At 72.2% G+C, this 177,203-nt stretch carries 153 protein-coding genes; 66 read left to right on the top strand and 87 right to left on the bottom strand.

Translation table 11 applies throughout. The features are described from left to right. Positions 1 to 119: 119 nt before the first annotated feature. The 5 genes from ACFV9W_RS19295 to ACFV9W_RS19275 all read right to left on the bottom strand — a co-directional run bounded on the left by ACFV9W_RS19295 (position 120) and on the right by ACFV9W_RS19275 (position 5,042). Entirely contained in the window at positions 120 to 956 is an 837-nt protein-coding gene (locus tag ACFV9W_RS19295) for an ATP-binding cassette domain-containing protein (RefSeq protein ID WP_385762304.1), read from the bottom strand. Then, positions 953 to 1,999 carry an ABC transporter permease gene (locus ACFV9W_RS19290; protein WP_385762301.1) on the bottom strand — a complete coding sequence of 349 codons (1,047 nt, stop codon included), beginning with the start codon at positions 1,997 to 1,999 and terminating at the stop codon, positions 953 to 955. Before ACFV9W_RS19290 ends, ACFV9W_RS19295 begins: the two co-directional genes overlap by 4 nt. Continuing rightward, positions 1,996 to 3,000 carry a sugar ABC transporter substrate-binding protein gene (locus ACFV9W_RS19285; RefSeq protein WP_385762298.1) on the bottom strand — a complete coding sequence of 335 codons (1,005 nt, stop codon included), beginning with the start codon at positions 2,998 to 3,000 and terminating at the stop codon, positions 1,996 to 1,998. The genes ACFV9W_RS19290 and ACFV9W_RS19285 overlap by 4 nt, the downstream gene beginning before the upstream one ends. Before the next feature lie 161 nt (positions 3,001 to 3,161). Beyond that, on the bottom strand, positions 3,162 to 4,172 hold the full coding sequence (locus tag ACFV9W_RS19280) for a sugar ABC transporter substrate-binding protein (protein WP_385762295.1): 1,011 nt from the start codon (positions 4,170 to 4,172) through the stop codon (positions 3,162 to 3,164). Between the two features lie 105 nt (positions 4,173 to 4,277). After that, positions 4,278 to 5,042 (bottom strand): GntR family transcriptional regulator, encoded by a 765-nt coding sequence (locus ACFV9W_RS19275; RefSeq protein ID WP_385762293.1) that lies wholly within the window; start codon positions 5,040 to 5,042, stop codon positions 4,278 to 4,280. Between the two features lie 142 nt (positions 5,043 to 5,184). Here ACFV9W_RS19275 and ACFV9W_RS19270 point away from each other — a divergent pair, with 142 nt between their 5' ends. Beyond that, positions 5,185 to 6,189 carry a Gfo/Idh/MocA family oxidoreductase gene (locus ACFV9W_RS19270; protein ID WP_385762290.1) on the top strand — a complete coding sequence of 335 codons (1,005 nt, stop codon included), beginning with the start codon at positions 5,185 to 5,187 and terminating at the stop codon, positions 6,187 to 6,189. A 28-nt stretch (positions 6,190 to 6,217) separates the two neighbouring features. Here ACFV9W_RS19270 and ACFV9W_RS19265 read toward each other — a convergent pair whose 3' ends face one another. The 8 genes from ACFV9W_RS19265 to ACFV9W_RS19230 all read right to left on the bottom strand — a co-directional run bounded on the left by ACFV9W_RS19265 (position 6,218) and on the right by ACFV9W_RS19230 (position 16,224). Beyond that, complete coding sequence (locus tag ACFV9W_RS19265; RefSeq protein ID WP_385762287.1) at positions 6,218 to 7,483, bottom strand: alpha/beta fold hydrolase; 1,266 nt, start codon at positions 7,481 to 7,483, stop codon at positions 6,218 to 6,220. A gap of 105 nt (positions 7,484 to 7,588) precedes the next feature. Further along, positions 7,589 to 8,656: a hypothetical protein gene (locus tag ACFV9W_RS19260; protein WP_385762284.1), complete on the bottom strand. Its 1,068-nt coding sequence runs from the start codon at positions 8,654 to 8,656 to the stop codon at positions 7,589 to 7,591. A gap of 67 nt (positions 8,657 to 8,723) precedes the next feature. Beyond that, positions 8,724 to 10,295: an OPT/YSL family transporter gene (locus ACFV9W_RS19255; protein WP_385762335.1), complete on the bottom strand. Its 1,572-nt coding sequence runs from the start codon at positions 10,293 to 10,295 to the stop codon at positions 8,724 to 8,726. A gap of 243 nt (positions 10,296 to 10,538) precedes the next feature. Further along, complete coding sequence (locus ACFV9W_RS19250; protein WP_385762282.1) at positions 10,539 to 11,327, bottom strand: IclR family transcriptional regulator; 789 nt, start codon at positions 11,325 to 11,327, stop codon at positions 10,539 to 10,541. A gap of 219 nt (positions 11,328 to 11,546) precedes the next feature. Further along, complete coding sequence (locus ACFV9W_RS19245) at positions 11,547 to 12,737, bottom strand: cytochrome P450 (protein WP_385762280.1); 1,191 nt, start codon at positions 12,735 to 12,737, stop codon at positions 11,547 to 11,549. Between the two features lie 163 nt (positions 12,738 to 12,900). Continuing rightward, on the bottom strand, positions 12,901 to 14,142 hold the full coding sequence (locus ACFV9W_RS19240) for an ROK family protein (protein WP_385762277.1): 1,242 nt from the start codon (positions 14,140 to 14,142) through the stop codon (positions 12,901 to 12,903). A gap of 81 nt (positions 14,143 to 14,223) precedes the next feature. Continuing rightward, positions 14,224 to 14,892 (bottom strand): response regulator, encoded by a 669-nt coding sequence (locus ACFV9W_RS19235; RefSeq protein WP_385762274.1) that lies wholly within the window; start codon positions 14,890 to 14,892, stop codon positions 14,224 to 14,226. 60 nt (positions 14,893 to 14,952) lie between these two features. Further along, positions 14,953 to 16,224, bottom strand: a complete 1,272-nt coding sequence (locus ACFV9W_RS19230) for a histidine kinase (RefSeq protein WP_385762271.1) — start codon at positions 16,222 to 16,224, stop codon at positions 14,953 to 14,955. 179 nt (positions 16,225 to 16,403) lie between these two features. On the opposite strand from ACFV9W_RS19230, the gene ACFV9W_RS19225 reads away from it, so the two are divergent. Beyond that, on the top strand, positions 16,404 to 16,625 hold the full coding sequence (locus tag ACFV9W_RS19225) for a hypothetical protein (protein ID WP_385762269.1): 222 nt from the start codon (positions 16,404 to 16,406) through the stop codon (positions 16,623 to 16,625). A 51-nt stretch (positions 16,626 to 16,676) separates the two neighbouring features. Here ACFV9W_RS19225 and ACFV9W_RS19220 read toward each other — a convergent pair whose 3' ends face one another. Continuing rightward, positions 16,677 to 17,102: a ribonuclease domain-containing protein gene (locus ACFV9W_RS19220; RefSeq protein ID WP_385762266.1), complete on the bottom strand. Its 426-nt coding sequence runs from the start codon at positions 17,100 to 17,102 to the stop codon at positions 16,677 to 16,679. Between the two features lie 200 nt (positions 17,103 to 17,302). Here ACFV9W_RS19220 and ACFV9W_RS19215 point away from each other — a divergent pair, with 200 nt between their 5' ends. Then, entirely contained in the window at positions 17,303 to 18,034 is a 732-nt protein-coding gene (locus tag ACFV9W_RS19215) for a 3-oxoacyl-ACP reductase family protein (protein WP_385762263.1), read from the top strand. 129 nt (positions 18,035 to 18,163) lie between these two features. On the opposite strand, the gene allB is transcribed toward ACFV9W_RS19215, so the two are convergent. Then, on the bottom strand, positions 18,164 to 19,525 hold the full coding sequence (allB, locus tag ACFV9W_RS19210; protein WP_385762260.1) for an allantoinase AllB: 1,362 nt from the start codon (positions 19,523 to 19,525) through the stop codon (positions 18,164 to 18,166). A gap of 226 nt (positions 19,526 to 19,751) precedes the next feature. Here allB and ACFV9W_RS19205 point away from each other — a divergent pair, with 226 nt between their 5' ends. Then, on the top strand, positions 19,752 to 20,552 hold the full coding sequence (locus ACFV9W_RS19205) for an IclR family transcriptional regulator (protein ID WP_385762257.1): 801 nt from the start codon (positions 19,752 to 19,754) through the stop codon (positions 20,550 to 20,552). Positions 20,553 to 20,583: 31 nt separating this feature from the next. Here ACFV9W_RS19205 and ACFV9W_RS19200 read toward each other — a convergent pair whose 3' ends face one another. Next, positions 20,584 to 21,315: an ABC transporter ATP-binding protein gene (locus tag ACFV9W_RS19200; protein WP_385762255.1), complete on the bottom strand. Its 732-nt coding sequence runs from the start codon at positions 21,313 to 21,315 to the stop codon at positions 20,584 to 20,586. After that, positions 21,312 to 22,388, bottom strand: a complete 1,077-nt coding sequence (locus ACFV9W_RS19195) for an ABC transporter permease (protein ID WP_385762252.1) — start codon at positions 22,386 to 22,388, stop codon at positions 21,312 to 21,314. Before ACFV9W_RS19195 ends, ACFV9W_RS19200 begins: the two co-directional genes overlap by 4 nt. Before the next feature lie 135 nt (positions 22,389 to 22,523). On the opposite strand from ACFV9W_RS19195, the gene ACFV9W_RS19190 reads away from it, so the two are divergent. After that, positions 22,524 to 23,705, top strand: coding sequence for a sensor histidine kinase (locus tag ACFV9W_RS19190; protein WP_385762249.1), 1,182 nt, complete (start codon positions 22,524 to 22,526; stop codon positions 23,703 to 23,705). Beyond that, complete coding sequence (locus ACFV9W_RS19185; protein WP_385762246.1) at positions 23,702 to 24,325, top strand: response regulator; 624 nt, start codon at positions 23,702 to 23,704, stop codon at positions 24,323 to 24,325. The genes ACFV9W_RS19190 and ACFV9W_RS19185 overlap by 4 nt, the downstream gene beginning before the upstream one ends. Before the next feature lie 4 nt (positions 24,326 to 24,329). Here the strand turns inward: ACFV9W_RS19185 and ACFV9W_RS19180 are convergent, their stop codons facing one another. Further along, positions 24,330 to 24,833, bottom strand: a complete 504-nt coding sequence (locus ACFV9W_RS19180; RefSeq protein WP_385762243.1) for a universal stress protein — start codon at positions 24,831 to 24,833, stop codon at positions 24,330 to 24,332. A gap of 107 nt (positions 24,834 to 24,940) precedes the next feature. Between ACFV9W_RS19180 and ACFV9W_RS19175 the strand changes: the two genes are divergently transcribed. After that, on the top strand, positions 24,941 to 26,419 hold the full coding sequence (locus tag ACFV9W_RS19175; RefSeq protein ID WP_385762240.1) for a PLP-dependent aminotransferase family protein: 1,479 nt from the start codon (positions 24,941 to 24,943) through the stop codon (positions 26,417 to 26,419). A 61-nt stretch (positions 26,420 to 26,480) separates the two neighbouring features. Here the strand turns inward: ACFV9W_RS19175 and ACFV9W_RS19170 are convergent, their stop codons facing one another. Then, positions 26,481 to 26,786 carry a DUF5955 family protein gene (locus ACFV9W_RS19170; RefSeq protein ID WP_385762239.1) on the bottom strand — a complete coding sequence of 102 codons (306 nt, stop codon included), beginning with the start codon at positions 26,784 to 26,786 and terminating at the stop codon, positions 26,481 to 26,483. Positions 26,787 to 26,994: 208 nt separating this feature from the next. Between ACFV9W_RS19170 and ACFV9W_RS19165 the strand changes: the two genes are divergently transcribed. Together ACFV9W_RS19165 and aceB are read left to right on the top strand one after the other, a co-directional pair. Continuing rightward, positions 26,995 to 27,597, top strand: a complete 603-nt coding sequence (locus ACFV9W_RS19165; RefSeq protein WP_385762236.1) for an NTP transferase domain-containing protein — start codon at positions 26,995 to 26,997, stop codon at positions 27,595 to 27,597. Between the two features lie 200 nt (positions 27,598 to 27,797). Then, positions 27,798 to 29,420 (top strand): malate synthase A, encoded by a 1,623-nt coding sequence (gene aceB / locus ACFV9W_RS19160; RefSeq protein WP_385762233.1) that lies wholly within the window; start codon positions 27,798 to 27,800, stop codon positions 29,418 to 29,420. A 57-nt stretch (positions 29,421 to 29,477) separates the two neighbouring features. On the opposite strand, the gene ACFV9W_RS19155 is transcribed toward aceB, so the two are convergent. The 10 genes from ACFV9W_RS19155 to ACFV9W_RS19110 all read right to left on the bottom strand — a co-directional run bounded on the left by ACFV9W_RS19155 (position 29,478) and on the right by ACFV9W_RS19110 (position 37,718). Then, on the bottom strand, positions 29,478 to 30,215 hold the full coding sequence (locus ACFV9W_RS19155) for a DUF899 family protein (RefSeq protein WP_385762231.1): 738 nt from the start codon (positions 30,213 to 30,215) through the stop codon (positions 29,478 to 29,480). Continuing rightward, on the bottom strand, positions 30,212 to 30,550 hold the full coding sequence (locus ACFV9W_RS19150) for an ArsR/SmtB family transcription factor (protein ID WP_385762228.1): 339 nt from the start codon (positions 30,548 to 30,550) through the stop codon (positions 30,212 to 30,214). The genes ACFV9W_RS19155 and ACFV9W_RS19150 overlap by 4 nt, the downstream gene beginning before the upstream one ends. Continuing rightward, entirely contained in the window at positions 30,547 to 31,044 is a 498-nt protein-coding gene (locus ACFV9W_RS19145) for an ATPase (protein WP_385762225.1), read from the bottom strand. The genes ACFV9W_RS19150 and ACFV9W_RS19145 overlap by 4 nt, the downstream gene beginning before the upstream one ends. A gap of 113 nt (positions 31,045 to 31,157) precedes the next feature. After that, entirely contained in the window at positions 31,158 to 32,075 is a 918-nt protein-coding gene (locus tag ACFV9W_RS19140) for a HipA family kinase (protein ID WP_385762332.1), read from the bottom strand. Positions 32,076 to 32,081: 6 nt separating this feature from the next. Continuing rightward, complete coding sequence (locus tag ACFV9W_RS19135) at positions 32,082 to 32,660, bottom strand: ATP/GTP-binding protein (RefSeq protein WP_385762223.1); 579 nt, start codon at positions 32,658 to 32,660, stop codon at positions 32,082 to 32,084. Continuing rightward, positions 32,641 to 33,072, bottom strand: coding sequence for a DUF742 domain-containing protein (locus tag ACFV9W_RS19130; RefSeq protein WP_385762221.1), 432 nt, complete (start codon positions 33,070 to 33,072; stop codon positions 32,641 to 32,643). The genes ACFV9W_RS19135 and ACFV9W_RS19130 overlap by 20 nt, the downstream gene beginning before the upstream one ends. Next, on the bottom strand, positions 33,069 to 33,500 hold the full coding sequence (locus ACFV9W_RS19125; RefSeq protein ID WP_385762219.1) for a roadblock/LC7 domain-containing protein: 432 nt from the start codon (positions 33,498 to 33,500) through the stop codon (positions 33,069 to 33,071). The genes ACFV9W_RS19130 and ACFV9W_RS19125 overlap by 4 nt, the downstream gene beginning before the upstream one ends. Beyond that, complete coding sequence (locus ACFV9W_RS19120; RefSeq protein ID WP_385762216.1) at positions 33,497 to 35,962, bottom strand: nitrate- and nitrite sensing domain-containing protein; 2,466 nt, start codon at positions 35,960 to 35,962, stop codon at positions 33,497 to 33,499. Before ACFV9W_RS19120 ends, ACFV9W_RS19125 begins: the two co-directional genes overlap by 4 nt. Before the next feature lie 52 nt (positions 35,963 to 36,014). Further along, a complete protein-coding gene (locus ACFV9W_RS19115; protein ID WP_385762213.1) occupies positions 36,015 to 36,797 on the bottom strand; it encodes an MHYT domain-containing protein in 783 nt (260 codons plus the stop codon). A 258-nt stretch (positions 36,798 to 37,055) separates the two neighbouring features. After that, entirely contained in the window at positions 37,056 to 37,718 is a 663-nt protein-coding gene (locus tag ACFV9W_RS19110; RefSeq protein WP_385762210.1) for a winged helix-turn-helix transcriptional regulator, read from the bottom strand. Positions 37,719 to 37,824: 106 nt separating this feature from the next. On the opposite strand from ACFV9W_RS19110, the gene ACFV9W_RS19105 reads away from it, so the two are divergent. Genes ACFV9W_RS19105 through ACFV9W_RS19095 form a run of 3 tightly spaced genes read left to right on the top strand, consistent with a single transcriptional unit; the run spans position 37,825 to position 40,125 of the window. Continuing rightward, a complete protein-coding gene (locus tag ACFV9W_RS19105; protein ID WP_385762207.1) occupies positions 37,825 to 39,033 on the top strand; it encodes a pyridoxal phosphate-dependent aminotransferase in 1,209 nt (402 codons plus the stop codon). 4 nt (positions 39,034 to 39,037) lie between these two features. Then, on the top strand, positions 39,038 to 39,670 hold the full coding sequence (locus ACFV9W_RS19100; protein ID WP_385762329.1) for a peptidase: 633 nt from the start codon (positions 39,038 to 39,040) through the stop codon (positions 39,668 to 39,670). Next, entirely contained in the window at positions 39,667 to 40,125 is a 459-nt protein-coding gene (locus ACFV9W_RS19095) for a hypothetical protein (RefSeq protein ID WP_385762204.1), read from the top strand. The genes ACFV9W_RS19100 and ACFV9W_RS19095 overlap by 4 nt, the downstream gene beginning before the upstream one ends. A gap of 131 nt (positions 40,126 to 40,256) precedes the next feature. Here the strand turns inward: ACFV9W_RS19095 and ACFV9W_RS19090 are convergent, their stop codons facing one another. Then, entirely contained in the window at positions 40,257 to 41,579 is a 1,323-nt protein-coding gene (locus tag ACFV9W_RS19090; protein WP_385762201.1) for an SWIM zinc finger family protein, read from the bottom strand. Beyond that, positions 41,576 to 44,476 carry a DEAD/DEAH box helicase gene (locus tag ACFV9W_RS19085; protein ID WP_385762199.1) on the bottom strand — a complete coding sequence of 967 codons (2,901 nt, stop codon included), beginning with the start codon at positions 44,474 to 44,476 and terminating at the stop codon, positions 41,576 to 41,578. The genes ACFV9W_RS19090 and ACFV9W_RS19085 overlap by 4 nt, the downstream gene beginning before the upstream one ends. A 226-nt stretch (positions 44,477 to 44,702) precedes the next feature. Here ACFV9W_RS19085 and ACFV9W_RS19080 point away from each other — a divergent pair, with 226 nt between their 5' ends. From ACFV9W_RS19080 to ACFV9W_RS19060, 5 genes are all read left to right on the top strand, one after another. Further along, complete coding sequence (locus ACFV9W_RS19080) at positions 44,703 to 45,296, top strand: histidine phosphatase family protein (protein ID WP_385762197.1); 594 nt, start codon at positions 44,703 to 44,705, stop codon at positions 45,294 to 45,296. A gap of 117 nt (positions 45,297 to 45,413) precedes the next feature. Beyond that, positions 45,414 to 46,049 (top strand): hypothetical protein, encoded by a 636-nt coding sequence (locus tag ACFV9W_RS19075; RefSeq protein WP_385762194.1) that lies wholly within the window; start codon positions 45,414 to 45,416, stop codon positions 46,047 to 46,049. 92 nt (positions 46,050 to 46,141) lie between these two features. Then, complete coding sequence (locus ACFV9W_RS19070; protein ID WP_385762192.1) at positions 46,142 to 46,564, top strand: acyl-CoA thioesterase; 423 nt, start codon at positions 46,142 to 46,144, stop codon at positions 46,562 to 46,564. Between the two features lie 25 nt (positions 46,565 to 46,589). After that, complete coding sequence (locus ACFV9W_RS19065) at positions 46,590 to 47,084, top strand: GNAT family N-acetyltransferase (protein WP_385762189.1); 495 nt, start codon at positions 46,590 to 46,592, stop codon at positions 47,082 to 47,084. A 177-nt stretch (positions 47,085 to 47,261) separates the two neighbouring features. Beyond that, positions 47,262 to 48,236, top strand: coding sequence for a hypothetical protein (locus tag ACFV9W_RS19060; protein WP_385762187.1), 975 nt, complete (start codon positions 47,262 to 47,264; stop codon positions 48,234 to 48,236). A gap of 49 nt (positions 48,237 to 48,285) precedes the next feature. Here the strand turns inward: ACFV9W_RS19060 and ACFV9W_RS19055 are convergent, their stop codons facing one another. The 11 genes from ACFV9W_RS19055 to ACFV9W_RS19005 all read right to left on the bottom strand — a co-directional run bounded on the left by ACFV9W_RS19055 (position 48,286) and on the right by ACFV9W_RS19005 (position 60,315). Beyond that, a complete protein-coding gene (locus ACFV9W_RS19055; protein WP_385762326.1) occupies positions 48,286 to 49,638 on the bottom strand; it encodes a nucleobase:cation symporter-2 family protein in 1,353 nt (450 codons plus the stop codon). Between the two features lie 354 nt (positions 49,639 to 49,992). Next, on the bottom strand, positions 49,993 to 51,378 hold the full coding sequence (locus tag ACFV9W_RS19050) for an 8-oxoguanine deaminase (protein WP_385762184.1): 1,386 nt from the start codon (positions 51,376 to 51,378) through the stop codon (positions 49,993 to 49,995). A gap of 43 nt (positions 51,379 to 51,421) precedes the next feature. After that, the gene (locus ACFV9W_RS19045; protein WP_385762182.1) at positions 51,422 to 52,837 is read right to left on the bottom strand and encodes a nucleobase:cation symporter-2 family protein; all 1,416 of its coding nucleotides are present in this window, start codon (positions 52,835 to 52,837) and stop codon (positions 51,422 to 51,424) included. 86 nt (positions 52,838 to 52,923) lie between these two features. After that, the gene (gene pucL / locus ACFV9W_RS19040) at positions 52,924 to 53,859 is read right to left on the bottom strand and encodes a factor-independent urate hydroxylase (protein ID WP_385762180.1); all 936 of its coding nucleotides are present in this window, start codon (positions 53,857 to 53,859) and stop codon (positions 52,924 to 52,926) included. 5 nt (positions 53,860 to 53,864) lie between these two features. Next, positions 53,865 to 54,263, bottom strand: coding sequence for a hydroxyisourate hydrolase (gene uraH / locus ACFV9W_RS19035; protein WP_385762177.1), 399 nt, complete (start codon positions 54,261 to 54,263; stop codon positions 53,865 to 53,867). A 20-nt stretch (positions 54,264 to 54,283) separates the two neighbouring features. Next, entirely contained in the window at positions 54,284 to 54,790 is a 507-nt protein-coding gene (uraD, locus tag ACFV9W_RS19030) for a 2-oxo-4-hydroxy-4-carboxy-5-ureidoimidazoline decarboxylase (protein WP_385762174.1), read from the bottom strand. Positions 54,791 to 54,950: 160 nt separating this feature from the next. Continuing rightward, the gene (locus ACFV9W_RS19025; protein ID WP_385762323.1) at positions 54,951 to 55,262 is read right to left on the bottom strand and encodes a helix-turn-helix domain-containing protein; all 312 of its coding nucleotides are present in this window, start codon (positions 55,260 to 55,262) and stop codon (positions 54,951 to 54,953) included. Between the two features lie 50 nt (positions 55,263 to 55,312). Then, positions 55,313 to 55,579 carry a hypothetical protein gene (locus ACFV9W_RS19020; RefSeq protein ID WP_385762172.1) on the bottom strand — a complete coding sequence of 89 codons (267 nt, stop codon included), beginning with the start codon at positions 55,577 to 55,579 and terminating at the stop codon, positions 55,313 to 55,315. Positions 55,580 to 55,640: 61 nt separating this feature from the next. Then, positions 55,641 to 57,254, bottom strand: a complete 1,614-nt coding sequence (locus ACFV9W_RS19015) for a hypothetical protein (RefSeq protein WP_385762168.1) — start codon at positions 57,252 to 57,254, stop codon at positions 55,641 to 55,643. Next, complete coding sequence (locus ACFV9W_RS19010) at positions 57,251 to 59,452, bottom strand: hypothetical protein (RefSeq protein WP_385762165.1); 2,202 nt, start codon at positions 59,450 to 59,452, stop codon at positions 57,251 to 57,253. Before ACFV9W_RS19010 ends, ACFV9W_RS19015 begins: the two co-directional genes overlap by 4 nt. An 80-nt stretch (positions 59,453 to 59,532) precedes the next feature. Beyond that, positions 59,533 to 60,315 carry a hypothetical protein gene (locus ACFV9W_RS19005; protein ID WP_385762162.1) on the bottom strand — a complete coding sequence of 261 codons (783 nt, stop codon included), beginning with the start codon at positions 60,313 to 60,315 and terminating at the stop codon, positions 59,533 to 59,535. A gap of 271 nt (positions 60,316 to 60,586) precedes the next feature. On the opposite strand from ACFV9W_RS19005, the gene ACFV9W_RS19000 reads away from it, so the two are divergent. The 3 genes from ACFV9W_RS19000 to ACFV9W_RS18990 all read left to right on the top strand — a co-directional run bounded on the left by ACFV9W_RS19000 (position 60,587) and on the right by ACFV9W_RS18990 (position 64,094). Next, positions 60,587 to 61,423: a TIM barrel protein gene (locus tag ACFV9W_RS19000; protein WP_385762321.1), complete on the top strand. Its 837-nt coding sequence runs from the start codon at positions 60,587 to 60,589 to the stop codon at positions 61,421 to 61,423. Between the two features lie 94 nt (positions 61,424 to 61,517). Further along, positions 61,518 to 62,414, top strand: a complete 897-nt coding sequence (locus ACFV9W_RS18995; protein WP_385762159.1) for a 2-hydroxy-3-oxopropionate reductase — start codon at positions 61,518 to 61,520, stop codon at positions 62,412 to 62,414. A 222-nt stretch (positions 62,415 to 62,636) separates the two neighbouring features. Next, on the top strand, positions 62,637 to 64,094 hold the full coding sequence (locus ACFV9W_RS18990; RefSeq protein ID WP_385762157.1) for a catalase: 1,458 nt from the start codon (positions 62,637 to 62,639) through the stop codon (positions 64,092 to 64,094). Between the two features lie 418 nt (positions 64,095 to 64,512). Here ACFV9W_RS18990 and ACFV9W_RS18985 read toward each other — a convergent pair whose 3' ends face one another. Then, entirely contained in the window at positions 64,513 to 64,986 is a 474-nt protein-coding gene (locus tag ACFV9W_RS18985) for a rhodanese-like domain-containing protein (protein WP_385762154.1), read from the bottom strand. Between the two features lie 94 nt (positions 64,987 to 65,080). On the opposite strand from ACFV9W_RS18985, the gene ACFV9W_RS18980 reads away from it, so the two are divergent. Then, positions 65,081 to 65,539, top strand: coding sequence for an Lrp/AsnC family transcriptional regulator (locus ACFV9W_RS18980; RefSeq protein WP_385762151.1), 459 nt, complete (start codon positions 65,081 to 65,083; stop codon positions 65,537 to 65,539). Positions 65,540 to 65,852: 313 nt separating this feature from the next. Here ACFV9W_RS18980 and gcl read toward each other — a convergent pair whose 3' ends face one another. Then, a complete protein-coding gene (gene gcl / locus ACFV9W_RS18975) occupies positions 65,853 to 67,640 on the bottom strand; it encodes a glyoxylate carboligase (protein WP_385762148.1) in 1,788 nt (595 codons plus the stop codon). A gap of 265 nt (positions 67,641 to 67,905) precedes the next feature. Here gcl and ACFV9W_RS18970 point away from each other — a divergent pair, with 265 nt between their 5' ends. Further along, a complete protein-coding gene (locus ACFV9W_RS18970; RefSeq protein WP_385762146.1) occupies positions 67,906 to 68,598 on the top strand; it encodes a hypothetical protein in 693 nt (230 codons plus the stop codon). A gap of 91 nt (positions 68,599 to 68,689) precedes the next feature. Beyond that, positions 68,690 to 69,196 carry a GNAT family N-acetyltransferase gene (locus ACFV9W_RS18965; protein ID WP_385762143.1) on the top strand — a complete coding sequence of 169 codons (507 nt, stop codon included), beginning with the start codon at positions 68,690 to 68,692 and terminating at the stop codon, positions 69,194 to 69,196. Between the two features lie 24 nt (positions 69,197 to 69,220). On the opposite strand, the gene ACFV9W_RS18960 is transcribed toward ACFV9W_RS18965, so the two are convergent. Then, the gene (locus ACFV9W_RS18960) at positions 69,221 to 70,831 is read right to left on the bottom strand and encodes an AMP-binding protein (protein ID WP_385762140.1); all 1,611 of its coding nucleotides are present in this window, start codon (positions 70,829 to 70,831) and stop codon (positions 69,221 to 69,223) included. Positions 70,832 to 71,078: 247 nt separating this feature from the next. Here ACFV9W_RS18960 and ACFV9W_RS18955 point away from each other — a divergent pair, with 247 nt between their 5' ends. Next, a complete protein-coding gene (locus tag ACFV9W_RS18955) occupies positions 71,079 to 71,696 on the top strand; it encodes a VOC family protein (protein ID WP_385762138.1) in 618 nt (205 codons plus the stop codon). Between the two features lie 55 nt (positions 71,697 to 71,751). Continuing rightward, a complete protein-coding gene (locus ACFV9W_RS18950) occupies positions 71,752 to 72,195 on the top strand; it encodes an iron chaperone (protein ID WP_385762135.1) in 444 nt (147 codons plus the stop codon). Between the two features lie 38 nt (positions 72,196 to 72,233). On the opposite strand, the gene ACFV9W_RS18945 is transcribed toward ACFV9W_RS18950, so the two are convergent. After that, the gene (locus ACFV9W_RS18945) at positions 72,234 to 73,064 is read right to left on the bottom strand and encodes a BTAD domain-containing putative transcriptional regulator (protein ID WP_385762133.1); all 831 of its coding nucleotides are present in this window, start codon (positions 73,062 to 73,064) and stop codon (positions 72,234 to 72,236) included. Between the two features lie 225 nt (positions 73,065 to 73,289). Here ACFV9W_RS18945 and ACFV9W_RS18940 point away from each other — a divergent pair, with 225 nt between their 5' ends. Next, complete coding sequence (locus ACFV9W_RS18940) at positions 73,290 to 73,979, top strand: ScbR family autoregulator-binding transcription factor (protein ID WP_385762130.1); 690 nt, start codon at positions 73,290 to 73,292, stop codon at positions 73,977 to 73,979. A 12-nt stretch (positions 73,980 to 73,991) separates the two neighbouring features. Here the strand turns inward: ACFV9W_RS18940 and ACFV9W_RS18935 are convergent, their stop codons facing one another. Continuing rightward, entirely contained in the window at positions 73,992 to 75,533 is a 1,542-nt protein-coding gene (locus ACFV9W_RS18935) for an AMP-binding protein (RefSeq protein WP_385762127.1), read from the bottom strand. A 145-nt stretch (positions 75,534 to 75,678) separates the two neighbouring features. Between ACFV9W_RS18935 and ACFV9W_RS18930 the strand changes: the two genes are divergently transcribed. Both ACFV9W_RS18930 and ACFV9W_RS18925 read left to right on the top strand, forming a co-directional pair. Beyond that, the gene (locus ACFV9W_RS18930) at positions 75,679 to 76,500 is read left to right on the top strand and encodes a response regulator transcription factor (RefSeq protein WP_385762319.1); all 822 of its coding nucleotides are present in this window, start codon (positions 75,679 to 75,681) and stop codon (positions 76,498 to 76,500) included. Between the two features lie 183 nt (positions 76,501 to 76,683). Further along, on the top strand, positions 76,684 to 77,328 hold the full coding sequence (locus tag ACFV9W_RS18925; RefSeq protein WP_385762316.1) for a LysE family translocator: 645 nt from the start codon (positions 76,684 to 76,686) through the stop codon (positions 77,326 to 77,328). Positions 77,329 to 77,338: 10 nt separating this feature from the next. Here the strand turns inward: ACFV9W_RS18925 and ACFV9W_RS18920 are convergent, their stop codons facing one another. Then, complete coding sequence (locus ACFV9W_RS18920; protein ID WP_385762124.1) at positions 77,339 to 78,442, bottom strand: winged helix DNA-binding domain-containing protein; 1,104 nt, start codon at positions 78,440 to 78,442, stop codon at positions 77,339 to 77,341. Between the two features lie 127 nt (positions 78,443 to 78,569). Between ACFV9W_RS18920 and ACFV9W_RS18915 the strand changes: the two genes are divergently transcribed. Next, positions 78,570 to 79,730 carry a magnesium and cobalt transport protein CorA gene (locus ACFV9W_RS18915; protein ID WP_385762121.1) on the top strand — a complete coding sequence of 387 codons (1,161 nt, stop codon included), beginning with the start codon at positions 78,570 to 78,572 and terminating at the stop codon, positions 79,728 to 79,730. Positions 79,731 to 79,830: 100 nt separating this feature from the next. Here ACFV9W_RS18915 and ACFV9W_RS18910 read toward each other — a convergent pair whose 3' ends face one another. From ACFV9W_RS18910 to ACFV9W_RS18900, 3 genes are all read right to left on the bottom strand, one after another. Beyond that, a complete protein-coding gene (locus ACFV9W_RS18910; protein ID WP_385762119.1) occupies positions 79,831 to 82,365 on the bottom strand; it encodes an MFS transporter in 2,535 nt (844 codons plus the stop codon). Further along, positions 82,362 to 82,919 carry a MarR family winged helix-turn-helix transcriptional regulator gene (locus ACFV9W_RS18905; protein WP_385762116.1) on the bottom strand — a complete coding sequence of 186 codons (558 nt, stop codon included), beginning with the start codon at positions 82,917 to 82,919 and terminating at the stop codon, positions 82,362 to 82,364. Before ACFV9W_RS18905 ends, ACFV9W_RS18910 begins: the two co-directional genes overlap by 4 nt. Positions 82,920 to 83,091: 172 nt before the next feature. Next, positions 83,092 to 84,702, bottom strand: coding sequence for a hypothetical protein (locus ACFV9W_RS18900; protein WP_385762113.1), 1,611 nt, complete (start codon positions 84,700 to 84,702; stop codon positions 83,092 to 83,094). A gap of 649 nt (positions 84,703 to 85,351) precedes the next feature. On the opposite strand from ACFV9W_RS18900, the gene ACFV9W_RS18895 reads away from it, so the two are divergent. Continuing rightward, positions 85,352 to 88,291: a glycoside hydrolase family 3 N-terminal domain-containing protein gene (locus ACFV9W_RS18895; RefSeq protein ID WP_385762110.1), complete on the top strand. Its 2,940-nt coding sequence runs from the start codon at positions 85,352 to 85,354 to the stop codon at positions 88,289 to 88,291. A gap of 114 nt (positions 88,292 to 88,405) precedes the next feature. Continuing rightward, positions 88,406 to 88,888: an SRPBCC family protein gene (locus ACFV9W_RS18890; RefSeq protein ID WP_385762107.1), complete on the top strand. Its 483-nt coding sequence runs from the start codon at positions 88,406 to 88,408 to the stop codon at positions 88,886 to 88,888. An 11-nt stretch (positions 88,889 to 88,899) separates the two neighbouring features. Here the strand turns inward: ACFV9W_RS18890 and ACFV9W_RS18885 are convergent, their stop codons facing one another. From ACFV9W_RS18885 to ACFV9W_RS18860, 6 genes are all read right to left on the bottom strand, one after another. Beyond that, complete coding sequence (locus ACFV9W_RS18885; protein ID WP_385762104.1) at positions 88,900 to 90,093, bottom strand: glycoside hydrolase family 6 protein; 1,194 nt, start codon at positions 90,091 to 90,093, stop codon at positions 88,900 to 88,902. A gap of 199 nt (positions 90,094 to 90,292) precedes the next feature. After that, positions 90,293 to 91,441, bottom strand: coding sequence for an XdhC family protein (locus tag ACFV9W_RS18880; RefSeq protein WP_385762102.1), 1,149 nt, complete (start codon positions 91,439 to 91,441; stop codon positions 90,293 to 90,295). 45 nt (positions 91,442 to 91,486) lie between these two features. Next, a complete protein-coding gene (locus ACFV9W_RS18875) occupies positions 91,487 to 92,938 on the bottom strand; it encodes an NCS2 family permease (RefSeq protein WP_385762100.1) in 1,452 nt (483 codons plus the stop codon). 163 nt (positions 92,939 to 93,101) lie between these two features. Beyond that, on the bottom strand, positions 93,102 to 95,495 hold the full coding sequence (locus ACFV9W_RS18870; protein ID WP_385762097.1) for a xanthine dehydrogenase family protein molybdopterin-binding subunit: 2,394 nt from the start codon (positions 95,493 to 95,495) through the stop codon (positions 93,102 to 93,104). Positions 95,496 to 95,500: 5 nt separating this feature from the next. Further along, entirely contained in the window at positions 95,501 to 96,079 is a 579-nt protein-coding gene (locus tag ACFV9W_RS18865; RefSeq protein WP_385762095.1) for a (2Fe-2S)-binding protein, read from the bottom strand. After that, the gene (locus tag ACFV9W_RS18860; protein ID WP_385762092.1) at positions 96,079 to 96,978 is read right to left on the bottom strand and encodes an FAD binding domain-containing protein; all 900 of its coding nucleotides are present in this window, start codon (positions 96,976 to 96,978) and stop codon (positions 96,079 to 96,081) included. The genes ACFV9W_RS18865 and ACFV9W_RS18860 overlap by 1 nt, the downstream gene beginning before the upstream one ends. A gap of 394 nt (positions 96,979 to 97,372) precedes the next feature. On the opposite strand from ACFV9W_RS18860, the gene ACFV9W_RS18855 reads away from it, so the two are divergent. Beyond that, positions 97,373 to 99,073 (top strand): PucR family transcriptional regulator, encoded by a 1,701-nt coding sequence (locus ACFV9W_RS18855; protein ID WP_385762090.1) that lies wholly within the window; start codon positions 97,373 to 97,375, stop codon positions 99,071 to 99,073. A 209-nt stretch (positions 99,074 to 99,282) separates the two neighbouring features. Continuing rightward, the gene (locus ACFV9W_RS18850) at positions 99,283 to 100,044 is read left to right on the top strand and encodes a hypothetical protein (RefSeq protein ID WP_385762087.1); all 762 of its coding nucleotides are present in this window, start codon (positions 99,283 to 99,285) and stop codon (positions 100,042 to 100,044) included. A gap of 332 nt (positions 100,045 to 100,376) precedes the next feature. Here the strand turns inward: ACFV9W_RS18850 and ACFV9W_RS18845 are convergent, their stop codons facing one another. After that, positions 100,377 to 101,159: a GntR family transcriptional regulator gene (locus ACFV9W_RS18845; RefSeq protein ID WP_385762085.1), complete on the bottom strand. Its 783-nt coding sequence runs from the start codon at positions 101,157 to 101,159 to the stop codon at positions 100,377 to 100,379. Positions 101,160 to 101,296: 137 nt separating this feature from the next. Here ACFV9W_RS18845 and ACFV9W_RS18840 point away from each other — a divergent pair, with 137 nt between their 5' ends. Together ACFV9W_RS18840 and ACFV9W_RS18835 are read left to right on the top strand one after the other, a co-directional pair. After that, complete coding sequence (locus ACFV9W_RS18840) at positions 101,297 to 102,151, top strand: (2Fe-2S)-binding protein (RefSeq protein WP_385762082.1); 855 nt, start codon at positions 101,297 to 101,299, stop codon at positions 102,149 to 102,151. Between the two features lie 188 nt (positions 102,152 to 102,339). Further along, positions 102,340 to 103,428, top strand: coding sequence for a DUF2637 domain-containing protein (locus ACFV9W_RS18835; RefSeq protein WP_385762079.1), 1,089 nt, complete (start codon positions 102,340 to 102,342; stop codon positions 103,426 to 103,428). 30 nt (positions 103,429 to 103,458) lie between these two features. Here the strand turns inward: ACFV9W_RS18835 and ACFV9W_RS18830 are convergent, their stop codons facing one another. Next, entirely contained in the window at positions 103,459 to 103,914 is a 456-nt protein-coding gene (locus ACFV9W_RS18830) for an ATP-binding protein (protein WP_385762076.1), read from the bottom strand. A gap of 285 nt (positions 103,915 to 104,199) precedes the next feature. On the opposite strand from ACFV9W_RS18830, the gene ACFV9W_RS18825 reads away from it, so the two are divergent. Next, entirely contained in the window at positions 104,200 to 107,262 is a 3,063-nt protein-coding gene (locus ACFV9W_RS18825) for an alpha-mannosidase (RefSeq protein ID WP_385762073.1), read from the top strand. Here the strand turns inward: ACFV9W_RS18825 and ACFV9W_RS18820 are convergent, their stop codons facing one another. The 3 genes from ACFV9W_RS18820 to ACFV9W_RS18810 all read right to left on the bottom strand — a co-directional run bounded on the left by ACFV9W_RS18820 (position 107,263) and on the right by ACFV9W_RS18810 (position 115,668). Continuing rightward, positions 107,263 to 109,008, bottom strand: a complete 1,746-nt coding sequence (locus ACFV9W_RS18820) for a pyruvate dehydrogenase (protein WP_385762070.1) — start codon at positions 109,006 to 109,008, stop codon at positions 107,263 to 107,265. It lies immediately after the preceding gene. Between the two features lie 79 nt (positions 109,009 to 109,087). Continuing rightward, positions 109,088 to 110,041 (bottom strand): protein phosphatase 2C domain-containing protein, encoded by a 954-nt coding sequence (locus ACFV9W_RS18815; protein ID WP_385762068.1) that lies wholly within the window; start codon positions 110,039 to 110,041, stop codon positions 109,088 to 109,090. 1,856 nt (positions 110,042 to 111,897) lie between these two features. Beyond that, positions 111,898 to 115,668 carry a S8 family serine peptidase gene (locus tag ACFV9W_RS18810; protein WP_385762065.1) on the bottom strand — a complete coding sequence of 1,257 codons (3,771 nt, stop codon included), beginning with the start codon at positions 115,666 to 115,668 and terminating at the stop codon, positions 111,898 to 111,900. Positions 115,669 to 115,860: 192 nt separating this feature from the next. Here ACFV9W_RS18810 and ACFV9W_RS18805 point away from each other — a divergent pair, with 192 nt between their 5' ends. The 4 genes from ACFV9W_RS18805 (at position 115,861) to ACFV9W_RS18790 (ending at position 118,792) form a co-directional block, all read left to right on the top strand. After that, on the top strand, positions 115,861 to 116,841 hold the full coding sequence (locus ACFV9W_RS18805; RefSeq protein WP_385762062.1) for a helix-turn-helix transcriptional regulator: 981 nt from the start codon (positions 115,861 to 115,863) through the stop codon (positions 116,839 to 116,841). 57 nt (positions 116,842 to 116,898) lie between these two features. Beyond that, positions 116,899 to 117,381, top strand: coding sequence for a DUF456 domain-containing protein (locus ACFV9W_RS18800; RefSeq protein WP_385762060.1), 483 nt, complete (start codon positions 116,899 to 116,901; stop codon positions 117,379 to 117,381). 63 nt (positions 117,382 to 117,444) lie between these two features. After that, the gene (locus ACFV9W_RS18795; protein WP_385762057.1) at positions 117,445 to 118,095 is read left to right on the top strand and encodes a DedA family protein; all 651 of its coding nucleotides are present in this window, start codon (positions 117,445 to 117,447) and stop codon (positions 118,093 to 118,095) included. Positions 118,096 to 118,120: 25 nt separating this feature from the next. Next, on the top strand, positions 118,121 to 118,792 hold the full coding sequence (locus tag ACFV9W_RS18790) for a 4'-phosphopantetheinyl transferase family protein (RefSeq protein WP_385762054.1): 672 nt from the start codon (positions 118,121 to 118,123) through the stop codon (positions 118,790 to 118,792). A gap of 28 nt (positions 118,793 to 118,820) precedes the next feature. Here ACFV9W_RS18790 and ACFV9W_RS18785 read toward each other — a convergent pair whose 3' ends face one another. The 3 genes from ACFV9W_RS18785 to rsgA all read right to left on the bottom strand — a co-directional run bounded on the left by ACFV9W_RS18785 (position 118,821) and on the right by rsgA (position 122,155). Next, on the bottom strand, positions 118,821 to 119,327 hold the full coding sequence (locus ACFV9W_RS18785) for a methylated-DNA--[protein]-cysteine S-methyltransferase (RefSeq protein WP_385762052.1): 507 nt from the start codon (positions 119,325 to 119,327) through the stop codon (positions 118,821 to 118,823). After that, positions 119,324 to 120,706, bottom strand: coding sequence for an Ada metal-binding domain-containing protein (locus ACFV9W_RS18780; RefSeq protein WP_385762313.1), 1,383 nt, complete (start codon positions 120,704 to 120,706; stop codon positions 119,324 to 119,326). The genes ACFV9W_RS18785 and ACFV9W_RS18780 overlap by 4 nt, the downstream gene beginning before the upstream one ends. A gap of 339 nt (positions 120,707 to 121,045) precedes the next feature. Further along, complete coding sequence (rsgA, locus tag ACFV9W_RS18775; RefSeq protein WP_385762049.1) at positions 121,046 to 122,155, bottom strand: ribosome small subunit-dependent GTPase A; 1,110 nt, start codon at positions 122,153 to 122,155, stop codon at positions 121,046 to 121,048. Between the two features lie 376 nt (positions 122,156 to 122,531). Between rsgA and ACFV9W_RS18770 the strand changes: the two genes are divergently transcribed. From ACFV9W_RS18770 to ACFV9W_RS18760, 3 genes are all read left to right on the top strand, one after another. Next, positions 122,532 to 124,454, top strand: a complete 1,923-nt coding sequence (locus tag ACFV9W_RS18770; protein WP_385762310.1) for an NAD-binding protein — start codon at positions 122,532 to 122,534, stop codon at positions 124,452 to 124,454. A 121-nt stretch (positions 124,455 to 124,575) separates the two neighbouring features. Next, the gene (locus tag ACFV9W_RS18765) at positions 124,576 to 125,016 is read left to right on the top strand and encodes a DUF6325 family protein (protein WP_385762046.1); all 441 of its coding nucleotides are present in this window, start codon (positions 124,576 to 124,578) and stop codon (positions 125,014 to 125,016) included. A gap of 54 nt (positions 125,017 to 125,070) precedes the next feature. Next, the gene (locus ACFV9W_RS18760) at positions 125,071 to 125,373 is read left to right on the top strand and encodes an SHOCT domain-containing protein (protein WP_385762043.1); all 303 of its coding nucleotides are present in this window, start codon (positions 125,071 to 125,073) and stop codon (positions 125,371 to 125,373) included. Between the two features lie 131 nt (positions 125,374 to 125,504). Here the strand turns inward: ACFV9W_RS18760 and ACFV9W_RS18755 are convergent, their stop codons facing one another. The 5 genes from ACFV9W_RS18755 to ACFV9W_RS18735 all read right to left on the bottom strand — a co-directional run bounded on the left by ACFV9W_RS18755 (position 125,505) and on the right by ACFV9W_RS18735 (position 131,921). Beyond that, complete coding sequence (locus ACFV9W_RS18755) at positions 125,505 to 127,220, bottom strand: aldehyde dehydrogenase family protein (protein ID WP_385762041.1); 1,716 nt, start codon at positions 127,218 to 127,220, stop codon at positions 125,505 to 125,507. Positions 127,221 to 127,338: 118 nt separating this feature from the next. After that, entirely contained in the window at positions 127,339 to 128,637 is a 1,299-nt protein-coding gene (locus ACFV9W_RS18750; protein ID WP_385762039.1) for an MFS transporter, read from the bottom strand. Further along, the gene (locus tag ACFV9W_RS18745) at positions 128,634 to 129,569 is read right to left on the bottom strand and encodes a TauD/TfdA dioxygenase family protein (protein WP_385762036.1); all 936 of its coding nucleotides are present in this window, start codon (positions 129,567 to 129,569) and stop codon (positions 128,634 to 128,636) included. The genes ACFV9W_RS18750 and ACFV9W_RS18745 overlap by 4 nt, the downstream gene beginning before the upstream one ends. 207 nt (positions 129,570 to 129,776) lie before the next feature. After that, complete coding sequence (locus tag ACFV9W_RS18740) at positions 129,777 to 130,379, bottom strand: TetR/AcrR family transcriptional regulator (protein WP_385762033.1); 603 nt, start codon at positions 130,377 to 130,379, stop codon at positions 129,777 to 129,779. A 24-nt stretch (positions 130,380 to 130,403) separates the two neighbouring features. Then, the gene (locus tag ACFV9W_RS18735; RefSeq protein ID WP_385762030.1) at positions 130,404 to 131,921 is read right to left on the bottom strand and encodes a class I adenylate-forming enzyme family protein; all 1,518 of its coding nucleotides are present in this window, start codon (positions 131,919 to 131,921) and stop codon (positions 130,404 to 130,406) included. A 102-nt stretch (positions 131,922 to 132,023) separates the two neighbouring features. Between ACFV9W_RS18735 and ACFV9W_RS18730 the strand changes: the two genes are divergently transcribed. Further along, on the top strand, positions 132,024 to 132,635 hold the full coding sequence (locus ACFV9W_RS18730; RefSeq protein ID WP_385762027.1) for a TetR/AcrR family transcriptional regulator: 612 nt from the start codon (positions 132,024 to 132,026) through the stop codon (positions 132,633 to 132,635). A gap of 69 nt (positions 132,636 to 132,704) precedes the next feature. Further along, positions 132,705 to 134,342, top strand: a complete 1,638-nt coding sequence (locus ACFV9W_RS18725; RefSeq protein WP_385762024.1) for an acyl-CoA dehydrogenase family protein — start codon at positions 132,705 to 132,707, stop codon at positions 134,340 to 134,342. Between the two features lie 541 nt (positions 134,343 to 134,883). Here ACFV9W_RS18725 and ACFV9W_RS18720 read toward each other — a convergent pair. Continuing rightward, positions 134,884 to 135,909 carry a DUF389 domain-containing protein gene (locus ACFV9W_RS18720; protein ID WP_385762021.1) on the bottom strand — a complete coding sequence of 342 codons (1,026 nt, stop codon included), beginning with the start codon at positions 135,907 to 135,909 and terminating at the stop codon, positions 134,884 to 134,886. A gap of 32 nt (positions 135,910 to 135,941) precedes the next feature. After that, positions 135,942 to 137,258 (bottom strand): hypothetical protein, encoded by a 1,317-nt coding sequence (locus ACFV9W_RS18715; RefSeq protein WP_385762307.1) that lies wholly within the window; start codon positions 137,256 to 137,258, stop codon positions 135,942 to 135,944. A 232-nt stretch (positions 137,259 to 137,490) separates the two neighbouring features. On the opposite strand from ACFV9W_RS18715, the gene ACFV9W_RS18710 reads away from it, so the two are divergent. Continuing rightward, positions 137,491 to 138,018, top strand: coding sequence for a DUF6069 family protein (locus ACFV9W_RS18710; protein ID WP_385762019.1), 528 nt, complete (start codon positions 137,491 to 137,493; stop codon positions 138,016 to 138,018). Positions 138,019 to 138,280: 262 nt separating this feature from the next. Next, positions 138,281 to 139,447 (top strand): alanine--tRNA ligase-related protein, encoded by a 1,167-nt coding sequence (locus ACFV9W_RS18705; protein ID WP_385762016.1) that lies wholly within the window; start codon positions 138,281 to 138,283, stop codon positions 139,445 to 139,447. Between the two features lie 24 nt (positions 139,448 to 139,471). On the opposite strand, the gene ACFV9W_RS18700 is transcribed toward ACFV9W_RS18705, so the two are convergent. Continuing rightward, the gene (locus ACFV9W_RS18700) at positions 139,472 to 139,921 is read right to left on the bottom strand and encodes an Lrp/AsnC family transcriptional regulator (RefSeq protein WP_385762013.1); all 450 of its coding nucleotides are present in this window, start codon (positions 139,919 to 139,921) and stop codon (positions 139,472 to 139,474) included. 142 nt (positions 139,922 to 140,063) lie between these two features. Here ACFV9W_RS18700 and ACFV9W_RS18695 point away from each other — a divergent pair, with 142 nt between their 5' ends. Next, entirely contained in the window at positions 140,064 to 141,074 is a 1,011-nt protein-coding gene (locus ACFV9W_RS18695) for an asparaginase (RefSeq protein ID WP_385762011.1), read from the top strand. A 6-nt stretch (positions 141,075 to 141,080) separates the two neighbouring features. Here ACFV9W_RS18695 and ACFV9W_RS18690 read toward each other — a convergent pair whose 3' ends face one another. Further along, on the bottom strand, positions 141,081 to 142,403 hold the full coding sequence (locus ACFV9W_RS18690; protein WP_385762009.1) for a radical SAM protein: 1,323 nt from the start codon (positions 142,401 to 142,403) through the stop codon (positions 141,081 to 141,083). 77 nt (positions 142,404 to 142,480) lie between these two features. Next, positions 142,481 to 142,738: a hypothetical protein gene (locus ACFV9W_RS18685; protein WP_385762006.1), complete on the bottom strand. Its 258-nt coding sequence runs from the start codon at positions 142,736 to 142,738 to the stop codon at positions 142,481 to 142,483. An 88-nt stretch (positions 142,739 to 142,826) separates the two neighbouring features. Here ACFV9W_RS18685 and ACFV9W_RS18680 point away from each other — a divergent pair, with 88 nt between their 5' ends. The 3 genes from ACFV9W_RS18680 (at position 142,827) to ACFV9W_RS18670 (ending at position 148,240) form a co-directional block, all read left to right on the top strand. Then, positions 142,827 to 144,077, top strand: a complete 1,251-nt coding sequence (locus tag ACFV9W_RS18680) for an FAD-binding protein (protein WP_385762003.1) — start codon at positions 142,827 to 142,829, stop codon at positions 144,075 to 144,077. Between the two features lie 79 nt (positions 144,078 to 144,156). After that, positions 144,157 to 145,347 (top strand): ROK family protein, encoded by a 1,191-nt coding sequence (locus ACFV9W_RS18675; RefSeq protein ID WP_385762001.1) that lies wholly within the window; start codon positions 144,157 to 144,159, stop codon positions 145,345 to 145,347. Between the two features lie 61 nt (positions 145,348 to 145,408). Continuing rightward, a complete protein-coding gene (locus tag ACFV9W_RS18670) occupies positions 145,409 to 148,240 on the top strand; it encodes a glycoside hydrolase family 2 TIM barrel-domain containing protein (RefSeq protein ID WP_385761999.1) in 2,832 nt (943 codons plus the stop codon). On the opposite strand, the gene ACFV9W_RS18665 is transcribed toward ACFV9W_RS18670, so the two are convergent. Then, positions 148,230 to 150,203, bottom strand: a complete 1,974-nt coding sequence (locus ACFV9W_RS18665; RefSeq protein WP_385761996.1) for an esterase-like activity of phytase family protein — start codon at positions 150,201 to 150,203, stop codon at positions 148,230 to 148,232. The genes ACFV9W_RS18670 and ACFV9W_RS18665 overlap by 11 nt on opposite strands. Beyond that, on the bottom strand, positions 150,200 to 150,586 hold the full coding sequence (locus ACFV9W_RS18660; RefSeq protein ID WP_385761993.1) for a hypothetical protein: 387 nt from the start codon (positions 150,584 to 150,586) through the stop codon (positions 150,200 to 150,202). The genes ACFV9W_RS18665 and ACFV9W_RS18660 overlap by 4 nt, the downstream gene beginning before the upstream one ends. Before the next feature lie 188 nt (positions 150,587 to 150,774). Between ACFV9W_RS18660 and ACFV9W_RS18655 the strand changes: the two genes are divergently transcribed. Further along, positions 150,775 to 152,820 carry an NAD(+) synthase gene (locus ACFV9W_RS18655; protein ID WP_385761991.1) on the top strand — a complete coding sequence of 682 codons (2,046 nt, stop codon included), beginning with the start codon at positions 150,775 to 150,777 and terminating at the stop codon, positions 152,818 to 152,820. Positions 152,821 to 152,843: 23 nt separating this feature from the next. Here the strand turns inward: ACFV9W_RS18655 and ACFV9W_RS18650 are convergent, their stop codons facing one another. After that, a complete protein-coding gene (locus ACFV9W_RS18650; RefSeq protein WP_385761988.1) occupies positions 152,844 to 153,842 on the bottom strand; it encodes a GlxA family transcriptional regulator in 999 nt (332 codons plus the stop codon). A 70-nt stretch (positions 153,843 to 153,912) separates the two neighbouring features. On the opposite strand from ACFV9W_RS18650, the gene ACFV9W_RS18645 reads away from it, so the two are divergent. Together ACFV9W_RS18645 and mmuM are read left to right on the top strand one after the other, a co-directional pair. Further along, positions 153,913 to 154,890 carry an NADP-dependent oxidoreductase gene (locus tag ACFV9W_RS18645; RefSeq protein ID WP_385761985.1) on the top strand — a complete coding sequence of 326 codons (978 nt, stop codon included), beginning with the start codon at positions 153,913 to 153,915 and terminating at the stop codon, positions 154,888 to 154,890. Positions 154,891 to 154,918: 28 nt separating this feature from the next. Then, complete coding sequence (mmuM, locus tag ACFV9W_RS18640; protein WP_385761982.1) at positions 154,919 to 155,818, top strand: homocysteine S-methyltransferase; 900 nt, start codon at positions 154,919 to 154,921, stop codon at positions 155,816 to 155,818. On the opposite strand, the gene ACFV9W_RS18635 is transcribed toward mmuM, so the two are convergent. Both ACFV9W_RS18635 and ACFV9W_RS18630 read right to left on the bottom strand, forming a co-directional pair. Then, positions 155,815 to 156,477: a ThuA domain-containing protein gene (locus tag ACFV9W_RS18635; RefSeq protein ID WP_385761980.1), complete on the bottom strand. Its 663-nt coding sequence runs from the start codon at positions 156,475 to 156,477 to the stop codon at positions 155,815 to 155,817. The genes mmuM and ACFV9W_RS18635 overlap by 4 nt on opposite strands. Before the next feature lie 9 nt (positions 156,478 to 156,486). Further along, positions 156,487 to 157,140 carry a DUF4389 domain-containing protein gene (locus tag ACFV9W_RS18630; RefSeq protein ID WP_385761977.1) on the bottom strand — a complete coding sequence of 218 codons (654 nt, stop codon included), beginning with the start codon at positions 157,138 to 157,140 and terminating at the stop codon, positions 156,487 to 156,489. 97 nt (positions 157,141 to 157,237) lie between these two features. Here ACFV9W_RS18630 and ACFV9W_RS18625 point away from each other — a divergent pair, with 97 nt between their 5' ends. Continuing rightward, complete coding sequence (locus ACFV9W_RS18625; protein ID WP_385761975.1) at positions 157,238 to 157,615, top strand: VOC family protein; 378 nt, start codon at positions 157,238 to 157,240, stop codon at positions 157,613 to 157,615. Here ACFV9W_RS18625 and ACFV9W_RS18620 read toward each other — a convergent pair. Both ACFV9W_RS18620 and ACFV9W_RS18615 read right to left on the bottom strand, forming a co-directional pair. Next, a complete protein-coding gene (locus ACFV9W_RS18620) occupies positions 157,608 to 158,312 on the bottom strand; it encodes a helix-turn-helix domain-containing protein (protein ID WP_385761972.1) in 705 nt (234 codons plus the stop codon). The two genes, ACFV9W_RS18625 and ACFV9W_RS18620, sit on opposite strands and share 8 nt — an antisense overlap. After that, positions 158,309 to 159,241 carry an AraC family transcriptional regulator gene (locus tag ACFV9W_RS18615; protein ID WP_385761970.1) on the bottom strand — a complete coding sequence of 311 codons (933 nt, stop codon included), beginning with the start codon at positions 159,239 to 159,241 and terminating at the stop codon, positions 158,309 to 158,311. Before ACFV9W_RS18615 ends, ACFV9W_RS18620 begins: the two co-directional genes overlap by 4 nt. A gap of 103 nt (positions 159,242 to 159,344) precedes the next feature. Between ACFV9W_RS18615 and ACFV9W_RS18610 the strand changes: the two genes are divergently transcribed. Further along, positions 159,345 to 160,190 carry an NAD(P)H-binding protein gene (locus tag ACFV9W_RS18610; RefSeq protein WP_385761968.1) on the top strand — a complete coding sequence of 282 codons (846 nt, stop codon included), beginning with the start codon at positions 159,345 to 159,347 and terminating at the stop codon, positions 160,188 to 160,190. A gap of 37 nt (positions 160,191 to 160,227) precedes the next feature. On the opposite strand, the gene ACFV9W_RS18605 is transcribed toward ACFV9W_RS18610, so the two are convergent. Continuing rightward, on the bottom strand, positions 160,228 to 161,385 hold the full coding sequence (locus ACFV9W_RS18605; RefSeq protein ID WP_385761965.1) for a YihY/virulence factor BrkB family protein: 1,158 nt from the start codon (positions 161,383 to 161,385) through the stop codon (positions 160,228 to 160,230). A 90-nt stretch (positions 161,386 to 161,475) separates the two neighbouring features. On the opposite strand from ACFV9W_RS18605, the gene ACFV9W_RS18600 reads away from it, so the two are divergent. Both ACFV9W_RS18600 and ACFV9W_RS18595 read left to right on the top strand, forming a co-directional pair. Then, positions 161,476 to 163,110: an acyl-CoA dehydrogenase family protein gene (locus ACFV9W_RS18600; RefSeq protein ID WP_385761962.1), complete on the top strand. Its 1,635-nt coding sequence runs from the start codon at positions 161,476 to 161,478 to the stop codon at positions 163,108 to 163,110. Between the two features lie 217 nt (positions 163,111 to 163,327). Continuing rightward, a complete protein-coding gene (locus tag ACFV9W_RS18595; protein ID WP_385761959.1) occupies positions 163,328 to 164,614 on the top strand; it encodes a GAF domain-containing protein in 1,287 nt (428 codons plus the stop codon). Between the two features lie 72 nt (positions 164,615 to 164,686). Here the strand turns inward: ACFV9W_RS18595 and ACFV9W_RS18590 are convergent, their stop codons facing one another. Genes ACFV9W_RS18590 through ACFV9W_RS18575 form a run of 4 tightly spaced genes read right to left on the bottom strand, consistent with a single transcriptional unit; the run spans position 164,687 to position 168,529 of the window. Continuing rightward, positions 164,687 to 165,412, bottom strand: coding sequence for a triose-phosphate isomerase (locus ACFV9W_RS18590; protein WP_385761956.1), 726 nt, complete (start codon positions 165,410 to 165,412; stop codon positions 164,687 to 164,689). Next, a complete protein-coding gene (locus ACFV9W_RS18585) occupies positions 165,409 to 165,888 on the bottom strand; it encodes a ribose-5-phosphate isomerase (RefSeq protein ID WP_385761953.1) in 480 nt (159 codons plus the stop codon). Before ACFV9W_RS18585 ends, ACFV9W_RS18590 begins: the two co-directional genes overlap by 4 nt. After that, complete coding sequence (locus ACFV9W_RS18580) at positions 165,885 to 167,582, bottom strand: dihydroxyacetone kinase family protein (RefSeq protein ID WP_385761951.1); 1,698 nt, start codon at positions 167,580 to 167,582, stop codon at positions 165,885 to 165,887. The genes ACFV9W_RS18585 and ACFV9W_RS18580 overlap by 4 nt, the downstream gene beginning before the upstream one ends. A gap of 5 nt (positions 167,583 to 167,587) precedes the next feature. Beyond that, entirely contained in the window at positions 167,588 to 168,529 is a 942-nt protein-coding gene (locus tag ACFV9W_RS18575) for a sugar phosphate isomerase/epimerase family protein (RefSeq protein WP_385761948.1), read from the bottom strand. A gap of 138 nt (positions 168,530 to 168,667) precedes the next feature. Between ACFV9W_RS18575 and ACFV9W_RS18570 the strand changes: the two genes are divergently transcribed. From ACFV9W_RS18570 to ACFV9W_RS18535, 8 genes are all read left to right on the top strand, one after another. After that, a complete protein-coding gene (locus tag ACFV9W_RS18570; RefSeq protein WP_385761945.1) occupies positions 168,668 to 169,390 on the top strand; it encodes a GntR family transcriptional regulator in 723 nt (240 codons plus the stop codon). A 124-nt stretch (positions 169,391 to 169,514) separates the two neighbouring features. Beyond that, entirely contained in the window at positions 169,515 to 170,489 is a 975-nt protein-coding gene (locus ACFV9W_RS18565; protein ID WP_385761943.1) for a tripartite tricarboxylate transporter substrate binding protein, read from the top strand. After that, on the top strand, positions 170,486 to 171,019 hold the full coding sequence (locus ACFV9W_RS18560) for a tripartite tricarboxylate transporter TctB family protein (RefSeq protein ID WP_385761940.1): 534 nt from the start codon (positions 170,486 to 170,488) through the stop codon (positions 171,017 to 171,019). Before ACFV9W_RS18565 ends, ACFV9W_RS18560 begins: the two co-directional genes overlap by 4 nt. Beyond that, on the top strand, positions 171,016 to 172,548 hold the full coding sequence (locus ACFV9W_RS18555) for a tripartite tricarboxylate transporter permease (protein ID WP_385761937.1): 1,533 nt from the start codon (positions 171,016 to 171,018) through the stop codon (positions 172,546 to 172,548). Before ACFV9W_RS18560 ends, ACFV9W_RS18555 begins: the two co-directional genes overlap by 4 nt. Beyond that, entirely contained in the window at positions 172,545 to 173,519 is a 975-nt protein-coding gene (locus tag ACFV9W_RS18550) for a 4-hydroxythreonine-4-phosphate dehydrogenase PdxA (protein WP_385761935.1), read from the top strand. The genes ACFV9W_RS18555 and ACFV9W_RS18550 overlap by 4 nt, the downstream gene beginning before the upstream one ends. Positions 173,520 to 173,679: 160 nt before the next feature. Beyond that, positions 173,680 to 174,297 (top strand): DUF1266 domain-containing protein, encoded by a 618-nt coding sequence (locus ACFV9W_RS18545; RefSeq protein ID WP_385761933.1) that lies wholly within the window; start codon positions 173,680 to 173,682, stop codon positions 174,295 to 174,297. A gap of 49 nt (positions 174,298 to 174,346) precedes the next feature. After that, positions 174,347 to 174,835: a MarR family winged helix-turn-helix transcriptional regulator gene (locus tag ACFV9W_RS18540; protein WP_385761931.1), complete on the top strand. Its 489-nt coding sequence runs from the start codon at positions 174,347 to 174,349 to the stop codon at positions 174,833 to 174,835. A 145-nt stretch (positions 174,836 to 174,980) separates the two neighbouring features. Beyond that, entirely contained in the window at positions 174,981 to 177,065 is a 2,085-nt protein-coding gene (locus ACFV9W_RS18535; RefSeq protein ID WP_385761928.1) for an MMPL family transporter, read from the top strand. Positions 177,066 to 177,203 lie beyond the last annotated feature (138 nt).

Raw genomic sequence — 177,203 nt, 5'->3', positions numbered from 1 at the left:
GCGCAGTTCCCCGCGCCCCTGAAAGGGGCGCGGGGAACTGCGCAAAGGCGACCAACGACGCGACGCGCGGCCGCCCGCAAGAGCCGAAAGACGCACACGCACGCGCGTAACGGAAGGCCCTACTTCTCGGCGCCGTCGGCCGTATGCCCGCCCAAATGCGTCGGCACCGGCGCCCGCTCCAGCTCGTGACGGAGGTCGTCCAGTTCGGAGCCGCCCGCCATCTGCCGGGTCAGCTCGTCGAGCGTGATCTCGTCGCGCGCGTGGCTGCCGAACATCCCGCCCCGCTTGAGCAGCACGAACCGGTCGCCCACGAGGTACGCGTGGTGCGGGTTGTGCGTGATCAGCACCACGCCGAGACCCGCGTCACGGGCCGCCGCGACGTACTTCAGGACCACACCCGACTGCTTGACGCCGAGCGCCGCCGTCGGCTCGTCGAGGACGAGGACCTTCGCGCCGAAGTAGACGGCGCGGGCGATGGCGACGCACTGGCGCTCGCCGCCGGACAGCGTGCCGATCGGCTGGTCGACGTCGCGCAGGTCGATGCCCATGCGAGCCAGTTCCTCGTGCGTCGTGCGCCGCATGAGCTCGACGTCCAGGCGCTTGAAGGGGCCCGTGCCCTTCGTGGGTTCGGAGCCGAGGAAGAAGTTGCGCCACACCGGCATCAGCGGGACGACCGCGAGGTCCTGGTAGACCGTGGCGATGCCCCGGTTCAGGGCGTCGCGCGGGTTGCTGAGGCGGGTCTCCTCGCCCTCGATCGCGAACCGGCCGCCGTCGTGCTGGTGCAGACCCGCGATGATCTTGATGAGGGTCGACTTGCCCGCGCCGTTGTCGCCGAGGACGCAGGAGATCTCGCCCGCGTTGACGACGAGCGAGACGTCGTCGAGGGCGCGGATGTTGCCGTAGAACTTGCTGACGCCGTCCAGCTCCACCAGCGGCGTACGCGTATCAGTCGTCATTTGCTCGCCTCCGCGCGCTTGCGGACCCACGCGTTGAGCAGGGTCGCGAGGAGCAGCATCGCCCCGAGGAAGAACTTGAACCAGTCCGAGTTCCACTCGGCGAACACGATGCCCTTGCTGGTCATGCCGAAGATCAGCGCGCCGATCGCCGCGCCGACCGCGGAGCCGTAGCCGCCGGTGATCAGGCAGCCGCCGATGACGGCCGCGACGATGTAGATCAGCTCGTTGCCGACGCCCTCGCCGGACTGCACGACGTCGTAGGAGAAGAGCAGGTGCTGGCCGGAGATCCAGGCGCCGAACGCGACGCCCATGTAGAGGCCGATCTTCGTCTTGTTGACCGGGACGCCCACCGCGCGGGCCGCGTCGAGGTCGCCGCCGACCGCGAAGATCCAGTTGCCGACGCGGGTACGGAGCAGGATCCAGGTCGCCACGAGGACGAGGGCGAGCCACCACAGGATCGTGATCTTGAAGTCGACGCCGCCGATGCTGAACGTGGAGGCGAAGACGGACTTGGCCGACTGGAAGCCCTCCATGTCGGCGATCGACTTCGTGGAGACGGTGCCGCTGATCAGCTTGGTGAAGCCCAGGTTCATGCCCGTCAGCATCAGGAACGTGCCGAGCGTGATGATGAAGCTGGGGAGTTTGGTGCGGGTCAGCATGACGCCGTTGAAGACGCCGATGGCGAGCGTCACCAGGAGCGAGACGCCGACGCCCACCCAGGTGTTCGCCGTCATCTGGTAGCTGAACATCGACGAGATCAGCGCCGAGGACGTGACCATGACGCCCGCCGACAGGTCGAACTCGCCGCCGATCATCAGCAGTGCCACCGGCACGGCCATGATGCCGAGGGTCGAGGACGCGTACAGGACCGTCGCGAGGCTGGTCGCCCGCAGGAAGCTGTCCGCGAAGATCACGAAGAAGATGAATACGGCGACGGCGCCGATGACCGAGCCCAGTTCGGGGCGGCCGAGCAGCTTCTTCCAGGGCGAGGTCCTGACCAGCCGTTCGTCGGTTTTCTCCGGCGTGGTTGTCGCGCTGCTCATCGGGTCCCCCGCTTCGCGTACTCCTGGAGCTTCGCGGCCTGGTCCTTGGTGACGACCTCGGGACCTGTCAGGACCGGTTGTCCGCCGCCGAGCACATTGGCGTTGTACCGGTAGAGCCAGAGCAGGTCCACGGCCTCGTAGCCCTGGAGATAGGGCTGCTGGTCGACGGCGAAGCCGAGGTCGCCGTCCTGGAGCTCCTGCGCGACCTTGTCGTTGAGGTCGAAGGTCTCGATCTCGGCCTTGCTGCCCGCGTCCTCCTTGGCCTTCACGGCGGTGGCGGCGAACGGGGCGCCGAGCGTGACGACCGAGTCGATGGACGTGTCGGACTGCAGCTTGGCCTCGATGGAGGACTGCACGTCGGGCATGTTGGTGCCCTCGACGTACAGGTTCGTCATCTTGCCGTCGAAGGTCTTCTTGGCGCCCTCGCAGCGCTGCTCGTGGCCGACGTTGCCCTGCTCGTGCAGGACGCACAGCGCCTTCTTCTTACCGCGCTTGTTGAGCTCCTTGCCGACGGCCTCGCCGGCGATGGTCTCGTCCTGGCCGATGTGCGTGATCGCGCCGTACTTCTTGTAGATCTCGGAGCCCGAGTTCACGGTGATCACGGGGATGCCGGCCTTCTTCGCGCGGGCCAGGGCGGACTTCATGGCGTCCGGCTTGGCGAGCGTGACGATGATTCCGTCGACCTTCTTGTCGATGGCCGCGTCGACGAGCTGCGCCTGCTGGTTCGCCTCCTCGTTGTGCGAGTAGAGGAAGTTGATGTTGTCCTTGGTGGCCGCCTGCTTGGCGCCGTTCTGGACGATGTCCCAGAAGGTGTCGCCATCGCCCGAATGGGTGATCATGGCGAAGGTCCAGCGGGGCGTGTCCACCGCCGCCCTGCCCTGCGCAGCCTGGGACTTCCTGGCGTCCTCCGCCCGCTTGCCGCCGGTGCTGCTGCACCCTGCGAGCGAGAGGCCGAGAGCCCCCGCAACCGCGATGCTCACCCAGGTCCGAAACCGTGCCACGAGGCCGTGCCCTTCTTGGTCTGCTGCGTCATCGACCGGGATCGGCGGGCCGACCCCGGCGGACCGTGATCCGGTCCTGAAGGACCCGATTGATCCGGTCCTAGAGGACCTCATTCCGGTCCCAAACGCACAAGTATGGGTCACGGGGATCATGCATCCATTCACCGGGTACCGCGCGCGGTGTACTTCTCCAGCTGCGGCACGTCCTTCTCGGTGACGATCGCCGGGCCCGTGAAGACGGGCTTGCCGCCGCCGAGCACGTTCGCGTTCGTCTTGTGGAGCCACAGTTCGTCCACCGCCAGATAGCCCTGCAGATACGGCTGCTGGTCGACGGCGAACGTGACCTCCTTTGCCTTCAGCCGGCGTACGACCTCGGCGTTCAGGTCGAACGTGGAGATCTCCGCCTTGCTGCCCGCGCCGTCCTTGGCCTTCACGGCGAGCGCCGCGATCGGGGCGCCGAGCGCGACGACCGCGTCGATGTCCTTGTCCGCCTGGAGCTTCGCCTCGATGGACGACTGGGCGGAGGGCGCGTTCGTGCCCTCTACGTTGAGGTTCTCGACGCTGCCCTTGAAGGTCTTGCGGACGCCGTCGCAGCGCTGCTCCAGGGAGACGTTGCCCTGCTCGTGGATGACGCACAGGGTCTTCTTCTTCCCCTGCTTCGCCAGCTCGCTGCCGACCGCCTCCCCCGCCACGCCCTCCTCCTGGCCGATGTGGCTGAGCGCGCCGAACTTCTGCGAGAACTCCGAGCCGGAGTTGATCGAGACGACCGGGATGCCCGCGGCCTTCGCCTTCGCGAGCACTGGCTCCATGGCCTGCGGCTTGGCGAGCGTGACGACGATCCCGTCGACCTTCTTGTCGATCGCGGCCTGCACCAGCTCGGCCTGCCCCTTGGCCTCCTTGTCGTTGGAGTAGAGGAACTGGACGTTGTCCTTGTCGGCGGCCTGCTGGGCGCCCTTGCGCACGATGTCCCAGAAGGTGTCGCCCTCGCCCGAGTGCGAGACCAGCGCGATCTTCATGCGGGGCGTGTTCACGGCCTTGCCGCCGCCTCCGCCGCCGTCGTCCTTGTCCTCGGAGTCCTTGCCGCCCGAGCCACTGCAACCGGCGGCGAGCGCGATCACGGAAACGACGACTAGGCAGCCTGCGGCCGTACGGCCTGTGCGGTTCGTGCGCATGGTGGAGCCACCTCTCCTCCGGCCGCCCGGTGCGGCTGGAGGAGTTTGTAGCGGGGTCCCATCGCAGCGTCAATGACTTTGTCAGAACATTCGGACGCCCAACGGTCAGGAGCGTACGAGGAGTTGGAACTCGAAGGAGTAGCGGGAGGCCCGGTACGTGTGCGAGCCGAACTCGACCGCGCGGCCCGTGTCGTCGTACGTCGTGCGCTCCATGGTGAGCAGCGGCGCGCCCTCCTGCTCACCGAGCCGCTCGGCCTCGACTGCGGTGGCGGCGCGGGCGCCGACGGACTGGCGGGCGCTGTGCAGGGTGATGCCGGCGGCCCGCATCAGGCGGTACAGGCCGGTCGCCGCGAGCCGCTGGTCGTCGAGCGCGAGCAGTCCGGTGGGCAGGTGGTTGCGGAGGTACGCGACCGGTTCGCCGTGCGCGAGCCGCAGCCGCTCGACGCGGTGCACGTCCTCGCCCTCCGCGACGCCGAGCGCGGCGGCGATCTCGGCGGAGGCCGGCACGAGGGTGTTGCCGAGGACCCGGGTCTCGGGGCGCTGACCGGCCGCCTCCAGGTCGTCGTACAGGCTGGACAGTTCGAGGGGGCGCTTGACCTGGCTGTGCACGACCTGGGTGCCGACGCCGCGGCGGCGCACGAGCAGCCCCTTGTCGACGAGGGACTGGATGGCCTGGCGGACGGTGGGCCGGGACAGGCCGAGGCGCCCGGCGAGCTCGATCTCGTTGCCGAGCAGGCTGCCGGGGGTCAGGGCGCCGCGCTCGATCGCCGCCTCCAGCTGCTGGGACAGCTGGAAGTAGAGCGGCACCGGGCTGCTGCGATCGACGCTGAGGCCGAGGTCGACGGTCGGGTCAGCTACGGGTTTGGCCACGGAGCGAGGGTAGCGGGGGTGAGATGTTGACGGGAAGTCCGGAGGTCAGGTTGTCAGGACAAAGAAGCCCGGCCACGGCAGCCGGGTGTTTGTCAGGACAAACGATTGACACCCACCCGGGACCACGCCACCGTTGTGTGCCATGCGCATCGGACTCATCGGAACGGGCCGCATCGGCACCTTCCACGCGGGCGTGCTGGAGCGGTACCGGGAGGTCGGCTCGCTGGTCGTCACCGACGCGGAGCCCGCGCGGGCGGCCGCGCTCGCCGACCGGATCGGGGCGACGGCGGCGCCCGGCGTCGACGAGATCTTCACGTGGGGCGTGGACGCGCTCGTGATCACCGCGGCGACGGCGGCACACGCCGAGCTGATCGGGCGGGCGGCGCGGGCCGGGCTCCCGGTGTTCTGCGAGAAGCCGATCGCGCTCGACCTGCCGGGCACGCTGGCCGCGCTCGCGGAGGTCGAGGCGGCGGGCACGGTGCTGCAGCTCGGCTTCCAGCGGCGCTTCGACGCCGGGTACACGGCGGCGCGGACCGCCGTCCAGGAAGGGAAGCTCGGCCGGGTGCACACGGTGCGCGCGATGACCTCCGACCCGGCGCCGCCCCCGGCCGCGTATCTCCCGCTCTCCGGCGGCCTCTACCGGGACTGCCTGATCCACGACTTCGACATGCTGCGGTGGGTGACGGGCCGCGAGGTCGTCGAGGTGTACGCGACCGGGTCCGACGCCGGGCCCGCGATGTTCCGGGAGGCGGGGGACGTGGACACGGCGGCGGCGCTCCTGACCCTCGACGACGGCACCCTCGCCACCGCCACGTCCACACGCTGCAACGGCGCCGGCTACGACGTCCGCATGGAGCTCTCGGGCGACCGGGACACGGTCGTCGTGGGCCTCGACGACCGCACCCCCATCGCCTCCACGGAACCCGAGGGCCCACCCGCCGCGACGAAGCCATGGCCCGGCTTCCTGGAACGCTTCGCCCCCGCGTACGAGGCCGAACTGAAGGCCTTCGTCGATGTCGCCCGCGGCGAACGCCCCAACCCGTGCGACGGCCGGGAGGCCCTGCGGGCCCTGCGGATCGCGGAGGCGTGCGAGGTGTCGCGGGCGGAGCGGCGGGTGGTGCGGCTCGACGAGGTGGCCGGGGGCTGACCGCGCCGCCGCTCGGGCATCCCGCGGGTCAGGACGTCATCGCGAGGAGCCGGTCCAGGACCGCCGGGTCCGCCTTGACGCCGTCGTGCAGATGCCGGTCGGAGACCCACGGGCGCAGGCCGCGCGCCAACGACGCGGTCGCCAGCGACTGCTCACGGTCGACGAACATGTCGTCGTGGTAGACGGCGGCGGCCACCGGTACCTCGTTCGCGGCGAGCCGGTCGAGGTCGTAGAGAGCCGGCCAGTCCGTGTGGCGGGCGAGCGCGTCGGCGGTGGCCTTGAGCGGGACGAGCGCCGGGTCCTCGTCGAACATCCACGGGTACATCATTTCGCCGGTGAAGCGCAGGGCCCCCGGGCCCCCGGCGTCGAACTCCGGGAACTCCGCCCTGACCCGGTGGGCCGACCAGTCGGTGGCGCGGCCGCCCTGGGCGTAGATCGCTTCGTGCAGGACCGCGTAGAGCGGGCGCGGGGCGAGGGAGACGACCGCGTCGACGCCGCGCAGGAACGGGTCCGAGAGGGCGGGGCCGTTCGGTCCTGACACGAACGCGCACTCCAGGAGGTAGTGCAGCGAGTCGAAGGCGGAGGACGTGCCGAAGGTGATGCCCAGGGTCTGGAAGCGGCGCACCGAGAGCCGCTCCCCCGACGGCATGCGCACGTCGTGCTTCGTGAGGTGGTCCGCCACCCGTTCGGCCAGGGACCGGTCCTGCGGATAGCGCGCGAAATAGCGGGAGTTGGCTTCGAGCGTGCGGCGGTAGGCGGCCCGGTAGACGTCGTCCGCATGGCCGGTGAGCGTGGGGAGGCCGCCGGTGATCAGGGCCCGGTCGAGGCCTTCGGGGGCGAGGCTCAGGTAGGTCAGGGTGCTGAAGCCGCCGAAGCTCTGCCCGAGGACCGTCCAGGGGCGGTCGCCCTGGAGCTGGCGCCGCAGGAGTTCCGCGTCGCGCACGATGGCGTCCGCGCGGAAGTGCGTGAGGTACGTCGCCGGGTCCGGGTGGGCGGCGAGCGTCGTGCGGTCGGCGGGGGTGGAGCGGCCGGTGCCGCGCTGGTCGAGGAGGACCACGCGGTACTCCTTCAAGGCGCGGCGCAGCCAGGCCCCGGACGCGTTGGGCCGTTCGGCGCGGCCGCCGGGCCCGCCCTGGAGCCAGAGCAGGCGGGGCAGTTCACGCCCCTCCATGCCCTCGGCGACGACCTCGCGGGCGAAGACACCGATGCGGGGTCCCTCCGGGTGGGCGTGGTCGAGGGGGACGTCGAGGGTGTGGTCGGTGCAGACGAGTCCGTTGTGGCGGTAGGTGGTCATGGTGGGGGTGACTCCTGGGGTAGGACGGGGCGAAGGATTGCGCAGTTCCCCGCACCCGTTTCAGGGGCGCGGGGAACTGCGCGAACCGCAACCACGGCTGGCGTGTCAGTATCCGGCGACACCCAACTCCCGGCAGATATCCACCAGTTCGGGGTGCACGTACACCCCGTCCTTTTCGATGCACTCCCCGTCGAGGTAGATGGACGGGCCGAGGATCGAGCCGTCCGTGTGTGCGGCGGACACCCACGGCTCGCCACCGATCCACGCGCCCTTGGTGCCGATGCCGAGCTCGACGCAGCCGAAGACGCGCTCGTCCTCGACGATGCGGCCGGTCGGCGCGGGCACGCCCGGGTTGAAGCCGAGCGACCAGTGGGCGACGCGGAACATGTTCGGGTCGCCCCAGGACTCCATCCAGCGGCGGAAGATCTCCGCGTCCTGGCCCTCGCCGTCGATCGACGTGACGACGCCCTTCTCGACGACGCAACGCACCGGGTTGCGCAGCAGGCCCAGCTGGTCCGGCGGCCACAGCGCGCCGTCGAAGACGAGGACGCCGTCCTGGGTCTCCTCCAGGGGGTTCCAGGAGATCTGGCCGGAGAGCATGACGGTCTCGCCGGGCTTCTCGGCCGGCTTGCCGCGCAGGTTGATCGGGCGGTCGCCGTTGCGGCCCGTGATGTCGGTGCCGTTGGCGGAGGTGATGCGCACCTCGTCGGCCTGCTCCAGGAGCCTGACCAGCGCGTTGCCGAGCTTGATGACGCCCTGGAAGTCGGGGCGGCCGACCGTCGCGACGAGCATGTGCACGTCCATGGCGGTCAGGTTGGTGTAGCGGCAGCCGTTAGCCATGGCGCGGCGGAAGGCGTCGGAGTGCATCACGTACGAGACGGCGAACTCGATCCACACGTCGGCGTCCGCGATGGCGCCGGCGACGGGGCGCGGCGGCTCCATCGAGGAGCTGGGCATGGTCTCGGACCAGACGACGACGGGGTGCGCGCCCGCGGCGGCGACGGCCTGCGCGGTGGCGTCGACGACGCGCCGGTCGCTGCTCGTGTCCCCGGTGAGCACGACGTGCTCACCGGGCTTGACGAGCATGACCTGCTCGACCAACTTGCGGGCGGCGAGGGCGAGTTCGTAGCTCAGGTACTCGGCGCGGGGTTCGAGGCGGCTGAACATCTCCATGGTGAATCCTTCTCCTTGCGGTGGTGCGTGTACGAGAGGTGGCTTGAGGGGGCGGGCGGTTATGTGGTCAGCCCGCCTTGACGATCTGGGCGGAGTCGCCCAGGGAGCTGCCCGCGATGAGTCCGGCGCCGACCAGGTTCAGCTCCTCGTCGGCGCGCGGCCCGCGCCAATTGCGGTAGCCGACGCGGACCGCGAGGGCTGCGAGGACCAGCCAGCAGGCGTGCGGGGTGAGGATCAGCAGACCGGTCGCGAGCATCACGCCCATCTGCCGCTTGGTGCCGCCGATCAGCTGGATGAGGGCGCCGGGGATCGCCCAGATCAGCAGCGTGCGCAGTACTCCGGGCTCGCCCAGGCCGTTCTTGACGGTGTCGGCGTAGACCTTGGCGACGGGCGGGATCAGCCCCTGCTTGAAGTACGACTGCCAGAGCACGGCCACGACGACGAGCGCGGCGGCGAAGCCGATGAGGGCGGCGCGGAACTGCTCGCGGCGGCCCTCCCGCTCGAACGGGTCCCAGGGCTCGTGGTCGCGGCGCAGCAGCCAGCCCGCCTTGAGGTCGTAGCCCATGTCGGCGAAGGCAGGACCGGTGGCGGACACGTAGCCGACGAGGAGGGCGAGCGGGACGGACGGGATGCCGATGAGCAGCCCGAAGACCAGGAAGATCAGAGTGACGGCGAAGGACGGGAACCAGCCGGACTGCATGGCGGCGAGGCCGACGATCAGCTCGTGCACGAGGGCGGCGAACGCGGCGAACAGCACCCAGCCGACGATGCCGAGCGGGCTCATGTCCCCGATCAGTCCGCCGAGGACGGCGAGCAGCACGGCGCCCGCCACGAAGAGGGCGTAGCCGCGGACCAGAGAGCGGCGCAGCTGCGTCTCGTCGACGGTGTACGCGGTGGTGGGGTCGGCGGGCGCTTCGGTGGCGGCGGCTGCTGCCTCGGCCTTGGTGGCCGTGCGGCGGCGCATCAGCATGTGCACGGCTTGGCCGAGCGCGACCACACCGGCCCCGACCATCACGCCGTGCGGCACGTAGCCCACGCCGAGGTCGGTGTGGAACAGGCCGGGGCTGAACTCCCGCAGCCCGAGGCCGACTCCGAACATCCCCAGAGCCCATACGTTGCCGAGGAAGGCGACGCCGGCTGCGGACAGCGGGAGGCTGAACAGGGTGCCGACGACGCCGACGACGGTGCCCGCGCCGAGCACGAGGGCGCGCTTTCCGCCCTTGTCACCGGCCTTGATGGTCTCCGCGGCTGCGGTCCCCGGCGGCCAGGCCCCGTCGGCGGGCAGCAGCCGCGAGCCGAAGGACCGGTACAGGACCCAGGCGTCGATGAGCAGCCCCGCGAAGGAACCGATGAGCATCGGCCAGACGAGGTCCTTGCGCCCGAACACGTAGGGCACCGCGATCGAGGTGAGCAGGGCGTTGGCGGAGGCGAAGGTGGCGGCGGAGATCGCACTCTGGGCGAGGTTCTGCCGGTGCACGGAGCGCATCGAGCGCAGTCCCGCGAGGGGGATGCGGCCGATCAGCATGGCGATGAGGGCGCCGACCACCGAGGTGTTCGCGGAGATACCCAGCTTGGCGACGAGGTCCGCGCCGATGACGGCTCCGACGACGGAGAGCACGGCGAGGACGACGAACACCATGGGCTCGCGGACGCGCGGGTGCCCGGCGCCGGGGGCGGCCTTGTCCGGCCCTGACGGCGGAGGCGGTGCGGTGGCGGACGGCGAGGTGTGGTGCGACACGGGGGCACCCCTTGGTGGGCGGGCCCGGCCCGGGGCTGGGCGGGGCTGTTGTGGGCAGGCGGGAGCCGCGTACGGCGGGCGGTGCGGATCGCGGCGTACGGGCCGGAAGGGCGGGGGGCTGTGGCGGGGTCAGTTCGGGGGCTCTCAGGAGCCGAAGGCGGCCGTGGCCTCTCCGGCACCCGACAAAACGAGTTCGATGATGCGGTCGGCGGCGCGCGACACCCGGGTCGCCGGGCCGATGACCGTGAGGGATGCGGCGACGGTGCCGGCCTGGAACACCGGCGCGGAGACGGCGGCGACGGCCTCGTCGTATTCGCCGTGGCTGACGCTGTATCCCTGGTCGCGCACCTCGGCGTACCGCTCCTGGAGCGTGTCGAGGTCGGTGACCGTGTGGTCGTTGAAACGCTGGAGCGGGGTGGCTCCGAAGAGCCGGCGGATCTCGGCCTCGGGGTAGTGGGCGAAGATCGCGTGGCCGGAGGCGCCCGCGTGTCCCGGCATGACGGCGCCGATGATCGCGGTGTAGCGGATCGGGCCCGTGCCGTCGACCGCCGCGGCGCAGCGGTAGCCCGCACCCTGCGGCACGTTCAGGACGACGCTCTCGCCGGTCTCGCGCAGCAGTGCCGCGAGGATCGGGCGGACCAGCGAGGGCAGGACGCCGCTGTGCTCGCCGGCCCGGGCGAGCCGGGAGACGGCCGGTCCGAGCCGGTAGCGGCGGGTGGTGCTGTCGCAGACCAGGAAGGAGCGGGACGCAAGTGTGGTGAGGATGCGCTGCGCGACGGCCTTGTCCCAGCCGTGCCGGCGCGCCATCTCGCTCACGCCCCACTCCGGGCGCCGCTCCGTGAAGCAGAGCAGGGCCAGCAGGGCCCGGTCGGCGCCCTGCAGGACGCCGGGCGCGGGTGGGGCGAGACCCTCCGTATCGATTGCCTCGACCATCGCCTCACTCCTCTCCTGACCTCTGCTCGGTGCGCTGAGCGCAACGTCGTTGCGCTCAGCGGCGAGAACTATGGGATCGGGAGGGCGGGGGTGTCAAGGGTTTTCCGCAGGCACATCAAGGCCGGGCACATCAAGGCCGGGCAGATCTAGCCCCTGCGGCGATTGAGCAGCGGGGTCCGGGGCAGAGCCCCGGGACGTAGGCCCGGCCGACCGCAATGATCACCAGCGCACAGGAAGGCTCCGCGTCCCCCGGATCAGCATGCCCGGCAGCCACTCCCCCGGCTCCTCGGCGAGGGCCAGGTCCGGGCACCGCTCCAGGAGGGAGCGGACGGCGATACGGCCCTCCAGGCGGGCCAGCGGAGCGCCCAGGCAGAAGTGGATGCCGTGGCCGAAGGCCATGTGGCCGCGGGCGTCGCGGCGGATGTCGAAGCGGTCGGGCTCCGTGAAGCGGTGCGGGTCGTGGCTCGCCGTGGCGATGCCGATGAGCACCGGGGCGCCCGCCGGGATGATCGTGCCGTCGATGTCCACCGGCTCCGCCGCGAAGCGGTGCGTGGCCGTCTCGACCGGGCCGTCGTAGCGCAGCATCTCCTCCACGGCGCCGTCCAGGAGGGTCATGTCGGCGCGCAGGGCGGCCAGTTGGTCCGGGTGCTGGAGCAGGGCGCGGACGCCGTTGCCGATCAGGTTCACCGTGGTTTCGTGGCCGGCGATCAGCAGGAGGAAGGCCATGCCGCGCAGTTCGCTGGGCGAGAGGCGGTCGCCGTCCTCCGCCGTGGTCCGGATCAGCGCGCTCAGCAGGTCGTCCGCGGGGGCCGCGCGGCGCTTGGCCGCGATCAACTCGTCCAGGAAGTCGACCAGTTCGAGGTGCGACTCGTACGCCTCCGCCTCGCTGGTCGGCGCCACGACCTGTGTCGACATGCGGCGGAACCGCTCGCGGTCGATGTCGGGCACGCCGAGCAGTTCGCAGATCACCGCGAAAGGCAGCGGGAAGGCGAGGGAGCCGATGAGGTCGGCGCCGCCGCGCGGGACCATGTCGTCGAGCAGCTCGTCCGTGAGCTTCTGGATGCGCGGGGCGAGCGCCGCGACCCGGCGCGGGGTGAACTCCCGCGTGACCAGGGAGCGCAGGCGGCCGTGCTCCGGCGGATCCGCGAAGAGGAGGTGCAGGCCCATCATGTCGCCCTCCAGGCCCCACGGTGGGGTCTTGACCAGGCGGGGGTCGGTGAACGCGGCGCGGGCGGCCTCGTGGCCGACGATCAGGTAGAGGTCCTCGGTGGGGCCGGGGCCCGGGGTGCGGACGTGGTGGACGGGTCCGCGGTGGCGCAGCCGCTCGTAGACCGGGTAGGGGTCGGCGTGGAATCGGGGTGCGCCCCCGGCCAGCTCTCCCAGGTCGACGATCTCGGCGCTGCCCGTCATGTCGTGCCTCCCGTGGACCGGTTCCGGCTTCTCGCTGGGTCAACTCCTGGCGCCACCCGTACGTTCCCGTCCCGGGGGTGACCGGGGGTGGTTCCTACGCCGCGGGGCTTGATCTGCCGGGACCGGGGTCAAAAGATCGGGGCTCCGCCCCGGACCCCGCTGCTCAATCGCCGCAGGGGCTTGAACGGCCGCCCGACTCCAGGAAGCGGGCCAAGGGCAGCGTCGCCGCCCCCACCGTCACCGCGTCCGCACCCAAGTGACCCAGTTCCAGGGTGGTTTGGGCGAAGGGGTGGTGCAGGGCGTAGGAGGCGGCCGCGCTGCGAATGGCGGGCAGGAGGCGGGGGCCGAGCAGGAGGCCCGCCCAGCCGCCCACGACGATTCGTTCCGGGTTGAACAGGTTGACCAGGTCGGCGATGCCCGCGCCGAGGTATTCGGCCGTCTCGTCCAGCAGGGCGGCCGCGGAGGGGGCTTCGAGGAGTTCGGCCAGGGCGCCCTCCTCGTCCGCCGAGGTCCAGCCGCCGCCTGCCTCGCGCCAGCGGTCGAGGAGTGCGGCCGCGCCCACGTACGCCTCCAGGCAGCCGCGCGCCCCGCACCGGCAGCGTCGGCCGCCGACCCGCAGTGTGGTGTGGCCCCACTCCCCAGCGCTGCTCGACGCCCCTTGGTAGGGCGCGCCGTCGGCGATGACGCAGGCGCCGACGCCGGAGCCGATGAGCGCGATCACGGCGTTGCGGGCGCCGCGGCCCGCGCCGAACCACATCTCGGCGCGGCCGAGGGTCTTGGCGCCGTTGTCGAGGAAGAGCGGGAGGTGCGGGGGCAGTTCGGGCGGGAGGCCGTCGGGGGCGCGGAGCATGGCTTCCAGGGGGACCGCGTCCCAGCCGATCGTCTGGCCGTGCACCACCGCGCCGTTCCCGCCGGACGCGTCGACGATGCCGGGGACTCCGATGCCGACGCCGAGGACCGATGCGGGGTCCACGTCCGCGTCGGCGAGCACCCGCGTCAGGCCCGCGGTGACGAGGCGTACGACGTCCTTGGCGTCGAAGCGGCCGTCGCGCGCCAGGCCCGGCAACGGCTCGTCCACGCGCGCGAGTTCACCGAGGGCGAGGTCGAACAGCTCCACGCGCACGCGGGTCTCGCCGACGTCCACGCCCACGAGATGGCCGCTGCGCGGGGCGACGCGCAGCAGCGTGCGGGGGCGGCCGCCGTCGGAGTCGACGGAACCGGCCTCCTCCAGGAGGCCGTCGGTGACGAGGTCCGACACGACGTTGCTGATGGAGCCCGAGCTGAGCGCCGTGAGCGGGCCCAACTCCTGTCTGCTGAGCGGTCCGTCGAAGTACAGCTTGCTCAGGACCAGGGACCGGTTTCCGCGCCGCAGGTCGCGCACCGTCCGCCGGCGTGGTGCCGCCATCCCCACCCCTTCGACCGATCAGATGGTTGAACAGTGCGAATTTACCTCGGGGCACCGACACCGCTCGGGGCGCACCAGGAGTCAGTCCTCGTCCAGCAGCCCCGCGTCGTGGGCGAGCAGCGCGATCTGTACGCGGTTGTTGAGGTCGAGGCGGGCCATGATGCGGGAGACGTGGGTCTTGACGGTGGGGACGCTCATGTAGAGCGTCGCGGCGATCTCCGCGTTCGACCTGCCGCGGCCCACCTCCACAGCCACTTCCCGTTCCCGCTCGGCCAGTTCGGCCATGCGCGTACGCGCGCGTGCCCGCCGGTCGAGGGCGGGGTCGTCGCCCGAGACCTTGGTGATGAGCTGCCGGGTCACGGTCGGCGAGAGGACCGGGGCGCCGGCCGCCACCCGGCGTACCGACTCGACGATCTCGCCCGGCGCGGTGTCCTTGAGGACGAACCCCGCGGCCCCCGCGCGCAGCGCCCGCAGCACCTGTTCGTCCGCGTGGAACGTGGTCAGGACGATCACCTCGGGTGCGCCCTCGCGGGCCCGCAGCGCCTCCGTCGCGGACAGGCCGTCCAGGGTCGGCATGCGCAGGTCCATGAGGACGACGTCGGGGTGCAGCCGGGCCACCCGCTCCGCCACCTCGCTGCCGTCGGCGGCCTCGCCGACGATCTCGATGTCCTCGGCGGCGCCGAACATGAAGGTGAGCCCGGCGCGCACGAGGGGGTCGTCGTCGACGATGAGCAGGCGGATCGCGGTCATGGGGCCACCGTAGCGAGGACGATCATCGCCGTGTCCAGGCCGGACCCATTCCCGCGGCGCTCACTCCGGCCACGGGAGCCACGCGCGGACCGCGAAGCCGCCGTCCGGCTCCACCCCGTGGGCGAGCCGGCCGCCCGCGAGCGAGGCCCGTTCGGTGAGGCCGATCAGGCCCTGCCCGGAGCCGGGGACGTGCGGCACCTCGCCGGGCGGCGGCGGGTTGCGGACGGTGACGGTGAGGCCGTCCCCCGCGCCGCCCTCGACGGTGACCGTGACCTCGGCGCCGGGCGCGTGCTTACGGGCGTTGGTCAGGCCCTCCTGGGCGATGCGGTAGGCGGTGCGGCCGGTGGAGGCGGGCACGGCCGCCGCGTCGGGGACCCGGTTGTCGAGGTCGACCTTCATGCCCGCCTCGCGGGACTCGGCGACCAGGGTGTCGAGCGCGGCGAGGGTGGGCTGCGGCCGCCCCGACTCCTCGCCGTGGTCCGCCGCGCGCAGCACGCCGATGATCTCGCGCAGGTCCTGCAGCGCCTCGTGCGCGCTCTCCCGGATCACGCCCGCGGCCCGGGCGATCTCCTCCCGGGGCGCGTCGGGGCGGAACTCCAGGGCGCCCGCGTGCACGCTCAGCAGGGTGAGGCGGTGGGCGAGGACATCGTGCATCTCGCGCGCGATGTCCTCGCGGGCGAGCCGCTGCGCCTGCTCGGCGCGGAGCGCGGCCTCGGTCTCGGCGCGGCGCGCCCGGTCCCGCAGCGACATCAGGAGCTGGCGTCGGGAGCGGACGAACATGCCCCAGCCGACGACCGTGATCGTGATGATGACCGTGAACGAGACCGACAGCAGGTAGGAGGACTCGGGGTCGGGCCGCAGCCAGAAGAACAGCGGGATCAGCGCGATGGAGGTGCCCGCCACCCAGCCGATGTAGCGGAACGGGCGGTGCACCGCGAGCGTGAACACGGCGATCATGGACGCGCCGCCCGCCGTGTTGGACAGGAAGCCGATCGGGATCATGGCGACGGCGAGGCCCAGCGGCCAGCGCCTGCGCAGCCAGACCCCGGCGCAGGCGAGGGCGCCGAGGACCTGGTCGAGCACGGCGAAGGCGGGCGGGAGGTGCGGGTCGTCCCAGACCTGCTCGGCGAAGATCAGGCCGAGAAAGACCGCGATCCCGAAGCAGCTGAAGTCGACGATCCAGTCACGGGCGGTGCGCCGCCTGCGGCCCGGCTGCCCCTCGGGGTCGAGGTCGAGCTCGTCGGCGAGCGCCGAGGGCAGCAGCCGTCGACGCCAGCGCTCGGCGGGCGTGTCCGCCGCCTGCGGGGTTCCGGTCTGCCGCACTGCTTCCATGGTCGACAAATCTACGCACCCGGGGCGGCCCGCACCGCCCCGAGCGCCGCTTCCGCGACCAAAGTCGTACCCCCGTCGACTTTGGTCGCGGCCGGCCCCCGCGCTCCGCTACCGGAGTCGTACGGGGCTCGCCCCGCGGCCGATGTGGGTGGGGGGTCCGCGGGGCGAGAGTCCTGTGCATGAACAAGAACCAGTGGTTGCGGGTCATCGAGGTCTTCGGCGGAATCGCGCTGCTTCAGGGTGCGATCGGCATCCTGAACGAGTTCACCGGCCTGCCCGGCGGTTGGGGGCTGATCGGGCACATCGGCTTCCTCGACGGCCACGAGGTGTACGGCAGCATCGCGTTCATCGTGCTGGCGATCGCCGTGTTCGCGGCCGTCGAGGCCCAGCGCAAGAGCTGACTCCGACTCCTGCCGGGCCGGGGAGGGCCCGGCAGGAGTGGCCGAGCGGGTTCAGCAGGAGTAGTCGACCAGGTCGAAGGACGCGTAGTGGTCCGCCGTGTAGTAGTCCTCCTTGTCGGAGTCACCGGTGACGATGCGGCGGGCACCGCGGTCGTCCGAGCCCGGCGTGATCACCGTGTACTCGTGGTAGTAGCCGGAGGACTGGTCGGGGAGGATGCCCTCCCGGTTCTGGAAGACCGTGCCGTCCTGCTCGTACGGGTACGGTCCGCCCTGCTCGATGAGGTCCAGGGTGTCGTGCGCCTCGGCGGGCAGCGCGGAGGAGCAGATGTCGCCGACGTCGGCGGCCGAGACGGTGTGGGAGGCGACGGCCGGGGCCTGCGCGGCCGGTGCGGCGATCGCGGTGGAGCCGCCCACGCCGCCCAGGAGGAGGGCGGCTGCGACGGCGACGGCACTGAAGAAGCGTGGGGGAGTCTTCATGCCCCACAGTGTGACGCGCGTAGAGGTGGGCATGTCAACACCAACTCTCGTCTGTTTTCCGTCAGTTCACTGACGCCACATGCCGGTGGCGACATCGACGGCGACTTCGACGGCGACTTCGACGTCCATTTGCCGCCAGCCCCCGCCTGCCTGGATCGCTGTACTTGAAGCCACAACATCCGCTCCCTACAGGAGGCGACATGAACGGCAAGGTGGCTCTGGTGACCGGCGGCTCCCGCGGCATCGGCGCGGCGACGGCGCTGCGGCTCGCCCGCGACGGCTTCGACGTGGCGCTCACCTACGTACAGGGCAAGGAGGCCGCCGAGGACGTGGTGCGGCGGATCGAGGCGCTGGGGCGGCGGGGGCTCGCGGTGCGGGCCGATTCGGCGGACGCGGGCGAGGCGGCGGAGGTGGTGGCACGGACGGTGGCGGGGCTCGGCAGGATCGACGTGCTGGTCAACAACGTCGGTGTCGGCGCGCTCGGCCCGCTGGACGGCTTCTCCCTCGCGGACGTCGACCGGGCGCTCGACGTGAACGTGCGCGGCGTCTTCCTCACCTCGCAGGCCGCGGCGGCCAGCCTTCCCGAGGGCGGGCGGATCGTCACCGTCGGCTCCTGCATGGCCCAGCACGTGCCGGGCCCCGGCGGCACGCTCTACGCCACGAGCAAGGCGGCCCTGATCGGTCTGACGAAGGCGCTCGCCCGCGAGTTGGGCGCGCGTGGCATCACGGCGAACATCGTGCACCCGGGCCCGACGGACACCGACATGAACCCGGCCGACGGCCCGTACGCCCCCGGCCAGGCGGCGGCGACGGCGCTCGGCCGGTACGGCACCGCGGACGAGGTGGCGTCGACGGTCGCGTACCTGGCGGGCGAAGGGGCCTCGTACGTGACGGGCGCCGAATTCGCCGTGGACGGCGGGCACGCCGCGTAACGACAAAAGGAAATGCGGGGCACACCGGTGCTGTCAGGCCGGTGCGCCCCGCAAGTCGAGCAGAGTAGCGGGTCAGTGCTCCAACTCCCCTTGGCGGGTCGCCAGTTGGGACTCAGGACTCACATGGCGCTACTTGGCGCATTCCTCGCGCACGAGCAGCTGCCCCTGCGGGGCGGTGAACTCGCCGTCGGAGACGATGCGTTCGCCGCGCAGCCAGGTCGACTTCACGACACCGTGCAGCGTCTTGCCCGCGTACGCGGTGACGCGGTTGCGGTGCTGGAGGGCGGCCGGGTCGACCTGGAAGGTGTCCTCGGGGGCGAGGACGGCGAAGTCGGCGTCGCGGCCGGCCGCGATGGCGCCCTTGCGGTCGTCGAGGCCGACCAGCTTCGACGTGCGCTCGGACATCCAGCGGACCACGTCCTCAAGCGAGTAGCCGTGCCCCCGGGCCGCGGTCCAGATGGCGGAGAGGCTCAGCTGGAGGCCGGAGATGCCGCCCCACGCGGTCGCGAAGTCGTCGGTCTTCAGGTCGGCGGTCGACGGCGAGTGGTCGGTGACGACGCAGTCGATGGTGCCGTCGGCCAGCGCCTGCCACAGCAGGTCCTGGTTGGCGGCCTCGCGGATCGGCGGGCAGCACTTGAACTCGCTCGCCCCGTCCGGGACTTCCTCGGCGGTGAGCGTGAGGTAGTGCGGGCAGGTCTCGACGGTCAGCTCGACGCCCTCCGCCTTCGCGGCGGCGATCAGCGGCAGCGCGTCGGAGGACGACAGGTGCAGGATGTGGATACGGGCGCCGATCCGCTTGGCGGTGTCGATGAGGCCCTTGATGGCGACGTCCTCGGAGACGCGCGGACGGGTCGCCAGGTAGTCGTCGTACTTGGGGCCGCTGTTGTGGGGCGCCACGTCCAGCTCGTGCGGGTCCTCCGCGTGCACGATGAGCAGGCCGCCGAAGCCGGCGATCTCCGCCATGGAGGCGGTGAGCTGGTCGGCGTTCAGGTGCGGGAACTCGTCGACGCCGGAGGGCGACAGGAAGCACTTGAAGCCGAAGACCCCGGCGTCGTGCAGCGGCCGCAGGTCCTTGACATTGTCGGGCAGCGCGCCGCCCCAGAAGCCGACGTCGATGTGCGCCTTGGAGGCGGCCACGTCCTTCTTCGTACGAAGGTTGTCGACGGTCGTGGTTGGCGGCAGGGAGTTGAGCGGCATGTCGACGAGGGTCGTGATGCCGCCGGCCGCCGCGGCGCGGGTGGCGGTCCAGAAGCCCTCCCACTCGGTGCGCCCCGGGTCGTTGACGTGGACGTGCGTGTCGACGATGCCGGGCAGCAGCGCGTCGTCGCCGAAGTCCTCAAGGCGGGCCCCGGCAGGGACCTCCGCGTCGTGCGCGAGCACCGCGACGATCTTCCCCTGGGCGACGGCGACCGAGGCGGGGCGCGTACCTTCGGGAGTGATGACGCGCGTCGAGCGCAGCACGAGTTCGATCTGGACGTCGGGGTCCGACACGTGGGCCTCCTCAAGCTTCAACGTTCTGTTGAAGGACTTTCACTCAGACTTCGGGAACCGTCAAGACCCGCACGACAGACCCGGGGACCCTGGACGTTTCCACAAAGTGGAATTAAGATTCCGACAAGCAGAACGTAGCTACCGACGAACTTGTCGGTCAAGGGATCACTCTGCGGGAACCCGCCGGTAGGCTGCCCATCTGCCTGCCACCCGAAAGGAACGCGCTGTGCCGACGCCCGACGCCAGCACCACTGATGCCGCCAAGTCCGCACCCACCGGCGGTGTCCAGTCCCTCGAGCGCGCCTTCGACCTGCTCGAGCGGATGGCCGACGCCGGTGGTGAGGTCGGCCTCAGCGAGCTCTCCGCCAGCAGCGGACTCCCGCTGCCGACGATCCACCGCCTGATGCGCACGCTCGTCGCCTGCGGCTACGTGCGCCAGCAGCCCAACCGGCGCTACGCGCTCGGCCCCCGGCTCATCCGGCTCGGCGAGTCCGCGTCCCGGCTGCTCGGCACGTGGGCGCGCCCGTACCTCGCGCGCCTCGTCGAGGAGACCGGCGAGACCGCGAACATGGCGCTGCTCGACGGCGACGAGGTCGTGTACGTCGCCCAGGTGCCGTCCAAGCACTCCATGCGGATGTTCACCGAGGTCGGCCGCCGGGTGCTGCCGCACTCGACCGGCGTGGGCAAGGCGCTGCTCGCCTACACGCCGGCCGACGAGGTACGGGCGCTGCTCGGGCGGACCGGGATGCCCGCCGCCACGGAGAAGACGCTCACCACGCCCGAGGGCTTCCTCGACGCGCTGGAGGACGTGCGGCGGTCCGGGTACGCGGTCGACGACAACGAGCAGGAGATCGGGGTGCGGTGCCTCGCGGTGTCCGTGCCGGACTCCCCCACCGCCGCGGCGATCTCGATCTCGGGGCCCGCGGGGCGGGTGACCGAGGCGGCGACGGACAAGATCGTGCCGGTGCTGCAGCAGGTTGCGCGTGAGTTGTCGGTGGCGTTGGCCAGTTCCGGCCAGAGTGGTTGACGACTCGGGGCGCTGCCCCGGACCCCGCGCCTCAATCGCCGGCGGGGCTTGAATTGCTCACCCGCCCCGAGGCGATTGGAGACTCAAGCCGCACCGGGGACTGAAGACCGCCGTCCCGCATCTCTCGCACCTCGTCCGCCACCGTCAAGTGGTCGCGGTCGTGCGTCACCAGCACGGTTGCCGTCTCGCGCTCCCTCGTCAGCTTGCGCAGCAGGTCCAGGACCGCCGCGCCGCGTTCGTGGTCGAGGGCGCTCGTCGGTTCGTCGACCAGGAGGACGCGCGGCTCGTTGACCAGGGCCCGCGCGATGTTCACGCGCTGGCGCTGGCCGCCCGAGAGCTGGTGCGGGCGGCGGTGGGACTGGGCGGACAGGCCGACCGCGTCCAGCAACTCGCCCGCCCGTTCCCGTACTTCACGTGGTTTGCGGCCCTCCAGGTGGGCCATCACCTGAAGTTGTTCCAGCGCGGTCAGCGACGGCAGCAGGTTCGGCTGCTGGAAGACGATGCCGATGGCGCGGCGGCGCAGTTCCGCCGATTCCGTACGGGTCAGGGCCGTGGCCTCCGTGCCGTCGATGACCACCCGGCCGCTGTCGGGGGTGACGAGCGTCGCCGCCACCGCGAGGAGGCTGGACTTGCCGGAGCCGGACGGGCCCACCACCGCCGTCAGGCCGCCGGCCGGGACCTGGAGGGCGACCCGGTCGAGGGCCGTGAGGCGGCCGTCCCCGTCGGCGTAGGTCAGGGTGATGTCGTCGAGCAGCAGGGTCATCGGGCGCTCCCGAGGGCGGTGAGGGGGTCGACGGAGGTGATCCGCCGGATGGAGAGGGCAGCGCCCGCGAGGCCGAGGACCGTCATGACGGCGGCCGGGCCGAGCGCGGTCAGCGGGTCCAGGACGAACGGGACCGTGTCCGGGACGAAGGCGCCGATCAGGGTGGCGAGTCCGGTGCCGACGGCCGTGCCCGCGACCAGCATGAGGACCGCCTGGCCGAGGGCGTCCCGCAGCAGGTAGCGGGTCGAGGAGCCGAGGGCCTTCAGGACCGCGATGTCCGCGCTGCGCTGGATCGTCCAGACCGTGAAGAACGCGCCGACGACGAGCGCGGAGATGACGAAGAGGAAGCCGCGCATCAGCTGGAGCGAGCCGTTCTCCGCCTGGTAGGACCCTATGGCGGACAGGGCGCCGTCGATGGTCCGCGTCTCCGTGCCGGCCGCCTTGTCGGCGGCCGGCAGGTCGGCGCCCGCCGCGGTGCGCAGCGCGACGACCGTGGCGCGGTCGCCGCCACCGCTTCCGGTGGGCGCGATGTGCTGCCAGTCGGCGAGGTCGGTCCAGACGACCGGGGTGTGGCTGTACGAGGCGTCGCCGGAGACGCCGGTGACGGTGAGGCGCGCGCCGCCGAGGGTCAGCTTGTCGCCCGTGGAGGCGCCCAGTTCCTTCGCCGCCTTGGTGGACAGGACCGCCGTGCCGGGCTCCGTCGCCTCGGGTGCGAGGCCGGAGTCCTGGCGCACCCCGAACGCGGAGACCGCCGCGGTCTGCCGGCCGGCCTCGGCGTTCACCGTGCCGATGCCGATGGGCTCCGCGCTCTCGACGCCGTCCCGCGCAGCGAGGTCCCGCCACTGCTCGGGGCGGACCGTGGACGCCGTGAACGACACCGACTGGCCGTCCGCGGGCCGGGCGAAGGCGAGGTGGTCGGCGGGCAGCCCGGTGAGCGCCGACGTATTGTCCCGAGCGAGCCCCGCCGTCAGTCCCGACAGCAGTCCCACGAGCAGCGTGATCAGTACGATCACGGTTCCCATCAGGGCGAACCTGCCCCTGGCGAACCGTAGATCTCTCCATGCGACGAACATGCGGTCAAGACTGCTGCTCCGGGGCCGCCGCGGGCATCGCGCCACAGCACGCTTCACCCGAATCGAAGGGGGGACGCGCCTTTCAAACTTTCGGTTGACCGGTTCCGTGTGCGGGCTTCGTACGCTGGTGAGGGTATGGATCCACGTTCGCTCACCCCCGCTCTGCGCGCCCTGCGCCTCTGTCTGCATCTGCTGACGGCCGGCCTGCTCGCGCTCGTTCTCGTACGGGCCCTGACCGGGCGGTCCGAGGAACCGGTCGCGGCGGTGGTGGCGGTGGCCGGGGCGATGGGCGTCGTCTACGGGGTGGGCGCGGCGCTGCCCGTCGTACGGTCCACGCGGGCGGGCGCCGCGTGGTGGCTCGCCGTCCTCGGTCTCGTGTGGGCGCTGCTGCTCGTGCTCTCGCCGGACGCGCTGTGGCTGGCGTTCCCGCTGTACTTCCTGCTGCTGCACCTGCTGCCCGCGCGCTGGGGCGTCCCCGCGGTGGGCGTCGCCGCGGGCGCGGCCATCGCCTCGTACGTGGGTCATGACGGGGCGGTGAATCCGGGGGCGTTCATAGGGCCGCTGCTCGGCGCGGCCGTCGCCGTGGCGACCGTGCTCGGGTACCAGGCGCTGTTCCGGGAGAGCGAGCGCAAGCAGCGGCTGATCGACGAGCTGGTCGCCACCCGCGCGGAACTCGCCGAGGCCGAGCGCACCGCGGGCACCCTCGCCGAGCGGGAGCGGCTGGCCCGCGAGATCCACGACACGCTGGCGCAGGGCCTGTCCTCGATCCAGCTGCTGCTGGTAGCCGCCGGGCGCGAACTGCCCGCCGAATCCCCCGTCGCCGGACACGTCGAGCAGGCGCGGGCGACCGCGCAGGACAACCTCGCGGAGGCCCGCCGCTTCGTGCGCGCGCTCGCCCCGCCGGACCTGGACGTCGGCTCGCTGGCCGGGGCCCTCGACCGGCTGTGCGCCACGGCGCCCGGCCTCACCGCCCGCTTCTCGGTCAGCGGCACCCCGCTCGAACTTCCCACGCCGTACGAGGTGGCGCTGTTGCGCATCGCCCAGTCGGCGCTCGCCAACACGGTGCTGCACGCGGACGCCCGCCGTGCGGAGATCACCCTCAGCTTCATGGAGACCTCGGTGGCCCTGGACGTGGTGGACGACGGGGCGGGCTTCGACCCCGAGCGGGCGGCGGGCGGCGGCGACGGCGGGTTCGGGCTCGTCGCGATGCGCTCGCGGGTGAGCGAGCTCGGCGGCACGTTCACCGTCGAGTCGGAGCCGGGCCGCGGCACGGCCGTCGCGGTGACGCTGCCGCTGCCCTCCGGGGGTGCGGTGTGATCCGGCTGCTGCTCGCCGACGACCACCCCGTCGTACGCGCCGGGCTGCGGGCCGTGCTCGACGCGGAGCCGGACTTCGCGATCGTCGCCGAGGCCGCGACCGCCGAGCGGGCGGTCGAGCTGGCCGGGGACGTGGACGTCGTCCTCATGGACCTGCAGTTCGGCGCGGGGACGATGCACGGCGCCGAGGCCACCGCCCGGATCGCGGCCCTGGACGACGGGCCGCGTGTCCTCGTCCTCACCACGTACGACACCGAGGCGGACATCCTCGCCGCCGTGGAGGCGGGGGCCTCCGGCTATCTGCTGAAGGACGCGCCGCCGGAGGAGCTCGCGGCGGCCGTCCGCACGGCGGCGTCCGGGCGCTCCGCGCTCGCTCCCGCGGTCGCCGACCGGCTCATGGACCGGATGCGGGCCCCCGCGGAGGCGCTGAGCCGGCGCGAGCTGGAGGTCCTGCGGCACGTGCGGGACGGCCTGTCCAACGCGGAGATCGCCCGCGAGCTGTTCCTGAGCCAGGCCACGGTCAAGTCCCACCTCGTGCACATCTACGCCAAGCTCGGCGTCGACTCACGCACGTCGGCGGTGGCCCGGGCGACGCGGGACGGGCTGCTGCGGCGCCGCTAGGGACCTACGGAACCACTTCGAAGTCCGCCGCCCGCATCCGCTTCAGCGCCCGCAGCTCCGCCCGTTGCAGCGGCCGCACCGGCACGGTCAGCACCGGGCACACCGCGTGCCGTCGTACGTGGCGGTGGGCGGCGCGGCGCAGGCTCCGGGGGCGTACGCCGACGACGAGCAGGTCGTCGGGGCGCGCCGCGAGTTCCACCAGGGCAGGGCCCGGGCGGTCGCGCACCGCGCGGAGCGTCACGTCGAGGTCGGGCGGCAGGCCGCCGAGCGCTTCCTCGAACGCCGCCGCCAGCCGGGCGCGGGCCTCCTCGTACCAGTGCCGGGCCCACGCCGTGTCGGGCCACCGCCGGTACATGGCCTCGCCCTCCGGCGGCTCCCACGCGAGCACCGCCACCAGGGGCCGGTCCGAGCGCCGGGCCTCGGCGACCGCCGTGCGCAACGCGGCCAGGCTCGCCGGGGACCCTCCGACCCCGACCACCACGCGCCCACCGAGCCGCTCGCCGTCCATGACAACCCCCTCCTCACCGTGGCCTCCTCCAGGCCACTCCTCGCCGATCGAGTCCCACTCTGTACGCTGATTGGCCTGGACAGCAGGGCCAATTACGGAGATGTGGCATGGGCGATGGTGCGGTGGTCCGCAGCGTGGACGGCGGTGGGCGCGCGCTCGGCGGCAGGCGGCTCGGCGCGCTCGTGACCGGTGTGGCCGGGGAGCGTCCCGGCTACCGCGCGCTCGCGCAGGGCGTGCGGACGCTGCTGCTCGACGGGCGGATCCCGCTGCACACGCGGCTGCCCGCGGAGCGCGAGTTCGCGGCCTCGCTCGGGGTCAGCAGGGCCACCGTCACGGCCGCGTACGACCTGCTGCGCGAGAGCGGGTACGCGCGCAGCAGGCGCGGCGCCGGGACGTGGACCGAGTTGCCTGAGGGTGCGCGCCCGACGGTCGTGGCGACGCCCGCGGCAGGCGACGACGTGATCGATCTGGCGGTCGCGGCGCCCGGGTTCCTGGAGGACGAGCTGTCGGCCGCGTACGCCGCCGCGGCCCCGGACGTCGCCCGGCACGCGGTGACCAACGGCTACCACCCGTACGGGCTGCCAGAGCTGCGCGCCCAGATCGCCGAGCGGTACACGCGGCGCGGCCTGCCCACGCTGCCCGAGCAGATCCTGGTCACCTCCGGCGCCCAGCAGGCCGTGTCGCTCACCCTCACGCTGCTCGGCAGGCCGGGCGACCGGATCGTCGTGGAGAACCCGTCGTACGCCAACGCCCTTTCGGTCATCCGGCAGTTGGGGCTGCGGACCGCGCCGGTGCCGGTCACCGAGGACGGCTGGGACGTGGAGCTGATCGGCGCGACGCTGCGGCAGTCGGCGCCCCGGCTCGCCTATCTGATCCCGGACTTCCAGAACCCGACGGGCCGGCTGATGCCGAGCGAGCAGCGGCGGCAGGTGATCGCCGCCGCGCGGGCGACCGGCACCTGGCTGGTCATCGACGAGACCATCGCGGACATCGCGCTCGACGGGGTGAGCGAGCCGCCGTTCGCCTCGCTCGCCCCGCCCGGCGGGGGCGAACAGATCGTGACCGTCGGCTCGTTGAGCAAGGGGCACTGGAGCGGGCTCCGGGTCGGCTGGGTGCGCGCGGGCACCCGTCTGATCACCGAGCTGACGGCGCTGCGGGTGACCGCCGACATGTCGGGCTCGGTCCTCGACCAGTTGGTGGCGGGGCGGCTGCTGAGGCGGGAGGACAGCATTCTGCGCGGCCGGATCCCGGTGCTGCGCGAGCGCCGGGACCGGCTCGCGGAGGCCCTCGGCCGTGAGTTCCCGGACTGGCGCTGGCAGGTGCCGCCCGGCGGGCTCTCCCTCTGGGTGGACCTGGGGCGGCCGGTCGCCTCCGCACTGGGGCGGGCCGCGCTGCGGCACGGGGTGCGGATCGAGGGCGGCTCGCGGTTCGGCGCGGACCCCGGCACGTTCGAGCACCGGCTGCGCGTCCCGTACGTGCAACCGGTCGAGGTCGCCGAGGAGGCGGTGCGGCGGATCGCGGCGGCGCTCGACGGCGGGCTCGGCGGGGCGGGCGAGGAGCCGGGGCGGCCGCACTGGGTGGCGTAGGGCCTGCTGAAACGAACGGGGCCGCGCCGAGTGGCGTGGCCCTTCTTCGTCCACCCGGACGTCAGCCCTTCGCGGGCGGCCCTCCGAACAGCTCCACGGCACCCCTGACCTGGGACAGCGCCCCGGACAGCGCGCTCACCGAGCCGACCGCCCCCGCCACCAGCAGCAGCGAACGCCGCAGCCTCGGTACCTCGGGCCGGCCCCCGCCGGCCATCGCGTCCAGCGCCGCGAGCTCGTCCTCCGCGATGCCCCGGTCGGGAAACTCGACCGGATGCGCGGCCAGTTCACGGCGCAACCTGGACACGGCGGTACGCAGTTCGTCCACCCGCGGGTCCACGTCGCTCCCGGTCACAAGCCTCTGCTCCATGCTCCGCAACACAGCTCTCCCCCTCGCACGTCCTTGTGCGTGTGTTGTCGTTCCGCACCACCCGGCCGGAGCGTCGGTCGGGCGTCCAACTCGGGTTTGTGGCCGCCCAGTTAACGCCACGCGCAAGCGTTTCGCCAGTCCGTTGCGCAAGGCAACTGTGAAAATCCGAACGACTTCGATCGCGCCTTGCGTGCGATATGCAAGGGGCATGACGACAAAGAGCACCGGCACGGTTGCGGGACTCCTGCTCGCGGCGGGTGGCGGGAGACGACTCGGGGGCCGGCCCAAGGCACTCCTCTCACATCGCGGGCGGCCGCTCGTGGAGCACGCGGTGCACACCTTGCGCGCGGGGGGATGCGATCCGCTGCACGTGGTACTCGGGGCGGCGGCCTGCGACGTACGGGAGCGGGCCGTGCTGGAGGGGTGCCAGGTGACGGAGAACCCGGACTGGGCGGACGGCATGGGGTCCTCGCTGCGGGCGGGTCTCGAAGCGCTCGCGGACACGGCGGCGAACGCCGCGCTCGTCCTCCTGGTGGACCAGCCGGGGATCGGCCCCGGGGCGGTGGCGCGTGTGCTCGCGGCATACGACTCCCCCGCCTCGCTCGCGGCGGCCGCGTACGGCGGGGAGCGCGGGCATCCGGTGCTGTTCGGCCGGGACCACTGGGCGGGGATCGCGGCGAGCGCCGACGGCGACCGCGGGGCGCGCGCGTATCTCAAGGAGCACGCGGGGGCGCTGGAGCTCGTGGAGTGCGGGGACATCGCCGAGGCGTACGACATCGACACGGAAGCGGATCTGAAGCACCTTGAGTAACAGAGCGTGGCACCGGGGGCCACGTTCTGTCGACTCTGAGAATCTCGACGTCAACAAACCTTGAACTTCCACAATGAGGAAACTAATATCCACTGTTGAGAAGGGCCGGTCCCCCGAAGCGGGGCCAGCAGCCATACCCAGGCGGCCCCGGCACCCAGTGCCTTACGGGTCGTTCGCTCGCTGAAGGAAGTGACAGCCACATGTCCGCACCAGCGCCGTCCCCGCTGGCCATCGTCGACGCCGAGACCCTGCCCGGACAGGGCGAGGTGCTCACCGAGGCGGCCCTCGCCTTCGTGGCCGAGCTGCACCGCCTGTTCACGCCCCGGCGTGACGAGCTGCTCGCCCGTCGCACCGAGCGCCGCGCCGAGATCGCCCGCACCTCCACGCTCGACTTCCTCCCGGAGACCGCCGCGATCCGCGCGGACGACACCTGGAAGGTCGCCGAGGCCCCGGCCGCCCTGAACGACCGCCGCGTCGAGATCACCGGCCCGACCGACCGCAAGATGACGATCAACGCGCTGAACTCCGGCGCGAAGATCTGGCTCGCCGACTTCGAGGACGCCTCCGCCCCGACGTGGGAGAACGTCATCGGTGGCCAGCTCAACCTGACCAACGCCTACAACCGCGCCATCGACTTCACGGACGAGCGCTCCGGCAAGTCGTACGCGCTGAAGCCCGCCGAGGAACTCGCCACGGTCGTCATGCGCCCGCGCGGCTGGCACCTGGGCGAGCGCCACCTGGTGGACGAGAACGGCAAGGCCGTCCCCGGCGCGCTCGTCGACTTCGGCCTCTACTTCTTCCACAACGCGAAGAAGCTCATCGAGCTCGGCAAGGGCCCGTACTTCTACCTCCCGAAGACGGAGTCGCACCTGGAGGCCCGCCTCTGGAACGAGATCTTCGTCTTCGCGCAGGACTACGTCGGCATCCCGCAGGGCACCGTGCGCGCCACCGTCCTGATCGAGACGATCACGGCCGCGTACGAGATGGAGGAGATCCTCTACGAGCTGCGCGACCACGCCTCCGGCCTGAACGCGGGCCGCTGGGACTACCTCTTCTCCATCGTCAAGAACTTCCGTGACGGCGGCCAGAAGTTCGTCCTGCCGGACCGCAATGCGGTGACGATGACCGCCCCGTTCATGCGCGCGTACACCGAACTCCTCGTGCGCACCTGCCACAAGCGCGGCGCGCACGCCATCGGCGGCATGGCGGCCTTCATCCCGTCGCGGCGCGACGCCGAGGTCAACAAGGTGGCCTTCGCGAAGGTCCGCGACGACAAGGACCGCGAGGCCGGCGACGGCTTCGACGGCTCCTGGGTCGCGCACCCGGACCTCGTCCCGATCGCCATGGAGTCCTTCGACAAGGTCCTCGGCGAGAAGCCGAACCAGAAGGACCGCCTCCGCGAGGACGTCTCCGTCGCGGCCGGCGACCTGATCGCCATCGACTCCCTCGACGCGAAGCCCACCTACGACGGTCTCGTCAACGCCGTCCAGGTCGGCATCCGTTACATCGAGGCGTGGCTGCGCGGCCTCGGCGCCGTCGCGATCTTCAACCTCATGGAGGACGCGGCCACCGCCGAGATCTCCCGCTCCCAGATCTGGCAGTGGATCAACGCGGGCGTCGTCCTCGACAACGGCGAGCCGGTCACCGCCGAGCTGGCCCGCAAGGTCGCCGCGGAGGAGCTGGCGAACATCAAGGCCGAGGTCGGCGAGGAGGCGTTCGCCGCCGGCAAGTGGCAGCAGGCCCACGACCTCCTCCTCCAGGTCTCCCTGGACGCGGACTACGCGGACTTCCTGACGCTGCCGGCGTACGAGCAGCTCGGCTGACGTTTCGCGGATCATGTGGGGCCCGGCGCCGGGGTGGCGCCGGGCCCTTACGCGTCCTCAGCCGCCCAACTCGTCGCTGTGGCCCGCCGCGAGGCGCGGCCAGTGCGGGATGGGCCGACCCCCGGAGCGCAGGCGGATGTCCTCGGCCGGTTCGCCCTGGCCCTGCGGCCAGCCCTCCGGGGAGTCCTCCCACAGCTCCTGGCGACCGTAGGGCGTGAGGTCCATCAGCCGGTAGCTGTTGTCCAGCTGTTCCACGCCGCGCAGCGTGGTCCACCAGGTCTCGAAGACCCGGTCGCCGTCCCGCAGATAGCTCACCAGGTGCATCATGCCGACGTGCCGGCCGACCAGGAGCCGGTCCAGGGACGGCGTCGCCGAGTACCAGGGCATGTCCCAGCCCATGAAGTCCCGGTAGCGCCTGCTCTCCTCGTACGGGCCCTGACACAGGACCGCGTACGTGATGTCGCGCGAATGCAGGTACGACAGCTCCCTGACCTGGCTCGCGCACCAGGTGCAGCCCTCGCACTGCTCGGCTGCCGGGTGGCCCTCGTGCCACATGAAGTAGTACGCGAGGAGCTGTCGGCGGCCCTCGAAGGCGTCGAGCAGCGTGAGCGGCCCTTCGGGCCCGGTCAGCTCCAGGCCGTCGTCCACCTCCACCATGGGCAGCCGGCGACGGGCGGCGGCGATGGCGTCGCCCTCGCGGGTGTGGGCCTTCTCCCGTTCCCGCAGCTTGTCGATCTCGGCCTCGAAGGCGGCCCGGTCGGTCACCGGCGGCAGCGCCGGGGCGTGGTCGGTCATGACTCCTTCTCCCCTCGTGCGTCCGGCCCTTCGGCCAGTTCCTTGATACGCAGCAGGCGGGTCTCCCAGGAGCGGCCGATCCGGTCGAGCTCCCGGGCGAGCGCGCCGAGCCGGGCGCCGACGGCGATGTGGACCACCTCGCGGCCGCGCTGCTCGGACTCGACGAGCCCGACCTCGCGCAGCACCTCCAGGTGCTTGCCGATGGCCTGCCGGCTCACGGGCAGTTCGCGGGCGAGCGCGGACGCGGACATCGGGCCGCGTCCGAGCCGGGTGAGTATCTCCCAGCGGGTCGCGTCGCCGAGCGCGGCACACATGACGGCCGGCGCGACCGTCATGCCCGGGCCTCGACGAACGCCTTCGCCGCGGCGAGTTCGGTGAGCCAGCCCTTGTCGTTGCCCTCGCGTTCCTTGAGCCAGGCGGCCGGGTCGTCGGCGAGGCCCGAGAACCCGCTCTCGACGACGCGCAGGGTCACGCCGCCCTCCGGGCGTTCGTCGATCCAGAACTCGACGAGGGTCGAGGCCGTGGACTCGTTCCGGGACGGGGTGCCGATCCAGCGGAACGCGGCGTAGCGCGGCTTGTCGACCTCGACGGTCCGGAACCGGAACTCGCCCAGCGAGGCGTGCCGCACGACGGCGACCTCGCCCACGTAGTGGATGTCGGGCTCGGGCTCCACGGCGCCGTCGTTGATGTACCAGCCGGGGCGTACGACCAGCTCCCAGACCCGCTCGGCGGGGGCGTCGATGTCGATGCGGCGGGCGATGCGGTCGAGCTCCGCGAGGTCGGCCGCGGTGTGGGTGGCGGCGGTGTGAGTGGCGTGTGCGTCGGACATGGGGTCCTCCCTACGACTCTTCCTGCAACTCAAGAGTTGCACATCAGGTCGCGACCCGCAATGGCACGGTTGCAGATGCCGTCTGCTGTATGCCGTGTGCCGCGCTGCGGGGGTCAGCCCACGTGGCGGGACCAGTCCTGTTCCGCCGGGGGCTTTCCGTGGAGGTCGGGGACGCGTTTCAGCCAGGAGGGGCGGCCCCGCTCCGTCGCCGCCGCGCGCTTCGCGTCCGCCGCCGCGAGTTCGTCGCGGGACGGGAAGTCCGTGGGCAGCCAGGAGGCGGAGGTGCGGGCGCGGGCCAGGAGGTAGGTGACGTAGGCGTCCCGGGCCTCGTCCGGGGTGGGGAAGTCCGCCGTGAGCCAGGCGTCGGGGACCAGGGCGAGGATGTCGCGGAGGAGGTCTTCCGTGACCTTCGGCGCCAGTTCCGCGTCGGCCGCGCGGGTGTCGGGGCCGTACCCGCCGAGCGCGTGGTGCCGGAAGTCGTACGACTTCGCCGGGTCCGCGCCGTCCCAGCGGTGGTGGAAGACGAGCGCCGCGCCGTGGTCGATGAGCCACAGCTTCGGCGGGGCGACGCCGAGAGTGGGCCAGACCATGAGGTTCGAACTGTGCACCGTACGGTCCACGTTGACGGTGAGCGCGTCGAGCCAGACGACGCGGCCCGCCTCCAGCGGGTCGACCGGGAAGGTCTCCGCGATCTCCGGCGTGAAGTCCACCGCGCCCGGCAGGAAGTCCATGCCGAGGTTGAGCCCCGCGCTCGCCCCGAGGAGCTCCTTGACCTCCTGGTGCGGCTCGTCCGCGCCGAGCGCCGGGTCGAAGTGCGCGAGCACCAGCTCCGGGAAGCGCAGCCCGAACGCGCGCGCCAGCTCGCCCACCACGATCTCCGCGACGAGCGCCTTCACGCCCTGCGCGGACCCGGTGAACTTCAGCACGTACGTGCCGAGGTCGTCCGCCTCGACGACACCGGGGACGGAGCCACCGGTGCGCAGCGGGTTCACGTAGCGGGTCGCGGTGATCTCTCTGAGCCTTGGCACCAGGTCAGGCTATATCTCCTGTTGCAGCAGCTGTTCGAGGAGCGAGATCAGCGTCTCCTTGCCGGACTCCCGGTCCCGGGCGTCGCACAGCACCACCGTGGTGTCCGGGCCGAGGTCGAGCGCGCGGGAGACCGCTTCCGAGGAGTGGGACCGTACGCCGTCGAAGCAGTTCACGGCGACGATGAACGGGATGCCGCGGCTCTCGAAGTAGTCGACCGCGGGGAAGCAGTCGGCGAGGCGGCGGGTGTCCGCGAGGACGACCGCGCCCAGGCACCCCGTCGCCAGCTCGTCCCACAGGAACCAGAACCGGTCCTGGCCCGGCGTGCCGAACAGGTACAGCGCGAGGTTCTCGCGGAGCGTGATGCGGCCGAAGTCCATGGCCACGGTCGTCGTCGACTTGGTGGTGACGCCGTCGAGGTGGTCCACGCCGCGCGAGGCGACCGTGAGGTCCTCCTCGGTGCGCAGCGGACGGATCTCGCTGACGGACTCCACCATCGTGGTCTTGCCGACGCCGAAGCCGCCCGCGATCAGCACCTTGAGGGCCGTGAAGTCGGCGTGGGCGGTCGGGTCAGAGTGCGCGAAGGCCATTGATCACTTCTCGGAGGAGGTGGGCGTCGGGGCGGGCGTAGGCGGCGGGTTCGCCCGTGCCGGGGTCGGGGGCCGGGGCCTGCGGCGGCACGACGGTGACGAGGGACTTCGCCGCCAGGTCGCCGAGCAGGACGCGGACGACGCCCAGCGGGAGGCCGGAGTCGGAGGCCAGGTCGACGAGCGGGCGCGGACCCCGCAGGCACAGGGCGAGCAGCTCGCGCTGTTCGGGCGGCAGCGGGCCCTGCGGCCTGGTGCGGGTGGGGCGGACGATGGCCATGAGGTCCATGCGTTCCGCGCCGTTGCCGGTGCGGGCGCGGCCCGCGGTCATGGCGTAGAGCCGGACCAGGGGCCCCGCGTCCTCGTCGTAACGGTCGGACCAGGCGTCCATGCGGTCGGGGGGCTGTGACGTCACTGCGTATCGCCGTCCGAGCGGGTCGGTACGCCGAGGTGTTCGCGGACGCGGTCGACGAGCAGCGCCATCTCGTACGCGACGAGGCCGATGTCGGCGTGGCCGTCGGTGAACACGGCGAGGCAGGAGCCCTCGCCGGCGGCGACCACGAACAGGAAGCCGCCCTCGAGTTCGACCATCGTCTGGACGACGCCGCCCGCGTCGAAGTGGCGGCCGGCGCCCTTGGCGAGGGAGTGGAAGCCGGAGGCGATGGCGCAGAAGCGTTCCGACTCGTCGCGGCCGAGGCCCGTGGAGGCGCCGACGCAGAGGCCGTCGCCGGAGAGCATGACCACGTACCGGACTTCGAGGACGCGGGCGGCCAGTTCGTCGAGGAGCCAGTCGATGCCCGTGCCGTCGCCGCCGAGGCCGGTCACGTTGTACGTCGGGGTCATCGGTGTCCTCCGTCTTCCTCGCGGGCGGCGCGGGCGCGTCGGCGGCCCGAGCTCAGCGACGTCATGGTGGCGCGGGCGGCCTCCGGGGACCGGGCGCCGGTCCCCTCGCTCTGGGTGGGCGCGATGTCCCGCAGCTCGGGGGTGATGTTGGCCTGCCGCACGCGGCGCGGGAGGTCTTCTCCGGTGCCGGGGTCGGTGTCCTGGGTCTCGGCGCGCTGCACCGGGTTCTCCGCCATGCCGTGGTCGACGCCTTCCGTATTGGGTGCGCCGCGCCGGGGTGCCGCCTTGCCCACCCTGCCGCCCAAGGCGGCAGATTGCCCAAGGCGGGGGCGGGACGGCTCCATGTCAGGCCCCTCCTTCGGCCGGGGGCGGGACGGCTGCGGCTGCCCTTCAGGCCCGCGGCGGGTGGGCAGATCAGACACCTCCTCCGGCCGGGGGCGGGACGGCAGGTCGAGGTCTTCCAGGGCGGGCGATTGGCTGCGGCGGGTGGGCAAATCAAGCCCCTCCGGCGATTGAGGAGCGGGGGCGGGGGCGGAGCCCCGGGGCGTAGGACGGTCGGCCGACAGGTTCGCCAACAGGTGCTGAGGGATGAAGACGACCGCGGTGATGCCCCCGTAGACGGACCGCCGCAGCGTGACGTCGAGCCGCTGCCGCTCCGCGAGCCGATTGACCACGAAGAGCCCGAGCTTGCGGGAGTCGAGCAGGTCGATGTCACTGGCGGTGATGCGCGCGTTGGCATCGGCCAGCGCCTCGTCGCTCATGCCGAGCCCCCGGTCCTCGATCTCCAGGCAGGCGCCCGCGCCGACGGGTTCACCGCGGACCACCACGGGAGTGTGCGGCGGCGAGAACGCCGACGCGTTCTCGGCGAGTTCGGCGACGAGGTGGACCACGTCGGCGACGGCCGAGCCCGCGAGGGACAGTTCGGGGATGTCCTGGAGCTGGACCCGGTCGAAGTCGGGCGTCTCGGCGAGCCCCGCCCGGACCGCGTCGATCAGCGGCACGGGGTTGCGCCAGGCCCGCCCCGGCGCCGACCCGGAGAGGATGAGCAGCGACTCGGCGTGCCGCCGCATGCGGGTCGTCAAGTGGTCGATGCGGAACAGGTCCTCGAGGTCGGTGGGGTCCTCCGTACGGCGCTCCATGGCGTCGAGGAGGTCGAGCTGGCGGTGCAGCAGCACCTGGCTGCGGCGGGCCAGCGACACGTACACACCGGAGACACCCGTGAGGACCGCGGCCCGGTCCGCGACCGCGCGCAGCGCCGCGCGCTGCACGGTGGTGAGGGCCGCGCCGACCTGGCCGACCTCGTCGCTGTGCGGCGTCTCGTCGAGCGGCGCCTCCTTGTCGAGGTCGATGTCCTCGCCGTTGTGGATACGCCGCATGGAGGCGGGCAGCCGGGTCGCCGCCATGTCGAGCGCGGCGTCGCGCAGGCCCGTCAGGTCGGCGACGAGGCCGCGCCCGATCCGTACCGACAACAACAGCGACACGATCACACCGACGAGACCGAGAAGCACGGCGATGCCGGAACTGCCAAGCGAGGAAAGGGAGTACGGCTCGGCGCCCGCGGCCTCGTCGATCGCGCGCGACTCGGCCTTGTCCAGGGCGGTCAGCGTGGTCCGCGCGTCCGACTGCCAGCGCCCGGCGGGCACCGCGTCGGCGGCGTTCCGGGAGCCGGCGGCGAGGACCATGTCCTGCACGTGGCTCAGGTCCTCGGCGCCCGCGGTGCCGAGCGCGGCGCGGAAGGCGGCGGCGTCCCGGTCCGGCAGGTCGGGCAGCGCGGCCTCGGTGAGGCTGCGCTGCACCGCCACGTCGCCCACGAAGTCTCGGTACTGACCGGGCGTCATGCCCCCTTCGGCCGCGTGCGCGGCGCCGAGCAGCGCGTCCTGACGGCTCAACGCGTCGCGGACCCGGGTGAGTTGGAGCAAAGTACGGGCCGTGTCGCCGTCGGCCGCGGCGAGTTTGGCCCGTACGGACAGGGCCCGCTCGACCGCGGTGTCGTACCCGGCGATGGCGTCCGTGCCGCCCTGGGCCCCGGCCTTCTGGCGCGGTCCGGACAGCGATTCGGCGCTGAAGCGCAGCTTCTGGATGCGGTCGGGCAGCGCGGCGTCGAGGTCGGCGAGGTCGGTGCTGATGGAGCGCATGCCCGCGGTGAGCGCGTCGACGGCCTTGTCGGTGCGGTCGCTCGCCGCGGTGAAGTCCTGGCCTGTGGCGGCGTCGTGGGCGGCGCGGTACTTCATGGCGGCCGCGCGCTCGTCCTGAACGGCGACGGTGAAGCGGGAAATCGGCGTGACGAGCGCCGAGTTCACCTCTTTCAGCTGCTCCTTGTCGGATATCTGGGACGCCGTGGTCACCGCGGCGTGGCCCCACAGCGCCATCACGGAGACGACGGGGACCGTGAGCAGGGTGACGACCTTGGCTCTGATCGATTTGGAGCGCAGCCGTTCGGGCAGCGCAAAGCGCGCGGGCATGGGACAGCTCCTCGGCGGGGCCTGAGTGGTGTTCGGGGGGTGGGAAACGTGCCTACGCGGCGGGCAGTTCGACCTCGTGCAGCGGACGGGCCGCGGCCTCACTGCGCGCACGCTCGTCGGCCGTCGGCGACAGCGCGACGAAGGCGCAGGTGAGGAAGAGGAACGAGCCGAGCACGACGGCCAGCGGCAGGATGAACGCGGTCGCGGTGGCGCCGGACAGCGGCGCGGTTCCCGGGTGCACGGCGACCTTCACGGCGGCCATTCCGGTGTAGTGCATGCTGCTCACCGCGAGCCCCATCACGAGGGCGGCGACGGCCGCGATCACGGCTCCGCGCACGGACAGCGCGGCCCACAGCGCGGCGGAGGCGGCGACGACGGCGATGACCACGGAGGCGGCCACGAGCACGGGGTCGTAGGACAGCGAGCCGTTGAGCCGCACGGCCGACATGCCGATGTAGTGCATCGCGGCGACACCGAGGCCGGTGCCGAGGCCGCCGAGCAGCACGGACAGCGCGCGCGATTTCCCGTATCCGGCGAAGAACACGCCCGCGCCGACCACCACGATCGCCACGAGCAGGCTCAGGAGCGTCAGGGGGATGTCGTAGCGGATCGCCGTGCCTTCGACGGCGTAGCCGAGCATCGCGATGAAGTGCATCGTCCAGATTCCGGCGCCGATCGCGACGGACGCGGTGAGCAGCCAGTTGCGCTTGGACCGCTGTCCCGCGGCCTGGGCGCGGGCGGTGCAGCGCAGCCCCAGCGCGGATCCCACGACCGCCATCACATAGGACAGGACGGGGGTGATCCAGCCGCCTGTCATGTGGTGCATGTGCCCCACGTTTCCCTCTCACTCTTCACAAGGATTGGCATCGGCCCCCCGACCGACCGGGACGCTAACACGCATGTGACGGCTTGATCAGAGCGGTGAATGGCCCGAATCAGAGGGGTTACCGACCGGTAGAGCCCGAGTTCATGGGGCCTTCACAAAGTGGCGCGTCGTGTGACCGAGGGTGCGGTTGCGACTCTTGTCACGCCGCGCCTCGGGACGGTCCGGACATTGCCGCTGTTCCTCGCGGGACGCCCATGAGGAGAGGTTTCAGGAGGTGCCGCCGCGCAGCGACTTCGCCAGCGCACCCTCCCCCGTCACGGCCACGCGTCCGGAGCGCGCCGCCTCGACCAGGCCGAGCGCGCCGCGGGCGACCTCCGCGCACACTTCGGCCTCCAGGGTCAGCCGCGCGTCCGGCTCCCCGTCCGGGTACTCCCCGTCCCCATATACGGGATACGCGGGATGCGCCGGATGTACGGGCTCCCCGCCCACCCGTACATGGAAGACCCCTTCGTCGACCCGGACCTCCACGGCACCCGGCTCCCCCAGCGCCTCCAACTGCCGCGACAGCGGCAGCGCCAGCCAGTGCGCCCGCACCGCGTCGGTGGGCCGCCGCTCGGCGAGTTCCGGCGCGCCCCACTCGCCCAGCGCCCGCAGCACGGGCAGCAGTCCGCGTCCCCGCTCGGTCAGTTCGTACACGTACACGGATGCGGGCGCGGGCAACCTCCTGCGCACGGCGATCCCGTCGCGCTCCATGCCCTTCAGGCGCGTGGCCAGCATGTCCGTACTCACGCCCGGCAGATCGGCGTGCAGGTCCGTGTAGCGGCGCGCCCCGGCGAGGAGTTCGCGCACGATCAGCAGGGTCCAGCGGTCCCCGACGACGTCGAGGGCGCGGGCTGCGGCGCAGTACTGGTCGTAGCTTCGGCGTGGCATGACGCGCAGTCTATGCAACTTGTTGGACTTTCCAAGCACCCACTTGGTAAAACCAAGCGACAACGGTTCAGCACAGTGGCACCTGGTCCGCCTGGAGGGCAAGCGCATGGAGTTCCGGCAGTCGAGCAAGCTGAGCGAGGTCTGTTACGAGATCCGCGGCCCGGTGATCGAGCACGCCAACGCGCTCGAGGAGGCGGGCCACAGCGTGCTGCGCCTGAACACCGGCAACCCGGCGCTGTTCGGCTTCGAGGCGCCGGAGGAGATCGTCCAGGACATGATCCGGATGCTCCCGCAGGCGCACGGCTACACGGACTCGCGCGGCATCCTCTCCGCGCGCCGCGCCGTCGCCCAGCGCTACCAGGCGCTCGGCCTCGACGTCGGCGTGGACGACGTGTTCCTCGGCAACGGCGTGTCCGAACTGGTCTCGATGGCGATCCAGGCGCTCCTGGAGGACGGCGACGAAGTCCTCATCCCGGCCCCGGACTTCCCGCTGTGGACCGCCGTCACCACGCTCTCCGGCGGCAAGGCCGTCCACTACCTCTGCGACGAGCAGTCGGACTGGTACCCGGACCTCGCCGACATGGAGTCGAAGATCACCGACCGCACGAAGGCGGTCGTCATCATCAACCCCAACAACCCGACGGGCGCGGTCTACCCGAAGGAGATCGTCGAGGGCATCCTCGATCTCGCCCGCCGGCACGGCCTGATGGTGTTCGCCGACGAGATCTACGACCAGATCCTCTACGACGACGCGGTGCACCACACCGCCGCCACCCTCGCCCCCGACCTCGTCGTCCTCACCTTCTCCGGCCTGTCGAAGACGTACCGGGTGGCCGGGTTCCGCAGCGGCTGGATGGTCGTCACGGGCCCCCAGCAGCACGCGAGGAACTACCTGGAAGGCCTCAACATGCTGGCCTCCATGCGCCTGTGCCCGAACGCGCCCGCCCAGTACGCCATCCAGGCCGCGCTCGGCGGCCGCCAGTCGATCCGCGAACTCACGGCGCCCGGCGGTCGGTTGCTGGAGCAGCGCGACAAGGCGTGGGAGAAGCTGAACGAGATCCCCGGCGTCAGCTGCGTGAAGCCCAAGGGCGCGCTGTACGCCTTCCCGCGCATCGACCCCAAGGTGCACAACATCGTCGACGACGAGAAGTTCGTCCTCGACCTGCTGCTGCGCGAGAAGATCCAGGTCGTCCAGGGCACCGGCTTCAACTGGCCGTCCCCGGACCACTTCCGCATCCTCACGCTCCCCTACGCCGACGACCTCGATGCCGCGATCAGCCGGATCGGGCGTTTCCTGAGCGGATACCGTCAATGACGTGATCACTTCGACCTCGTGCAGCACCTGTGGGCACCCCAGCCACACGCAGTTCGCCTCCCCCGACCTGGTCGGGCCCATCGTGTCCGGGCGGTTCGACCGCGCCCGGGACCCCGCGTGGCGGCAGTCGGGCGCGGCGACGGTCGAGGACTACGCGCGCTGGTGCGGGCACCTGTGCGGGGCGACGTGCCTGCGCATGGCGCTCGGGCCCGGCGCCCCTTCCCTCTTCGAACTGCGCGACGGGACGCTGAAGTTCGGCGCGTACCGGGTGGACGCCGAGGGCGAGATCCGCGGCATGATCTACGCGCCCGCGGTGGAGTACGTACGGGAGGTGCACGGCGTCGACGCGGAGGTGCACCGCACGCTCGGCGCGGACGGGATCGGCGAACTGCTCGACGCGGGCCGACTGGTCATCGCCTCCGTGCACTACGCGATCCGCCGCCCGCACGAACCGGCGCCCGGCCGGGGCGGCCATCTGGTCCTCGTCACGTCCCGCACGGCCGACGGCCGCGGGTACCACTTCCACAACCCCTCGGGCACGGACGCGGCGACCCGCACGGCGGAGCTGCCCGTGGAGCGCTTCGAGGAGTTCTTCGCGGGGCGCGGCATGTCCCTGGTCACGGGGGCCGGACGGTGACCGCGGCCCTCATAGCGGTGCTCGGCACGCTGCTCGGCTCGGTCGTCACCCACTTCTTCCAGAACCGCGCGGCGGTGCGCGGTGCGGAACTGGCCCGCGCCGAGCAGCTGCGCCAGGAACGCATCTCCAGCTACAGCGCTTTCGCCGGCGCGGTGCACGACTACCGGCGCGGCCAGAACGACCGTTGGTTCCGCGCCCACGAGAGCCCCGGCACCTCCGAGGCGGAGGCCTCCCGCTTCGCCTCCTACGAGGCCCGGATCGGCGCCCGGCAGGCCCTGGCCCGCGTCCAGCTGATCTGCGACGACCCGCGGCTGCGGCAACTCGCCGAGCACGCCTTCGAGCTGACGCACTGTCTGCACGACGCGACTGACGAGACGGACCGCGACCGACGCTCCCAGCGCAGCAAGGAGGCGCTGACCCGCTTCGTGGAGGCGGCGGCACCGAGCGTGCGGTGAGCCTTCGGCCAGGCTCGGCGGCGGCTGAGGCTCCGCCATTCAAGCCGCCCTTCGAACGAGAGCCAGCGGTGTCCGGGGCAGAGCCCCGCGGCCGGAGGACGGGCCCGTGGACAGGGGCGGCCGCCCAGGTGTCAGCCGCCGCCCAGGACGGAGTCCAACGCCGAGACCGGGTCCCGGCCCGGCTCGCCGCGGGGCCACCACTCGTCCCGACCGGGCTCGGACTCGTAGCCGTACCACCAGCCGTCGCGGCCCAGGCGGAGCTGGACGGACCGGGTCGACAAGTGGTTGCGGTGGGGGCGGAACTCCGGGTGGCCCATGGCCAGGAGCGCGGGGCGGGCGCGGTCGAAGGGGCCGGCCGGCGGGTCCCACTCCTCCTCCAGGACCGAGAGTCCCTCCAGTCCGCCCTGGCGCCAGGCCGCGACGGCCCGCGCCAGATCGGTGGGCGTGCGGCCCGTGCCCCGCGACAGCGAGGAGTACAGGGCGCGGGTCGCCGCCGTGAGGCCCGAGCCGGGGTGCGCGGCGGCGAGCCGGACCGCGTCCTGCCACGGGGTGAGCGCGGCGATCGGGTCCGCACCGGTGGTGAGCAGTTCGTGGGCGCGGGCCCCGGCCTCCGTGGCGAGCAGGTCGAGCGCGAGCGGGTCGGGGGCGTCCGGCGCCTGGGGGTAGGAGGGCGGGCGCTCGGCGTGCGGCGGGGCCGGGAACTCCGGGGGCAGCTGCGGCAGTTGGCCGTCCCCGGCGCTCGCGTACACGTCCTTCGCCGGGAGCGAGTCCAGCTCGGGGGCCCGTGCCTTCGAGCGCTCCTGCGCCTCGTGCACCGAGCTGCGCCGGGTCAGCGCCCGCAGCAGCTCCTGTTCGCCGCGCCCGCGCAGCAGGAACAGGACGAACGGGTCCTCGTCGAGGATCCGGGCCGTCTGGTAGCAGAGCGCCGCCGCGTGCTTGCAGGGGTGGCCGCGGTCCGGGCAGGTGCACTCGGGGGTGAGGTCGTCGACGGTGGGCAGCAGGTCGGCGGATGCCGCCAGCGCGTGCGGCACGTCCTTGTCGAGGAGTGACGCCAGGTGTTCGGGGCGGGCCGCGGCCGTGTCGAGGAAGCGGTCCCACGCCTCGTCCGGCAGTTCCCGCAGGCGCAGTTCGGCCCGGTAGGGGCGGGGGCGCGAGCCGTGCACGTAGGCGACGACGCGGCCCGGGGTGACGGTGATCGCATCGACGTGGCCACGGTCCGCGTAGGCGCGGCCGCGCGTGAGACGGCCCTGGTCGAGGGCGGAGTCCTCCAGGGCGTCGACCCATGCGTTGCCCCACCAGGTGAGGGCGAAGCTGCCGCCCGGCTCGGCGCGCGGCGGCAGCGGCGGGAACGTGCGGCGGGTGTCCAGGTGCCGGGCCTTCGCCTGCTCGTCGGCGCCCGCGCGGCCGGGCACGTGCGGCCGGTGCGTCCTGTGGGGCCTGCGCGTCGGGCTCATCGCGTCGCCTCCCTGCGCAGCGTCACGAGGTCCGTGAGCTCCCGGTCGGTCAGTTCGGTGAGCGCCGCCTCGCCGGTGCCGAGCACCGCGTCCGCCAACGCCCGCTTTGTCGCGAGCAGTTCGGCGATCCGGTCCTCCACCGTGCCCTCGGTGATGAGCCGGTGGACCTGCACGGGCTGGGTCTGCCCGATGCGGTACGCGCGGTCGGTGGCCTGCTCCTCCACCGCCGGGTTCCACCAGCGGTCGAAGTGGATCACGTGCCCCGCGCGCGTGAGGTTGAGTCCGGTGCCGGCCGCCTTCAGGGAGAGCAGGAAGACGGGGACCTCGCCGGACTGGAAGCGGTCGACCATGCGCTCGCGCTCGACGATCGTGCTGCCGCCGTGCAGGAGCTGGCTGGGGATGCCGCGGGTGGTCAGGTGCGTGGCGAGCAGCTTGGCCATGGACACGTACTGGGTGAACACGAGGACCGCCCCCTCCTCGGCGACGATCGTGTCCAACAGCTCGTCCAGGAGCGCGAGTTTGCCGGAGCGGCCCGCGAGGCGCGGGCGTGAGCCGTCACTCTGGCCCTCCTTGAGGTACTGCGCCGGGTGGTTGCAGATCTGCTTCAGCGACGTGAGCAGCTTCATGATCAGGCCGCGCCGGCCGATGCCCTCGGCCTCCTCGATCTGCGCCATCGACTCGCGCACCACGGCCTCGTAGAGCGACACCTGCTCGCGGGTGAGCGGCGCGGGGTGGTCGGACTCGGTCTTCGGGGGCAGTTCGGGGACGATGCCGGGGTCGGACTTCCTGCGGCGCAGGATGAACGGGCGGATCAGGCGGGCGAGGCGCTCGATGGCCTCCGGGTTCGTCCCGCCCTGGCCCTGGAGCGGGACCTCGCCCTCGACCACGCGCGCGTGCCGGGCGCGGAACGCCTTGAGCGGGCCGAGCAGTCCGGGTGTCGTCCAGTCGAGGAGGGCCCACAGCTCGGACAGGTCGTTCTCCACCGGTGTGCCGGTGAGGGCCACGCGCGCGGGGGCCTCGATGGTGCGCAGCGCCTTCGCCGTCGCCGAGTTGGGGTTCTTCACGTGCTGCGCCTCGTCCGCCACGACCATGCCCCAGGTGTGCCCGGCGAGTTCGGCGGCGCGGGTCCGCAGCGTGCCGTATGTGGTGAGGACGAAGCCGCCCTCGACGCCGGTCAGGGCGCGGTCCGCGCCGTGGAAGCGGCGCACGGGGACGCCGGGGGCGAACCGCTCGATCTCCCGCTGCCAGTTGCCGAGCAGGGACGCCGGGCAGACGACGAGTGTGGGCGCGGTCCTGGCGCGGCGCAGGTGCAGCGCGATGAGCGTGACGGTCTTGCCGAGGCCCATGTCGTCGGCGAGGCAGCCGCCGAGGCCGAGCGAGGTCATGAGGTCGAGCCAGGCGAGGCCGCGCAGTTGGTAGTCGCGCAGTGTCGCGTGCAGGCCCTCGGGCGGCTCGACGGTTTCGATGCCCCGGGTGAGCCGGTCGCGCAGCTCGGCGAGGCGGCCCGCGGGTACGGCCGCGACCCGCTCCCCGTCGACTTCGGCCTCGCCGGTGAGGGCGACCGCCAGCGCGTCGACGGGTTCGAGGAGGCCCAGCTCCCGCTTGCGGGCCTTGCGGACGAGGTCGGGGTCGACGACCACCCACTGGTCGCGCAGTCGCACCACCGCGCGGTGCGACTCGGCGAGCAGGTCCATCTCGCGCTCGGTCAGCGGGTCCCCGTCGAGCGCCACCTGCCAGTCGAACTTGAGCAGCTCGTCGCTGTCGAAGAACGGCGTCCCGTCGGTGGCCGAGCCGGGCGCGGCCTGTGCGCGCACCACGGCGGTCGCGGTCAGCGAGCGGGCGATGTCGCGCGGCCAGTGCAGCGTGACGCCCGCCTTGGCGAGGCGCGCCGCGCCGGGCCCGAGCAGGTCCGTCAGCTCGCTCTCGGACAGGGCGAGGACGTCCGGCACGTCCTGCTCCAGGAGGCGGCCGAGCGGCGGCCAGGCGAGCGCGGCCCGGCGCACCGCGAGGACCGCGTCGATCCGGGTGCGCGGACCGAAGTGCTCGCCGGCCTCGCCCGCCCACAGCGCTGCGGCGTCGACCACGCGCGTGGGGTCGGCGAGGCTGTGCACCTGGACGATGGCGGCGCCGGCGCGGCGGGCACCGGCGTCCTGCCCGACGTCTCCGTCTCCCTGTCCGTCTCCGTCGCCGCCGTCGCCTCCGTCGAACAACGCGTACTGCGACAGGTCGAGCCGCAGCGACACCTTCACGCCCGCGTCGAGCCCGGCCGCCGCCTCGACCGCCCAGGGGCGGGCCCGCGGGATGTGCTGGGCGGCGGTGGCGGCGAACGGCGCGCCCGCCGCGTGCGCCGCCGCCGGGGTGCGCGGCAGCGCGTCGGCCACGGCGTCGAGCAGGGCCCGCACCAGCGCCTCCGGCCGCGGGACCCGCAGCGGCCTGCTCCCCGGCACCGGCGTCGCGTACCCCTCGGGCGGCAGGGCGGCGGCGATGCCCCGTATCTGCGCCACGTCGTCCTCGTCGAGCGGGCCCGCGCGCCATGCGTCGTGGTCGGACGCGGTGAGGCCGGGCAGCAGGCGGCCCCGCGCCACCAGGTGCAGGGCGTGTGCCGCGGCCGCTCCCCAGGCGGCGGCAGCCGGGTGGGCGCCCCGGGTGCGGCGGGCCCGCAGCAGCAGCGGCAGCGCGTCCAGGACCGGCACGACGAGGGCGGGAACCTTGTGGCTGCGGACCGTGGACCCGTGCGGCCGCACGAGGGTCAGCTCGCCGTCCGCCCCCGGAAGGCCGGACCCGATCGGCCCGTCCGGCCCCTCCGGGGTCCAGAAGGCGATCCGTCCGGCGCGCGGCAGCGGGTCGGGCAGGAAGACGGCGGCAGCGCTCAGCGGAACACCCGACAGCTCCGGCACGGTCGCGCCACCTCCCTTCCCACTCCGACGGCCTCAGGCCTCGACGACCCCTAAGACCTTACGGGCCGGGTCTGACAATCCTTGATCCCATGCCCGGCGCCTGTGTCCGGCGCCCCTGCCCGGTCCGCCCTGCCCGCCCGGTCCGCCCCTCCCGCCGGGCCCGCTCGCCCCCGCCCGGAGACAATGGCCGTGCCTCTGCCCACCTCCTAGCGAACAGGCGCGAACCTTGGGTGATCTGCTTCTCGTCCGGCACGGCGAGACCGAATGGGCCCTGACCGGGCAGCACACCGGCCTCACCGACATCCCGCTCACCGACAACGGCCGGGAGGAGGCGCGCCGCGTCGCTCCCCTCGTCGGCAGCTACCACATCGGGGCGGTCTTCGTGAGCCCCCTCCAGCGCGCCCGGGAGACCGCCGAGCTGGCCGGCCTCAAGCGCTACACCGTCGACTCGGACCTGCACGAATGGGACTACGGCGCGTACGAGGGCGTCACCACGCGGGAGATCCAGCGCACCCGGCCCGACTGGTACCTGTTCGACGACGGGGTGCCGCCGGGGCCGCCCGAGCATCCCGGCGAGTCGCCGGAGCAGGTGGGCGAGCGGGCCGACCGGATGCTCTCCAAGGTCGACGCGGCGCTCTCCAACAACGAGGGCAGCGTCGTCCTCGTCTCGCACGGCCACTTCCTGCGGGTGCTGACCGCGCGGCGCCTCGGGCTTCCGCCGTCGGGCGGCTCGCACTTCCTGCTGGCGACGGGCACGGTCAGCCGGCTCACCTTCGAGCACGGCAGACCGGTGATCTCCGGCTGGAACCTGCGGCCCTGAGCCGAGCCTCCCGCTCACACCTGCGGCCCTGAGCCCAGCCGCCCGCTCGCCCCGGCCCGTTGTCAGACCCGTCGTGCACCATCGTCACCAGGGCACGCCCTGGACGGGAGGCACGCCATGACCAGACCACCGACGGCCGCACAGCGCCGCATCATCGAGGCCGCCGATCCGGAGACGGGCCGGATCTCCGGCACGCCCGCCCAGCTGGACCGGCTCGTCGTGCTGAAGCTGGCGTTCCGGCACCCGCGGCCCCCGCACGAGCACTTCCTGACCCCGGCGGGCCACCGCTTGCGGGAGGCCGGGGACGAACCGCCGGAGTCCGCCGGGCCCGAGCCGGCGGAGTCCGGCGGGGTGTTCGCCGCGCGGCTGGGCGGCGAGCCGCGGCCGGAGTCGGGTCCCGCGCGGGCGCGCGAGGTGCGCACGGCCTGGCAGGGGCTGCTGGAGATACGCCGGATGACGAACGCGGACGGCGCGACGGACCGGCCGTGCGCCTGGGAGCGCGGCCGGCTCGCCCCGTCCGCCGCGCTCGCCCTGGAGGCCGCGGGCTGCGCGCCCGCCGGTGGGGACGGGGACGGTCCCGGCTATCGCGTGCTGGACACCCCGCAGCCGGAGGCCGTCGCCGTGCACCACCCCGAGCAGGGCGGGCTCGCGGCGTGCGCGGCGGCGCTGCGGGAGGCGGGCTGGCAGGTCAGCGAGCACGCGGGGGCCCGTGGCGGGGCCCGCTATCTGCTGGCCTCGCCCAGACGTGCGTAACGCACCTCACGGTCGCCCGGACTGCCCTGCCCCGCCCGCCTGTTGGCATGATCGGCACAACGCCCCACCATCGAGCCGTCGAGAGGAACGTCGTGGCAGAGGAGTTTTCCGTACCGGTCGAGGTCCGCGGATACGAGATCGATGTGAACGGCCACCTCAACCAGGCCGTCTATCTGCAGTACGCGGAGCACGCGCGCTGGTCGTTCCTGCGCCACGCCGGTCTCGACGACGGCGCCCTGCTCGGCCGCGGGGTGGGCCCCGTCGTCCTGGAGACGAACATCCGCTACCTGCGGGAGCTGCGCGCCGGCGACGTCGTCGACGTGAGCTGCGCCTTCGAGTTCGACGACGGCAAGGTGTTCCGCGTGCGCCAGACGCTCCGCAGGGCCGACGGCTCGGTGGCGGCCGAAGTGACCGCGGTGAGCGGCGTCATGGACCTCACCGAGCGCAAGCTGGTGCGCAATCCGGGGGAGATCTTCAAGGAGCTGGCCTCCGCCCCCGCCGTCCTCGGCCTCTGACCGGCCGCGCCGCCGCTGTCCCGCCATGAACCTCCACAGCCGTTCCTACGGACACCCCGACGCGGTCGCGCTCAGCGCACAGGTGCAGGCCGAGTACCGCCAACGCTTCGGGTACGACGACTTCACCGATCTGCACCCCGGGCACTTCGACCCGCCCGGGGGCCTGTTCCTCGTCGCGTACGACGCCGGGGTCCCGGTCGCCTGCGGCGGCTGGCGGGCGCAGGAGCGCGACGACGCGGGCTACGCGGACGGGGACGCCGAGCTGAAGCGCATGTTCGTCGTGGAGCGGGCGCGCGGCCGGGGCCTCGCCCGGCGGATCCTGGCCGCGCTCGAGGACAGCGCGCGGGACGCGGGCCGTACCCGCATGGTCCTGGAGACGGGCATCCACCTGCCGGAGGCGATCGGCCTGTACGAGGCCGACGGCTACCGCCCGACACCGCCGTTCGGCCCGTTCCGGGAGTACGACGACAGCCGCTTCTACGCCAAGTCCCTTGTCGGGCAAGGGGCTTCGGGAGTCTGACGGGGCGGCTCCCGGACCGGATCCCGGGACGGCTCCCGGGCCGGGGCGAAGTCCAGCACCTCTTGAGCGGACGAACGCCGCGACCCCTTGCCTCCTCCCGCGAAGATCGCTACGGTCCCGTTCGACCCGCCTTTCTACGCGCGTCAACCTCGTGCACGGCACCATCCGAACGCCCCCATGCGAGAGGCCCCGCCCATGCAGTTGCGCCACAAGTCCTTGCTCTCCGCCGCCTTTGTCACGCTGGCCCTCGCCGCACCCGCCCGCGCGGGCGCCCCGGCGCAGCCCGCGCCGCCCGCCGCCGGCTGGCAGCAGGTCGGCGACGACGCCACGTCCGGGGTCAGCGGACTCGCGCTCACCGGCGAGAAGGCGGCCGACGGCGCGGTGGAGGCCCTCGTCGTGCACGACAACAAGAAGCCCGGCCAGTCGCGGATCAGCCGCGTCGCCTTCCACCCCGACGCACCGAAGGACACCAAGGTCACCCCGGTGGCGTGGGAGGGCATGGAGCCCAAGGACCTGGAGGCGATCGAGGCGGTGCCGGGCGCGGACGGCGAGTTCATGGCGCTGGCCAGCAGGGGCCTCGTGTACCGGCTGCAGGTCGAAGGGGACACCGCGCGAGTGCTCGACCTGGCACCGCTGCCCGCGATACCCGAGGGCGCGGACTTCGAGGGCTTCGCGCTCGGCACGGCGGCGCACGGGAGGACGGTCGCGGTGTGGGCGGACCGGGGCGCGGGCGCGACGCGTCCGGCGACGGTGTTCGCGGCGCCGTTCGAGGTCAACGAGTACGGGGAGGCGGAGTTCGGGAAGGTCGGCAAGGCCGAGTTCCGGGCGGCCTACCCGAAGGGAGAGGTGCGGCACGTCTCCGACATATCGCTCACCAAGTCCGGCCGGATCATGGTGGGTTCGGCCTCGGACGCCGGGGACGACGGGCCGTTCGCCTCGGCGGTGAGCGAGGCGGGCCGGGTGTCGCTGAACGCGTCGGGCACCGCGGCGACGCTGCGGATCGCCGAACGGCGCGGCGCGCCCGACAGGTTCGACGGCCGCAAGATCGAGGCGGTCGAGTGCGTGCCGGGCGCGGACGGCCGGGCGCTGCTCGGCACGGACGACGAGAATCTGGGCGGGTACCTGAGGTCCGCGCCCGTGTGCGGCGGATGAGACGCGGGCGGGGGTGGCGCCGCCGACCGCGCCACCCCCGCCGCGTCGCTCAGTGCGCCCCCGCCGCTGTCGGCTGGGTGCGCTGTTCCGCGATGTCGCCGCCCGACTCCATCGGCGACGTGACGTCGTCGGCGTCGCGCCCCTTGCCGATGTGGTTGAACAGCAGGTTGAGCACGACCGCGGCGACACAGCCCGTCGAGATGCCCGAGTCCAGGATGATCTTCGCGTTCTCCGGGAACGCGTGGTAGAACTCCGGCACCGCGATCGGGATCAGGCCCACGGCGAGCGAGACGGCGACGATGAGGACGTTGTTGTCCTTGTCCATGTTGGCCTTGACCAGGGTCTGGATACCGCTGGCCGCGACCGAGCCGAACAGCACGACGCCGGCGCCGCCGAGCACCGGGCGCGGCACGACCGCGATCAGCGAGGCCGCCATCGGGCACAGGCCCATCAGGACGAGGAAGCCGCCGCCGGCCGCGACCACGAAACGGCTGCGGATCTTCGTCATCGCGACGAGGCCGATGTTCTGGGCGAACGCGCTGCACATGAAGCCGTTGAACAGCGGGCTGACGGCGGAGCCGAGGGTGTCGGCGCGCAGTCCCGCCGCGATCGTCTTCTCGTCGGCGGGGCGGCCGACGATCTCACCGAGGGCGAGCATGTCGGCGGTCGACTCGGTCATCGAGACCACCATGACGACGCACATCGAGACGATGGCCGCGGCCGCGAACTGCGGGGCACCGAAGTGGAACGGGGTCGGGAAGCCGACGATGGAGGCCTCGCCGACCGGCGAGAAGTCCGTGGCGCCGAACGGGATCGCGATCAGCGTGCCGACCACCAGGCCGAGCAGCACCGCGATCTGCTTGACGAAGCCCGTCGTGAAGCGGCGGATGACCAGCACGATCACGAGCGTGATGCCGGCGAGCGCCAGGTTCTTCATCGAGCCGTAGTCCGGCGCCTTCGCGTCGGACCCCTGCGCCCAGCCGAAGGCGACCGGCATCAGGGACACACCGATGAGGGTGATGACCGTGCCGGTGACGACCGGTGGGAAGAACCGCACCAGTTTCGAGAAGAACGGCGCGGCTATGAAGCCGAGGAGACCCGCGACGATCACGGCGCCGAAGATGATCGGCAGCGCGTCGTCCTTGTCCTTCGTCGTGCCGACGATGGCGAGCATCGGGGCGACGCCCGCGAAGGTCACGCCGTTCACGAACGGGAGCCGGGCGCCGATCTTCCAGATGCCGAGCGTCTGGAGGAACGTCGCGAGGCCCGCCGTGAACAGACAGGCGCCGGTGAGGAACGTCAGATCCTTCGGGCTGAGCCCGATCGCCGCGCCGACGATGAGCGGGGGCGCGACCACGCCCGCGTACATCGCCGCCACGTGCTGCAGACCCGTCGTCGCCATCTTCAGCGGTGGCAGCTTCTCGTCTACCGGATGTTTGGTATGCCCCGCGGACTCGTCGGCGGGGGTCGTGCCTTGCTTGGTGAACCTGGGCTTCGTCGCCACTGCGGCTCCTCCGGTTGTTTTCCAGCCCCGGCAGGCCGCCGGCGCTTTTCGCTTCTGGGAGGTGGTGCAAGGTGCAAGGTCGTGCTGGTGGTGCTGTTCAGTTGTTGTGCGCCCAGGTATTACTGGCCGCCCCGGGAACGTGAAGCTTTGGGCCACGTTCCGGGGCGGCACTCGGTCGAACAGCCCGCTCGGCAGCTCGATCGAGTCCCCGGCCAGGGGCCGTCCCCCCTGACCGGAGTCTCAGGTCCTGCGTCAGCTCTCGGCAGTGATCCGCGCGAGTCGCTGCGCCTCCGCCCGCGTGCTGCGGGCGATGGCGTCCTCGTCGACGTTGAGCAGGCGGCTGTCCTCGACCACCGGCTTGCCGTTCACGAGGGAGAGGGTGACCGGTGCGGCCGCGCCGAAGACGAGCGCGGTCACCGGGTCGGCGATCGATGCGTGGGCGAGGGTGTCCATCTTCCACAGCACCAGGTCGGCCAGCTTGCCGGCTTCGAGCGACCCGATCTGGGTTGCCCTGCCGAGCACTTGGGCTCCTCCGTACGTCCCGAGGCGCAGCGCCTGACGGGCGTTCAGGGCCGCCTCGCGGTGTGCGCCGAGGCGGTTGATGAGGAGGGCGTTGCGCAGTTCCGTGTGGAGTTCGCCCGACTCGTTGGAGGCGGTGCCGTCGACGCCGAGGCCGACCGGGACGCCGGCCGCCAGCATGTCGGGCACGCGGGCGATGCCCGCCGCGAGCCGGGCGTTGGAGGACGGGCAGTGCGCCACACCCGTCTTCGTACGGCCGAACGCGGCGATGTCGGAGTCGTTCATGTGGACGCTGTGCGCCATCCACACGTCCTCGCCGAGCCAGCCCGTCGACTCGAAGTAGTCGGTCGGGCCCATGCCGAACAGCTCGTGGCAGAACTTCTCCTCCTCGACGGTCTCGCTGCCGTGGGTGTGCAGCCGTACTCCGAGGCGGCGCGCCAACTCGGCGCCCTGCTTGAGGAGTTCGGTGGACACCGAGAACGGCGAGCAGGGGGCCACGGCCACCTGCGTCATCGCGTCGAAGGAGTCGTCGTGGTGCTTCTTGACCGTCTCCTCGGTCGCGGCGAGCGCGCCGTCGAGGGTCTCGACGGCGAAGTCCGGCGGCAGTCCGCCGTCCTTCTCGCTGCGGTCCATGGAGCCGCGCGCCAGGGTGAAGCGCACGCCGGTCTCGGCAGCCGCCCGGATGATCGATCCGGAGAGGTCGCCCGAGCCCTGCGGGAACACGTAGTGGTGGTCCATGGCGGTGGTGACACCGCCGCGGGCCATCATCGCGAGGGAGCCCTGCGCCGCCGCGTACGTCATCTGCTCGTCGATGCGCGCCCACGTCGGGTACAGCGCCACCAGCCAGTTGAACAGGTTGTGGTCCGTCGCCAGGCCACGGGTGATCCACTGGTAGAAGTGGTGGTGCGTGTTGACGAGGCCGGGTGTGGCCAGGTGACCGGTGCCGTCGATGCGGCGGACGACGTTGGCGAGGCCCTCGGGCGCGCTGCCCGCGCCGATGGACTCGATCCTGTTGTCCGCGACGACGATGTGGCCCGAGGCGTACTCGGTGTCGTGCGCGTCGACCGTCGCGATGGCGACGTTCTCGATGACGATGCGGTTTGCCGTGGCAGGAGCCATGGTGCTTCCTTCAGTCGGTGTGACGTGTGGGCACGGCAGGACCCTAGGAAGATTTGAGTGCCGCGGCGGCGCTTGCCCCGCCGCGGGTGCCGAGATGGTGGAAGAAAAGGTTCAGCGAGACGGCCACGAGCGCGCCGGCGCTGATTCCGGAACCGAGCACGGTCTGCGCCCAGGCCGGGAAATCTGCGTAGAAGCTCGGTGCGGCGAGCGGGATGATGCCCGCGCCGAGCGAGACGGCCACCAGGATGATGTTGGAGCTGTCGTCGAGGCCCGCTTCGGAGAGCGTCCGGATGCCGCTGACGGCGATCGAGCCGAACAGCACGATGCCCGCGCCGCCCAGGACCGGCATGGGGACCATGGAGACGACCGCGCCGAGCATCGGGAAGATGCCGAGGATCAGCAGGGTGCCGCCCGCGACGGCGACGACGTACCGGCTGCGCACCTTGGTCAGCGAGACGACGCCGACGTTCTGGGCGAACGCCGAGGTCGGCAGGCCGCCGAAGATCGGTCCGATGAAGGTGGCGATGCCGTCGGTGCGCAGACCCCGGGTGATGGTCTTTCCGTCGCACTCGCGCTCGCAGATCTCGCCGATGGCCAGCATGCCGGCGCTCGACTCGGTCATCAGGACGAGCATGACGAGGCAGAGCGAGATGATCGCGGCGGGCTGGAACTCCGGGGCGCCGAAGGCGAACGGCGTCGGGAGCGCGGCCACGGGCGCGGACTTGAGGGAGCTGAAGTCCGCCATGCCGAACGGGATCGCGGCGAGCGTTCCGATCAACATGCCGAAGAGCAGGGCGACTTGCTTGACGAATCCCTTGCCGAAGCGCTGGATCAGCAGGATGACGACGAGCGTGAAGGCGGCGAGGGCGAGGTAGCGCATGTCGCCGTAGTCGGAGGCGGTCTTGTCGCCGCCCTGCGCCCAGCCGACCGGCACGGGCATCAGCGTCACACCGATGAGGGTGATGACGACGCCGGTGACGAGCGGCGGGAAGAACCTGAGGAGCCGTCCGAAGAACGGCCCGACCGCGAGACAGAAGACGCCCGCGACCATGACCGCCCCATAGATGGCGGGGAGTTGGTCGCCTTTGGCGTTCGTCTCGGCGATGGCGAGCATCGGCGCGATACCGGCCGAGGACGCGGCGTTGACGAAGGGCAGCCGGTTGCCGACGAAGCCCTTGACGCCGAGCGTCTGGAGCAGGGTGGCGAGGCCCGCGATGAGCAGCGACGCGGCGATCAGCCGGGTCTGGCCCGCGGTGTCGAGCCCGACGGCCTGGCCGATGATGAGCGGCGGGGTGACGACGCCTGCGTACATGGCGGCGATGTGCTGGAGTGCCGCGGGCGCGAGCCGCGACGGGTGGAGCTTTTCGTCCACCGGATGCACCTGCGAAGCGGTGCTGCTCTCCGGTGGGGTGGAACACGGGCCCTCGGCTTCAGCCGGCCCCTTTGCTGGCACTGCCATTGCTTTATGTTCCCTCCGGGTGCTGCGGGCCCCCGCCGCCTGCGGGTGGGCGGGGGCACGCTGCCGCGTCAACTACGCCTAAAGCGTCAGAGGTTGGTCATGTCGACCGGGATGCGCTGGTCCGCGCCGTCCCTGAGGATGGTGGCCTCGATCAGGCCGTAGGGGCGGTCGGCGGCCCAGTACACGGCGCCGTCCTTCGCCTCGTTCTCCAGGCCGAAGGCCGAGAGGTCCTGCCGGAAGTGGTGCTTGTTCGGCGCGGAGAAGCGGATCTCGTCGATCTCGCTGCGGTTGTTGATGACGCGCGAACCCATCTGGAAGAGGGTCTGCTGCAGCGAAAGGGAGTACGTCTCGACGAAGGCCTGGAGGATGTGCTTCTTCGACTGCTCGTACGACTTGTTCCAGTTGGGCGTGCGCTCGTCGTTCTCGCCCGTCCAGCTGTGCCGCCACCAGGTGGACAGCGACGTCGCGAGGATGCGGTCGTAGTCCTCCTTGAGCGTCGTGTACTTGTCCTTGATGTAGCCCCAGAACTCGGAGTTCGTGGTGTTCATCACGGTCAAGTCCTTGAGCCCGGACAGGACTTCGAACTTCTCGCCGTCATAGGTGACCTGGACGAGGCGCGTCTCCTGGCCCTTGCGGACGAAGGAGTGCTTGACCTCGTCGGAGCCGATGAACTTGGAGCCCGCGTCGGAGCCCGCGATGCGCTCCCAGGAGTACTCCTCGATGCGGATGCGCGCCCGGTGGATGGACGGCTGGCTGTCGACGAAGTGCCGGGCCAGCTCGATCCCGTACTGCTCCGCCGACTCGATGCCGTGTTCCTTGGCGAAGGCGAAGCAGGTGTTCTTGGTGGTGTCCGTCGGCAGGCAGTTGGCGTTCGACCCGGTGAGGTGGACGTCGTCGAGGTCACCGCTGAGGGCGACCGAGACGTTCAGGTCCTTGATGTGGTGGGTGTCGCCGTCCCGCGTGATCTTTACGACTCGGTTCTCGGCCTTGCCGTACTGGTTGTGTCCCAGGATCGTGGGCATGTCTGCTAGCTCCCTCGGTAAACGGAGTAGCCGAACGGGTTGAGCAGCAGCGGCACGTGGTAGTGCTCGCCCGGCTTGACGGCGAACGTGATCGCCACCTCCGGGAAGAACGCTCCGGTCGTGTCGCTGTCCCGATTCGCGGGGGCGTCCTGCTGCGCATCGGCTTGCTTCTTGTCGAAGTACACCTCGGTCTCGAAGTCGAGGCGTACGTGGGTGGTGCCCTCCGGCAGCGCCGGCAGGTCCTTGCAGCGCCCGTCCGCGTCGGTGGCACTGCCGCCGAGCGCCTGCCACTCGGCGCCCGAACCGGCGCGCACGGCAAGGGAGATGGCGACGCCCTCGGCGGGGCGTCCGATGCTGGTGTCCAGAATGTGCGTGGACACCGATGCCGTGGTCTCGGTGCTCATCAGGCGTTCGCTTCCTGTTCTTACGGTGCTTCTACGATGCGGGTCAGGCGGATGCGGTTGATCTTGCCCAGTTCGGTGCGGACGATCTCCCGCTCCTGCTCGGCGGTGTGGCCGATCCGGGTCCTGAGCGCATCGAGCATCTGCTCCCCGGTGGCGCCGGTGGCGCAGATGAGGAAGACGTGACCGAACTTGTCCTGGTAGGCCAGGTTGAGCTCGAGCATCTCCTTCTTGAGCTCCTCGGAGGCCCCCGCCATGCCGCGCTGCTCGCGCGAGGACGTCGGGTCGCCCGGCTTCGGGCGGCCGATCGGCGGGTGCCCCGCCATCGCCTCGGCGAGGTCGTCCGCGGTCAGTTCCGCCATCGCGGCGTCACTGGCGGTGAAGAGGGTCTCTGCGGAAGCGAAGGGGCGCTGGGCGAGAAGCTTGCTCCCCCACGCCGATGAAGCACACACCTCATGGAGCTCGGCCTGGGCCGCACTCTCGTCCGAGGCGTTGAACCGGGAGAGTCCCGGCGTCGAACCTGAAGTCACGGGGTGCCTCCGTGGCCTTGTGCTGGACGGGCTGCAGATAGCTAACGCCCCCGGAAACATCACGTCAACACTTTGTTGAAAACTCGGAGTTACAAAAAACCGCCGTCCGGATATCGGACGGCGGCGTGGGGGCGCGCGACTGGCTCGGTATCGTCCCAGGTCAGGGGGTCTTGTCCCGGTTGAGATAGTTGTAGACGGTGAAGCGGGAAACGCCGAGGGCACCGGCCACCGTCTCCACACCGTGACGTACGGAGAACGCTCCGCGGGCCTCCAGGAGCCGTACGACCTCCTGCTTCTGCCGGCGCTCCAGCGCGGAGAGCGGCATCCCCTTGGTGCGCTCCATGGCCGCCAGGATGTGGTCGAGCGAGTCCGCCAGCTGGGGCAGGCGCACGGCCACGACATCGGCCCCCTGCCACGCCAGCACGACGTCGTCGGGGCCCGCGCCCTCCGGTGGCATCAGCTCCCCGCCCATCGCGTCGACCAGTGGCTTCACCGCCGTGATGAAGGCGTCCCCGGTGTCGTTCACGCGTCGTCACCCTTCCCCTGGGGGTCCCCCACCACGTTGACCTGCAGCGAGATCCGCGTCGCCCCGCTCTCGAGGCTGCTGCGCAGCAGGGCGTCGACCGCGGTCAGGACCGCGTCCGCGCCGCCCTCCGCCGTATTGCCGAACGGCCCCACGTCGACCTCGTCGAGGTCGGCCGCCTCGATGACCCGGCGCGCCGCGAGCGCGTGCTCGGGCGCCTCCTCCAGGTCGAAGGGCTCCGTCGTGAACTCCACTCTCAATCGCACGCGTTCAACCTAACCCGCATGAAGCGGTTACCGGGAGCCACCGCGGGGATCCGGATGCCGCTCAGGGCGCGGGGCACTCGCTGCCCGGGCTCTCATAGGTCCGGTAGAGCGGAGATTTGCTCCGGTTCGCCTCCGGGAACGTCACGATGGGTACGGGTTTGCACACCGGCCAGTGCCCCTTCGGCCCCTCCAGCTCGTCCGCGAACGTGAAATCGCCCGTGGCGGCCGGGACGCACTGGGCACACCGGTCGGAGGGCGAGCCCTGGCCCAGCTGACGGTTGACGTCGTCCTGCGTGAGGGGCGGGCCGCCGTCCTCGTACGCCTCGTACACGGCCCGGTTCACGGCGGAGAGCGCGTCGTGGAACATCGCGGCGTAGCCGTCGTTGAGCGCGTTGCCCGGCTCCTGACGAAAGTGGTCCCGGTAGGCGTTCGCGAAGTCCTGGAAGCGCCCGGGCGCCTGCTCGCCGCCCCGGTCCCAGCGGGGCGCGTCCACCGCGGCCGCCGTCACGATCCGGATGTTCATGCTCTCGGCGATCCTGCGGATCTCCGGGGACTCGGTGCCCGGGTCGCGCCCGGTGCTGACCCGCAGAATCCGCAGCGGATCGTCCTTCGGGTAGTCGCCGCAGGACGTGGTGAGGCGGATGGACCGCAGGAACGGCTCCAGGTCCGCGTCGCGGCCCGCGAGGAACACCGTCCTGGTGTCGGCCAGGCACATCGCCTCGACCGCCTGTCCGAAGACTCCCGTCCTGCCCCGCTGCGGCCCCTTCTTGCCCTGGTACCTGCCGATCCGGCCGTCCACCGGGTCGTGGTCGATGCCGTAGTCCGCGCCGAACTCCTCGTAGAAGACATCGCGCAGATTGGAGACGTAGTCGTCGCCCTTCCGGCTGTCGGCGATCATGAAGGCCTTCGCGCGGTTCATCCCGTTCGCGTCCACGTAGCCCTTCAGGGCCTCGGCGAACTGCCGGTTGGAGGGCGAGACCTTGTACAGGTACGGGCTCTCCATGCCGTTGGCGCTCAGCGCGGCGCTCACCGACGGGATCCGGTGCTCCGCGAGGCTCCCCACGGCGTCCAGTGTCCTGCTGTCGCTGTTGGGGAAGCCGATGGCGGCGACGAGGGGCGCCTCTTCGTCGTTCGTCCTGGCCGCCAGTTCGCGGGTCACGGGCGACCAGTGGTTCAGGTACTCGCCCACGTTGGCGAACACGAGCCGGACCGCGGCGTTCTTGGTGGTCGGGCCGTGGTTGTACGTGCGCTGGGCCACGTAGGCGCCCTGCAACGAGTGCCGGATCAGCTCGGGCGACATGGCCGCGCCCGGGTTCTGCGCGGTGTACGGCATGACGACGGCGACGCTCACCTGCGGCTTCCCGGATTTCCGCGCCGCCGCGTTCTCGCCCGCGATGCGCCCGAGGACGTCCTTCAGCTCCGGGTCCCCCAGGGCCTCGGGCCGCTCCGTCACGCCGACACACTCGCCGTCGGGGCCCGTCCGCCGCAGTTCGTGGCTTTCGGTGCAGTAATGGCGCTGGTCGAGGTACGTGTCGACGCCCCACCACGTACCGCCCCCGAGCAGCGCCCCGACGACCACCCACAGCGCGATCACGTCGATCAGGCCGAAGACCCGGAACCGGAGCCGCCGCGGCAGCCAGCGCCAGTTCCTGCGGTCGCTCCAGCGGCCCCTCATGCCACCCCTCCCCAGCTGCGCTCCAGCAGCCAGTCCTCGCCGTCCCGTACCGCCCGCGGCCAGCGGACCGCGGCCTGGGCGAGGACCGCGCGCCCGGTCAGGTGCTGGGCGGACAGGAACGACAGGTCCTGCCCGATCCGCGCGGCCAGCAGCCGGTCCGCCTCGGCGAGCTCGTCGGCGGAGTACCAGAGGGCGTGCAGCAGCCGGAAGACCGCCTGCTTCTCCAGACTCGCCTCCGGGTCGGCCCGCAGCTGCGGGCGGTCCCTGCGCCCCTTGCCGGTCTCCTGGCACCGCTCGAACCAGAGGTCGCCGGGCGGGCGCGGCGCGTGCGCCACCGTCCGCAGCGCCCGCAGCCACTCCAGGGCGTCGCCGTCGGCCCGTACGAACTCCGTGTGCAGCCGGTCGACGACCTCCTGGGTCTCCCCGCCGGCCAGCCGGTGCCACAGGAAGCGGGCCCACTCCTCGCGCCCGGCCCGTCCCGTGCGGCCCTCGGCCCGGCGCCTGTGATGCTGCGCGAGCAGCCCGTGCGCGTCGCCCCAGCCCACGCCGCCCGCGCCGCGCCCGCTGCGCATCTGGTGCACGAGCAGGGCGCGCAGGAAGCGGTCCGTGATGAACGGGCGGCTGCCGGGGCCGCGCGACCAGCGCTCCCGTTCCAGCTGGGCGGCGACGCCGTCGGCCGCGGCCAGGTCGTCGATGCGCCGCGGCACCCACCGCTCGGCCAGCTGCTCGGCGGCCTCCCGGTCCCAGGCCAGCGAGAACAGGCACAGCTCGTCGTGGTTCTCGCTGCCGACGAGGGTGTCGAGCAGCCGCCAGATGACCGACTCCCCGGCGCCGCCCGGCTGGTCCAGGTCGAGCAGCTCCTCGGCCGCTACCCACTCCTCGCCGCGCGCCTTGTGCACGACGGCGTCGCACATGCGGCGGGCCCCCATGGGGTGGCCGCGGGTCAGATCGTGCAGCGCCGTCGCGATGTACGGGTCGAAGGTGACCCGCTCGTCGCTGCGGAGCATGCGTTCCACGTGTTCCGTGTCGAGCTGCGGCAGCGGCAGGAGCAGCACCCCTTCGGACGGCTCCGCGCTGTCACGGCTCCAGCGGGTCCGGGCGCCGACCTCCTGGAGGGGCTGTCGGGTGGCCCGGTGGTACGGGGCGGTCTCCTGCTCCTCCTCCGGTGTCTCATCGTCGTCGTCGGCATCGCCGCGCAGCTCCGTGGCGAGGACGACGAGCGGGTCGCGGGCGCCGCGCTCCTGCAACGCGCGCTGTTCCAGGAGGAGTTCGAGGAAGTCGCGGCCGGGGTCGGTGTGCACGTTGTCGAGCAGGATCAGCGGCCGCGGGGCCCGGTTGCCGCGCCGCAGCCTGCCGTAGCGCACGTCCCGCAGGAACGCGGCCATCAGCATGCGTTCGACGCCGCGCCGAAAGCCCCGGCCCTGGTGGAACTCCTGGCAGAGCCGGGCCACGGCCCGCGCGCGCTGTGCGGCCGGTACCCGGGGCGGTTCGGAGGCCGCGTCGGGCGGCATCCCGCGCAGCCGGTTGTCGCTCTCGCTGCGGTGGTTCTCGTACCAGCTGACGAGGGCGCGCGCGCCGAGCCCGCGGGTGCGGCGGCGGTACTGGCGGGCGAGGTAGGTGCGCACGGCCGCCTCGGGGAACTCGGCGGGGTCGGGCGATCCGCCGTCCGCGGGCGTGGGCAGCGCGGGGCGGAACAGCGCGTCCCAGGTGGGCGGCGGTTCACCGGCCGGCCAGGGGCCCATCAGGGTGGCGGCGTGCCGGTCGGCGACGGCCAGCTCGTCGTCGATGCCGGGGCGCCGGGCCGAGATCACGGCGAGCAGGCCCGCGGTGGTCCGCGGGAAGCGCAGGCGCCCGAACCCGGCGACGGGGAGCGAGAGTTGGCCGACGAGTTCGACCAGCAGCTCGACGACGTACGAGTTGTTGGCGATCTCGGGGCCGACCCTGGCCCGCTCTTCCAGGTCGGTGCAGTTGATGCGGGCGAAGGGCACGCGCGGGCCCGGCCAGGGGCCGGTGTCGGGGGCGTAGGCGCGCTGGAGGTCGTTGAGCATGGCGCTCTTGCCGGTGCCGTGCCGGCCGCTGAGCAGGACGACGGGCAGGTCCTCGGCGAATTCCTTGCGGCGGCGGCGCCGGTGCCGCTCGCGTTCCAGGCCGATGAGGCGCGGCACCAGCTGGCTCAGGAGCGGCTGGCGCGCGTACACCTCGGGTATCTGTTCGTCGGATTCGGTTGTCGGGCCCCCGCTCCCGTGTCCCCCGTGTCCCCCGTGTCCCCCGCGGTCCGTCATGGCAGCCTCAGCGTCTGCCGGACGAAGTCGGCGAGGAAACCGACCACCACCTCCTTGCCGAGCCCGGCGCCCTGGCTCTGGAGCACGCCCGGGACGCGCTCCATGAAGCGCCGCACCAGGCCCTCGTCGGGCCGGCCGCCGCGGTCGATGGTCTCGGTCAGCTCGTCGGCGAGCGCGCGCACCTGCCGCAGCTCGCCGTCGCTCTCGGTCGCCTCCGGCAGGGAGGCCTGGACGAGCTGGGCCAGCTGCTCGTACGAGATCACCACGCCCTCGCCCTGTTCCGCCGGGCTGACGTGCACGGGCGCGGGCAGCTCCAGGTGGTTCCTGGCGAACTCCAGGTCCTCCAGGAGGAGCTGGCGGCCGCAGTAGAAGGCCTCGCTCGCCCACAGGAAGTTCTCGGGGTGGGACTCCTCGCCGCTGCGGTGCTGCCCGGCCCGGTCCCAGTACGCGAACAGGGCGGCCTTGGCGTAGCGGCGCCTGGCCTCCCGGTCGGCGTACGCCTCGTCCCAGACCGCGACCTCGGCGAGCCCGGCGGCGGTGGGGCTGACCAGCGGCGGGTCGGCGCCCGAGTCGTTGTGCTCGGTGAGCCAGCCGAGCGCGCCGAGCCGGCCCACGGCATCGGCGACCAGGTCCACGCTGCACCGTTCGTGCGGCGCGAAGTCGGCGCTGGCCACGCGGCTCGCCCCGCCCGTGCCGGTCTGCTCGACGAGCCAGCGCAAGAACCGCGCCGAGGCGGCCCCCGTCTCGTCGTAGACCGGCGAGAGGCCGTTCGTCGGCACTGACCGGGATCCGCCCATCTCCCCCAACTCCCGTGACCGGCAACGGGCGTTCACCTTCCCCGAACTTCGAGGCCAAACACGTGTCATGAGCCGGTTTCTCGAGACCCCGGCCGGGGCGCGGGCATGGCACGGGCGCGGCGCGGGCGCGGCGAATTTCGGCGTCCCCTCTTGACAGCCACGAGCCCTTGCAGGCAATCTTCCATCAAGTAGAAACGAACTTCCGCAATACGGAAGCTTGACCATGACGAACCTGAAGGGAGCGCCGACCCTGATGGGCTTCACAGACCAGCGCTTCAACGTCAACCTGTCGATCCTCTTCACGGAGCTCCCGCTCCTGGAGCGCCCCGCGGCGGCCGCCGCGGCGGGCTTCACGGCGGTCGAGCTGTGGTGGCCCTGGGTCGACGCCCCCACCCCCGAGAAGTCCGAGCTCGACGCCCTGCGCTCCGCGATCAAGGACGCGGGGGTCCAGCTCACCGGCCTGAACTTCTACGCGGGGCAGCTGCCGGGCCCGGACCGGGGCGCCCTGTCGATCCCGGGCGAGGAGAGCGAGAAGTTCCGCGCGAACATCGACGTCGCGGCCGACTTCGCACAGTCCCTCGGCTGCACGGCGCTGAACGCGCTGTACGGCAACCGCGTCGACGGCGTGTCCGAGCAGGAGCAGGACGAGCTCGCCCTGGAGAACCTGGTGCTCGCGGCCCGCGCCGCCGACCGCGTCGGCGCCGTGCTGCTGATCGAGGCGCTGAACGCGCCGGAGTCGCCGAAGTGCCCGATCGTGAGCGCCCCCCAGGCGATCGAGATCGTGGACAAGGTGAACGCGGCGACCGGCCTCGGCAACGCCAAGTTCCTGATGGACCTGTACCACCTGTCCATGAACGGCGAGGACCTGACGGCGGTCATCGACTCGTACACCGACAAGACGGCGCACGTGCAGATCGCGGACAACCCGGGCCGCGGCGCCCCCGGCACCGGCTCGCTGCCGCTGGCCGAGCTGCTCGACCAGCTGAAGAAGGCCGGCTACGAGGGCTACGTGGGCCTGGAGTACAAGCCGGGCGACGCCCCGAGCGCCGAGGCCTTCGACTGGCTGCCGCGCGAGCACCGCGCGGCCTGAGCCCGCGGCGCCCTTCCGGCAGCCGCCAACTCATCGACGTATCACCGCTGTTGACAGCCACAGCAGCGCAGCTACAGCCTTTGGAGTCACCCTCATGAGCAACAACCTTCCCAAGGTCGCGTGGATCGGTCTCGGCATCATGGGCTCCCCCATGTCGGAGAACCTGATCAAGGCCGGTTACGACGTCACGGGCTTCACCCTGGAGCAGGACAAGCTGGACCGCCTCACGGCCGCCGGCGGCACCGCCGCCAAGTCGATCGCCGAGGCCGTCAAGGACGCCGACGTCGTCGTGACGATGGTTCCGGCATCGCCGCAGGTCGAGGCCATCGCGTACGGCCCGGACGGCATCCTGGAGAACGCGAAGTCGGGCGCCCTGCTCGTCGACATGTCCTCGATCACCCCGCAGACCTCCGTGGACCTCGCGAAGGCCGCCAAGGACAAGGGCATCCGCGTCCTGGACGCCCCGGTCTCCGGTGGCGAGGCCGGCGCGATCGAGGCCGTCCTGTCCATCATGGTCGGCGGTGAGCAGGCCGAGTTCGACGAGGCCAAGCCGCTGCTCGACGCGCTCGGCAAGACCATCGTGCTGTGCGGTCCGCACGGCTCGGGCCAGACCGTGAAGGCCGCCAACCAGCTGATCGTCGCCGTGAACATCCAGGCGTGCGCCGAGGCCGTGGTCTTCCTGGAGAAGTCGGGCGTCGACCTGAAGGCGGCCCTGGACGTCCTCAACGGCGGCCTCGCCGGCTCCACCGTCCTGACGCGCAAGAAGGACAACTTCCTCAGCCGCGACTTCAAGCCGGGCTTCCGCATCGACCTGCACCACAAGGACATGGGCATCGTCACCGACGCCGCCCGCAATGTCGGTGCCGCGCTGCCCGTCGGCGCCACGGTCGCCCAGCTGGTCGCCTCGCTGCGCGCCCAGGGCGACGGCGGCCTCGACCACTCGGCGCTGCTGCGCGCGGTCGAGCGCCTCTCCGGCGACCAGCCCAAGTAGGGCCCGGCCTTCGGCAACACCCCCAAGACTTCCGGGCCGTGGCGGCGCTGACACCTGTCCTGTCGCGCCCAGGCGCCGCCGCGGCCCGGAACCCTTATTCGCATACCCATAACTTCAACAAACTGTTGACGTAGCTGTTCAGGGGTCCTTACGCTCCACACCATCGCCCCCGTAAACCGCTCTCATCGTCAGCAGCCACTGCACGGAAGGTCGCCTCGAAGAATGCCGAAGCGTGTGCTCACCACAGAGTCCGGCGCCCCTGTCGCCGACAACCAGAACTCCGCCACCGCAGGCGTCGGCGGCCCGATCCTCCTTCAGGACCAGCACCTCCTGGAGAAGCTCGCCCGCTTCAACCGCGAGCGCATCCCGGAGCGCGTGGTGCACGCCCGTGGCTCCGGCGCGTACGGCTACTTCGAGGTGACGGACGACGTCACCGACTACACGTACGCCGACTTCCTGAACTCGGTCGGCAAGCGCACCGAGGTCTTCCTGCGCTTCTCGACCGTCGCCGACAACCTCGGTGGCGCGGACGCCGTCCGCGACCCGCGCGGCTTCGCGCTGAAGTTCTACACCGAGGAGGGCAATTACGACCTCGTCGGCAACAACACCCCGGTCTTCTTCATCAAGGACCCGCTGAAGTTCCCCGACTTCATCCACTCCCAGAAGCGCGACCCGTTCACGGGCAAGCAGGAGCCGGAGAACGTCTGGGACTTCTGGGCGCACGCCCCCGAGGCGACGCACCAGATCACCTGGCTGATGGGTGACCGCGGCATCCCGGCGTCCTACCGCCACATGAACGGCTACGGCTCGCACACGTACCAGTGGACGAACGAGGCCGGTGAGGCCTTCTTCGTGAAGTACCACTTCAAGACGAACCAGGGCATCCGCTCGCTCTCGTCCGACCAGGCCGCGGAGATCGCGGGCAAGGACGCCAACTCGCACCAGACGGACCTGCTCCAGGCCATCGAGCGCGGCGTGAACCCGTCCTGGACCGTGTACGTCCAGCTGATGCCGGCCGCCGAGGCCGCGGACTACCGCTTCAACCCGTTCGACCTCACCAAGGTGTGGCCGCACAAGGACTACCCGCTGCAGCGCGTGGGCCGCCTGGTCCTCGACCGCAACCCCGAGAACGTCTTCGCCGAGGTCGAGCAGGCCGCCTTCTCCCCGAACAACTTCGTTCCGGGCATCGGTCCATCGCCCGACAAGATGCTCCAGGGCCGGCTGTTCGCCTACGCGGACGCGCACCGCTACCGCCTGGGCGTCAACCACACCCAGCTCGCGGTCAACGCCCCCAAGGCGACGGACGCCAACAACTACGGCCGCGACGGCGCCATGGCGACGAACGCCTACGGCCGCGCCCGCAAGAACTACGAGCCGAACTCCTTCGACGGCCCCGTCGAGACCGGCCGCCCGCTGGCCGCGCCGCTCGCGATCAACGGCCACACCGGCACGCACGAGGCCCCGGCCCACACGAAGGACGACGACTTCTTCCAGGCGGGCGAGCTGTACCGCCTGATGTCCGAGGACGAGAAGGGACGCCTGGTCGCGAACATCGCGGGCGGCCTCTCGCAGGTCTCGCGCGACGACATCGTCGAGAAGAACCTGGCCCACTTCCACGCCGCCGACGCCGACTACGGCAAGCGCGTGGAGGAGGCGGTCCGCGCCCTGCGCGAGGACTGAGCCTCCTGCTGGACTGCGTACGGGGACGGCGGGAGGTCGCCCCCGTACGCAAGAACCCGCGCCTTCCGCACGACCCGGATGAGGGGTGGTCGTGCCGGAGGGTGGCGGGAGGACGAGGACCGCGGCGGCTTGTGCAGCGTACGAGCCAGTGCGGTGGTGAAGGTTCGCCGCTCCTCTCTCGACCTGAGGGAGAGGAAACGGAGAACTGTCGTACGACAGCCGCCGCGGTCCCAGCCAATTCCCCGACGGGGTCCGCCCGTTGGGGTTTCCTCGGTCTCCGTCCGGTGGCGCGCATGCATGTTCCGCCAGTCGCGCGCCGTCGGACGGCAACAACTCTCCTCCCACCGATGCCAGAGCCCCGGATACGACGGTCCGTATCCGGGGCTCTTCGGTGTCTCTTCGGCGTCCCGGTGGGCTGCTAGCAGGCGCAGTGGACGGACCCGACCGGTGCCGTCAACGGGTCGGCCGCCCGCCGCTCGACGCCGTTCGCCCCCTCGACGGGGAGCCCTTCGCGGATCCAGTACTCGATGCCGCCGATCATCTCCTTGACGCGGTAGCCGAGTTGGGCGAGGGCGAGCGCCGCGCGGGTCGCGCCGTCGCAGCCGGGCCCCCAGCAGTACGTGACGACCGGCACCGCCGGATCCAGCAGACCCGCCGCCCGCGCCGGGATCTCGGCGGTGGGCAGGTGCAGCGCGCCCGGCACACGTGCCTGCGCCCACGCGGCGTCTCCCCGTGAGTCGACGAGCACGAAGCCCGGTTCACCGGACTCCAGCGAGGCGTGGACATCGGACACGTCCGCCTGGAAGGCGAGCCGTGCGCTGAAGAAGGCGGCCGCCTCGGCGGGTGCCGCCGGCGGCACCCGAAGGGCGGCGCTGATCTGGGTCGTGGTCATGCCCTGAACGCTATGGCCAGCACCCACTCCCCCAGAACCCATGATCCACGGCGCTGCTCCCCCGCCACCGTGAACTCCGTGGTATCCATCTGCCATGGCCGCTGATTCCCTCGACCCCACCGACATACGCATCCTGGAAGCCCTGCAGCGCAACGGGCGCGCCAGCTATGCCGAACTGGCCCGCACCGTCTCCATGTCGCCGAGCGCGGTCACGGAGCGGGTCCGGCGGCTGGAGGAGAGCGGGGTCGTCTCCGGGTACTCCGCCGTCGTGAGCCCCGAGGCCCTGGGGCTCGACATCCTCGCCTTCGTCCGCCTCCGCTACCCCACGGGCAACTACAAGCCGTTCCACGACCTGCTCGACACCACACCCGAGATCGTGGAGGCCCACCACGTGACCGGCGAGGACTGCTTCGTCCTCAAGGTCGTCGCCCGCTCGATGCGCGACCTGGAACACACGACGGGCCGCATCGCCACCCTGGGCGCCGTCACAACAAGCATCGTCTACTCCAGCCCACTTCCGGGCCGCTCGGTCACGTCGACCGTGTCCCAGTGACCGCCGGACGGCCCCGGCGCTCGCCCCGGGGCCCGGGGAGCCGAAGCCCCCGGAGGGGGCGGGCGGTGGGAGATGGGCGGGGAACGGCGCATCCGGCCAGGGACCCACGCCGCGCGCACGGGACGTGAGGCGCGGCCCCGGCAGAGCCCCGGGGCCGCGGGTCGGCGAAGCCGCGTGGCCGCGCGGCCCTCACGACGCGCGGCCACCCCGGCCCAGCCCCACCCGCCGGACCCGCGCAACCGCCCACCCGTACAACCAAAGGGCGGGCCCCCGGTTCGTGTGGAACCGGGGGCCCGCCCTGGGGACGTGCGGGTCAGACCTTGAGGGGGCGGATGGCCGTCGGGGCGTGGCCGGGCTCCGTCGCGATCTCCTCGAACTCCTTGACCGCGCTGATGTCCGCGGTGGGGCTCATGGAGATGTTCGTGATGCGCTCCAGGATCGCCTCGACGACGACCGGCACCCGGTGCTCCTGCGCGAGCTTCTTCGCCTGCTCGAACGCGTTGCCCAGCTCGTTCGGGTCCGTCACGCGGATCGCCTTGCAGCCGAGGCCCTCGGCGACCTTGACGTGGTCGACGCCGTAGACGCCCAGCTCGGGGCTGTTCTGGTTCTCGAACTCCAGGTTGACCTGGAAGTTGATGTCCAGGCCGATCTGCGCCTGGCGGATCAGGCCCAGGTACGCATTGTTCACCAGGACGTGGACGTACGGGATGCGGTGCTGCGCACCGACCGCCAGCTCCTCGATCATGAACTGGAAGTCGTAGTCACCGGAGAGCGCCACGACCTGCGTGTCCGGGTCGGCCTTGGAGACGCCGAGCGCCGCCGGGATCGTCCAGCCGAGCGGGCCCGCCTGGCCGCAGTTGATCCAGTGCCGCGGCTTGTAGACGTGCAGCATCTGCGCGCCGGCGATCTGCGACAGGCCGATCGTCGTGACGTACCGCGTGTCCTTGCCGAACGCCTTGTTCATCTCCTCGTAGACGCGCTGCGGCTTCATGGGGATGTCGTCGAAGTGCGTACGGCGCTGGAGGGTCTCCTTGCGCTCCAGGTGCGAGGCGACCCACGCGGAGCGGTCCGGCAGCTTGCCCGCGGCCTTCAGCTCCTTCGCCACCTCGACGAACAGCTCCAGCGCCGACTTGGCGTCGGAGGTGATCCCGTAGTCCGGCGCGAAGATCTTGCCGATCTGCGTCGGCTCGATGTCGACGTGCACGAACTTACGCTCGCCCTGGTAGACGTCGAGCTTGTACCCGGTGTGACGGTTGGCCCACCGGTTGCCGATGCCGAGGACGAAGTCCGACTCCAGGAACGTGGCGTTGCCGTACCGGTGACCGGTCTGCTGGCCGACCATGCCCGCGTTCAGCTCGTGGTCGTCGGGGATCGTGCCCCAGCCCATCAGCGTAGGAACGACAGGCGTGTTGGTGATCTCGGCGAACTCGACGAGCAGGTCGCTCGCGTCGGCGTTGATGATGCCGCCGCCCGCGATGATCAGCGGCCGCTCGGACTCGACGAGGAGCTTGATCGCCTTCTCGATCTGGGCGCGGCTCGCGGCCGGCTTGTAGACCGGCAGCGGCTCGTACGTCTCCGGGTCGAACTCGATCTCCGTCTGCTGGACGTCGATCGGCAGGTCGATGAGGACCGGGCCCGGACGACCCGAGCGCATCAGGTGGAAGGCCTGCTGGAAGATGCCCGGGACCTGCGCGGCCTCCAGGACGGTGACCGCCATCTTCGCGACCGGCTTGGCGATCGTGGCGATGTCGACGGCCTGGAAGTCCTCCTTGTGCAGCAGGTGGCTCGGCGCCTGACCCGTGATGCACAGGATCGGGATCGAGTCGCCCGTGGCGGAGTACAGACCGGTGATCATGTCGGTCCCGGCGGGACCCGAAGTACCGATGCAGACACCGATGTTGCCCGGGTTGGTCCGGGTGTAGCCCTCGGCCATGTGCGAGGCGCCCTCGACGTGGCGGGCGAGCGTGTGGTCGATGCCACCGCTCTCCTTGAGCTCCTTGTAGAAGGGGTTGATGGCGGCACCGGGCACGCCGAACGCGTTCGTGACGCCCTCGCGCTTGAGGATCTCAACGGCCGCGCGGGCGGCGGTCATTCGAGCCATGAGTGCTCCCGACTCCTGCTGTGACTGCGTACGGCTCTGCGGCTGTACGACTACGGCTACGGCTGTGGCTGTCGGATTCGCGCTCCCGTCGCGCCCCGCGGCGAGCTCTGAATTCCGTCGCCTAGTCTCCGATGTTTCCGTAATGTGGAAACTAGGTTCTGCTATATGGAAGCAATGTAGAGGGGCGCTTTGGAGGCCGTCAAGGTGGATGATGAGACTGACGTCGATCGACCCGTTCCCGGGGCAGGACCGAGGGGGAGTTGCCATGGCCGAGCCCACCCACCTGCGCTGCCCCACCTGTCGGCGCGAGCATCTGTACGCGCCGCAGGCCCTTCCGTGCGCCTGTGGAGCGCCCGTCGCGCCGCCGATGGTGCGCGGCGCCAGCCCCGTCCCCGTCTCGGAGCGCACCTGGGACGACGACTGGGTGACGCTGCGCTGCCCCATGTGCGGCCGGCACGACCGGTGGCCCCGCCCCGAGCTGGGCTGCGCCTGCGGCTCGGTGCTGCGCGTCCCGGTCCACGACGACCAGGCCCCCGCGCCCGCCCACATCCCGCTGCCGCGCACGGCCGCGCCCCCGCGCCCCGCGTTCCAGCCCGTCGCCATCCGCACCGCGCGCGACGCCGTGACGGCCGTGGCGCTGTATCTGCGCTGGCTCGGCTACGACGACGTGCGCAGGGCCGACCAGCGCCCGCCCTCGGGCGTCGGGCTCGCGGCGAGCGGGGTCGTCGCCCAGGTCGAGCCGTCGGTGCGGCCCGCGACGCTGCGCGACGTGGAGTGCCTGTGGCTCCAGTCGATGACGGAGTCCGCGGCCTGCGCCTACTTCTCGCTGGCCGGTTACGCGGACGAGGCCGGCGCCCGCGCGGACGCCCTCGGTGTCCCGCTGTTCGTCCTCGACCTGGCCGGGGTGCCGCAGCCGGTGAACAGGTCGGCGGACGAGCTGATCGCGGGCGGGGCGTAGCGCGGGGCGCGAAGCAGGAGACGTAGAGCAGTGCACAGCGCGGGGCGCAAATACGCGTGAGCGGCCCGAGCCGCCCCGGCATACTTGCCGCGTGATCATCCGCAGCGCCGAGCCCGCCGACCTCCCCCGCCTCCAGGCGATCGAGACGGCCGCGGGCGAGATCTTCCGTACGCTCGGCATGGCCGCCGTCGCCGACGACGCCCCGCCCACGATCGCCGAGCTCGACCGGTACCGGCGGGCGGGACACGCCTGGGTCGCCGCCGAGGACTCCGGGACCGTCGTCGCCTACCTGCTCGCGGAGGTCGTCGACGGCGCCTTCCACATCGAGCAGGTCACCGTGCACCCCGACGCCGCCCGCCGGGGCGTGGGCCAGACCCTGATCGCGCGCGCCGCCGACTGCGCGCGCGGCCAGGGCCTGACCGGTCTCACCCTGACCACGTTCGCCGACGTGCCGTGGAACGCCCCGTACTACGAGCGCCTCGGCTTCCGGCGGCTCACCGCGGCCGAGCTCACGCCCGGCCTGCGCGCGATCCGCGCGGCGGAGGCGGAGCACGGTCTGGACCGGTGGACCAGGGTGTGCATGCGGAGGGAGCCGTGAGCCCCCTCTTTCCTGTTCTACGTTCTACAACTCCCCGTACCCCTCTCGGAGTTCCACCTTCCGGACCTTCCCGCTGACGGTCATCGGGAACCGTTCGAGAAGGCGCAGACGGCTCGGGATTTTGTAGTGCGCGAGCCGGTCGCGGCAGAACGCGCGGACCTCGTCGAGCGTGAGCGTGTCCGCGGGGTCGCGGAGGATGACGCAGGCGAGCACCTCCTCGCCGTACTTCTCGTGCGGCACCCCCACGACCTGCACGTCGGCGATCTTCGGGTGCCCGTGGAGGAACTCCTCGATCTCGCGCGGTGAGATGTTCTCGCCGCCACGGATGATCATGTCCTTGATCCGCCCGACGATCTGCGCGTACCCGTCCTCCCGGATGACGGCCAGGTCGCCCGTGTGCATCCACCGGCCGGCGTCGATGACCTCGGCGGTCTTCTCCGGTTCGTCCCAGTAGCCGAGCATCACGCTGTACCCGCGCGTGCACAGCTCACCGGCCTCGCCGCGCGGCAGTGTCACGCCGGTGACTGGGTCGACCACCTTGACCTCGATGTGCGGCAGGACGCGGCCGACGGTGCCGGTGCGGCGCTCCAGGTCGTCGTCGCGGCGCGTCTGCAGGGACACGGGCGAGGTCTCGGTCATGCCGTAGCAGATGGACACCTCGGCCATGTGCATCTCGGAGACGACCCGCTTCATCACCTCGACCGGGCACGGCGAGCCCGCCATGATGCCCGTGCGCAGGCTGCCCAGGTCGTACTCCGCGAAGTCCGGCAGGTTCAGCTCGGCGATGAACATGGTCGGTACGCCGTACAGCGAGGTGCATCGTTCCTGCTGGACGGCGCGCAGGGCGGCGGCCGGTTCGAAGGACGGGCCTGGGACGACGATGCAGGCGCCGTGCGAGGTGGCTCCGAGGTTGCCCATCACCATGCCGAAGCAGTGGTAGAAGGGCACGGGCAGACACACCCGGTCCTGCTCGCTGTAGCCGACCGTCTCGCCCACCCAGTACCCGTTGTTGAGGATGTTGTGGTGGGAGAGCGTGGCTCCCTTCGGGAAGCCGGTCGTGCCGGAGGTGTACTGGAGGTTGACCGGGTCGTCGCAGGACAACTCCGCTTCTCGGGCCGCCAGTTGGTCGGCCGTGGCGCCGTCGGCGGCCGCCACCAGGGCGTCCCAGCTGTCCGTGCCGATGAAGACCTGCTCGCGCAACTCGGGGCATTCGGGCGCCACTTGCCGGGCCAGCTCGCGATAGTCCGTGCCCTTGTGCTCGGTCGACGCGACGAGGAGCGAGACACCCGACTGCTTGAGGACGAAGGCCAACTCGTGTGCCCGGTAGGCCGGGTTGATGTTCACCAGGATCGCGCCGGCCCGCGCAGCCGCGTACTGCACGAGCACCCACTCGGCGCAGTTGACCGCCCAGATGCCCACGCGGTCGCCCTTGCCGATGCCGCGCGCGAGCAGCCCGCGCGCCAGCTCCTCGACGGCCGCGCCGAACTCGGCGTACGTCCAGCGCCGCCCGTCGGCCATGTCGACGAGTGCCTCGCGCTCGGGCCAGACCTCGACGGCCCGCCGCAGGTTCTGCCCGATGGTGTCACCGAGGAGCGGCACCTCGCTGGTCCCGTGCGCGTAGGAGAGTGCGGTCACCGGTAGTCCTCCTCGTGGTACGTGGCGGCCGCCTCCTCGGGGGTGGCCTCTCGCTGCATCGGCTCCAGCATGCCTTGAGCGCCGCCCGGCCGTCGCCCCTTCGGTGCACACCTGTCACACGGGATGCCGCCGTGTCGCGGCCCGCTCGAGAATCGCTCGTGAACCGCCGCAGGGCCCGTCCACGGCCTCTCGGGCCGGACACGAATGAAGAAGCCGTGACGGGCCCCTGGGACTTAGCTTGAACGGCATGACCTCCATCGCATCCGTCACCCTTGAGGTGGCCGACCCGTCGGCTGCCGCCCAGTTCTACAAGGAGGCGTTCGGCCTGGACGCCTCGGCCCTGCGCGTGCGGGCCTCCGAGTCGGCGTCGGCGGGCTTCCGGGGCTTCACCCTGGCGCTGACGGTCTCTCAGCCGGCCGATGTGGACGCCCTCTTCGCCTCCGCGCTCGCCGCCGGTGCCACCGCCCTGAAGCCCGCCGAGAAGTCCCTGTGGGGCTACGGCGGGGTGCTGCGGGCGCCGGACGGAACCATCTGGAAGGTCGCGACCTCCGCGAAGAAGGACAGCGGCCCCGCCACCCGGAACATCGACGAGACCGTCCTGCTGCTCGGCGTCGAGGACGTCAAGGCGAGCAAGCAGTTCTACGTGGGGCAGGGCCTGACCGCGGGCAAGAGCTTCGGCGGCAAGTACGCCGAGTTCAAGGCCGACGACTCCAGCCCCGTGAAGCTGGCGCTCTACAAGCGCCGGGGGCTCGCCAAGGACCTCGGGGTCGACGCCGAGGGCTCCGGCTCCCACCGCATCGCCCTCGGCAGCACCGGCGCCGCCTTCAGCGACCCCGACGGCTTCGTCTGGGAGTCCGGGGCCTGACCCCTCCGCCCACCGGCACGCGACACCACTCCCCCACCACGAAAGGGCATCCGACATGGCCACCACGAAGAAGGCCGACGAGAAGCACGAGGGTTTCACCGCCGAGGAACGCGAGGCGATGAAGGACCGCGCCAAGGAGACGAAGCGCGGCTCGCGCGCCTCGAAGGCGGACACGGAGCAGGAGGTGCTCGCGAAGATCGCCGACATGGCGGACGCCGACCGGCTGCTCGCCGAGCGCATCCACGCCGTCGTCACGAGCGCCGCCCCCGAACTGACCCCGAAGCTCTGGTACGGGATGCCCGCCTACGCCAAGAACGGCAAGGTGCTGTGCCACTTCCAGAGCGCGGCCAAGTTCAAGTCGAAGTACGCCACTCTCGGCTTCAGCGACCAGGCCGCTCTCGACGACGGCCATGTCTGGGCGACGGCGTTCGCGATCACGGAGCTGACGAAGGCCGACGAGGAGCGCATCGCGGACCTGGTCAGGCGCGCCGTGAGCTGACGGACGAGGACGGCGAACCCGGGGGACGCGGGCGGTGGTCAGCCGGCCCGCACGGGGAGGCGACCGGAGCCGGCCCCAGGGGTGGTCAGGGCGCCGGTGTCGGGCTGCGCCACGAGGATGCCGCGCTGGAGCCTGCCGAGGGCCGCGGAGGGCTCGAGGCCCAGTTCGCGCACGAGGGTGGTGCGCAGGCGCTGGTAGACGTCGAGGGCCTCGCCGCGGCGGCCCGAGCGGTGGAGGGCGAGCATGAACTGCCCGTGCAGGCTCTCGTGCAGGGGGAACTGCTTGACCAGCACGGTCAGTTCGGACAGCAGACCGCGGTGGCGGCCCAGGCGCAGATCGGCCTCGATGCGCTGATCGAGGGCGTACAGGCGGGTCTCCTCCAGTCGGCTGACCTCCAGGGCGATCCGACTGCCGGCCTGCACGTCGGCGAGCGCCGAACCGGTCCACAGAGCGAGTGCGTCGCGCAGCTTGCGGGCCGCCGCCGGATAGTCCTCGGCATCCATCGCGCGATACCCGGCGGACGCACGGCGTTCGAGCTCCTGAAAGTCGATGGTGCCGCCGCGCGTCCGCAGGCGGTAGCCGCCGGGGAGGGTGACCAGGATGTCCTTGGCGCTCGTGGTCGTGTCACTGCCGCGCAGCAGCGCGTCCGTGATGAGTTCGCGCAGCTGGAGGATGTAGGTCTGCAGGGTGGTGCGAGCGCTGCGCGGGGGGTGCTCGTCCCACAGCTCCTCGGTCAGCACCGGGACGGGAACGACGCGGTCGGCGTTGAGTGCGAGCAGTGCCAGCACCTGCCGGGGTTTCGGCGCGGTGGGAGCGATCTGGACGCCGTTCTCGCGCACCGACAGCGAACCCAGCACTTCAATGTCCATCGTGTTCCCCCAGGTGACTGTGGCAGCTGAACCCCACCCGATAAAAAAACAGCACGGACGGTTTGTCAATCGGACTCGCGAGCCGCCTCGCCCGACCCGCACACCAGGGCACGCGCCGTCACACCTCAGGGATGCGGGGCGCGCAGGCAATGGCGTACGCTCGCACAATACAAACCGGACGGTTTTTTTAGTGGTGCCTCAGCGGCACGTACAAGGAGAGCGAAGATGGCGATGCAGGAGCGCGCGATCCGCACACGACAGGCGATCCTCTCCGCGGCCGCCGTCGTGTTCGAGGAACGGGGCTACCAGGCGGCCACCATCAACGAGATCCTCACGGCCGCCGACGTGACCAAGGGCGCGCTCTACTTCCACTTCCAGTCGAAGGAGCACCTCGCCCAGGGCGTGCTGTCCGCGCAGGACAGTGACGCGTACGTCCCCCGCGCCTGTCAGGTGCAGCAACTGGTCGACATGGGCATGCTGCACGCCCACCGGCTGCAGACCGATCCGATCGTCAGGGCCGGGGTGCGGCTCTCGCTCGACCAGCAGGCGCTCGGTCTCGACCGCAGCGGCGCCTTCGAGCGCTGGGCCGAGTCGATCACCCAGACCCTCGAAGCCGCCTGCGCGCAGGGTGAACTCCTCCCCCACGTGCGGCCGAAGGAGACCGCCGACGTGCTGGTGGGCTCCTTCGCCGGCATCCAGGCCATGTCCCAGGCCCTGTGCAACTACCAGGACCTTCAGTACCGCATCTCCGTCATGCTGCGCCACGTGCTGCCCAGCGTGGTGCTGTCGTCCGTGCTCGCCTCCGTCGACCTCTCGGACGGACGCGGGGAACGGGTGTTCACAGAACTGAAGGAACTGCGGGAGCGCGATCGGCAGGAGCCTGCCGCGGCGGCCCCTGGCCCGCTGACCCGCTGACCCGCTGACCCGCTAGTTCACCCCCCGCTCCAATCCACCCCAGTAGGGCTCCCGCAGCTTGAACTTCTGGATCTTGCCGGTCGCCGTCCGCGGGATCGAGGCCCGGAACTCCACGCTCGTCGGCGCCTTGTAGCCGGCCATCCGCTCCTTGCAGTGCGCGATGATCTCCGCCTCGGTGAGCGACCGCCCCTCCGCGAGGACCACGAGGGCCTTGATCGTCTCGCCCCACTTCTCGCTCGGCACGCCGATCACGGCCACCTCGGCCACCGCCGGGTGCCGGAAGATCACGTCCTCGACCTCGATCGACGAGACGTTCTCGCCACCGGTGATGATCACGTCCTTCTTCCGGTCCGAGATCGTCAGGTGGCCGTCGTCCTCGTCGACCGACCCGCCGTCGCCCGTGTGGAACCAGCCGCCCTCCAGGGCGACTTCGCTCTCCTCGGGCTTCTCCCAGTAGCCCTCCAGGGCGGTGTTCGACCGGGCCAGCACCTCGCCCGTGCCGGAGACGTCCAGCTGCACGCCGAGCGCGGGCAGCCCGGCCCGCGCCAGCTTGCGCGCCCGCTCCTCACCGGGCAGGTGGGCGTCCTGCGGGCGGGTCCGGTTGAAGGTCAGCAGCGGGGACGTCTCCGTCAGGCCGTAGATCTGCGTGAACTCCCAGCCCAGCTCCTCCTCCACGCGCTGGATCAGCCTGCTCGGCGGCGGCGCGCCCGCGCACACGACCCGCACCCGGTCGCGGCCCGGCACAGGACCCTGCCAGTCCGCCGCCGCGTCGAGCGCCGCCTTCCACACCGCGGGCGCCCCGCACATCAGCGTGACCCCGTGCTCGTCGATCCGGCGCAGGATCTCCGCGCCGTCCACCTTCCGCAGCACCACCTGCTTCACGCCGAGGCCCGCCATCACGTACGGCATGCCCCAGCCGTTGCAGTGGAACATCGGCAGCGTGTGCATGTAGACGTCCCGCTCCCACACCCGCGTGTGCAGGCCGAAGGTCAGGCCGTTGACCCAGATGTTGCGGTGGGTCAGCTGCACCCCCTTCGGGCGGGCGGTGGTGCCGGACGTGTAGTTGATCGTCGCCGTCGCGTCCTCGTCGGGCGCGGACCAGGGGCGGGGCTCGACGCCGAAGCGCATCAGCTCCGTCTCGGTCTGCTCGCCGAGCACGAAGCGGTGCCGCGCCTTGACCCCGGACAGCGCCTCGTCCAGTTCCGGATCGACCAGGAACGCGGACGCCCCGCTCTGCCGCACCATGTACTCGACCTCGTCCGGCTTCAGCCGGAAGTTGAGGGGCACGCAGATCCGCCCGCTCATCGGCAGCGCGAACAGCAGCTCAAGAAGGCGGGCCGAGTTGTGGCTCGCCACCGCCACCCGCTCGCCCTCCCCCACACCCAGCGCGTCGAATCCGGCCTGCCAGGCCCTGACCCGTTCGGCGAAGGTCCCGTACGTCGCCGTGGGGACGGCGGGCGCCGGCTGGTCCGGCTCGTCGACCACGCCGACGCTGTCCCGGAAGCCGAGTTCCGCCCGCTCCAGGAAGTCCGTGATCGTCATGGGTACACGCATCGTCGCCTCTTCACAGTCGTACTGCCGCGGACCGTTTCTGCCATCGTGTAGGGGGTGACGCAGGTCTCACCACCCCCATACGGGGGTGAACAGTGCGCGGCGAGGTGATGGACGGGTGAGCACGGCAACCGCCGAGGCGGTCGAGATGCGCGCGGCCCTGGTGCGGCTGCGCCGGGGCACGGGGCTCCCGGTGGCGTTCGGCGGGCTGACCGCCGGCCCCGGGCAGGCGGCCGGGCAGGTACGGATCGCGGAACTCAGCGGCGCGGCGACCGGCGCGCTGCGCGGCCTCGGCGTCGCGGCGGGCAACGGCCTGGGCGGCAAGGCCCTCTCCCTCGCCAGGGCGTGCGCCGTCACCGACTACCACGGCTCGCGGCACATCAGTCACGAGTACGACGCCGCGGTCGCGGCCGAGGGCCTGCACTCGGTCCTCGCGGTGCCCGTCGTCGTACGGCGCCGGGTGCGGGGTGTCCTGTACGGGGCGCTGCGGGCGCCCCGGCCGCTCGGTGACCGGGCGCTGGACGCGGCGATGGCGGCGGCGCGGGACGTCGAGCAGGCGCTCGTGGTGCGCGACGAGGTGCAGGCGCTGCTGTCCGTCACGCGGACCCCGGCGGGCGCGGACGCCGGGGCGTGGGAGGAGGTCAGGGAGGCGCACGGGGCGTTGCGGGCGCTCGCCCCGAGGCTCGCCGATCCGGCGCTGCGCGGCGAACTGCTCGCGGTGTGCGGCAGGCTGGCGGCGGCCTCCGACCCGGTGCCGGCCCCGGCGGAGGCGCCGGTGACGCTGGCGCCGCGGGAGGTCGACGTGCTGGCGTGCGTGGCGGCGGGCGCGACGAACGCGGCGGCGGGCGAGCGGCTCGGCCTGCGCGCGGAGACGGTGAAGGGGTATCTGCGCTCGGCCATGCGGAAGTTGGGGACGCACACGCGCGGCGAGGCCGTGGTGGCGGCGCGGCGGGCGGGGATATTGCCGTAGGGCCTGACCCAGACGGTGGGCCCCAGGTCCGCTGGGTCTTAACGATAGGCCCCAGCTCTGCCGGGCCCCGGCGATTGTCAGTGGCGTGGGCTTCAATGGTTCGCGTGGGATGAGGACGAGGACGAGAACGGGGTCGCGAGGGAGCGGGACGGAGCGGGAGAGGGGGCGGGGCGCGTGGCGGACATGGTGTCCATGGACCGGTACTTGGCGTTCGCGGCGATGTCGTTGCTGGTGATCGTGGTTCCGGGGCCGAGTGTGCTGTTTGTGATCGGGCGGGCGCTGGCGCACGGGCGGCGGACGGCGGTGGCGACGGCGCTCGGCAATGTCGTCGGCTCGTATCTGCTGGTCGTGGCGGTGGCGCTGGGGATCGGCGCGCTGGTCGAGCGGTCGGCGGGGCTGTTCCTGGCGGTGAAGCTGGCGGGCGCGGCGTATCTCGTGTACCTGGGCGTGCAGGCGTTCCGGCACCGGCGGGACCTGAAGGCCTCGGACATCCGGGGCCCGGCGGGTCCGCCGCGCGGCGATCTGCGCACGGTGGGCGACGGGGTGCTGGTGGGGGTCACGAACCCGAAGGGCATCGTGTTCTTCGCGGCGGTGCTGCCGCAGTTCGTGAACCACGAGGCGGGTCATGTCAGCGCGCAAATGCTCCTGTTGGGCCTGATCCCGATCTCCATAGGCCTGGTCACGGACACGCTGTGGGGGCTCACGGCGTCGGCGGCCCGCACCTGGTTCGCGCGCTCGGACCGGCGGCTGTCGATGATCGGCGGGACGGGCGGCTTCGCGCTGATAGGCCTCGGCGTGACGGTGGCGGCGACGGGCCGCGCGGACTGAGCGCCCTGGCCTACGTGCGTACGGTGCCGAATTCCACGGAGAGCGGGCCCGGAGCCTCCAGGACGGCAGCAGTGTGCTCCGCTTCCGCGACGAGTTCGTCCCGCTGGGCGCGCGTGAGCTTCCGGAAGGGTTCGAGGGTGAGCACGCTGCCCGCGTCCCCGTTCTCCTTCAGGGTCCACAGGCCGGCGAGGAATCCGTCGACGAGGAACGTCAAGTAGGCGGTGTTCACCTGCCAGTTGCGGCCCCGGTCGGCCTCGTGGATGACGCGGGTGCGGTCGGCGTGGGAGAGGAGGAGGTTGTCGAACTCGGCGAGCAGGCGCGGCGGCGCGGGCGTGTCCTCGTCGGGGCGGGGCGCGTCGGGCAGGTCGAACAGCTCGACGCCGCGCTCGTCGCGGAAGGTGACGAGGCGGGGCCGCAGCCGCTCGAAGGCGTCCTTGGTGCGGGTGATACCGGCCCACTGCTGGAAGTCCCGCACGGAGGCGGGGCCGAAGGCGCCGAGGTAGCGCAGGATCGTGTCGTCGGGGGCGGGCGCCGGCTCGGTGGGCCGGTCGAACCACTGCTCGGCGGTGGTCAGCCGCACCCCGCCGCTGCGCCGCCACAGCCCGCGCGGTGTGACCTGGACGAGCGGGAGGCGGCCGCGGGCGGCGATGGTGAGGGCCTGCGGGTCGGCGTCGGGCCAGTACTTCAGGAGCAGTTCGCGGATCGCCTTCGGGGTGCGCGGCTCCTCCTCGACGTAGCGGCGGGTCAGGTCGGTGAGCCGGTCCAGGTCGACGCCGACGAGGCCCTTGCGGAACATCCGCAACTCCCGTTCGCGGGCGGCCTGCACGAGGGGGCGCAGCGTCATGCAGTCGTCGGCGGTGTGCAGATGGATGGTGGAGCGCATGGTGACGAGCCGGGCCACGCGGCGCTGGTCCAGGGCGGTGGAGAGCGCGGCGGGGGTGAATCCGTCGAGGCGGGCGGCGAGCGCGAGATACGGCGGCCTGACCTCCTGCGCCTGCAGCCCGAGGAGCCGGTGGACGGCGTCCTCGGCGCTCAGCAGGGCGCGGCGGAGAAGGAGTTGGCGCTCCAGGGTGGCGCGTCCCAGGGCGCGGGCGGCCAGCGGCTTCGTCGTCATAGGGGGAAGGTAACGGGTAAGTAGGTCAGGCGCTGTCCGCGATGCGCTGCACCGTGCCGTCATCTTCCCTGGTTACGCTGCCGGGGACCCGCAAGCGTCAGATATTCGATCACGGAGGGAGGCGGCGATGCCACGACGGCAGGGCCGAGCCGGCCGAAGCGAGCACAATGGGGCGCGCCGCTATTCCTGGCGCCGCGCGACCACCCCGGCACCCCCGCCCTCCGAGCCGGCCGCCGCGCCCGCGACCGACCCGGCGCCGCCGGAGCAGGTCAGCGTGGTGAACGCGGCGCTGTACCGGGACGGGGTGCGGGTGGCGACCCCCGAGACCCTCACGGACACCTACCGGCAGCTGCGCGAGAAGCCGCGCACCATGGCGTGGATCGGCCTGGCCCGCCCCTCCGACTCGGAACTCAAGTCGCTGGCGGCCGAGTTCGACCTGCACGGCCTCGCGGTCGAGGACGCGCTCGAGGCACACCAGCGCCCGAAGCTGGAACGCTATGGCGAGACCCTCTTCGTCGTCCTGCGCGCGGCCCGCTACCTGGACGCGCCGGAGGAGGTCGACTTCGGCGAGCTGCATGTGTTCGTGGGCCCCGACTTCGTCATCACGGTCCGGCACGGCGCGGCCCCCGACCTCTCGGCGGTCCGCAGCCGCATGGAGGCCACCCCCGAACTGCTCCGACTGGGCCCCGAGGCGGTCCTCTACGCCATCCTGGACGCGGTCGTCGACGGCTACGCGCCGGTGGTGTCCGGCGTCCAGAACGACGTCGACGAGATCGAGACGGAGGTCTTCTCCGGCGCCCCCGCTGTCTCCCGGCGCATCTACGAACTCTCCCGCGAAATGGTCGAGTTCCAGCGCGCCACCCGCCCCCTGGTCGGCATGCTGCACGCGCTGATGGCGGGCTTCGCGAAGTACGGCACGGACGAGGAGCTCCAGCGCTACCTGCGCGACGTGGCCGACCACGTCACGCACACCAGCGAACGCGTCGACTCCTTCCGCCAGGCCCTCGCCGACATCCTCACGGTGAACGCGACGCTGGTCACGCAGCAGCAGAACGCGGAGATGCGGGCACTGGCGGAGGCGGGCTTCGAGCAGAACGAGGAGATCAAGAAGATCTCCTCCTGGGCGGCGATCCTCTTCGCCCCGACCCTGGTCGGCACGATCTACGGCATGAACTTCGATCACATGCCGGAGCTGGACTGGAGCTTCGGTTACCCGTTCGCGATCGGCCTGATGGGCGTGGTCTGCGTCAGCCTGTATGTGATCTTCAAGAGGCGGGACTGGCTCTGAGCGGCGAGCAGCCGGGCAGGCGTACGGCGAAGGCCGTGGCCCGGTCCCCGGGCGTCCCGGGGGTCGGGCCACGGCCTGGGCCGTGCCTGTGGGCGGTGCGTCAGTGGCTCAGTTCCACGTCCGCGTCGTTCCTGCCGTTGCCGTTGAGGGTCAGCGGGACCGCCTGCGGGGCGTAGCCGCCGGCGATGACGGTGTACTGGCCGGCGTCGAGGTCGTCGAAGGCGTAGGCGCCGTCGATGCCCGTGATCGCCGTGCCGACCGTGTTGCCCGCCGCGTCGAGGAGGGTGACGCGGGCGTCGTTCAGCGGTTCGCCGGACGCGCCGCGGACCACGCCGTGGACGCGGGCGCCGGGGACCAGGCGGACCTCGCAGCGGTTCGGGCCACCGCTGACGACCTCGACCGCGAGGGCCGTGGGCCGGTGGCCCTCCGCGCTCACCGCGAGGGTGTAGCTGCCGGGGGCCAGGTCACCGAAGGCGAAGGCGCCCGTGGCGTCCGCGGCCGCCGAGGCGAGCACCTCACCGCGTACGTCGGTGGCGATCACCAGGGCGCCGGGCACCGGGAGTTCGCCCGCCGCCTCGACGACGGTGCCGGTCAGGCCCGCCGCACCCGCCAGCATCAGGTCGAAGTCGAGGAAGCCCTCGCCGACCGTCAGCGTGCTGGCCTGCGGCTGCCGGGAGCCCGCGGAACCGATCAGGACGTACGTGCCACCGGCGGGGGCCGGCAGCAGGTACGCGCCGTCGGGCCCCGTCGTCGTACGGCCGAGCTGACCGCCCCTCAGGTCGATCAGGGTGACGACCGCGCCCACGAGCGGCGAGCCGTCGCGTTCGCGGGCGTAGCCCCTGATGCCCGTGGAGGCGTCAGCGGGCACGGAGTCCGACGGTGCGGTCGGCGCGGGTTCGGAGGCCGGGACGGCCTCCGTCTCCACCGCCTCCCCCTTCTCCGCCGCCTCGCGCGCCTGAAGGCCCGACATCGTGCGCAGCGGGACCTCCTTGGTCCACAGGACCATCAGGAACGCGAGGACGATGACGCCCGCCGCGATCAGGAACACGACGTGCATGGCGTCCGCGAAGCCCTGCTTGAAGGGCTCCGCGAGGCGCGGGTCGAGGTGCTGGATGAACGAGGAGTCGCTCAGCACCCCGCTGCCGCCCCCGCCGGAACCCTTGAGCATGTCGAAGACCGGCTTGTTGGCCGGGTCGTGGACGACCGCCGGGTCGTGCAGCGCGGCCTGGAAGTCCGCCGTACGGGAAGCCGACCTGAAGGCATCGGAGATCTTGTCGCCGACGTTCGAGAAGAGCACCGAGAGGAAGATCGCCGTACCGGCGGTGGCGCCCATCTGCCGGAAGAACGTGGACGACGCGGTCGCCACACCCATGTCCTGCGGCGGCACCGCGTTCTGCACCGCGAGCACCAGCGTCTGCATGCAGCAGCCGAGGCCCAGGCCGAAGAGGCCCATGTAGAGCATGGTCTCCCACAGCGGGGTGTCCCACTCGACCTTGAAGTGGAAGCACAGCAGCGCCGCGACCATGAAGAGGGTGCCGAGGGTCGGGAAGATCTTGTAGCGGCCGGTCTTCCCGGTGATCTGGCCGGAGATGATCGACGCGATCATCATGCCCGCCATCAACGGCAGCATCTCGAGACCGGACTTGGTGGGGCTCGCGCCCTTCACGATCTGGAGGTACTGCGGGATCATCAGCATGCCGCCGAACATGCCCGCGCCGATCAGCACGGACAGGAAGCTGGTCTTGCTGAAGATGGCGTTGCGGAACAGCCGCATCGGGATCAGCGCGTCGTCGCCGACCCGGCGCTCCACGAGGATCCACGAGACGATGCCGACGCCGCCGAGGACGTAGCAGACGACCGAGCCCGTCGAGCCCCAGCCCCACTCGCGGCCCTGTTCGGCGACGAGCAGCAGCGGGACGACGCCGAGCGCGATGGTGACCGCGCCCCACCAGTCGATCTTCCGGTCGCGGCGGACGTGCGGGATGTTGAGCACCTTGGCGACGACGAACAGCGCGACGATCGCGATCGGCACGTTCACCAGGAACACCCAGCGCCAGCCGGTGACGCCGAGGATGCTGTCCTGTCCTGCGAGGGCGCCGCCGATGAGCGGGCCCGCGACGCTGGACGTGGCGAACGTGGCGAGCATGTAGCCCTGGTAGCGGGCCCGTTCGCGGGGCGGCACGATGTCGCCGATGATCGCCAGCGCGAGCGACATCAGGCCGCCGGCGCCGATGCCCTGCACCGCGCGGAACGCGGCGAGTTCCGGCATCGACGTCGAGAACGTGCACAGCGCCGAGCCGACGATGAAGATGCTGATCGCGGCCAGGAAGTACGGCTTGCGGCCGTGCAGGTCGGACAGCTTGCCGTACAGCGGCGTGCAGATCGTCGAGGTGATCAGGTACGCCGTCGTCGCCCAGGCCTGCTGGCTGAGGCCGTCGAGGTCGTCCGCGATGGTGCGGATCGAGGTGGAGACGATGGTCTGGTCGAGAGCGGCCAGGAACATCCCCAGCATCAGGCCGCTGAGGATGGTCAGGATCTGCCGGTGGCTCAGGCCGCCGGAGGTGGGGGTCTGTTGGGGGGTGGATATGGCTTGGGTAGCGGTGTCTCCGCGGGACGCGGACACGGCCTCAGTCATTCTTGCGTTGCTCCCTGCTCGCCACCGGGCCCGGGGTCTTCCCCGGACTCGGGACGCGCGTATTCAAACTCTTCCAGGTCGTCATTGAGGCGGGAGAGCAGCCGGATCAGCTGGTACCTGTCCTCCGCGGGCCAGGGCTCGAGGAGGCGGGCGAAACCCGCGTCGCGCTGGCGCCGGTACTCCTCGAACGTGGCCGTCCCGGCGGCGGTGGCGTGCAGCAGCGCGCCCCGCCGGTCCTCCGGGTCCGGACGCCGTTCGACGAGTCCCTTGTCGATCATGGCCCGCACCTGGCGGCTGACCGTCGACAGGTCGAGGAAGGTCGCGGCGGCGAGGTCGGTGGCACGGTGTTCGCCGTCGCGCACCAGTTTGGCGAGCAGTACCCGTTCGCCGGACCGGCTCTCGATCCTGGCCTTCTGCCGGTAGGCAGTCAGCAGTCTCGAGAACCGCACCAGTTGCGTGCCGAGTCCCGCCGCGGCGTCCTCGGCGCTCGCGCTTCCCGTCGCCGGGTGCTGTTCGTCCGCTGCTTCACGGTCATGGACCGTCCCCTTGTCCATGACCGCCTCCCGGTTTCACACTTCGTTGCTTGTATCGAGCAACCTTGTATCGAGCAAGTGAGTGTAGCCCTCTTTCCTGGGTGCCTCACCCAGCGGGCGGGAGGGTATTTGCGCAGGTCAAATGGGGGTCAAGCCTCGGTCAAGAGCCTCGCGGCGGGTCGGGGCGACGGCACTACAGGTCGGTCCCCAGCACGCTCTTCACCACGTAGCTGCACTGCGTGTACGAGTACCCGGACTGGATCCGGCCGCCCGCCGCGCGCCCGAGCGCCGTCGCATCGCGGCCGCCCGGTTTGTGCAGGAAGTGGTACGTGCCCGCGGGCAGCCGCAGCGTCCGCTTCGGGTAGTCCTTGCCGCTCGCCTTGCAGGCCTCGGCGCGGCCCGCCGCCTCGGTCGGATACGTCTTGCAGGACCCGCAGGCGGCGATGGTGATCCGGCCGGTGACCGGTCCCGTGTAGAGGATCTCGACCGGGTCGGGCCCGTCGTTGCTGATCACCATCTCCATGCGGGAGCCGCCCGGCTCGCCCTTCGGCGGCAGCTGGTCGCCCGCGGCGGGCCGCAGCTGCGCGATCTCGGCGGCGGTGGCGACCTGCTGGGCACGGCCGCGCCGCTTGTCGTCCTTGTACGTGCGCGCGAAGTCCGTCAGCGATGTGCGCGCGGCGCCGAACTTCTTGTCCTCGAACCGGTCGACGCCGCAGGCGTACGCCCCGTCCCGCACTGCCGTCGCGACCCCGCCGCGCAGGTGCTCGGGCGCCGGCGCGGGCAGGCTCTTCGCGGTGTCGCCGATGCTGCGCAGCGCCTTGGTGGCGGCGCACGGGTCCGTGCCCTTCAGCGCGCCCGCGCGCCGCTCGACGGCCGCGCGCACGGCGGGTTCCACCTGGCGGGCCTGCTCCGACTCGGGGAACGTACGCAGGAGTTGGCCCAGCTCGCCGCCCCGGCCGTCGGACTCGGCGGCGCCGAGCCGTTCCGTGCCGCACTTCAGGAGCGAGGTGGCGAGCGGCTTGTCGGGCCAGGTCGCGAGGGAGCCGAGGACGGCGCGGTCGATGGTGTCCGGCACCGTCCGCAGGTGTTCGAGGGGTGCGACGGCGGCGCAGTGCTCGGCGTCGGCGTAGGGCGCGGCGACGGCCTTGTAGTAGGCGTCGAGGCTGTCGTGCACGCGGTGGGCGGCCCTGGAGTCCGGGTGGTCGGCGGCGAGATCGCGGTAGCGGCCGAGCGCTGTGCGGTAGTCGGCGCGCGCCTCGGCGAAGTCGCGGGCCGAGGCCTTCCGGACGAGGGCGTCGGCGCTGTCGAGCCGGTCGAGCAGCATCTCCTCGACGGCGTCGTCCCGCAGCCCGCCGTACGCGAACGCTCCCCCGGCGGGCACGGCGAGCAGCGCTACACCGAGCAGGATCGCCACAACAGGCTTGATCTGTACGGAACTTGAGGGCGCGCGCAGCCCGCGCCTGGCCCCGTCCGCCACCGCGCCGAGCAGCAGCACCGCGTACCCGATCAGCGCCCACCCGGGCACCCCGTCCGGGTCGGCGGGCAGCGCGAGGGTGAGCAGCGCGGCCGTCGCGGCGACGCACAGCAGGGCGAGCAGCCGGCGCCACACGAGGACGTACCCGAGCCCGAGCCCGCTGAGATTGAGCAGCCCCGCGGCAACGGCCCGCGCCGGATCAGCGGGCCCGGCGGGCGGCCGGGCAGCGGGCGGCCCTGGCGGCCCGAACGCGACTTCCTGGGAGGGTCCGAAGTCGGGCGGCCCGAAACCGGGCGGCCCGAAGCCGGTCGGGCGGGCATCGGGCGGCATCGGAACCTCCGGCGACCCCGACGGCATCGGCGGCACCGGAACCTCGGGCACCCCGGGCGGCATCGGCGGGTTCGGCAGCACCGGCCGCTCCGGCGACCCCGGCGACTCCGGCGACCCCTGCGGCACCGGAACCTCAGGCGCCCCGGGCGGCATCGGCGGGTTCGGCAGCACCGGCCGCTCCGGCGACCCCGGCGACCCCTGCGACTCCGGCGGCCCCTGCGACTCCGGCGACATCATCGGCCCTGGCGGCCCCGGTGCCCCCGGCGGAGCCGATGGCATCTGTGGAGGCGGTCCGAATTCGCCGCTTCCCTGCCGCTCCGCGTCGTCGGACGACGCGCCCCCCTGCCACCTCATCGCGGTCCCCCAACCGTCAGGTGTCGCACCCCGAAGCAAACGATCGGGGGCGGGACCCCGCCTGTCAATCGGTTGCAAGTGGCCAACCCGGCGGCATCGCGCCCCCAACTCCCTTTACGTTCCGAACCCTTGACGACCCCACCCCTCCCCCTTTAACTCAAGGCTTGAATTTAGAAACGGCACGACGCACCACCAGCACCCGCAACGGGACCACCGGGAGGGCACCTTGCGTCACACCGACTCCACCCACAGACCGGGCCGCGGAAGCCGTAGGAGACGCGCGGCCTTACTGGCCGTGTCGGCGCTCGCGGCGGGCCTGCTGCCGCTGACCGGCACCTCGGCCGCCTCCGCCGCCGACGACCCCGCGCCCACCCCCGTCGACCGCTTCGAGGGCGAGGTGCCCTTCGCGACGCAGCCCGCCGAGGGCATCTTCACCTGGGGCGGCGACACCGACGACCATCCGAAACTCGAACTCAAGGAGCGCGCGGACGCCCCCGAGGGCGCCAAGGTCCTCGAAGGCGCCTACGACATCAGCGGCTACGGCGGCTTCAGCCACGACTACGCCGCCGACGAGCCGGCCCACGACTGGTCGGCCCACAAGGGCATCCGCCTGTGGTGGTACGGCGACAACTCCGGCCGCAAGATGAACTTCGAGCTCAAGGACGGCGGCGCGCACGGCGAGGCGTCCGAGCTGTGGACGACGACGTTCGCCGACGACTTCACGGGATGGAAGCAGCTCGAGCTGCCGTTCACCCGGTTCGAGTACCGCACGGACTACCAGCCCGTCGGCGGCATCGACCACGTCCTCGGGCTCGACAAGATGTGGGGCTACGCGGTCACCTTGCCCACCGGCACCAAGAGCCAATTCGCCATGGACGGCGTCGAGTTGTACGGCAAGGCGGACCAGTCGCTGCGCGCGCAGGTGGCGACGGACGCGGCCGTGTACCCGGTGAAGGAGGGCGGTTCGGCGGCGGTGAAGCTGTCCGTCACGACCACCGGGAACGTGCCGATCGAGGACCCGGTCACCATCGAGTACGCCACCGAGGGCGGCACCGCCGACCCGGGCAAGGACTACACCCCGGTCAGCGGCAAGGTCACCTTCCCGGCCGGTACCGCGTCCGGCGCGGCGAAGACCGTCACGGTCGCCGCCGGCAAGGACTCTGCGCGGGCCGAGGCCGCCGAGACCATTCCGCTGAAGCTGACCGTCACCGGCGCCAAACCGCCCGCCGAGTCCCCGCAGGTCGTCGTCGACGCGCACGGACTCCCGTACCTCGACACGAAGGCCCCGATCAAGAAGCGGGTCGCCGACCTCGTCTCGCGGATGTCGCTCGAGGAGAAGGTCGGCCAGATGACGCAGGCCGAGCGCGCCGCTCTCAAGTCGCCTGGCGACATCGCGAGCCACCACCTCGGCTCGCTGCTCTCCGGCGGCGGCTCCGTGCCGACGCCGAACACGCCCGAGGCCTGGGCCAAGATGATCGACGGCTACCAACTCCGGGCGCAGGCAACCCGGTTCCAGATTCCGCTGATCTACGGCGTGGACGCGGTGCACGGCCACAACAACGTCGTCGGCGCCACGATCATGCCGCACAACATCGGCATCGGCGCCACCCGCGATCCCCGACTGGCGGAGAAGACAGGGGCGGTGACCGCCTCCGAGGTCCGCGCGACCGGCGTCCCGTGGGACTTCGCGCCCTGCCTGTGCGTCACCCGCGACGAACGCTGGGGCCGCTCCTACGAGGCCTTCGGTGAGGACCCGGCCCTCGTCGAGTCCATGGAGACCGTGATCAAGGGCTTCCAGGGCCGCGCGAACGGCTCCGACCTGGACCGCCGCGACAAGGTCCTCGCCACGGCGAAGCACTACGTCGGCGACGGCGGCACCGAGTACGGCTCCTCCACCACCGGCTCGTACACCATCGACCAGGGTGTCACGAAGGTCACGCGGCAGGAGCTGGAGGCCGTGCACCTGGCGCCCTTCGGCGACGCCGTGAAGCGCGGGGTGGGCACGGTCATGCCCTCGTACTCCTCGCTCGACATCATCGGCGACGACCAGGGCCCCGTGAAGATGCACGCCAACGCGGCAATGATCAACGGGGAGTTGAAGAGGAAGCTCGGCTTCGACGGCTTCGTCATCAGCGACTACGCGGGCATCGACCAGATCCCCGGCGACTACGCCTCCGACGTCCGTACGTCGATCAACGCGGGCCTCGACATGATCATGGTGCCGAACGCCTACGCGGACTTCGAGAAGACCCTGCTCGCCGAGGCCACCTCCGGCCGGGTCACCGAGGCGCGCGTGGACGACGCGGTCTCCCGCATCCTCACGCAGAAGTTCAAGCTGGGCCTCTTCGAGAAGCCGTACGCCGACACGAGCGGCATCGACGAGATCGGCGGCGCCGCACACCGCGCCGTGGCCCGCGAGGCGGCGGCCAAATCGCAGGTGCTCCTGAAGAACGACGGGAACGTGCTGCCGCTCAAGCCCTCCCAGAAGGTGTACGTCGCCGGGTCCAACGCCGACGACATCGGCAACCAGGCCGGCGGCTGGACCATCTCCTGGCAGGGCCAGTCCGGGAGGATCACGGACGGCACCACGGTCCTCCAGGCCATGAAGAAGGCCGCCCCCGGCGCGAAGGTCGACTACTCGAAGGACGCCTCGGCGCCCACCTCCGGGTACGACGTCGGCGTGGTCGTCGTCGGCGAGACCCCCTACGCGGAGGGCGTCGGAGACGTCGGCAACGGCCACGACCTGGAGCTCTCCGCCGCCGACAAGGCAGCAGTGGACAAGGTGTGCGGCGCCATGAAGTGCGTCGTACTCGTCGTCTCGGGGCGACCCCAGCTCATCGGCGACCGGCTCGGCGACATCGACGCGCTCGTCGCGTCCTGGCTGCCCGGCACCGAGGGCGACGGCGTCGCCGACGTCCTCTACGGCAAGCGGCCCTTCACCGGACAGCTCCCGGTGACCTGGCCGAAGTCCGAGGCCCAGCTGCCCATCAACGTCGGCGACGCCTCGTACGACCCGCAGTTCCCGTACGGCTACGGGCTCACGACCAAGGCGGCCGGCAAGGACAGCGACGGGCAGGCGCTCGTGGCCAAGGAGCGGCTCAAGGTCCAGGAGAAGGCGGGCGGCAAGGTGACCGCGGCGTGGGCCAAACCGTTCGCCGACGCCGAGCACCTCGCCCTCACCGGCGACTACAAGGGGGCGCTGAAGAAGCTGGCCGCGGCGTACAAGGCGACCTGACCGGCCCGGAGGGAAACAACTGTGCGCGCGGGGCTCCGAGTTGGGGTCCCGCGCGACACGCCGCCCGAACCCCGGCACGGACACCGCACCCGGACGTGTGCCTACCATCGCGACATGACGGCCCAAATCCGTATCGTCCGTGACACGCCGCTGCGCGCCTCCGAGGCGTGGGCGCGGCTGACCGACTGGGAGCGGCACGGGGACTCCGTGCCGCTCACCCGTGTCACGGTGACGACCCCGCCGCCGGACGCCGCGGGCACGGTGTTCGTGGCGCGCACCGGTGTCGGCCGGTGCGGCTTCGACGACCCGATGGAGATCGTCGCCTGGCAGCCGCCGCGCCGCTGCCGGATGGAGAAGCGCGGCCGGGTCGTCACCGGCTGGGCCGAGTTCGAGGTGCGGGCGCTCGGCGACGGCGGCTCGCGCGTCGAGTGGCGCGAGGAACTGCGGGTACGCGGAGTGCCCCGCGCCGCGGACCGGGTGGTCGCGGCGGCGGGGCGGTGGGTCTTCGGACGGGCGGTGGACGGGCTGCTGTACGACGCCGAGGACGAGGCCACCGAGGACGACGCCACCGGAGAAACGTCACCGCACCGGCTGTGAGCGGGTGGGCGTCACTTCCCCGGCAGCAGCGGCGGATTGGCGTACCGCACCAGTTCGAGCGCCTGCTGCGGGAACCAGTCGCCCGCCTTCGGGTCGACCGTGCCCCGCTCCGGGTCCTCGGGGCCCTCGGTGCCGCGCAGGCACAGGCCGTCCGACTCCCCCGGTGTCTTGATCCACAGCCGGGCGTCCTGCAAGGGGTCGCCGGTGCGCAGGGTGGGCCGGGCGCCGAGGCCGCGGTCCGGCGGGTTGCACCAGTCCTGGGGGTCGGTGTACTTGCCGGCGGGCGGGGTCCAGGTGCCCTGGCCGTTGCGGCTGGAGTCCGTCACGAAGTGCGCCATCCGGGAGGCCGGGACCCGCAGATTGGCGTCGATCCAGGTCTGCGCGTCGGCGCGCGGGGTCCACTGGTTCGGGCAGTCGGCGGCGTCCCCCGATGCCTCCTCGACGTACGCGATGCAGGACGAGATCAGCTTCCCGTACCAGGAGTTGGCGTCGTCGGTTTGGTAGTTCGAGGCGTTGGTGTAGAAGCCGGCCGCCTCCCCGACGCCGCCCTTGATCAGGCGCGGCACGATGGAGTTGACGCTGTGCCAGCCGGGGTGGCCGGTGTCGAGGTAGACGCGGGTGCCGCGCAGCGGTTCGAGGCGGTCGACCGCGTAGTTGACCTCGGCGTAGCGCGCGGTGGTCCTGGTGCCCTGCGCGTCGTCCTGGCCGCAGTCGGCGGGGAGCAGGGCCAGGGAGTCGGGTTCGAGGACGACCATGGCGTCGCGGGAGCCGATGCCGCGGGCGACGGCGTCGATCCAGGCCTGGTACTCGGCGGTGGTGGCGGCGCCGCCCGCGGAGTAGTTGGAGCAGTCGCGGCCGGGGACGTTGTAGAGCGCGAACACCGGGAGGTCGGCGCGCCGGTCGGCGTCCCTGACGACGTCGCGGGCGAGCTTCTCGACCTCGGCCGGGCTCTGGTCGCCGAACCAGACGGCCTGCGGGGTGGCGATCATCGCGGTGATCCGGGCGGCGTCGCGGTACTGCCCCGCCTTGACGAGCCCGGCGATCTGCCGGACGGCGTCGGGGTTGGGGTCGGGCGTGTAGAGCCCGGCGTCGCGCCCGGCTCCGGCCCCGGCCGACGGCTCGGCGGCGAGGGCCTGGGGTGCGGCGAGGAGGAGGGCGAGCGTTGCGGCGGCCGCGGCTGCGGCGCGGCGGAGAGGTCTTCGCACGGTGACTCCTGGGGTCCGGTCGAGCGGGTGACGGTCGGCCTTGCGGGAGCGCTCCCACAGAGAGTCGACCGAGCCCACCGGAACGTCAAGTAGGCCGCACACGACGCGCACTTGACGTCACCCCCGGGCCGCCGCCCCGGACCCCGCCCCTCCGCTGCCGGAGAGGCGCCTCCGGTGCCGGCGAGACGTCTCCGGCCCCTCAGGCCACCGAGCCGATCCGCCGTGCCGTCCCCGGCTCGTGGTGGATCGGCGTGTGCGCCCCGGTGAGGGACACCCCCGTGCCGCCCCGGCGGTCCGCGACGATCTCGGAGGCGATGGACACCGCCACCTCCTCCGGCGTACGGGCCCCCAGGTCGAGCCCGATCGGGGACCGCAGGCGCGCCAACTCCATGTCGGTGACGCCGACTTCACGCAGGCGTTCGTTGCGGTCGAGGTGCGTGCGCCGCGAGCCCATCGCCCCCACGTACGCGACCGGGAGCCGCAGCGCGAGCCGCAGCAGCGGCACGTCGAACTTGGCGTCGTGGGTCAGGACGCACAGCACGGTCCTGCCGTCGACCTCGGTGCGCTCCAGGTACTCGTGCGGCCACTCGACGACGATCTCGTCGGCGTCGGGGAACCGCGCGGCCGTCGCGAACACCGGCCGCGCGTCGCACACGGTGACGCGGTAGCCGAGGAACTTGCCCATCCGCACCAGCGCCGAAGCGAAGTCGATCGCGCCGAACACGATCATCCGGGGCGCGGGCACGGACGACTCCACCAGGACGGTGAGCGGTGACCCGCACCGCGAGCCCTGCTCACCGATCTCAAGGGTGCCTGTACGCCCCGCGTCGAGGAAGGCCGCCGCCTCCCCCGCCACGGTGCGGTCGAGCTCCGGGTGGGACCCGAACCCGCCCTCGTACGAGCCGTCGGGGCGGACGAGCAGCGCCCGCCCCAGCAGCTCCCCCGGACCCGACACGATGCGCGCGAGCGCCGCCGCCTCCCCCGTGGCGGCGGCGCCGAGCGCCCGTGCGAGCACCTCGCGCACGGCCGGGTCGGACGCGCGGACCGGCGTGACGAGGATGTCGATGACGCCGCCGCAGGTGAGCCCCACGGCGAAGGCGTCGTCGTCGCTGTAGCCGAACCGCTCGAGGACCGTTTCGCCGTCCTCCAGGGCCTGGTTGCACAGCTCGTAGACCGCGCCCTCCACACAGCCGCCGGAGACCGAACCGATCGCGGTGCCCTCGCTGTCGACGGCGAGCGCCGCGCCCGGCTGCCGGGGCGCGCTGCCGCCGACGGCCACCACGGTGGCCACGGCGAAGTCGCGTCCCTGCTCGACCCACCGGTACAGCTCATCGGCGATGTCCAGCATGTCTCGGTCTCCTTAGCGGTTCGGGGAACGGTCCGGCCGGCAGGGCTACTTGACGCCCAGCCAGCTCTCGATCGGGTGCAGGCCGAAGTACACGAGGAAGACGAGCGTCAGCACCCACATGAAGGCGCCGATCTCACGGAACTTCCCCTGCGTCGCCTTGATCGCCGTGTACGCGATGACTCCGGCGCCGACGCCGGCGGTGATGGAGTACGTGAACGGCATCAGCGCCACGGTCAGGAACACCGGCACGGCCACGGCCCGGTCGGACCAGTCCACGTGCCGGGCGTTCTGCATCATCATCGCGCCGATGACGACGAGCGCGGCGGCGGCGACCTGTCCTGGCACGATCTGCGCGAGCGGCGTGAAGAACAGGCCGAGCGCGAAGAGGAAGCCGGTGACGACGGACGACAGTCCGGTGCGCGCGCCCTCGCCGACGCCCGTGGCGGACTCGATGAAGACGGTCTGCCCGGAGGCGCCCGCCACACCGCCGATGGCGCCGCCGGCGCCGTCGATGAACAGCGCCTTGGACAGTCCCGGCATGCGGCCCTTCTCGTCGGCGAGCTTGGCCTCGGTGCCGACGCCGATGATGGTGGCCATCGCGTCGAAGAACCCGGCGAGCACGAGCGTGAACACGATCATGCCGACGGTCATGCCGCCGATGGAGTCCCAGCCGCCGAACTCGACGTGTCCGAAGAGCGAGAAGTCGGGCATGGAGACGGCGCTGCCGGTCAGCTCGGGCGGGCTGCCGCCCCAGACCTTGGGGCTGAGGTCGAAGACCGCGTTCACGATGACGGCGAGGATCGTGCCGACGACGATGCCGATGAGGATCGCGCCGGGGATGTTGCGGGCCTGGAGCATGAAGATCAGGAGGAGGGTGACCGCGAAGAGCAGCACGGGCCAGCCCTTGAGCTGTCCGCCGGTGCCGAGGGTCACCGGGGCGCCCTTGCCGACGAACCCGGCGTTGACCAGGCCGATCAGGGCGATGAACATGCCGATGCCGATGGTGATGCCGTGCTTCAGGGCGAGCGGGATCGCGTTCATGATGATCTCGCGCAGGCCGGTGACGACCAGCAGCACGATCACGACGCCGTACATCACGCACATGCCCATGGCCTGCGGCCACGTCATGTTGGGCGCCACCTGGGTGGCGAGCACGCCGGAGACGGACAGGCCCGCGGCGAGCGCCAGCGGGACCTTGCCGAGGAAGCCCATCAGCAGGGTGCTCACGGCGGCGGCGAGCGCGGTCGCCGTGATGAGTCCGGCGTGGCTGAGCTTGTCGCCCGCCGCGTCGGGGCCGCCGAGGAGCAGCGGGTTGAGCAGGAGGATGTAACACATCGCCATGAAGGTCGTGATGCCGCCGCGCACCTCGCGCGCGAACGTCGACCCTCTGTCGGATATGTGGAAGTAACGGTCGAGCCAAGACCTGCCGGCGGGCTGGCGCGAGCCCGCGCCCGCGTCGTCGGCGGTGGTCTTCGGCTCCACGGACTGCTGGGTCATGGTGCCTCGATTCCCAAGGTTCATAGGGGCTCCCGTGAACTGCCGTACGGCACACGGGTTTTGGGATGGCTGCACGACCCGGGGGACGGCCCGAGACGCAGAGGAGGTGCGGCGGGGTGACGGTGCCTCAAGGAAGCGGCCGTCACCCCGCGGGGAGGCGGGACTAGGCCTGGGTGGCCGTTCCCGTCAGGTGCTCGGGCCGGACCGGGGTCCGGTCGAGCTCCAGGCCCGTCGCGTTCCGGATCGCCGCGAGGACGGCCGGGGTGGACGACAGGGTCGGTGCCTCGCCGATGCCGCGCAGCCCGTACGGGGCGTGGTCGTCGGCAAGTTCGAGCACGTCGACCGGGATGGTCGGCGTGTCGAGAATCGTGGGGATCAGGTAGTCCGTGAAGGACGGGTTCCTGACCTTGGCGGTCTTCGGGTCGACGATGATCTCTTCCATCACCGCGACGCCGAGGCCCTGCGTAGTGCCGCCCTGGATCTGGCCGATCACGGACAGCGGGTTGAGCGCCTTGCCGACGTCCTGGGCGCAGGCCAGCTCGACGACCTTGACGAGGCCCAGCTCTGTATCCACCTCGACGACGGCGCGGTGCGCGGCGAAGGAGTACTGGACGTGGCCGTTGCCCTGCCCGGTGCGCAGGTCGAAGGCCTCGGTGGGGCGGTGCCGCCACTCCTCCTCGACCTCGACGGACTCGCCCTCCAGGACCTCGGCGAGGTCGGCGAGGACCTCGCCGCCGTCGGTGACGACCTTGCCGCCCTCCAGGAGGAGTTCGGCGGTGGCCCACGCCGGGTGGTAGGTGCCGAGCTTGCGGCGGCCGAGGTCCAGGACCTTCTCGCGGACGAGCTCGCAGGCGTTCTTGACGGCGCCGCCGGTGACGTAGGTCTGGCGGGAGGCGGACGTCGAGCCGGCGGAGCCGACCTGGGTGTCGGCCGGGTGGATGGTCACCTGCGTGACACCCAGCTCGGTGCGGGCGATCTGCGCGTGGACGGTGACGCCGCCCTGGCCGACCTCGGCCATCGCGGTGTGCACGGTGGCCACGGGCTCGCCGCCGACAACCTCCATGCGCACACGGGCAGTTGAGTAGTCGTCAAAGCCCTCGCTGAAGCCGACGTTCTTGATGCCGACGGCGTAGCCGATGCCTCGGACGACGCCCTCGCCGTGCGAGGTGTTGGACAGGCCGCCGGGCAGCTGGCGCACGTCGGCGCCCTCGCTGGACTCCCACTGGCGCTCGGGCGGCAGCGGCATCGCCTTGACGCGGCGCAGCAGTTCGGCCACGGGAGCGGGCGAGTCGACGGGCTGGCCCGTCGGCATGACCGTGCCCTGCTCCATGGCGTTGAGCTGCCGGAACTCGACCCTGTCGATGCCCACCTTGTCGGCGAGCTTGTCCATCTGCGCCTCGTACGCGAAGCACGCCTGGACGGCGCCGAAGCCGCGCATGGCGCCGCAGGGCGGGTTGTTGGAGTAGAGCGCGATGGCCTCGATGTCGACGTCGTCGAGGACGTACGGGCCGACCGCGAGGGACGACGCGTTGCCGACGACGGCCGGGGAGGCCGAGGCGTAGGCGCCGCCGTCAAGGACGATGCGGCACTTCATGTGCGTGAGCTTGCCGTCCTTGGTCGCCCCGTGCTCGTAAGTGAGCTTCGCGGGGTGGCGGTGGACGTGTCCGAAGAAGGACTCGAAGCGGTTGTAGACGATCTTGACGGGCTTGCCGGTGCGCAGCGCGAGCAGGCACGCGTGGATCTGCATCGACAGGTCCTCGCGGCCGCCGAAGGCGCCGCCGACGCCGGAGAGCGTCATCCGCACCTTGTCCTCGGGCAGGCCGAGGACGGGGGCGATCTGGCCGAGGTCCGAGTGCAGCCACTGGGTGGCGACGTAGAGGTCGACGCCGCCGTCCTCGGCCGGCACGGCGAGCCCTGACTCGGGGCCGAGGAAGGCCTGGTCCTGCATGCCGAAGGTGTACTCGCCGGAGACGATGAAGTCGGCCTTCTTGGCGGCCTCTTCGGCGTTGCCGCGGATGATCGGCTGGCGGTGCACGATGTTCGGGTGCGGGACGTGGCCGATGTGGTGGTCGTCGCGGTTCTCGTGCACCAGGACCGCGTCGGGCGCGGTCGCGGAGGCCTCGTCGGTGATGACGGGCAGCTCGCGGTATTCCACCTTGATCTTGGCGGCGGCGCGGCGCGCGGTCTCCGGGTGGTCGGCCGCGATGCAGGCGACGGGCTCGCCGTGGTGGCGGACCTTGCCGTGCGCGAGGACCGGGGTGTCCTTGATCTCCAGGCCGTAGTTCTTCATCGCGGCGGGGAGGTCGTCGTAGGTGAGTACCGCGTAGACACCGGGAGTTGCCAGCGCCTCGGCCGTGTCGATGGACACGATCTCGGCGTGCGCCGTGGTGGAGCGCAGGATGTGGCCCCACAGCATGTCCTCGTGCCACATGTCGGACGAGTACGCGAACTCGCCGGTGACCTTGAGGGTGCCGTCCGGGCGGAGCGTGGACTCGCCGATGCCGCCCTTGGTCTGCGACCCCTGGGTGACCTTGCCGGGGATTCCTGTCGTACCCATGCTGCTCAGACTCCCTCGGGCTGGGTCTGGCGCGCCGCGGCGAGCCGGACCGCGTCCATGATCTTCTCGTAGCCGGTGCAGCGGCAGAGGTTCCCGGACAGCGCCTCGCGGATGTCCGCGTCGGACGGGTTCGGGTTCTGCTCCAGCATCTCGTCGGCCGCGACGAGCAGGCCCGGCGTGCAGAAGCCGCACTGGACGGCACCCGCGTCGATGAACGCCTGCTGGATCGGGGCGAGTTCGCCGCCCTCACCGGTCTGCGAGTCGGTGCCCTTCGCGGACCAGCCCTGCGCGTCCTGGAGCGTCGTGCCGCCCCCGTGGGAGCCGCAGGAGCGGGCCTTGGCGTGGTCGGCGAGCCCCTCGACGGTGACGACCTCGCGGCCCTCGACCTGTCCGGCGGCCACCAGACACGAACACACCGGGACGCCGTCGAGCCGGACGGTGCACGATCCGCACTCGCCCTGCTCGCACGCGTTCTTCGAACCCGGAAGCCCCATGCGCTCGCGCAGGACGTAGAGAAGGGACTCGCCCTCCCAGACGTCGTCGGCTTCCTGCTTACGGCCGTTGACCGTGAAATTGACGCGCATTACGCGGCTCCCTCCGTGCGAGTGGCCGAGCCGCGGTACGACTCCCAGGCCCAGGTCAGCGTGCGGCGCGCCATGACGCCGACCGCGTGACGGCGGTACGAGGCGGTGCCCCGGACGTCGTCGATCGGGTTGCAGGCGCCGGAGGCCAGCGTGGCGAACTGCTTGGCGACCGACGGGGTGATGATCTTGCCGTTGTCCCAGAACCCGCCCTCTTCGAGCGCGGCGGCGAGGAATTCCTCGGCCTCCTTGGCGCGGACCGGGGTGGGCGCGGCCGAGCCGATGCCGGTGCGCACGGTCCGGGTCCCCGGGTGCAGGGCGAGGCCGAAGGCGCACACGGCGATGACCATCGCGTTGCGCGTGCCGACCTTGGAGAACTGCTGCGGCCCTTCGGCCTTCTTGATGTGCACGGCGCGGATCAGCTCGTCCTCGGCGAGGGCGTTGCGCTTGACCCCCGTGTAGAACTCGTCGATCGGGATGCGCCGGGAGCCGCGGACCGACTCCACCTCGACCTCGGCACCGGAGGCGAGCAGCGCCGGGTGGGCGTCGCCGGCCGGGGAAGCGGTGCCGAGATTGCCGCCGACGCCGCCGCGGTTGCGGATCTGCGGCGAGGCGACGGTGTGCGAGGCGAGCGCGAGCCCCGGCAGCTCGGTGCGCAGGTGCTCCATGATCTTGGTGTACGGGACGGAGGCGCCGAGCCGGACGGTGTCGTTCTGCCCCTGGCCCACCTCCCACTCGCTCAGCTCACCGATGCGGTTGAGGTCGAGCAGGTACTCGGGACGGCGGTGGTCGAAGTTGACCTCGACCATGACATCGGTGCCGCCTGCGATCGGCACGGCTGTGGGGTGCTCGGCCTTCGCGGCGAGCGCCTCCTCCCAGCTGCCGGGGCGAAGGAAGTCCATAACGGCTCTCTTCTCCGTGAGGTTCGTGGATCGGGCAGGGATCGTGCGTGGTTCGTGCGTCGTGTCGTGCGGGGTCGATGCGATGCGATGCGTTCGAGCCAAAGAGGAGGGGTGCGCGAAGCGCTCATGCAAGGGCGGTGGTGGGAGACGGGTGGGAGGATCACAGGGGCTCGTTCATGTGCTGTTCACGCGGAGTGAGGCCAGTACACCGCCTGCTGCTCCGGCAGTGTCAGTCACGGAAAACATGAACGCGTTGGCTGGCCCGCCGGGGTGTCTTGTAGATTCGTATGAACGGGTGGCATCAGTAACCTCACCGTTTTCCCCAGGAAACCCCGGCCACAGCTCCATGGGGCTTCCTGTACGTACGACTTCGAGACAGATCGGCGGCGATGACATGCGGCTGCGCGCATTGCTGGACACGGACGCGCTGGGCCTCAGGCTCCTCGGCGGCGAGGAGGAGCTCGACCGCACCGTCCGCGGCGTGATGACGACGGACCTGCGGGACCCCAGCCGCTATCTGTCCGGCGGCGAGCTGGTCCTGACGGGCCTGGCCTGGCACCGGGAGCCTGCCGACTCGGAGCCCTTCGCCCGGCTGATGGCCGCGGCGGGCGTCGCGGCCGTCGCGGCGGGCACCGCCGAGTTCGGCTACGTCCCCGAGGACTTCGTCGAGGCCTGTGCGCGGCACCGCGTGCCGCTGTTCTCGGTGGCGCAGTCGGTGGCGTTCGGGACGATCACCGAGCACGTCGTACGGCAGGTCTCGGGCGAGCGCGCGGGGGACCTCGCGGCGGTCGTCGACCGGCACCGGCGCCTGATGACCTCGGGGCCCGCGGGCGGCGGCCCCGACGTGGTCCTCGACCTGCTGGGCAGCGACCTGGACCTGCGGGCCTGGGTGCTCTCCCCGACCGGACGCGCGATCGCCGGTTCGGCCGCGGCGGGGCCCGAGCTGCCTCCGCGGATCCGCACCCGGCTCGCGGCCGAGCATCTGGCGGCCCTGCGCACGGGGCGGCGCAGCCCGCACCGGGTGACGGTGGAGGGCGTCACGTACTCGCTGTTCCCGATCGGCTCGGCGCCGAAGGACGCGCCGGCCGCCGCCCCCGTCGACCGGCGCGCGAGCGTGCTCTCGGACTGGCTGCTCGCCGTCGAGGCGGACGCGGGCGACTGGCCGGAGGAGCGGCTCGACCTGCTCCAGGGCGTCACGCAGCTGATCTCGGTGGAGCGGGAGCGGCGGGACGCGGCGCGCACGGTGCGGCGCAGGCTCGCGCAGGAAGTCCTTGAGCTGGTGCAGGCGGGCGCGGCCCCCGCGGAGATCGCGGCACGCCTGCGCGTCGCGGCGCCCGTGCTGCTGCCGGGGCTGGGCGCGGCCCCGCACTGGCAGGTCGTCGTGGCACGCGTGGAGTGGACGGACCAGCAGGGCGAGAAGGCCGAGGGCGGGGCCGTGGCCCAGTCGCTCCTGGAGGAGATCCTCATCGGCCCGGAGGCCGGGGCGCGCCCCGACTCCGCCGAGCCGTCCGACCGGATCGCCGTGGCGCACAGCGGGGACGAGGCCATCGCGCTGGTCCCGCTGCCCGCCGTGGCCACGGAGCACGACGGCTCGGAGCAGGGGCTGCTCGCGGACACCCTGCTGACCGCGGTGCGCGAACCCCTCGCGGCCGGGCTCGGCGACGATGGGCGCCTGGCGATCGGCGTGAGCGCCGCGGTGCACTCCGCGGAGGGGCTGCGCGGCGCCCTGGAGGAGGCGCGGCACGCACGGCGCGTGGCGGCCGCCCGCACGGGCGTGGTCTGCGCGGCGGGCCACCAGGAGCTGGCCTCGCACGTGCTCCTGCTGCCGTTCGTCCCGGACGACGTGCGCCGCGCGTTCACGGCCCGCCTCCTCGACCCGCTTCGCGACTACGACCACAAGCACCGCGCGGAGCTGATCGCGACCCTTGAGGCGTTCCTCGACTGCGACGGCTCGTGGACCCGCTGCGCGTCCCGGCTGCACCTGCACGTGAACACGCTGCGGTACCGCGTGGGCCGTATCGAACAGCTGACGGGTCGTGATCTTTCGCGCCTGGAGGACAAGTTGGACTTCTTCCTGGCACTGCGGATGAGCTGACCGGCGAGTCGACCGGTGAGCTGACACCTCATCAATCCCACGAACACCCCCTGAGCGCCCCTTAGCGATCTTGGGGGCGCTTGGGAACCCCAACCCTTTGTGAAATCTTTCACCCACCCCCTTGGCCGGGCGCCTTGATCCGTGCTGAGATGCCCCACGGCAACTCGGCTCGATGGCGTGCTCGGGAGGGCAATGTGGCGCATACCGCCATGTCTGGTACCGGAACGAACGCAGCGGACGATCCACTCCAGACCGCGGTATGGCGGTTGCGTTCGCGCGGCTGCTGGACCGACGCGGCGGCACTGCTCGACCGGCACGCGGACGCCGACCCGGGGGCGGCGCTGCAGCGGGCGGCGCTGCTGGTGGAGCGGTGCCTCTACACGGAGCAGGGGTGGGCGGACGCGGAGGACGCGTTGCGCGCGGCGGAGGCGCTGGCGCACACGGACGAGGAACGGGGTGCGGCGGCGTGCGAGCGGGGCCAACTCGCTTACGCGGCAACGCTGTTGAAGGCGCGGGACCGGTCGGACGAGGCGCGGTCGGCGTTCGGCAGGGCGGCGGCGCTCATCGCCCCGGGCGGGGCCGGCCGTGCGTTGCTCGACTTCCGGCGCGGTCTGATGTCGGAGAACCTGGCGGACTCGCCGCAGGCGGCACGGGCCGCGTACCGCAGGGCACACGCGGGGGCGACGGCGCACGGTGACGCGCTGCTGGTCTCCTTCACCTGGCGCCACCTCGCCGGACTCGCCCTGCGGGAGGGCGAGTTGAAGGAGGCACGGCACGGGTTCACGGAGTCCCTGCGGATTCGCGAGGAACTCGGCTACCTGGTGGGTACGGCCCCGGCGCTGGCCTCCCTGGCGGAGGCCGAACCCGAACCGGACACGAAGGCGCGGCTGCGCGCGGAGGCGGCGAGGTTGTTCCGGTTGCTGGACGGGGTGCCTACGTGGTTGGCGGGAGTGCTGCCCGCGGCGGCGTGATCCCCGGGGCGGGGGCCGCCTCGACCGTTGCGCGGCACCGGGGGCCGCCTTGCCCACCCTGCCGCCCTGGGCGGCAGATTGCCCAAGGCGAGACGACCTCCGGCACCCCGTGGGGCCGAGGCCCCTGGAGGGGGCGGGTGGGTGGGAGACGGGCGGTGGAGACGGGCGGGGCAGGGACAGGGCCGTCGCCTGTGGGTGGGCGGGCAAAATCCAGCCCCTGCGGCGATTGAGCAGCGGGGTCCGGGGCAGAGCCCCGAGTCCGTAACGCCGGTGCGGCGAATCAAGTCGCGCCGGGCCGGGGCAGAGCCCCGTGGCCCAAGGACGGACGACCGCTACCCGCCGACGTGCTCGCGCACCAAGCGGCCCGCCGCGTCGGCGTCCTGCGCCTCCAACGCGTCCAGCAGCGCCGCGTGCTGCCGCGCGTCGAGCGCCAGGTCGGACGTCGACCACCCCACCTGCCGGTGCAGTTCGTCGGCGACCCGTACCACCTGGTCGTTCCCCGCGAACGCGAGAAGGGCCCGGTGGAAGGCACGGTCCGCCTCCGCGTACCCCGCCCGGTCCCCCACGGCCGCGGCCATCGCCGTCGCCCGGACCAGCGGCCGCAGCTCGGCCCACCGCGCGGGCGGCACCGTACGGGCGAGCCTCGTCACCACCGGCACCTCGACGAGCGCCCGCACCTCCGCGAGCTCGGCCAGCTCGCGGTCGGAACGCCGAGTCACCCGGAACCCCCGGTTGGGCACGACCTCGACCGCGCCCTCCCGCGCCAGCTGCTGCATCGCCTCGCGCACGGGCGTCGCGGAGACCCCGAAGCGCTCCCCCAAGGCAGGCCCCGAGTACACCTCGCCGGGCGCGAGGTCGCCGGAGACCAGCGCGGCCCGCAGCGCGTCGAGCACCTGGCCGCGCACGGACGTCCGCTCGACCGCGCCGCGCGCCACGAGCCCGGGCGCGGGGGGCTCGCTGTGGGTGTGCTCGCCACGGCTCTGCTCGGGAACGGTGGCCGCCGCGGGCACGGGCGCGACGGCCCGCGGCGCCCAGGCCGACGTCGACCGCTGCTCCGGCACTCCAATGGAGGAGTCGCGTGCCTCGCGTGGCCTCGTCCGCTCCACCCCGGTCATCCCCTTCGCCGCCGTTCCTTGCCGTTTGTCCGAAGCTCAACGACGAACGATAGAGGCCCGGGCCGACAGTTCAAACCCCACCCCGTTCGGGTAAGGTAAGGCTTACCTGTAAACGATCGTGAATCGGTGGCCCCAGCATGCCCTTCACCACGTCGGCGCTCGGCGCGCCTCCCAGCGCGGTCTCGGCCGCGTACGCCCGCCTCACCGAGGTGTTCCCGGGCCTGGGCGTCACCGAGGTTCCCGCGGGTGAGGCGCTGCCCGAGGGCGCCGGCTGGGTGCACACGGAGCGGCTCGCCGAGGGCGGCGCCGCGCTCGACGCCTTCCTCGCGTGGGACAACGCACAGGTGCTCAAGGACTACGGCACCCCCGCCCGCCCCGACGTGATCGCCAGCTTCGGCCTGCACCGCTACGCCTGGCCCGCCTGCCTGCTCATCACGATCCCCTGGTTCCTGCACCGCCGCGTACCCCGCTTCCCGGCCTCCGAGGTCGCCTTCCAGCGCACGCTCGGCCGGCTCGCCGTGCACGTCACCGAATTCGCCTGCCTCCCCGACGACCCGGCGGCACAGCTGCCCGGCGCCCGCGTCGTCCCCGACGAGGAGGCCCTGCGCGGCGAGGTCCGCGCGGCCGTCGCCGAACACCTCCAGCCCGTCCTCGCCGGCTTCGGGCCGCGGATGCGGCGCGGCCCGCGCGCCCTGTGGGGCATGGCGACGGACGAGATCGTCGAGTCCCTCTGGTACGTGGGGCACCTCCTCGGCGAGGAGCGGCGCGCCATGACCGACCTGGAGGCGCTGCTGCCCGGCGCCACGAAGCCGTACGTCGGGAAGGCCGCGTTCCGCGAACTGACTGGCCCGAACGGCGAGTTGCTGCCCACGCGCGACCGCGCGAGCTGCTGCATGTTCTACACGCTGCGCCCGCAGGACACCTGTGTGACCTGTCCGCGCACGTGCGACGCGGACCGGGTCAGCAGGCTCACCGCGACCGCGGCGGCCTGAACCACCCGTACGAGTGACGTAATTCGAACTCAACTTCCCTTACTCCGGCGGGAGTTCGAGCGTACGGCCGCTTTACGCGCCCCCTTGCACACCAATGGCGTTCTCTTGCCCCGAAACCCCCCTGCGGGCTCGGGCGGCTGGGCCAATATGGCGGCCGAAACGCCCTATCGCGATGCAAGGGACCCCAGATGAGACTGACCGACATATCGCTGGACTGGCTGCTGCCGGGCGCCGTACTGCTCCTGGGCATGCTGGCGGCGGTCGCAGTGCTCGCGCGCGGCAGGCGCGCCGGGGGCGCCAAGAAGGACACGAGCATGTTCTCCGACGATTCGTGGGAGCGCAGCGAGGAGCGCCGCAGGCGCAAGGAGGCCGTCTACGGCACCGCCTCGTACGTGCTGCTGTTCTGCTGCGCGGCCGTCGCCGCCGCCCTCTCCTTCCACGGACTGGTCGGCTTCGGCAAGCAGAACCTGAACCTGTCCGGGGGCTGGGAGTACCTCGTCCCCTTCGGGCTCGACGGCGCCGCGATGTTCTGCTCGGTGCTCGCCGTGCGCGAGGCCAGCCACGGCGACGCCGCGCTCGGCTCCCGGATACTCGTGTGGACCTTCGCCGGCGCCGCGGCGTGGTTCAACTGGGTGCACGCCCCGCGGGGCCTCGGCCACGCGGGCGCCCCGCACTTCTTCGCGGGGATGTCCCTCTCGGCCGCCGTCCTCTTCGACCGCGCCCTGAAGCAGACGCGCCGCGCGGCGCTGCGCGAACAGGGCCTGGTGCCACGGCCGTTGCCGCAGATCCGGATCGTGCGCTGGTTGCGCGCTCCCCTGGAGACGTACAACGCCTGGTCGTTGATGCTCCTGGAGAACGTGCGCACCCTCGACGAGGCCGTGGACGAGGTGCGCGAGGACAAGCGGGAGAAGACCGCGAACCGGATGCGTCAGCGCGAGCACCAGAAGCTGGAGCGTGCCCAACTGAAGGCGCTGAGCCGCGGGTTCCCCACCCGCGACCCGCGGCAGGTGGAGGCCGGCAGCTCCGGGCAGCCCGGCCCGGAGTCCGCCATATCGGCGGCGTCCTCGCCTTCCGAACTGCCGGGGGCCGCACCGGCCCCGGAGCAGCTGCCGGTGCGCACCCGGCCCTCGCTCCAGGCCGTCAAGGGCATCCGTAAGTCCCGTGACCAGAAGGCGCCCGTCACCGTCGATCTGACGGCGGAGGACGACACGCAGGCGCTGCCCCGGCTCGACTCTCTGGAGCAGAAGCTCAAGGACCTTGAGCAGCAGCTCGGTTGAGCCCGTCCGTGGTACGGCGGCGTCATGGCATCACATGACGCCGCCGTCCAGTTCGAACCAGACCACCTTGCCCGTGGCCCCCGGGCCCAGCGCCGCGACGCCCCAGGCGTCCGCGAGGGACTGCACCAGGACGAGGCCGCGCCCATTGGTGCCGTGCGTACCGTCGTCGGCGTGCGGTACGCGCGGCTTGGGCCTGCGGGAGACGAAGTCACGGACCTCGACTCTCAGGGACCGGGGCCCCACGGTGGCCGTGAGTTCCGCCTCGCAGTCCGTGTGCACCAGCGCGTTCGTCACCAGCTCGCTGGTGAGCAGCTCCGCCACCTCCGATCTTCCGGGCCTGCCCCAGTGATCCAGGAGTTCGCGCAGCGCGCGCCTCGTCTCCGGGACGGCCCGCAGATCCGCCCTGCCCAGCTTGCGCTTGAGTTGCCGCGGCGGCTCGTCCTCCGGGTCCGCGCGCGGCGCCGCGACCCCTTTCTCGTACGTCATTGAGCCCGTGTCGCCCATTGGGGCGCCCCCTCGTGACTGCCGTTTCATGGCCCCCGCCCACACGCCGATCCGCTGCCCTTCCGGCTGGAGTTCTCCTGCTCGGCCTGCTCTTCGAACGCGTACACGGGGATGAATGCCCCGCTGCCTGATCGGCACGCTTGTTGATTGGTCCACCACTTGCGGGGGTGCTCGGCGCCGCGCCGGGGAAGGAAGCGTGGGGACGCCGCCGGGACCGGCACAGTACGAGGAACCGACACGCACCGCAGGAGCACTGAAGGAGCCGCCGTGCACGACGACCGACACCTCGTGGAAGGCCGCCTGGAGCGGGCGATGCGCCAGTTCGTGCGGCCCGCGCAGTACGGGGCGCGGGTCCCGCTGAGCATGAGCGTCTGGCACGCGCCGGGGGAACCGGTGCCGGTGGCCGAGGCCCTGGAGGGCACGTACGAGTCCTTCGAGACCGGCACCGCCTGGGGAAAGCCGTGGTCGACCAGTTGGTTCCGCCTTGAGGGGCGGGTGCCCGAGGAGTGGGAGGGGCGGCACGTCGAGGCGGTCGTCGACCCCGGTTTCTCCGGGCAGGGCCCCGGTTTCCAGGCGGAGGGGCTGCTGTACGACGCGTCCGGCGTGCCCCTCAAGGGCATCCACCCGCGCAACCGGCATCTGACGATCGCGGCGCGCGCGGCCGGCGGGGAGCCGGTGAGCCTGCTGCTCGAGGCCGCGGCGAATCCGACGGTCCTGAGGGACTTCGAACCCACCTTCCTCGGCGACGTACTGACCGCAGGAGATCGCCCCAACTACCGATTCCGCTCTGCCGACTTGGCCGTACTCGACGAGGAGGTCTGGCATCTCGTCCTGGACGTCGAGGTGCTCTCGGAGCTGATGCACGAGCTGGACGCCGACCGGGCCAGGCGCCACGACATCCTGCGCGCCCTGGAGCGGATGCTCGACGCTCTCGATCTGCACGATGTGTCGGGCACGGCGTCGGCGGCCCGCGCCGAGCTGGCCGAGGTGCTGTCGAGGCCCGCGCACGCGAGCGCGCACCGGGTCTCGGCGGCCGGGCACGCGCACATCGACTCGGCGTGGCTGTGGCCGCTGCGCGAGACGGTCCGCAAGGCCTCGCGGACCTTCGCGAACGTCACGGCGCTGGCCCGCGACTACCCGGAGCTGGTCTTCGCGTGCTCGCAGGCGCAGCAGTACGCGTGGGTGAAGGAGCACCAGCCGCACATCTGGGAGCGCATCAAGAAGGCGGTCGCGGACGGGAACTGGTCGCCGGTCGGCTCGATGTGGGTGGAGTCGGACGCCAACATGCCCGGCGGCGAGGCCCTGGCCCGCCAACTGGTGCACGGCAAGCGGTTCTTCCAGGACGAGCTGGGCGTGGAGACGGAGGAGATCTGGCTGCCGGACTCGTTCGGCTACACGGCGGCGTTCCCGCAGTTGGCGAAGCTCGCGGGCGCCAAGTGGTTCCTGACGCAGAAGCTGAGCTGGAACCAGACGAACAAGATGCCGCACCACACGTTCTGGTGGGAGGGCATCGACGGCACGCGCGTGTTCACCCACTTCCCGCCCGTGGACACGTACAACGCGCAGTTCCACGCGAGTGAACTGGCGCGCGCGGAGCGGAACTTCGCGGAGAAGGGCGGCGCGTCCAGGTCCCTCGTGCCGTTCGGCTGGGGCGACGGCGGGGGCGGGCCGACCCGCGAGATGCTGGAGAAGGCGCGCCGCCTGCGCTCCCTGGAGGGCTCGCCGCGCGTCGACATCGAGAGGCCCGCGGCGTTCTTCGAGGCCGCGCACGAGGAGTACGGCGAGAGGGCCCCCGTGTGGTCCGGCGAGCTGTACCTGGAGATGCACCGCGCCACGTACACCACGCAGGCGAAGACGAAACAGGGCAACCGGCGCTCCGAACACGCCCTGCGGGAGGCCGAGTTGTGGTGCACGGCCGCCGCGCTGCACGACCCGTCGTACGCGTACCCGTACGACGCGCTCGACCGGATCTGGAAGACGGTGCTGCTGCACCAGTTCCACGACATCCTGCCGGGCTCGTCGATCGCCTGGGTCCACCGCGAGGCCCGCGAGACCTACGCCCAGGTGCTCGCGGAGCTGGACGACATCGCCTCGGACGCCGTGCACCGCCTGGGCGGATCCGCGCCGTCCGCACTCAACGCCTCCCCGTACCCGCGCAGTGAAGTGGTGGCACACGAGGGCCAGTTGGTGCACGTGTACGTCGACGGGCTCGGGGCGCAGACCCTCACCGAGACGACCGGCAAGACGCGCGGCCCCGGCGCGCACGCGGCGGCGACGCGCGAGACGGGCTCGATCGTCCTCGCCAATGAACACCTCACGGTCACCATCGACAGCGACGGACTCCTCACCTCCGTGCGGGACCTGAACAGCGGCGGACGCGAGGCGCTGGCCCCCGGGATCCGGGGGAACCTCCTCCAGCTGCACCCCGACCACCCCACCCAGTACGACGCCTGGGACCTGGACGCCCACTACCGGCACACCCGCACCGACCTCACGGAGGCCGAGTCGGTGGAGCTGGTCGAGGAGGGGCCGCTGCGGGTCTCCGTGCGCGTCACCCGTTCCTTCGGGAAGTCCCGGATCACGCAGGAGTACCGGCTCGCGGCGGACAGCCGGCGCCTCGACGTGGTGACGGACGTCGACTGGCAGGAGTCGGAGAAGGTCCTCAAGGCGGCGTTCCCGCTGGACGTGCACGCCGAGCGGTCCTCGGCCGAGATCCAGTTCGGTCACGTCAACCGGCCCACGCACGCCAACACCGGCTGGGACGCGGCCCGTTACGAGATCTGCGCGCACCGCTGGCTGCGCGTCGCGGAGGAGGGCTACGGCGTCGCGCTCGTCAACGACTCCACGTACGGCCACGACGTGACCCGCGCCGCGCACGAGGACGGCCTCGGCACGACGGTCCGCCTCACGCTGCTGCGGGCCCCGCACTCCCCCGACCCGGAGACGGACCTGGGCACGCACCGCTTCACGTACGCGCTGCTGCCGGGCGCGGGCACCGGCGACGCGGTGGCGGAAGGGCTCGCCCTGAACCTGCCGCTGCGGATCGCGCCCGCGCCCGCCGTGACGCCGCTGATCGCGGTCGACGACCCGGCGGTGACGGTGGAGTCCGTGAAGCTCGCGGAGGACCGCAGCGGGGATGTCGTCGTGCGGCTCTACGAGTCGCGGGGCGGGCGCGCGGACGCGACGCTCACGGCGGCGTTCCCGGTGGCGGGCGCCGACGAGACGGACCTCCTGGAGCGCCCGGTGCGCCCGGCCGACACGTCCGCCGCCGGGCTCGCCCTGTCGCTGCGCCCGTTCCAGATCCTGACGCTGCGGCTGCGGCCGGTGTGATCAGGGGCGCGGCATGTTGCGGAGGTTGGAGCGGGCCATCTGCACCATCCGGCCCACTCCACCGTCCAGGACGATCTTGGAGGCGGAGAGGGCGAAGCCCGTGACCATCTCGGCGCTGATCTTCGGCGGGATGGACAGGGCGTTGGGGTCGGTGACGACGTCGACGAGCGCGGGACCCTTGTGCTTAAAGGCGTCCTTGAGCGCGCCCGCGAGCTGCTTCGGCTTCTCGACGCGGACGCCGTAGGCACCCGCGGCGCGGGCGATGGAGGCGAAGTCGGGGTTCTTGTTGGTGGTCCCGTAGGACGGAAGACCGGCCACCATCATCTCCAACTCGACCATTCCCAAAGAGGAGTTGTTGAAGAGGACGACCTTCACCGGCAGGTCGTACTGGACGAGGGTGAGGAAGTCACCCATCAGCATCGAGAACCCGCCGTCGCCCGACATCGAGACGACCTGCCGGTTGCGGTCGGTGAACTGGGCGCCGATCGCCATCGGCAGCGCGTTCGCCATCGAGCCGTGCGAGAACGAGCCGATGACGCGGCGCCGCCCGTTGGGCGAGATGTAGCGGGCCGCCCAGACGTTGCACATGCCCGTGTCGACCGTGAACACGGCGTCCTCGGCGGCGAGTTCGTCGACGACGGAGGCGACGTACTCGGGGTGGATGGGGGTGTGCTTCTCGACCTTGCGCGTGTACGCCTTCACGACGCCTTCCAGCGCGTCGGCGTGCTTCTTCAGCATCCGGTCGAGGAACTTGCGGTTCGACTTCGGCTTCACGCGCGGCGTGAGGCAGCGCAGCGTCTCGCGGACGTCGCCCCAGACCGCGAGGTCCAGCTTCGAACGCCTGCCGAGGTGCTCGGGCCGCACGTCGACCTGGACGATCTTGACGTCCTTCTGCGGCAGGAACGCGTTGTACGGGAAGTCGGTGCCGAGGAGGATCAGCAGATCGCACTCGTGGGTGGCCTCGTAGGCGGCGCCGTACCCGAGGAGCCCGCTCATGCCGACGTCGTACGGGTTGTCGTACTGAATCCACTCTTTTCCACGCAGGGCGTGGCCGACCGGGGACTTGATCTTCTCGGCGAACTCCATGACCTCGGCGTGCGCGCCCGCGGTGCCGCTGCCGCAGAAGAGCGTGACCTTGCCGGCCTCGTCGATCAGCTCGACGAGCTTGTCGATCTCGGCGTCGCCGGGGCGGATGCTGGGACGGGAGGTGACGATCGCGGTCTCGATGGACTTCTCGGGTGCCGCTTCGTCGGCGACGTCGCCGGGGAGCGTCACGACGCTGACGCCGGACTGGCCGACCGCGTTCTGGATGGCGGTCTGCAGGACGCGCGGCATCTGCTTCGGGCTGGAGATCATCTCGCTGTAGTGCGAGCACTCCGAGAAGAGCCGGTCGGGGTGGGTCTCCTGGAAGAAGCCGAGGCCGATCTCGCTGGACGGGATGTGCGAGGCGAGGGCGAGGACCGGGGCCATCGAGCGGTGCGCGTCGTACAGCCCGTTGATGAGGTGCAGGTTGCCCGGCCCGCAGGAGCCGGCGCACGCGGTCAGCTTGCCGGTGATCTGGGCCTCCGCGCCCGCGGCGAAGGCGGCGGTCTCCTCGTGCCGGACGTGGATCCAGTCGATCGCGTCGTTGCGCCGGATCGCGTCCACGACCGGGTTGAGGCTGTCGCCCACGACTCCGTACATGCGCTCGACGCCCGCGCGGACGAGGATGTCGACGAACTGCTCGGCGACGTTCTGCTTGGCCATGACTCACGCGCCCTTTCGGAACCCGGTCTCCGCGTTGCTTCCCGACTCTTGCGGGTCCATGAATTCATACGGGGCGTGCTCACGCCTCCCAGACGGCCGCAGCCGTGCGGTCGTCGGCGTATCCCTTCACCCGGACCTGGGTGTCCGCGAGGAACGCGGCGAGGCCCGGAGGATCGGCGTCCGCCCACCTGTTGGCCAGGTGGCGGGCGAGGTCGGGTTCGTCGCGCAGCGGTTCGGCGAGGCCCGGCGAGCACAGCAGCAGCGTGTCCCCCGGTCGGGCGACGGAGGCGCGGAACCGGAAGGCGTCGCGGGGCTGCGGGGGCGCGGGCTCGTAGGGGCTCGGGGGCTTCGTGATGCTCAGGTCCATCGTGAGCCGGTCGCCGTCGGGGGTCTCGGCGGGCGGCGTTGAACCGAAGCCGACGACGGGGGCGCCGCTCTGCTCGGCGACGCTCGGCTCTATGTCCCGCCACTCGCCGTCCCGCAGCCGGAACAGGCCGCCCCCGCCGACGCCGAAGAACACGCGGGTGCGGCAGGCCGGGTCGGCGGGCAGCAGCAGACATCGCAGCGTCGCCGCGTACTCGTCCGGGTCGAGGCCCTGTTCGGTGGCGCCGGCCCGGAGTTTGCCGAGGCTGCGGTCGGTGAGCCGGTGCAGCCCTGACTTGAGGTCGCCGCGGCGGCCCGCCCGCACGTCCTCCGCGAGCCGCGTGTGGCTGAGCCCGACGGCCCGCCCGATCCACTCGCAGACCTCGGCGGCGGCCCGGTGCGCGCCGGGCGTGGCGCGGGCGCCGGTGGCCATCGCGACGAGGATCAGCGCGCCCGGCCCGCTCCCGAACCGCGCGGTGAGCAGACAGTCGCGGCGCGGCTCCCCCCGGTATCGCGCGGAATCCCCCCGCACGGACACGGCCCGCAGCGTCGAGACCCCGCACCGCGCGCCGTCCAGCACGGTGTCCGCGACGAGATCGTCAAGATCCTCGGGATCCGCAAGCGGCAGCGCGGTGGGCTCCGCCTCGTAGGTGGGTGGACCGTCGCCCACGTAGCTGACGGGGGCTGGTGGGGACGGTGCCGGGAGGGCGCCCGGCGGGGGCGTGACGGGTCCGGCACGGGGCGCCTCGGGCGGGGGCGTGACGGGTCCGGCACGGGGCGCCTCCGGCGGGGGCAGGACGGTCTCCACGCGGGCCGCGTCCGGGGCGGCTGCCGCGGAGGGCGCCCCTGGTGGGGGCGGAGCGGCGTCCACGCGCGGGGCCTCCGGCGGAGGCGGTCCGGCCTCCGCACGAGCCGCGTCCCGGGCCGCTGCCGCGGAGGGCACCCCTGCTGAGGACGGAACGGCCTCCGCGCGCGGGGCCTCCGGCGGAGGCGGCCCGGCCTCCGCACGAGCCGCGTCCCGGGCCGCTGCCGCGGAAGGCACCCCTGCTGAGGACGGAGCGGCCTCCGCGCGCGGGGCCTCCGGCGGAGGCGGTCCGGCCTCCGCACGAGCCGCGTCCCGGGCCGCTGCCGCGGAAGGCACCCCTGCTGAGGACGGAGCGGCCTCCGCACGCGCGGCCTCCGGCGGAGGCGGCCCGGCCTCCGCACGAGCCGCGTCCCGGGCCGCTGCCGCGGAAGGCACCCCTGCTGAGGGCGGAACGGCCTCCGGCGGAGCCGGTTCGGCTTCCCCGTAGGGAGCCGCCGGCGGGGCGGGAGGCGCTTCAGGCAGCGGCGGGACGGCTGCGGTCCGGGGTGCGTCCGACTGTGACGGTGCGGGCTCGACGAGGGACGTCTGCGGTGGCGGGGCGGCTTCGAGTCGGCGTGCCTCCGGCAGCGGAGCGGCTTCGGCCCGGGGCGCCTGCGGCGGCGGAGCAGCCTCGACGCGGGGCGCCCCCGGCGGCGGAGGAGCGGCCTCGGCGCGGAGCGACTCCACCGGAAGAGCGGGCTCGACGCGGGGCGTCTGCGACGGCGGAGGAGCGGCCTCGGGTCGGGGCGCCCCCGTAAGCGGAGGAGCAGCCTCAGCGAGAGGCGCCTCCAGCGGTGGAGCGGCCTCGACGGGAGGCGTCCGCGACGGCGGGGCGGCCTCGGGCCGGGGCGCCTCCGGAGGAGGAGCGTCGTCGAATCGGGGCGCCCCCGAAAGCGGAGGAGCGGCCTCGAATCGGGGCGCCCCCGGCGGCGGAGGAGGAGCGGCTTCGGCGCGGGGCGACTCCAGCGGAGGAGCGGCCTCGGCGCGGGGTGACTCCGGAGGCGGCGGGGGCGTCGGTGGCAGAGGTGGGGCGGGGTCGCGGTCAGGGGGCTCCGCTGCCGCCGGGCCGGTCTCGACGCGCGGGCCTCCCGGCGGCGGCGCCTCGCGCAGAGGCTCGTCGGCACCGGCGTCCGGGGTTGGTTCCGGCGGCGTGCTCGTCCCCGACGCGGGCTCCGGAGGGAGTGCAGCGGTTCCCGGCTGCCCGGGGGGCGGGCCCCCGGCGCACTCCGGAGGGAGTGCGGCGGTTCCCGGCTCTCCGGGAGTCGGGCCCCAGACGTGCCGCGTCTCCGGGTACTCCGCGTGGCGGGGCTCCGGGGCGGGTGGTGCGGCGCCCTCGGTTCGGCGGGGCTCGGGCGGGGCCGGATCCGCCTCGGAGTCCCCCGGTGCGCGCGGAGCCGCCACCGCTCCGGCCGAGGTGAAGCGGTCGTCCAGGGTGTCCGGGGACGGAGCGGGGCCGGTGTCCTCGGCGGCGGTCTCGTCGTCGTACAACTTCCCCCACCAGTCGTCCCCTTGGGCCGGCCGACCGGTGTGCCTCTCCCCCTGCTGGCTCATGCCCTCATTGTCCACGGCACGGGCCGTACGAAAACGGGGCATCGGGAAAAGCCCACCGAAATGGGCCCGCCGGACGGCCCCACCCCCCACGGGAGGACCGCCCGGCGGACCGGATCGGGTGAGCGTCCGAACTAACGAACGTCGTACGCCCTATTGACGGTCTGCGTGACCGAGTTGCCCTTCGAGTCGGTCAGTTGGACCTTCAGGGCGACCTGCTTGCCGGTGGCACCCGCGTGGTCGACCGTCGCCGTCCACTTGCCGTCCCGCTGCGAGGTCTTCGCCTCGGTCCAGGTGTCCCCGCCGTCGTACGAGTACGAGAGCGCGGCCTTCGTCAGGGCGCCCGGTTCGTAGCCCGCGTGGCCCGTCGCCGTCAGGTCGACGCGCTGGCCGTCCCGCGCCGCGAGCGTCTTCATGCCGTCCTCGGGGAACGTCGTCCGCGGGAAGAGCAGCGGGATGCCCTGTGAGTACGTGTCCGCCTCCTCGTGCGAGCGGAACGACCACGTTGTTGTGGTCTGTGGTGAACGGAGCCAGGTCTTGCCGCCGTTCATCTTCATCGTGTTCAGGGTCAGTTCGTAGGCCGCGTCCCCGGACGGGACCGTGAACACGCCGTACGGCCAGGCGTTGGAGCCGAGGTCCTCGCCGTTCCGCTTCAGCGAGACGTTGCCGATGTCGCCGAACGAGCCCTGGACGCCCAGGTGTTCGCCGTCGCCCCAGAATCCGGGCGCGACGCCGATCAGATTGCCCTGGCGTTCCGCGGCGAGCGCCTGCTCGCCGGAGTCGTCGAGCGGCGTCGTGGGGGCCATCGCGCCGCCGTACCAGCGCTCCGTCCGCTTCTCGCCCTTCTTGTACGTCCGCACCGGGTCGATCATGAACTCGCCCCAGGGGAAGCTGCTGGACACCTGGTGCCCGTACCCGGTGGTGCCGGGCGAGTACAGCTCGGTGCGGGTGGAGGGCGCGGCGACCAGCGCGAGGTCGCCGAACGAGGTGGTCAGGCCGTTCGGGCGGGACACCGACGGCAGGTCGATGTAGTCCGTGGCGGCACCCATCGCCGTGTAGGTGGCCTTGTTCGTGGCGAGGTCCTTGTCCGACACGCGGTAGGTGCGGTCGTCGCGGATCTGGCCGCTCTCGGGGAACGCGAGCGTGTAGACGTACGGGCTCATGGCCGTCGCCTTCCAGCGGAGCGCCGTGGTGCCCGCCGCGATCCGCGCGGCGAGCGCCGTGCCCTCCGCCGCCTCGAGACCGAGCACCGGGAGCGGCGCGCCGACGAAGCCGGCCACCGGGTACCAGCGGCCCGCGGCCTCCCGGTACAGGACGACGCCCTTGGCGCCCGCCTTGACAGCGGCCTGGGCGACCGTGCTCGCGGAGCCGCCCTCGGGCAGCTTCACCAGCGCCAACTTGCCCTTGGCAGCGGCCAGTTCATCGGCCGTGCCGGAGCCCGCGGAGACGATCTCGGAGGTCCCCGTGCCGTCGAGGTTCGAGGAGTTCGTGGAGCCGGTCACCGGGTGCAGGGCCGGGCCGCCGACCACGCCGAACTCGCTGATCTGGGGCGCCGCGGCCCGCCAGAAGCTGTCGAACTCGAAGTCACCGTCGCGGACTTCGCCCTGGACGTCGGCGTAGTAGCCGGGCACGGTGCGCGAACCCTGGATGCTCGCCGCGTGCAGCCAGTTGTCCTCGCCGAAGGTGCGGGCGAAGCCGAGGGTGGCGCCGCGCGTCTCGCTGTCCCGGTCCGTCCGCACGCTCAGCTTGTGGGCCTTGCGGGCGTCGAGGACGACGGTGGTGTCCTTGGTGACGTTCAGCTGCGGACGGCCGAGGAACGTCGCCGAGTTGATCTGCGTGCCCTCGGTCTCCGGCGTCGCGACGAACGCCGTCAGGGCGTACGCACCGGGTCTGACCTGGTACGTCTGGTCCGCGGCGCCGTCGTTGACGCGCCGCTCGCCGGACGCGTCGTCGGTGCCGACGAGGTCGAGCGAGGAACCGGCGGCGGCAGGCTTGCCCTGCCGGTCGACGAGCTTGACGCGCAGGGTGACGGTCTCCGGCTGGACGTAGAGCGAGAAGGGGGTGCTCAGGTGCGTGCCGCCGGGTCCGGTGGCGAGGATCCGCCCGGTGACGTCGCCGTACTGGGCCTTCTTGAGGGACGCGGTCGGGTCGACGGCCAGCGGGACCTGCGCGGTGCCGCCCGCGGGGACCGTGACCGTACGGGCGCCGAGGCGGGCGACGGAGGACTTCACGGCGGAGCCGTCGTTGCCGGTGACCCCGTCGACGGCGAGGCTCAGCTTCACCGGCTTGTCGGTGGTGTTGGTGTACGGCACCTGGATGGTGGTGCGGTCGCTGCTGTCCTGCGGCCAGTTGAAGGTGCCGCCCTGCACGGCGCCCGCGCCGAGCACCTGCTGGTCGACGGCGGCCTTCACGTCGAGCCGCCCGCCGCCGGTCTCCCGTACGTCACCGGGGATGCCGGAGTCGGCGGAGGCGACGAGCGCCTGCTTGATCCGCTGCGCGTCCCAGTCGGGGTGGCGCTGCTTGACGAGGGCGGCGGCGCCCGCGACGTGCGGCGTCGCCATCGACGTACCGCTCATGGACTGGTACGCGTAGACGCCCCGGCCGCCGGCGGCCGCCGCCTTGATGGCGACGCCGGGCGCGGCGATCTCGGGCTTGAGGGTGTGCGTGCGCCGCACGGGGTTGCGGCTGGAGAAGCTCGCGGTCTCGTCGTCGCTGTCGACGGCGCCGACGGTGAGCACCTCGGGCACACAGCCCGGCGAGGAGACCGTGTTGAGGGAGGGGCCCGAGTTTCCGGCCGCGATGACGAAGAGGGTGTCCTTCGAGGACCGCGCGAGTTCCTGCGTGGCCTGCGACATGGGGTCGGAGCAGTCCAGCTCGGCGGGGTTGCCGAGCGACATGGACACCACGTCGGCCTTCTGGTCGACGGCCCACTGCATGCCGGCGATGATCCACGAAGTGGCGCCGGAGCCACCGTCGCCCAGGACCTTGCCGTTGAGCAGGGTGGTGCCCGGGGCGACGCCCTTCTCCTTGCCGCCGCTCGCCGCGCCGGAGCCGCCGACGGTGGACGTGGTGTGCGTGCCGTGTCCTGTGCGGTCGTCTGTGCTGTCGGAGTCGGTGAAGTTCTTCGACTCGGCGACGCGGCCCTTGAGGTCGGGGTGCTCGGTGTCGACGCCGGTGTCGAGGACGGCGACCTTGGTGCCCTTGCCGTCGTAGCCCGCGGCCCACGCCTCGTCGGCGTGCACCTGCTTCGTGGAGTCGGCGAGCAGCGACTTCACCTTGGCGTCGAGCCAGAGCTTCTTCAGGTCACCGGCCGCGCGGGAGCGGGGACTTGAGACGTCGGCCCAGAATTCGGCGGCCTGCTTCTTGTCGGCCTTAAGCGCGACGCCGTCGACCGGTTCGAGGACGGGTCCGCGCTTCGCGCCGCGCGGCGCGGCGGGCGCGCTGCGGGCGACGTCGACGGACGTGTCGTAGGTGGCGATGAGCGGAAGTGTCGCGCTGTGCCGGTCGTCGTAGCCCTGCCTGATGAGGCCGGTGACGTTGAAGAGTTCTTCGTCGACGCGGCCGGCGGCGAGCGCCTTCGCCGCGCCGTCCGGGTACACGTACAGGTCCTTGCCGGACTGCCTGGTCTGCAGCAGCGGGGTGCTGCCGTCGGCGGCGGGCAGGGCGGCCGCGGTGGGGCGGCCCTTCGCGTCGGTGGTGACGACGACGCGGTCGCCCGTGACCAGCGTGACGGTGGTCGCGGAGCCGTTGACAGCGGAGCTGTCGGCAGCGGCGGCGGAGCTGCCGACGAGCGGCCGGCCGCCGTCCGGGGCGCTCCCCTCCACGGCCCCGGACGGGACGGCCGCGGTGATGCCCAGGACGACGGCGGTCGCCGTGCCCAGGGCCGCACGCGATATCGGGCGCATCGCTCTCCCCAAGTAGAAGCGCGGGTGAATACGGGCCAAAGGCCGTATTCCCGGCGGGTGTTGGTGCTGCGGTGGCGCCACATTGGCAGAGTGATGGCCGGTACAGGGAAGATGGGTGCGGCGGGAATGTGCCGTGGCTGTTTCCCGCCACAGGGGGGTGTTGGAACGGTTCACCGGGGAGGGGATCGCCGCATGCTGCACGCGATAGGTCTGGACGAGGGGCACGAGGCGGCGTACCGGGCGCTCGTCGCGGTCGGCGCGGCCGACGTCCCCGATCTGGCGCGCCGGCTCACCCGCGCCGAGCCCGAGACCGAGCACGCGCTGCGCCGCCTTGAGCAGCACGGGCTCGCCGCCCAGTCGTCGGCGCGGCCCGGCCGCTGGGTCGCGGCGCCGCCCGGGGTCGCGCTCGGCGCGCTGCTCACCCAGCGGCGGCACGAGCTGGACGAGGCGGAGCTGGCGGCGGCGCGGCTCGCCGCGGAGTTCCGGGCGCAGGCGACCGAGCCCGCCGCGCACGACCTGGTCGAGGTGGTGACCGGTTCGGCGGCGGCGGCCCAGCGGTTCCTGCAAATCCAGCTCGGCGCGACCAATGAGGTGTGCGCGCTCGTCACCGGCAACCCGATCGCGGTGCCCGCCACCGAGAACGACGCGGAGGAGCAGGCCGTCAGCCGGGGCGTCGGCTACCGCGTCGTCATCGAGCGCGAGGTGCTCTCCATGCCGGCCGGCCTTACCGAGCTGTCGGCGGCGATCGGCAGGGACGAGCAGGTACGGGTCGTGGACCGGGTCCCGACGAAGCTGGTGATCGCCGACGGGGCGCTCGCGATGGTGCCGCTGACCCGGCACGCCCCGGAGCCCGCCGCCCTGGTGGTGCACGCGAGCGGCCTGCTGGAGACGCTGAGCGGGCTGTTCGAGGCGGTGTGGCGGCAGGCGCTGCCACTGCGGCTCGGGGCGTCGGGCGAGGTGGAGGAGGTCGCCGCGGAGGGGCCCGACGGCCTGGACCTGGAGATCCTCTCGCTGCTCCTGGCGGGGCTGACCGACGCGAGTGTGGCCAAGCAGCTGGACCTGGGGCTCAGGACGGTGCAGCGGCGGGTGAAGCGGCTGATGGAGCTGGCGGGCGTGACGACGCGGCTGCAACTCGGGTGGCATGCGTACGAACGGGGCTGGGTGGCCCGCTGAGACCCATGGGGACTCTTTTGACCTGCGCTTTCGCCGCACTTGGGGGACCCTGTCCACATGGGAGCGTGGGAACTCCTCCTGGTCGGTGCCGTGATGGCGCTGGGCCTGTGCGGGGTGCTGGTGCCGGGCGTACCCGGATCGTGGCTCGTGTGGGCCGCGGTCGCCGTGTGGGCGCTGCGCGAGCCCACCGGCCTGGCCTGGGGCGTCCTCGTCGGCGCCACCGTCGTCCTGCTGGCCTCCCAGGTACTGCGCTGGCAACTGCCACCGCGCCGCCTCCGGCAGGCGGGGGCGACCCGCAGCCTGGAGTTCTGGGCGGGCGCGGGCGCGGTCATCGGGTTCTGCGTCGTGCCGGTGATCGGGGCGGTGCCGGGGTTCATGGCCGGGATCTACGTATCGGAGCGGCTGCGCCTCGGGAGCCACGGCGACGCCCTCGCGTCGACGCGCATCGCCATGCGGGCCGGCGGCTCGAACGTGCTGGTGGAGCTGTTCGCGTGCCTGCTGATCGTGGGGGCGTGGCTGGGTGCGGTGATATGGGGCTGAGCGGCGGACTTTGCCGAACCATTACTATCGGGGGACCGCCCACACGCTGGAGACACGCCTCGTATGCATTCCCTGACCCAGGCCGCCACGGCCGAACCCACCGGCGGACTGGCCGGCTGGGCCGCCGACCTCATCGGCACGCTCGGCGGCCCCGGCGCCGGGTTCCTGATCGCCCTGGAGAACCTGTTCCCGCCGCTGCCCAGCGAGGTGATCCTGCCGCTGACCGGCTTCGCCGCGAGCATGGGCTCGATCACGCTCGTCTCGGCGATCGCCTGGACGACGCTCGGCTCGGTGGCCGGCGCGGCGGTCCTGTACTGGGTCGGCCGGGCCATCGGCCGTGAGCGGATGTACGCGCTGTGGGGCCGGATGCCGCTGGTGAAGGTGTCCGACCTGGAGCGCACGGAGGCCTGGTTCCAGCGGCACGGCACGAAGGCGGTGCTGCTCGGCAGAATGGTGCCGATCTTCCGCAGCCTCATCTCGATCCCGGCGGGCGTGGAGCGGATGCGCCTCCCGGTGTTCCTCGCGCTCACCGCGGTCGGCTCGCTGGTCTGGAACGCGGCGCTGGTCCTGGCCGGGTACTGGCTGGGCGACCAGTGGGATCTCGTGGAGCAGTACGTCGGGGTGCTCTCGAAGGTGGTGCTCGGGGCGGCGGTGCTCGCACTCGTGGCGTATGTGATCGTGCGTCTGCGGAGCCGCGCGAAGCACGACGCGTAGGAACGAACTGGTGGAGGGGGACGGCATGGACGGCGGCATGCGGGAACTGTCCGCTGCGGGGGCGATCGGACTGTGGCTGGTGGAGACGGCCGGGAACGCGGCGGACGCGCTTCCCGATGCCCTCGATGTCCTCGACGCCGACGAGAGGGGGCGCGCCGCCGCCTTCCACTTCGACCGGCACCGGGTGCGCTACGTCGCCGCGCACCGCGCGCTCCGCGCCATCCTGGGCGAACGGCTGGGCCGCGCCCCCGGCGACGTACGGTTCACGCGTCTGCCCTGCCCCGGCTGCGGCGGCCCGCACGGCCGCCCGGCCCTCGCGGACGCCCCCGGCCCGCACTTCTCCCTCTCCCACAGCGGCGACCTGGCCCTGGTGGCGCTGGCGCCCGCGCCGGTCGGCGCCGATGTGGAGGAGCTGCCGTCGGCCAAGGTCGCGGAGGAGCTGACGGCGGTGCTGCACCCGCGCGAGCGCGCGGAGCTGGCGGCGCTCGCGGACCCGGAGGAGCGCCGCCTCGCGGTGGCCCGCGCCTGGGTCCGCAAGGAGGCCTACCTGAAGGGCCTCGGCACGGGCCTCTCCCGCGGCACCGACCGCGACTACGTCGGTACGCTCGCGGGCTCCCCCGGCACCCCGGACGGCTGGACACTGCGGGACGTACCGGTGCCGGAGGGGTACACGGCGGCGGTCGCGCTCGGCCCGTGAACGCGGCCGGGTTTCCCGCGCACCGCTGTCAGAGGCAGCCCTCCAGCGTCAGCAGCTCGACCTTCTTCTCCAGGCCGGCCGCGTATCCGGTCAGCGAGCCGTTCGCGCCGATCACGCGGTGGCAGGGGCGCACGATGAGCAGCGGGTTGGCGCCGATCGCGCCGCCCACGGCCCGGACGGCGGCGCGGGAGGCGCCGATGCGGGCCGCCACTTCGCCGTACGTGGTGGTGGCCCCGTAGGGCACGTCGTCGAGCGCGTCCCAGACCCGGCGGCGGAACTCGGTGCCCTCGGGCCTCAACTCCAGCTCGAAGTCCTTGAGTTCACCGGCGAAGTAGGCGGCGAGCTGCCGTTCCGCCTCGGCGAACGGCGCGGGGTCGCGCACCCATCCCTCGCCGACGACCCGGCCACCCTTCTGTCCGGGGACGGAGAGGGAAGTGAGGGCGCCGGAGGGGTCGACGGTGAGCAGCAGTTCGCCGAGCGGACTGGGCAGGGTGGTGTAGGTCGTGGGGTGGGCCGTGCGGCGGTCGGTGGTCACAACTGTCCTTCTACGATGAGGTGTTGACGCGCGTACGAGCGCCAGGGGCGCCACGCGTCATCGGTCGGGAAGTCCTCGGGCACGCTCACGTCCGGGTCGCCCAGGGCGCGCAGCCGGATCAGGGCGGCGGTGCGCGGACCCATGCCGGGCAGGGCGCGCAGCGCCGCTTCGGCGTCGTCGCGGTCGGCGCCCGGGTCGAGACGGAGCGCGCCGGTGTGCAGGGCGCGGGCGAGCGCGCCGAGCGTGCCGGGCTCTTCGGACAGGTCGTCCGGTGCGGGGAACAGCCGGTCGACGGTGCCGCTGGGCGCGTCGAGCCGCTTGCCGTACCGCTCGACGAGCCGCGCGGCCTCGGCGGGCCCCGCGACCAGGCGCAGCGCCAGTTCGTCGGGGTCGGCGGCACCCGGCGAGCGCAGCCCCGGCCGGGCGGCGACCAGTGGGGCGAGCCGCGGGTCGAGGGCGAGCCGCTCGTCGATGGCGTACGGATCGGCGTCGAGGTCGAAGAGGCGGCGCAGGCGGCCGACGGAGGTCGTCAGATCGCGCAGATCGGTCAGCTGGAGGCGCGCGTCCAGCCAGCCGCCCCGGTGCTCGGCCTGCGCGCCGGGCTGGTGGTGCGTGATCTCGTCGACGCGTACGAGACCGGTTCCGTACGGGAGGCGCAGTGCGCGCCGGAAGGTGCGCGCTCCGGGCCTGCCGGTCAACTCCTCGACTCCGTCGAGGAGTTCGGCGCCGAGCTGATCGAATACGGGACCGGAGCGGTAGGCGCCGCGGTGGGCGAGGCGCAGCGGGATGCCGGCGGCGGGGGCCATGGCGCGGCGCTTGTCCGGCGCCTCGGCGCGCAACTGGGTGGGGGTGCGGGCGTACACCTCGCGGATCGTGTCGTTGAACTGCCGCACGCTCGCGAACCCGGCCGCGAACGCGATCTCCGTGACCGGCAGCGGGGTCGTCTGGAGCAGGACACGTGCGGTGTGGGCGCGCTGGGCGCGGGCGAGTGCGACCGGGCCCGCGCCCAGTTCGGCGGTAAGCTGGCGCTGCACCTGGCGGGCGCTGTAGCCGAGCCGGGTGGCGAGCCCGCCGACGCCCTCGCGGTCGACGATCCCGTCGCCGATGAGCCGCATCGCGCGGCCCACGACGTCGGCCCGCACGTTCCAGTCCGCGGAGCCCGGCACCGCGTCGGGGCGGCAGCGGCGGCAGGCCCGGAATCCGGAGCCCTGGGCCGCGGCGGCGGTGGCGTAGTAGCGGACGTTGTGCCGCTTCGGGGTGACCGCGGGGCAGCTCGGCCGGCAGTAGATCCCGGTCGTCTCGACGGCGAAGAAGAACTCCCCGTCGAACCGCGCGTCGCGGCTCCGAACGGCTTCGTATCGCGTGTCTTCGTCGGTCATCACGCTTTAAGTGTGCCGTGTGCCCGCTCCGCGAGCTGGCGGGTTTCGGACGCCGAGGCTGTGGCAATTCAAGCCCCGCCGGCGATTGAGGCGCGGGGTCCGGGGCGGAGCCCCGAGGCCGCAACCCCGGGGCAGCGGCCACCCGGCCTGCTTTCGCGGCACCGGGGGCCGCCTTGCCCACCCTGCCGCCCAAGGCGGCAGATTGCCCAAGGCGGGACCGGATCATTTGAGCCCCGCCTTTCGGACGAGAGCCCGCGGGGCCCGGGGCGGAGCCCCGAGGCCGCGACCCCGGGGCGGGCCTCCCGGTCGGGGCGCGCAGCACCAGGACCGGCCGGACGGTTAGCGGAGGCGACCCCGTTTGGCCTCCACCGCGGCCCGGCCCTCGGCCCCCCGCTGCTTCCACACCTTCCGCAGATCGGAACGCAACCTCGCGTCCGTCCGCGCCGCGAGCCGCTCGTTCTCCCGCAGCAGCTTGCGGTAGCTGTCGAGACGGCGCTCGTGCAGCGACCCGTCCTCCAGCGCGGCCAGCACCGCGCACCCCGGCTCGACGGTGTGCGCGCAGTCATGGAACCGGCAGTCCTCCGCCAGCGCCGCGATCTCCGCGAAGACCTGCCCGACGCCGCTCTCGGCGTCGTACAGGCCGACCCCGCGCAGCCCCGGCGTGTCGATGAGCACGCCGCCGCCCGGCAGGGCGAACAGGTTGCGGGTGGTCGTGGTGTGGCGCCCCTTGCCGTCCATGTCACGGACGGCCCGGACGTCCATCACGTCCACCCCCATCAGCGCGTTGGCCAGCGTCGACTTCCCGGCCCCGGACTGCCCGAGCAGCACGGACGTGCCGTCGGCGACGACCGCCCGCAGCACCTCCGTACCGGCCCCGTCGAGCGCGCTGACGGGCAGCACCTGCACGCCGGGCGCGGTCGTCTCGACGTCGGAGACGAGGTACGACAGGCCGACCGGGTCCGGCACGAGGTCGGCCTTGGTGAGGACGACCACCGGCTGCGCGCCCGATTCCCACGCCAGGGCGAGGAACCGTTCGATCCGCCCGAGGTCGAGCTCGGCCGCGAGGGAGACCGCGATGATCGCGTGGTCGACGTTCGCGGCGAGGATCTGCCCCTCGGACCGCTTGGAGGACGTGGACCGCACGAAGGCGGTCCGGCGCGGCAGATACGCCTGTACGTAACGGGGGTCGGCGCCGGCCGGGTCGACAGCGGCCCAGTCGCCGGTGCAGATGACCTTCATGGGGTCGCGGGGCACGACGTACTCGGTGTCGGCGTGCACGACCCCCTCCGGTGTGACGAGGTCGCAGCGCCCGCGGTCGACGCGCAGCACCCGCCCCGGCACGAGCCCGCGCTCGGCGAAGGAGGCGAACGCGTCCGCCCAGTCAGCGTCCCAGCCGTACGCGTCGAGATCGGAAGTGGTGGAACCAGAAATGGAACCAGAAGAAGACAAGGGGTGACCCTTCAAAGGGTGGCCCCGGCGAAGAGAACGCGCAGAACGCGAAGAAAGGTTGAGGTCAGCCGGTGGCCACAGAGGTGGACTTGATGAACTTCCGGATGCGGGCAACGCCCGTCTCGACGACAGCCATCGGTCGACACCTCCTTGATCACGCGCTCGGCGCACACTCCACGGCGGCCCTGGCCGCCCCGACACCGACGACGATAACCACCGCCCCCATCCCCCCGCCACCGGTTTTTCACGTGGTCACCCCCGGTGTCGGTGGACGCCACACACATCGAACACGCACCATGACACGGTGTCACTCCCCCACCAGCCCCAGCAGCCCGAAGAGCCCGAGCCGTCCCAACAGACGCCCCTGCCCCGCCACATGGTGGTGTGCGGCGACGACGCGTTGGCCGAACGGCTCGGCACCGAACTGCGCGAGCTGTACCGCGCCCAGGTCACCATCGTCGTACCGTCGACGCGCACCGCGGGGGAACCCGCGCAGGAGGGCGGCGGCCGGATGCGGGCCGCCGCGCTGCTGAGCCGGGTGCAGGCCGCGATGGGGCGGCTCGCGCCCGCCGGGGACGACTCGCTCGCCGGTCAGGCGCCGCGCGTCATGGAGGCCGCGGTGCTCAGCGAGGACACGTTGACGGAGGCGGGGGTGGCGCGGGCGGACGCGCTGGCCCTGGTGCACGACGACGACGAGACCAATATCCGCGCCGCGCTCGCGGCCCGCCGTCTCAACCCCCGCCTGCGCCTCGTGATCCGGCTCTTCGACCGCAAGCTCGGCCAGCACCTGGCCCAGCTCCTCGACCAGGCCGCCGCGCTGGCCCGTCCCGACCTCATCGGGGAGGGCCTCGACACGTCCACCACGATCCTGTCCGACGCCGACACGGCCGCGCCCGCGCTCGCCGCGACCGCCGTGGCGGGCACCGGCAAGGTGGTGCAGGCCGACGGGCTGCTGCTGCGCGCGGTGGAGCGCGCCCCGCGCGGCCGGGGCCGGGCCCCGGGCACCCCCGGCCTGTGCACGCTCGCGATCCTGTCGTCGTCGAACAACGACCCCTCGGACACGGAGGGTTCGGACACCTCGGGCCAGGAGGAGCCGATACTGCTGCCGGACGACCGGGAGATCGCCGCGGCGGTCGGCCGCGGCAGCGTCGTCCTAGACACCGTCACACCGTCGGAGCCCGCGCTGCCGCCGCGGCGGCTCGCCGCGCGGACGCTGCCGCTCGGCTCGCTGTTCTCGCGCCGGGTGCGCTGGACGCTCGCGGTGCTCGTGGTGTGCGTGCTCGGTCTCGCGCTCGCCACCTGGGCGACGACCGAACCGAATCCGCTGCGGGCCGGCTATCTCACGATGCTCGACCTGTTCGCCATCGACGAGCCGGCGATCGGCGAGCCCGCCGCCCGGCAGATCATCCAACTCCTCACCGGATTCGCCGGGTTGCTGCTGCTTCCGGTGCTCATGGCCGCGGTCCTGGAGGCGATGGGCACCTTCCGCACCGCGTCCGCGCTGCGCCGCCCGCCACGCGGCCTGTCCGGGCACATCGTGCTGCTCGGCCTCGGCAAGATCGGCACCCGGGTCCTGGCGCGGCTGCACGAACTCGGCGTCCCCGTCGTGTGCGTGGAGGAGAACCCGGAGGCCCGCGGCATCCCGCTCGCCCGCCGCCTGCGGGTGCCGACCGTCATCGGCGACGTACGCGACGAGGGCGTCCTGGAAGCCGCCAAGGTGAGCCGCTCGCGCGCCTTCCTCGCCCTCACCAGCCTCGACACCACCAACCTCGAGGCCGCCCTGTACGCCCGCTCGGTCAAGCCCGATCTGCAGGTGAGCCTGCGCCTGTACGACGACGCCTTCGCCACCGCCGTCTACCGCACGCTGCGCGCCGCCCATCCGCTCGCCCTCACCCGCAGCCGCAGCGTCACGACCCTCGCGGCGCCCGCCTTCGCGGGGGCGATGATGGGCCGCCAGGTGCTCGGCGCGATCCCGGTCGAGCGCCGGGTGCTGCTGTTCGCCGCGCTGGACGTGGCGGACCACCCGGACCTGGCGGGGCGTACGGTCGCCGCGTCGTTCCGGGCCGGTTCCTGGCGGGTGCTCGCCGTCGACTCCACCGCGCCCGGCGAGCGGCGGGCCGGCCCGGGAGCGGCCCCGGAGGAGGACGAGTCGGCGCCCGAGCCCGGCCCCGTCTGGCAGCTGGATCCGGGCTACGTGCTGCGTCCCACCGACCGTGTGGTCCTCGCCGCCACCCGCCAGGGCCTCGCCGAGCTCCTGGACGCGCAGTCCCCGCAGCCCGCCGGCATGTCCCGTCGATGATCCCGGGGGTCCGGCGGCCGGGGCCGCCGGGCTCGCCCTCGCTGTACGCTCGCCCTAGTATCCGTTTCAGATGTTTAGTCCGTTTTATTCGGATAAGGCAACCTAGGGAAGGTGCTCGCCCGTGGCCAGTGGCCTCAACGCCGACACCGTCGGCCCGGTGGACGTCGCCGTGCTCGCCTTCGACGGCAACCGGTTCAGCGGCGACGTCGCGCCCGCGTTGCGCGACCTGCAGAAGGACGGGACCGTACGGATCCTCGACCTGTGCTTCATCCGCAAGGCGGCCGACGGGTCCGTAGATGTCGTCGAGCTCGGCGACCCCGAGGTCACCGAGCTGTTCCAGCAGGTGGCCGACGTGCGCTTCGACCTGCTCAGCGACGAGGACCTGAAGACGGTCTCCGACAACCTTCCGGCCTCGTCCTCCGCGCTCGTCCTGGCCTGGGAGAACACCTGGGCCGCCCGTCTCGGCACGGCCGTGCGCGACTCGAACGGCCAGGTGCTGATGCTCGAGCGGATCCCGAGAGAGACCGTCGACGAGGCCATCGAAGCCCTCGCCACGGCCTGACGACACAGCGACACAGCGACACATCGACGCGAGAGAACGAAGAGGACGGTCAGCATGCCGCAACGATTCGGACGGCCCGGACTCCTTGGCACCATCGCCCGCACGGCGGTCATCTCCGGGACCGCGTCCGCGGTCTCGGGGCGGGTGAACCGCAGGATGGCGGATCGCGACATGCGTCGTGAAATGGACATGCAGGCGCAGATGGCTCCGCCGATGCCGATGACGCCGCAGGCGGCGCCGGGCGCCGGTGGGGCGGATCGGGTTTCGCAGCTTCAGGCGCTTGCGGAGTTGAAGGCGCAGGGGTTGCTCACGGATGAGGAATTCGCCCGCGAGAAGGCGCGCGTCCTCAACGGTTGAGTGGCACCGGCCGGCCCACCGCCCCACACGGTGGACCGGCCGGAGTCTCTATTGCGGCCGACCGTCCGCAGGCCACGGGGCTCTGCCCCGGACCCCGCGGGCTCTCGTCCGAAAGGCGGGGCTTGATCTGGTCAGCCCCGCAGCGCCGACGCGAAGATGGCCGGGAGCTTGGTCGCCGAAGGGGATGTCGTGTAGTTCGTGAGGCGCTTCATCGTGGTCAAACCCGTGCGGTTCGTGACGTAGAACGGCGGGCGCGGGGAGAGCGAGGGCGAGCCGGTGAAGAGGCCGCGCGGGGACGGGGCGAAGGGGGCGCGGACCACCGTCTTCTCGATGTCCTCCAGCATGAACGCGTTGTGCACGAAGCCGATGCCGCTGCCGATGTCGCCCCGCGTGTTGCCGGGGTAGGCTCCCCACGGCGTGTAGCCGAGCAGGAAGCCGAAGGCCGACCAGACGTTGACGCCCAGCGTGCCGTAGCGCAGCGCGGCGACGGCGTCGGCGACCGCGCCGGCGTGGGCGCGCTCCGTCTTCGGGTGGACGAGGAGGGTGGCGCCGAGGGTGCCGGGGAGCTTGTCGTTGGCGAACTCCGTGGCGGCGGCGAGGAAGCGCGGCGCGTCGGCGCCCGGGAGGCGGATCACGCCGAGGGTGCTCGCGAACACCTCGTCCGTGATCAGGACGTCGTCCATGCCCTCGATCTCGGGGACGAGGACGCGGCAGGAGTCGTCGATGCCGAGCTTCTCCGCCGCCGGGTGGGCGTCCGTGACCTTGGCGACGCGGTCGGCGGCGCCCGGGTAGTAGTCGGGGCGGGCCGGCAGCTCGCGCAGGACCTTGCGGATCTCCGTGAGGAGCTTCTCCGTGCCGTCCCACTCGCGGGGCACGACGAGGACCTGCGTGGCGATGCAGTTGTGGCCGGAGTTGTTGAGCTTGCTGGTGACGATGTGCTCGGCCTGGAAGCGGAAGTCGGCGTCGCTCCACGGGCCCGGCGTCACGATGCAGGGGCTGACGCCGCCGAGCTCGCTGGTGAACGGCTTCTCGTTGAGCGGGGTGTCCGCCGCCCGGCGCTGCTCGGCCCGCTCGTCGGTGCCCCACACGATCGCGTCGTGGGTGCGCTCGCTGCCGGTGACGTGAATGGTGTCGATGTCCTCGTGCCCGGTGAGGTACGCGCCCTCGGCGGCGCCGCCGTCGACGAAGCGGACCCAGCCGCGGTCCACGTACTCGGCGAAGACCTTCTCGAAGTGTGGGCGCAGGTAGGCGTTGACGGGGTTCATCTTGGCGATGACGACCTCGCCCTCCGCGTACAGCTTCTGGAGGATGTCGAGCGGGGTGATCGACGCGACGTTGCCGGCGCCGAGCACCAGGGAGACGGCCGGCTCGCCCGGGCGGCCCCGGTACTCCCCCGCCGCGCGGGCCAGGACCTGCTCGCGGGTGGTGCCGGGCAGCGTCCACACCTGCGCGGTGAAGCCGTTGAGCAGCAGCCGGTCGGAGGTGAGGGTGGGGAAGACGTCGACGACGGTGCGGCCCTCGTGGCTGCGCACGGACTTGGGGTCGAGCGGCTCCTTGCCCGCGGCGAGGCGGCGCAGGACGTGCAGGTACGCGGTGATCGTCTGGGCGAGGGCCCACGGCGCGGTGATCCAGTCCTCGGCGGCCCACTCGGAGGTCTCGGCGTAGCCCTTGGCCTCGGACGCGTCGGCGACCATCGCGGCGGCGCCCTCGGCGATCCGCGGGAGCGTCCGCTCCAGGAGCGCGATCCGCTCCTCCAGCGGGGTCGCGGTCCAGGACGGTGCGTGCTCGCGCAGGTCGCGGACGGCCTGGTCCAGCGGTGAGGTGTCGAGTGCTGCTGCGGCGCTCACGGTCAACTCCTTGGGAACGCGGGTGGGGGTGAAGAGGGCTGGGAAAGTGGGGGTGTTCGTCCGACGATCATGTCATCCGGGGGTAACCGCCGGTAAGGGCAGGCTGCTTGACGGATGCTCAGCCCGTCAACCGGGCGCGGTCGCGTTCCGGGTCGATCAGGGCGAAGGCGAGGACGGCGCCGACCGCGACGAGGACTCCGGTCACGAGGACGGCGTGCTGGTACCCGGCGTCGCCCTGCGCGTCGACGAGGGCGCCGACGGCGGCGGGCGCGAGCAGCCCGGACACCGTGACGAGGGCGTTCATGAGGCCGAGCGCGCCGCCGCCGCGGGCGGGCGGGGCGAGTTCGGCGACGGTGGTCGCGGCCACGGTGGCGTACGAACCGCTGAAGCCGAAGCCGAGGGCGACGAGCACGGTCTGCGCGGGCACCGAGTCGGCGAACGGCGTCAGCAGGCAGCACACGGCGCCGATCGCGAGCATGAACCCGCCGACCCAGCCGCGGGCCTTCCGGCTGACGACGCCGCGCCGCATGAGCCGCCCGGTGAGCGCGGCCTGCCCGAGCAGCACGACGGCGCCGACGGCCCAGGGCAGAACGACCAGCTTGCCCGCGGTGGCCGCCGAGTAGTCCAGCGCGTTGCGCAGGTAGGAGGGCATCCACACCAGCATCAGCGCCACGGACCAGTAGCTCATGAAGTACGCGAGGGTGGTGCCGATCCACGTACGGCTGGCGAAGATCTTCCGGTACGGGACCGGGGGCGCCCCGTCGTCCGTCCCCCGCGCCGCCTCCGTGGCGCGGCGGCGCGGGCTGTCGGCGCCGAACACCGCCCACAGCGCGGCCCAGACGGCACCGATCGCGACGAGGACCCACAGGGCCGTGCGCCAGCCGTGGTGCTGGATCACCCAGGACAGGCTCGGCGCGGAGACGATCACGCCGAGGGTGATGCCGATGGTGATCAGTGCGCCGGGCAGGTTCCGCTTGTCGTTGGGGAACCAGGAGAGCGTGGCCTGCTGGGCGACGGGGAAGGCCGGGCCCTCCGCTGCGCCCAGGAAGATCCGTGAGCCGATGAGCACGGCGAGTCCGCCGCCGATGGCCGCGGGCACCTGCGCCACCGACCAGAGCACGGCCATCACCAGGAGCAGCAGCTTCGGCGACACCCGGTCCGCCGCCATCCCGACGACGATCGCGGCGACGGAGAAGAGCAGGAAGAACGCGCTGTTGGCGAGCCCGAACTGGGTGGCGCTCAGGTGCAGGTCGGCGCGGATCTCGTCGGCGGCGAGGCCGAGCACGGACTTGTCCGCGAAGTTGACCATCATGAAGACCACGAGGAGCGCGGTCACCGTCCATGCGCGGGCACTGCTGCCACGGGTGGCCTCGACGTCCCCAGCGGGCTGCTGGGGCAGGGCCGGTGCCGCGGTCACGAGAGGGGGACGCCGGCGATGGCGATGCGCTCCATGACGCGCTTGGCCGGGAAGTAGTCGTTGACCGCGTAGTGCTGGACGGCGATGTTGTCCCAGATCGCGATCGAGTCCGGCTCCCAGTGGAAGCGGATCTGGAACTCGGGGATGCGCGCCTGGAGGACGAGGATGTCGAGGAGCTCGCGGTTCTCCTCCTCGGACAGGCCCTTGATGTACCGGGTGAACGGCTCGTTCACGTACAGGGTCTTGCGGCCGCTGCGCGGGTGGCGCACGACGACGGGGTGCTCGACCTGCGGCCAGTCGGCGCGGAAGGCGGCCTTCTGCTCGTCGTTCATGAGCGCGCCCCAGCTGGCCTCCCAGTCGTGGACCGCGGTGAGGTTCTCGATCCGCTCCTTGAGGTCGTCGGGGAGGTTGTCGTAGGCGGCGCCCATGTCGCACCACATGGTGTCGCCGCCCGCGGCGGGCACCTCGACGGCGCGGAGCACGGCGCCGAGCGAGGGGTTGACCATGAACGAGTGGTCGCTGTGCCAGATGTTCTTGTTGCCCGCGGCCTTGGCGTCCTTGGCGAGCCGGGACAGGCCGACGGTGCCGGTCTTCGGGAAGAACGGGTTGGGCTCCGGCTCGCCCCAGACGGCCGAGAGGGCCAGGTGGTTCTCGGGGGTGAATCCTGCCTGCCCCCTGAAGAAGATCACCTTCCACTCCAGGAGCGCCGCGCGCAGCTCGTCGGCGAGCTCGTCGGTGAGCGGCTTCGTCAGGTCGACGCCGCTGAGCACGGCCCCGAAGTGCGGGGTGAGCGGCTCGACCTCGAAGAGCTTGTAGGCCACCTGCTCCGCGCCCGGCGCGAGCCGGTCCAGGACGCGGCGCCCGTAGCGCATGAGGGGCTTGTCCAGGATCGGCTTGGGGTCCTCGACGGGGGCCGTCGCGACGTCGTGCATGGGGGGTCCTCCCTACAGCGAACGCTATTACGTAACCGGCAGTATCGATATTGGATCGCGGCGGGGCAAGGGGTCTGGGGCGATGGATTTCAGGAAAGTTCCCCGGGGGCCGCCAGGCGCCGTCCGGGCAGGACAAAAGCCGCGTCGGGCCCCAACTTGCCCGTCGCGTACGAGATATGACCGAGGGTCAGCGAGCCGTCACGCCCCTCACGGGCGGACGTCGACCGCCCTGCCGATCAGGTCCACCACGGAATCGACCAGCTCCTTCTCCGGCGCCCGCTGCTCGGCGACGAGCCGGAAGACGAGGGACGACGCGATGAGGGTCGTGACGTCGACGACCGGAACGTCCGGCCGCACGTCGCCGCGCTCGATGCCGCGCTCCAGCAGGTGCCGGGTCTCGCTGGTCACCCGCGTCACGTACGCCTGGAACGCCTCGCGGCCCGCGCCCGCCTCGGCCGCCGCCGCGATCACCCCGGCGAGCAGCCGGCCGACGCCGGGCTGCCGGTAGGCGCGCACCCGTTCCATGAGGACGGCGCGCAGTTCGGCCCGGAAGTCGCCCATGTCGGGCACCGTCAGCGCCCCGACGCGGGACTCGGCCGCGGCGATGATCAGGTCCTGCTTGGTGGGCCAGCGCCGGTACATGGCCGGTTTGCTCACGCCCGCGCGGGTCGCCACGGCGTCCATGGTCAGCGCGCCCATGCCCTCCTCCGCCACCAGCTCCACGACGGCCTCGAGCACGGCCCTGGTGACGTGCTCCTGACGCGGCCGACCCGGCCCCCTGCGCGCTTGCTGTACCTGCTCATCGGCCATGCCGAGACCCTACAGCGGGGCCCATCAGGCCAGTTCGGCCCGCAGCACATGCTTGGTGATCTTGCCCGAGGGCGTACGCGGAAGGGCGTCGCGCAGGATCAGCTCGCGCGGCACCTTGTAGCGGGCGATCCGCTCCTCCAGCCACTCGCGCATCCCGGGCAGGTCGAGCCCAGCGCCCTCGCGCGGCACGACGAAGGCCACCACCGTCTCGCCCCACTGCGGATGCGGGCGGCCGACGACGGCGACGTCGAGCACATCGGGGTGGCCCCGCAGCGCGCCCTCGACCTCCTGCGACGCGACGTTCTCGCCGCCGGTGATGATCACGTCCTTCATCCGGTCGACGAGGGTGACATAGCCGTCCTCGTCGATCCGTCCCAGGTCGCCGCTGCGGTACCAGTCTCCGGCGAACACCTCGGCGGTGGCCGCCTCGTCGTCCAGGTAGCCGAGCATCCGGGTGTCGGTGCGCAGCCAGATCTCGCCGCTCTCCCCCGCCTCGGCGTCGCTCCCGTCGGGACGTACGACGCGCAGGTCGACGCCCGGCATGCCGCCGCGCCCGATCGCGCCCGCCTTGTCCACGTGCTCGGCGGGCAGCAGCGAGGCGCCCGCGGGGCCGGTCTCGCTCATCCCGTACACCTGCTGGAAGTTCTCGCTGCCGTACGCCTTCATCAGGCGGCGCACGGTGTCCGCGTCGAGCGGGCCCGCGCCGTAGAGCCAGGCGCGGACGGACGACACGTCGTAGTCGGCGTGGTCGGGGACCGCCTGGAGCGGGGCGATGAGCGCGATGGGGGCGCCGAAGAGGGCCGTGATCCGCTCGCGCTGGATGGTCTCCAGCATGCCGCGGGGTTCGTACTCGCGCTGGAGCACGACGGTGCCGCCCGCGAAGAGGGTGCCGAGCGTCATGTTGTTGAGCGGTGCCGCGTGCCAGATCGGCATGCAGATCAGGAAGCGTTCGTCGCCGCGCATCGACATCGTCGCGGCGGAGTACGCGGCGGTCAGGGCGGCGGTGCGGTGCGAGTGGACGCAGCCCTTGGGGGTGCCGGAGGTACCGGATGTGTAGAGGATCTCCGCCACGTCGCTGTCCGGGCGCTCCTCGCCGGTCCAGGGCTCGGCGGCGGCGAGCAGCGCCTCGAAGGAGTCCGCCGGCGGCGCGTCGGCCGGGGTGTCCGGGTGGCTGAGCAGCCAGCGCACGTCCCCGTCCGCGGCGGTCGCCCGCTCGCCGATCTCCGCGTCGACGAGGGCGATGCGCGCGCCGCAGTGCTTGAGCTGGCGCGCGACCTCGCCGGTCTGGAACTTGTGGTTGAACGGTACGAGGGTCGCGCCCAGGTGCCACGCGCCGAACGCGGCGAAGAGGAACGCCGGGGTGTTGTACGTCATCACGGCGAGCCGGTCGCCGGGGCCCAGGCCCGCCTCGCGCAGCACGGTCGCGGCACGCCGCGCGGCGGCCCCGAACTCCCGGTAGTTCCACCGCTGTTCGCGGTAGACGACGGCTTCCTTCGTACTGCCCGAGCGAACAGCGCTGTCCAGCAGGGCACTGAGGTGCATCACGTTCTCCTGACGGCCTGGCGGTACGCACCGAGCCGGTGCGGACCGAGCCGGTGCGGACCGACCATGGCGGGAAACTCTGAATGATGGTTCACTGCTTGCATGGCCTACCGCAAGACCCCAGCCGAAATTCAGCGCCTCGAAGCGGCCCGCGAGCACCTCGTCGCCTGCGCCACCTCCGTCGTCGCCGAGGTGGGCTGGGCGCAGGCGTCCGTGACGGCGGTCGCCGACGCGGCCGGGATCGCGGCGGGCTCGGTCTACCAGCACTTTCCGTCGAAGGCCGCGCTCGCGGTCGAGGTGTTCCGGCGCGCGGCGGCGCGGGAGGTGACGGTGATCGGCGAGGTGCTGCACGGCGACGGCGACCCGGTGCTGCGGCTGCGGCGCGGCGTCGAGGTGTTCGCCCGGCGCGCCCTGGAGAACCGCGGCCTCGCGCACGCCCTGCTCGTCGCCCCCGCCGATCCCAAGGTCGGCGCCGAGCGCATCGACTACCGGCGCCGCTACCACACTCTGTTCGCCGAGGTCGTGCACGAGGGCATGGCGGCGGGCCTGCTGCCGCAGCAGAACGGCGGGATCACCGCGGCCGCGCTCACCGGCGCGATCGGCGAGGTGCTCGCCGACCCGCTCGCCGCCCACGACGAGGCGGCCGGCGGCGAACTGATCGCCGAACTCACCGCGATGGCGCTGCGCTGCGCGGGCGCGCCGAGCACTGCCTGACCCGCACGTGCTCCGTACTCGACCCGCACTCGCCCCGTACTCGTCCCGCACTCATTGGAGGAGCCCCTGATGCACTCGAATCCCTCGGTGACGCACGAAGTCACCAACCAGGCACCGCCGTTGACGGGTCATGACGCGGCCGACGACCCGGTGCTCCTGGAGGGCGTCCGCCGCGAGGGCGCCGAGTGGCACATCGACGAGCTGCACCGCTTCGGCCGCTACGTCGGCAGCGAGCAGGCCCGCCTCTGGGCCGACGAGGCCAACCGGCACGAGCCCGAGCTGCGCACCCACGACCGCTACGGCAACCGTGTCGACGAGGTCGACTTCCACCCCTCGTACCACTCGCTGATGAGCGCGACGGTGGCCGCGGGCGCGGCGGGTTCCGCGTGGGCGGACGAACGCCCCGGCGCGCACGTGGCCCGCGCGGGCACCTTCATGCTCGCCACGATGCTGGAGCAGGGGCACATGTGCCCGGTCTCCATGACGTACGCGGTGGTGCCCGCGCTGCGCCGCGCGCCCGAACTCGCCAAGGTCTACGAGCCGTTGCTCACCAGCAGCGTCTACGATCCCGGGCTCCGCGCCCCCGCGGGCAAGCGCGGGCTGCTCGCCGGGATGGGCATGACGGAGAAGCAGGGCGGCACGGACGTGCGCGCGAACACGACGGCCGCGGTCGAGCAGGCGGACGGCACGTGGCGGCTGCGCGGCCACAAGTGGTTCACGTCGGCGCCGATGAACGACGTGTTCCTGGTCCTGGCGCAGGCGCCGGGCGGGCTGAGCTGTTTCCTGGTTCCGCGGGTGCTGCCGGACGGCAGCCGCAATACGTTCCGTATCCAGCGGTTGAAGGACAAGCTCGGGAACCGTTCGAACGCGTCGAGCGAGCCGGAGTTCGACGACACGGTGGCGTGGCTCGTCGGGGACGAGGGCAAGGGTGTGCGCACCATCATCGACATGGTGACGATGACGCGGCTCGACTGTGTGCTGGGTTCGGCGGCGCATGTGCGGGAGTCGCTGGCGCAGGCGGCGCACCACAGCCGTCACCGGTCGGTGTTCGGGGCGAAGTTGATCGACCAGCCGTTGATGCGGAACGTCCTCGCGGACCTGGCCCTGGAGTCGGAGGCCGCGACGACGCTCGGGCTGCGGCTCGCGGGGGCGGCGGACCGCGCGCAGCGCGGGGACGCGGGTGAGCGGGCGTTCCTGCGGCTGGCCACGGCGGTCGGCAAGTACTGGGTGTGCAAGCGGCAGCCGGTGGCGGTCGCGGAGGCGCTGGAATGCCTCGGGGGCAACGGTTATGACGAGGCGTCAGGCATGCCGCGGCTGTACCGGGAGGCGCCGCTCAACGGGATCTGGGAGGGCTCCGGGAACGTCAACGCGCTCGACATGCTGCGGGCGTTGACCCGTGAGCCGGAGTCCCTGGAGGCGTTCCGGGGGGAGGTCGAGGCGGCGGCCGGGGCGGATGCGCGGCTCGACGCGGCGTGGCGTGAGCTTCAGGTGGAGCTGGCCTCGCCGGAGGACGCGCAGCTCCGGGCCCGCCGGTTGATCGAACGGGCGGCGCTGGTCCTCCAGGGCTCGCTCCTGGTGCGGCACGCTCCGGCCGCGGTCGCCGACACGTTCTGCGCGACCCGGCTGGCCGGCGACCGGGGCCTGGCCTTCGGCACGTTGCCGCCCACGGCGGACTTCGCGGCGATCCTCTCCCGCCTCCCGTCCTGACCTCCACAGCCCCGTGGTCCCGGCCACGGGGCGCTGCCCCGGCCCCCGCGCCTCAATCGCCGGCGGGGCTCGAAGTACCTGCCCGCACCGCCCCGCCATGTCCCCCTTGCCTCGGCACGTTCCCCCGCCCAATTTCCCACCCACCCGCCCCCTCCAGGGGCGTAGGCCCCACGGGGTCCCGCAACGGTTACGGGCAGCCGCCACCGCCCTGGCCGATCCGCCACACCCCCGGCTCCCCACCCGTCACGGCCGACCCCACCCGACTTGGCCAATCCCCCGCACCCCCGGCTCCCCACCCGTTGCGATCGACCCCACCCGACTTGGGCAATCTGCCGCCTAGGGCGGCAGGGTGGGCAAGGCGGCCCCCGGTGCCGCGCACCCATGACCGAGGGCGCCGACCCCGGCAAGAGCCCCAGCCACCGGTACCGCGCGATCAGGGCGACGGGGCCCGGCCAAGGCACGGCGAACCCCCGGTGCCGTGCGATCAAGACGACGGGCCCCGCCACGGCACCGCCGACCCCGGTGCCGCGCGACAAGAACGTCAACCGGACCCCGTCCCCCGCACCTCACACGTCGTGCCGCCCGCCGCGCACCAATGCGTACGCCCGCCCACCAGGTGGAGTTCGAGGTCCGCGTCGGACATGCCGTGGTCGTCGAGCGCGGTGCGCAGCGCCGTGGGGGCCGGCTGGGGCGGCAGGCCGAGGACGCCGATCACCACCACGCCCTGCCGCGCCTCCACGGACGCGATCTGCCACTTCCCCGTCCCCGCCCACTCCTCCGCGACCGGCCGCGCGTCCGCCGCGAGGGTCCGGTCCCGCCACACCGACACCGTGCCCGTGGTGAGCGGCACCGCGATCAGCACCAGCACCCCGATCACCGCCACCAGCGTGCGGCCATGGAACTCCCCCACGTAGCGGGCGGATTCCTGCGCCGCGCCCCGGATCCCGTAGACGAGGAAGACCACGGTCCCGGTCGCCACGATCGCGGCGACGTTCGTGGCGAACAACAGAGCCGACTCGCCCGCGTCATGGAAGCGGCCGACCGTGATCAGCAGCCCCGTGACAGCCAGCGGCGGCACCAGCGAGATGGCGATCGCGACACCCGGCAGCGTGTCGGAGATGTCCGCGCGGACCAGCGCGAACGCGCCCACCGTGCCGGTGGCGAGCGCCGCGAGCAGGTCGATGAGGCGCGGGCTGATCCTGGACGACACCTGCGAGTTCGACGCGAAGTCGTCGGGCGGCGCCGCGATCCACCCCAGCAGCATGCCGATCGCCACGACCGCGAGCGCCCCGCCGAGGACGAGCAGCACGCACCGCACGACCTGGGAGCGGTCCGCGAGGACCAGGGCGAGCGCGCTGCCGAGGATCGGTGTCATCAGCGGGGCGACGATCATCGCTCCGATGACCGTGGCCGTCGAGTCGCCGACCACGCCCGCGCTCGCGATCACCGCCGCCAGCACGAGCAGCCCCCAGAACCTGGTCGAGCTCGGGCTCTTCCACGAACGCTCGATGAACAGGGCGTCCGTCATGCGGCCGACCGTGGCCGCGTCGACCTTCCCCGTCGCCATCACCTCACCGTCACCCGTCCCCGAACTCCGGCTCAGACCGCGGTCGGCGTGGGCGGGGTCCCGCTCGGCGCGTCCGCCGCACCGTCGCCGCCGCCCTCCGCCGCCAGGAACTCCACCACCGCCAGCAGGAACAGCAGGCACAGGGCGATCCCGACGACGACCCACCCGGTCGGGTACGACCACAACAGGTAGACGAGGAGCGCGCCCACGACAAGAATCCAGACGATCCATGTCCGGTACCGGCGCACGAACGGGCCGACGGGCCCCGTACGGAATCCGGCCCGGTCCGCGGTGAGCCGCGCGCCGTCGATGCCGGAGGCCCACAGCCCGCGCACCAGGCCCGCCCGCTTCCCGCGCCCGGTGAGCCACGCGCCGAGCGCGACGACGACACCGAGCGCGACGACCATCCGGACCATGGTGAACAGGAAGTGCGTCATGGTGTCGTAGACCGCTGCCGCCGCGTCCTGCGAGACGTTCGCGGGCAGCCGGTCGAGGTAGATCACGCGGAACACGCGCAGCCCGATGCCGAGCAGTCCGCAGCTCACGGCGACCGCGAGCGCGGCGGCCACGAGCGACCTGCGACGGCGTACGGAGACCAGGACGCCCGCGGCGACGAGGACGAGGGCGAGGACCGGCAGCCAGTTGCCCATCACCTGGAGCAGCCGCATGTACGTCTTGGCCTTGCCGATGTTGTCGTTCGTGACGAGCGTGAAGTCGGTGTGGACCTCGGGGATCTTGGCGGCGACGGTCAGTCCGGAGTCGACGAGCCGCTGCTTGACCTGTTCAACGACCGGGCCGAGGTCGAGGGTGACGGTGTCGCCGCCCTCCAGTTTGACCGACCCGCCGCCGCTGCCGGTCAGCGCCTTGTCGAGGGCGCCGTGGGCGGTGCGGTTGGTCTGCTTCCAGATGTTCTCGAAGGCGTCGGAGGCGACGACCCCCTCCGCCTTGTCCTGGACAAAGCTGCGGACCGCGTCTTCGAGGGAGTCGCCCAGCTTGCCCAGGGACTTCTCGACGAGCGGCCGGTCGCCGGTGGGCACGTCGGAGAGCAGTGACTCGAGGTCGATCCGCTGCATGACCGCGTTCGTGGCGCGGTTCGCGACGGCCTTCTGGATGTCGGGGTCGGAGGCGAGCGGGCCGATGGTGTCGACATAGCGATCGGTGTCGCCGACCTGGTCCGCCGCCCAGGACGCGACGATGCCGAGCGGCGCGAGAACGCAGCCGATCACGATGAGCACGACGGCGAGGAACGACCGCCCCCGGTGACGCCCGCGGCCGCCCCCGCGCTCGGCCTCCAGCTCGGCCACCCGGCCCCGCAGCCGCGCGAGTTCGGCCTGTTCGGCAGGGCCCATGGCCGCAGTGTCGTCCGCCACCGTTGCCTCCCTCTCGGCACGCTCGCGCGCGCTGTGTGGAATGCAAGGGGAACCGCTGGGCCGCCGCCGGGCGAGCGGACGGCGCCAGGTGGGTGAACGGCGGGGAGACCGGCGTGCCCCGGATGATTCACCCGAAATGCGGGGGCGACCACGGCGGGCAAGACTGCACCGGACATCCGCCGTACCCGGAACTCGACCGGAAAGCCTCATCGTGGATCCACAGAACTCGCCCTACGGGCACCAGTCCTATGGCCAGTCCTACGGCCAGTCGTACGGCCAGCCCGAACCCGGCTACGCGCCCGAGCCACAGCCGCGGCCGCAGCCCCACCTCGACGCGGGAAAGCTGTGGGCAGGCGGGCTGATGACCGCCGTGATCGCCGCGCTCACTGCGGTGGTCGCGCTCCTCCTCGTACGGGGTGTGCTCGGCGTCCCGGTGTTCGCGCCGGAGGGCGACGGCCTGATGGGCAACGCGACCACGGGCGCGCTCGCGGGCGGCGCGGCGGTGGCGGCCCTCGGCGCGACCGTCCTCCTCCATCTGCTGATCGTGGCGACCCCGCGGCCCGAGCGCTTCTTCGCCTGGATCATCGGCCTCGCGACGGCGGTCATGGTGCTGCTTCCGTTCACGACAGGGCTGACGTGGCAGGCGAAGCTCGGCACCGCCGGGGTGTACCTCGTCATCGGCATCGCCATCGGTTCCCTGCTGTCCTCGGTGGCGCGGGGCGCGGTACGGCGGTACTGACCGCCCCCCCCCGGATGACCGGGCCCCGCAAAATACCTGGCCCGTGTGGGGCGGGCCGCGTTATCCTCGGCCTCATGAACGTCATGCGCCGCAGTTTCAGCACCGCGACCGCGCGAGCGACCAGCTCGCCGGTCGCCGCCGCCTGACGTATCCACCTTTCCACCGGCGACCGGAAACGGCCGCCGGTGTTTTCGTTGTCGCAGTACGTTCCGCCCGGCCGCTTCCGGTGCCTTCCGCCCGCATCACGCGAAGGAGTCACCTCATGCGCACCGACGACGTCATCCGCACGTTCACCGAGTTCTACGAGGACCGCGGCCACCGCCCCGTCACCGGTTCGACGCTGCTGCCGCCGCCCGGCGACCCGGTCCTGTTCACCACCTCCGGGATGCACCCGCTCACCCCGTACCTGGAGGGCCGCCCCCATCCGCTCGGCCGACGGCTCGTCAACGTACAGCGGTGTCTGCGGACCACGGACCTGGAGGAGGTCGGCGACCCCACGCATCTGACGGTCTTCGAGATGCTCGGCACGTGGTCGCTCGGCGACTACGAGGGGCCGCAGAGCCTGGAGTGGGGGTACGAGCTGCTCACCGAGGGCTTCGGCATCGATCCCGGGATGCTGTACGTGACCGTGTTCGGCGGCGACGGGCAGGTGGGCCCCGACACCCGTTCCCGGGAGGTGTGGGAGCGGCGCGGGGTGCCGGTCGAGGAGACCGTCGAGGACAACTGGTGGGACAACGGGCCGACCGGTCCGTGCGGTCCGGACTCGGAGATCTTCCTGTGGACCGGTGACACCCCGCCGGAGTCGAGCCCGACCAAGGACGAGCGCTGGGTGGAGATGTGGAACCACGTGACGATGCGTTACCGGCGCCTCGACGACGGCTCGTTGGTGCCGCTCCCCCAGCGCAACGTCGACACCGGGCTCGGCGTCGAGCGTCTTTCCACGCTGCTCCAGGGCCGCTCGTCCGTCTTCGAGTGCGACGTCTTCGATCCGTGGCGGCGGCTCCTTCCGGGCCTGTGGCCGCTGGACGAGCCGTCGCTGCGGGTGGTGAGCGACCATCTGCGCTCGTCCGTCGTGGTCGTCGGCGACGACGTGCGGCCGTCGAACACCGGGCGCGGCTACGTGCTGCGCCGGCTGCTCCGACGGGTGCTCACCGTGCTGCGCCGCGAGGACCCGACCCGCACCCTCGGTGACCTGCCGGTCGAGCTGATCCGGCACACCCTCGACCACTTCCGCCAGGACGTCGACCCGTCGTACGTCCGTCAGGTGCTGCTCGACGAGGAGCTGAGCTTCGACCGGCTCCTGGAGCGCGGCAGGAAGCTGCTGTCGCGGCCGCGGTTCCAGGGCTCGCTGACCGAGGAGGACCTGCACTATCTGCACGACACGCACGGGCTGCCGCGCGAGCTCGTGCTGAGCCTGCGGGAGCAGTAGGCGCGCCACCGGCGGGGCTGTCGGCTACACCGGCAGCCCCTTCGGCTCCTTGACGCGCTTCATGATGATCTGCGAGTTCACCTCGGTGACCCCGTCGAGCGCGGTGAGCCGCTCGATCCACAGGCGTTCGTACGCGGCGAGGTCGGCGACCGCGATGCGCAGCATGCAGCCGGGGCTGCCGAAGAGCCGGTAGGCCTCGATGACGTCGGGAATGTCCTGGAGCGCGTGCTCGAAGGCCTCGACGGAGGCGCGGTCGCGGCGCACCTCGATGGAGACGAGGACCTCGAAGCCGCGGCCGACGGCCTCCGGGTCGACGACCGCGCGATAGCCCTGGATGACGCCGTCCTTCTCCAGCTGCCGCACGCGGCGCATGCACGGGGACGGGCTGAGGCCCACGCGGGCGGCCAGGTCCTGATTGCTCAGGCGGCCGTCCTCCTGGAGCTCGCGCAAGATATGCAGGTCGATCCGGTCCATGGCGCAATCATGCACCAGGCTTCGCGCGATCATCGGCCAGGATTCGCAATCCGATTGCGCAGATCACGATTTATCCTTGCTGTAGATCGAACATACGCTCCCCACGCGCGCGGGAGCGCCGACACTTGGCGAGGCAGGTCCCATGGCACGCATCACCCTCATCAGCACCGGAGGCACCATCGCCAGCCGCTGGCAGGGCACCGGTTACGCCGCCGACGCCGGCGGCGACACGGTGCTGGCGACGGCCGCGCTGCCGGAGGGTGTCGAGGTGGACGTCGTCGACCTGTTCAACGTGAACAGCTCGCGGATGACGACGGAGCTCCAGCTGACGCTGCTGCGCACGGTGCGCGAGGTGCTGGCCGACCCGGCCGTCGACGGCATCGTGGTCACGCACGGCACGGACACCCTGGAGGAGTCCGCGTTCCTGCTCGACCTGCACCACGACGACCCGCGGCCGGTCGTCTTCACCGGCGCCCAGAAGCCGCTCGGCGAGGCCGAGGGCGACGGACCGGGGAACATGTACGACGCGCTGCAGGTCGCCGCGAACGTCCGGGACATGGGCGTGCTCATCGCCTTCGACGGCAAGGTGCACGCGGCCCGCGGCACCGTGAAGACCCAGACCCTCGCGGCCGACGCCTTCGCCGACCCGTCCGCGGGACCGCTCGGCCGCCTCGGCTTCGGCCGCGTCGACCTGCGCCACAAGCCGAGCCGCCCGGCCCCGCTGCCGCGGCCGGAGGCCGATGTCGCGATACCGCGCGTCGACATCGTCATGCACCACAGCGACGCCGACGCCACGCTCTTCGACGCGGCCGTCGCCGCGGGCGCGCGCGGCATCGTGCTGGTGGCCACGGGCGCGGGCAACGCCACGCCCGAGCTGGTCGACGCGGTGTCCGCCGCCGTACGCCGCGGGGTCCTCGTCGCCGTTTCTACGCGCGTACCCGCGGGCCCGCTGGCCGAGATCTACACGGGCGGCGGCGCCGTGGACCTGGTCGCCGCGGGCGCCGTCCTCAGCGGCACGCTGCGCGCGGGCCAGACCCGGATCGCGGTCCTGGCCGCGCTGCTCGCGGACGTCTCCCCCGCCGCCCGCCCTGACCTGCTCGGCCGGCTGATCGACGCGCCGGGCCCGCTCCCCCAGGAGCAGGCCGCCGCGTAACCGGGGTCAGAACTCCACGGCCTCTTCGTTGGGCGCGAGGCTGTCCATGAACGAGCTGACCGAGAACACGGCCCGGCCCGCACCCGCCGGACCGTATCCGGGAGGCGAGGAGAGGCCGTGCTCGTCCATGGCGTTGCGGTACGCGTCGAGCAGCCGGATGTGGTACTCCAGCGGCGCGCCGTTCGGGTTCTCCTTGCCGAGCGGCGTCGTCGGCTCGGGGCACCACGTGGTGAAGCGCGGCGTGATGCCGTTCGACATGAAGAAGTTCAGGCCCTCGGTGGTGGAGGCGATGGCCTCGTCGACCGTCTTGAAGCCGAACGGCTCGGCCATCTCGACGCCCGCCACGAAGTTCGGGATCACGTTGCGCGCGCCGAAGACCTCGCGCGAGTCGAGGATCCGCTTGTGCCACTCGTCACGCCCGACGTAGCGCTCCTTGCCGGGGCAGTACATCTTGAACAGGTACTCGTCCCACACCTCGAAGTTCGGGTGGTAGATCTGCACGCCGTAGTCCTTGAAGCGCTGCACATCGTCCTTGGGCAGCGCCTGGGCGACGACCTTGCCGATCCAGCGGTCCGGGAAGTACTCCTCGATGGCCTTGGCGTACCGGCCGTAGAAGTCCGCCTCGTCCAGACCCTGGACCTTCGACGTGATCGCGCCGCCGGTCAGCGTGTACGCCTTCGACGCCTTCGCGGTGTCGTACTTGTCGATGATCTCCAGGGCCTCGAGGACCTCGTCGACGTCCTTCACGCCCGTGTACGGACGGCCCGCCGCCTTGTGCTGGCGCCAGTTGTGGTTGATGTCGCAGTACTGGCACTCCTCCTTGGCGCCGAAGTACTGGCAGACCCGGAACGCGGTCAGGTAGATCAGGTAGCCCCACTGGATCGTGGGCGCCACCTCCATGACCGACTTCCCGTTGGAGAGCTTGTGCCGGTAGTACTCCGGCATCGGCGGCACGCCCACGTCGGAGATCCGCTTGCCGTCGAGGTACAGGCCGAGCATGCCGTCCTCGTTCGCCGCGACGCGGTACGGCGAGCTCGGGTTCACGCGCACCGAGACGACCGTGCGGCGCAGGTCGTAGGGGCCGCCGGTGAGGACGATCTCCTCGGGCGGGCGGCGCAGCGCGGCCTCGCCCAGCTCCGGGAGGGTGCCGTGGTCGAAGGAGAAGATGAAGTACGACTTCGGCTTGACCTCGCCGTCCTCGTTGTCGCTCAGCGCCGACGCGTCGAAGGCGACGCCGCCGCGCAGCAGGTCCTCCTTGAAGACCGCTTCCCTCGGAACGTGCGGGAAGCGCTCCATCAGGTCCTCTACCAGCGCCGTACGGCTCTGCATCCCGTTACTCCTCGACCCTCTGCTGTGCAGCGTTTTCTACGGTTTCTCGACTCCTCACGGTACGCCCCGGCCGCCGGTCAGCCGTGCCGGGTCCCCGCTCGGGCCACGATGTGGGCGGGCGCGGTGATGCCGACGGGCAGCAGCGGATCGGCCGTGGGGGCGCCCCAGCGGGCGTTCAGCGGCAGGGTCCCGGCCCACAGGCCGAGCTCGGCGTCGGCCGACCCGCCGTCATCGGGCGCGCCGGAGCGGATCGTCACGGAGGCCTCTTCGGTGATCACGCCGCGGCCGGCCATGACACCGAGACCGGTACTCCCGTGGGGGTGCCGGTAGTTCATCGGTACCCGTAGCGTTGCGGCCTCGGGGCTCCGCCCCGGTCCCCGCGCCTCAAACGCCGGCGGGGCTGGAATCGCAGAAAGGCGCGCCGTGACGGCTGTCACCAACTGGGCCCGCAACATCACCTTCGCCGCCGATCGGTTGCACCGGCCGGTCACGCTCGACGAGTTGCGTGCGGTCGTCGTCAAGAGCGGGCACATACGGGTGCTCGGCAGCGGGCACTCGTTCAACCGGATCGCCGACGTGGACGCGGAGCGCGACGGCGTGCTCGTGTCACTCGGTGGGCTGCCGAGCGGGATCGACGTCGACACCGCGGAGCGCACCGTCCGGGTGGGCGGCGGCGTGCGCTACGCCGAGCTGGCCGCGGCCCTGCACACGCACGGGCTCGCGCTGCCCAACATGGCCTCGCTGCCGCACATCTCCGTCGCCGGTTCGGTGGCCACCGGCACGCACGGTTCGGGCAACGACAACCGGTCGCTGGCCGAGGCGGTGCGGGCCGTGGAGATCCTGACCGGGGACGGGGAACCGGTCACGCTCGCGCGCGGGGACGCCGGGTTCGAGGGGGCGGTCGTCTCCCTCGGCGCGCTCGGCGTGGTGCTGTCGTTGACCCTGGACGTGGAGCCGTCCTTCGACGTCGCGCAGCACGTGTTCCGTGAACTTCCCTTCCAGGGGCTCGACTTCGAGGCCGTGTCGTCCGCCGCGTACAGCGTGAGCCTGTTCACCGGCTGGCGCGGGCCGCGCTTCGACCAGGTCTGGGTGAAGCGGCGGATGCCGGACCCGCTGGACTTCCCGTGGGCCGAGTCCGCCGTCGAGGCCGCGCACCCGGTGCCGGGGATGCCCGCCGTGCACTGCACCGAGCAGTTCGGGGTGCCGGGGCCCTGCCACGAGCGGCTGCCGCACTTCCGGGCGGAGTTCACGCCGAGCAGCGGCGACGAGCTGCAGTCGGAGTACCTGCTGCCGCGCGAGCACGCCGTCGCCGCGCTGACCGCCCTCGACGCGGTGCGCGAGCGGATCGCCCCGGTGCTCCAGGTCTGCGAGGTGCGCACGGTAGCCGCCGACACACAGTGGCTCAGCCCCGCGTACGGCCGGGACACGGTCGCCTTCCACTTCACGTGGGTCGCGAACGCGGAGCGGGTGCTTCCGGTGGTCTCGCTGGTGGAGGAACGGCTGCGGGAGTTCGGGCCGCGGCCGCACTGGGGGAAGGTCTTCACGGCCGATCCCGCGCGGGTCGCCGAGCGGTATCCGCGCGCCGCGGACTTCGTGGCGCTGGCCGAACGGCTCGATCCGGAGGGCAAGTTCAGCAACGCGTTCGTGCGGGGGATGCTGCCGCGGGGTGCGTGAGGCCGCCGAGTGGGCGACTTTTGAAAGCCCTTTCTCCAACCCCTTGTCGAAGTCCGTCCGGCGCTCCTAGCCTGACGGCATGAAGCGCACGTCCCGCGACATACGGACGGCGAACCGGTACGAGGTGCTGCGCCGCTGCCTCGGCAGGACCGCCGTCTCCCGGCAGGAGCTGGCCGCCGAGACGGGCCTCAGCTCGGCGACCGTCGCCACGCTCGTCGGGGAACTGCTCGACCTCGGCATCCTGGTCACGGGTGGCTTCGTGGACTCGGCGGGCGGGCGGCCCCGCGGCCTCGTGTCCGTCGACGCGGGGCACGGTTCGCTCGTCGGCGTGGACGTCGCGGAGACGTATGTGCACGCCGAGCTGTTCGACCTGAACCTGCGGGTCACCGCCCGCGCCGACCGCGAACTGCGGCCGGGTGCGCACGATCCGGGGCACGTGGCCGCCGTGATCGCCGACGCCGTCCGGGCCGTGCTCGACACCGCCGTGATCGCCGGCGCCGGGCCCGTGCTCGGCGTCGGCGTCTGCATGCCAGGGCTCGTCGACCGCGAGGGCGGCATCAGCGTGTACGCCCCGAACTGGGGCTGGCACGGCGCGGTACCGCTGCGCGAACTCCTCGCCCAGCACCTCGACGTACCCCTCTACCTGGACAATCCGCTGCGCGCCTCCACCGTCGCCGAGCTGTGGTTCGGGGCGGCGCGCGGGCGGGACGACGCGGTCGTCGTCAACCTCGGCACCGGTGTCGGCGCGGGGCTCGCGCTCGGCGGGGCGCTGCACCGGGGTGTCACCAACAGCGCCGGCGAGTGGGGGCACACCACGCTCGTGCTCGACGGGCGGCCGTGCCACTGCGGGGACCGGGGGTGCGTGGAGGCGTACGTGGGGGCGCCGGGCATCATGCGCACCCTGCGGGAGCTGTGTCCCGGCTCGCCGCTGCTGCACCCGGACGACCAGACCGCCACGATCTCGGCCATCGGGCGGGCCGCGGCGGAGGGCTCCGCCGAGGCGCTGGATGTGGTGCGGGAGACCGCGCGGTATCTCGGGGCGGCGGTCGGTGACCTGGTCAATCTGCTCAACCCCGAGGTCGTGGTGCTCAGCAGTTGGGTGGCGGGGCGGCTCGGTGAGCCGCTGTTGCGCGAGGTGCGGACGGCCGTGGCACGGCATGCGCTCGCGGGGCCGTTCGGAGCGGCCGAGATCGTTCTTTCGCCCGTTCCCACGGATCCGGTGAGTCTCGGGGCGGCGACGTTCGCGCTGGAGGGATTCGTGGGCGCGTGATGTGCCCGCTCAAGAAATGCCCCAAGGGGCTCGAAGCAACGGACTCGACTTAGGGAGCGTCATGTCCATCGCCTACGTAACCGACCCGTCCCCCGGCCACGGCGCGCTCCCGCCCCGGGCCTGGTACGCCGAATCGTCCGCCAACTCGCTTTCGTTGAACGGCACTTGGAGCTTTCGACTGGCGGCGCGGGCCGACGCGCACGACGGCTCCTTCGCCTCCCCGGGGTACGAGGCCGACGGCTGGAGCGACGTCTCCGTACCCGGGCACTGGGTGTTGCAGGGGCACGGCGCGCCCGCCTACACGAACGTCCTCTACCCCTTCCCCGTCGACCCACCCCGCGTCCCCGACGAGAACCCCACCGGGGACCATCTGCGCGTCTTCGACCTGCCCGGCGACTGGCCCGATGACGGGTCGGCCGTGGTCCGCTTCGACGGAGTCGAGTCCTGCGCGCGGGTGTGGCTGAACGGCACGGAGCTGGGCGAGTTCAAGGGCAGCCGGCTGCCGCACGAGTTCGAGGTCGGCCACCTCCTCGCCCCCACCGGCAACGTGCTGGCGGTCCGCGTGCACCAGTGGTCGGCGGGCTCCTACCTGGAGGACCAGGACCAGTGGTGGCTGCCCGGCATCTTCCGCGACGTGACCCTGCTGCACCGTCCCGCCGGCGGCGCCGGGGACTTCTTCACGCACGCCTCCTACGACCACACCACCGGCCTCGGCACACTCCGCGTCGACAGTGCGGTGGCCGGGCGGATCACCGTGCCCGAGCTGGGCGTGGACGTGGCCACCGGGGAGTCCGTGGCCGTCGCCGTCGAGCCGTGGACGGCCGAGACGCCGCGTCTGTACGACGGTGAGCTGGTGACGGCCGGTGAGCGGGTGCCGCTGCGGATCGGCTTCCGCACCGTGGAGCTGTCCGACGGCCTGATCAAGGTCAACGGCACGCCGGTCCTGTTCAAGGGCGTCAACCGGCACGAGTGGCACCCCGAGCACGGCCGCGCGCTCGACCTCGACACCATGCGCCGCGACGTCGAGTTGATGAAGTCCCACAACATCAACGCCGTCCGCACCTCCCACTACCCGCCCCACCCGGCCTTCCTCTCCCTCTGCGACGAGTACGGGCTGTGGGTGATCGACGAGTGCGACCTGGAGACCCACGGCTTCGTCGAGCAGGGCTGGCGCGACAACCCCGTCGACGACGAGCGCTGGACCCCCGCGCTGCTCGACCGGGCCGCCCGCATGGTCGAGCGCGACAAGAACCACCCGTCCATCGTGCTGTGGTCGCTGGGCAACGAGGCGGGCACCGGGCGCGGGCTCACCGCCATGGCCGAGTGGATCCGCGCGCGCGACCCCGAGCGCCTCGTCCACTACGAGGGCGACATCAACTGCCGTGACACCGACGTCTATTCGCGCATGTACGCCGATCACGCCGAGGTCGAGCGGATCGGCCGGGGCCTCGACGGCGGCCCGGAGCGGCGCCGCGGCCTGCCCTTCATCCAGTGCGAGTACGCGCACGCCATGGGCAACGGGCCGGGCGGACTCGCCGACTACCAGCGGCTGTTCGAGAAGTACGACCGGCTTCAGGGCGCGTTCGTCTGGGAGTGGATCGACCACGGGATCGCCGACGAGCGGTACGGGTACGCGTACGGCGGCGACTTCGGCGAGGAGCTGCACGACGGGAACTTCGTCTGCGACGGGCTGCTGTTCCCCGACCGGACGCCGTCGCCGGGGCTCGTCGAGTTCAAGAAGGTGATCGAGCCCGTCCGGATCGCCGTCGACGGGGACGCCGGGGCGGTACGTGTCACCAACCGCTACGACTTCCGCGACCTGTCCCACCTCTCCTTCGACTGGGCGTACGAGGTGGAGGGCAAGGCCGCCGAGCGCGGCACCCTCACCGTTCCGCCGCTCGGCCCCGGCGAGTCCGCCGACGTGAAGCTGTCGGCGCCCGGGGCGAGTGACGGTTACTGGACGGTCCGGGCCCTGGACGGTGACGGCCATGAGGTGGCGTGGGGTCAGAGCACCCCGCGCTCTCGAACGTCCGTGGTCCGCACGGCAGTTGGCGCTTCTCCACGCACCACCGACGGCATTCTCACGCTCGGCCCCGCCACCTTCGACGCCCGCACCGGCGACCTGCGCGCCATCGGCGGCGTGACACTGGCCTCCGCTCCCCGGCTCGACGTGTGGCGCGCCCCCACGGACAACGACGACGGCGCGAGCTGGCAGGACGACGAGCGGATCGGGCTGCTGTGGCGGACGTTCGGCCTGCACCGCATGCAACACCGTGTGGACGGCGTCGAGTCGGACGGGGAGGCGCTGACCGTGCGCACCCGGGTCGGTCCTGCGAGCCGGGACATCGGGCTGCGGGCGGACTACCGCTGGACGGCCGACGAGCGGCGGCTGCGGCTCACCGTGTCCGTCGTCCCCGAGGGCGACTGGCGGCTCCCGCTCCCCCGGCTCGGTGTCCGGCTCGGGCTGCCCGTGGGGGACTTGGGCGTGCGCTGGTTCGGCGGCGGGCCCGGCGAGGCGTACCCGGACACGCGGGCGGCGGCGCGGCTCGGCCTGTGGGAGTCCGACGTGGCCGGGCTGCACACCCCGTACGTGCGGCCGCAGGAGAACGGGGCCCGGGTCGACGTCCGCTGGGCGGAGCTCGGCGGCCTGCGCATCGAGGGCGAGCCGGCCTACGCGCTGACGGCCCGCCGCTGGACGACGCAGCAGCTCGACGCGGCCGCCCACCGCACGGACCTGACGCCGGGCGACACGCTGTGGGTGCATCTCGACCACGCGCAGCAGGGCATCGGCTCGCAGTCCTGCGGGCCGGGTGTGCTGCCTCAGTACCGGCTCACGCCCGTGCCGGCCGAATTCTCGTTCACCTTCGCACAGTTGGCGCCGGTCACAGCCTGACGGCGAACGAGTAGAGGCGGGTGGTCTGCTCCTTGTTCCGGTTGTCGTCCGAGACGAGGAGCAGATGCCTGCGGCCCTTGTACCGTCCGGTCTTGATGGAGGCGCCGAGGGTCATGCCCTCCGCGTTGTCGAGGAGCGGGTTCGATTGGGCGTTCCCGTCGGCGTTCACCTCGCCCGGACTGCCCGCGGGGCACCGGTCGAGGTCGAAGAGGGCCCGGCTCGTGACGTAGACGTCGGCGGGCGCTCCGTACAGCTGCTTCGTGTCGGTCACGTTCTGGGCACCGGCGAGTGAGAGGTCCTTGACGTGGATCGCGTTCCCCAGGCCTCCCACGTACTGCCGTTCCAGGGCGAGCAGCCGGGTCTCGGACACGGCGACGAGGTCCGCGAGGCCGAGCCCCTCGTCGCCCCGGTAGGCGTACTGGACGTCGGGGGTGAAGTCGCCGTCGGCGTGCCGCTCGTAGCGCTGGATGCGCAGGAGGTTGCGGCCACGTTCGTCACCGTCGGCGGCGAGCGGCGTCTCCAGCGCGACGAACAGGTACCTGTCGCCCGGCGACAGGGTCATGGACTCGATGGTGTGGCCGGCCGTCGCGGCACCCTTCGGGTAGATCTCGAATGCCTTGGGCAGCGGCAGCGGGTCACCCGTCTGGCGGCCCGTGCGCAGGTCGAAGCGGCGGATGGAGGGACCGGTCTCGCCGGCGACGAGCGCCGTCCGCCCGCCCTTCTCCACGGCGATGGCCTCGGCGTCGAACCAGTCGCCGAGCGAGGCGCCCTCGGCCGTGCGCAGGGTGCGCGCCCGCTGGGCCTGCGGCGCCAGCTCACTGGGCGAGCGGAGCTCGATCGGGAAGATCCGCGTGGCGTCGTTGTCGGCCACCGCGTAGACCTTCTTCGGGTCGTCGGGCGCGTACGCGAGGCCGGAGAGGCCCGCCACCGGCTCGTTCTCCACCTCGTCCTTGTCCAGGTCGTCGGAGTGGTCGAGCAGGGCCGCGCGGGGCGAGCACGCGCCGCGTGCCTCGTGGTGGGCGGGCTTGTCCAGCTTGTCCCCGACGTACGGCGCGCCGAACCCGGCGGTGAGCCCGAGCGCGAGGCCGACGGCCAGGGCGCGCCCCCGGTGCGGCGGCGGCGCCGGGGCCGCGGGCGGGTCGGGGGCGGGCTTGCGGGCGGCGTTGCGTACGAAGGCGTACTCGCCCAGCCCGTTCTCGTCCGTGGACAGCGGGGCCGACGCGTCGCTCCGCTCCTGCCGGGCCACCCACTCCTCGACCCGCGTACGGACCCGGTCGAAGACATCCTTCAGGCGGATCGACTCGCCCGCCTCGGCGTCGCCCTGCTGAAGCACCTCCACCAGCGCGCCGGTGAACACGGAGCAGTGGTCCGGGTCGGGGGCGTGCGAGGCACGGTTGTGCGGCGACGAGGCCATCAGATAGAGGCCCTTGAGGTCGCGGACGGAGCGGGCTGCGACCTCGCCTCCGCTCTCTCCCCCGGACATCGAGCCGTCGCGCGTCCACTGGGCGCTGTAGCAGCAGTCCAGGATGAGCACGGTCCTGGGAGCGGGCGAGCGGCTGATGGCCTTGCGTACGTACTTGGTGTCGACGCAGGTCTCCGGCTGTCCCCGCTCCGTGTCGGGCAGCGTCAGGAACAGCCGGTTGTCCTCGCCGTCGCGCATGCCGTGGCCCGCGTAGTAGACGATCAGCGTGTCCTCGGCGGCGAGCTCTCCCGCGGCCTCGATCGCGGCGGTCACCTGGCGGGCGGCGAGCGGGTTGGCGAGCACGGTGACCCGGTCGCTCTCGAAGCCGCCGACGGCCGGGTCGAGCAGCACCTCAGTCAGCTGCTCCAGGTTGCGCTGGACGCTGTCGAGGCGCTCCATCGAGTCGTGCCGGTAGTCGTTGACCCCGATCAGCAGGCAAGCCGACTTCTTCGGGTCGACGCGGTGCTGTACTGCGCCCTCGCCGGGCACGGCCTGCGTCATTGCGGCGCTCCCTCGTCGCCGTGCTCGCCCTCACCCTCGCCCTCACGCAGGCCGATGTCGCGCAGCAGTCCGCCGATCCGCTCGACGTCCTCGCCCCGCACGACGAACGTGAGCTCGCCCTCGTGTCCGCGGCTGCGCCACCAGCCGCGGACGCTGTGCGTCACCTCGATCGCCAGGGACGCCGCTCCGCACGCGACCCCGAACCATTCGAGCAAGTCACCCATCGCACCGGGCCGGTCCTGGTAGACACTCTCGACGCGCATCCCTTCGGACCGCAGTTGGTCGTCGTCCTCCAGCCAGTCCCGCAGCGACTCCAGTTCCTTGTCGCCGCCCGCACCCCGTACGCCCGCTTCGCCCTGCGCGGCCGAGAACCTGATCTCCACGCTTCCCCCTGTCCGCGTGCTCCCCGCGCACGTCGCGAAGACGCTCGCACAACTCCCGTAGCGCGTACGGGAATCACAGGGAAGTCTCCCCGAACGAGAACCCACCCGAACCACTTCGCTCACGCCGCGATCGGAATGTGACGGCTCCCCGCCGCGCACGGCCACGGCCCGGTTGACATCATGGAAGGGTGAACTTCCGGTCGATCTACAGTCACGGTTTCGCGCGGGTCGCCGCGTGCACCGGCCATGCCGCCATCGCCGACCCGCGCACCAACGCGGAGGCCGTCCTGCGCCAGGGCCGCCGCTGCGCCGAGGACGGAGTCGCCGTCGCCCTCTTCCCCGAGATGGGTCTGTGCGGCTACTCCATCGAGGATCTGGTGCTCCAGGACCCGGTCCTCGACGAGGTGGAGGACGCGCTCGCCGACATCGTCACGGGCTCCGCGGACCTCCTGCCGGTGCTCGTGGTCGGCGCGCCGCTGCGCCACCGCAACCGCATCTACAACTGCGCGGTCGTCGTCCACCGCGGCCGGATCCTCGGCGCGGCGCCCAAGTCGTACCTCCCCACCTACCGGGAGTTCTACGAGAAGCGCCAGATCGCGGCGGGCGACGACGAGCGCGGCGGCACGATCCGGGTCGGGGGCGCCGAGGTGCCCTTCGGCACGGACCTCCTCTTCGCGGCCGAGGACGTCCCGGGGCTCGTCCTGCACGCCGAGGTGTGCGAAGACATGTGGGTCCCGGTGCCGCCCAGCGCGGAGGCCGCCCTCGCCGGTGCGACCGTGCTCCTCAACCTCTCCGGCAGCCCCATCACGGTCGGCCGCGCGGAGGACCGCAAGCTGCTGTGCCGCTCGGCGTCGGCCCGCTGCCTGGCCGCGTACGTGTACGCGGCGGCCGGAGCGGGCGAGTCCACCACGGACCTCTCGTGGGACGGCCAGACCATGATCTACGAGAACGGGGTGCTGCTCGCCGAGACGGAGCGCTTCCCGCTCGGCGACCAGCACGCCGTCGCCGACCTCGACCTGGACCTGCTGCGCCAGGAGCGGCAGCGGATGGGCACGTTCGACGACAACCGCCGCACGCACGCCGCGCGCACCGGCGACTTCCGCAGGGTGGACTTCCACCTGGACCCGCCGACGAGCACCGACCTGGGTCTCAAGCGCCGCGTCGAGCGCTACCCGTTCGTGCCCGCCGACGCCGAGCGGCTCGCCCAGGACTGCTACGAGGCGTACAACATCCAGGTCTCGGGCCTGGTGCAGCGCATGGGCGCGATCGGCGACCCGAAGATCGTCATCGGTGTCTCCGGCGGCCTCGACTCCACGCACGCCCTGATCGTCGCGGCCCGCGCGATGGACCGTGCGGGCCGCCCCCGCACCGACATCCTGGCCTTCACGATGCCGGGCTTCGCGACGGGCGAGCACACCAAGTCCAACGCGCACGCGCTCATGAAGGCGCTCGGCGTCACGGCCGCCGAACTCGACATCACGGACACCGCCCGGCTGATGCTCCGCGAGATGAACCACCCCTTCGCGGACGGCGAGCCGGCGTACGACGTCACCTTCGAGAACGTCCAGGCGGGCCTGCGCACCGACTACCTGTTCCGGCTCGCCAACCAGCGCGGCGGCATCGTCCTCGGCACCGGCGACCTGTCCGAGCTGGCGCTCGGCTGGTGCACGTACGGCGTCGGCGACCAGATGAGCCACTACAACGTCAACAGCGGCGTGCCCAAGACGCTCATCCAGCACCTCATCCGCTGGGTCGTCAGCAGCGGCCAGTTCGGCGACGAGGCCGGGAAGATCCTCACCGCGATCCTCGACACGGAGATCAGCCCCGAGCTGGTCCCCGGCGAGGAGCTGCAGTCCACCGAGTCGAAGATCGGCCCGTACGCGCTGCACGACTTCACGCTGTACCACGTGCTGCGGTACGGCTTCCGGCCCTCGAAGATCGCGTTCCTGGCGTGGCACGCCTGGCGGGACGTGGCGGCGGGCGAGTGGCCGCCCGGCTTCCCGGAGGACAAGCGCGGCGCGTACGACCTCGCGGAGATCAAGCACTGGCTGGAGTACTTCTGCCGGCGCTTCTTCCAGTTCGCGCAGTTCAAGCGGTCCGCGATGCCGAACGGCCCGAAGGTGTCGGCGGGCGGTTCCCTGTCGCCGCGCGGCGACTGGCGCGCCCCGTCCGACAGCAATGCCCGGGCGTGGCTGCGGGACCTGGAGCGGTGGGAGTGGCCCGAGGGGGTATGACCCGAGGGAGTGCGACCCGGTGATCACCCGGAGGCGGTCACCGGGCCCGCCCGGAACGTGCGGCGGTACGCCTGCGGGGTGACCCCGATCGTGGCGTGCAGGTGCTGGCGCAGGGAGGTGCCGGTGGCGAAGCCGACCTCCGCCGCGATGCGGTCGACCGGGAGGTCCGTGGATTCCAGCAGGTGGCGGGCGCGGTGCACGCGCTGCAGGATCAGCCAGCGGCCCGGGCTCGTGCCCGTCTCCTCCTGGAAGCGGCGGGCGAAGGTGCGCGGGCTCATCCGGGCGTGCGCGGCCCACTCCCGCAGCGCGAGCGGCCGGTCGAGGCGCTCCAGGGCCCAGGCGCGGGCGGGCGCGGTGCCGCTGTCGCCCTCGTCGGGGACGGGCTGCTCGATGTACTGGGCCTGGCCTCCCTCGCGCCACGGCGGGACGACGCAGCACTTGGCCACGAAGTTGGCGAGGGCGCTGCCGTGGTCGGAGCGCACCAGGTGCAGGCAGACGTCGAGCCCCGAGGCCGCGCCCGCGGACGTCAGCACCTCGCCGTCCTCGACGAACAGCACGTCCGGGTCCAGGGCGACGTGCGGGAACATCCGGCGGAAGCGGTCCGCGAGCGCCCAGTGCGTGGTGGCGCGGCGGCCGTCGAGCATCCCGGCGGCGGCGAGCGCGAACGCTCCCGTGCAGATGGAGACGGTGCGGGCGCCGGGCCGGATCCGGGCGAGCGCGGCCCGTTCGGCGGCGGGCAGCGGCTCGCCGATGCGCGCCATGTCGTACGGCGGGACGATCACGGTGTCCGCGCTCTCCAGCGCCTCCGGGCCGTGCGCGACGGTGATCGTGAAGTCGGCGTCCGTGCGGACGGTGCGGTCCTCGGCCGCGGCGCAGGTCAGCACCTCGTAGGCGGTGCCCGCCGAGCCGAAGACCCGCTTCGGGATGCCGAGCTCGAAGGGGTAGACCCCGTCGAGCGCGAGCACGACCACGCGGTGGGGCTGGCCTTCGGGCGTTCCAGTCGTTTCGGGCGTGCCACTCATGGCACGATTCTATCGCCGAATGACCATCTTGCCATTGTCGGTGCCGCCCCCGCGGGCGCAGGCTGGTCCTATGAGCGACGACAACACCACCGTGACCACCACCGCGACCGCCAGCATGAAGGCCATCGGCCAGGACACCCTCGGGGCGCCCGAGGTGCTCCACGAGATCGACGTTCCGCGGCCGAAGCCGGGCATCGGGCAGATCGTGGTCGCCGTGCACGCGGCGGGCCTCAACCCGACCGACTACAAGCACCGCGCGTTCGGCCTGTTCCTCGGCGAGCCGCCGTTCGTGCTCGGCTGGGACGTGTCCGGGGTCGTCGAGTCCGTGGGGCTCGGCGTCTCGCTGTTCGAGCCGGGCGACGAGGTGCTCGGCATGCTGCCCTACCCGTACGGGGCCGGTTCGCACGCCGAGTACGTGGCCGGGCCCGCCCGCGCCTTCGTGCCGAAGCCCGCGGGGCTGAGCCATGTCGAGGCGGGCGCGCTGCCGCTCGTCGGGCTCACCGCCTGGCAGGCCCTCGTCGATGTCGCCCAACTGGCCCCGGGCCAGCGGGTATTGATCCACGCCGCGGCCGGCGGCGTGGGACACGTGGCCGTACAGATCGCCAAGGCGCGCGGCGCGTACGTCATCGGGACCGCGTCGGCCGCCAAGCACGAGTTCGTACGGGGCCTGGGCGCCGACGAGGTCATCGACTACCGCACCGCCGACTTCGCGGCCGAGACCGGTGACCTCGACGTCGTCCTCGACACCCTCGGCGGCGCGGACCGGCTGCGCTCCCTGGACGTGCTGAAGCCGGGCGGCATCCTCGTCTCGCTGCTGCCGGTCGACTTCGACGAAGTCACGGCGCGGGCCGCCGAGTTGGGCGTGCGGGCCACCGCGATGCTCGTCGAGCACGATCAGGCGGGGATGCGCGCGGTCACCGACCTCGTCACGTCGGGGAAGCTCGCGGTGCACGTGGCGGACACGTATCCGCTGACCGAGGCCGCCAAGGCGCACGCGGAGGGCGACACGGGGCGGGTGACGGGCAAGCTCGTGCTCACGGTGCGGTAGGCGGCCGGGGCCGGATAGCGTCAGGACCATGACCAGCGATTCCTTCACCCGCACCGTCACCTCCGGCACGCTCGTCCTCGACGGCGGCCTGTCCAACCAGTTGGAGGCCGCCGGGCACGATCTGAGCGACGAGCTGTGGTCGGCGCGGCTGCTCGCCGAGGAGCCGGAGGCGGTCGTCGCGGCGCATCGCGCGTACTACGAGGCGGGGGCCGATGTCGCCATCACGGCGAGCTATCAGGCCACCTTCGAGGGGTTCGCGCGGCGCGGGATCGGGCGCGAGAGGGCCCGTGAACTCATCGCCTCCAGTGTGGAGTTGGCGCGCGATGCGGCCACCGGGTTCGACCGACCCCTGTGGGTGGCCGCGTCCGCCGGGCCGTACGGGGCGATGCTCGCCGACGGGTCCGAGTACCGGGGGCGGTACGGGCTGAGCGAGGAGGAGCTGTACGCGTTCCACCGGCCGCGCCTCGAAGTGCTCGCCGAGGCGGCGCCCGACGCGTTCGCCCTGGAGACGGTGCCCGACGCGGACGAGGCGCGGGCGCTGGTGCGGGCGGTGCGGGGGCTCGGGGTGCCGGCCTGGCTTTCGTACAGCGTGGAGGGCGACAGGACGCGTGCCGGGCAGCCGTTGGCGGAGGCGTTCGCGGTGGCTGCCGACACCGAGGAGGTCGTCGCGGTCGGCGTCAACTGCTGCGCCCCGGGAGACGTGGAGGGCGCGGTGCGGACCGCCGCGCGGGTCACCGGCAAACCCGTCGTCGTCTACCCCAACAGCGGCGAGGAGTGGGACGCCGAGGCGCGCGGGTGGGCGGGCCGTGCCACGTTCGCGCCGGACCGGGTGACCGCGTGGCGGGACGCCGGGGCCCGGCTGATCGGCGGCTGCTGCCGGGTCGGGCCGGACGCCGTGGCGGGGATCGCGGCGGCGCTCGGCCGTTAGGACTTGTGCGCCGTCCAGTGGATCGCGCCCGCCAGGTGTGTCCGGAAGGCCGGGTCGGCGTAGGCCTCCGTGGCGTGGCCCAGTGCCGTGTAGAACATGCGGCCGGGGCCGGGCCGCGCGGGATCCCTGCACCACACCAGCGGGTGGTCGCCGCCCATGGCCGCGCCCGAGTACGAGGATTCGTCGGCGTACGCGAGGACCCGCACGGTGGGGTCCTCGCGCGGGTCGGAACGGAAGTCGTACCACTCGTCGGTGAACTCCCAGTCGGGCGGCAGGTGTTGGGTCGCCGGGTGCTCGTGGTCGGTGACGCGGACGCGGCCGGGCTGGTACGCGGGGTGCCGGTCGAAGCGGGCCGCGAGGAGGTCCCCGTAGTAGGGCCAGCCGTACTCGGTGCAGGCCGCCGCGTGCACGCCGACGAAGCCGCCGCCCCCGTCGACGTACGCCGCGAGCCGCGCGCGTCCGGTGGGGGTGAGGACGTCGCCGCTGGTGGAGAGGAAGACGACCGTGTCGGGGCGGGTGTCGAGCGCCCGCTCGAAGTCGGCCGGGTCCTCGGTGTGCCGCACGTCGAAGCCGAGCGTGCGCAGGGCCTCGACGGCGTGCGGGATGGAGTCGTGGCGGTAGTCGGCGGTGCGGGTGTGCACGAGTGTCGTGACGGGCATGCCCGGAGGCTAGTAGGGCTCGCGCTCGCCCTGGTCGAGGCGGAACGGCGGGTACGTGTCCGTCATCAGTCCCCCGTACGCGGCGACGCGCGCCGCCCAGCGGTGCAGGCCGATGTTGAGGTCGTACATGCCGCGCGGGTACGTCCCGGTGAACAGGACGGCGACGGCCGCGTAGAACGTGAGCAGGCCCGCGACGCCGCCCGCCGTGCCGGAGCCGCCCACGAGCAGCGACACGATCAGCCACTGGGGCAGCACGAGCAGCCACCACTTGACCAGGACCAGGCCGCGCGAGAGGTGCTCGGGGTAGGCGACGTCGAGGCGGGCCGGGTAGTCGGGGGCCGGGCCGAGCGTGAACGGCGGGTAGCGGTCGGTGCCGAGGGACCCGTACGAGTAGTAGCCGACGCGCCACGCCCAGCGCATCACCCCGACGTTGAAGTCGAAGAGGAGGCGCGGGTAGTGGGTCGTGAACAGGATCGCGAACAGGGCGACAAGGGTGGCGAGGGCGGAGCCCACGAAGAGGAATGCCAGGACGACGTAGTGCGGCAGCGCGAGCAGCCACTTCACCAGCCACAGCCACCGGGAGACGGCCGGGTCGTAATCGGCTTCCAGCGTGACCGGGCTCGCGGGCGGCGCGGTCGCTACGAGAGTCTCGTTATAGGCCATATGCCTCGTGTACGGCGGTTTCGGGGCGCGCACAAGGAGACGGGCGGTGTCCGTTTCGTACAAGACGGGTCACGGTCGCGCTTCCTACGGTGGACCCATGAACGAGATCCGAATCCGCATGGACGCCATCGGCGTCGCCACCACCGACCTGTCCGCCTCGCTGGCCTTCTACCGCCGCCTCGGCCTCACCTTCCCCGAAGGTGCGGAGCAACTTCCGCACGTGGAAGCGGAGTTGGCGGGCGGCATCCGGCTGATGTTCGACCCGGTCCCGGCCGCCGAGGAGCACGGCCGGGGCCGCATCGCGCTCGCGTTCCACTGCGGGGACGCCGCGGGCGTCGACGCCGCGTACGAGGAGCTGACCGGGGCGGGGAGTCACGGCGAGGCCAAGCCGTGGGACGCGCCGTGGGGGCAGCGGTACGCCGTCGTGCTCGACCCGGACGGGAATCAGGTGGACCTGTTCGCGCCGCTCACCTGAGCAGCAGCCGCCCCAGCGTCGTTCCGGTCAACTCCCGCACGTCCCGCGCCAGATGGGCCTGGTCCGTGTACCCGGCGCGGGCCGCCGCCTCGGCGAACGGGACGTCGGTGCGGGCCAGCGCCAGGGCCCGTTGCAGCCGCAGGACGCGGGCGAGGGTCTTGGGGCCGTAGCCGAACGCGGCCAAGGAGCGGCGGTGCAGGGTGCGGGCGCCGAGGCCGGTCTCCTCGGCGACGGACGTGACGGTGCGGCCCGCGTCGAGCGCCCGCGCCACGTGGGTGAGCAGCGGGTCGGGCGGGCCCGCGGTGTCGGCGAGGCGGGCTGCCAGGGCCTCCAGTTCGGACGCCGGGTCGGCGGCCGCGTCAAGCCGTTCGGTCAGCCGCCGGGCCTCGGCGCCGCGCCACAGGTCCGCCAACTCGACGCGGGTGTCCCGGAGTTCGTGTGCCGGTACGCCGAGATAGCCGGGCGCCGTGCCGGGGGCGAAGCGGATGCCCGCGAAGCGGCGGCCCTCGCCGGGGCCCGTGGGGTGGGCGCGCGTGTCGGGCCCGGCCACGAACAGGCGGCCCTCGCTCCAGATCAGGTCCATGCAGCCGTCGGGCAGGACGGGCGAGGCCGCTCCCCCGCCCCGCGCCACCGTCCGGGTCCACACCGTCGCGCCGGGCACCCGCGATGCCGCCCGCTCCTCGTATCCCCCGGTCATGCCCGGTACTCCTGCGGGCTCACCCCGTACTCCCGCTTGAACGCGGTGGACAGGGCGAACGCGCTGCCGTAGCCGACGCGCCGGGCGATCGCCGCGACGGTCGCCTCCCCCTCGCGCAGCAGGTCCGCGGCGAGCGCGAGGCGCCAGCCGGTCAGGTACGCCATCGGGGGCTCGCCCACGAGTTCCGTGAAGCGGCGGGCGAGCGCGGCCCGCGAGACGCCGCACCGCTCGGCGAGCTCGACGACCGTCCAGGGGTGGGCGGGATCGTCCTGGACGAGGCGCAGCGCGCCGCCCACGACCGGGTCGCCCATCGCCCGGTACCAGGCGGGCGCGTCGGCCTCGGGGCGGGAGAACCAGGCCCGCAGGGAGGTGATGAGCAGCAGGTCGAGGAGGCGGTCGAGGACGACGTCCTGGCCGGGCCCGTCCTTCCCGAGCTCCTCGGCGAGCAGCGGGGTGAGCGGGCAGCGCCACACCTCGGTGGGCAGCACGAGCAGTGCGGGCAGCGCGTCGAGAAGGCGCGCCGTCAGCTCGCCGCGCAGCTGGTACGTGCCGATGAGCATCTTCGCCGGGGCGTCCGGGGACTCGCCCCACTGCCGTACGCCGAGGTCCTTGTAGCGGCCGATGTGCGCGGGGCCGAGCGGGCGGCACACCTGGCCGGGGCCGATCTCGGCGCGCGGCTCGGTGGCCGGGTCGTCGCAGCAGACGTACGGGGCCGGGCCGCGGGCGACGGCGATGTCGCCGGGGCGGATGTGCCGGGGCTTGTCCTCGTCGCCCTCCGGCAGGAGCCACGCCTCGCCCTCCTCCATGATCATCACGGAGAGCGGCGCCTCGTCGGCGATCCGTACGGCCCACGGCGGCTCGAAGCAGGCCCGGATCATGAAGGCCCCGCGCGCCCTCGGCCCTTCGAGGAGCCCTGCGAGTACGTCCATGGGGGCAGCGTAATGGGGCAGCGCAGAGGCAGCTGGACGGACGCGTATGGCGGTGAGCGGCTCGACGATGTCGGCGGGCGGCGCGCGGCGGTTCAGTGGAGGCATGACACAGACGGAGCGGAACACACGGACGGTGCTGGTGACCGGGGCGACCGGTCGTACGGGGCGACGGGTCGCCGACGCGGCGCGGGCCGCCGGGCTTGGCGTGCGGGCGGCGTCCCGGTCGGGCGCGGTGCGGTTCGACTGGGAGGAGCCCGGGACCTGGGACGCGGCGCTGCGCGGCGCCGACGGGGTGTATCTGGCCTTCCCCACGGACATCGGGGCGCCGGACGCCGCGGACCTGGTGGGCGCGCTCGCGCGGCGGGCGGTGGCGCTCGGGGTGCGGCGGCTCGTGCTGCTGTCGGCGCGCGGCGAGGACCGGGCGCTGCCCGCCGAGCGGGCGCTGCGGGAGTCGGGGGCCGAGTGGACGGTGCTGCGGTGCGCGTGGTTCCAGCAGAACTTCAGCGAGGGCCCGCTCGCCGACCAGGTGCGCGGCGGGGAACTGTCGTTCGCGGCGCCGCAGGAGCTGCGTGAGCCGTTCATCGACGCGACGGACATCGCGGAGGTCGCGGTGGCGGTGCTCGCCGAGCCGTCGGGGCGGTACGCGGGCGAGGTCCTGGATCTCACCGGGCCCGAGCTGCTCACGTGGGGCGAGGGGCTCGCGGCCGTCGCCGCGGCCACCGGGACCGAGAAGCGCTATGTGCCGATGCCGGTACGGGAGTACGGGGCCGCGCTGGGCGGGTTCGGGGTGCCGGAGGAGGAAGTGGCGTTCCTGGTGGAGCTGTTCGCGTCGCTGCTCGACGGGCGGAACGCCTCGGTCACCGGTGACGTGGAGCGGGTGCTCGGGCGCGGGCCGCGCACCTTCGCCCGGTTCGCGGAGCGGGAGGCCGCGGCCGGCGCCTGGAAGTAGCCGGGCGCCGGGGCCGGCCGGGGCCGGAAGGCCCCGGTCAGTCCTCCTCGTCCGTCGTGCCGTCGCCGTTCTTGCGGGCGTGCGTGCGCAGCCGGGACGTGACGTCCTCCGGGGGCAGGAACTTCGACCAGCGCTCGGGGAACTCGGAGGGCATGCCCGGGTCGTCGCCGTCCTCCAGGTCCTCGTCGTCGTCCGGGAGGTGGAGGGCGGCCGCCCGCGCCACCTGCTCGGCGGCGGCCGCCGTGCGGATGCGCTCGTTCGCGGCGCGCGCCGCCGCCGTCGCGACCGACGGCCACACGCGGTCGATCGCCGCGTTCACCGCGGCGCCGACGAGGACCGCGAACGCCGAGACACCGATCCACAGCAGCACCGCGACGGGCGCGGCGAGGGAGCCGTAGATGGTCGGCCCCTCGATGGTGTTGGTGAGGTAGAGGCGCAGCAGGAAGCTGCCGGGGATCCACATGGCGAGCGAGACGAGGGCGCCCGGCACGTCCTCGATCCACGGCGAGCGCACTGGCACGGACACGTGGTACAGCGTCGTGAGGAACGCGATGGACAGGACGAGGACCACGGGCCAGTAGAGGATCTGGACGAGCGACTGCGACCAGGGCACCAGGCCGATCACCGCGTCCGGGCCCGCGATCATCAGCGGCAGCGCTATCGCGCCGACGACGAGCCCCACCAGGAAGAGCAGGAACGCGAGCAGCCGCGTCTTCACGATGCCGCGCACGCCGTCGAGTCCGTACATCACGGTCACCGTGTCCACGAACGTCGACACCGCGCGCGAGCCCGACCAGAGCGAGAGCAGGAAGCCGATGGAGATGACGTCGGGCCTGCCGCCCTTGATGACGTCGTCCAGGATCGGTTCCGCGATCTCCTTGACGCCCTGGTCGGTGAGGACCGTGCGGGAGGCCTCCAGGATGTTGTCGCGGACGCCCGCGATGGTGTCGGCGCCGGTCCAGGTGTCGACGTAGGCGAGCAGTCCCACCAGGGACAGCAGCAGCGGCGGCACCGACAGGAGCGTGAAGAACGCCGCCTCGGCCGCGAGGCCCAGGATGCGGTACTCCATGCACGAGTTGACGGTGTCCTTCAGGAGCAGCCAGGCCGTCTTCCGTTTCGAGACGTTGTGGTACAGGACGCGCGCCCGGTGGAGACGTCCGGACGGCGGTTCGGGGGATTCACTTGCTGGCTGCACGTCTCAACGGTATCCGCCGGAAGGGACGGCGTCCGACGTCAGGCCCGGCCTGTGGTGGGGTTTGCGGTGTCGCGGGTAGGTTCGACAGACATGGCAGGCAGCACGCATACCGTCACCAACCAGGCCCCTCCGCTCGTCGGGTACGACGTCTTCTCCGCCGACCGGGCCCTGACGCAGGGTCTGAAGCGGCATCTGGACCCGGCACTTCTGGACGAGACCCTCGCGGACCTCTCACTTCTCGGCCGCACCGCGGGCTCCGCGCAGGCCCAGAAGTGGGGCAGGCTCGCGAACGAGAATCCGCCACGCCTGCGCACCCACGACCGCTACGGCCACCGGATCGACGAGGTGGAGTTCCATCCGGCGTGGCACCGGCTGCTCGGCAAGGGTGTGTCGTCGGGGCTCACGTCGGCGTGGACGCGGCCGGGCGGTCATCTGCGGCGCGCCGCGGCGTTCCTGGTGTGGTCCCAGGTGGACGCGGGGCACCTGTGCCCGCTCTCGATGACGCACGCGGCGGTGCCCGCCCTGCGCACGGAGCCGGAACTCGCCGCCGTGTGGGAGCCCCTGCTGACCTCCGCGGTCTACGACTCCGGGCTGCGCCCCGCGGGGCAGAAGGCCGGCGCGCTCTTCGGCATGGCGATGACGGAGAAGCAGGGCGGCAGCGACGTACGGGCCAATACGACACGGGCCGTACCGCTGGCCGAGGCCGGGACGTACACGCTCACCGGCCACAAGTGGTTCTGCAGCGCGCCGATGTCGGACGGCTTCCTGGTCCTCGCGCAGACGGACGCGGGGCTCACGTGTTTCCTCGTGCCGCGCGTCCTGGACGACGGCACGCGCAACCCGTTCGCCCTCCAGCGCCTGAAGGACAAGCTGGGCAACCGGTCCAACGCCTCGGCCGAGGTCGAGTTCGACGGGACGTGGGCGCGCCGGGTCGGCGAGGAGGGCCGCGGGGTGCCCACGATCATCGAGATGGTGGCGGCGACCCGGCTCGACTGCGTGCTCGGCTCCGCGGCCCTGATGCGGCAGGCGGTGGCGCAGGCGACGCACCACTGCGCGTACCGCGAGGCGTTCGGCGCGAAGCTGATCGACCAGCCGCTGATGAGCAACGTCCTGGCGGATCTGGCCCTGGAGTCGGAGGCCGCGACGACGCTCGCGCTGCGGCTCGCGGCGGCGTACGAGGACGGCGGCGAGCAGGAGCGGGCCTTCCTGCGGATCGCGGTGCCGGCGGCCAAGTACTGGGTGACCAAGCGCTGTACGCCCCTGGTGACGGAGGCCCTCGAATGCCTCGGCGGCAACGGGTACGTGGAGGAGTCCGGGATGCCGAGGCTGCTGCGCGAGTCGCCGCTGAACTCGATCTGGGAGGGCGCGGGGAACGTGCAGGCCCTGGACGTGCTGCGGGCGTTGCAGCGGGAGCCGCGGGCGCTCAACGCGTTCCTGGTCGAGGTCGGCAAGGCGCGCGGCGGCGATCACCGGCTCGACGCCGCGGTGAAGGACCTGCTGACCGAACTCGGCGACCTGGACGGCATCGAGGCGCGGGCACGCCGGCTCGTGGAACGGATCGCGCTGGTGCTCCAGGGTTCGCTGCTCGTGCGGTTCGGTCCCGACGACGTGGCGGACGCGTTCTGCGCGGCGCGGTTCGGGGGCGACCGGGGCTCGGGCTTCGGGACGCTGCCGCACACGCTGGACCTGGCGGCGCTGGCGGAGCGGGCGCGGCCACAGATCTGACGCGGGGATGGTGCTGCGCCGACACGGCACCATCCCCGCTCATCAGGCCCCTAGAGGAGCTCGAACGCCGTCGCGACGGCGTTGCTCTCAGTTTCAAACGCCGCACGCGTGTTCACCAGGGTTGCAGGGGGTTGCAACGTTCCTTGGGAAGACCCACCCTTGCCGGGGCTCTCAGGTGCAGGATGGGCACAACTCCCCACAACCGAGGATCCTCCGCATGAACAAGGACTCGACGATCGACCTCACGCGGTTGTCCGCCATGGACGTGGCGCACTCGTCCCGGCTGCTCAAGGGGGTGCGCGAGGCCACGCTCTCGGGGTTGCGGCCGAGGGTGCGACCGCGTCCGGTGATCGGCGACTCGTGGCAGCGGATGCTGCGGGACGGCGTCGACCCGGACCACGACGTCCGGGCCGGCCTGCTCACCACGGAGGAGCTAGAGGAGAAGCGGCAGGCCTCACCGCTCCTGCCGCTGCTTCCGATGCTGCGCGAGGCCCTGGTGACGGTGGCCGACGCGGCGCAGCACATCATGGTGATCAGTGACGCCGACGGGCGGATCCTGTGGCGCGAGGGGCATCCCGGGGTGCTGCGCATGGCCGACAGGCTCGGCTTCGAACTGGGCGCGCACTGGGCGGAGGACGTCGTAGGCACGAACGGGATCGGCACGCCGCTGGTGGCCCGCCGCCCCGTGCAGGTCTTCTCCGCCGAGCACTTCGTGCAGTCGCAGCACCCGTGGATCTGCACGGGCGCCCCGGTGACGGACCCGCGCGACGGCAGGCTCCTCGGGGTCGTGGACGTCAGCGGCCCCATGGACACGATGCATCCGGCGACGCTGTCGTGGGTGCACTCGGTGGCGCAGCTCGCCGAGGCCCGGCTGCGCGAACAGTTGCAGGGCGGCCTGGAGCGGCTGCGTTCGGTCGCCGCGCCGGTCCTCTCGCGGATGACCGGGCGGGCGCTCGCGGTCGACGAGTTCGGCTGGGCGGCGGCGGTCACCGGGATGCCGCCGGTGGACCGGGTGGCGCTGCCCAAGTCCCTGGCGGAGGGCTGCTGCTGGGTGCCGGCGCTCGGGTCGTGCCGGGTGACGCCGCTGCCGGGTGGCTGGCTCCTGCTGGTGGACGAGGAACCGTTCCCGCTCGACGCCACCCGAATAGCGCTCGACGTGAGCCGCCCGCGCCGCTGGTCCCTGGAGGTGTCGGGGGCGGCGGCCACCTGGACCCACGAACTGAGCCCGCGGCACGCCGAGTTGCTGTACGTGCTGGCGCTGCACCCGGCGGGCCGCAGCGCCTCCGAGCTGGCCGACGACCTGTTCGGCGACCGGGCCCGCACGGTGACGGTGCGCGCCGAGATGTCCCGCGTCCGCCGCTACCTCGGCGCCCTCCTCGCGCACCGCCCCTACCGTTTCGCGGACGACGCGGAGGTGGCCGTGCTGCTGCCGGAGGACCCGCGGGACCTGCTCCCGCACTCGGTGGCGCCCGCGGTGGTGGCGGCGCGGGAGGCCGGGGCGTGAGTTCGGGGGATCCGGGGTGTGGGTTCCGGGGCGGACTGTGACGGCTGATGACGCCAGAAGCGTCATCACGCGTCACAGTCCCAACGCGACCAACTTCAAGAACGCGTCCACATCCCATGCGGCCCGCCCCACGAACAGCCCCTGCACCCCAGGAAGCTCAAGCAGCCACGGCGCGTTCCCCAGGTCGACCGAACCCCCGTACAGCACGGCGCGCACCGGGAGTTCGGCGAGGGCCGCGAGCGCCGGGGCGATCTCCTCGGGGCGGGGCGGGCGGCCGTGGGCGCCGATCGCCCAGACCGGTTCGTAGGCGAGCAGCACCGCGCCCGGGTCCGACTGGCCTTCGAGCGCCGCCTCTGCCTGTGCCCGTACGACGTCGGGGCCGCGCCCCGCGTCCCTGGCCGCCGCGGATTCGCCGACGCAGACCAGCGGGGTGAGGCCGTGGCGCAGGGCCGCCGCCGTCTTGAGCCGGACCGTGTCGTCGGTCTCGGCGAAGTGGGCGCGCCGCTCCGAGTGCCCGATCTCGACGAGGCGGGCGCCCGCGTCGGCGGCCTGCGGCACGGAGATCTCGCCGGTCCAGGCGCCCTCGTCGTCCCAGTGGGCGTTCTGCACGCCGGTCAGGACGGGCGAGCCCGGCCCGAGCGTGTCGGCGACGACGGAGACGGCGGTGGCGGAGGGGATCAGGAAGGGCCGCACGCCGTCGATGCCGTCGCCGACCGCGGCCCGCACGCGCGCCGCGTAACCCGCGGCCTCGGAACGGGTCTTGGTCATCTTGAAGCTGGTCCCGATCCAGCGGCTCACGCGCTGTCCTCCTGCTCGTACGTGCTGATGGCGGCGACCTTCGCGGCCGAGGCGGAGTGCGGGTCGAAAGTGTAGGTGAGCCATTCGCGGGCCAGCCGGCGGGCGAGTTCCAGGCCGATGACGCGCTGGCCGAGGCAGAGGACCTGGGCGTCGTTGGAGAGCACGGCGCGTTCCACGGAGAAGGAGTCGTGGGCGGTGACGGCGCGGATGCCGGGGACCTTGTTCGCGGCGATGGCGACGCCGAGTCCGGTGCCGCAGACCAGCAGCGCCCGGTCGGCGCGGCCCTCGGCGACGAGCCGCGCCGCGTCGACCGCGACGTGCGGATAGGCGGTGTCCTCGCCGCCGGGTGTGATGCCCGCGTCGATGACCTCGGACACGGCGGCGCTGTCCTTGAGGTCGGCCTTGAGCGCCTCCTTGTAGTCGAGTCCGGCGCTGTCGCAGCCGACGACCACGCGCAACGTCCTCGTGCTGTTCATGTGTCCTCCTGCGGGGCGCGGTGCGGGGTGAGTGCCGTGACGATCAGGGCGAAGGAGACGGCTCCCGGGTCGGGGGTGCCGAGGGTGCGGTCGCCGTGGGTGCGGGCGCGGCCGAGGCGGGCCGGGATGCGGGCGGTGTCCTCCGCCGCGCGGGTCGCGGCCCGCGCCGCTGCCGCCCAGCCGTCGTGCGGGAGGCGTTCGGCGAAGGGGACAGCGGCGTCGACGAGCGTCTTGTCGCCGGGGCGCGCGCCGCCGATGCGGACGATCGCGTCCACCGACTCCCTTACCGCACGTACGAGTTGGGTGTACGTGACCGGGTCCCGGTCGCCGGCGACCGTGCCCGCGGCGGTGAGGGCGGCGGCCCAGAGCGCGCCGGAGGTGCCGCCCGCGCCGTCGGACCAGGCCTCGCCCGCCCGGACCAGGAGGGTGCCGGCCCCGGCGCCCGCGCCGAGCGCCCGGTCGGCGGCCTCGCAGGCGGCGTCGGCGCCGCGGCGCATGCCGATGCCGTGGTCGCCGTCGCCGCCGACCGCGTCGAGGGCGCCGAGCCGTTCCTCGTGCGCGGCGACGGTGGCGCGGAGGGTGTGGAGGGCCTCGGCGGCGCGGGCGGCGGAGCGGCGGGACGCGGGGGTGCCGGGGGCCGGGTCCGGTGGGCGGGTGGTGGCGGTCGTAGTGAGGTCGTCGGTTCGGTCGGGGCGCGGGGCGAGGTGGCCGCGCCGGAAGGCCGGGGCGAGGGCGGGCGCCTGCCACAACTCCGCGAGTCCGTCGTCCTCTTCGAAGTAGGTGAGGGTGAGGGAGAGGCCCGCCATGTCGAGGCTCGTGACGTGTTCGCCGACCTCGGGCGCGACCGGCTCGATCCCGGCGGCGGCGAGCCGCTCCGCGATCCTGCGGTAGACGACGAACAGCTCCTCGTACTTGGTGGCGCCGAGCCCGTTGAGGAGGACGGCCGCCCGGCGCGCCCCGTCGGGTGCCTCCTTCAGTACGCCGTCCAGGAGCCGGTCGGCGATGGTGTCGGCGTCGGCCAACTCCGCTTCGTCCAGGCCGGGTTCGCCGTGGATGCCGAGGCCGAGGGCCATCCGGCCGGGGGCCACGGAGAACAGGGGGCGCGGCGCGCCGGGGAGGGTGCAGCCGTCGAAGGCGTAGCCGAGGGTGCGGGTGGCGGCGTTGGCGCGGCGGCCGATCGCCTCGACCTCGTCGATCCCCGCGCCGCGTTCCGCCGCCGCGCACATGATCTTGAAGACGGTCAAGTCGCCTGCTATGCCCCGGCGTTGGGACGGTTCGGGGTGCGAGGCGAGGTCGTCGGTGACGGTGAGGACGCGGGCGTCGATGCCCTCGGCGCGCAGCCGCTGGGCGGCCTGCCCGAAGTGCAGGACGTCGCCCGCGTAGTTGCCGAAACCGAAGAGGACTCCCCCGCCGTTCTCGGCGGCCCGCGCCACGGACGCGATCTGTCCGGCGGACGGCGATGCGAAGATCTCGCCGCAGGCCGCGCCGTGCGCGAAGCCCGGCCCGACCCAGCCCGCGAACGCCGGGTAGTGGCCGCTGCCGCCGCCGAGGACGACGGCGACCTGGCCGGGCGGGGTCGCGGAGGCGCGGACGACTCCGCCGTGCACGGGGCGTACGAGGTCGGTGTGTGCGGCGGCGAAACCGTCGAGGGCCTCGCGGGCGAACCGGCGGGCGTCGTTGATCAGCGGTGCCATCCGGATCACGCCCCGAGGCGGGCACGCAGGACGCGCCGCAGGTAGTCGCGGTTGGCGGCGGAGACGCCGAGGCCGTCGCCGCCGTAGTGCTCGACGCAGATCGGGCCGTCGAAGCCGTGGTCGAGGGCCATGGCGAGCGCGGCGCGGTAGTCGATCAGTCCGCCCTCGCAGGGCGCGGGGTGGGTGAAGTAGGCGCCCGTGGCCAAGTCGTGGTCGCGGTAGTAGTTCTTGATGTGCCAGTAGTTGGTGTGCGGGAGGGTCTTGCGCAGCATGGACCGCCAGTCCTCGACGGGGCGGTGCAGGCGTATGAGGTTGCCGATGTCGGGGTTGAGGCCGACGTTCGGCAGTCCGATGTCGGTGACGAGGGACACCGCGCTGTCGGCGGTGCCGAGGTAGGTGTCCTCGTACATCTCCAGCGAGAGGCGGATGCCGTGCCGGGCGGCCCGTTCGCCGAGTTCGCGCAGGCGGGTGACCGCGCGCTCCCACGTGGGGAAGTCGCCGATCGGGTCGGTGGCGCCCGGTTCGTGCCAGAACCACAGGGCTTCTTGCTGAGCCTGCGTCAACTCCCGGTGCAGGCCCACCGATACGACTCCGATGCCGAGTTCGGCGGCCGCGTCGACGGTGCGCAGGAGGTATGCGAGGTGGGCGCGGGCCGCGTCCTCGTCGGGGTCGATGACGCTGCGGCGGATCGCGGAGATCGCGGTGACGTCGAGGCCCGACTCCTTGAGCGCGCGGGCGAGTTCGGCCCTGCGGTCGGGGTCGAGGTCGCCGGGGCGCACCCAGCTGTCGGTGAGGTCGACGTGGTCGAAGCCCTCGCCCGCCACCTCGTCGAGCACCGAACTCCACTGCTCGGCGGGGGCGTTGTGGGCGTCGGGGAACTGGAGGAGGGCGGCGCCGATGGGCCAGTCACGGGCGGTGGGTACGGAGTGGGCGGTGCTGCGGGGCATGGGCGACTCCCTCGTCGGCCGGGCGATCCACGCTGAGAACTCACGCTGGCAATCCCTGTTGAATCGTAGACCCTATAGGATCTATTCGGTCCGCGACAGACTGTCCGCACCTCCCCCTCGGATAACCTGGACGGCGAAATGAGCCCGAAGACCACGCCCCCGCAGAGCCCCAACTCGCCGCTCGTGGCCCGCCGCGCGCTGCGCGACGGGGTCTACGACGCGATCCTGGAGAAGCTGCTCGACGGCTCGACGCCGCCCGGCTCCTCGCTCGGCATCGACTCGCTCGCCCGCGAGCTCGGCGTCTCGCCGACTCCCGTGCGCGAGGCCCTCGTTCAGATGGAGCACACGGGCCTGGTCAACCGGGTCGCGCTCAAGGGCTACAAGGTGGCGCCGCCGCTCTCCCCCGAGCAGGTCACCGAGCTGTTCGACGCCCGCATCATGCTGGAGCTCGGCGCGGTGGAGCGGGCCGTCGCGCACACCGAGGACCTGGTGCCGGAGCTGCGGGCCGCGCACGCCCGGCACGTGCTCGCGGCGCACCGCGTGCGCAAGCTGCGCGGCGGTGACGCGACGGCCACCGACAACTCCGACCTGCGCGAATACTTCGCCGCCGACTGGGCGTTCCACCTGCTGATCATCCAGGCGGCGCAGAACCGGTTCATGGCGCAGATGGCCGAGTCGCTGAGCGCGCACGTGCACCGGATGCGGCAGACCGTCGACCACGGCACGTTCGACATCGACCAGGCCATCGCCGAGCACACCGCGATCCTGGCGGCCTTCGAGTCGGGCGACCCCGAGGCGCCGGCCCGCGCGATGCGCACACACCTGGAGGGCGTCGAGCGGCGCTCGCTCGACGACGCCTAGCGACGGAACATCAACTTCCGTCCGGCAGCGGGCAATTCACGCACGCCTCTTGTCACGGCTCGTTCGGCGCACCTACGGTCTCGGCCATATCCCATAGGATCTCGGATCCGCAGGAAGGTCGACGATGACGTCACCACTGCGTGCGGCGCGCCGGCTCGCCGGAACCACGGCCCTGGTCACCGCACTCACCTCGTGCACCTTGCTCAACGCCACCCCTGAAGTGCCGAAGGACTGGCACCCGCGCGGTTCGGTCTCCGCCCTCGTCGCCTTCGCGCCGGGCGGCGGCAGCGACCGCTCGGCGCGCGTGATGGCCCAGGGCCTCAACGAGCTCGACGGCGGCTATCACGTCAACGTCGAGAACAAGGAAGGCGGTTCGGGCGCCGTCGGCTGGGCCGGCTTCCTCGCCGAGAACGGGAACGGCAACGCGCTGCTCGTCGCGGAGGGCGCCCTCAACACGCTCCCGCTCGTCTACGACGTGCCGTTCACCTACAAGTCGTTCACGCCGCTGATGATGTTCGCTTCAGACTCCCGGATCGTCGTGGCCCGCAAGGACTCCCCGTACAAGACCTGTCCGGACGTGGTGAAGGCCGCGCGCGAGAAGCGTGTCGTCACCGGGTCCAGCGGCAAGACGGGCGCGGACGCGCTGGTGATCGGCAAGTTCAAGAAGCAGGGCGGGAAGTTCGGGGTCGTGCCCTACGGCTCGACCGGCGAGGTGCTCACCGGGCTGCTCGGCAAGCAGATCGAGATCGCACCCTCCAGCGCGTCCTCGGCCAAGCCGTATTTGCAGAGCGGTGACATGAAGGCGCTGTGCACCATGACCTCGAAGCGCTACGACGATCCGGTGCTCGGCAAGGTTCCGACGGCCAAGGAGCAGGGCCTGGACGCCGAAGTCACGCTGTGGCGCGGGGTGTTCGCGCCCGCCGGGATCGACGACGTGCAGCGCAGGTACTGGATCAGGTCGCTGGATCGGGCCATGAAGTCGGAGGCGTACCGCGAGTACCTGAAGGCCGACATGCTCACGCCCGCGCACCGGGGCGGCCCAGAGTTCGCCGCGTACCTGAAGAAGTACGACGCCCAGGTGAAGGAGGACCTCAAGTGACCACCCCGACTCCTTCGCGGGCGCGCCGCCCGGTCCTCCTCGCGTACGGCGCCCTGACCGCGCTCGGCACCTTGTTCTTCGCGGGCTCCTTCGCCTACCCGTGGACCCAGCCGGAGGACGGCACCATCGGCGCGGGCGTGATGCCGAGGACGGCGGGCCTGTTGCTCGCCGTTCTCGGGATGCTGCTGGTGCGTCAGGAACTGCGTACGGGCTCGGTGTTGGAGGGTGACGGGCACGTCGAGGAGGCCGCGGAGGCCGACGCCGAGGAGGCGCGGCGGGTCCGCGCGAAGCTGATCGTGGTCGTGGTGACGATGGTGGTCACCGCGCTGCTCGTGCCGTTCCTCGGGCTGCTGCCCGCGCTGACGCTGATGACGCTGTTCCTCACCGCGGTCGTGGAGCGTCAGCCGCTCGGGCGCAGCGTGCTCGTGGCGGTGCTCGTGTTCGCCGTCTCCTACCTGCTGTTCATCACGATCCTCAGCATTCCGCTGCCGTTCGGTCTCTTCGACCCCGCCGTCTGGAGCCAGCTGTGATCGACCATCTCGTCACCGGATTCGGTGCCGCGCTCAGCCCGGAGAACGTGCTGTGGTGCTTCGTCGGTGTGCTGCTCGGCACCGTGATCGGCATTCTGCCGGGGCTCGGCTCGGCGACCGGCGTGGCCATCCTGATCCCCGTCACGCTCACGTTCTCGCCGCTCACCGCGCTGATCATGCTGGCGGGGATCTACCACGGCGCCCAGTTCGGGGCGACGATCACCGCGATCCTCATCGCGACGCCCGGCGAGGCGTCGTCCGTGGTCTCCACCCTCGACGGCTATCGCATGGCGCGGGCGGGGAGAGCCGGGCCCGCGCTCGCGATCTCGGCGCTCGGCGCGTTCGTCTCGGCGATGGTGTCGCTGGTCGCGCTGATGGCGGTCGCCCCGTTCTTCGCGAACCTGGCGCTCGACTTCGGGCCGCCGGAGATGCTCGCCGTGATGATCCTCGGCCTGTGCACGATCGTCGTCTTCTCGGGCCGCAATCTGCTGCTCGGCATGGCGCTCGGCCTGACCGGTGTGCTCATCGGCTGCGTCGGCGTGGACGGCGGCAGCGGCACGCCCCGCTACACGTTCGGGCAGATCGACCTGTTCGGCGGCATCCCGTTCGTCGAGGTCATGATCGGCCTGTTCGCGATCGGCGAGCTGCTCAACCAGCTGCACATCGGCATGGCCGAGCCGATCCGCGCCCGCTTCCGCGATCTGCTCCTGACGAAGGAGGATCTGAAGCGGGCGGCGGCGCCGACCGCGCGCGGCACGGTCCTCGGCTTCCTCCTCGGCTGCCTGCCGGGCGCGGGCACGACGCTCGCCTCGTTCATGGCGTACGGGGCGGAGAAGCGGTTCTCCCGCAACCGCAAGCAGCTCGGCACCGGCGCCATCGAGGGCGTCGTCGCCCCGGACGCCGCCACGAACTCCGCCTCCAACGCCAACTTCGTGCCGACCCTCGTCCTCGGTGTCCCCGGCGGCGCGACGACGGCGGTCCTGCTCGGCGCGTTCCTCGTCTACGGCATCCAGCCGGGCCCGCTGCTCTTCGAGAACCAGCCGGAGCTGGTGTGGGGCCTGCTGGTCTCCTTCTTCATCGGCAACCTGCTGCTCCTGATCCTCAACCTGCCGCTCGCGCCGGTCTTCGCCCAACTCCTGCGCGTGCGCTACGCGTTCCTGTACCCGCTGATCATCGTGACCTCGCTGATCGGCGCGTACTCGGTGAAGAACAGCATGTTCAGCATCTGGATCGTGCTGTTCTTCGGGCTCGTCGGCTACGCGATGAAGCGGCTGAACTTCCCCGTGGCCCCGCTCGTCCTGGGCCTGGTCATCGGCCCGCTGTTCGAGAAGTCGCTGGTGCAGACGTCGGCGCTGTCGGGCGACGACTCGCTGCTCATCCTGCACAGCCCGGCCGCCGTGTCGATCCTGCTGCTCGCCGTGGTCCTCGTGGCGGGGCCGCCGGTGGCGCGGCGGCTGCGCCGGGCCCGCACCGTCCCCGAGGCCGCCGAGCCGGCCGCCGAAACCAAGACCCCGGAGAAGACCTCATGAGTACGCACACCTCGCAACGTCCCCGTGTGGCCGTCACGTTCGGCGATCCCGCCGGGATCGGGCCCGAGCTGGTGGCCCGGCTCCTCGACGATCCGAAGACCCGCGAATCCGCCGACCTCGTGCTCCTCGCCGACGAGGAGGAACTGCGCTCCGCCGGTGAGGACGCGGGCGTGGACCTGGGCTGGGCACGGGAGTTGCTGCACCCGGGGCCCGCGCCCGAGCGTCCGGCGGGCGGCTTCCAGCGCAAGGCGGCGACCGCGGAGGGCGGGCGCTGGGCACTGGGTCATCTGCGGACCGGGCTCGACCTGGCACGGGCCGGCGAGGTCGGGGCGATGCTGTTCGCGCCGCTCAACAAGTCCTCGCTGCATCTCGCCGGAATGACCCAGAGCGATGAACTGCGCTGGTTCGAGGAGGTGTTGGGCGTCGACTCCTTCACCTCCGAGCTGAACGTCGTGCCGGGCCTGTGGACCGCGCGCGTCACCTCGCACGTGTCCATCGCCGACGTCGCCGCCGGGATCACGTACGAGCGGGTGACGGCGGCGGGTCGGCTCCTGGACCGGGTGCTGCGCGGCGCGGGCGTCGAGGCGCCGCGCATCGGGGTGTGCGCGCTCAATCCGCACGCGGGCGAGAACGGCCACTTCGGGCGCCACGAACTCGACATCATCACGCCCGCGATCGGCGGCCTGCGCGAGGCGGGGCTCGACCTGAGCGGCCCCTTCCCCTCCGACACGATCTTCCTGAAGGCGCGGGCCGGGGAGTTCGACGGGGTGCTGACGATGTACCACGACCAGGGGCAGATCGCGATGAAGCTGATGGGGTTCGACGGGGGTGTGACCATCGCGGGCGGGCTGCCGATCCCGATCTGCACACCCGCGCATGGCACCGCGTTCGACCTGGTCGGTCGTGGTGCCGCCAACACGGGGTCCGTGCGGAACGCGTTCGAGCTGGCGGTGCGGTTGGCGCGGCGGTGACCTTGTTGCGGCGGGCCGGGCTTACGTCGCGGGGCTCTGCCCCGGACCCCGCGCCTCAATCGCCGGCGGGGCTTGATTTACCCGCACCGGCGTTGCGCACTCATGAACCGATGCGCCGCACCGGGCAGACACGATCACACGTTCGGTACAGTCCGCGCCCATGGCGTTCACACTCATCAAGCCGAGGACGCGGCGCGTATATCCGACGCCCCTCACCCCGCACCAGCTCTGGATGGTGTCGCTGAGCGCGCCCGTGCGGACGGGGAAGGGGGTGTCCCGCGGCACGCTTCATCCGTTCACCCGGGTCGACGAGGAGAAGGCGCGGCGGCGGCTCGTCGAGCAGTGGGAGACCGGGAGCCGGGACGAGCTGATCGCGCGGCTCGGGGCGCTGGCGCGGTCGGGGTTCCGGGAGCAGGCCCGGGCCCGCCTCGGCGGCGTCGAGCCGCTGGCCTGGGACATCGCCCTGTACGCGGACATGGCGCGGTGCGGGTTCGCCGCCGGGCTGCTCACCGAGGCGGACACCTGGAACCTGCTGAAGAACGTGGTGCCGCGGGTCGCGGGCACGTACGACACCTGGCAGGAGTACGGCGAGCACTACCTCCTCGGCCTCACCGTCTGGCGGGAGGGCGCCCGGGGCACCGACTCCGAGGCCCTGCTGCCCGCGCGGGACGTCGCCGAGGCGCACGTGAAGTCCCTGCTCGACCCGGAGAACCGCAAGAGCCCGTGGCGCCGGGCACCGCTCGACGTCATACGCCGCCCCGACCTGCGCGCCGAGTAAGCTGGCGCACCCTCGTACAGAATCAAGCGGAAGAGAAGTCGTGGTGGGCGTGGGTGGACAGACCGGGGAGACCGACGAAGGGGCCGCGTCCGCGCCGTCGGACCTGCGGCGCCTCGCGGTGGAGCTGCGCCGCCTGAACGGGGAGCTGACCCGCGTCGTGCACGGCTTCGCCTCCGGCCAGGACCTGCACCCCACGGACGTGCAGGCGCTCGCCGTCGTCCTGGACGCCACGGAGCCCGTCACCCCGAGCGTGCTGCGCCGCCGCCTCGGCCTGACGTCGGGCGCGGTGAGCGCGTGCGTGGACCGGCTCGAACGCGCCGGCCATCTGCGGCGGGTGCGGGAGAGCGCGGACCGGCGGGTGGTGCACCTGCAGTACGTGCCGGGGGCACAGGCGCGGGCGCGGAAGTACTTCGGGCCGCTCGCGGAGGCGGCCGACCGGGTGCGCGGCGACTTCAGCGCGACGGAGCTGGACGTCGTCACGCGGTTCCTCGGTTCGCTCAACCAGGAGCTCGCCGCGGTGGAGAGCCCCCGCGCATAGGACCAATAGGCCCCCTTTGACCCGTGGCCGACTGCATCCAACGGGGCGGGTGCGGCCGAAGGAACGACGTATGCCACCATCCAGTTAACTCAATCATTGAGATACTTTTTGATTGAGCTTTCCGGCCGCCTTCCTTGGGAGAACCATGCCCCGCACCCACCGACGCGCCCGCTGGCTCGTGCCGATCGTCCTGCTCTTCGGCTGGCTCGCCATCGGCGGCACGCTCGGTCCGTACGCCGGGAAGCTCGGCGAGGTCGCCACCAACGACCAGGCCGCCTTCCTGCCCCAGGGCGCCGAGTCCACCCGCGTGATCGACGCGCAGCGCGCCTTCAGCGAGGACGAGACGCTCCCCGCCGTGGTCGTCTGGACCGCCGACGGGGACGGCCGCATAACCGACGACCAACAGGCCGCCGCCACCCGCGCGTTGGGCTCCTTGAAGGGTGAGCCCGGTGTCGTCGGGCAGGTCTCGCCCGCCCTGCCGTCGGAGGACCGCGAGGCCCTGCAAGGAGTCGTCCAGCTACGGCCCGACCTGGGGGACGAACTCGCGCCGACGCTCGAAAAGATCGAGTCCGCGGCGTCCAAGGTCCCGGGCACGACGGCCGCCGTCGCGGGGCCCGCGGCCAGCCAGGCCGATCTGTCCGACGCCTTCGCCGGGATCGACGGACTACTGCTCTCGGTCGCCCTGCTGGCGGTCCTGGTGATCCTGATCCTGGTCTACCGCAGCGTGCTGCTCCCCTTCGTGATCATCTTCGGCGCGGTGTTCGCGCTCGGCGCCGCCTGCGCCGTCGTCTACTTCCTCGCCGACCGCGATGTCGTACGCGTCGACGGACAGGTGCAGGGCATCCTGTCGATCCTCGTCATCGGCGCCGCGACCGACTACGCGCTGCTGCTGACCGCCCGCTACCGCGAGGAACTCGCCTCGGGCGCCGAGCGGTTCACCGCGATGCGGGCCGCGCTGCGCCGCTCGACGGGGGCGATCGTGGCCAGCGCCGCGACCGTCGCCCTCGGACTGCTCGCCCTGCTGCTGAGCGACCTCACCAACAACCGCGCGCTCGGCCCGGTCGGCGCCATCGGCATCGCCTGCGCCGTCCTGAGCACCCTCACCTTCCTGCCCGCCGCCCTGGTGCTGCTCGGCGGCGCCGCGTACTGGCCCGCGAAGGTGCGCGCCGACGACGGTTCGGGTGCGGGGCACGGCCTGTGGCGGCGCGTCGCGCGCGCCGTGGAGCGGGCGCCGCGCAAGATCTGGGCGGTCTCGCTCGCCGGGCTGCTGGTCTGCGCGGCGTTCGCGCCCACGCTCACGTCGAAGGGCGTTCCGCTCGACGAGATCTTCGTCAACGACGCCCCCTCGGTGGCCGCGCAGGAGACCCTGGCCGAGCACTTCCCGGGCGGCTCCGGCAACCCGGCCGTGGTGATCGCGGACGCCGGCCACGCGGACGAGGTCGTCTCGCGGGCCGAGAAGGCCGACGGCGTCGCGAGCGCGGCGGTCCTGAGCGGGCAGGGCCGGCCCGGCGGCGGTGAGCCCCGTGTCGTGGACGGCAAGGTCCGTGTCGACGTCACGCTGAAGGACCCGGCCGACAGCGACGCCGCCAAGGAGGCGGTCGCCGGGCTGCGCACGAGCCTGCACGCCATCGACGGCGCGGACGCCCTCGTCGGCGGCTACACCGCGCAGCAGTACGACACCCAGCAGACGGCCGAGCGGGACCGCACGCTGATCGTGCCGGTGGTGCTCGCGATCATCCTGGTGATCCTCGTCGGGCTGCTGCGGTCCCTCATGATGCCGCTGCTGCTCGTGGCGACGGTGGCGCTCAACTTCGTTGCCACACTGGGCATTTCGTCGCTCGTCTTCGAGCACGTCTTCGGCTTCAGCGGCACCGACGCGTCCGTGCCGCTGTACGGGTTCGTGTTCCTGGTCGCGCTCGGCGTGGACTACAACATCTTCCTGATGTCGAGGGCCCGCGAGGAGTCCCTGGAGCGCGGGGCCAGGGAAGGGATCCTGCGGGCGCTCGTCGCGACGGGCGGCGTGATCACGTCGGCCGGTGTCGTGCTCGCCGCGACGTTCGCCGCGCTCGGCGTGATCCCGCTCGCCTTCCTGGTGCAGATCGCCTTCATCGTGGCGTTCGGCGTCCTGCTCGACACGCTGGTCGTGCGCTCTCTGCTGGTCCCGGCGCTCGTCCGGGACATCGGCCCGAAGTCGTGGTGGCCGGGCCGCCTCAGCCGCGGCCGCGACTGAGACAGCCACTGAGACAGCGACCGAGACGCCCGACCACGTGCGCAAGGTCTAGTAGTGCTTCGTTAGGTTCTGGTTCTGGTGAGTGGTTGGCCGCAGGTGGTGCAGGTGCCGGTCCAGCACCGGAGCATGTCCTGCAGG

It is taken from the genome of Streptomyces sp. NPDC059897, from assembly GCF_042730865.1.
In the GTDB taxonomy this organism is placed as follows: Bacteria; Actinomycetota; Actinomycetes; order Streptomycetales; family Streptomycetaceae; genus Streptomyces.
Note: the sequence above shows the minus strand (reverse complement) of the source record. Positions and strands in the feature narration are given on the sequence as shown.

Coding starts and splice junctions, on each gene's coding strand:
- ACFV9W_RS19295 (WP_385762304.1), bottom strand. CDS start 956: ATGACGACTGATACGCGTACGCCGCTGGTGGAGCTGGACGGCGTCAGC.
- ACFV9W_RS19290 (WP_385762301.1), bottom strand. CDS start 1,999: ATGAGCAGCGCGACAACCACGCCGGAGAAAACCGACGAACGGCTGGTC.
- ACFV9W_RS19280 (WP_385762295.1), bottom strand. CDS start 4,172: ATGCGCACGAACCGCACAGGCCGTACGGCCGCAGGCTGCCTAGTCGTC.
- ACFV9W_RS19270 (WP_385762290.1), top strand. CDS start 5,185: ATGCGCATCGGACTCATCGGAACGGGCCGCATCGGCACCTTCCACGCG.
- ACFV9W_RS19265 (WP_385762287.1), bottom strand. CDS start 7,483: ATGACCACCTACCGCCACAACGGACTCGTCTGCACCGACCACACCCTC.
- ACFV9W_RS19260 (WP_385762284.1), bottom strand. CDS start 8,656: ATGGAGATGTTCAGCCGCCTCGAACCCCGCGCCGAGTACCTGAGCTAC.
- ACFV9W_RS19255 (WP_385762335.1), bottom strand. CDS start 10,295: ATGGTGTTCGTCGTCCTCGCCGTGCTCTCCGTCGTCGGAGCCGTCATC.
- ACFV9W_RS19250 (WP_385762282.1), bottom strand. CDS start 11,327: ATGGTCGAGGCAATCGATACGGAGGGTCTCGCCCCACCCGCGCCCGGC.
- ACFV9W_RS19245 (WP_385762280.1), bottom strand. CDS start 12,737: ATGACGGGCAGCGCCGAGATCGTCGACCTGGGAGAGCTGGCCGGGGGC.
- ACFV9W_RS19240 (WP_385762277.1), bottom strand. CDS start 14,142: ATGGCGGCACCACGCCGGCGGACGGTGCGCGACCTGCGGCGCGGAAAC.
- ACFV9W_RS19235 (WP_385762274.1), bottom strand. CDS start 14,892: ATGACCGCGATCCGCCTGCTCATCGTCGACGACGACCCCCTCGTGCGC.
- ACFV9W_RS19230 (WP_385762271.1), bottom strand. CDS start 16,224: ATGGAAGCAGTGCGGCAGACCGGAACCCCGCAGGCGGCGGACACGCCC.
- ACFV9W_RS19225 (WP_385762269.1), top strand. CDS start 16,404: ATGAACAAGAACCAGTGGTTGCGGGTCATCGAGGTCTTCGGCGGAATC.
- ACFV9W_RS19220 (WP_385762266.1), bottom strand. CDS start 17,102: ATGAAGACTCCCCCACGCTTCTTCAGTGCCGTCGCCGTCGCAGCCGCC.
- ACFV9W_RS19215 (WP_385762263.1), top strand. CDS start 17,303: ATGAACGGCAAGGTGGCTCTGGTGACCGGCGGCTCCCGCGGCATCGGC.
- ACFV9W_RS19200 (WP_385762255.1), bottom strand. CDS start 21,315: ATGACCCTGCTGCTCGACGACATCACCCTGACCTACGCCGACGGGGAC.
- ACFV9W_RS19195 (WP_385762252.1), bottom strand. CDS start 22,388: ATGTTCGTCGCATGGAGAGATCTACGGTTCGCCAGGGGCAGGTTCGCC.
- ACFV9W_RS19190 (WP_385762249.1), top strand. CDS start 22,524: ATGGATCCACGTTCGCTCACCCCCGCTCTGCGCGCCCTGCGCCTCTGT.
- ACFV9W_RS19180 (WP_385762243.1), bottom strand. CDS start 24,833: ATGGACGGCGAGCGGCTCGGTGGGCGCGTGGTGGTCGGGGTCGGAGGG.
- ACFV9W_RS19175 (WP_385762240.1), top strand. CDS start 24,941: ATGGGCGATGGTGCGGTGGTCCGCAGCGTGGACGGCGGTGGGCGCGCG.
- ACFV9W_RS19170 (WP_385762239.1), bottom strand. CDS start 26,786: ATGGAGCAGAGGCTTGTGACCGGGAGCGACGTGGACCCGCGGGTGGAC.
- ACFV9W_RS19165 (WP_385762236.1), top strand. CDS start 26,995: ATGACGACAAAGAGCACCGGCACGGTTGCGGGACTCCTGCTCGCGGCG.
- aceB (WP_385762233.1), top strand. CDS start 27,798: ATGTCCGCACCAGCGCCGTCCCCGCTGGCCATCGTCGACGCCGAGACC.
- ACFV9W_RS19155 (WP_385762231.1), bottom strand. CDS start 30,215: ATGACCGACCACGCCCCGGCGCTGCCGCCGGTGACCGACCGGGCCGCC.
- ACFV9W_RS19150 (WP_385762228.1), bottom strand. CDS start 30,550: ATGACGGTCGCGCCGGCCGTCATGTGTGCCGCGCTCGGCGACGCGACC.
- ACFV9W_RS19145 (WP_385762225.1), bottom strand. CDS start 31,044: ATGTCCGACGCACACGCCACTCACACCGCCGCCACCCACACCGCGGCC.
- ACFV9W_RS19135 (WP_385762223.1), bottom strand. CDS start 32,660: ATGGCCTTCGCGCACTCTGACCCGACCGCCCACGCCGACTTCACGGCC.
- ACFV9W_RS19125 (WP_385762219.1), bottom strand. CDS start 33,500: ATGACCCCGACGTACAACGTGACCGGCCTCGGCGGCGACGGCACGGGC.
- ACFV9W_RS19120 (WP_385762216.1), bottom strand. CDS start 35,962: ATGCCCGCGCGCTTTGCGCTGCCCGAACGGCTGCGCTCCAAATCGATC.
- ACFV9W_RS19110 (WP_385762210.1), bottom strand. CDS start 37,718: ATGCCACGCCGAAGCTACGACCAGTACTGCGCCGCAGCCCGCGCCCTC.
- ACFV9W_RS19105 (WP_385762207.1), top strand. CDS start 37,825: ATGGAGTTCCGGCAGTCGAGCAAGCTGAGCGAGGTCTGTTACGAGATC.
- ACFV9W_RS19090 (WP_385762201.1), bottom strand. CDS start 41,579: ATGAGCCCGACGCGCAGGCCCCACAGGACGCACCGGCCGCACGTGCCC.
- ACFV9W_RS19075 (WP_385762194.1), top strand. CDS start 45,414: ATGACCAGACCACCGACGGCCGCACAGCGCCGCATCATCGAGGCCGCC.
- ACFV9W_RS19065 (WP_385762189.1), top strand. CDS start 46,590: ATGAACCTCCACAGCCGTTCCTACGGACACCCCGACGCGGTCGCGCTC.
- ACFV9W_RS19060 (WP_385762187.1), top strand. CDS start 47,262: ATGCGAGAGGCCCCGCCCATGCAGTTGCGCCACAAGTCCTTGCTCTCC.
- ACFV9W_RS19055 (WP_385762326.1), bottom strand. CDS start 49,638: ATGGCGACGACGGGTCTGCAGCACGTGGCGGCGATGTACGCGGGCGTG.
- ACFV9W_RS19050 (WP_385762184.1), bottom strand. CDS start 51,378: ATGGCTCCTGCCACGGCAAACCGCATCGTCATCGAGAACGTCGCCATC.
- ACFV9W_RS19045 (WP_385762182.1), bottom strand. CDS start 52,837: ATGGCAGTGCCAGCAAAGGGGCCGGCTGAAGCCGAGGGCCCGTGTTCC.
- pucL (WP_385762180.1), bottom strand. CDS start 53,859: ATGCCCACGATCCTGGGACACAACCAGTACGGCAAGGCCGAGAACCGA.
- uraH (WP_385762177.1), bottom strand. CDS start 54,263: ATGAGCACCGAGACCACGGCATCGGTGTCCACGCACATTCTGGACACC.
- ACFV9W_RS19025 (WP_385762323.1), bottom strand. CDS start 55,262: ATGGGCGGGGAGCTGATGCCACCGGAGGGCGCGGGCCCCGACGACGTC.
- ACFV9W_RS19015 (WP_385762168.1), bottom strand. CDS start 57,254: ATGAGGGGCCGCTGGAGCGACCGCAGGAACTGGCGCTGGCTGCCGCGG.
- ACFV9W_RS19000 (WP_385762321.1), top strand. CDS start 60,587: ATGGGCTTCACAGACCAGCGCTTCAACGTCAACCTGTCGATCCTCTTC.
- ACFV9W_RS18995 (WP_385762159.1), top strand. CDS start 61,518: ATGAGCAACAACCTTCCCAAGGTCGCGTGGATCGGTCTCGGCATCATG.
- ACFV9W_RS18990 (WP_385762157.1), top strand. CDS start 62,637: ATGCCGAAGCGTGTGCTCACCACAGAGTCCGGCGCCCCTGTCGCCGAC.
- ACFV9W_RS18985 (WP_385762154.1), bottom strand. CDS start 64,986: ATGACCACGACCCAGATCAGCGCCGCCCTTCGGGTGCCGCCGGCGGCA.
- ACFV9W_RS18980 (WP_385762151.1), top strand. CDS start 65,081: ATGGCCGCTGATTCCCTCGACCCCACCGACATACGCATCCTGGAAGCC.
- gcl (WP_385762148.1), bottom strand. CDS start 67,640: ATGGCTCGAATGACCGCCGCCCGCGCGGCCGTTGAGATCCTCAAGCGC.
- ACFV9W_RS18970 (WP_385762146.1), top strand. CDS start 67,906: ATGGCCGAGCCCACCCACCTGCGCTGCCCCACCTGTCGGCGCGAGCAT.
- ACFV9W_RS18955 (WP_385762138.1), top strand. CDS start 71,079: ATGACCTCCATCGCATCCGTCACCCTTGAGGTGGCCGACCCGTCGGCT.
- ACFV9W_RS18950 (WP_385762135.1), top strand. CDS start 71,752: ATGGCCACCACGAAGAAGGCCGACGAGAAGCACGAGGGTTTCACCGCC.
- ACFV9W_RS18945 (WP_385762133.1), bottom strand. CDS start 73,064: ATGGACATTGAAGTGCTGGGTTCGCTGTCGGTGCGCGAGAACGGCGTC.
- ACFV9W_RS18940 (WP_385762130.1), top strand. CDS start 73,290: ATGGCGATGCAGGAGCGCGCGATCCGCACACGACAGGCGATCCTCTCC.
- ACFV9W_RS18935 (WP_385762127.1), bottom strand. CDS start 75,533: ATGCGTGTACCCATGACGATCACGGACTTCCTGGAGCGGGCGGAACTC.
- ACFV9W_RS18930 (WP_385762319.1), top strand. CDS start 75,679: ATGCGCGCGGCCCTGGTGCGGCTGCGCCGGGGCACGGGGCTCCCGGTG.
- ACFV9W_RS18925 (WP_385762316.1), top strand. CDS start 76,684: ATGGTGTCCATGGACCGGTACTTGGCGTTCGCGGCGATGTCGTTGCTG.
- ACFV9W_RS18920 (WP_385762124.1), bottom strand. CDS start 78,442: ATGACGACGAAGCCGCTGGCCGCCCGCGCCCTGGGACGCGCCACCCTG.
- ACFV9W_RS18915 (WP_385762121.1), top strand. CDS start 78,570: ATGCCACGACGGCAGGGCCGAGCCGGCCGAAGCGAGCACAATGGGGCG.
- ACFV9W_RS18910 (WP_385762119.1), bottom strand. CDS start 82,365: ATGACTGAGGCCGTGTCCGCGTCCCGCGGAGACACCGCTACCCAAGCC.
- ACFV9W_RS18905 (WP_385762116.1), bottom strand. CDS start 82,919: ATGGACAAGGGGACGGTCCATGACCGTGAAGCAGCGGACGAACAGCAC.
- ACFV9W_RS18900 (WP_385762113.1), bottom strand. CDS start 84,702: ATGCCGCCCGATGCCCGCCCGACCGGCTTCGGGCCGCCCGGTTTCGGG.
- ACFV9W_RS18890 (WP_385762107.1), top strand. CDS start 88,406: ATGACGGCCCAAATCCGTATCGTCCGTGACACGCCGCTGCGCGCCTCC.
- ACFV9W_RS18880 (WP_385762102.1), bottom strand. CDS start 91,441: ATGCTGGACATCGCCGATGAGCTGTACCGGTGGGTCGAGCAGGGACGC.
- ACFV9W_RS18875 (WP_385762100.1), bottom strand. CDS start 92,938: ATGACCCAGCAGTCCGTGGAGCCGAAGACCACCGCCGACGACGCGGGC.
- ACFV9W_RS18870 (WP_385762097.1), bottom strand. CDS start 95,495: ATGGGTACGACAGGAATCCCCGGCAAGGTCACCCAGGGGTCGCAGACC.
- ACFV9W_RS18865 (WP_385762095.1), bottom strand. CDS start 96,079: ATGCGCGTCAATTTCACGGTCAACGGCCGTAAGCAGGAAGCCGACGAC.
- ACFV9W_RS18860 (WP_385762092.1), bottom strand. CDS start 96,978: ATGGACTTCCTTCGCCCCGGCAGCTGGGAGGAGGCGCTCGCCGCGAAG.
- ACFV9W_RS18855 (WP_385762090.1), top strand. CDS start 97,373: ATGCGGCTGCGCGCATTGCTGGACACGGACGCGCTGGGCCTCAGGCTC.
- ACFV9W_RS18850 (WP_385762087.1), top strand. CDS start 99,283: ATGTCTGGTACCGGAACGAACGCAGCGGACGATCCACTCCAGACCGCG.
- ACFV9W_RS18845 (WP_385762085.1), bottom strand. CDS start 101,159: ATGACCGGGGTGGAGCGGACGAGGCCACGCGAGGCACGCGACTCCTCC.
- ACFV9W_RS18840 (WP_385762082.1), top strand. CDS start 101,297: ATGCCCTTCACCACGTCGGCGCTCGGCGCGCCTCCCAGCGCGGTCTCG.
- ACFV9W_RS18835 (WP_385762079.1), top strand. CDS start 102,340: ATGAGACTGACCGACATATCGCTGGACTGGCTGCTGCCGGGCGCCGTA.
- ACFV9W_RS18830 (WP_385762076.1), bottom strand. CDS start 103,914: ATGACGTACGAGAAAGGGGTCGCGGCGCCGCGCGCGGACCCGGAGGAC.
- ACFV9W_RS18820 (WP_385762070.1), bottom strand. CDS start 109,008: ATGGCCAAGCAGAACGTCGCCGAGCAGTTCGTCGACATCCTCGTCCGC.
- ACFV9W_RS18810 (WP_385762065.1), bottom strand. CDS start 115,668: ATGCGCCCGATATCGCGTGCGGCCCTGGGCACGGCGACCGCCGTCGTC.
- ACFV9W_RS18805 (WP_385762062.1), top strand. CDS start 115,861: ATGCTGCACGCGATAGGTCTGGACGAGGGGCACGAGGCGGCGTACCGG.
- ACFV9W_RS18800 (WP_385762060.1), top strand. CDS start 116,899: ATGGGAGCGTGGGAACTCCTCCTGGTCGGTGCCGTGATGGCGCTGGGC.
- ACFV9W_RS18795 (WP_385762057.1), top strand. CDS start 117,445: ATGCATTCCCTGACCCAGGCCGCCACGGCCGAACCCACCGGCGGACTG.
- ACFV9W_RS18790 (WP_385762054.1), top strand. CDS start 118,121: ATGGACGGCGGCATGCGGGAACTGTCCGCTGCGGGGGCGATCGGACTG.
- ACFV9W_RS18780 (WP_385762313.1), bottom strand. CDS start 120,706: ATGACCGACGAAGACACGCGATACGAAGCCGTTCGGAGCCGCGACGCG.
- ACFV9W_RS18770 (WP_385762310.1), top strand. CDS start 122,532: ATGGTGGTGTGCGGCGACGACGCGTTGGCCGAACGGCTCGGCACCGAA.
- ACFV9W_RS18760 (WP_385762043.1), top strand. CDS start 125,071: ATGCCGCAACGATTCGGACGGCCCGGACTCCTTGGCACCATCGCCCGC.
- ACFV9W_RS18745 (WP_385762036.1), bottom strand. CDS start 129,569: ATGCACGACGTCGCGACGGCCCCCGTCGAGGACCCCAAGCCGATCCTG.
- ACFV9W_RS18740 (WP_385762033.1), bottom strand. CDS start 130,379: ATGGCCGATGAGCAGGTACAGCAAGCGCGCAGGGGGCCGGGTCGGCCG.
- ACFV9W_RS18735 (WP_385762030.1), bottom strand. CDS start 131,921: ATGCACCTCAGTGCCCTGCTGGACAGCGCTGTTCGCTCGGGCAGTACG.
- ACFV9W_RS18730 (WP_385762027.1), top strand. CDS start 132,024: ATGGCCTACCGCAAGACCCCAGCCGAAATTCAGCGCCTCGAAGCGGCC.
- ACFV9W_RS18725 (WP_385762024.1), top strand. CDS start 132,705: ATGCACTCGAATCCCTCGGTGACGCACGAAGTCACCAACCAGGCACCG.
- ACFV9W_RS18720 (WP_385762021.1), bottom strand. CDS start 135,909: ATGGCGACGGGGAAGGTCGACGCGGCCACGGTCGGCCGCATGACGGAC.
- ACFV9W_RS18715 (WP_385762307.1), bottom strand. CDS start 137,258: ATGGGCCCTGCCGAACAGGCCGAACTCGCGCGGCTGCGGGGCCGGGTG.
- ACFV9W_RS18705 (WP_385762016.1), top strand. CDS start 138,281: ATGCGCACCGACGACGTCATCCGCACGTTCACCGAGTTCTACGAGGAC.
- ACFV9W_RS18700 (WP_385762013.1), bottom strand. CDS start 139,921: ATGGACCGGATCGACCTGCATATCTTGCGCGAGCTCCAGGAGGACGGC.
- ACFV9W_RS18695 (WP_385762011.1), top strand. CDS start 140,064: ATGGCACGCATCACCCTCATCAGCACCGGAGGCACCATCGCCAGCCGC.
- ACFV9W_RS18690 (WP_385762009.1), bottom strand. CDS start 142,403: ATGCAGAGCCGTACGGCGCTGGTAGAGGACCTGATGGAGCGCTTCCCG.
- ACFV9W_RS18685 (WP_385762006.1), bottom strand. CDS start 142,738: ATGAACTACCGGCACCCCCACGGGAGTACCGGTCTCGGTGTCATGGCC.
- ACFV9W_RS18675 (WP_385762001.1), top strand. CDS start 144,157: ATGAAGCGCACGTCCCGCGACATACGGACGGCGAACCGGTACGAGGTG.
- ACFV9W_RS18670 (WP_385761999.1), top strand. CDS start 145,409: ATGTCCATCGCCTACGTAACCGACCCGTCCCCCGGCCACGGCGCGCTC.
- ACFV9W_RS18665 (WP_385761996.1), bottom strand. CDS start 150,203: ATGACGCAGGCCGTGCCCGGCGAGGGCGCAGTACAGCACCGCGTCGAC.
- ACFV9W_RS18650 (WP_385761988.1), bottom strand. CDS start 153,842: ATGAGTGGCACGCCCGAAACGACTGGAACGCCCGAAGGCCAGCCCCAC.
- ACFV9W_RS18645 (WP_385761985.1), top strand. CDS start 153,913: ATGAGCGACGACAACACCACCGTGACCACCACCGCGACCGCCAGCATG.
- mmuM (WP_385761982.1), top strand. CDS start 154,919: ATGACCAGCGATTCCTTCACCCGCACCGTCACCTCCGGCACGCTCGTC.
- ACFV9W_RS18635 (WP_385761980.1), bottom strand. CDS start 156,477: ATGCCCGTCACGACACTCGTGCACACCCGCACCGCCGACTACCGCCAC.
- ACFV9W_RS18630 (WP_385761977.1), bottom strand. CDS start 157,140: ATGGCCTATAACGAGACTCTCGTAGCGACCGCGCCGCCCGCGAGCCCG.
- ACFV9W_RS18625 (WP_385761975.1), top strand. CDS start 157,238: ATGAACGAGATCCGAATCCGCATGGACGCCATCGGCGTCGCCACCACC.
- ACFV9W_RS18620 (WP_385761972.1), bottom strand. CDS start 158,312: ATGACCGGGGGATACGAGGAGCGGGCGGCATCGCGGGTGCCCGGCGCG.
- ACFV9W_RS18615 (WP_385761970.1), bottom strand. CDS start 159,241: ATGGACGTACTCGCAGGGCTCCTCGAAGGGCCGAGGGCGCGCGGGGCC.
- ACFV9W_RS18610 (WP_385761968.1), top strand. CDS start 159,345: ATGACACAGACGGAGCGGAACACACGGACGGTGCTGGTGACCGGGGCG.
- ACFV9W_RS18600 (WP_385761962.1), top strand. CDS start 161,476: ATGGCAGGCAGCACGCATACCGTCACCAACCAGGCCCCTCCGCTCGTC.
- ACFV9W_RS18595 (WP_385761959.1), top strand. CDS start 163,328: ATGAACAAGGACTCGACGATCGACCTCACGCGGTTGTCCGCCATGGAC.
- ACFV9W_RS18585 (WP_385761953.1), bottom strand. CDS start 165,888: ATGAACAGCACGAGGACGTTGCGCGTGGTCGTCGGCTGCGACAGCGCC.
- ACFV9W_RS18580 (WP_385761951.1), bottom strand. CDS start 167,582: ATGGCACCGCTGATCAACGACGCCCGCCGGTTCGCCCGCGAGGCCCTC.
- ACFV9W_RS18575 (WP_385761948.1), bottom strand. CDS start 168,529: ATGCCCCGCAGCACCGCCCACTCCGTACCCACCGCCCGTGACTGGCCC.
- ACFV9W_RS18570 (WP_385761945.1), top strand. CDS start 168,668: ATGAGCCCGAAGACCACGCCCCCGCAGAGCCCCAACTCGCCGCTCGTG.
- ACFV9W_RS18565 (WP_385761943.1), top strand. CDS start 169,515: ATGACGTCACCACTGCGTGCGGCGCGCCGGCTCGCCGGAACCACGGCC.
- ACFV9W_RS18550 (WP_385761935.1), top strand. CDS start 172,545: ATGAGTACGCACACCTCGCAACGTCCCCGTGTGGCCGTCACGTTCGGC.
- ACFV9W_RS18545 (WP_385761933.1), top strand. CDS start 173,680: ATGGCGTTCACACTCATCAAGCCGAGGACGCGGCGCGTATATCCGACG.
- ACFV9W_RS18535 (WP_385761928.1), top strand. CDS start 174,981: ATGCCCCGCACCCACCGACGCGCCCGCTGGCTCGTGCCGATCGTCCTG.